The organism is Hoylesella loescheii DSM 19665 = JCM 12249 = ATCC 15930 (genome assembly GCF_000378085.1).
GTDB classification, from domain to species: Bacteria; Bacteroidota; Bacteroidia; order Bacteroidales; family Bacteroidaceae; genus Prevotella; species Prevotella loescheii.
The window spans coordinates 1-212,099 of the sequence record NZ_KB899211.1; the positions used below are offsets into that span (position 1 = coordinate 1).

Annotated in this window: 147 protein-coding genes, 2 tRNA genes and 4 pseudogenes; 85 read left to right on the plus strand and 68 right to left on the minus strand. The window is 46.7% G+C overall.

The window, feature by feature from the left end:
- The 15 genes from F453_RS14000 to coaD form a co-directional block, all read right to left on the minus strand.
- Positions 1-256: hypothetical protein (locus F453_RS14000; protein ID WP_018966558.1), on the minus strand; the 256-nt coding region annotated here is incomplete at its 3' end.
- 401 nt (positions 257-657) lie between these two features.
- A complete protein-coding gene (locus F453_RS0102365; protein WP_018966559.1) occupies positions 658-2,217 on the minus strand; it encodes an MBOAT family O-acyltransferase in 1,560 nt (519 codons plus the stop codon).
- Entirely contained in the window at positions 2,214-3,599 is a 1,386-nt protein-coding gene (locus tag F453_RS0102370) for a GDSL-type esterase/lipase family protein (RefSeq protein WP_018966560.1), read from the minus strand. Before F453_RS0102370 ends, F453_RS0102365 begins: the two co-directional genes overlap by 4 nt.
- Before the next feature lie 228 nt (positions 3,600-3,827).
- Complete coding sequence (gene deoC / locus F453_RS0102375; protein ID WP_018966561.1) at positions 3,828-4,757, minus strand: deoxyribose-phosphate aldolase; 930 nt, start codon at positions 4,755-4,757, stop codon at positions 3,828-3,830.
- Positions 4,758-4,765: 8 nt separating this feature from the next.
- A complete protein-coding gene (locus F453_RS0102380) occupies positions 4,766-5,089 on the minus strand; it encodes a nucleotide pyrophosphohydrolase (RefSeq protein ID WP_025790001.1) in 324 nt (107 codons plus the stop codon).
- 132 nt (positions 5,090-5,221) lie between these two features.
- Entirely contained in the window at positions 5,222-5,671 is a 450-nt protein-coding gene (dtd, locus tag F453_RS0102385) for a D-aminoacyl-tRNA deacylase (protein ID WP_018966563.1), read from the minus strand.
- Between the two features lie 275 nt (positions 5,672-5,946).
- Complete coding sequence (locus tag F453_RS15600; protein WP_148295817.1) at positions 5,947-6,135, minus strand: hypothetical protein; 189 nt, start codon at positions 6,133-6,135, stop codon at positions 5,947-5,949.
- Positions 6,136-6,139: 4 nt separating this feature from the next.
- Positions 6,140-7,372, minus strand: a complete 1,233-nt coding sequence (locus F453_RS0102395; RefSeq protein ID WP_018966565.1) for a hypothetical protein — start codon at positions 7,370-7,372, stop codon at positions 6,140-6,142.
- A gap of 866 nt (positions 7,373-8,238) precedes the next feature.
- Positions 8,239-9,978, minus strand: coding sequence for an erythromycin esterase family protein (locus F453_RS0102400; RefSeq protein WP_018966566.1), 1,740 nt, complete (start codon positions 9,976-9,978; stop codon positions 8,239-8,241).
- Positions 9,979-11,448: 1,470 nt separating this feature from the next.
- On the minus strand, positions 11,449-13,299 hold the full coding sequence (gene uvrC, locus F453_RS0102410; RefSeq protein ID WP_018966568.1) for an excinuclease ABC subunit UvrC: 1,851 nt from the start codon (positions 13,297-13,299) through the stop codon (positions 11,449-11,451).
- 668 nt (positions 13,300-13,967) lie between these two features.
- On the minus strand, positions 13,968-14,498 hold the full coding sequence (locus tag F453_RS0102420) for an adenine phosphoribosyltransferase (protein WP_009236960.1): 531 nt from the start codon (positions 14,496-14,498) through the stop codon (positions 13,968-13,970).
- 361 nt (positions 14,499-14,859) lie between these two features.
- Entirely contained in the window at positions 14,860-16,731 is a 1,872-nt protein-coding gene (gene mnmG, locus F453_RS0102425; protein ID WP_025790000.1) for a tRNA uridine-5-carboxymethylaminomethyl(34) synthesis enzyme MnmG, read from the minus strand.
- A 563-nt stretch (positions 16,732-17,294) separates the two neighbouring features.
- Positions 17,295-19,349, minus strand: a complete 2,055-nt coding sequence (locus tag F453_RS0102430; RefSeq protein ID WP_018966571.1) for a M48 family metallopeptidase — start codon at positions 19,347-19,349, stop codon at positions 17,295-17,297.
- A gap of 248 nt (positions 19,350-19,597) precedes the next feature.
- Positions 19,598-20,020 (minus strand): rRNA maturation RNase YbeY, encoded by a 423-nt coding sequence (gene ybeY / locus F453_RS0102435; RefSeq protein WP_009236964.1) that lies wholly within the window; start codon positions 20,018-20,020, stop codon positions 19,598-19,600.
- Positions 20,021-20,042: 22 nt separating this feature from the next.
- Positions 20,043-20,492 (minus strand): pantetheine-phosphate adenylyltransferase, encoded by a 450-nt coding sequence (gene coaD, locus F453_RS0102440; RefSeq protein ID WP_018966572.1) that lies wholly within the window; start codon positions 20,490-20,492, stop codon positions 20,043-20,045.
- Between the two features lie 1,144 nt (positions 20,493-21,636).
- Here coaD and F453_RS0102450 point away from each other — a divergent pair.
- From F453_RS0102450 to F453_RS0102470, 5 genes are all read left to right on the plus strand, one after another.
- On the plus strand, positions 21,637-24,186 hold the full coding sequence (locus F453_RS0102450) for a zinc-dependent metalloprotease (RefSeq protein ID WP_018966576.1): 2,550 nt from the start codon (positions 21,637-21,639) through the stop codon (positions 24,184-24,186).
- A gap of 166 nt (positions 24,187-24,352) precedes the next feature.
- On the plus strand, positions 24,353-25,582 hold the full coding sequence (locus F453_RS0102455; RefSeq protein WP_018966577.1) for a spore maturation protein: 1,230 nt from the start codon (positions 24,353-24,355) through the stop codon (positions 25,580-25,582).
- A 231-nt stretch (positions 25,583-25,813) separates the two neighbouring features.
- Entirely contained in the window at positions 25,814-26,182 is a 369-nt protein-coding gene (locus F453_RS14020) for a four helix bundle protein (protein ID WP_018966578.1), read from the plus strand.
- A 138-nt stretch (positions 26,183-26,320) separates the two neighbouring features.
- Positions 26,321-27,781, plus strand: a complete 1,461-nt coding sequence (locus tag F453_RS0102465; protein ID WP_018966579.1) for an oligosaccharide flippase family protein — start codon at positions 26,321-26,323, stop codon at positions 27,779-27,781.
- 170 nt (positions 27,782-27,951) lie between these two features.
- The gene (locus F453_RS0102470; protein ID WP_018966580.1) at positions 27,952-30,066 is read left to right on the plus strand and encodes a S46 family peptidase; all 2,115 of its coding nucleotides are present in this window, start codon (positions 27,952-27,954) and stop codon (positions 30,064-30,066) included.
- 716 nt (positions 30,067-30,782) lie between these two features.
- Here F453_RS0102470 and F453_RS0102475 read toward each other — a convergent pair.
- Complete coding sequence (locus F453_RS0102475; protein ID WP_018966581.1) at positions 30,783-32,687, minus strand: heavy metal translocating P-type ATPase; 1,905 nt, start codon at positions 32,685-32,687, stop codon at positions 30,783-30,785.
- Between the two features lie 285 nt (positions 32,688-32,972).
- Here F453_RS0102475 and ruvB point away from each other — a divergent pair, with 285 nt between their 5' ends.
- Positions 32,973-34,007, plus strand: a complete 1,035-nt coding sequence (gene ruvB / locus F453_RS0102480) for a Holliday junction branch migration DNA helicase RuvB (RefSeq protein WP_009236972.1) — start codon at positions 32,973-32,975, stop codon at positions 34,005-34,007.
- A 625-nt stretch (positions 34,008-34,632) separates the two neighbouring features.
- Positions 34,633-35,403: a class I SAM-dependent methyltransferase gene (locus F453_RS0102485; RefSeq protein WP_018966582.1), complete on the plus strand. Its 771-nt coding sequence runs from the start codon at positions 34,633-34,635 to the stop codon at positions 35,401-35,403.
- Positions 35,404-35,554: 151 nt separating this feature from the next.
- Here F453_RS0102485 and F453_RS0102490 read toward each other — a convergent pair whose 3' ends face one another.
- Positions 35,555-37,648 (minus strand): TonB-dependent receptor, encoded by a 2,094-nt coding sequence (locus tag F453_RS0102490; protein WP_018966583.1) that lies wholly within the window; start codon positions 37,646-37,648, stop codon positions 35,555-35,557.
- Positions 37,649-37,928: 280 nt separating this feature from the next.
- A complete protein-coding gene (locus tag F453_RS0102495; RefSeq protein WP_244869404.1) occupies positions 37,929-39,125 on the minus strand; it encodes a PDZ domain-containing protein in 1,197 nt (398 codons plus the stop codon).
- Positions 39,126-39,595: 470 nt separating this feature from the next.
- On the opposite strand from F453_RS0102495, the gene F453_RS16015 reads away from it, so the two are divergent.
- On the plus strand, positions 39,596-39,817 hold the full coding sequence (locus F453_RS16015) for a hypothetical protein (RefSeq protein WP_081619100.1): 222 nt from the start codon (positions 39,596-39,598) through the stop codon (positions 39,815-39,817).
- A 634-nt stretch (positions 39,818-40,451) separates the two neighbouring features.
- On the opposite strand, the gene F453_RS0102500 is transcribed toward F453_RS16015, so the two are convergent.
- From F453_RS0102500 to F453_RS0102540, 8 genes are all read right to left on the minus strand, one after another.
- Entirely contained in the window at positions 40,452-41,822 is a 1,371-nt protein-coding gene (locus tag F453_RS0102500; RefSeq protein WP_033404114.1) for a THUMP-like domain-containing protein, read from the minus strand.
- 356 nt (positions 41,823-42,178) lie between these two features.
- Positions 42,179-43,168: a discoidin domain-containing protein gene (locus F453_RS0102505; RefSeq protein WP_018966586.1), complete on the minus strand. Its 990-nt coding sequence runs from the start codon at positions 43,166-43,168 to the stop codon at positions 42,179-42,181.
- Positions 43,169-43,268: 100 nt separating this feature from the next.
- A complete protein-coding gene (locus F453_RS0102510) occupies positions 43,269-44,432 on the minus strand; it encodes a DUF1735 and LamG domain-containing protein (protein ID WP_018966587.1) in 1,164 nt (387 codons plus the stop codon).
- 25 nt (positions 44,433-44,457) lie between these two features.
- A complete protein-coding gene (locus tag F453_RS0102515) occupies positions 44,458-45,561 on the minus strand; it encodes a glycoside hydrolase family 18 (RefSeq protein ID WP_025789997.1) in 1,104 nt (367 codons plus the stop codon).
- A 245-nt stretch (positions 45,562-45,806) separates the two neighbouring features.
- A complete protein-coding gene (locus tag F453_RS0102520; RefSeq protein ID WP_018966589.1) occupies positions 45,807-47,351 on the minus strand; it encodes a SusD/RagB family nutrient-binding outer membrane lipoprotein in 1,545 nt (514 codons plus the stop codon).
- A 44-nt stretch (positions 47,352-47,395) separates the two neighbouring features.
- A complete protein-coding gene (locus F453_RS0102525) occupies positions 47,396-50,491 on the minus strand; it encodes a SusC/RagA family TonB-linked outer membrane protein (RefSeq protein ID WP_018966590.1) in 3,096 nt (1,031 codons plus the stop codon).
- A 2,833-nt stretch (positions 50,492-53,324) separates the two neighbouring features.
- Entirely contained in the window at positions 53,325-54,581 is a 1,257-nt protein-coding gene (locus F453_RS0102535; protein ID WP_033404109.1) for a RagB/SusD family nutrient uptake outer membrane protein, read from the minus strand.
- A gap of 231 nt (positions 54,582-54,812) precedes the next feature.
- On the minus strand, positions 54,813-57,563 hold the full coding sequence (locus tag F453_RS0102540; protein ID WP_018966594.1) for a TonB-dependent receptor domain-containing protein: 2,751 nt from the start codon (positions 57,561-57,563) through the stop codon (positions 54,813-54,815).
- A gap of 633 nt (positions 57,564-58,196) precedes the next feature.
- On the opposite strand from F453_RS0102540, the gene F453_RS0102545 reads away from it, so the two are divergent.
- The 4 genes from F453_RS0102545 to F453_RS0102560 all read left to right on the plus strand — a co-directional run bounded on the left by F453_RS0102545 (position 58,197) and on the right by F453_RS0102560 (position 60,544).
- Positions 58,197-58,679 carry an HU family DNA-binding protein gene (locus F453_RS0102545; RefSeq protein WP_018966595.1) on the plus strand — a complete coding sequence of 161 codons (483 nt, stop codon included), beginning with the start codon at positions 58,197-58,199 and terminating at the stop codon, positions 58,677-58,679.
- A 303-nt stretch (positions 58,680-58,982) separates the two neighbouring features.
- A complete protein-coding gene (locus F453_RS16020) occupies positions 58,983-59,093 on the plus strand; it encodes a DUF6486 family protein (protein WP_018966596.1) in 111 nt (36 codons plus the stop codon).
- Between the two features lie 518 nt (positions 59,094-59,611).
- A complete protein-coding gene (locus tag F453_RS0102555) occupies positions 59,612-60,016 on the plus strand; it encodes a hypothetical protein (protein ID WP_232214884.1) in 405 nt (134 codons plus the stop codon).
- 51 nt (positions 60,017-60,067) lie between these two features.
- Positions 60,068-60,544, plus strand: a complete 477-nt coding sequence (locus F453_RS0102560; protein WP_018966597.1) for a D-Ala-D-Ala carboxypeptidase family metallohydrolase — start codon at positions 60,068-60,070, stop codon at positions 60,542-60,544.
- A gap of 883 nt (positions 60,545-61,427) precedes the next feature.
- Here the strand turns inward: F453_RS0102560 and bamJ are convergent.
- Both bamJ and pckA read right to left on the minus strand, forming a co-directional pair.
- Positions 61,428-61,847 (minus strand): annotated as a pseudogene (gene bamJ, locus F453_RS0102565) (BamJ family beta-barrel-assembly machinery protein); the annotation flags it as partial.
- A 324-nt stretch (positions 61,848-62,171) separates the two neighbouring features.
- Complete coding sequence (gene pckA, locus F453_RS0102570; protein ID WP_009236998.1) at positions 62,172-63,785, minus strand: phosphoenolpyruvate carboxykinase (ATP); 1,614 nt, start codon at positions 63,783-63,785, stop codon at positions 62,172-62,174.
- A gap of 272 nt (positions 63,786-64,057) precedes the next feature.
- On the opposite strand from pckA, the gene upp reads away from it, so the two are divergent.
- Positions 64,058-64,717 (plus strand): uracil phosphoribosyltransferase, encoded by a 660-nt coding sequence (gene upp / locus F453_RS0102575; RefSeq protein ID WP_018966599.1) that lies wholly within the window; start codon positions 64,058-64,060, stop codon positions 64,715-64,717.
- 633 nt (positions 64,718-65,350) lie between these two features.
- Here upp and xpt read toward each other — a convergent pair.
- From xpt to F453_RS0102595, 4 genes are all read right to left on the minus strand, one after another.
- A complete protein-coding gene (gene xpt, locus F453_RS0102580) occupies positions 65,351-65,920 on the minus strand; it encodes a xanthine phosphoribosyltransferase (RefSeq protein WP_018966600.1) in 570 nt (189 codons plus the stop codon).
- 199 nt (positions 65,921-66,119) lie between these two features.
- A complete protein-coding gene (locus F453_RS0102585; protein ID WP_018966601.1) occupies positions 66,120-67,436 on the minus strand; it encodes a nucleobase:cation symporter-2 family protein in 1,317 nt (438 codons plus the stop codon).
- A 448-nt stretch (positions 67,437-67,884) separates the two neighbouring features.
- On the minus strand, positions 67,885-68,310 hold the full coding sequence (locus tag F453_RS0102590) for a Fur family transcriptional regulator (protein WP_018966602.1): 426 nt from the start codon (positions 68,308-68,310) through the stop codon (positions 67,885-67,887).
- Complete coding sequence (locus F453_RS0102595; RefSeq protein ID WP_018966603.1) at positions 68,311-69,594, minus strand: histidine-type phosphatase; 1,284 nt, start codon at positions 69,592-69,594, stop codon at positions 68,311-68,313.
- Positions 69,595-71,274: 1,680 nt separating this feature from the next.
- Between F453_RS0102595 and F453_RS0102600 the strand changes: the two genes are divergently transcribed.
- Positions 71,275-72,009, plus strand: a complete 735-nt coding sequence (locus F453_RS0102600) for a hypothetical protein (RefSeq protein ID WP_018966604.1) — start codon at positions 71,275-71,277, stop codon at positions 72,007-72,009.
- A 295-nt stretch (positions 72,010-72,304) separates the two neighbouring features.
- Here the strand turns inward: F453_RS0102600 and F453_RS0102605 are convergent, their stop codons facing one another.
- Entirely contained in the window at positions 72,305-72,655 is a 351-nt protein-coding gene (locus F453_RS0102605) for a hypothetical protein (protein ID WP_018966605.1), read from the minus strand.
- Positions 72,656-72,979: 324 nt separating this feature from the next.
- Here F453_RS0102605 and F453_RS0102610 point away from each other — a divergent pair, with 324 nt between their 5' ends.
- The 19 genes from F453_RS0102610 (at position 72,980) to F453_RS0102700 (ending at position 94,700) form a co-directional block, all read left to right on the plus strand.
- The gene (locus F453_RS0102610; protein ID WP_009231546.1) at positions 72,980-73,444 is read left to right on the plus strand and encodes a MaoC family dehydratase; all 465 of its coding nucleotides are present in this window, start codon (positions 72,980-72,982) and stop codon (positions 73,442-73,444) included.
- A 448-nt stretch (positions 73,445-73,892) separates the two neighbouring features.
- Positions 73,893-74,831, plus strand: coding sequence for an acyltransferase family protein (locus F453_RS16485; RefSeq protein WP_374188178.1), 939 nt, complete (start codon positions 73,893-73,895; stop codon positions 74,829-74,831).
- 741 nt (positions 74,832-75,572) lie between these two features.
- A complete protein-coding gene (locus tag F453_RS0102620) occupies positions 75,573-77,114 on the plus strand; it encodes a lipopolysaccharide biosynthesis protein (RefSeq protein WP_018966607.1) in 1,542 nt (513 codons plus the stop codon).
- Positions 77,104-78,144: a glycosyltransferase family 2 protein gene (locus F453_RS14655; protein WP_018966608.1), complete on the plus strand. Its 1,041-nt coding sequence runs from the start codon at positions 77,104-77,106 to the stop codon at positions 78,142-78,144. The genes F453_RS0102620 and F453_RS14655 overlap by 11 nt, the downstream gene beginning before the upstream one ends.
- The gene (locus F453_RS0102630) at positions 78,144-79,418 is read left to right on the plus strand and encodes a nucleotide sugar dehydrogenase (RefSeq protein WP_025789995.1); all 1,275 of its coding nucleotides are present in this window, start codon (positions 78,144-78,146) and stop codon (positions 79,416-79,418) included. The genes F453_RS14655 and F453_RS0102630 overlap by 1 nt, the downstream gene beginning before the upstream one ends.
- Positions 79,419-79,519: 101 nt before the next feature.
- Positions 79,520-80,089 (plus strand): DUF1919 domain-containing protein, encoded by a 570-nt coding sequence (locus tag F453_RS0102635; protein ID WP_234398454.1) that lies wholly within the window; start codon positions 79,520-79,522, stop codon positions 80,087-80,089.
- Positions 80,079-81,065, plus strand: a complete 987-nt coding sequence (locus F453_RS0102640; RefSeq protein ID WP_018966611.1) for a glycosyltransferase — start codon at positions 80,079-80,081, stop codon at positions 81,063-81,065. Before F453_RS0102635 ends, F453_RS0102640 begins: the two co-directional genes overlap by 11 nt.
- A 4-nt stretch (positions 81,066-81,069) precedes the next feature.
- On the plus strand, positions 81,070-82,266 hold the full coding sequence (locus tag F453_RS0102645; RefSeq protein ID WP_018966612.1) for a glycosyltransferase family protein: 1,197 nt from the start codon (positions 81,070-81,072) through the stop codon (positions 82,264-82,266).
- 7 nt (positions 82,267-82,273) lie between these two features.
- Complete coding sequence (locus tag F453_RS0102650) at positions 82,274-83,419, plus strand: EpsG family protein (RefSeq protein WP_018966613.1); 1,146 nt, start codon at positions 82,274-82,276, stop codon at positions 83,417-83,419.
- The gene (locus F453_RS0102655; protein WP_018966614.1) at positions 83,419-84,306 is read left to right on the plus strand and encodes a glycosyltransferase family 2 protein; all 888 of its coding nucleotides are present in this window, start codon (positions 83,419-83,421) and stop codon (positions 84,304-84,306) included. Before F453_RS0102650 ends, F453_RS0102655 begins: the two co-directional genes overlap by 1 nt.
- A complete protein-coding gene (locus F453_RS0102660; RefSeq protein WP_018966615.1) occupies positions 84,284-85,198 on the plus strand; it encodes a glucosamine inositolphosphorylceramide transferase family protein in 915 nt (304 codons plus the stop codon). Before F453_RS0102655 ends, F453_RS0102660 begins: the two co-directional genes overlap by 23 nt.
- Position 85,199: 1 nt before the next feature.
- On the plus strand, positions 85,200-86,276 hold the full coding sequence (locus F453_RS0102665) for a glycosyltransferase (RefSeq protein ID WP_018966616.1): 1,077 nt from the start codon (positions 85,200-85,202) through the stop codon (positions 86,274-86,276).
- Between the two features lie 227 nt (positions 86,277-86,503).
- Complete coding sequence (locus F453_RS0102670; protein ID WP_018966617.1) at positions 86,504-87,685, plus strand: glycosyltransferase family 4 protein; 1,182 nt, start codon at positions 86,504-86,506, stop codon at positions 87,683-87,685.
- A gap of 16 nt (positions 87,686-87,701) precedes the next feature.
- The gene (locus F453_RS0102675) at positions 87,702-88,817 is read left to right on the plus strand and encodes an ATP-grasp domain-containing protein (RefSeq protein ID WP_025789994.1); all 1,116 of its coding nucleotides are present in this window, start codon (positions 87,702-87,704) and stop codon (positions 88,815-88,817) included.
- A gap of 13 nt (positions 88,818-88,830) precedes the next feature.
- A complete protein-coding gene (locus F453_RS0102680; RefSeq protein WP_018966619.1) occupies positions 88,831-89,445 on the plus strand; it encodes a sugar transferase in 615 nt (204 codons plus the stop codon).
- A gap of 38 nt (positions 89,446-89,483) precedes the next feature.
- On the plus strand, positions 89,484-90,608 hold the full coding sequence (locus tag F453_RS0102685) for a DegT/DnrJ/EryC1/StrS family aminotransferase (protein WP_025789993.1): 1,125 nt from the start codon (positions 89,484-89,486) through the stop codon (positions 90,606-90,608).
- Positions 90,609-90,866: 258 nt separating this feature from the next.
- A complete protein-coding gene (locus F453_RS0102690) occupies positions 90,867-92,789 on the plus strand; it encodes a nucleoside-diphosphate sugar epimerase/dehydratase (RefSeq protein WP_018966621.1) in 1,923 nt (640 codons plus the stop codon).
- Between the two features lie 65 nt (positions 92,790-92,854).
- Entirely contained in the window at positions 92,855-93,925 is a 1,071-nt protein-coding gene (locus F453_RS0102695) for a nucleotidyltransferase domain-containing protein (RefSeq protein WP_018966622.1), read from the plus strand.
- Between the two features lie 112 nt (positions 93,926-94,037).
- A complete protein-coding gene (locus tag F453_RS0102700; protein ID WP_018966623.1) occupies positions 94,038-94,700 on the plus strand; it encodes a M15 family metallopeptidase in 663 nt (220 codons plus the stop codon).
- Between the two features lie 854 nt (positions 94,701-95,554).
- On the opposite strand, the gene F453_RS0102705 is transcribed toward F453_RS0102700, so the two are convergent.
- From F453_RS0102705 to F453_RS0102715, 3 genes are all read right to left on the minus strand, one after another.
- Entirely contained in the window at positions 95,555-97,132 is a 1,578-nt protein-coding gene (locus tag F453_RS0102705) for a S41 family peptidase (protein WP_025789992.1), read from the minus strand.
- Positions 97,133-97,546: 414 nt separating this feature from the next.
- Positions 97,547-99,589 carry a DNA topoisomerase IV subunit B gene (locus tag F453_RS0102710; RefSeq protein ID WP_018966625.1) on the minus strand — a complete coding sequence of 681 codons (2,043 nt, stop codon included), beginning with the start codon at positions 99,587-99,589 and terminating at the stop codon, positions 97,547-97,549.
- Between the two features lie 93 nt (positions 99,590-99,682).
- The gene (locus tag F453_RS0102715; RefSeq protein WP_009237035.1) at positions 99,683-100,828 is read right to left on the minus strand and encodes a hypothetical protein; all 1,146 of its coding nucleotides are present in this window, start codon (positions 100,826-100,828) and stop codon (positions 99,683-99,685) included.
- A 401-nt stretch (positions 100,829-101,229) separates the two neighbouring features.
- Here F453_RS0102715 and rnr point away from each other — a divergent pair, with 401 nt between their 5' ends.
- From rnr to F453_RS0102780, 13 genes are all read left to right on the plus strand, one after another.
- Positions 101,230-103,437 (plus strand): ribonuclease R, encoded by a 2,208-nt coding sequence (gene rnr / locus F453_RS0102720; RefSeq protein ID WP_018966626.1) that lies wholly within the window; start codon positions 101,230-101,232, stop codon positions 103,435-103,437.
- 158 nt (positions 103,438-103,595) lie between these two features.
- Positions 103,596-104,249: an HAD family hydrolase gene (locus F453_RS0102725; RefSeq protein ID WP_018966627.1), complete on the plus strand. Its 654-nt coding sequence runs from the start codon at positions 103,596-103,598 to the stop codon at positions 104,247-104,249.
- Between the two features lie 199 nt (positions 104,250-104,448).
- The gene (pncB, locus tag F453_RS0102730) at positions 104,449-105,669 is read left to right on the plus strand and encodes a nicotinate phosphoribosyltransferase (RefSeq protein WP_018966628.1); all 1,221 of its coding nucleotides are present in this window, start codon (positions 104,449-104,451) and stop codon (positions 105,667-105,669) included.
- Positions 105,670-106,042: 373 nt separating this feature from the next.
- Positions 106,043-106,594, plus strand: coding sequence for a hypothetical protein (locus F453_RS0102735; RefSeq protein WP_018966629.1), 552 nt, complete (start codon positions 106,043-106,045; stop codon positions 106,592-106,594).
- 152 nt (positions 106,595-106,746) lie between these two features.
- Positions 106,747-107,403, plus strand: a complete 657-nt coding sequence (locus F453_RS0102740; RefSeq protein WP_018966630.1) for a hypothetical protein — start codon at positions 106,747-106,749, stop codon at positions 107,401-107,403.
- A gap of 2,623 nt (positions 107,404-110,026) precedes the next feature.
- A complete protein-coding gene (gene rimP, locus F453_RS0102745; RefSeq protein WP_018966631.1) occupies positions 110,027-110,491 on the plus strand; it encodes a ribosome assembly cofactor RimP in 465 nt (154 codons plus the stop codon).
- 348 nt (positions 110,492-110,839) lie between these two features.
- Positions 110,840-112,108, plus strand: coding sequence for a transcription termination factor NusA (gene nusA, locus F453_RS0102750; RefSeq protein ID WP_009237045.1), 1,269 nt, complete (start codon positions 110,840-110,842; stop codon positions 112,106-112,108).
- Positions 112,109-112,175: 67 nt separating this feature from the next.
- Complete coding sequence (infB, locus tag F453_RS0102755) at positions 112,176-115,163, plus strand: translation initiation factor IF-2 (RefSeq protein WP_018966632.1); 2,988 nt, start codon at positions 112,176-112,178, stop codon at positions 115,161-115,163.
- A 304-nt stretch (positions 115,164-115,467) separates the two neighbouring features.
- On the plus strand, positions 115,468-116,919 hold the full coding sequence (sufB, locus tag F453_RS0102760; RefSeq protein ID WP_018966633.1) for a Fe-S cluster assembly protein SufB: 1,452 nt from the start codon (positions 115,468-115,470) through the stop codon (positions 116,917-116,919).
- A gap of 36 nt (positions 116,920-116,955) precedes the next feature.
- Complete coding sequence (locus F453_RS0102765; protein ID WP_025789990.1) at positions 116,956-117,720, plus strand: hypothetical protein; 765 nt, start codon at positions 116,956-116,958, stop codon at positions 117,718-117,720.
- An 18-nt stretch (positions 117,721-117,738) separates the two neighbouring features.
- The gene (gene sufC, locus F453_RS0102770) at positions 117,739-118,494 is read left to right on the plus strand and encodes a Fe-S cluster assembly ATPase SufC (protein WP_018966635.1); all 756 of its coding nucleotides are present in this window, start codon (positions 117,739-117,741) and stop codon (positions 118,492-118,494) included.
- Positions 118,495-118,506: 12 nt separating this feature from the next.
- Entirely contained in the window at positions 118,507-119,850 is a 1,344-nt protein-coding gene (gene sufD, locus F453_RS0102775; RefSeq protein WP_018966636.1) for a Fe-S cluster assembly protein SufD, read from the plus strand.
- Between the two features lie 359 nt (positions 119,851-120,209).
- Positions 120,210-121,424 (plus strand): aminotransferase class V-fold PLP-dependent enzyme, encoded by a 1,215-nt coding sequence (locus F453_RS0102780; protein WP_018966637.1) that lies wholly within the window; start codon positions 120,210-120,212, stop codon positions 121,422-121,424.
- A 129-nt stretch (positions 121,425-121,553) separates the two neighbouring features.
- On the opposite strand, the gene F453_RS0102785 is transcribed toward F453_RS0102780, so the two are convergent.
- Positions 121,554-122,993: an ATP-binding protein gene (locus F453_RS0102785; RefSeq protein WP_018966638.1), complete on the minus strand. Its 1,440-nt coding sequence runs from the start codon at positions 122,991-122,993 to the stop codon at positions 121,554-121,556.
- Positions 122,994-124,180: 1,187 nt separating this feature from the next.
- Positions 124,181-124,483, minus strand: coding sequence for a hypothetical protein (locus F453_RS0102795; RefSeq protein ID WP_018966639.1), 303 nt, complete (start codon positions 124,481-124,483; stop codon positions 124,181-124,183).
- Between the two features lie 325 nt (positions 124,484-124,808).
- On the opposite strand from F453_RS0102795, the gene rnhB reads away from it, so the two are divergent.
- Positions 124,809-125,417, plus strand: a complete 609-nt coding sequence (rnhB, locus tag F453_RS0102800) for a ribonuclease HII (protein WP_018966640.1) — start codon at positions 124,809-124,811, stop codon at positions 125,415-125,417.
- Between the two features lie 558 nt (positions 125,418-125,975).
- Here rnhB and F453_RS0102805 read toward each other — a convergent pair.
- From F453_RS0102805 to F453_RS0102815, 3 genes are all read right to left on the minus strand, one after another.
- Positions 125,976-126,800, minus strand: a complete 825-nt coding sequence (locus F453_RS0102805) for a CPBP family intramembrane glutamic endopeptidase (protein ID WP_009237055.1) — start codon at positions 126,798-126,800, stop codon at positions 125,976-125,978.
- A gap of 111 nt (positions 126,801-126,911) precedes the next feature.
- Positions 126,912-127,826 carry a bifunctional riboflavin kinase/FAD synthetase gene (locus tag F453_RS0102810; RefSeq protein ID WP_018966641.1) on the minus strand — a complete coding sequence of 305 codons (915 nt, stop codon included), beginning with the start codon at positions 127,824-127,826 and terminating at the stop codon, positions 126,912-126,914.
- Between the two features lie 4 nt (positions 127,827-127,830).
- Complete coding sequence (locus tag F453_RS0102815) at positions 127,831-130,452, minus strand: calcium-translocating P-type ATPase, PMCA-type (RefSeq protein ID WP_018966642.1); 2,622 nt, start codon at positions 130,450-130,452, stop codon at positions 127,831-127,833.
- 179 nt (positions 130,453-130,631) lie between these two features.
- Between F453_RS0102815 and F453_RS0102820 the strand changes: the two genes are divergently transcribed.
- Positions 130,632-130,705 (plus strand) — tRNA-Ile (locus F453_RS0102820).
- Between the two features lie 209 nt (positions 130,706-130,914).
- Here the strand turns inward: F453_RS0102820 and F453_RS0102825 are convergent.
- The 3 genes from F453_RS0102825 to F453_RS0102835 all read right to left on the minus strand — a co-directional run bounded on the left by F453_RS0102825 (position 130,915) and on the right by F453_RS0102835 (position 132,753).
- Positions 130,915-131,478 carry a DUF3267 domain-containing protein gene (locus F453_RS0102825; RefSeq protein ID WP_018966643.1) on the minus strand — a complete coding sequence of 188 codons (564 nt, stop codon included), beginning with the start codon at positions 131,476-131,478 and terminating at the stop codon, positions 130,915-130,917.
- Positions 131,479-131,768: 290 nt separating this feature from the next.
- Entirely contained in the window at positions 131,769-132,251 is a 483-nt protein-coding gene (locus F453_RS0102830) for a PG0215 family putative anti-sigma factor (RefSeq protein WP_018966644.1), read from the minus strand.
- Complete coding sequence (locus F453_RS0102835; RefSeq protein WP_025789989.1) at positions 132,241-132,753, minus strand: GFO_1088 family ECF-type sigma factor; 513 nt, start codon at positions 132,751-132,753, stop codon at positions 132,241-132,243. The genes F453_RS0102830 and F453_RS0102835 overlap by 11 nt, the downstream gene beginning before the upstream one ends.
- Positions 132,754-133,333: 580 nt before the next feature.
- On the opposite strand from F453_RS0102835, the gene F453_RS0102840 reads away from it, so the two are divergent.
- The 4 genes from F453_RS0102840 to F453_RS0102865 all read left to right on the plus strand — a co-directional run bounded on the left by F453_RS0102840 (position 133,334) and on the right by F453_RS0102865 (position 140,122).
- Entirely contained in the window at positions 133,334-135,244 is a 1,911-nt protein-coding gene (locus F453_RS0102840) for a DEAD/DEAH box helicase (RefSeq protein WP_018966646.1), read from the plus strand.
- Between the two features lie 124 nt (positions 135,245-135,368).
- Complete coding sequence (pnp, locus tag F453_RS0102845) at positions 135,369-137,594, plus strand: polyribonucleotide nucleotidyltransferase (protein WP_018966647.1); 2,226 nt, start codon at positions 135,369-135,371, stop codon at positions 137,592-137,594.
- A gap of 1,506 nt (positions 137,595-139,100) precedes the next feature.
- Positions 139,101-139,256, plus strand: a complete 156-nt coding sequence (gene rpmH / locus F453_RS14905; protein ID WP_009228614.1) for a 50S ribosomal protein L34 — start codon at positions 139,101-139,103, stop codon at positions 139,254-139,256.
- Positions 139,257-139,570: 314 nt separating this feature from the next.
- Entirely contained in the window at positions 139,571-140,122 is a 552-nt protein-coding gene (locus F453_RS0102865; RefSeq protein WP_018966649.1) for a hypothetical protein, read from the plus strand.
- Between the two features lie 466 nt (positions 140,123-140,588).
- On the opposite strand, the gene F453_RS14910 is transcribed toward F453_RS0102865, so the two are convergent.
- Positions 140,589-141,350: a response regulator transcription factor gene (locus F453_RS14910; protein ID WP_018966650.1), complete on the minus strand. Its 762-nt coding sequence runs from the start codon at positions 141,348-141,350 to the stop codon at positions 140,589-140,591.
- 1,121 nt (positions 141,351-142,471) lie between these two features.
- Here F453_RS14910 and F453_RS16035 point away from each other — a divergent pair.
- Positions 142,472-143,818: an outer membrane beta-barrel family protein gene (locus tag F453_RS16035; RefSeq protein WP_234398465.1), complete on the plus strand. Its 1,347-nt coding sequence runs from the start codon at positions 142,472-142,474 to the stop codon at positions 143,816-143,818.
- Positions 143,819-144,175: 357 nt separating this feature from the next.
- Here F453_RS16035 and F453_RS0102880 read toward each other — a convergent pair whose 3' ends face one another.
- Positions 144,176-144,772 (minus strand): hypothetical protein, encoded by a 597-nt coding sequence (locus tag F453_RS0102880; RefSeq protein ID WP_033404121.1) that lies wholly within the window; start codon positions 144,770-144,772, stop codon positions 144,176-144,178.
- 561 nt (positions 144,773-145,333) lie between these two features.
- Between F453_RS0102880 and mraZ the strand changes: the two genes are divergently transcribed.
- The 19 genes from mraZ (at position 145,334) to F453_RS0102980 (ending at position 168,482) form a co-directional block, all read left to right on the plus strand.
- On the plus strand, positions 145,334-145,795 hold the full coding sequence (gene mraZ / locus F453_RS0102890; RefSeq protein WP_018966654.1) for a division/cell wall cluster transcriptional repressor MraZ: 462 nt from the start codon (positions 145,334-145,336) through the stop codon (positions 145,793-145,795).
- Positions 145,792-146,751, plus strand: coding sequence for a 16S rRNA (cytosine(1402)-N(4))-methyltransferase RsmH (gene rsmH / locus F453_RS0102895; RefSeq protein ID WP_018966655.1), 960 nt, complete (start codon positions 145,792-145,794; stop codon positions 146,749-146,751). The genes mraZ and rsmH overlap by 4 nt, the downstream gene beginning before the upstream one ends.
- Positions 146,748-147,365 carry an FtsL-like putative cell division protein gene (locus tag F453_RS0102900; protein ID WP_018966656.1) on the plus strand — a complete coding sequence of 206 codons (618 nt, stop codon included), beginning with the start codon at positions 146,748-146,750 and terminating at the stop codon, positions 147,363-147,365. The genes rsmH and F453_RS0102900 overlap by 4 nt, the downstream gene beginning before the upstream one ends.
- Entirely contained in the window at positions 147,362-149,527 is a 2,166-nt protein-coding gene (locus F453_RS0102905; protein WP_018966657.1) for a PASTA domain-containing penicillin-binding protein, read from the plus strand. Before F453_RS0102900 ends, F453_RS0102905 begins: the two co-directional genes overlap by 4 nt.
- An 83-nt stretch (positions 149,528-149,610) precedes the next feature.
- Positions 149,611-151,056: a UDP-N-acetylmuramoyl-L-alanyl-D-glutamate--2,6-diaminopimelate ligase gene (locus F453_RS0102910; RefSeq protein ID WP_018966658.1), complete on the plus strand. Its 1,446-nt coding sequence runs from the start codon at positions 149,611-149,613 to the stop codon at positions 151,054-151,056.
- Positions 151,057-151,227: 171 nt separating this feature from the next.
- On the plus strand, positions 151,228-152,499 hold the full coding sequence (locus F453_RS0102915; protein ID WP_018966659.1) for a phospho-N-acetylmuramoyl-pentapeptide-transferase: 1,272 nt from the start codon (positions 151,228-151,230) through the stop codon (positions 152,497-152,499).
- Positions 152,500-152,595: 96 nt separating this feature from the next.
- The gene (gene murD, locus F453_RS0102920; RefSeq protein ID WP_018966660.1) at positions 152,596-153,927 is read left to right on the plus strand and encodes a UDP-N-acetylmuramoyl-L-alanine--D-glutamate ligase; all 1,332 of its coding nucleotides are present in this window, start codon (positions 152,596-152,598) and stop codon (positions 153,925-153,927) included.
- Between the two features lie 14 nt (positions 153,928-153,941).
- Entirely contained in the window at positions 153,942-155,204 is a 1,263-nt protein-coding gene (locus tag F453_RS0102925) for an FtsW/RodA/SpoVE family cell cycle protein (RefSeq protein WP_018966661.1), read from the plus strand.
- A gap of 185 nt (positions 155,205-155,389) precedes the next feature.
- Positions 155,390-156,517 (plus strand): undecaprenyldiphospho-muramoylpentapeptide beta-N-acetylglucosaminyltransferase, encoded by a 1,128-nt coding sequence (gene murG, locus F453_RS0102930; protein ID WP_018966662.1) that lies wholly within the window; start codon positions 155,390-155,392, stop codon positions 156,515-156,517.
- A 46-nt stretch (positions 156,518-156,563) separates the two neighbouring features.
- The gene (locus tag F453_RS0102935; protein WP_018966663.1) at positions 156,564-157,955 is read left to right on the plus strand and encodes a UDP-N-acetylmuramate--L-alanine ligase; all 1,392 of its coding nucleotides are present in this window, start codon (positions 156,564-156,566) and stop codon (positions 157,953-157,955) included.
- A gap of 19 nt (positions 157,956-157,974) precedes the next feature.
- Positions 157,975-158,784, plus strand: coding sequence for a cell division protein FtsQ/DivIB (locus F453_RS0102940; protein ID WP_009237087.1), 810 nt, complete (start codon positions 157,975-157,977; stop codon positions 158,782-158,784).
- Positions 158,785-158,795: 11 nt separating this feature from the next.
- Positions 158,796-160,211, plus strand: a complete 1,416-nt coding sequence (gene ftsA / locus F453_RS0102945; protein ID WP_018966664.1) for a cell division protein FtsA — start codon at positions 158,796-158,798, stop codon at positions 160,209-160,211.
- 279 nt (positions 160,212-160,490) lie between these two features.
- A complete protein-coding gene (gene ftsZ / locus F453_RS0102950) occupies positions 160,491-161,825 on the plus strand; it encodes a cell division protein FtsZ (protein WP_009237089.1) in 1,335 nt (444 codons plus the stop codon).
- 188 nt (positions 161,826-162,013) lie between these two features.
- Positions 162,014-162,466 carry a GatB/YqeY domain-containing protein gene (locus F453_RS0102955; protein ID WP_009237090.1) on the plus strand — a complete coding sequence of 151 codons (453 nt, stop codon included), beginning with the start codon at positions 162,014-162,016 and terminating at the stop codon, positions 162,464-162,466.
- A gap of 617 nt (positions 162,467-163,083) precedes the next feature.
- Entirely contained in the window at positions 163,084-163,710 is a 627-nt protein-coding gene (locus F453_RS0102960; protein WP_018966665.1) for a CDP-alcohol phosphatidyltransferase family protein, read from the plus strand.
- A 27-nt stretch (positions 163,711-163,737) separates the two neighbouring features.
- A complete protein-coding gene (locus F453_RS0102965) occupies positions 163,738-164,778 on the plus strand; it encodes a patatin-like phospholipase family protein (protein WP_018966666.1) in 1,041 nt (346 codons plus the stop codon).
- Positions 164,775-165,530, plus strand: a complete 756-nt coding sequence (locus tag F453_RS0102970) for an SDR family NAD(P)-dependent oxidoreductase (RefSeq protein ID WP_018966667.1) — start codon at positions 164,775-164,777, stop codon at positions 165,528-165,530. The genes F453_RS0102965 and F453_RS0102970 overlap by 4 nt, the downstream gene beginning before the upstream one ends.
- Complete coding sequence (locus tag F453_RS0102975; RefSeq protein WP_018966668.1) at positions 165,512-166,804, plus strand: phosphatase PAP2 family protein; 1,293 nt, start codon at positions 165,512-165,514, stop codon at positions 166,802-166,804. Before F453_RS0102970 ends, F453_RS0102975 begins: the two co-directional genes overlap by 19 nt.
- Positions 166,785-168,482, plus strand: a complete 1,698-nt coding sequence (locus F453_RS0102980) for a bifunctional alpha/beta hydrolase/class I SAM-dependent methyltransferase (RefSeq protein WP_018966669.1) — start codon at positions 166,785-166,787, stop codon at positions 168,480-168,482. Before F453_RS0102975 ends, F453_RS0102980 begins: the two co-directional genes overlap by 20 nt.
- Here F453_RS0102980 and F453_RS0102985 read toward each other — a convergent pair.
- Together F453_RS0102985 and F453_RS0102990 are read right to left on the minus strand one after the other, a co-directional pair.
- Positions 168,463-169,524 (minus strand): winged helix DNA-binding domain-containing protein, encoded by a 1,062-nt coding sequence (locus tag F453_RS0102985; RefSeq protein ID WP_018966670.1) that lies wholly within the window; start codon positions 169,522-169,524, stop codon positions 168,463-168,465. The genes F453_RS0102980 and F453_RS0102985 overlap by 20 nt on opposite strands.
- A 226-nt stretch (positions 169,525-169,750) precedes the next feature.
- Complete coding sequence (locus tag F453_RS0102990) at positions 169,751-172,135, minus strand: TonB-dependent receptor (RefSeq protein WP_025789919.1); 2,385 nt, start codon at positions 172,133-172,135, stop codon at positions 169,751-169,753.
- 236 nt (positions 172,136-172,371) lie between these two features.
- On the opposite strand from F453_RS0102990, the pseudogene F453_RS16525 reads away from it, so the two are divergent.
- Both F453_RS16525 and F453_RS16490 read left to right on the plus strand, forming a co-directional pair.
- Positions 172,372-172,509, plus strand: a pseudogene (locus tag F453_RS16525) (IS982 family transposase); the annotation flags it as partial.
- Between the two features lie 78 nt (positions 172,510-172,587).
- Positions 172,588-172,815 (plus strand): annotated as a pseudogene (locus F453_RS16490) (hypothetical protein).
- Between the two features lie 65 nt (positions 172,816-172,880).
- On the opposite strand, the gene F453_RS0103000 reads toward F453_RS16490, so the two are convergent.
- The 6 genes from F453_RS0103000 to F453_RS0103025 all read right to left on the minus strand — a co-directional run bounded on the left by F453_RS0103000 (position 172,881) and on the right by F453_RS0103025 (position 179,490).
- Positions 172,881-173,561: a WbqC family protein gene (locus F453_RS0103000; RefSeq protein ID WP_018966672.1), complete on the minus strand. Its 681-nt coding sequence runs from the start codon at positions 173,559-173,561 to the stop codon at positions 172,881-172,883.
- A 246-nt stretch (positions 173,562-173,807) separates the two neighbouring features.
- Complete coding sequence (gene lepB, locus F453_RS0103005; protein ID WP_018966673.1) at positions 173,808-175,253, minus strand: signal peptidase I; 1,446 nt, start codon at positions 175,251-175,253, stop codon at positions 173,808-173,810.
- A 98-nt stretch (positions 175,254-175,351) separates the two neighbouring features.
- Positions 175,352-176,107 (minus strand): 4-hydroxy-tetrahydrodipicolinate reductase, encoded by a 756-nt coding sequence (gene dapB, locus F453_RS0103010; RefSeq protein ID WP_018966674.1) that lies wholly within the window; start codon positions 176,105-176,107, stop codon positions 175,352-175,354.
- A gap of 172 nt (positions 176,108-176,279) precedes the next feature.
- Entirely contained in the window at positions 176,280-177,407 is a 1,128-nt protein-coding gene (gene dprA / locus F453_RS0103015) for a DNA-processing protein DprA (RefSeq protein ID WP_009237104.1), read from the minus strand.
- Positions 177,408-177,557: 150 nt separating this feature from the next.
- A complete protein-coding gene (locus tag F453_RS0103020) occupies positions 177,558-177,974 on the minus strand; it encodes an acyl-CoA thioesterase (protein WP_009237105.1) in 417 nt (138 codons plus the stop codon).
- Positions 177,975-178,197: 223 nt separating this feature from the next.
- The gene (locus F453_RS0103025; RefSeq protein ID WP_025789920.1) at positions 178,198-179,490 is read right to left on the minus strand and encodes a DUF2851 family protein; all 1,293 of its coding nucleotides are present in this window, start codon (positions 179,488-179,490) and stop codon (positions 178,198-178,200) included.
- A gap of 165 nt (positions 179,491-179,655) precedes the next feature.
- Here F453_RS0103025 and dusB point away from each other — a divergent pair, with 165 nt between their 5' ends.
- Positions 179,656-180,657, plus strand: a complete 1,002-nt coding sequence (gene dusB / locus F453_RS0103030) for a tRNA dihydrouridine synthase DusB (protein WP_018966676.1) — start codon at positions 179,656-179,658, stop codon at positions 180,655-180,657.
- 275 nt (positions 180,658-180,932) lie between these two features.
- Here dusB and F453_RS0103035 read toward each other — a convergent pair whose 3' ends face one another.
- Positions 180,933-181,418, minus strand: coding sequence for a hypothetical protein (locus F453_RS0103035; protein ID WP_234398370.1), 486 nt, complete (start codon positions 181,416-181,418; stop codon positions 180,933-180,935).
- A 214-nt stretch (positions 181,419-181,632) separates the two neighbouring features.
- Between F453_RS0103035 and ung the strand changes: the two genes are divergently transcribed.
- The 3 genes from ung (at position 181,633) to F453_RS0103050 (ending at position 184,171) form a co-directional block, all read left to right on the plus strand.
- On the plus strand, positions 181,633-182,298 hold the full coding sequence (ung, locus tag F453_RS0103040) for a uracil-DNA glycosylase (RefSeq protein ID WP_018966678.1): 666 nt from the start codon (positions 181,633-181,635) through the stop codon (positions 182,296-182,298).
- 3 nt (positions 182,299-182,301) lie between these two features.
- Positions 182,302-182,916 carry a DUF3109 family protein gene (locus F453_RS0103045; RefSeq protein WP_018966679.1) on the plus strand — a complete coding sequence of 205 codons (615 nt, stop codon included), beginning with the start codon at positions 182,302-182,304 and terminating at the stop codon, positions 182,914-182,916.
- A gap of 235 nt (positions 182,917-183,151) precedes the next feature.
- Complete coding sequence (locus tag F453_RS0103050) at positions 183,152-184,171, plus strand: YeiH family protein (protein ID WP_018966680.1); 1,020 nt, start codon at positions 183,152-183,154, stop codon at positions 184,169-184,171.
- Between the two features lie 94 nt (positions 184,172-184,265).
- Here F453_RS0103050 and F453_RS0103055 read toward each other — a convergent pair whose 3' ends face one another.
- Both F453_RS0103055 and F453_RS0103060 read right to left on the minus strand, forming a co-directional pair.
- Positions 184,266-185,132 (minus strand): phosphodiester glycosidase family protein, encoded by an 867-nt coding sequence (locus tag F453_RS0103055; protein ID WP_026292429.1) that lies wholly within the window; start codon positions 185,130-185,132, stop codon positions 184,266-184,268.
- 10 nt (positions 185,133-185,142) lie between these two features.
- Positions 185,143-185,733, minus strand: a complete 591-nt coding sequence (locus F453_RS0103060) for a sugar O-acetyltransferase (RefSeq protein WP_018966682.1) — start codon at positions 185,731-185,733, stop codon at positions 185,143-185,145.
- Between the two features lie 111 nt (positions 185,734-185,844).
- Between F453_RS0103060 and F453_RS14045 the strand changes: the two genes are divergently transcribed.
- Entirely contained in the window at positions 185,845-187,485 is a 1,641-nt protein-coding gene (locus F453_RS14045) for an RluA family pseudouridine synthase (RefSeq protein ID WP_018966683.1), read from the plus strand.
- Between the two features lie 166 nt (positions 187,486-187,651).
- The gene (locus F453_RS0103070; protein WP_018966684.1) at positions 187,652-188,257 is read left to right on the plus strand and encodes an NUDIX hydrolase; all 606 of its coding nucleotides are present in this window, start codon (positions 187,652-187,654) and stop codon (positions 188,255-188,257) included.
- Between the two features lie 1,548 nt (positions 188,258-189,805).
- Here the strand turns inward: F453_RS0103070 and F453_RS0103080 are convergent.
- The 6 genes from F453_RS0103080 to F453_RS15605 all read right to left on the minus strand — a co-directional run bounded on the left by F453_RS0103080 (position 189,806) and on the right by F453_RS15605 (position 197,065).
- Entirely contained in the window at positions 189,806-190,684 is an 879-nt protein-coding gene (locus tag F453_RS0103080) for a helix-turn-helix domain-containing protein (protein WP_018966686.1), read from the minus strand.
- Positions 190,685-190,779: 95 nt separating this feature from the next.
- Positions 190,780-191,766 (minus strand): alpha-L-rhamnosidase N-terminal domain-containing protein, encoded by a 987-nt coding sequence (locus F453_RS0103085; RefSeq protein ID WP_018966687.1) that lies wholly within the window; start codon positions 191,764-191,766, stop codon positions 190,780-190,782.
- Positions 191,763-194,141: a glycoside hydrolase family 95 protein gene (locus tag F453_RS0103090; RefSeq protein ID WP_018966688.1), complete on the minus strand. Its 2,379-nt coding sequence runs from the start codon at positions 194,139-194,141 to the stop codon at positions 191,763-191,765. Before F453_RS0103090 ends, F453_RS0103085 begins: the two co-directional genes overlap by 4 nt.
- 226 nt (positions 194,142-194,367) lie before the next feature.
- Entirely contained in the window at positions 194,368-196,341 is a 1,974-nt protein-coding gene (gene gyrB, locus F453_RS0103095; protein WP_009237121.1) for a DNA topoisomerase (ATP-hydrolyzing) subunit B, read from the minus strand.
- Between the two features lie 372 nt (positions 196,342-196,713).
- The gene (rpsT, locus tag F453_RS0103100; RefSeq protein WP_009231631.1) at positions 196,714-196,968 is read right to left on the minus strand and encodes a 30S ribosomal protein S20; all 255 of its coding nucleotides are present in this window, start codon (positions 196,966-196,968) and stop codon (positions 196,714-196,716) included.
- A 25-nt stretch (positions 196,969-196,993) separates the two neighbouring features.
- Positions 196,994-197,065: transfer RNA gene (locus F453_RS15605), tRNA-Glu, on the minus strand.
- A 162-nt stretch (positions 197,066-197,227) separates the two neighbouring features.
- On the opposite strand from F453_RS15605, the gene recO reads away from it, so the two are divergent.
- Positions 197,228-197,956, plus strand: a complete 729-nt coding sequence (gene recO, locus F453_RS0103105; RefSeq protein ID WP_018966690.1) for a DNA repair protein RecO — start codon at positions 197,228-197,230, stop codon at positions 197,954-197,956.
- Positions 197,957-198,184: 228 nt separating this feature from the next.
- Here recO and F453_RS0103110 read toward each other — a convergent pair whose 3' ends face one another.
- The 5 genes and pseudogenes from F453_RS0103110 to F453_RS0103125 all read right to left on the minus strand — a co-directional run bounded on the left by F453_RS0103110 (position 198,185) and on the right by F453_RS0103125 (position 202,488).
- A complete protein-coding gene (locus tag F453_RS0103110) occupies positions 198,185-199,792 on the minus strand; it encodes a fimbrillin family protein (RefSeq protein WP_244869406.1) in 1,608 nt (535 codons plus the stop codon).
- A 63-nt stretch (positions 199,793-199,855) separates the two neighbouring features.
- Entirely contained in the window at positions 199,856-200,032 is a 177-nt protein-coding gene (locus tag F453_RS15805) for a hypothetical protein (protein ID WP_009237125.1), read from the minus strand.
- Between the two features lie 935 nt (positions 200,033-200,967).
- Positions 200,968-201,093, minus strand: a complete 126-nt coding sequence (locus tag F453_RS16420; RefSeq protein ID WP_262502534.1) for a hypothetical protein — start codon at positions 201,091-201,093, stop codon at positions 200,968-200,970.
- 183 nt (positions 201,094-201,276) lie between these two features.
- Positions 201,277-201,498 (minus strand): annotated as a pseudogene (locus F453_RS16050) (hypothetical protein); the annotation flags it as partial.
- Positions 201,499-201,660: 162 nt separating this feature from the next.
- Positions 201,661-202,488, minus strand: coding sequence for an alpha/beta hydrolase (locus tag F453_RS0103125; protein ID WP_018966692.1), 828 nt, complete (start codon positions 202,486-202,488; stop codon positions 201,661-201,663).
- Between the two features lie 174 nt (positions 202,489-202,662).
- Between F453_RS0103125 and F453_RS0103130 the strand changes: the two genes are divergently transcribed.
- From F453_RS0103130 to F453_RS0103150, 4 genes are all read left to right on the plus strand, one after another.
- On the plus strand, positions 202,663-203,262 hold the full coding sequence (locus F453_RS0103130; RefSeq protein WP_018966693.1) for an NUDIX hydrolase: 600 nt from the start codon (positions 202,663-202,665) through the stop codon (positions 203,260-203,262).
- Positions 203,263-204,088: 826 nt separating this feature from the next.
- On the plus strand, positions 204,089-205,693 hold the full coding sequence (locus F453_RS0103140; RefSeq protein WP_018966695.1) for a hypothetical protein: 1,605 nt from the start codon (positions 204,089-204,091) through the stop codon (positions 205,691-205,693).
- Positions 205,693-208,080 carry a S8 family peptidase gene (locus F453_RS0103145; RefSeq protein WP_018966696.1) on the plus strand — a complete coding sequence of 796 codons (2,388 nt, stop codon included), beginning with the start codon at positions 205,693-205,695 and terminating at the stop codon, positions 208,078-208,080. Before F453_RS0103140 ends, F453_RS0103145 begins: the two co-directional genes overlap by 1 nt.
- A 6-nt stretch (positions 208,081-208,086) precedes the next feature.
- Positions 208,087-211,800, plus strand: a complete 3,714-nt coding sequence (locus tag F453_RS0103150; protein ID WP_018966697.1) for a leucine-rich repeat domain-containing protein — start codon at positions 208,087-208,089, stop codon at positions 211,798-211,800.
- Positions 211,801-212,099: the final 299 nt, after the last annotated feature.

The window sequence follows — 212,099 nt, forward strand, 5'->3', positions numbered from 1 at the left end:
GCCGCTTGAGCTCCTCGACGTGTGCCTTGCGCTCTTTGGCAAGCAAGGCCTGAAGCTCCTCCACTGTGGTGGGAATATTCTCTTTCTTCATCAGCTCCTGTATTGAGGACAAGTCGGGATTGCCATACTCCCGACAAAAATTGAGGAATGTGGTATAGGGCACACCGCAACTTAACGCAAAGCTGCGGGCATCCATACCGCTCGTGATGTACTTACTTAATAACAGAATTTTCTCCGTTTCATTGTACTTTACCATGTTTTTTTACTTTTTTTTGTTTGAGGTAAAGTATCAACTTATTTAGTACACTACAAACGCTTGATATGTGTTCACTATTTTCTCGATAAATACGCGAGATTAACGTGTTATCCGAAGCAGATTTGGCCATAATGAAAAAGGAGGTGAAACAGCCATTGCGGTTGGTTTCACCTCCTTTTGGTATGTAAATGTTATGTTTTAGCCCTTTTTCTTGCGTGTAAGCGATTTATATTGGCTTAGCCTAAAGATGGGCGTGAAGCATCGTTATAGGCGCATAGAACGAATTAAAACGCATTGTTATGCAGTTTGTGATGGTGCATGTTGTATCGGCATGTGGTAGCCAACCTATTTTTATCATGCCACGTTGCAAGGGCAATAGGCCATAAAAGCTATCTATCCGCCTAGAACTGGAAGTAGATAAAGGGTTGTATGGCACTACTTTTTACCTGTATAACGATGTAGATAACGATGACGAGAAATAGTGCGCACACCGCTACATTACAGCGTTTGATACCTGCAATGATGCCTTCTTGCCAACGATTGGGTATGTAATGGGTAATAAAGCCGAAAAGCATTAGGGCCAATACATACTTGTAACCCTGCAAAACAGGAATAAACAGGTCGGGGCGGAAGTCTGTGAAGATGCGGCTAAGCATCATCTTGCTAGTATCGAACGACAAGTTGCGGAAGAATAACCATGTGAAGCACACGAAATGGAACGTGATGAAGATGGCAAATGGACGGCGAATGCCTCGGCTAACATAGTCGCGCTTATGTCGAAGCAGTCCTTGCGAGAACACCTTATGCACAGCCAATGCAACGCCGTGCATGCCTCCCCAGATGATGAAGTTGAGGCTTGCACCATGCCAAAGACCACCAAGCAGCATGGTGATGATAAGGTTGAAGAACTGACGAATCTTGCCTTTGCGGTTGCCACCCAATGAAATATAGATGTAATCGCGTATCCAGGTTGACAGGGAGATGTGCCAACGTCGCCAAAAGTCGCTGATGTTGGTGGCGGCGTAGGGTGCGTTGAAGTTCAAGGGGAAGTGGAAACCCAATAGCAAGGCTATACCAATGGCCATGTCTGAATAGCCAGAGAAGTCGCAGTATATCTGCATGGCGTAGCCGTAGATGCCTAAGAGGTTTTCCAAACCACTGTAAAGGCCTGGGTTATCGAAAATGCGGTCTACGAAGTTGAGGCTTATATAATCGCTAATTACGGCCTTCTTGAACAGTCCGATAAGGATAAAGAAGAGCCCGCGAGCAAACATGTCGCGCGTGATGGTTAGCGGTTGGCGTATCTGCGGTGCAAAGTCGCTGGCCCGAACAATAGGACCGGCCACCAATTGAGGGAAGAACGACACGTAAAAGGCATAGTCGAGCAGTGAGGGTAGGGGTTTTAGATGACCCCGATACACGTCGATGGTGTAGCTAAGGCTTTGGAACGTGAAGAAACTAATGCCCACTGGCAGGAATATATCCCATGGTTGGAAGTTGTGTTCTAACATACGCTGCACCATTCCAACGAAGAAATTGGTGTACTTAAAATAGCCCAGCAAGCCCAAGTCGATGATGATGCTCAATGTAACGAAGAACTTTCCCAGCCCCCGACGCTCGCGATAGCGGTGTATGAGGTTGGCTAAGAGGAAGTCGCTCACGGTTACAAGGGCGAGCAAAAAGAAGTATAGGCCGCTACTTTTGTAGTAGAAGTAATACGAGAAGGCCGTTACGAAGAGCAACCGAACTGTTAGCCGGCGTTGCAGACACATGTAGACGAAGGTGAACCCCAAGAAAAGCATGAGGAAAAGACCCGTCGAAAAGATGAGTGGCTCATTGGGATTGTAAGTCAGGAGGTCGGTAACACGGTGTATCTCTGCGGCGTGTTGCTTGGTGAATTCGCCTATTTGGTCGGCAACGTACGACACTTTTTCAACGAATTCGGACAGTTGTTTAATCATTTCTTTTCAATTGCTTTGCGTCTAACATAGTTTTTGTACCCCTCTTTAAACGAAGGGAACATCTTCCTGGCTAGTTCTTTTCCACCCTTGTAGTTAAGGTGGGTGTAGTCTTTATTGGCATAACTGCGTTCAACCAGTGTCTTAACGCTGCCTTCTCCACCCATAGCTTCGAAGAAATTGAGGAAAGCCACCTTCATATCGGCTGCCATTTGCTGTTGCAGAGCTACGAGTTGCTTCACCTCTTTCATAGTTTGTATACCGTTGGGAGAACGTTGGTCGCGGTCGGGAACACTCACCACCAGTATCGAAGCTTGTGGGAAGGTCTGTCGCATCAGTTCTATCACCTTCTTCATTTTCGTGGTGTAGCCTTTCATTACACTGAGTGGATTGCCAGGAACAGCGACATTGAGGCCGAAATGCAGCACAATGAGGTCGTAGGGACGCAGTCTACTGAAGTCTTGTAGTCGGTGTGTGGGTATCTTGGCCAATGTTAGTCCGGGTGAACCACGCATTGAGAAGTTGTCGAGCGTTACGCCTTTGTCGCCGTCGAGGGTAAGTCCGTAGAGGAATGTACCAGCCCCTACGCCCTTGAAAGCAAAGCCAATGCTGTTGAGCGAGTCTTTCACTTCAAGCTTCTGCACGGCCGTAGAGCCCGTAAACTTATGGTCGGTGATTTTGCCTTTACCGTCGTTGGTCTTGATGCTAACGGTTGTGGGCGTGTGGAAATACAGCGTAGAGACGGTCCAATTTTGTGTATGGGCGTAGGTTTTGGTGCCACTCACCTTTATCCACGAACCTTCGCGCGGTGCAAAATAGCGTTCGTTGATGCCTTGCTTTGAAATATCGAACGGCTTTTTGGCTACTGCGTACTCGGTAATGCCACTATATTGTTGCCTAATGGATATGCGGTTCTGCTGCATTCGCGAACCCGTGTCGACCCATCCTACACCACATCCGCCCCAAGTTCTTTGAAACAGCTCGCGAAGGTCGGCTGTAAGGATGTCGCCTTCTATGTACGAGTCGCCGAAATAAGCGATACGTACGGGGCGATCGAGTTGATTAACCTGGGCTAGTTGACTGTAAAAGTGATCCATTCCGCCAGCTGCGCCACTCGAATAGTCGAAGATTGGTTCAACGCCCTTTGTCCACACCTCCTTAAAATGTAATGCGGCACCCTTCTTGGTTTGTACCATGATGGGGTGGGGTGGGGTCTTTGGCAGCACGTCAACTTCTTTTCCGTCGCCCTCGGGCAACACTTGGCTCAGTATGTTCACGTTGCGCAGTTGTGTTCCGCCTATCGAAAGCGTTGGCAATTGGTGCATAAGCAAGAGCGCGGTCACAGCTGTGGCCACGAGAGTGAATGTTCTTGCGGGTGGGTTCATCTGTTTAAACTGTTGTTGTTAGGTGTCCTTTTAGGGAGGTTCTAAAAATTCCTTCTATGTTTTTTTATCTTATTTGAGTAGGTTTTACTTACTTCTTTAAGGGGTATAGCGTGCACTATACCGCTAAATGGGTAAGCGAAAACTACTCAAATAAAACTAGAAAGACATAGCAAAACTCCTCTCTAATGTCGCATTATAGGGGTAGCTTGGAGCTTTTAGCATGTGCTTTTAGAAGAACTTTGTTTCTTCGCCGTTTATTTCGCTTAGCAGCAGGTTGGCCAATCTACTTGTACCAAGGCGTAGCCACTTGTTGGTGAGCCACTTTTCGCCCAACACCTCTTTCACGATGGTGTAGTAGATGATGGCGTCCATCACGGTGTTGATGCCACCGGCGGGCTTAAATCCAATCTGTATGCCAGTCTTTTCGTAATACTCTTTGATGGCTTGGCACATCACGTAGGCCGCTTCGGGCGTGGCCGATATTTTCTCTTTACCTGTTGAAGTCTTGATGTAGTCGGCCCCAGCATACATGGCTAGCAGAGAGGCTTTCTTGATGTTGGATGCCGTTTTGAGGTCGCCCGTTTCGAGAATAACCTTCATGGCCTTGTCGCCACACACTTGTTTCAGTTCGGCAATGTCGTCGCACAGTTCTTCGTAGTTGCCCGAAAGGAACTTGCCCACAGGCATAACGATGTCTATTTCTGTTGCTCCGTCGCGCAATGCCAGTGCCGTTTCGGCCACTTTCACTTCGATAACGGCTTGCGATGAGGGGAAACTACCCGACACGCAGGTTACTTCTACGCCTTCCACTTCTAGCGTTTCGCTGGCCACTTCGGCAAAGCAGGGATATACGCACACGGCTGCCACGTGGGGCAACTGTGGATAAGCGCTATCGAAACGGTTAACGCGGTCTACGAAAGCCATCACGCTGGTGTCCGAGTCGGTTGTGCTCAGCGTGGTTAGTTCGATGCTTCCGAAGAGGAATTTTTTCACTTCGGGCGTGTCGTTGGCTAGTGTTTTCTCGGCGATAATGGTCTTAACTGCCTGCTGAACCTGTGCATCGTCTAGTTCGGTGTTGTATTGTTGCAGCATTTTTTCGTACTTAGTCACCTCATCATGATGATGATGGTGCTCGTGTTGGTGATGATGTTCATCCATATTGCTTATTATTTCAGTTTTTCGTTGTTTATGTGTCGGGTCTTGTCGCGACTTGTTTTTTTCTCGAAATTTCGTCTTAGCTCTTCTTCGAGATCAATTCCCGTTTGGTTGGCAAGGCAAAGAAGCACCCATAAAACATCAGCCATCTCGTCGCCCAGATTGGGTGTCTCGCCTTGTTTGAAGCTTTGGTCGCCGTAGGTACGTGCCATTTGGCGCGCCAGTTCGCCCACTTCTTCGGTGAGAATAGCCATGTTTGTTAGTTCGGAGAAATAGCGCACGCCGTATGTTTTTACCCATTGGTCCACCAGCTTTTGCGCCCCGCTTAGTGTCAGCGGTTCGCGTTGAGATGCGTTATTGTTGTCTTTTTGCTCTTGCATATGATGTGTGTGAGGTTCGCGCGTGGCTTAGCGCGGTAGTCGTTTCTGTCTGATGGCCGTCTTGTTGCTTATTTTCTTGGGCAAAAATTATTTGTCTTTGCTGTCAATCACGATGGTAACGGGGCCGTCGTTAACAAGTTCCACCTGCATGTCGGCACCGAAAACACCCGTGGCAACAGGTTTTTCGAGGGCCTCGGACAGACGTTTGCAGAACCGTTCGTAAAGCGGAACAGACACGTCGGGGCTTGCCGCGTGTATGTAAGATGGGCGATTGCCTTTCTTGCACGAAGCCATCAGGGTGAACTGACTTACCACAAGGATGCTGCCTGCTACGTCTTTTACGGAGAGATTCATAACTCCCTCGCTGTCATCAAAGATGCGCAGGTTCACGGTTTTTTTCACCAGCCAGTCTATATCGGCATCGGTGTCGTCGTATCCCACGCCCAACAGCAGCATCATTCCTTTTTCAATGGCGCTTTCTACACGTCCTTCGATGCTCACCGAGGCGCGCTTTACGCGTTGGATAACTATCCGCATTGTTCGTTGTTTTATTTGGAGTAGTGCAAAATTAGCCAAAATCGAGCAAACGACAAAATAAATTAGCCTGAGTTAGATATAGGATAAGGCTTTCAAAGTAGATAAAAACAACTTTGCAAAATGGTTATCTTGACTTCCCAAGTTGGGGTTTGCACTTTCCCGAGAGTTTATTTCTCGTATCGGGTAAAAACAAATCCCTCCCTTTTTGTTATCTTCTCTACAACAAGTTTGTAAGGGAGATAACGAAAAGGGAGGGATTAAAATATAGGGTTATCTTAGTTGTTGGGATATATCTCTTCTTCCTCTTCTTCGTAGAAGTATCCGCCTTTTGCATCGCCCGAATTTTCGGGTACGGATTTAGAAGTAATAACAAATTGGGCGATATTATCGTCTGTTATCATGTTGATAACCTTGATGTTGGGCGTAGTGTATCTTTGCTTTGCCTCCATGTTGATAGCTGACATATTTTTACTTCTTAATAAACTTCTTACCATTCATAATGTAAATACCTCGTGTTGGTTGGTCTATGCGGCGGCCCTGCAAGTCGTAGATAATGTTGGCTTTATCTTTGGTGGGCTGAGAGGTGTGAGTTTCTCGAATACCTGTTGTATAGTCTTTCTTTGCTGCTTCAAAGTCGAAGAAGAAAGGTTTGGCTGGAGCGCTGAAAGATGTTGGGAGTCGTAGACCTGCGCGGTGGGCTTTTACCTTCATCGACTCGCCTTTACGTGTGCCTTGATGATAAAAACCTTGTCCCAAACTACCGTTACTGAAGATATAATATTTGTATCCAGCTCCGCTGAACTCTCTCTCTGTGGCACTGCCCACTAGTAAATTGCCTGTGACGTCTACTTCTATACCTGACACATGAGCCCGATAGGTGATAGTCTTTCCCTTTTCATTAGCGTTTTCGAGGATAAAAGCAGTTTGCTTAGGTAAGATTTTCCCAGGGCCAAATACTTCTACAACAGCCTTGGGATAAGTTTCTGTTCCGCGTTGCGAACCTTTAATGATATACGCCGTGCAGCCTGCTGGTACTTCGAAGTTCTCGTTTTCTAGGTAAAGACTTGTATAACCATTTGTGCCTATTGTGATACGTTCTAAGTATGGGATAGTGTTTCCTCTCATATCTGCCACCCATTTTGGATCAGATTTGTATGCAGTAGAACAATCAGTTGGGATGTAAATAGAGAACTTGGATAAATCCTGATTAAAAACTGTCCAATAAGATTCTAAGATGCCGGGTGTGGGTGAAAGAAATTCTAACTCTTCCAAACTGTTTAACCCTTGAAATACAAGGCCATCATAATGGGTTACACTCGCTGGTATGGTAAGCTTCTTTACATTTGCCAATCTCAGGAATGGTTGCCAATCAAAACGCTTTAATGTATTGGGAAAGATTAGCTCTGTCAGTTTAGGAATCTCATTTGTATTAAATGCATGTCCAATGCCTACAACCGTGTATTCTTTATCGTGGTCCTTGGTGTTTTTTACTTTGGCTGGAATAACTAATTTGGTAAGATTGTTATACGCATTATACGAATCATTTTGTCCTAAGGTGACTTCTCTGTTAGCTTCATCTGTTATTTTGTAATACAAAGTTTCCCCATCATCGTTTATCGCGGTGAAATCATAATTGCTTGATTGTGCTTTAGCCAATAGTTGTGCAAAAACACAAAAGATTAATAGTAAAATCTTCTTCATATCATCTTGTTTATATTTGTGGATTTGACTTAATAATAGTTGCTTTTACGTTTCTTTTATTCGTTTACAGGGCAACCGGGCGTGTATGGCGTTCTGTATAGTTATGTTTTAAGGTACTGGCGCTATACCCATATTCAAAACAGAATGTCTATTCTGTGTTTTTATAAAAATTACGCGTTTGTAATAATATTTTGCAAAGTTCGCAAATATTTTCGGATTATGCAAATATTTTTAACGTGATTTCGCTGTTTTTTGTGTAAAGAATGATGTAAGTCTAATGTTTCTTTTTGGTTATAACCCCCATACTATCAGAGAAAGGTCTTTTATTTAGCTTTCTGTTTAATATGCTTCTAATCGACTATTGCTTTTCCATTTAAACGTGAACCAGGGCTAATATCTTTCTTTTTTGATTTGGGTTAGTATGTAGATAGCGCTGAAGTTTCACACTCCAGATGGTAGTTAGTACATCAACCCTTGCCATAATATTGGCTGTTGAGAGTTGCTTTTAATCACGAAATGGCGTAAAATTTACGAACTCTATAAAGTATTTGCTTTCCACAATCCTTCACCTGCTAATATCATTGGGAGTTGTTATGGTGTTAAGTTGTTTGTTATTTTATTGTCACCTAGATGCGACTTCAGGCACAAGTGCTGTTCAATGTTGCGCTTTCTCCATATTTAATAACCTCCTTGAAGACCTTTAGGATGTGTTTATTTTGTTTGTGTTGAGGCTAAGCGGTATGTCGACGTTATTGCGCACCTTATTTATTTAAGCTTTCTCATAGCCCCATTAATGCCATTTGCAACATCTTTCTCAACACACTCGCTTAGTACATGTTGTTTTCACGTGAAACGTTTTTACATTTTCATTCTTCCTTCATTTTCTTCCCCAGCTTTTTAGCCTTTTCTATCTTGTTCTCCATATACCGCCTTACTGTGTCTTCTACATAGTTAAGATATCGGTTAAGCACTTCTTGGCTCTTCTCGACTGGTTGTGAAAGCGATACGAAAAGAATGCCATCTATGCGCGCTTTGGGTGTGAAATAGAAAAATTGGGTTGAGTCGTTGTTGTTGCCTAACACTCGCATCGTAAACACATCTGTGCAGTTTAGGCGCGCCATGGGAAAGTAGGCAATGTTATGCCCCATGCTTTGCAAGGTGTGTTCTATACTGCCTTTGGGTGCGGTTACAAGTTGTGCAGCGCCAATATTCTTGTCGGTTATGGAGTTAAGTGTCTTCCCCGAGTAGGTGCAGAGGGCTATAGCCTGATAGTTGTCTTTATATTTCGACTTCATGCGATGGCCCATACTGTAATTGTTAAGCTCCTTCATGTCGCTTGCTACAAGGTAATTGAGATGTAAGAAGTGGCCATATATGGTTGCTTTTGCGTTCTTACTGGCGAGAAGTTCTATCAGCTTGGTGGCTGTTTTTGCCATCGTTTCATCCCTATTTGTAAGTCGTTCGTAGGTTTCAGTGTTTTCGTGGTTTAGTTTTAGGCAAAATTCCAGTATTTGTCGCTCGTCGGCGGTGAGCCATTTACCCACTGCACCGTCTGCTTTCGTCAGTTGTAGGGTATCTTCTTTCAGCGTCTCCCAGTTCAGTAGACGCTTAACTATCGAGTCTGTTTCGGGTGTTTCTCTATTTAGGCAGAGAGTTTTCACAAACTCGGAGAGATCTACGCTACTAGCAACGTCTAAGCTCTCCATATCCATGCCCCACAAAGATACGCGGTTGTTGTGCGTGGAGTTGTAGGCTCGAAGCCATTTGATGAAGTCTATCGTGTGCTCCGACGACAGACTGCCTTCCATATAACGCTCGATGTCTTTGAGGTTAAAGCGAGGGTCGTTCTTAACATATCGGTTTACATAGAACGAATATTCTAGGGGATACTCGTGCAGAACTAGATCGCAACCTTGCTTGATGATGCGCTCTTTGATGATGTCGAACGCCAAGCGGCCCAACGTTTTGCTGCCATGAACGGTTTCACCGATGGCCATGATGCGACTGTTCATGCTGGGTATCTTGCTAAAATCTACGCCATTAAGTGGTATCACATCGCTTTTTCTCAGAGGTGTATTGTCCTTTTTGGGTGCTGTTTCGTTCTTTAATAGTACTCCATTAGCCTCCAATTTAAAGACGCTAACGCGTATATTGTTAAATGCAAGTTCGCTGCCAATACCCTCTATAAAAACGTTAAGCAAAAGCGCATCTTTTATTTTTACTTTTTTGCTTACTTCTTTCCATGCTTCTGATAGAGGAAGTTCGATGGTGTCGCTCTTTATAATTTGTTCGCAATCGCCGATGCTGTTTAGGGTTATGTATGCCCTTTGGCAGTTCAACGTTTTATATTTGATGCTGGCTGTTATTTCTGTATTACCGTTATTCAATTGATATACAGGTATTAATGTTCCTATTTTCCCTTTTTCTTCATCTCTCACCCATAATGTTGCCGAGGGGGTATTTTCTGTTGAGTCTACTTCTACTCTTTGGAAATAATCCGTTGTGTGCATGTTCCACCGATACCCAAATGTTTTGTTTTGGGCGTTAGCTTCTTCTTCGCCTAAAAATATACAAAGTATAGTGATCAGTGTTGCGTATATTTTCATTCTCATGCCTCTAAAATATGTAATTGTCGTTATGCTTTTGCATTGTCTTTTGTAAACTCTCTATGTTGGGCTTTTTGCTATGTGGTTCCTATGAATTCACCCTCGCTCTCCAATCATCGATTGCTGTTCGGGTTGGCGACGACAAAATATCCCTTAACTTAATTAACGCTCCTCGCCTCTTTGTATTGTAGTTGTTTGCTTTTTTTAGTCCTTTCCTCCCTTCTTGCTGAACTCAGCTGCTTCTTTTTCATCCTGTAGCACTGTATCTTATCATTTTTCAGCCTGTTGCTTCTTGCTCTTTTGTCTTAGCTTAATCAATTCCTTAATTCATTCTACTTATCTGGAATCATGTTACTTCTTATCCGGAACAGTGTTCCATATCATCTGGAACGCGCTTCCAGATGATGTGGAATGGATGTACATCTTAGCAAATACCACTGCCGTTGTTGCTAAACGCATCTGCATTACTTAGCTTCTTGTTTCTCAATGTCTATTTTCTTGTTCAGTAATTTTCTAGTCGTGTTGTTAATGAGAGCAAGGGTGAGGGATACGTTAATCGATAAAAATGCTTGCAGTTTAATTTTTGGTATCATGTGTTGATTGTTTTGGTGTACTCAAACTGAATTTTGTTTGATTTTATTTTCAGAACTCAATATCCGTATTTCAGTGTTGTTGGTTTTTGCTCAACTTTCTTTTTTCAGCTCTCTATCGACTCTTGTCTATCTTCATTTCATAATTATCATCACCAATCCGTTTGTAAACAGAATTTCACAAATAGTTTTCTTGCGATAACATCTGTTAACCTGGAGAATCGCTTATTTGCCATCGCCTGCCCATTTGGTGGGGAAAATCGCCGTATTTTGTTAGTTTATAAGTGCTTGATTATTAATAAGATGCGTTTTAATATACATTTATTATTTTCTCTAATGCGCTCATTTTATCATCTTTTACTATGGTTTTTATGTCAAAAGTTCATCTTTTGGTGTACCGTTTTTGGGCGGATGACATTCAAAAAAACGACTCGAGGTGTTGGGTTGATGTTTTATGAGTTCTGTTTAATCATTATTTTGTGTTTGTTAACATTACGTTAGAGCTGAATAATGTTAGCTCAATGCTACCTTCTTTTTTATCTACCGATCTGCTTTCACCTAAATCGTATGTGCTACAATCTTGCTGTCTTAAGCTCTATCTTTAATATGTTATTGTTTGTAACATATTGATTTACAGCTATATATGCGAACTTTGCTGGTGTGCTTTATGTCTTGTTGGTATGCGATGGAACTTTTCTAGCCACCATTCAGATATAAAATAGACCATCTTAATTAGATGATAGCCAGAGAATTACGAAAATATTGGATGGTGCGCACTCGTTAGATGTACTTTTAGATTCTGTATATGCTGGAATTCGTTGCAGGCTTAGGCGGTTTGTTAGTTAGCAACAGCTGCCATTTATACCTTGATGTGGTTGTGTTATGTTGCTGCTGATGGCTTTTGTTCGTGCCAATGGTTGAACACGATTTGTGCCTTTGCGTTGCCTATATGCGCTGCAAGTACATCGAGTGAGGCCTCTTTTATCTGCTTCACCGACTTCAATTCTTTCAACAAAGTGGCTTTAGTTTTGGGCCCAATACCTTTGATATCGTCCAGTTCGGAATGCAAGGCGTGCTTGCTGCGCTTGTCTCTGTGGAAGCTGATGGCATAGCGATGCACCTCATCTTGTATGCGCGTGAGCACGTGGAATAGCTCGCTTTTTACGTCTAAACCAACTACCTGTGGTGGCCAACCATAGAGCAGTTCGTTGGTTCGGTGTCTGTCGTCTTTGGCTAAGCCTGTAATGGGTATGTCGAGGTGTAGTTCGCCTACCACAACATCACGTACAACGCTCATTTGTCCCTTACCTCCATCGGTGATAATAAGGTCGGGTAGGGTAGTTCCTTCTTCAATCATGCGAGTGTAACGACGCCTTACAACCTCTTGCATAGAGGCATAATCGTCAGGGCCTTCTACCGTTTTGATGTTGTATTTACGATAATCCTTCTTGCTTGGTTTCATCGCTTTGAACACCACACATCCTGCAACGGCGTCTGTTCCTGATATGTTAGAGTTGTCAAAACACTCTATTTGGTAGGGCATACGTGGCATTTGTAGCTTCGTTTGCAGTTCCTTCATCAGTCTGACGGACTTTTGTTCGGGGTTTAGCTTTTCACTTTGCTTCAGTCTGTCGAACTTATATTGCTTGCCATTCATCTCAGAAAGCTCCAGCAAACGGCGTTTATCACCCCTTCGTGGAACGATAAACACAGCCTCGCGCATGGTCCATTCCATCTCGAAAGGCACGATAATTTCCTTCGCTTTGCTGTCAAATCGCTCGCGTATTTCGGGTATGGCCGATGCTAGAATGTCTTGGTTGGTCTCATCTAGTTTCCTTTTGTACTCGAAAGTGAAGCTTTGGTTAACCGTTCCGTTCTTTACATGGAGGTAATTGATGAATGCCGTGCGGTTAAATTCATCGTCTGTGATGGTAAATACATCAACATCGGCGATGCTAAAACTAACAACTTCGCTCTTGGCACAGTAGTTATCGAGCAGAATATATCGCTTTTTTAAGGCCTCTGCCTCTTCAAATTTCAGCTCTTCAGCCTTCTTTAGCATCTCATCGTATAGCATCTTACGCACCTCGCGTGTGTTTCCTTTTAGTATTTCACGTGCTTGACGGATGTTCTCTTGATAGTCTTCCCAAGATTGTTTGCCTACGCATGGCGCATCGCAGTTGTGTATGTGGTATTCTAGACAGGTTTTATACTTGCCCATCTCTATGCCCTCGCGTGTGATTGGGAAGCGACAAGTGCGCGGTTTGTATATTTTGCCAATCAATTCGAGTAGTGCCACCATCGTAGGAACATGACTATAAGGTCCATAATAGGTGCCAAGTCGTTTGTTGATGGTACGTGTTTTGAATATGCGGGGGTACAGTTCGTTGGTCACACAAATGCTAGGGTAGGTCTTACCATCTTTTAATAGCACGTTATAACGTGGATTATACTTCTTGATAAGACTGTTTTCGAGCAGCAGGGCATCCTCTTCCGTGTTGACAACAGTATACGATATGTCGAAGATTTTGCTAACCAAAACCTTCGTTTTAAATCTATCTACCTCCTTATGGAAGTAAGAAGAGACTCTACTTTTTAAGCTCTTGGCCTTGCCCACATATATAATTGTGTGCTGTTCATCGTAGAACTGATAGCTGCCAGGTTTCTCTGGCAGGCTCAGTACGATGCTTTTCAAGTGCGCCAGGCGTTTTTCGTTTTCTTCTTTTGTCATCGTTCGAAATCCCTTTGTTTAAAGGTGTTTACGTGTTTTGCCGTTTCACGTGAAACATAGGCGTTTTGTTTGTGCCCGATCTTGTAACTCCTCCACACCTCCTTCTTCGTTGGGGTGGGGCCATTGTTTTTCTTAGGCTCATTGCAAGACTGATTGTTCCCGTTTGGGTTTATGTGTCGCAGAGATGAAGTGGAATAATGTACGTCCATATTTTGCAAGAAGTCATGAATGCTTAATCGGATATGTTGTCTCGCTGTTGGTCTATTGTTGTCTTTGGTTTTCTTCTTTTCGAGCGCTTCGTTTTTGTGTCTAGGCACTCTTGTTGATGCTAGGCCATATAGCTCTTGCCGATTTTTGTGGCTCCAATTCTTCTTCCCTGCCCTTCTAGTTGCTCTCTTTGTGTGTACCAGTTCCCTGCAATGGCACTCGTTTTGGTCGTTTCCCTATCCCTGTCAAACCCTACATTTTCATTCCGGTTTATATTCTTAGCGTCAATTGTTAGCCGTCGATGTGTCTCTGTCGGAATAAAAAACGAGAGCACCTTATCTTGTTTTCTCCACGCATTGGTTGCGTATGGAGAGGTTAAGGTGTTCTCGTTGTATTTGCGTTAAGGCTATTCGTTTGTCGCGCGTAGCCGTTTAATGCGGTTTGTTTTGCCTGTGTGAGCCTTATACTTGTATAAGCGTTGATATCTCAATGTCCTTATCGAAGGCAGCCCTACCGTTAAGATCTTCGTTCACTAGTTCGATAATGAAGTTGGCGTAAATCTTTTTGGGATTGAATTTCTTCACCAAATCGCAAGCGGCTTTCATTGTTCCGCCTGTTGCAAGCAGGTCGTCGTGAAGCAGAACAACGTCGTCTTCGGTGATAGAATCTTTGTGAATCTCTATCGTATCGGTGCCATACTCCTTATTATAGCTTTCTTGCACGGTCTCGCAAGGTAGCTTTCCGGGCTTCCTGCATAACACAATGCCAGCCCCGAGCCTAATAGCTACAGCCGAGGACATAACGAACCCGCGCGATTCGATGCCTACAATCTTCGTAATTCCTTTGTCCTTGTAGATCTCGCACATCTCGTCCGTGATCACTTTAATGCATTCAGGGTTCTTAAACAACGTGGTTACATCGCGGAAATTCACCCCTTTCTTCGGCCAATCTGGTATACAACGCAGATTGTCCATCAACAGTTTGTTATTCATTTACAGTAAGTTATGTTTCTGTTCTTATAGTTTTTGTTTCACGTGGAACACGCTTGCGTTCGAGTAAAGCTTTATGTCCCCACGCTTTTATTTCTCTTTCAATTCTCTATTTTGGGCCTAGCTGCGCGCTCATTTGTCTGTAAGGCGAGCGTGTAGGCTTGCTTTCCTGCCTTCGTCCCGTTGCCTTTTGCATCCGTCTAGATGTGGGGCGCACGTTTAGCCCTTCTCTATTGTCTTCCCTTCCCTTTGTTTTGCCATACATGGTGCTGGCTTCTTAGGGTGGGGGCTCGTATCTAATCCAATCTCACCGTTCAGCAGCTTTGGCACGTTTGACCATTATGCCTCGCTTGCTTCTAGGTCTTTATCGGTTCATCAACACAAGTAACACGTTGATGTCGCTAGGTGATACGCCTGGGATACGTGATGCTTGAGCCAGCGTTTCGGGATTGATCCGTGCCAATTTTTGCCGTCCTTCGGTGGAAATTTCATGCAGTTCTTCGTAATTGAAGTGTCCTTTGATGCGGATGTTTTCCAATCGGCGCATCTTGTCTGCAACGATTTTCTCGCGTTCGATGTAGCCTTTGTACTTCATCTTAATCTCTGCGGCCTCTACTATTTCTTCCTTCCTGTTGGGCGTTTGCTCAATGACAGCCTTTAATTCAGGTAGCACTTCGGCCAAGCCTTGTATGTTAAGCTGTGGTCGGGCGATAAGATCGGCCAGCTTTACGCTGCCGTTCAATGGAGTCGTTCCCCATCGTTCTAGCGCAGCATTAATATCGTTAGCCTTCACTGTGGAGGTCTCACAGAAGCTAATAATGCGTTCAATGCTCTCTTTTTTCTCTATCCAGTGATCGTATCTTTGCCTTGAAGCCAATCCAATTTGGTATGCTCGCTCAGTCAATCGAGCGTCGGCATCGTCCTGACGAAGCAGTATTCGGTATTCGGCACGAGAAGTAAACATGCGGTAAGGCTCGTCAACACCCTTCGTAGTAAGGTCGTCTATCAGTACGCCAATGTAACTTTCATCCCTTTTCATCACGAAAGGCTCACCTCCATTGCAGGCTATTGCAGCGTTAATTCCTGCCACAAGACCCTGCCCTGCTGCCTCTTCGTAACCCGTAGTGCCATTAACTTGTCCCGCAAAGAACAAACCTTTGAGGATTTTCGACTCAAGCGAGGCGTGTAATAGGGTAGGGTCGAAGTAATCGTATTCTATGGCATAGCCTGGGCGGAAAGCCTTTGCATCGCGTAGTGCAGGTATCTTTCGCAGTGCGTTCAGTTGTACATCTAGGGGCATGCTCGAAGAAAATCCGTTGAGATACATCTCCGCAGTGTTCTCGCCTTCTGGTTCAAGGAATAGCGGATGCTGTTCTTTGTCGGGGAAGGTAACGAGCTTTGTCTCAATGCTAGGGCAATAGCGTGGCCCAGTACTTTGTATTTGTCCGTTGAAAAGGGGCGAATCTGCGATGCCTTCTTGCAGTGCTTGATGCGCCTCTTGCGTAGTATAGAAGGTCCAACAAGGCAATTGCGTCAGCGTTCTGGGTGTTCCCATGTAGCTGAATTGATGAAAATCCACCTCGCCGTCTTGCCTTTCCATCTCTTCGAAATGTACGGTGCGTGCGTCAATTCTTACGGGTGTGCCAGTCTTCATTCGGTCAACAGCGATCCCGTGACGGGTAATGCTCTCGCTAAATCGGTAAACGGCGGGTTCTGCACAACGTCCGCCAGGAATCTGCACTTTGCCAACGTGCATCAATCCGTTAAGGAACGTGCCTGCAGTAATGACAATGCTCTTGGCTCTAAACTCTGCACCCCATAGCGTTCGTACGCCAACGGCTGCCCCGTTTTCAACAAGCAGTTCGTCAGCTTGGTCTTGCCAGATGTCCAATCCTTCGATAGAATCGAGCGTTTCGCGCCATTTGGTGATGTATCTAGCCCTATCGCACTGTGCTCTCGGACTCCAAACGGCTGGTCCTTTGCCTTTATTGAGCATGCGGAACTGAATAGACGTGGAGTCGGTGATAATTCCCATTTCACCGCCCAGTGCGTCAACTTCTCGCACAATTTGTCCTTTGGCGATACCTCCAACGGCTGGGTTGCAGCTCATTTGAGCTATTTTGTTCATGTCCATAGTGATAAGGCAGGTCTTAGCACCAAGTCTTGTTGCTGCACAGGCCGCTTCGCAACCCGCATGACCACCCCCAATAACGAGGACATCGTATTTGAATATCATATTATAATTTGCTGTATGTACTTGATTTATACTTTGATGCGTTGGCGAAACGACAAGTCAAAATCGCTATTTAGAAGCCTATACACCTTCATTTTTACGCTCATGCGCAAATGAGAGGTCATCGCCTGGCCCCTTTGTTGTTATTATATATCGTAGCTCTATATATCTTTTTAGAGCTGTTTATGTTCTGAAAATCAAGTGTTTGCGGAATTTTAGCTTATAATCTTACGCTATTTTCACTGCAAAGGACTTACAAAGTTAGAGTATAGAAACCATATATGCAAATTAAGAACAACAAAAAAGGATGGCCAGAACCATCCTTCTAATCTCAGTAGTGCATTTTATGGTATGGCGTACAGTGATGTATCGCCAAAGATTATGATCTCTTTTCTGTTCTTAAAGTTGACGAGTTGGCAAGTTTACAGGCTAAAAAAGCTCCTTAGCCTTGGCATTTGAACAGCTATCTGTTGTGTCTTAACCCATCAAGCCTTTAATTCGTAAGGATAGACACCTATCTTATAAGCCCTTAACTCCATAAACTCCTGAGTTCCTCAAGAACCATTTCACATCCCCTCTTCTGCTTGGGCAATTCTGCCGATAGTAAGTTTAAGCTCGGCATATTGCTGTTGTAGCAGTTCTAGGAAAGGTGAAAGCAACGACAAACACTTGTTAATCTCGTTCATTTGCACGTCGCTGTCGCTGTATTCGCGCGCTTTCGGGGCAGATTGAGTCAGTTCGTGCAGAGCCAAACAGTTCTCGTTCGTTATGAAATCAGGGCTTAGCATCTCCCTCGTTGAGGGCATTATGCCTTGTAATTCTTCAAAGAGCAGCTCGTATTTCTCGAACAATTGCGCTTCGTTCTGATCCTCTTTTTTGCTGCTGTTCCATGCCTCCACCATCTTTTCCGCAGGCTTGATGATAACCTGCTGGTATGTTTCGATGCGCTTGTTGAGCATGAAAAGCCGTTCGTATAGCCTTTTAACCTCCTCGCCCTGACTGCCATTGCTCAGGTAAGTGTAAATCTCGCGATACACGTTTTTGAGTTTGGGCAGCATCCGTTCCATGTAACGGCTGTGTTCAACGGTGGGCAAATCGTTTGGCGAATAGCTCTTCCCCTTGTAGTAAGCAGCGCTAACTTCGCGGTCGCCATTGATGATTTCAATCATTTGTTCAGCGTCTTCGTATGCTCGGATATAAGCCGTTACGATGTTTCGGTTGCGCTTGGTGAAGGGATAAGTAACCGTTTCGGCCGGTGTTTCCTCTATCGGATTGAACAGATCGATACACCCACATTCCACGAAGAAACGTCGGAAGCGCATGTCAAGCAGTTCGGTGACCAGTTCTTTTTCAAGCCATAGGCGTAGGTCTTCGCCTGTTAGCACTTGTGGGGAAAGACCTTTTACCGTTCGTTCGTACTTTAAGAGTTCGGCCACCTTTTGCCGTAGCGCGGTGGGGAGAATGCTCCAAGCCGGTATCAGTGGAGCATTTGACTGCGCGGGGATGTTGGGTAGGTGATGAATACGTTCCCTATCCGAGGGGTGCGAGTTCCAAACGTCTTCGCAAGAAAACCTAGCCGTAGGCTCGTCGTTGGTTTTTACCTCAGCTTGCAGCAGTTGCGTGGCCTCAATCGTCTTGCCCTCTTCGCGCGATTTAATCTGCGCAAGCATCTCCAAAACCTCGAATGGATCGGCCCTTTTTGATGTCTCTGCCAGTCGCATCATCGCTACGTGCGTGTTAGAGCTGCATTGCATCAATACCGTTGTCTTATAGAAAGATGACGCCATCACAGCCTTTCCAACCACCTTACATGCGATGCTGTCTGCATCATATTCCATCTGTCGTGACAATTCGCGGTAAGCGATGTTCACATATCTATATAATGCTTGAAGTAGAAGACGTACCCTGACGGTGAAAAAGCGAGTGATTAAGCCGAAAACAGAGAACGGTTTCCATTCGAAATGACTCCAACGGTCTACCCATCTGTCCCAAGCGTCTTCGCCATAGACAAGGTTTCCCATCACGATATTGGCTGTATAGACCACCGAACTAATCTTCATGCTTTCTTGCGAGAAGTGTCCAAACTCGTGGGCCAGTATGCCTTTAATCTCCTCGGTGCTAGTTGTGGCAAACAATCCTACACCCAACACGAGGTTCTTCCTTACGGGAAAGAACATCGACCAGAAAGTTGTGTTGAAGTAAACGCAAGCGTTAATTTCGGTAGATAAGTACACTTTGTGAGGCATTGGGCTTTTTGTAGCCTCGGCCACTTCACGTATTAGATCGAAGATTTGCGGGCAATCGCTCTCTTTTACTAAGGTTTTGCCTTCTTCTTCCACGTTAAGTCGGGTAAAGATGAACTTTACCAGGAAGAGTCCGAACATCAGGCAGAGGGTGATGACGCCTAGGTAGACACCCAAGAGTATAAGCATGGCAAATCCGCTGTTGGTGCTGTTGAAGACACGTTGCAGCATATCTATCCCCCAGAATGTTGCCCATTTATAGCCAATGTAGAGCAATAGAAGGCCAAAGGCAATCAGCGAGAGGTAGACAAGCACGAAAAGGGCTATTCGGTATAGAACCGTTTTACCCAATGCTCTTATTGCATTGTTTTCTCTCATGCATTTAGACATTAAATAATTTAGGCGTGTTTTATAACACGTAGTTTAGATAAATTTCCTTGTGGCGCTGTTCAAGGAAATACATTTTGCGCCATAGCCATGGGCGGATCGTTACGAAAAGGATTAGTTACGTTTAGTTGTCGGTCCGCCTTATTTAGCTTTCTTTTGCGCGTTTGTGCGCAGGTTGGTTTGTTGTGGGTATCCTTCCCCTTTGGGTCTCCCCCGTTTTTCTGGCGTTTTTTCAGGTATCAGAAAGCGCCATTTTTCATTTCCAAGGCCTTGTTTTCAGCTTTTTCCATGATTTCCCTTTCCCCCGGACCCTTGTCGTTGAGCCCGCATAGGTGAAGTATTCCGTGTATAATAACACGGTAGAGCTCGTCTTCGTACGCCTTGCCAAACATTTCTGCATTTGTTCGCACTGTGTCGAGAGAGATAACGATGTCGCCGTTAACGACGTCGCCTTCATCGTAGTCGAAGGTGATAACGTCCGTGTAGTAGTCGTGTCCTAGGTATTCGTTGTTTATTTCCAGGATTTTCTCGTCGTTCACGAACATGTATCCCACTTCTCCCACCTTTCTTCCGTAGGTCTGGGCCACAGCTTTTATCCATGCCGTGGTGTCCTTCCTTTTTATTTTTGGCATTTTCACGCCGTCTGTGTTATATGTAATCATAAGTTATTTCCTACTTCAGGGCTCACTTCGCTTTCTTTGGGAGAAACATCTCGGCATTTTTTCCGAAGTGGATAAGCTCCCTTACGAGCGATGAGCTGACGCTTGCATGTTGCGGTTCGGCAAATACTAGGAGAGTTTCTATGCCGCCCATCGCGCGGTTGATGTCGGCTTGTTCGCGCTCGTATTCAAAGTCTTTCACGCTACGTACGCCCTTAACGAAAAACCATGCACCCTCCCGATGGGCAAAGTCGACAGCCAAATCGTTGAACGCTCGCACCTCCACCTTGGGGGTATCTGCATAAAGTTCGGCAATCACTTTCACCCTAACTTCGGCACTGTACATGTATTTCTTGCGTTCGTTCACGCCTACACCGATAACAAGCTTATCGAAAAGCGGCAGTACGCGCGCCACAATCGATTGGTGCCCAATGGTGAATGGGTCGAAGCTTCCTGTGAATAGACCTGTTTTCATGCGCAATTCAAGTGGCAGTTACATTATTGTTTTGTTGTTGTTGATCCCTCGCATGACTGAGCATGGCAGGGTGTAGAGGCCTCGAAAACGTTCCGATTGCGACCTATTTGCTGCAAAAATAGGCTATTTCACACTGACAGCCAAATTTTTAGGGCATTTTTATTGTAATCATTTTAAAACACATACTGTTCTATATTTCTTTATTTGTATCATTTTCTTCGCTATTTATTGACTTCCCCAAACCTATTTTTACCATTTCATCGTTTATTTTTTATTTTGTAAACGCAAAGGTATAGCGCTTAATTTGGCTCTTATTTTTATGTTGAAAAACATGTATTTGGTGGACGAATTTTGTTGGGTGGTGGTTGGAATTTGGTATTTAGATGCCTATAAGAAGCCTTAAAAGATGGGTTTAGTGCATTTTTTCATTGCCCACCCAATAAACTCTTGTAGTGAGCTTTTTCAGCTTTCGCCTTGTTCCAGCTAAGTTGGAACAATGTTCCAATTCAACTGGAACAGGATTCCGGATGAACTGGAACAGCAGTCCAAAACACATATAACACGGCGGTTAACCTAATAATGCATCATCAGGGCTTAGAAAGCGCATCTTCTGGACTATGAAAATGCGAACGATGGGATGGTTAATGGGCGCGTTCGGGATAAGATACCATGCCTTTTGAAGAAGACTGGGCAGGTAAACGAGTTGGCTATCTCGCCAGCTAATGCTACGTGGCAGTTGGCATAACGATTGTTTTTCCCCGAGCTCGCGCATTGCAAGAGGTGGGCCTATTCTAAGGAATGCAGATGCCAGAGCCTTTTTACATACCAGTCTGGGCTGAATAACTGCTTATGCTTTTCAAGCGTTGAGTGTTAATTCAACAACATTAAAAGGTTAAATATTGTTTATATAAATATGGTGCTGAATAATCTTCTCACAGTGTGAAGCTTGAAAATCTATCCAATTCATCGGGATGTTTTGCACTCAACAATCAAAAAAATACGGAGCAAAAGCAATCGTTTAACTGCACGTTCGTTATGCGTAAAGCCTTGATAGGCATGGCATGGTACGTGAATTTGTACAAAAAGCACTACCTTTGTACAACCAAATCGGGCGGGCAACATGGGTTGATCGCCCCCTTATGACATGAACATATACAAAAAAGACAAATCAATTATGGGTATAAGTAACAGGATGGGCTGCCTATTGGCTGCCTTGGCGTTGGGCTATTCGGCACAAGCGGGGATCGCGTTTGCCATAAAGGTGAAGAAAGACACGACCACGCAAACCGCCAAAATCGATACCACCAAGGTGCAAAAGCCAAACGGCAAGGAAGTGAAAGCCCTACCGAAGAAAAAGGAAACCGACTACGACAAGCTGATGAAAGACAGTGGAACGGTGATGAAAGGCCTTTTCACCGTGCGTCATATCAAAGACAAATGGTACTTTGAGATGCACGACAGTCTTGTGGGTCGTTACTTTATGGCCGTTACGCGCTTTGCTGGCGTACCCCAAGGATTTGGCAAATTTAGCGGTGAAATGGTCAATGAAGACGCCATTTACTTCGAAAAGCGCGATTGCAAAACCATGCTTCTGCGCACATTCGTTCGTACGCAAGAGGCTAACGAAGCCGATCGCATATACCTCTCGCTGAAGCAAAGCACTGCCGACCCTATCGTCGCGGCCTTCCCGATCGTAGCCGGAAACACCCAAAAAGGCATGAACCTCTTCGATGTGACCGGTTTCTTCGCTCGCGACAACAACATCGTGGGCATCAACCGCACCTTCTTCGAGAAGTCTAAGATAGGCGGACAGCAGCCCGATCGTACCTTTGTCGACACCATCAAGACCTATCCCATCAACGTGGAAGTGCTTACAACGCGAACGTATGGTGCATCGCCAAGCAACATTCGGGCATCGGGCACAGGCGCAATAACCCTTGCGCTCAACACGTCAATCGTGGCATTGCCCAAGATTCCGATGCGAAAACGTGTCTGGGATAACCGCGTAGGCTTCTTCGCCTATCCTTATACCATCTTCTCCGACAAGCAACGCAAGAGTCAACGCGAACAATTCATCTCGCGTTTTAGGCTCGTTCCCAAAGATGTGAAGCGCTATCAGCGAGGTGAACTGGTTGAACCCGTGAAGCCAATCGTGTTCTATATCGACCCCGCAACGCCCAAGAGGTGGGTGCCTTACCTTATTAAAGGAATCAACGACTGGAATGTTGCCTTCGAGGCAGCAGGCTTTAAGAATGCCATTCAAGGCAAGGAATGGCCCGCCAACGACCCAACGATGAGTCTCGACGATGCCCGTTTCAACGTGATACGTTACCTCCCCTCCGAAGCCGAGAATGCTTACGGGCCCCATGTGAAGGACCCACGAAGCGGTGAAATCATCGAAAGTCACATCTGTTGGTTTCATAATGTGACGAATTTGCTCACTAAATGGTACATGACACAATGCGGACCGCTCGATAAACGTGCTCGTACGATGAACTTCGACGATCGATTGATGGGCGAACTGATACGTTTTGTCTCTTCGCATGAGGTTGGACACACCCTCGGACTTCGCCACAACATGAGTGCGAGTTATGCAACGCCCGTTGAAAAGCTGCGCGACAAGGCCTGGGTAGAGAAACATGGCCATACGGCATCTATCATGGACTATGCCCGTTTTAACTATGTGGCTCAGCCCGAAGATAACATCGGTGAACGCGGACTGTTCCCCCGTGTGAACGATTACGATAAATGGGCCATCAAATGGGGCTACCAATATCGTCCGGAGTTTAAAGACGAACTGGCGGAAAAAGAGAAGCTGATGACCGAAACCACTGCTATTCTAGCCAAAAATCCCCGTCTTTGGTTCGGTGGAGAAGGCACCAACGAAGATCCGAGGGCACAGCGTGAAGACCTTGGCGACGATAATGTGAAGGCTAGTGATTATGGTGTGAAGAACCTTCAACGGGTTATCGCGAACCTGCCACAATGGACACGCCAAGCCAACGACCAATACGACGACCTGCGCGAGATGTACAACAGCGCACGACAGCAGTTCTCCCGCTACTTCGGGCATGTTGCCAAGAACATCGGAGGTCGTTATATCAATAACATGCCAGGTAAAATGCCCTACGAACTGATGTCTGCCGAAAGGCAAAAGGCAGCTCTCGACTACTTCGGTCGTCAGGTATTCGATGCCCCTTTGTGGCTCTATCCCGCCGAAATCACGTCGAAGACAGGCGTAGATGCCGTTACAGAGATTGCGAAGATGCAAGCCGTGGCGCTTAACGCTACGTTCTCGCTGAACCTGCTCAATGCTATCTATAACAATTCGCAGGCTTCGCCCACGGCTTATCGTTTGGAAAACTACCTCGACGACTTATTCGCCAAGGTGTGGACACCTCTCGATGCCTCGCAAGAGTTGAAGAACAGCAGTCGCAGAACCTTGCAACGCAACTATGTTGAGCGACTCAACACCATGCTCAATCCCGATGACAAGGATAAGGTTGGTACCAATGCGCCCGCTTTTAATACCGATGCCCTGCTCTATGTAGCGCAACATCTCGACAAGCTCGACGCCTATCTTAAAGACCAAGCGCAAACGGCTACGGGCATCAACGCCTTGCATTACGCCGACTTGGCACGTCAAGTGAGGCAGATAAAGACGTTGCGCGAACGTGGTAAAAACGTGCGTTAGGTCGCTTTTCACCAGTAACGGCACAATTAGTTTGCCGTCGCGAGTCTGGTATTTGTAGCGTGTGGTATCGTGTATTTTTCCCCATTGCATCGCATCTTGGGGTAAATGCGCTCGCCATTCACCTGCAAACCCACATTCACCAAAAACCGAAAATAGCTAGTAGAAAATGGTTTTAAACTACATTTGGATATCCTTCTTCCTCGTGGCCTTTGTGGTTGCCGCGGCAAAGCTTCTGTTTATGGGCGATGCCACGGTGTTCCCTGCCATGATGGATAGCACCTTCGACATGTCTAAGAAAGCCTTCGAGATATCGATTGGGCTAACGGGCATCCTCTCGTTATGGCTCGGCGTGATGAAGATAGGCGAGCGTGGAGGTGTGGTTAACGCCTTGGCTCGTGCGCTAAGTCCTGTGTTCACGCGTCTGTTTCCCGATATCCCCAAGGGTCATCCCGTAACGGGAAGCATCTTTATGAATATCGCCGCCAACATGTTGGGTCTTGATAACGCCGCCACTCCTTTGGGATTGAAGGCGATGGAGCAGCTGCAAACGCTCAACCCGAAGAAAGATACGGCCTCGAATCCTATGATTATGTTCCTTGTGCTCAACACTTCGGGACTCACGCTGATACCCGTTAGCATCATGGCCTATCGTGCTCAGCTTGGCGCGTCGCAACCCACAGATGTGTTCATACCCATACTTCTGGCCACATTCTTTTCCACCTTGGCCGGCATAATCATCACTAGCATATATCAAAAGATAAACCTGCTTAGTCCCAAAACCCTCTTAGGGCTTTTCATTGCCTGTGCCATCGTCGCCTCGATAATATGGGGCTTCGGCAGGATGGATAAGGAATCGATGAACACTTTCAGCACCACCACGGCCAATATCCTACTTATGGGCATTATCGTGGCCTTTATCGTGGCTGGTGTTTTCAAACGAGTGAATGTCTACGACACCTTTATCGAGGGTGCGAAAGATGGTTTTCAAACAGCCGTGCGCATCATTCCTTACCTCGTAGCCATACTTGTGGGCGTGGCCGTATTCCGTGCATCGGGTGCCATGGACCTTCTTGTAGATGGCATTCGTTGGTTGGTGGGATTGTTTGGAATAAACACCGATTTCATCGAAGCATTGCCCACGGCACTGATGAAGCCCCTTTCGGGAGCTGGCGCACGTGGTATCATGATCGATACGATGTCTACATACGGTGCCGACTCGTTCGTTGGGCGACTCAGTTGCATCTTCCAGGGCAGCACCGACACCACTTTCTACGTCCTCGCCGTTTACTTTGGCAGTGTGGGCATTCGCTATACGCGTCACGCTGTAGCCTGCGGACTGCTCGCCGACTTAGCAGGAGTTATCGCGGCCATATTCATTTGCTACCTATTCTTCTAGTCTAAAGGTGAAAAGGTGAAAAGGTGAAAGGGTGAAAAAATGGCTCACGCCACGAAACGAGAAAAGGTGAGGGAGTCAAAGAGTGAAAAGATGGCTCACGCTATGAAAGGTGAAAAGGCGGAAGAGTAACAATGTGAAAAGACCGCTTACACCATCAGAGCTTACGTCTATTGTATTCGCGACAAATGATCATATAACGAAATAACAAGGATATTAAACGCATAAAAGGAGATGTATAAAACGAATGTTATATCTTCTCTCAGTAAGAACTTTGCCTTGAGAATAATCCTTCTGTATAGGTATCTAACAGAAGAACGGCATGAGTATATCATGTCGAAACAGCTCTGTCGTAGTGGAACCAGTATTGGGGCTAATATCGCTGAGAGCAAGAATGCACAAAGCACAGCGGATTTTATCAGTAAACTGAGCATCTCCTTAAAGGAGGCAGACGAGACGGAATACTGGTTGGAGCTATTAAAAGATTCGGATACCATTACGCAAGAGGAGTTTGACTCCGTTTCTAACGACCTCAAAACGATAATAGGTACATTAGTGAATATCATCAATAAATTAAAGACAAAAGAAAAGTTGAAAAAATAAGAGATGATTAAAAAAGGAAAGTTACAGAGTGACGGAGGCATTAGCCTGCTTTTCACTTTTCGTCCTTCCACCTTTTCTCGTTTTGTGGCATGAGCCATTTTTTCACCTTTTCACCCTTTCACCTTTTTACTTTTAGCAATGGCTAATTTAAAATCATTGGTTAAAGACACGGCCATCTACGGATTAAGTAGTATTGTGGGCCGTTTTCTCAACTATCTGCTTGTTCCGCTTTACACGATTAAGATTACATCGGTAAGTGGTGGTTATGGTGTTATCACCAATCTGTACGCTTATACGGCTCTTTTCTTAGTGCTATTGACATACGGAATGGAGACCACCTTTTTCCGTTTCGCCAATAAGAGCGACGAAAATCCACAGCGGGTATATTCTACCATCCTGCTCTCCGTGGGTTTCACTTCCGCCCTTTTCATCGCAATGGTGGTGCTTTTCTTGCATCCCATCGCGCAAGCAATGGGATATGCCGATCATCCCTCTTATATATGGGTGATGGCTGCGACGGTAGCCATCGACGCATTCCAGTGCATTCCCTTTGCTTACCTTCGTTATCAAAAGCGCCCCATTAAGTTTGCCGTCCTCAAACTGCTGTTCGTTGGCAGCAACATTTCCCTCAATTTGGTTTACTATCTGCTGTTACCAGCCCTCTACGAAGGTGGGCATCAATGGGTGAGCCTTATTTATTCGCCAAACGTTGGTGCAGGTTACGCCTTCTACATCAACCTCGTTTGCACGGCCAGCATCACCTTTTGTTTCTATAAAGAGCTGCGTGGCTTCGCCTATGTATTCGATAAAGCGCTGCTCAAACGTATGCTTTCTTATAGCTGGCCCATACTTGTGCTAGGCGTTGCAGGCATACTTAACCAAACGGCCGACAAGATATTGTTTCCCTATATCTATAAAGGAAACGATGCGCACATGCAGTTGGGCATCTACGGAGCGGCAAGTAAGATAGCTATGATTATGGCCATGATAACCCAAGCCTTTCGTTATGCCTACGAACCTTTCGTGTTTGGCAAATCGAAAGACAAAGACAATCGCGAGACTTACGCCAAGGCTATGAAGTATTTCATTATCTTCACCCTTTTGGCTTTCCTTGTTGTGATGGGTTATATCAATGTTTTCCGCCATTTCATCGGCCGCGATTACTGGGAAGGACTTCGTGTCGTGCCCATCGTTATGGCAGCCGAAATCATGATGGGCATCTACTTTAACCTCTCGTTTTGGTACAAGCTCGTCGACAAAACCATTTGGGGCGCCTACTTCTCAGGCATCGGTTGTGTGGTGCTAATCGCCATCAACGTGTTGTTTGTTCCGCGTTATGGCTACATAGCCTGTGCTTGGGCAGGCTTTGCAGGTTATGCCACGGCCATGATTCTTAGTTACATCGTGGGCCAACGCAAGTATCCCATCGCCTATCAGCTTAGGAGTATCTTTGTATATGTTGGTATTGCAGCCATCTTCTACTTCGGTATCAACTATGCCAACACCCACTTCTCCAAGTCCGTTGCTTTGGGAACGAATACCGTTTTTATCCTCCTTTTCATCGGACATATATGGAAGTGGGATTTGAAGAGAAAATAAAAAGCCTCACCCCCAACCCCTCTCCAAGGGGAGAGGGGAGTGATTAGCTTTGTGGGTTGACGAGTTAAAAGGATACTTAGCCATAGGTCAACAAAGCATACGGCTTAACTCCTTAACTCCTTAACTCCCTACTTCCTTAACTCCTGCCCAATACATCAATTCAAATAAATATGAAGAAATCTACACTCATCTTAGCTGCCCTCATGGCTTTCGGTACGGCAAAGGCCGACGAAGGCATGTGGACGCTGTACAATTTGCCACAGGCAGTGTACCAACAGATGCAGGCCGAGGGCTTTAAACTGCCATACGCCGACATCTATCAAAGCAAAGACGCCGTTAAGAACGCCGTTGTTAACTTCTCGGGATATTGCTCGGGCGTGGTGGTTTCTCCCAACGGACTGGTCTTTACCAATCATCATTGCGGCTTCGAAGCCATTCGAAGCCATTCCACCGTTGAACACGACTACATGCTGAACGGCTTTTATGCCAAGACATTCGAGGAAGAATTGCCCAACAAAGACATGTTCGTGAGCTTCATGAAGTCGCAACAAGACGTTACGTCACGACTCATGGCGAACGGATATGCTAAGGCTAGCAAACGCCAACAAGCTTTCCTTATCGACTCGTTGCAAAGTGTGCTCAACGATTCGGTGCGTAAAGTGGATAAGACGCTTCGTGTTTCTATCGACCCTTTCTACGAGGGCAACAGCTTTTATGCCACCGTTTATCAAGATTTCAACGACCTCCGACTGGTTTTCACCGTACCTAAGTCGATGGGTAAGTTCGGTGGCGAAACCGATAACTGGATGTGGCCACGACAGACATGCGACTTTGCCGTGTTCCGTATTTATGCCGATCCCAAGACAAATGGTCCTGCCGAGTATTCCAAAAACAATGTTCCTTACCGTCCCCAACATTGGGCACCCATCGCGCTCGATGGCTATAAGGAGGGCGATTTCTCGATGACCATGGGCTATCCAGGTAGCACCAGCCGTTATATTTCAAGCTACGGCATCATCGAAAGGCGCGATTGCGAGAACACACCCCGTGCCCAAGTGCGAGGCGTTAAGCAAGAGGTGATGCGCCGACACATGCGTGCCAGCGAGGCCGTACGTATTAAATACGACTCTAAGTTTGCCCAAAGCGCCAACTATTGGAAAAACTCTTTGGGAATGAACAAATGTATCGATTCCATCGGTTTGGTACAGCAAAAACGCGATTATGAGGCTCGTTTGCGCCAATGGCAAGATTCAACGGGCTTCCTTAAAGGAAAACTCGACTTCGATAAGCTGGGCGCTTACTACGAAAAACGTTTCGATCGCGTGCGCACGCGCTATTATTGGACCGAGACTTTCCGTCGTACCAGCGAGCTTGCCACACGTGCCATGCGCCTTGCTATGGGAGGTTTGGAGGTGAAAGGACCTAAGAAACCCGCATCAAAACAATACCACGAGTTTGCCGACAACAGCGATGAATGGGATGCAGCATTGGATAAGGAGGTGCTGGCCGTGTTGCTTAAAAACTATCGCCAACAAGTTGGTAACCGTTATTTACCTAAGTTCTACACCACCATCGACCAGCGTTTTGGAGGCGATTACCAACGTTTCGTAGACGATCTTTATGCTCGTTCCATCATTATGAAGAAAGGTGCAAAGCTGTTCTACAACACCAAGGCATTTAAGCAAGACCCTGGTGTGCGCTTCGGACAAGAAATGATGGACATCTATTACGACCTGACCGAAGGAATGGGCGCAATTAACGATTCCATCGAGGAACAAGAACGCTATCTCTGTGCAGCCAAATTGCGTATGGAAGAGGATATGCCTCATTACTCGGATGCCAACTTCACCATGCGCCTTAGCTATGGACAGGTGAAGGGATTCTCGCTTGGTGGCAAGCCATTGGGTTATTACACCACGCCCGAAAGCATCGTCGAGAAGATGGATCGTGCAAAAAACAACGTTGACTATGAGGCCGAACCCATCATGCGCGAGTTGCTCTCGTCGAAAGATTTTGGCCGTTTCACCGATAAAAACACGAAAAAGATGCACCTCTGTTTCCTCACCAACAACGATATTACCGGTGGAAATAGCGGCTCACCCATGTTCAATGGCAAGGGCGAACTTATCGGTTTGGCCTTCGATGGCAACTGGGATAGTCTGTCGAGCGACATCCTTTTCGATTCGCATCTTGCTCGTTGCATCGGCGTAGACATTCGTTACATGCTCTTCATGATGGATAAATGGGGACATGCCGACCGCTTGATGAAGGAAATGGGTTTGTAAGGTTGTGAGGATTTACCTGAGTTTGGGATAAGATACCATCCCTTTTGAACAAGACTGGGTAGGTAAAGAAATCGTGAACTCACCACCAACCGCTACGCGGTAGTTGGCATAATGAGTTTCTCTTATCTATAACTCGTGTAGGATTTAACTTCATCGCCTCCTACGTTAGGCGTGCAAACAGATGAACTTAAATTCTTTAATAGCCCCCACTTGTTAACTAAGCAGCACTAGGCGAATGGCCTTTCCTACTTGCTTACTCGTTAACATGTATGCTAAAAAGGACGCTTTCTCAATGAGAGCGTCCTTTTTTTGTATCGTGCTTCATGCTTAATTATAAACCCAAAATTAAGCGTTGAAATGGCGTTAAAATAACTTTGGGTCTGTTATCGCTTATCTTGAAGGCTGTTCCACCTTATCTGGAACATTGTTCCATCTCATCTGGAATGCGATTCCATTTCATCTGGAATACGATTCCAGCTTATCTTTAACTCGGTCGATTTTCATATTCACCAATACGCTAGCAGATTAAGTGGCGAGCCAAACCTTATCTCCCGTCTTTTTAACTTTGATAGAAGCATAGGCGTTTTCAATAGAAGTACATACGGGCGTTTCGATAATCAGATGCAGTTTGCATCATGATGGGTGAGCTCAGAGTAAGAAAAAACAATCTCCGCTCCCATTGGAGAGGGGTTAGTGGTGAGGCTTTTTTCACCCATTCACCTACCTCTCATGATCCTCATTGCATTAACCACCGCCAAAAGAGCCACGCCGCTATCGGCGAAAACGGCCTCCCAGAGTGTTGCAATACCCATTAGGCCAAGCACCATAACCACCACTTTAACCCCAATGGCAAAGGCAATGTTCTGCCAAACGATGGTGCGTGTCTTGCGAGCAAGGCGTAAGGCTTGCGCCAATCGCGAGGGTTGGTCGGTTTGCAACACCATGTCGGCCGTCTCGATGGCCATGTCTGCACCTGCACCACCCATGGCAACGCCCACATCACTCAATGCCAACACAGGCGCATCGTTGATGCCGTCGCCCACGAAAGCCACCTTGCGCCCCTGCTTTTGCAACGTCTCAATGCGCTCCGCCTTATGTTGCGGAAGTAAGTCGCCTAAGGCTTGCTCCAGTTGCAGCTCGTCGGCCACCTTGTCAACCAATGCTTGTTTGTCGCCCGAGAGCATCTCCACGTGTGTAATACCCACCTTACGCAGCATCGAAATGGCATCGGTGGCATCGGGTTTCATCGTATCAGAGAGTAAGATACATCCGATGAAACGGCCATTTTTGGCACAAGCCACGATGGTGTCGGGTATCGTTTGCAGTTCTTCGGGAAAGCTTACGCCCTGATTTTCAAGAAGTCTAAGCGTGCCTGCGAGCCATGTTTCGCCCGCTATTTCGGCTCGAAGGCCCAGTCCAGGCAGGTTTTCGGCATTAATTTTTTCACCTTCGCCATACACCTTAACAATGGCTTTGGCAATGGGATGCGTGCTGCTGCGTTCCATCGCCACCACCGTTTGCAGTTCTTCGGGCGATAATTGCAAGGTCTGGCGCACGCCAAATTCTCCCGTGGTGAGCGTTCCCGTCTTGTCGAACACCACCGTATCGATGTCCGTCAGCGCATCTAGGCTGTTACCGCCTTTGAAAAGCACACCCATGCGCGATGCCCTGCCAATGCCTGCAAAATAGCTCAACGGCACGCTGATGACCAGTGCACAAGGGCAAGAGATAACCAAGAACACCAGTGCACGATGTAACCAAGTGGAGAAATGGTAGTTGAACGATGGTGTGACGAACGTGTATGCCCACGGCAAAACCACCGTGAGCACCGCCAAAAGGATAACGATGGGCGTGTAGATGCGGGCAAAACGGCGGATAAACAACTCGGTGGGCGCCTTTCGTTCGGTAGCTTCTTCCACCATTTTGAGTATTCGTGTAAGCGCACTTTCGCTTTGTGGGCGGGTAACGCGCAGGCTAGCGGCACGCTCTAAAGCAATCATTCCGGCCAAAACTTCGCCTTCCATGCCCACCTGTCGTGGCATACTCTCGCCCGTTAGTGCAGCCGTGTCGAAGCTAACAAGTGCATCGTGCTCGCCATCGGGTAGAAGTAGCACGCCGTCTAGTGGCACGCGCTCGCCTGGTAGCACCTCAATCACGTCGCCCACACTTACCATCTCGGGCTTAACAAGTACCTGTTCCATCGCATTTTTCTCGCCATTCCATCGCATAAGGCGTGCCTGCTCGGGACGATAGTTGGTTAGGCTCGATATGCTATGTCGTGCCTTATTCACTGCGCGATCTTGAAGTGCCTCGCCAATGCAGTAAAGCCACATCACGGCTACTGCCTCGGGATATTCGCCAATGGCGAAAGCGCCCACGCAAGCCACACTCATCAGCATGAATTCGCTAAAAACATCCCCTTTCATCGCTTCTTCTATGGCTTCGTGCATCACACCAAACCCAACGGGTAGGTAGGCTGCAACGTACCAAGCCAGTTGTACCCAAGACAGCGAAAACCATTCGCACCCCATCCATGTAAAGGCCATTCCGGCTGCTAGTAGCACACCCGAAAGTGCGGGTTGCCACCATCTTGTTTCTTCTTCGTGATGATATTCACACATAATATGTTGCTTTTTAATGTTGACAAGTTTGCGAGTTGACGAGTTTGCAAGTTGTCTAGCCTGTCCAAGTTGCCTAGTTCTTGCGGGTATTTTAGGCTTTCTTGTTATTCTAGTTTCATTAGGTTTTCTCGGTGTTTTTGATTTCCTAGCCACTGGTTTGCAAGCCGACAAATGCCGTTTCTCGTTCTCTGCACGATTATTTCCTTAACGAGAAAGTCATGTTCGTACTGCAAAGTTAGGCGTTAAAACGTGCAACCAAGTTGCAATTTTTAGTACCTTTGCATTATGACAGAAGACTTTGACATCAGAGACGAACGCACAACGCCCAGCGAACGCGAGTTTGAAAACGCCCTCAGACCACCGAAATTCCAAGATTTCAGTGGTCAAAGTAAGGTGGTAGAAAACTTGGAAGTGTTTGTTGAGGCGGCTAAATATCGCGGCGAACCACTCGACCACACCCTCTTGCACGGTCCTCCGGGATTGGGTAAGACCACCTTGAGCAACATCATTGCCAACGAATTGGGTGTGGGATTTAAGATAACCAGCGGTCCTGTGCTAGATAAGCCTGGCGATTTGGCGGGCATTCTCACCTCGCTAGAAGCCAACGACGTGCTCTTTATCGACGAAATTCATCGTCTTTCGCCCGTTGTAGAAGAGTATCTTTACTCGGCCATGGAAGACTATCGCATAGATATCATGATCGATAAAGGCCCTTCGGCGCGGTCGATACAAATCGACCTCAACCCCTTTACGCTCATCGGGGCCACCACGCGCAGTGGTTTGCTTACCGCTCCATTACGTGCGCGGTTTGGCATTAACCTGCATTTGGAGTATTACGACCCGCAGACGCTGGCGCGTATCATCAAACGTTCGGCACGGATACTGAATGTTCCGATTGACGATGAGGCTGCAATGGAGATTTCAAGACGGTCGCGCGGAACGCCTCGTATCGCCAATGCGCTGCTAAGACGTGTGCGCGACTTCGCCCAAGTGAAGGGTAATGGCAGCATCGACACCGTTATCGCTCGCCTGTCGCTTACGGCATTGAATATCGACCAATATGGTTTGGACGAGATAGACAATAGAATTTTGCTTACAATCATCGATAAGTTTCAGGGTGGTCCAGTAGGCGTCAGCACCATTGCAACGGCCATAGGCGAAGACGCAGGCACCTTAGAAGAGGTGTATGAGCCTTATCTTATCATGGAGGGATTTATCAAACGTACCCAACGAGGACGTATGGTAACCGAATTGGCTTACCAACATTTGGGTAGAAACATCTACACAAGCAACGCAAAAGAGCCGGGATTGTTCGACTAAGGAAAGGCTTTTAAAGGTGAAAAGGTGGAAAAGTGAAAAGGTGAAAGGTTGAAAAGATCACATTTAAAGGTGAAAAAGTGAAAAGGTGAAAGAGTGAAAAGATCACCTTTAAAGGTGGAAAAGTGAAAAGGTGAAAGGTTGAAAAGATGCCTGCGCCCACCAACTTATCAACTCGTTAACTTGTAAACTAGTCAACTAGCTAAGGCGAAAAGAAGGTTTGTTTTGTCAACTTGCCAACTCGTTAGCCTTTCAACTAAACGGACGAAAGCGTGCTGGAGCCATTTGGGTTGGGCTCTTGATGAGTCCGAGGTAGCATCTTTTCTTCACCTTATGCTCCTTATGTCTTTTTGTTAAAAATAATTGTACTTCAGTCGATAAGGTGGAAACGATGATGTTTACGCCTGTAATGGCATCTTGGAAGCAAAGCATGATGCTTTCGTTTTATTTATAAACGCTACCTAGATGTTGTGATTTTAAAGAAAAATAGGTTATTTTCTTTTTGTATTTAACTTATCTGTTGTATTTTTGCAGATAGGCTAGTGTGGTGAAATTTCTTACCCCTATGCCTTGTAAAATCGTAAACGAATTAACTCATCACCTAATTAACCAACCTAAGTAAACATGTATGCAATATCGACAAAAAGATCGGAAACAGTATTTTAACGAGCTTTCTGTAACCAGCAGGAAGTATTTTTTACCCTATGTAGAACGTTATCTGCCTATCGAACGGGGGATGAACGTGTTGGAAATAGGTTGTGGCGATGGCGGCAATCTACTTCCTTTTAGTGAGCGTGGGTGTGAAGTTGTGGGTGTAGACATGGCCGAATGTAGGATAAACGATGCCAAGCGGTTCTTCGAAGAACTAGGTGCAGAAGGCCAGTTTATTGCTTCAGACGTATTTGCCATTAAGGAGTTTGAACACCATTTCGATTTGATTATCTGTCACGATGTAATCGAACATATCATGGACAAGGCCTCTTTCCTGTCCAAGTTGCGTAATTTCTTACGTCCACAGGGCATTGTTTTCATGTCTTTTCCTGCTTGGCAGATGCCTTTTGGTGGTCATCAGCAGATTTGTAGAAGCAAGTTCTTGTCGCATTTACCTTGGTTTCACCTGTTGCCGAAGTGCATATATGGAAGCATATTGAGGGCTTTCGGTGAGAACCCAGGTATCACGGCCGAACTGCTTGAAATAAAACAGACCCGCTGCCCCATAGAGTTGTTCGAGAAGTTGGCCAAGAAATATTTTGCCATCCGTAACCGCATACTTTACTTTATTAATCCCCATTACGAGACGAAATTCAACCTTCGTCCCCGCTTTCTGTGGTCTGCGATGGGGAAAATGCGGTATGTACGCAATTTCTTCACCACGTCTTGCTTTTACATACTTGAGTAAAGGTCCCACTAAGCCTCCTTTTCAAAGTTGAAAAGTTACACCCCAAGTCCCTCTCCAAGTGGAGAAAGGCTTGGGGTGTACTTTGTTGTTAGTAGGCTTTTTCCTGCCAACAACTTATAAACTTACAACTTTACTACCTCATAACCTTACTTTACCACTTCACCATCAATGTTGTTCCGATGGTGAAAGGTTTACCCTTTTGTGCCATAGGCTTAGGTGCTACGAAGTAGTAAGTGAGGTAATTGGTTGCAAGCGTATTGCGCGACCACACCTCTAAGGTGAAGATGCCGCGCGTTAGGGCAGCTTTCAGATTGAGAAGAGTATAGAACGACTGCTTTACGGCATTGTCTTCGCGCCAATATAGTGGGCCAACACCTGTGAGATTGGCATTGAACATCAGCTTGTCGGCAAAGCGACCGAGGTTGTTTACCACATAGTTGGCGTTGAACGAAAGCGTGTGGCGCGGAACCAAGGGCAACATATTGCCCGAGTAGTCTTTGCCAACGCCCATGCGTGCTTCTAACATTTTGGCGTAAGTATAGCCGTAACTGGCTTGTAAAGAGAGCGAGGGTAGGGGCGTGGCGTTTAGTGCAAGCTCGAAGCCTTTACTGTTGCTGTGGCCCACGTTACGTACAACGTTGCCCAATGCAGGCACTGTAACGGAGAGTTGTTGGTGCTGCCAGTCTATGTAAAAGGCGCTAGCCTCGAAAGCCAACAAGCCTTTGAGGAAGCTCCATTTGGCCCCAAGCTCATAGTTCCACGTGTGTTCGGGCTTGTAGGTGTAGTCTGCATCGGTTTCGCGAACAGCGTTAAAGCCACCAGCTTTATAGCCTTTCGCTACTGTGGCGTATATCATACGGAAGGGCGTAAACTGGTATTTCAGCGTAAACTTGGGCGTTATCTGCCTGTCTATCCTGCTTGCATCGAAACCAGTTATTTGCCATCCGTCTTTCGGATCTAGGGGTTTGAGTATTGGTGGTTCGTTTGGATCAGTTAGTTTTATCTTCTTCGAGAAGTTTTTCAGACTGTTTTTCTCCCAGTCGAAACGAATGCCAGCCGATGCCCACAGACCTTTCACGATATTAAACGTGCTGACATGGTAGAGTGCGAAGCCCATTGTTGGCAGCTTGTTTTGGTTCACTTCGTATAACTTGCTTGCTATTCGTGTCGTGTAAACGGTAAAATGGTCTTGCTGATGAAAGCCAAACGCTCCCACAATCCATTGATATCGGCTATCGTTGGTAGAGCGCAAGGTGAATTCTTGGCTCACTTGGTTCTGTCGGTGAGGCATTTTAACGGCGAAAATGTCTTGTGGCGAGTAGTCTTGGTCTACTTCTATTCTGCCGTTGTTGTGCTGAAATGCGGTCTGGCTGTTTAGACTCCAGCCGTCGGCATCGTATCGCCAACTCATGCCCAACGTGCCAACCAGCCTGCGATAACTGCTTTCGCGATTGTAGGCGATGGGTTGAAGGATGCCCGTTTGTGGGTTGTAAGGCGCGTAGGGGTAGCCATTCTGACGGGTAAGGTCAAGTGTGGCCGTGAATCTTGATGTCCATCGCTCAGTGGGTTTCCATGCGGCACCCAGTCGAATGGTGCCATTGTCCATGCGATCGGCCTTATTATTGAGAAAGGTATTGGTGAGAAAGCCGTCAGTATGATGATAGTTGGCAGCCAGCGAAAGGCCAAAATTGCGGCTCACCTTATTGTAGGTAGACGCAGCCACAAGCAAATCGTTGTACGAACCATACGAAACTCTGGCGCTTGTACCTTGATAATCGAGTGGCGAACGCGTGAAAACGTTTATCAATCCGGCCGAAGCGTTGCGCCCGAAGAGCGTTCCTTGCGGTCCGCGCAGCACCTCTACCTTGCTTACGCCAAAGAGATCCATGTCTAATACCGTTCTGTCGAAGTAGGGAATGCCGTCTACATACACGCCCACCGATGGCGAGTTAACCCTCGAACCGATGCCACGAATATAGATAGGCGAGTATTGACGCGAGCCATAATCGGGCATATAGAAATTGGCTATCATGCCACTAAGGTCGCGAATACCCATCAATTGGTTGCTCTCGATAAAGCGTTCGCCCATCGCCTGTTGTGAAACGGGTGATATGGAAGCCCTGTCTTGCTTAAATCCTACTACTGAAACTTCATCGATTGTTCCGCCGATGGTGGCCGAGTCTTCAGGTGCGGCGTTGAGCGTAACCGCAAATGCTGTGGCCGTTAATGTCGTAATAAATCTCATTGTTTAATGTTTTTGTATCTCGGTAAAGGTATGTCACCACTCAATTCGCTACTTGTTGGTGCACGCCTTGCATATATGTGACGTGCAAAAGTATGTAAATTGACGTAAATTCGCAATCCTTATTTGTATGGAAATAAGGATAAAGTGGCTCACCCGCGGCCCTTTCCAAGTTGAAAGAGGAGTAGTTAGCCTTGTGGCTTGACGGGCTAACGACGAGTTAATAGGTCAACATGTTACCCCCGTTAACGTATAAATTCCTCAATATATTCCCTTTAACTTCTCAAAAAACAGGCATGGTTTCGATCGTAACTTTTCGTACGCCCTTTCCCGTTTTAAGCACAAGCGTGATGGGCAATTTGGGTGAAAGGGCTCGTTCTTCATCCCACGAATAGTTCTCCACCTTCTTTCCGTTCACCTTTATGATGGTGTCTCCAAGCCTTATTCCTGCTTTTGCTGCTGCGCCGCATTTATATATTGAGCGCACAATCCATCCCTTACCGATGTCGGTTCGGTTTACCCACGAGAAGCCCCACGTCCTTTTTTCGGGTGTGTATGCCTCGTAGGGGCGATAGTAGAGCTTGTTGTGGGCGGGGTCGAACACCAAATTATAATTGTGAAGAATACTCGCCCCGATATATCCTACATTGCGCATTTGCGGGAAAGCGTGAAGTGTTGGCAGAGAAATGTTTACGACAACGCTACCAATGTTTTGCAATCCAAGGTAGACCGAGTCGGCTAGTGCGAAGGTAGTTGTAGTCGTTGTGGTGTCGCCTATGTTCGTATACTGAGCCAATAGCTGCTGAGTTTTACCCTCGTATGCCATCAGGTTATGCTTTCTTACAGTCTCTTTGGTGAACATAATGTCGTCTCCGCCTTCAAGGCATAACTCATAAAGGCCCCCGATGCGCTTGTTGTTGAGCCATACGTATGCTTCAATCATAAAATTTGAACCCCTAACCGTGAGCGGCAAACAGCGGTAGTTGCGTTTCACGGAGTCGGGTATGGCCGTTAGTGTGCGTAAGAACTTCTGCTGAAAGTTCACCTCAAAAGGAGAGTATTCAAAGAAAGTATCCCACATGATGCCGTCGGCATGCTTGCCCAAAACATTTCTTATGTCGCTAATGAGCATGTAGGGGAAGTTTGCCGTGGTGTTACCAAACTTCACATTGTGCTTTGTGTACGATGTTTTTAGGCGCAGTGTATCTTTTTCTCTCTTGATGTTAGCCTTCTCTATCTTTGGCGGTTGCCAACACTGTTCTTTAAGATACGTGGTGTCTACCACCAATTGGCGGTTTGCATTTGTGGTAAACAAGATGTGGGCAGGGTATTTATTGTCGATAGTTGCAGGCAAGTAGATGCCCCCATCCCATACGAATGGGATGGAGTCGTTGCTCTCCCACATAGAGTCGAATGGCCCTTTCTGCGCGCTTGTCACTAAAACCGTGGCAGCAAAAAGTAAAGTTAATGTCGTTTTCATTTTCATTGCTATCGTGTTTAGTTTAGAATGCTGTGGGGAAGTGGGTGGTTGTGGAATGTCGTCAGCCGATGTTCGAAGTTGGTTATAAAGGCTGTTGGCGTGGCTGTTTGTGCGAAAAGGCATCGTTAACGGCATGTTCGTTCACCACTAGCGTGTGCCATACGGCCTATATTCGCCAGGCGTTGCGTATGCCAAGAACGAAGCATCGTGTTAGGTTAGCCCACAATTGCAAATTTAGTCAATTATTTTATAAGTTGTATGATTTGCCTGTTCGAAGTTGAAATTTTGCGCGAGTTCGGGATAAAACACAGTCGTTATGCCAACTGCTGTGTAGCACAGGTTGGCGAGATAGTCATTCGTTTACTTGCCCTGTCTTGTTCAAAGGGCATGTTGTCTTATCCCGAATGCGCCAATTAACCCCTCCTCCATTCGCATTTTCATAGTTCCGAAAATGCACCTTCTAAGCCCTGATGATGCATGATTACATTAACCGTCGTGTTAAACATGTTTTGGACGGCTGTTCCATGTTATCCGGAATGCTGTTCCAGTTGAACTGGAACCCTGTTCCAACTTATCTGGAACAGGGTTCCATCTTAGCTGTAACAAGGCGGAAGCTGAAAAAGCTCACTACAGGGGCTTATCGGGTGAGGCGTGAAAGGTGGTGTTTGGAGGTAGGGTGGGCGAGTCGTTAGTGGTGATAGGCTGTGGAAAGAACCGCCTAGATAATGCCAAGCAGGTATCGAACGTTACGAGAATTCGGGATAAAAGAAGCTCGTTGTGCTAACTACCACGTAGCACTACGTTGGTGAGATAGCCATTCGTGTTTTATCTAATCTTGCTTAAAAAGCATCTTCTCTTATCCCGAACTCACGTAAATTTTATGTTGAGGCACTGCTTATTGTGTGGGAAAGGAACGGTAAGGAATGGTTGCGTGCGTTGCGAAACCATGTCATGACAGTGCGTATAACAAGTATTCGTTGGTATTTTCTTATTAGTTAGCCAGCCTGTTCTTGTTTATCGAGCCGTACAAAGCCTTTTGTAGTCACACTACAAGTGCCTTTGTAGCCCCACTACAACTGCTTTGTAGTGGCACTACAATTTGTTTGTAGTCACGCTACAACTTGCTTGTAGTGGCACTACAAAAGGCTTGTAGCGAAGTAAGCGAGCAGTAAGCGTGTTGTGTGGCGTTGTTTATCAGGGGTAATTTGTTATCTCGAACAGGCTCAAAATAAAGGTTAGCGAACAACAATAAGATAAAGGGTTATAGGCGTGGAGAAGTGAATTGCCGCCCCAAGCAATCTTTTAGAACCTGCCTTAATTGTTTGTTCACCCCCTCCCCACTAGCATCCAGTGCTTACCTTGGGCATCGGTGGTGGCGAAAAGAAAATGTTCGCCACCGTCTTTCAGTTTTAGTTTCTTGCGCAGTGCTTCGGGTTTAAGGGGGAAGTTGCGTGTGGCGATGTTGGCTTTGCTGATGCCTTGTAGCGCGGTTTTTAAGTCGTGCTTGTTAAACGAGGTGGTGGCAAGGAGCTTAAACCTTCGACCTGGAAAGTTGGGAATATCGTCGCTGGCCACAAATAGATGGGAGTTGGGGGCAATGGCCTGTACCCCCAGCCTGCTACATAGCAAACCAAAACAGCCCGCTTTCATGATAGAGGCGTTGGGCTCGAAAAGAAACATGCCTGCTTGCGGTGGCGTTTGCAAGATGCTTTGAGGGGTGGCCTCGGCTTTGGCAAGAGTGTATTGAAACGTTTCGCCATCGTTAAAGCATGTAATGTGGGTGTTGTTGGTGGAGTTTGCGGCTTGCTTTGGCGTTTGGTCTTCTAGTGGAGTGGGGAGTAATTGCCCGCTTTGCGCGACAGCATGGTTTAGGTTTTGTCCGTGGTTTTGTCTATCCGTGATAAGGAAGAGCAACTCTTTGCACTCGTTTTTAACAGACACGATGTGTAGTTGTCTTACCCATGCGCCTTGTTCTTGCAGTTGCGCAATGGCCTGTTGCCAATGTAGCATGGGCGAGAGTTTAACCATCAACAAGCCACATTTGGCTAAAAGCGTGGGCAATAGTTGGAGAATATCGGGCGAACAGTGTTCAATCAACACTGTTTTACCTCCATTCTTATCCCTTCGTGCGGGGTCTAGGTAGATGCACGATACCCTTTTAATCGTCTCGAGATGACTTTCGGCCTCGGCGCACACCACCTTGGCATGCCCAATATTAAGGGCATTGAGGTTGTGTTGCACCAATTGGCAAAGTTGGGGTTGGCGTTCTACGTATGTGGCGCTTGTAAAACGAGTGGCCATAAAGGCAAAATCTACACCGAATCCCCCTGTAAGGTCTACCAGCGAAGTGTGTTCGCATTCACCGACTTGTTTTTCATCGTTATCCACTTGCCCTTTGTCGCAGCTGTTGATGTTACCTTGTAGCATGCCCTTTACAAACAGCGAGGCTACATTAGCCTTGTATTCGGCAGTGGTTTGCGATGAACATTGCTCCATAGAGAGGTGAGGCGGATACACGATGTTGGGGTTTTCAGCCCACGTTGGCAGTTTCCGACAAGCCGTTTGCCATCCTGCAATTTGGTCGAGGGCAAAGGGCAGGTCTACATTTGGCGCTTTATGGGCGGCGAGGGCCAGCTGTGGCACGCTTTCGTTTCTATGTTCTGCAATGAAGCGAAGGGTATCGTCGTTGGTGTACATGTTGCTGTGGGGCGTTATGGAAGTAGGGGATTGATGCGCCTGTAGAGGCAAAACGTGCTTGGCATAGGTGTTATCTGTGATGCTGGTGGACCAATACGTGCCCATGACTTGCCAAGACTAAGTTTCATTGAAAACGCAAAAAGCCGTTGTTTATTATGTAAGAGGAGGGAACATTGTGTGCAAGCACGCTTTCTCAACGTAAGGCATAGAAAAGCCCCCACAGGCGTATGAAGGCCAATGGGGGCGTTGGGTATGGTGTTAGTAGTGGGGTTGTGTGGCTTTTAAACATTGCAAGCGTACGCACCACAGTAGGCACAGGGGTGCAAAATGCTGCTGACCACGTTCCCCCTATAAACTTATTTGTAGACCTTCATCTCGCCAATAACGAGGTATCTCGATGAGGCAGGCTGTACGTTAGAGAGCCTTACGTAGGTGCATTTAACGGGCTTGGTAAAGCGAACAACGAAGGGTTCTCCACTGCTGATGCTGTTGTCGGATCTCGTTATTTGGCCTTGGTTCGTCCATGTGTTCCAGTCTTCGCTGGTTTCAACGGTCATACTCTTAGCCACCCAGTTGACATATCTTGGGCTAGGCTCAAGTGTTATGGCAGAAACATTGGTGTTTTCGGGCACTGCAATGACGAAGGTGAAAGGCCCTTCGTTAGAAGCCTTAAACCACACGGTTGACAAGTTGCCATCGTATAGTTTCTCAAGCGCATTGTTTTGGTTATCGTACACGAAGTATTCACTAATGTCCATAGCGGTTAGTCCATTGGCATTACCATTTTCTACCACGTTGCTTTCCTTGTAGTTCACGGTGATGTGCATGTTGGCATAGCTGCTGGCCACCTCTACACCTTGTGCAGCGTTCAGCGTAAGCGTAGTGGCACCATTGCCGTGAGTGGTTTTTAGCGTGTCGAGAGCGTTACCCTTCTGCGCTACCACCTTGATGGGATCGGCAGATACGGTGCTTCCCTTGGCGATGGTAACCGTTGGGGTTAGGATGTTTATTGCTCCCTTATCGAGCACGGTAACGCCAGATGTAGCCTTAGTAGCACTTGGGTTTTCGGCCACACTCACTTCTAGGTCGCGGTCGAGTGGTGACGACAGGCGCACATAAAACTTAACGGTGTCTTCGAGCAGGTTTAACTCGCCGTTGGCGTTGACAACACGAAGCGCACCTTGGTTTCCTAGGTTGGCCAAATCGTGTATGTATAGCTTAGACAAGTTGCTAGATGCAGCCTTATCGTATAGGTTCGAGCCCACTTCGGGTTCGCTTTGGCAGGCTGTAAACAGTGTGGCAAGCCCCATGAGGGCTGGCAATGTTATCTTTAAGATTGATTTCATATTGATAATCTTCGTCTGAATGTTTGGTTTGGAAAGTATTTGCCCGCTTGTCCCAAAGGCCTTTTATCGGCCTTGGGGCAAGCAGGGCGTATACGATTTGTTATTTTCCGTCGATGCGCACGTTGGCATTCCATTGAGGAAGTGTGGCAGCCTTACCGTTGTTTCCGTGACCTGTGGCATCCTTGAAGGTGTCGCCACTGCCCTCGTTCATCTTCCAGTAGGCTTCAAGACCTTCGCTTGCGGGGTCGCAAACGTACATGTCGTTGGCCACTTCGTTTTGCGTACGGGCCTTAGTCCAGAAGCGCAGCTCGCTCACTTGCACGTTAGCCTTGAGGTAATCGGTGGCACCAAAGAGCATGGTATTGCCTACATTGACAACCTTTCCAGGTAAATCCATCTGCGAATCGAGCTTACCGTTAACGTAGAGCGATAGCTTCGTGCCTTCGCAAACAAAGGCCAAGTGATACCATTTGCCAGCCTCGAAGAGTTGGTTGCTGTTTAGCTGCGAACCTTGGGTCTTGATTTGCAGGCGGTTGCCTTCGATAGGAGCATCTCCGAAACGAGTGTATATCTCGCCATCCTTACCCGAAGGCGCCCATGCACCAAAAAGCATCTGGTTGTTTAGTTCGCCAATGCCCTTGCCCAGCCTGTCGATGTTGACGTTCATCTCTACCGTCCATGCCGTGAGCGCATACTCTTGGCGCATGTTAAAGGTAATGCGTGCAGCAGAGTTGATAACGGGTACATCTTGACGAATAACCTGATCGATGATGCAAACAAGCTTACTACCCGGTTCGAGCACGTCGTTAGCTCCGTTTTTGCTTCTCAGCTTTAGGGCCACGGCATACTTCTTACCCGAATTCTTCACCTCGTTGGATAGCGGTTTAACCGTAAGCAACACGGGTGTAGAGGTTACACCGCCTGCATTAACAGTGGCTTCGGTGCTGGTAAGTTCGTATTCGCTAGCGGGCAAGGCCACGTATTGTGTGGCGTTGCGTGCATTATACTCTTTAAGGGCTGACTCGTCGGCCGACACTTCGAAAGTACTCGTTTGCTCGGCAGGCGATGAGAGCCTGACATAGAAGTTCTGTTGCACGTTGTCTTCACCCACCGTGATCTTCATTGAGGTGTTGGCATTGGTGCGTGTCTGCTCGAAATAGGCCTGATTGGTAAGCTCGCTATATTCGGCATTGTTGCATGCGACCAGCGAAAGGGCTGCGATGGCCATTGCAGCAGCCTTAATGGTTATGCTGTATCTTTTCATTTTTGCGTAATGATTAAGTGTGGTTTTACTTCAAAGAAGGGTTCATTATCTGTATGGCCTTGCGCAACCAGGGATAGGTTGTTTGTGCCGACGATTGTCCGTATTCGTATTCCATGTGGTACGAACCTACGCCACCCTTCTGGTAAGTTTGGCCGTTGTAGGTGGGTTGCCAATAGGCCATGCCGAGAAGTGAGGGTATAACGGTACCCTGCTTTGTGCGGAAGTCTACGCCACCCTTTGCGGCATAGTTCTCGAAGTTCTCGCAAACGATGATTTTCTTTGCCACCTGTTCGGGGGTGAGCTTATTTTTGAAGTGCTCAATTTGCGTTCTCAGGCGTCCGTCAAGCTGTTCGTCGTAGTGCGTGCTGTAGGCTTGCAGGATGAAGTAGTCGAAGTGATCGCCCAGCGAATCGGGCAGAGCGTCGGGTTCGCCGTCAACAACGAGCATCTTATTGGTACCCGACTTGGGCCCGATACGCTTGCTTAAGGCTTGAACGAAAGCAGTCATCACGCCCTGTTCATTCCACATCTCCTTGTCGGTAGCGAAAGGTTGTGCGAAGTTAGGTTCGGCATCGATGTCAAATCCGTCGTATCCGTACTTGTCAATACTATCGCAAATGGCGTTGGCATACTTTTGTGCAGCGGCGATTCTCGATTCGTTGGAGTCGCCCCAGCCCCAAAAATCCTTTCTCCATTGTTTCCAAGTGGTTCCGCTGGCCACCTTATCGGCGGGGATTGGTGGTGTCATTTGGTCGCCGATGTCCATCACGATGAAGCACATCAGCACCTTAGTGCCTTTTACCTGCTGAACAAATTGCAGGTCTTTCTTTTGTTTGTCGTTCAAATTTCGCCAGTTACCCCACAGCGAAACAAAGTCTACGCTGTCTGGCAGACCTTTGAGCGAGTTGTTGAGCATGGTAGCCTCTCCGGTCCAGTTACCAAACCAACCGAAGGCTTTGGGGTGATCGCTGTTTTTGTACTCGCGCAATTTGGCGTAATATTCATCGCTTTTGTTGGTGACGGTCAGGTCGGTAGGGTTCTTAATTTCCGTTTCTGTCCAGTCGCTGCATGCCGTGAGAGCCATCGTAGCCATCGCAAGGCACAGCAGGGTTTTATTTTTGATATTCATTGAATTCTGTTTTTATTATGTTGGGGAGGAGTTGGGAGTCGACAAGTTAACAGGCTGACGAGTTAACTAGTTTATAAGTTGACTAGCTTATCAGTTTACGAGTTGACCCGTTTACAAGTTTACGAGTTAATAAGAAGAGGTGGAGTTGGTGGCCTTTAAAGCCTTAGCCATAGCCGCATAGCTGCTTGGCTCAACTCCATCACCCCTTTATTCCTTCACTCCTTAGCTTTTATTCCTTCACTTCATTACTTCTTTTGCCACCACATCTTCGTTGCATAGTCGTCGTTTCCACCGATAAGCTGCACAGCTTTGCGATAGTTCGTGGGGTTTTTAGTAAGTTCGTCGATGGCGAAAGGAATGCGGTTGGGCACCTTCAAGCTGTATCCCGATGTGCTTTGAGCCACGGGGAACACCTTGGGATAGCCCGTGCGACGCAGTTCGCTCCATGCTTCTTGTCCGTCGGGGAATAGTGCAATCCACTTTTGCGTTATCAGTCGTTCGAGCTTTTCTTCGGCAGTTGCGCTGTCATCCCATTTGATGGTGATGGTGCTAACGGCAGATTGCGACTGTCCGAAACCACCTTCGGCGTCGGTATAGTCGGCTTGTTTGGCCGTGCTATTTTCAAGATAGCTTGCTGCGCTACCTGCTCCCCATTGTTCGAATGATAGTGTTACGCCTTCTTTGTATAGATCTTCGGCCGTACCGCCCATGCCATTCCAGCCAGCTAAAACACCTTCTGCGCGACAGAAAGCCATTTCAGCAGCAGTGAGCCATACGCCACGAGTGGCCTTATCCACGTTGGCAGCCGAGTAAACTTCATTAGCTTTTTTCTTGTTTTCAATCTTTGCACCGGCTAGGCAACCCACGATGGCGCGACCCGATGTCTTTTGTGCAGGCTTGAAGAACGTTCTGAGACGGGGATCAGAATAGCCCGTGAGGAAACATTCTAAGTCGGCACAAGCGCGGCTGTCTCCCCACTCAATAGAGGTCTTATATTGTCCGTTGGGCGTATAGGTAACGGCGCAGTTGTCGTCGTTGCTTGTAATAACGCCAGCAGCAACGGCAGCTTCACCCGTCTTCTTTGCGAATGCAGGGTCGGCATAACGCATGCGTATGGCCATTCTCAACTTCAACGAGTTGGCCAGCTTATACCATTTAGCCACTTTACCTTCGTAAACTTTGTCGTTCTCTTCGTTTACCGATGAGCTGTTAAAAGGTTTGAGCAACAATGCGGCGGTGTCTAGGTTTGCAACGAGCAACTTATATACGTCTTCTTGCGAAGAGTAAGCAGCGTCGTCTTGCTCTAAGCCCACGGGCAATGCGCCATACATGTCAACGTAGCGTTGGTAAACCTGTGCACGTAGCACCAAAGCCTGAGCGTACAGCACACCTTCACGACCCGTCTTAGCTGCGATGGCTTTGAAAGCCGACGTTGCTTTGGGCAACGAGTTGTTGAAAGGCCAGCTCACCCAGCCGTTGGGAGCATTGAAACGAGCGAAGTTCTTGTCGCTAAAGCCATCGTTGGCATAGGTCATATAGCGACCCAGATAGTTTCCGATAAGGTCTTCGGTCATCTGATACGTGTTCTCTTGTTCGGGGAAAGCCTCGTTTACCAATTGGGTAAGGAACGAACTGGTGGAGTAGTTGTCGCGATCCAGTTCTTCTGCCGATACCTTATGACCAGGTCGGTTGGCCTCTTCGAAACTATCGGTGCAAGCCGTTTGCATGGCCATACCGCCTAATAACAGAGCGCCCAGAGCCATCGACTTGAATATATGTTTGTTATTCATCGTTGAATTCTTTGTGTTGAATATATAAAATGTATGCGTGCGCGTTAGAATTTCAGTTTTACGTTGAAGCCCAACGAGCGCAAGCTAGGCTGCATAAAGTAGTCGAAACCCTGATAGTAGGTACCCGTTGAGGCAACGGCTTCGGGGTCGAATGGAGCCTTGTTGTAAATGAAGAAGAGGTTATTCGCAGTTAATCCCAGCGACAATTCCATGCCTTTGAGCCACTTCTTAGGCAAGGTATAGCCCAAATGTGCCTCTTGTAGGCGTGCGTTGGTTGCGCTGTAGATGTACTCGCTCCAGATGGGATTATCGCCACCAACGATGCGATAGTAGTTTTCTGCGCTAATCTTACCGCCATTAAGGTTGATGCCGCCATTGTTGCGAGCGTCTGCCGAGGCTTTCGATACACCCCAAGCATCAAGAATGGCCTGTGTTTGCGATAGCACGATGCCACCAAAACGAGCTGTGATAAGGAAGCCAAAGTTGAATCCTTTCCATGCAAACTCGTTAGAGAAACCGATGTTGGCTTTAGGTAAAACCGAACCGCGATATTGGGGATTGTCTAGGTTGCGTTGCAATACGCTGCCCGTATTGTCGGTAGCGATGTTGCCTTCGTTATCGCGAAGGAAGTCGGTCGTCATGTAAATGTCGCCCATGGTACCGCCCTTCTTCAAGATAATTTCGGCTCCACTAAGACCACCCTTCTTTGATACTTCGCTGTCGTCGTCGAACAGTTTAACAATCTTGTTTTGGTTAGAGCTGAACGTGAACGATGAGTTCCAATCCAAATCGCCAAAGCGGTGGTTATATCCCAGCGAGAGTTCGATACCTCTGTTGCGCACGTTACCAAGCTGGATATACTCCTTATCGTATCCTCCTGCCGTTACGTCGCGTAGGAAAGTCTGCTTGCGCGTGTTGCTTTGGTAGAGCGTAAGGTCTAGCGTTAACGCGTTATTCAAGAAGCGCGCGGTAAGACCAGCCTCCCAAGAGTCGGTGCGTTCGGGATAGAATGTTTTGGGGAAACGATAGGTAACGGTGCGATAGGTGCCCGTAGCGGGAACGTATTCGTAACGCCAGGGCGAAGTGATGTTAGGCGAAATGGCACTACCTACCGATGCCCACGAAGCGCGAACTTTCAGGTAATTAACAAACTTAGGCAGCTCAACCATTTGCGAAATGACGCCCGACACACCCACTGAGGGATAGAAGAACGACTCGTTGCTGGTGCCGTCGAGTGCCGAATCCCAGTCGTTACGTCCGGTAAGCGTTAGGTAAAGCATGCTCTTCCAACCCAATTCAACGTTGGCGAAGAGTGAGTTTACAGCGTGCTTGTGCAAGTCGTAGATGGGTCGGTTGTCGTTTGTAACCTGTGAATAGTCGATGGCATTGGGGGTGAAGATGTTCGATGGAGCCTTCAAACCACCCTGATGGCCTTCGTTATCGTATTTGGTTCGCGAGAACGAACCACCCACGTTGGCACCGATAGAGAAGTTTTCGAACGACTTGTTCACGTTGGCCATCAAGTCGCCGTATAGCGATTGGTCGTTAATCTTAGCATGTCCGTAGTATCCGTACTTCGAATGTGCGAAGAGGTCGATGGTAGATGCGTAGCGCTTGTCTTCTTGTTTAACGGCAGCATCGTCCCAACGTAATCTTCCCGTAACGTCTAGCCAGTCAGTAATCTTGTATTTAATACTTCCGCTAAGCATGTAACGGTTGCGGTGATTTTCGCGCACCATGCGGTTTGCTACCCAATAGGGGTTTTGCATTTTCAACGCGTCGCCATAGTTCCAGTTCTGTACGTAGATGTTGCGGTTGGGGTCGAATATCTCGTATGTACGAATGGCGTCGAAGCTTTCGCCACGGGGGAAGAGGTAAACCGAAGTAAGGGGATTAAACCATTGTCCTTGTGCCGTAAGGTTACGGTCGTTTTCAAGGATGTAATTCAGGCCGAAGTCCAAAGTCAGCTTGTCGCCAAGCATGTTCGTTGTATTCCTGAACGTAAAGTTATAACGGTTGTACTTGTTGTTTGGCAAGATACCAGCGGCGTTCGTCGTACCTATCGACAAGTAGGTTTGGTTCTTGTCGTTACCAGCTGTTAGGGCCACGTTGTTCTGTATGTTCGTACCCGTATTGAAGAAGTTCTTGGGGTCGTAGTTGCCGTAGGCCGACGGCTTTTTGTCGCCCCAGCTAGCAACGCTTCCTGGCTTGTTTACGTATTCGTTTTGGAATTCGGGCATTTTGAAAGGGTTTGCAAACTGTGTGCTATGGCTAACGGTAACGCTAACTTTGCCTTCCTTGCCTTTTTTGGTGGTAATCATCACCACACCTTGTGCGGCTGCCGAGCCATAAAGGGCTGCTGCGGCAGGCCCACTAAGCACCGAGATGCTCTCGATATCTTCGGGGTTGATGTCGGCAATGCCTTCCGAGCCGGGTTGCGAAGAGTACATGCTGCCCGTTTCGCCATGCGAGGTGTTGGTAATTGGCACACCATCGATAACATACAGTGCCTGATTGCTTTGCGAGATACTCTTAGGACCACGCATCACTACGCGCGTAGCACCACCCATACCTGCAGATGAGGCGTTGATGTTGATACCGGCAACCTTACCATTGAGCGAATTCATGAAGTTGGTGTTCTTTACGGTGGTTAAATCGTCTGTTCCCACCTTCTGTACGTTGTAGCTTAGCGCCTTTTCAGAACGTCGAATACCCAAGGCCGTAACCACAACCTCGTCAATTTGTCGCGATTCCGACTTCAATGTAACGGTTACATTGCCATTCGCAGGCACGGCCACTTCTTGTGTTTGATGGCCCAAGTAGCTGATAACGAGTGTTGCGCCGGCATGAGTTGAAAGCGTAAAGTTGCCGTCGATGTCGGTAACCGTAGCTGTTTGCTCGCCTTTAACGCGCACGGTGGCTCCGATAACGGGTTCGTTCATGCTGTCGAACACAGTTCCCGTAACCTTCACTTCGTTGCGGTTTTGTTGTAGATTGTTGGGCATAGTGGCCCCAGTTCTCCCTGTTAGTTGTTTGGCAAGTGCTGCCCCGTTATTGTTTGGGGTAGCGTTGCTGGCCATTACGCCAGTGCCGAAGCTAACAAGGAAGACTGCCGTTGACAGGATTCTTTCCTTTTTCATAGATGTTATTTTGAATGACATTTAAAATTGATGTTTCATTGTTGAGGCGTTTACACCCCCTTGAATTTTGTGGTGCGAATGTGATGGCTGCTTGTTGGTGGGTGGCGCAAGCGTATGCGCCTACTAGGCACTAGCTAGCCAAGCTTTATGCAAGCATGTTGGGCATGCGCCCAGATGGTTGTTGGTGTAGACACGAAAGGCTTTTCCCGCTCCGTTGATGAAGAGGAAACAGGTTTGCCTGTTATCAATGTCTAGGGTGTGCCAAAGCGGCCGAGCAACATGATGCGGCTCAGTGCGGGTTGGTTTGTTTTACTTTTGGGTTTGTTCCTAATGCTAGTAAGCACAATTTCCAAATTGAATTAATTCCATTGAGACTTGTTGAACAGTCTTTCGCAGACAATGCTAAGGCGAAAGGGCCTGAACGGTTAGCCTGAAACCTTGTTTTTAGTCCCTAATGTAGTGGGGCAAGTTGTTTTAGTTAAGCTGAGGATGGTTTCTTTTGCCTGTTACGAATACTCCGTTAGAGGTGTTGCCGAAATGGCATTCTCAATCTTATTTATTGTAATCTCGGGTGCAAAGGTATAGCTATCCTTGATATAAAACAATTATTAGTAGGAGATTAACATTTATTGTATGTTTGTTTATAGGTATCCTTTAAGCTGCTTCTAAACATTGTCTTCCCTGTGTTTTTTAGCTTCTAGCCTAACATACTTGCCCTGTTTCTTGAGAGGGCGCGGTTGCTTCATTCTCTCGCCTTTCTTTATCCAAATATAGCTGGGGTGCCTGTTGTGTAGGGGAGGTAGGGCTTGGGTATAGCAAACCGCGGCAGACTTATCCATACCTTTAAACGGCTTGGTTAGATTTTAGGCGAAATTGGTTTGTTTCAAGGTGGTTTTTGGGTGATATATCGTTGTGAGAAGGATAAGTTATGGCTGTTGGTAATATGGTGTTCTGAATGACAGAACCTACCAGAAACCTTCTCTTTCTGTTAAATGCGTTGAATTGTTTTTACAAAACATACCTTCTGTTACTTCCCTTTCTAGAAACGTTTATCTCCGTTTTCAAAGCTTTTACGATGAAGAAAGACTTGTTTGTGGACTATAAAGTGCATTTGATTACGTGGTTTTTTGTGTTGTAGTTATGTATTAACCAACGTGTTTAGGTTCATTCGCCTTTCGCCTCTTCGTATATTTCTCTCCGTTTTCTCTCTTTAATTGGTTGTTATTTCCTTACCAATGGGTCGCTTTTCCCTTTTTACTTTCCTCCCATTTACTCATTGCTTTGTCGGTCTTTTATCTTCGTTTGTAAGCAACTTTTACTGCAAACGGGTTGGTTTCGCTATGATGTAACCCTGTTACAGCTTAGTTGGAACAACCTTCCAGTTGATATGTAACAATGTTCCAGCTTATGTGGAACATCTGTACAGCTTGCTGGACCCAACACGAAAGCCCTTAAAATAGAGCGTTATAGCGCTTCCGCGAGCAGACGTTTCATCGCCGTGAGATGGCAGGTTGACGAGTAAACGTGTTGATAACGCAGCTTTATTAGTTTGTAATTGGGTGGAAATGGCCTTGTTACGCTTTTGTGTATGGCATTCCATTTTCTGTTTGCTTAGCGTGTGCGATAATCGATTATTTGGCCGACGACGACCGCATGTTGGGGTAGAGGGGTGCTCATAGTGTTAAAGAACGGTTAGAAAATATTACAAAACGCGTAAAATCGGGGTCCATGTTCTCTATTTTTGCGTTCATTCATCATAAGATACGAAGCTTGTTGAACAACATTAGATAACAAAACGAATGGTTATCTCACTAACTACAGCGTAGCGATAGTTGGCAAGATAGCCATTTCTATACCTAACCCCATCTTGTTCTAAAGGCATGGCATCTTATCACGAACTCAAATACCAATACAAAAGCTTGGGATAAAAGAAACTCCTTATACCAACTACCGCGTAGCGGTTGGTCCGTTGGAAGGGCAGGGTTGGGAGTGATAACGACCTACCCTGCCAAATCTGCACAAAGAGAAAACAATGCCGTAGGTATTGGTCTTTTTATGTTTATCCCATCTGTCGGCTAGCCGATAGACGGATATGAGGCAAACGTTATTGGCGAGCGACATCGTTTTGAACCATTCGTTTCCCACAAGTAGGCAGTTAAAACGGAAACAGACCAAGACCTACGGCCTTGAAGGATGATATGCACCGCTTAGACAGGGTAGGTCGTTTCCACTCCCAACCCTGCCCTTCCAAAAGACCAACCGCTACGCGGTAGTTGGTATAACCAATTTATCTTATCCCTAATTTATGTATTTTTAGTTATGAAGAAAAATCCAAGAGCCCCTATTTCAACAGCAATTGAGTAGCGTTGGGTATAATAAACGTTTGTTGCTTTTAGTTTTGCTTAGATGGTATGGTGGCTTATTTATCCCTCACTAACATGTCATTTTGCATGATTTACCCATTTTATTGTCACTATAAAACGATTGAAGGCCATTTACAAATCACGCTATACAGGCGCGGTTCGTAAATGGCCTTCAATGCGTTTGGCCGCAAATGGGGTGCTTATCGTAGCTATCTAAGCCTTGAATGATAGGGGATGGGTGCGGTGCAAGCGATTGGGCGTGCGGAAAGAACCTACTTTGCTGCTTGGTTGAGGCATGCTCGTGACAAGGAGAAACTTATTACCTCACATAGAGATGCTTGCTGTCTTACATGGAGCAACTTATTACCTCACTTAGAGATGCTTATTACCTCAAACAGAGATGCTTATTGCCTCACTTGGAGAAACTTGCTGCCTCACTATCTCGCAGGCCCAAAACCCCGAGCCCTCGGTTATTTATATTCCAACTCGGGCATGGGAATATACTTCACCTTACGGGCATCCCACGTGGCTTGAGCTGTTCCACCGACTATCCCCCGACGAAGATCGTCGATGCGACAACCATGAAGATAGAGGAAGACGTGGCGCAGATGGGCCAATTCTTCCAGTGTAGGGGCGGAGCTTATCGTTTGGTCTGCGCTGTATAATGCTAGTACATCGTTAACCAGTTGCATGGCGTCGCCCTGCATCAAGCCCCTTACAACCAGTTCGGCCTTGATGAGTTTCATCTCCTTTTCGTCGATGACTACCAGCGGAGCGTATTTTTCTAGCGATGTTAAGTATCGGTGACCGTCCTTGTTCTTAGCAGTCTTGATGGCCTTCTTTTCGGCTATCCCGTTGAGCGAAGCCACCAGCGAAGTGTCTACTTGAGCATTAATCGCAGGTTGCCCAACCGTCGAATATAATTCGTTTACCCCACCATCGATGTTGTAGACGATGTCTACCTGCAAGCCATTGCCGTATGCTTCGTTCCATAGGGTTGCTGCTTCGGCATATTGTTGTCGTTGCATGGCAAGCTTCACCATCAGCATGCGCACCTGTTTGGCCGCTGTTGCGGGGGCGAAAACGCCTTTCTTATCGGCCAAGAGATTGCCCGTGGCCTCGGTTAAAGCCTGCGAATAGTGTTGCTGCGCCTTGTCGAGCAACTCTTCGTTACCTATAATGGCATTATTAATGCGCACGCCATCGGCCTTATCAGTGGTTCGCGAGAACATTTTTCCTAACAACTGGTAAGCTAAACCTGCATATAGATGGCCCGTGAAGCGGGCGTATGCACGCACAGCATCAAAGTTTTCCGTGCCGTCGTTGCTTAGTTTCGCCTCCACTTGCAGCACTTCTTCGGCCCTAGCACGGAAGTTTTGCAGCTTGTTCCATGTGGTAGCCACATCACTATTGGGCTTCACGTCGTCGCTTTTAAGCTGCTTATAGATAAGGAAGTTGGGCTTGGTGGTAGGCTCAATCTCATCGGTCATTGCGCCCGAGGTAAGGAACGCCGCCGAAGCCGCTACGCCAGCCAGTGTTTTTACATTGGCAATCATGGCGCCATCTTTCACCTCCTTGGTGCGAATGGTGGCCAACATGCAGGGTGTTACTATCTGTTCGGAGGTAAGCATGTTGTTAGGCGTCTTGGCATCGTCTATCCAACCGTCGCACGATGTTAGGCAGGCGGCTATGGCCAACACTGCTATTGATATATGTATTGATTTCATTTTCTTCAAAGGAGTTAAAGGAGTTAGGGAGTTAAGAAGTTAAGCCAATGGCCTTGCTGCCGTGAATGATTGTAGAAGCATTTTGTTGACGGACAATCTCGATAATTTTCCTTCTCGCCATTTTGTCAACTTACTAACTGGTCAACTTATTGACCTCTTCGTTCGTCAACGTATCATCTTGTTGCTTCAAAAACTCAGAAACTCAAAAGCTTATGAACTTATAAACCCAAATTAAAATTCTATCGCCAACGTTCCTGTAAATGTTCGGGCCGAAGGTGCATTGGTAATGTCGCGCGAAAGGCTGCCCATACCACGCGTTTGGCGAGTTCCGCCATTGGATTCAACCTGCGGTTCGATGCCGCTGTAATTGGTGATGAGGAATAGGTTTTGAGCCGTGAACAGCAGGCGAGCACCTTTAACGAAGCCCGATGTTAGCCGCTTGGCCCAAGAACTGGCGTCGTAGCCCAACGAAATGGATGAAAGTCTGAGGAAATCGGCCTTCTCTATGTAGTTGGCACGACTGCGTTCGGTGCGCGCCAGCTTCTCGGCCACGGCGCGATAAGCGTCTGTTCCCACTGTTTCGGCAGCGAGTTGGGCGCGCAGGTCCTCGCGTTTCTTGAGGTTGTCGCCCAGTCCGGCCACGTTGTAGAAGCTTTGATTGTATACCGATGCCCCAACGGCCCAGTTGAATTTGGCACTAAGCGTGAGGTTAGACAGCAAGCGGAGGTCGAACCCGAAAGCACCGTTGAAGTCGGGGAAGGGCTTACCTAGATAGTGATATTCGTCGCTTTCTTTTGCTCCAAGATATTTGCCCGAGGCATCGTAGCGTGCTCCCGTCACCTCTTTATAATAGAAGGCGTAGGCCGGTTGCCCCTCTTTAAGCACGTTGGGCAGGTTTTCGATGTCTACGCCACCCGTGTTTATCACGCGGTTACCTTGATAGTTGGCTGTGAGGAAGACGTTAAGGTCGGCCGTGCGAGTAGCGTTTTGCCATGCTTTCCAGTTCCAACTAAGCTCCACGCCCCAACCGTTTACGCGACCCACGTTGTGCGGTTCGTCGCCCACCCAGCCGTTGCTGCTGAGCAAAGGCGTGTAGATGATGGCGTCGGAGGTGAACTGCGCGTAGGCGGTTAGTCCGATTTGATGGCGCGCCGGTGCCCAATCAAGGCCCGCTTCTATCTCGCGCATGCGTTCGGGACGTATGTTGTCGTTACCTTTCTTACCAGGAACGAGCAGCGGACCGTAGGCCGACATGCCTTTCATCTCGTAATAGGTGAAGGCATCGGTGGGGTAAGGCAGTCGCCCCGACTCGCCATAAGCCGTGCGAAACTTCGCGTTACCCACGTTGTAAGCCATGCTTAGCGAGGGGTAATAGATGCTGGCCACGTTTCGGCCGATGAGGTTGGAGGCATCGCGACGCAAGCCCGCGTTGATGAAAAGTCGGTTGTCGTAGTTAAGAAAAGCCTCGCCATAAAGGCCCCACGTGCGTTGTTCGAAGCTCGATTCCAGTACTGAGCGCTGTGCGGCAGCCGCAATGTTATCGATGTCGGCAGGGAAGATAGATGCCGAAACCTTGTTCATCGTCTCGCGGCGTTGCACAATCTGCGAGAGCAGCGTTGCCGTTAGGTGAAGCTTGGGGTTAAGTTCAAACTGGCGGCTCGCCTTCCAATCCCACGTGATGTTTTGGTTGCGGCGGTTGGATATGTCTTTTGCACCCTCGTCGTTCGTGCCCAGCAGATAGCCGTAAGGCAGCGAGTAGAGCCCTTCTATGTGGTTGAGGTCCAGTCCAAGTTGTGTTTCCAACTTAATGTCGTAGGGCAAGATGTAGGCCATGCGCAAGGCTGCGGTAAGGCGGTCGTTATCGTATTTCCACTTCATGGCTCGCCATGTGCGTTCCGATACATATCCCCACGGCTTTTGCGCACGCATAAGGTTCCAGATGGCATCATTTCTTCCTTGTGCCGTTTGGGGAATGCTGATGTTGCCATTGATGTATCCCACCGAGAAATTAAGCGTAAATGGACCTTGCTTCATGTCATAAGCGGCGCGCAGCGAGTGGCGTACGTCTTTGTTTCCAGGTACAATACCGCCCACGTGGTTTTCGTTTAGCGAGAAGAAGAGTTGATTGCCAGGCGAGAAATTCTTCGTAAAGCTGGCGTAGGCACTGGTGTTATGGCCCGTTACGAAGAAGTTGTTGATGTCGGTGTTGTTAACAAACTGGGTGTACTCCCTAGCTTTTGTGCTCCATCCTACCGTGATTTTGGCCGATGCCGATAGCTTTCCGCGCTCCACGTTGTGAGCACTTTGTCGCTTGGTGGTGATAACGATAACACCATTTGCCGCTTCCGCACCATACGAAGCAGCGGCGGCAGGTCCCTTGATGATGTCGATAGAGGCGATATCGTCCATAGGTAGGTCGTTCAGTGCACTGAGGGCGTCTTGCGATGTGTTGATGTCCGATGTGTGCGAATTGTTATATCGCACACCATCTATATATATAATGGGGTCGCGGTCCATGCTAAGCGTAGCCCCACTGCGCATGTTAAAGCGGATGGGCATACCCACCTTGCCGTTGCTTTGAAACATTTGCATACCGCTAACACGGCCGTCGAGCAGGTCGCTAAGGTTCGAAGCCTGTCCCTTATCAAGCAGTTTGGTGGCGTCTAGATGTGCAACATCGGCCCCTACAGCCTTTTTGCTTCGTGCGCTGGCAATACTCGCCACCACATTCACCTCTTTCAGCGTAAGGCCTTTGTCGAGGTTTACCACGGTTCGTTGTTGCGTGTCGTCGATGCGCAGTTGTTTATTTTCATAGCCAACGTAGGATATGCTGACGCGTTCGCCTCGTTTAACGTTTATCTTAAACTCTCCGTTCAGGTCCGAAACAGTCTTTTCCCCGTCCGCCGTAGCAATCACGGCTCCAATAAGCGGTTCTTTTGTCTCTGCGTCTAGCACAATGCCCGACGCCATTTCTTGCGCCATTGCCTCGCAAAACGCTATGGCAAGGGTGCAAAGCATTAAAGCTCTCCTCAATGTTATCATGAATACGAATAGTATGAATTGTATAAATCGGCATCAAAGGTACAACTATTGTTAACGCTCGACAATACCTAAAAATAGGTAAACCGCTTTGTTTTTGGAGGCTTTTGGCCTGTTTTTGAGGTGCGCGGAGAGCATAAGGCGAGGGTTATAGGGTTAGGATCTTTCCCCTATATATAATAAGGAGTAGTTGCCCAAAAGGGTGGTTTTGATTGGCATGCATCTGGCAAGAACAGAAGGCGAAGCAAACGCATAGCCTTAAATATTTAAGGGATTAGGGTGGCTGACAGCAGTGTTTTTATCGCCTTTTTTAATCACTAGCCCAATCACTAGCCTAATCACTATCCCATAAAACCTTGACAAGGGCCTTTCAGTTGTGTAACTTTGCAATCGTAATCAGTCATCAACCACACCGCCGCCCACCAACGGGTACACGTCCAAAAGCGTGATGTCGACTAACGCAAGCGGAACGTATCGCCACTAAAAAAACGGGCGCAACGGTCGAGATGAATGATACGAACGACACAATCGTTCTCAACATTATTAATCAAAAAAACTTTAACACACAAATTAATTATGGCAGTATTGTATAAATTGCGTCAAGAGAAACGTACGAAAAGCAAGTTCAAGGGACAGTGGTATGCACGTTCGATAGCCATCGATACGGTGAACACGGCAGCCCTTGCCGACATCATGCAGCAGAATTGTACGGTGAAGAAGTCGGATATTCTGGCTGTTATCGCCGAACTTGTTGAGGTGATGAAGCAGCAATTGCAAGATTCGAAGAACGTTCGCCTCGATGGATTCGGCACTTTCCGCATTGGTTTGAAGACCAAACCGGCCGTTTCGCCCGAAGAGTTTAACGCTTCGAAGAACGTTGTAGGCACCCACATCCTGTTCCGTCCGATAACTCGAGTGAACAAAGACAAGTCGCGTTCTAGGGTCTTTCTCGATGGTTGTCGTGTGCAAGAGTTGCCCGCTAATGCCGTAGTGAAGAAGCAGAAGAAGGCTGGTGGCACCGCCCCTGGTGGTTCTACGCCTACTCCAGGCGGCCACTAAGCAGGTAGGGGAGTGAACGGGTGAACAAGTTGACGAGTGAGCAAGTAGACTAGTTGACAGGTTAACAAGTAGAAAAGTTGACAGGTTAATAAGTAGAAAAGTTAACCAATAGACGAGTAGACAAGTTAACAAGTTAAATGCCTATCCCATCTTTTCACCTTGTCACCTTTTCACTCTTTCATCTTTCGCTGTTCCTCACAAACTTATAAAGTCATAAACGCACAAACTTGTAAACTCATAAACTTACAAACTCATCAACTCACAAGCTTATAAAGTCATAAACTCACAAACTAAAACCATTCTATGCACACATCTAAGTTATCCACCATCAAGTTAATTATCAAGGTAATCGCTGCTATCGCAACCGCTGTTTTGGGCGTGATTGTAGGCAAAGGGGTAGACGATGAGGCTTAACCGAGAACGTCGTGAGATGATTCTATTTGTTCTCAAGGTCATCGCCCTGATTGTCACAACCGTGGCGGTAATCAGTTGTAGTTGGTTATTTGGCTAGTCCTTTCATCTTTATCTCTTCTCGTTAACGCGGGTTCGGGTCTCTCCGAATCCGCGTTTTCTATTGTGGCGAAACATCCCTCACAAGGCTATTATGGTCCGTTTGTTATTCCGAAAACGGAAAGGTGCATAGGCATGAATGCTTAGAACATGGCTGATTGGCTTGTTTGCGTGGGCAATTTTTTTTGCATCATCTTTTCATCTATTCACCCCTCCACTTTTCATTTCCCTTTCTCTAACGACTTGTTTTCCCGTCATGGCAACGCTTAAGCAAGCTTGTATGACGCATTGGACTTAACGACAATGTTCTTATCGTTTATTAACAAAAATACTTCTGGCTGTGAAATGTCCTTTCTTCATATCACGGTAAGTTTGCATTTGAAAAAAGAAACACACTATCATTAAACCAACTATATAAACAAATGAACATGTATAATCCTTTTAACACGACAGCCTGCACAAGCCAAAGTCAGCGAATGAACGAGGCACAGCAACATCTTATCAAGGCCTTTGTGAGACTGATTGCGAAGAAAGATGGCCGTAAGCAAAGGTGGGTGGGTACGAAGACCGACCTTTTGGAGATGGCGCACTTGGCTTACACCTTCTCCTCAGTGCGCGACGAGCAGGGTAGACCTGCCACTTTCCTATGGATGGCACGACATGTATGCACCAATTTCCATCTCTCGATACCGCGAAACCCTAATGCCTTAGTAAATAGGGCTATGCGACGGAAGAACGCCAAGCAAGCTCCTTTGCTGGAGCGCTATTGTCACTTGCTCTTCGAAAAAGGCATCAAAGAACCTTTGCGCACATGGCTAGCCGTTTAGACACACACGAAACAACCCACACAAACCCCAACCCAAAAACATCATTCAGCTATGAACACACAACACATTGACCTCAACCTGCAGCTAACCACTCACTTTGCGCTATCCGAGTTCATACGTTCGGGCGTTGCCTTGCGTTTGCGAATTGCGAATACTCCCACACCCGAAGTGGTGAATAATCTTCGCTTGCTTTGCGAACACGTACTCGAACCCTTGCGCCGTCGCTTCGGTGTGATACGCATAACTAGTGGTTATCGCTGCGAACAGCTTAATAACGCCGTGTATGGTAAACCCAATTCGCAGCATCTCCTTGGTCAAGCGGCCGACATCCACCTATCTAATAAGGAGGTGGCGATGAAAATGTTTCACTTTGTTGCCGAAAACCTGGACTACGACCAACTAATATTCGAACGTAGGGCGGGCGATGGAGCGAGATGGTTACACGTGTCGTATCGGGCAGAGGGTAACAGGCACATGGCCTTAAGGATGCAAGCCAAGGCACAAACAGCTAATGGCGCACTGGGTTAATGCCCAAAAATACACCGTAAGATCCTCATCGCGCCATTCTTAAAGCTATGCTTTTGATGGCGTACTAACAACGTGTAGCGGGGTTACAATCTGTTTGTAGCCTCGCTACACTTTTTTTGTAGCCCCAGTACAAGTGCTCTTGTAGTCCCCGTACAAGTGCCTTTGTACTCCCACTACATCAGTTCGTGATAAGACGCCATGCCTTTAGAACAAGATGGGGTTGGGTAAAGAAATGGTGATCTGGCCAATTACTGCGTAGCGGTTGGTCCGTTGGTAGGGCAAGGAAACAAAAGTGAAAGAGTGAAAAGGTGAAAAGATAATGTGAAGAAAGAGAAAATAAAGACATGAATACAGCCGACATCTTTTCACTTCTTCACCTTTTTCATCTTTTCACCTTTTTATGGCATCGACCTACCCTGTCTAAGCGGTGCATATCATCCTTCAAGGCCGTAGGTCTTGGTTTTTTTACGTTTGAATTATCCGTTTGGGGTAAACAAATGGCTAAAACAATATCATTCGTCAATTGCATTCGCCTTCATATCCGTCTATCGATTAGACAACAGATGCGGTACATGTAAAAAGACCAAGACCTACGGCCTTGTTTGGTTATTCCGTCTGCAAGGCAGGGTAGCTCACTTCGTTCGCAACCCTGCCCTTCCAACGGACCAACCGCTACGCGGTAGTTGGCATAACGGTTTTCTCTTAATCCAAGCTTTTGTATTGGTGTGTGAGTTCGTGATAAGACGCCATACTTTTTGAACAAGACAGGGTTAGGTAAAGAAATGGTGATTTCGCCAATTATCGCTACGCGGTAGTTGGCATAACAAGTTTCTCTTATCCCAAACTTGCGTATTGGTCTGCGGCTTATGTTTAACGCTATGTTTTAGCCCACACCCAGCAGCTCAACTTCAAAAACGAGGGTCGAACCGCCTGGTATTCCTTCTTGCCATTGCTTTCCATAGCCCACCTCGGCAGGCAAATACAGTTCCCATTTATCACCCACATACATCTGTTGAAGGGCGATTATCCAGCCCTCAATCAGTTGGCATAGTCGGCAAGCTAGGGGTACGCCGCCCAGGCTCGTGTCGAATTCGCGCCCGTCGATGGTTCGCCCCGTGTAGTGAACCGTTACGATGCTCTGCGGCGAAGGGCTTGCGCCGCCTGTTTCGCCTTGCTTTATCACCTTATACATTACGCCCTTAGCAAGGCTTTTTACCCCCGTTTCTTTTGCTTTTTCTTCAAGCCAGCGTTTGTTGGCTTCTATATATACACGTTTTGCCATGTTGTTTTGGGTTTGTTTTTGGGTTTATGGTGAGGCGTAAAAAATATGTGTGCGGGGCTAAAACAAGCTGTTGCGCACCACTTTTCTCAAATTTAATTATTACTTTTGCCTTGGCAGGTTTTGTTTCCCTGCCCTTCCAACTGATTAACCGCTACACAGGAGTTGGTATAATAGATATCTGTTTCTGGACAAGTAGAGTATATGGCGCTTATCCCGAACTCTCAACAACTATATGACCAACTCGATTTTGCATCTGTCATGATGCATAAGAAAACAAAAAGGGCCTGCCCATTGGGCAGGCCCTTAATTATTTTACAACAAAGTTGTTATTGTGCTAGTTGCAAATTACAACTGAGGACCAGCAGCTACAAGAGCCTTACCAGCCTCGTTGCCTTCGTACTTCTTGAAGTTCTTGATGAAGCGAGCAGCCAAATCCTTAGCCTTCTCGTCCCACTGAGCAGCGTTTGCGTAGGTGTCGCGAGGATCGAGGATGTTGGTGTCAACGCCTTCGAGAACCGTAGGAATTTCGAAGTCGAAGATAGGCAACTTCTTGGTGGGAACTTTGTTGATGGCACCGCTCAGGATTCCGTCGATGATACCACGGGTATCCTTAATAGAGATACGCTTGCCTGTTCCGTTCCAGCCAGTGTTAACCAGATAAGCCTTAGCGCCGTTCTTCTCCATCTTCTTCACCAACTCTTCAGCATACTTCGTGGGGTGCAGTTCGAGGAACGCCTGACCGAAGCAAGCAGAGAATGTAGGCGTAGGCTCGGTGATACCACGTTCGGTACCGGCAAGCTTAGCGGTGAAGCCTGAAAGGAAGTAGTACTTCGTTTGTTCGGGGCTTAGGATAGATACGGGAGGCAATACACCGAATGCATCGGCGCTAAGGAAGATAACTTGCTTAGCAGCAGGACCAGCAGAGATGGGGCGTACGATGTTCTTGATGTGATCGATGGGGTAAGACACACGCGTGTTTTCGGTTGTGCTTCCATCGGTGAAATCGATCTTGCCATTAGCGTCTACCGTTACGTTCTCGAGCAGAGCGTCGCGACGGATAGCATTGTAGATATCGGGTTCGCTTTCCTTATCCAGGTTGATAACCTTAGCGTAGCATCCACCTTCAAAGTTGAATACGCCGTTGTCGTCCCATCCGTGTTCGTCGTCGCCGATGAGCAAACGCTTCGGATCGGTAGAAAGGGTAGTTTTACCAGTACCAGACAGACCGAAGAAGATAGCGGTGTTTTCGCCATTCATGTCGGTGTTAGCCGAGCAGTGCATAGAAGCAATGCCTTTGAGGGGCAAGTAGTAGTTCATCATCGAGAACATACCCTTCTTCATTTCGCCACCATACCAGGTGTTAAGGATAACTTGCTCTCTGGTTGTAACGTTGAACACAACGGCCGTTTCTGAGTGCAGACCCAGTTCCTCGTAGTTTTCAACCTTAGCTTTCGAAGCGTTGTAAACGATGAAGTCGGGCTCTTGGTCCAATTCTTCTTGGTTTACGGGCTTGATAAACATGTTGGTAACGAAGTGAGCTTGCCATGCAACTTCCACGATGAAACGAATCTTCATACGGGTGTCTTTGTTGGCACCGCAGAAACCGTCAACAACGAAGAGGCGCTTGTTAGAAAGCTCTTCCTTAGCCAGCTTGTTAACAGCAGCCCAAGCTTCTTTGCTAGCACGGTGGTTGTCGTTCTTATATTCGTCGGAGGTCCACCATACGGTATCGTGCGATGTTTCGTCGTCAACGATAAACTTGTCCTTAGGTGAACGACCGGTGTAAACACCCGTCATTACGTTAACGGCACCAAGTTCGGTAACTTGGCCTTTCTCAAATCCTTCGAGACTAGCTTTGGTCTCTTCTTCGAACAACACTTCATACGAAGGGTTGTAAACAACTTCCGTTGTACCTTTAATTCCGTACTTTTCAAGTACTGACTTGTCAAACTTTGCCATTTTCTTAAATATGTTAAGTGTGAAATTTTATCCTAAGCACATGTCTTTTCGGTATGCTGCGCAAAGTTAGCAAAATCGTAAAGAACCACCAAGCGTGGAAAGAGAAAAATACATTTGGGCTCTCCTTTTTAGGTTAAAGAATATAAAAATAGGGGTGCACTGTCACTTTTGCTATTTGTACCTTACAAAAATAAGCGGGAATTTAATACTTTTGCACGAGCAAAAAGATTAGCCACTACATTTAACAAACCCATATACTCATTCTTACGATAATGAAGATAGTAAATTTTAGTGAACAGAACTCTATTGTAAACCAGTACTTAGCCGAAATTCGCGATGTGGATTACCAAAAGAACAGGCTGCTTTTTCGTAACAACATCCAACGCATAGGCGAATTAGAAGCCTATGAAATCAGCAAGACTTTAGACTATGAGGCACGCGACATCACCACGCCCTTGGGTGTTTCGCGCATGCAGGTGCCCACGGATAAGATTGTGTTGGCCACCATCTTTCGCGCTGGGTTGCCTTTCCACAATGGGTTCTTAAATATCTTCGACCATGCGGGTAACGCTTTCGTGTCGGCTTATCGCGAGTATGTTGACGAGCAACACACCAAGGTGGGCATACATGTAGAGTATTTGGCTACGCCTAGCATCGAGGGTAAGAACCTCATTATTGCCGACCCGATGCTGGCAACGGGTGGTTCGATGGAGCTGGGATATAAGGCGTTTCTCACTAAGGGCACGCCCAAACGCATCCACGTGGCCTGCGTCATCGCATCGCCCGAGGGTATTGAGCATATCCGCAAGACATTCCCCGAAGACAAAACCACCATTTGGTGCGCCGCTATCGACCCCGGATTGAACGAGCATAAGTACATCGTTCCTGGTTTCGGAGATGCTGGCGACCTGTGCTATGGCGAAAAGGTGTAGGCACTATAAAACTTAAATAGCGATAAAACCCATAATCGGGCCAAGACAACTTACTTCAAACAAGTTGGCTTGGCCCGATTATTTATTGTTTAATAAGGCTTTATCTGACGGTTTCTAAGAGGTTTTTGGGGTTCTTACGTGACTTCGGGATAAGATACGATGCATTTTGAGAAAGATTAGATAAAAAACGAATGCCTATCTCGTCTACTACCGCGTAGCGGTTGGTCTGTTGGTAGGGCAGGGTTGTGAACGAAGTGAGCTACCCTGTCTAAGCGGTGCATATAATCCTTCAAGGCCGTAGGTCTTGGTCTTTTTACATTTACCCATCTGTTGTCTAGTCGATAGACGGATATGTGGGCAAATGTTATTGACGAATGACATGGTGTTTAGCTATTCGTCTCCCCCAAACAGATAGTTGAAACGTAAAAAGACCAAGACCTTCGGCCTTGTTTTGCTCACATACTACTTTGGCAGGGTAGGTCGCCGTTGCTCCCAACCCTGCCCTACCAAAAGACCAACCGCTACGCGGTAGTTGGCAAAACGAAGTTCTCTTATCCTAAACTCGCGTAGCTGGTTATGCTAGCTGAAGAACTAATATCCCTGGCCCGTCTGCCCTGATAAGAATGCCTCACCTTAATCTCTCAACTTAATTTCGCAGTTATCCAAACTCTCTACCGTGGCCAATGCCTCATAGCGGATGCCTAGTTCGCGCAGGGCATCGCCGCCCTTTTGGAATGCCTTTTCGATGATAAAGCCCATGCCTTCAAGACGTGCGCCTGCCTGTTTGCAAAGCTCAATCACGCCCATCGAGGCGTTTCCGTTGGCCAAGAAGTCGTCGATAAACAGCACATGGTCTTGTGGGGTGAGATAGTCGGCCGAGATACACACCGTGTAACTGCGGTCTTTGGTGAACGAATGCACCACCGATGTGAGCATGTTCTCCATCGTTTTCGGCTCCTTCTTCTTGATAAACACCACGGGCAACTGCATGATATAGCCCACAAGGATGGCAGGCGCAATGCCACTAGCCTCGATGGTGACAATCTTGTTGATGTGCAAGTCGGCGAAAAGGCGACTAAACTCTTTTGCTACTTCCATCATCAGGTTTGGGTCCATCTGATGATTGATAAAACTGTCTACTTTCAAAATACCGCCTTCGTAGCACTTGCCATCTTGAAGGATGCGCGTTTTTAACTTATCCATTTGTGAGTTTGTGAGTTGATGAGTTGGTGAGTTTTTGAGTTGATGAGGGGATGAGCTTGTAAGTTTTTGAGTTTATGAGTTGGTAAGTTAGGGAATGAACAGGTTTCTGAGCTTTCGAGTTGTTAAGCAGATTGTATGCTCACCTTAAACTCATCAACTCACAAATTCACCAACTTACCAACTCATAGACTCATAAACCTCACTTTCTGTTAAACAGGGCGTTAGCCAAGATGGCTGTCAATCCGCCCGTGGTGATACCCGACGAGAAGATGGTACGCACTCCTTCAGGCAATTGTTTTAGTATGTCGGGCATCAGTTCAACGCCCATTCCCAATGCTAAACTGGCTGCAATAACCAACACAGCCTTGCGATCGAGTTTCTCGCTGCACACGATGCGAACGCCCGCAGCGGCTACCGTACCGAACATTAGTAGCGTGGCACCACCCAATACGGGTGAGGGCATGAGCGAGAATACAATGCCCACAATGGGGAAGAGCCCCAAAAACACCAACATGGCAGCGATGAAGTAGCCCACATAACGGCTCGCCACGCCCGTAAGCTGTATGATACCGTTGTTTTGCGCGAATATAGAGTTGGGGAACGACGAGAACACGCCTGCTAGAAGCGAGTTAAGTCCATCGGCGAACACGCCTCCCGAAACACGTTTTACATACACTTCGCCATCTACGGGTTCGCCCGAAACCATCGAATTGGCAGTTACGTCGCCTGTGGCTTCGATGGCCGTAACGAGGTAAACCAAAGCCACGGCAATAATAGAAGACACGTTGAAGTCGATGCCTAGTTTGAAAGGTACGGGCACATAGAACGATTTTACATCGCCAACGTTGAGGCTATCAAAGTCTACCATGCCCATGCAGAGAGCCAACACATAGCCAACAACCACGCCTAAGATGATAGAACTCATGCGCACATACTTGTTGTTGCTGCAATTCAGGGCGATAACACTGGCCAACACCGTTGCGGCAACAATGAGATTGCGGGGCGAACCAAAGTCGGCTGCTGAGGGGTCGCCACCTCCACAAGCCATCACGCCTGCCTTAACGAGACTCAATCCGATGAGCATCACCACGATGCCACTTACCAAGGGAGTGATAATTCGGCGTAGATACTTGAACGAATAGCTAACGGCCATCTCTACGGGGGCGGCTGCGATACACGCACCGAATATCAATGGCAGTCCGCCTGCCTGACCAATGGCGATAATTGGACCAATAAACGAGAAACTTGTGCCCTGCACACAGAGCAGTCCGCAACCCACAGGGCCAAACTTACGGCATTGTATGAATGTGGATACGCCCGACACGAAGAGGGCCATCGATACGAGAAAGCCCGTTGTGGCAAGGTCCATGTTTAAGGCTTTGGCGATGATTAGTGGTGGCGTTATGATGGCCACGAAGATGGCGAGCAGGTGTTGAACGGCTGCAAAGAGGGTTTCTTGCAAGGGTGGGCGGTCGTTAACGCCGTAAATAATGGCTTTGGTCGTTTTTTGTTCCATTTGTTATCTTGAATAAAAAGTATCACCTCCAACCCCTCTCCAAGGGCAAAGAGGAGTGATGTGCTTTGTGAAGCCTCACCCCCCAACCCCTCTCCAAAGGGGAGAGGGGAGTGATATGCTTTGTGAATTTGTTGTTTCTGTTTTGTGAAGCCTCACCCCCCAACCCCTCTCCAAAGGGGAGAGGGGAGTGATATGCTTTGTGAATTTGTTGTTTCTGTTTTGTGAAGCCTCACCCCAACACCTCTCTAAGGGGGAGAGGGGAGTGGTGTGCTTTGTGAGTTTTTGAGCTTATGAGTTTGTGAGTTGGTAAGTCTATGAGTTTGTGAGTTGATAAGTTTATGAGTGTGTAAGTTTATAAGTTGATAAGTTTTTGAGTTTGTTTTCTACTCAGCAACAATGCATTTGGCTTAACTCCTTAACTTCCTAACTCCTTAACTCCTCCACTTCTTCATTTCTTCCTCTCGCATTCGGGACATAGCCCTTTAAGTACATAGTTCACGCTATTTAGCCGAAAACCGTCGGGTAACGGCACCACGGGCACCGACAGCTGTTTAAGGCAGAATGTGCGGTGGCATTGCTCGCAGTAAAAATGTGTATGCTCGTCTTGCACGGTGCAGTCGCAATCATCGGCACACACAGCGTATTTCAGTGCGCCCGACCCATCGTCGATGGCGTGAATAAGCCTGTGGAGCAAGAAAAGCGATAGTGTTCGCGAGATGGTGCTCTTGTCTATGGTAGGCAATAGGCGTTCCAGTTCGGGCAACGAAACAGTTTCGTCGCCTCGCATCATCTCGCGAACGATAAGCAGTCGCGTAGCCGTTGGTTTGATGTGGCGCAACATTAGTTTGGCCACAAAGTAGGCTTCGTCGTGCATTTATTCTTTATAAGCGTCAAGTTTCTTGATATAGAAGTCGCGGAAATCTTTCCAGCGGTAATACGGTCCACTAACGGCCTTTAACGGAAGCGTGGCTTCGTTCTCGTTAAGCATCACCTTGAAAAGTACGTCTTTATCGGTAGCGTTCTTGCGATAGAACACAAATTGCAGGTTGGCTGCCATGGGGAAGATTTTGTAATCCACCCAGTTTTCGGGGGCTAGTTTCTCCAAATCAACTATTTGTCGGCCGTTTTGGTTCAGGTCTAGCAGGCAAACCAGTGGCATAACCATCGTGTCGTGGCCAAAGCGTAGCGTTGCGCCAGGGTTGGAAAGGCCGATGCAGCTGTCGGCTTGGGCGATAATGTTGCGCAAAAGGTTGCGTTGGCTGTAAGGCTGTGTACCGCCGTTCAGTGGCGAAGGACCGTACATGATGTACCAACGAGCGTTACCCACCAGCCAGTTTTCGTACAGTTCGTCGTCGGTAAAGAGGTCTAGCAGCTGCAATTTATGGCGTAGCTCGGTGCTCTGCACGTTGTTGGCCACCTTGATAAGCATACGATTAAACTCGCTGCCGTCTAGGTTTTGCTTCCAATATTCGGGGTCGCTGAAAAGCGAATTCATAAGTCTTTCGTGCTTGTCATGCTTCTTCGCAAACGCCATCCACTCGTCTTTAACCTGCCCGCGCATCTTTCGTGCACGCAAACTGTCGTCCGTTTGGTTCATATAATACATGTCGTGCATGCTGGCGTCGTGCTTAATCGTGAGCTGTGGGTTGAGCAACAAAAGTTGTTGCAAGGCGTTTTCCATGGATAAAATACAGCGAATGATGGTTGTGCTTTTAGCGTCGACGGTTGTTCGACCCGCAAAAACCTCGGGGAAATTCTTGAACATACGGCGCGCAATGCCCTTGTGTTGTTCGGCTCCGCGCTGTGTCAGTTCGCCGTCGCGTAACATCGCTTCTTCGCGTATCAGTTTCAGTTTGGCCATCGTGGCCTTACCCAGTGGGGTGAGCTTACCCAAACTGTCGGCCTTGGCCAGAGAGAAATAAGTGGTGTCGTAATCTTTCGTGCCGATGAGATAGCGCGACCCGTGCCTGCCATAATGGCTGATATAAAACGGCTTGTAGCCTTTTGGTGCAGGCGTTTGGGCCTTTTGCGGACCGGGATAGGCCCAATAATTACCGGCAGACATGAGTCTGTCTTTCTTGAAATCTTCTTTGGCCTGTTGGGCAAAAGCACCAACACTAAGGGTCAAAGCGCAAAATAGAATTGTAGATTTTCTCATAAGGCAATACTTCTTGAATGTGCAAAGATAAATAATTTTCTGAAAATGCACAAGATAAAGAGGAGTTAAAGGCGTGGAGGGACTTTTCGGTTTGATAAGCTTTAAAGCTTATGGGGGATAGAAGGGTGAAAAGGTGAAAGGGTGAAAAGGTGAAAAAGGGGGAGGGTGAAAAGGGGAAAAGTGAAAGGGTGAAAAGGTGAAAAAGGGAAAGGGTGAGGAGATGAAAGGGTGTTGGTTGTTTTTATGTCTCTATTTTTCTTCACATTCACTTCTCGCCTTTTCACCTTTTATATAGTTCGGGATAACAACTAATTCGTCATAGCGTGCGTACAAAAGAGGGGGAAGTGGCGCAAACAACCACGTGACGATTTGCATAATCTTATCCTCTTACATCTTTTCTTGGCTCTAACACGTATGGTATCTTATATACAATTCGCATACAATAGAGGTGAAAATGGATTTTGAATGTGGGCTATTAGAGCTGCAAAAGCGATGAGGGGTGCACCAATACGCGGTGCATGCGATACTCTCCATGCGGAAATTCAACGACGTGAGCCGAACCGTATAAGCAAATCCAATTAGCCCTTAGTTTTCTTATAGCGTTAAATTTGGTGATAAATATTTACAAAGTTACGTCATGTTCCCGTCCCATTCTAGAAGAGTTTTTCTGCGAAAAGCACTAAAAACATATCTTCACGACTTCCTTTTTCTATCTCGCCATACCACATTCCACCCACCTCGTGTATGTTTTACCAACTCCCGATTTCACCAAACGCCAAGGCAACGTTATTTACACGCCTCTAAATTTGCCAACTAACGAACGGTACAACATTGTCATTTGCAATGCATTATTAGTTTAATTACTGGATTTTTTATAAGTGGGACACCTGTTCCATGTCATCTGGAATGTTGTTCCATATCATCTGGAACATCGTTCCATCTTATTTGGAACAACATTACATCTTAGCGATAACACGCCGTTTTACCTTAAAACACAATGAAAGAAGTGGAGAATCGTCAAGTCGAACATAAAGAAAAAGAAAGCATGAGGTGAGAAATTGCCAACTTAAAGTTTATGCATAGAATGCTCAAATCTAGTAATTAAACATGCCTAAACACCCTTAAAAGCCTCTTTCCTCGTTGTAAACATCAACATAAACCACGCTATATCAAACCATTACAAACTTTCGCGAGAATCGGTTAAATACAAGTCGATGGTGTGTTTGTGACTTAGGCGGGCACTCACAATGTTAAAAATCGGTGTAAAATATTTACAAACGGCAAGGACGCAATCAACAAATATTCCCCCTTTGCTACAGCTGTTGACCTTCAACAACGTAAGTTCGGGATAACGTATGATGTGTCTTGAATAAAGCAGGGCGGTAAAAGTAATGACAATGATGCCAACTAACATATAACAGTAGTTGATAAAACAGATGTTTTTTATATCTAATCTTACTTATATTGTATGGTGTCTTATTTTGGATCTGTATAGTTTCTGGAGTTATATTTGTATCTTAGCCACGTTGTTCCGTGCTCTATCAACCTCTTAACACCATCGTGATGCAGGTTAGGAGGGCACTTCTTACAAGGTGATGGCACAGACACCCCTTTGTTGAAAAACAAATAGTAGGCGTTAAACGCTGGCAACGTAAAAGTGGAAATTAAAAAATACGACCTATGAATAAAAGTATCATCTTAGTTGCGATATTGCTTCTGGTTGTGGCAATCAATCTTATTCTTATAATTAGAATAAGGAAACGGCCTAATAAGATTGTAGGATTAGGACTTGGCCAGACCGTTGACGAGATTGAGGAAGGAAAGGTGTGGCGTGCGTTGTTGTGCCGATGTATAACCATTGGCAACGTGATAACCTTAGCAGGTGGTGGCGTGTCGATTTATTTCGACAACCTATTGCTCTACACCCTTTTCGTTTCTTTGTCCGTTCCGCTGGGATTGCTCTATGCATACGGCAAGCGAAGCAAATTGGATAAAAGCGGCTCCGAGCAGAAAAGTACAACCGTTGTAGTGGTTGTTGCAGTGGTTTTTCTTTGCGAATTGGTGGCAATCCTAGCCGTATCCTTTCAAACTAGCGGCGACCTAGACCTCACATTTAACCCCAATGAATTTGAAATCCATGGCTTATACGGCACAAACATTGCGTATGGCGACATCAAGCAGATTAACATACAGCACAGTTTGCCTGCGTTAAAGCGTCGTTCGAATGGGTTTGAGGCACGTAGAACGAAGCTCGGGAATTTTGTAACAAGCGACGATTTGCGCATCCTTCTGTTCGCACACTCGGATAGCTGCTTCATCCGAATTGTAACGAAGAACAACGAAATGTATTATCTAAGCAGTAGGCAGCCCGATAAAACCAAAGCGATTTTTGGGGAAATACAGAAACGCATCTAGGGGTAGGGCGATGAAATGGGCGTTTTTTCATGCTTTTATATGAAACATGGTGCCGATATACAAAACGAAAGATACATTTATAAAGGGCAAGAAGATGGTGCGTAATACCATCTAATGTCAAGGTTTATACGTGAACTCGTGATAAGAAACGATGGCTTTTGAGCACGGTTAGATAAAAAGCGAATGGCTATACCACCAGCTACCGCTTAGCGGTAGTTGGCATAGCAAATTTTTCTTATTCCGAACTTGTGTTCCGTTTATATAAATGAGGTGCTTTTAGAGTGGCTCTGCCACATTATCTTTCCACGTCAAACCCAATCCATGTTATGCCCACAAGTTTGATATTGTCAGAAGTGCCCGACAGCTCTAAACATTGTTCGCTTATGTCTGTTGGCACATTGATATTCCATTCTGCGGATAACCGGCCGAGTATTTTAAATAAGTCGATTAACAGTCGTTGTGTACTCGGGACGTTCATCTCTTGCGCAATCTCCACTTCAATTAGGTTTTTGTCTTTCCAATACTTTTCGCACTTACGAAGTTGGCATCTTCCTGCAATGCACAAAGTAAAGGCATTGCATATTCGCTTTGCCTTATCCATGTCTTTCGAATTGACGAAAACCCTCCAATAAATTGTCTTGTTCATAAGTTGATGGTGATAATGGTTTCTTTAAACAACGGCACAAAGGTCGTTAAAAACGTTCATAACGGCAAGCAATATTTGGTTTGAACTTGTAAGATAACCTGTAGCTTAGCCTTAGAAACTAACATGATAGCAAATGAAGAAACGCGAATGTCGTTGGTTAAACTTCTAACAAGCGAAGGCGGTGCTAGCCCCAAAGCTCTGCTGCAAAGGTTCAACTTATCCCCTTCACATTTGTTTTCTTCAATACTTTTGCGTAATTTCGCCGTTGTTTACGGCGCAAGGGCGTCAATGTTTCGCATTAGATTATCATTAACATATAAACAAATGAGTAAGTTAGTTGTTAACTCTTACGAAGAGTTTGCCGCCCATTTGGGCGAAGAGCTGGGCGTTTCGCCTTGGCTGGAGATAGATCAAGAGCGCATAAACCTCTTTGCCGATGCCACGCTAGACCACCAATGGATACACGTAGACGTGGAACGCGCCAAGCAAGAAAGTCAGTTTAAGAGTACTATCGCACATGGATATCTCACCCTCTCGTTGTTACCTCACCTTTGGGAGCAGATCATTGAGGTGAATAACATCAAGATGTTGGTGAACTATGGCATGGATAAGATGCGATTCGGACAGGCCGTGGTGACGGGAAGTCGCGTGCGACTGGTTACCAAATTACACGCCATCAGTAACATTCGCGGCATCTGCAAAACCGAAATCGAGTTTAAAATCGAAATAGAAGGACAGCGCAAGCCCGCCCTCGAAGGTATCGCCACCTTCTTGTATTATTTCGAATAATACTTGCAGGTATTGTTCTTTCGGGCTTTTATAGTCTAAGTTAATTAAGTGGGTTCTGTAAAATTATCTTCAACACTTTGGAAAATTTTATAGAACCCATTTTGAGGTATTGCCCTTATCGTTATGGTCTTTTCGTCAGCATATAATGTTTTTATTTTGTTGGGGGCATTTTAATATTCATATTTTTTATTACTTTTGCATTTCAATAAGATGCCATTATCAATTGTTTGAAAAAGTGATTAACAGCTAAGCATAGATGGAATTATAGGTGTCAACCGTATAGATAAGTTAGAGCATGTTTACAACTAAGGTAGACTTCCTTGTTGAGCTAAGTTGGAGTCATTGAATAAACGATGATATGTGTGGCAAAATTCATGTTAAAAGTACTATGCAGAATAACGTTTCTAGGTTCGAGACCAATATGTTGAAGGGAGTTGCTATAATCATGATGTTATGGTTGCACCTCTTTTTGAAAGAAAGCGATATGGGGAACTATACAGATCTCAACCTTGCAAATGGGAAACCCTTAGCCTATTTCCTTACCCGATTGTGTACGCCTGTATCTTTTTTCTTGATACTTAGCGGATATGGGCTTACTTACTTGTATTACAACAATCGTCTGTCGCCACGAACGCAACTTTCCCGTTTGCTTAAGCTCTACATTCATTATTGGTGGGTATTGCTTGTTTTTGTCCCTATTGGCATGTTTGTGAAGCCAGGTCGATATCCAGGCACAATAACAGATGTGGTGCTTAACCTGTTATCGTGGAGGCATAACTACAATTTTGAAACGTGGTTCCTATTGCCTTATGCCTTGATAAGCCTTTCGGCATTATACATACTAAAGGTTGTTGATAAGATTGGGTTAAAGTGGGCTGTCGCAACCGCCTTCATTTTATACCTCGCTTCGTCTTATCTTTTCAGTCGTTATGGATCGTTTGTGTACTCACAGCAGGCAATCGTATTATTAGTCGAATACACTCAGTTCCTCTTTTCTATTGTTTTAGGTGTCGTGTTATTTAGAAGTAAGTCTTTAAAACTGGGAGTTAGGGGGCTGTTTGTGTATATTGTTTTGCTTTTCTTGCTCATCCTAAGGTGTCTTCTGCCTACTGCGGCTTTAGCTCCCATATACTCTTTCTTAGTGATTCTTATAGTACTTAGGCTACCTATGCCTTCAGTCGCAAAACGTATCCTTTCCTATCTTGGTGATTACAGCATGATAGTGTGGCTTTCACATACTTTTTTCTGTTATTATTTATTTCACGATTTTATCTATGATTTCAAGTATCCATTAGCAATTTTTATTGTCCTGATGGTAATAAGTCTTTTTGTAGGTATTGTAATACGCTATTTAGCCAAGAAAACAATTGAATGGTTGAGGATATAGATTGGTGTGGTTGTTTCTTTGATGGCTCGCACACTTTTCTATCTACATGGGCCTGTTTGTCAGGCTGTATGGGGGTGTGGGCGTGAAAATTATCATAACTAATCTATGGACGGTAGAAAAGGTATTATAAAATATTTTATAGCTTTCTTTTCCCTTCTTCTATGACTCGTTTCCATTTTTATTTGCGCCATTAAAAAAAAATATTTAGTTTTGCATATCGTAAATAGCATGCACAATGGAGAACTTGCGAACAGGTGTTGTTCTAAGGCGAGTTATCGTAGTGACTGATGCGCAAGTTAGACTTATAAGAACTTGTCCTTTTTTATATAAGGGATAGGGAGGTTAAGAAGTGCATTGTGCTCATCTAAAAACTACTCTACAAAAACAGCTAGATGTTCTCCAAATTTAAACAAAAGAAATACAAATTATACCATGAATATTATGTTGGGTAAGATGCGCATGTTTAGTCCTTCGCGGTTTGGCATATTTATCGTATGTATCTTATTTTGTACATTCAGGTCTAGCGCACAGGCAAATGACGAGAAGCAGTGGTACGTTTCTTGCGAACTATCATGATGATAAGTATTTGAATCAATTGGCTGTTAAGGGTGCATAATTTTAAAGTTAATGTATTTCTGTCGGCATCATCAAATGGAATTTACTTATTATTTTTGTTGATGAAGCCGTAATGTTAGTGTATTGTCCCACTGAAGTCAAGACCAGTTGACAGTTTTTCTAGATATGAAGAGTTATGAGAGTGGCAATAAGAGAATTGCCAAAAACACTTTATTTTTATATATTCGGATGCTATTGTCTTTGATAGTTTCCTTATATACTTCTCGAGTCGTACTACAGACATTGGGCTTTTCTGATTATGGTATATACTCCCTTGTGGGAGGTGTGGTTGTAATATTTTCTTTTCTAAATTCAAGCCTAAGTGGAGCAACTTCTCGTTTCTTAACGTATGAATTGGGGCGCGGTAATCTACAACGATTAAAAGAAACGTTTTCGTCAGCAATTCAGGTACATTTATTTATTGCACTTATTGTCTTTATTTTGGCAGAAACTTTAGGATTGTGGTTCTTTACTACAAAACTAGTTATTCCAGAAGAAAGAATGTTTGCAGCTCATGTAGTTTATCAATGTTCAATAATATCTACTATAGTACAGATAGTTCAGGTGCCTTATGATGCCTCTATTATTGCACACGAGAAAATGAACATTTATGCCTACATAGAACTATTATCAGTGCTTCTGCGCCTGGTGATTGTTTACCTCCTCTTAATCGGTGATTTTGATAAACTCGAACTGTATGCCGTTTTAGTGTTAAGTGTACAGTTGATAGTTGCTCTAATATATAGGTCGTATAGCGTAAGAAAATTTGAGGAATGCCGTTTCTTATTTGTTAGACATCCAGAGACTTTCAAGTCTATTTTAAACTTCTCATCATGGAATCTCTATGTTCAGTTGAGTTCTTCAGTAAGACAGCTAGGATTAAATTCTCTTGTTAATATATTCTTTGGTGTAATATATAATGCATCTAGTGGAATAGCAACGACTGTTGATGGTGCCATTGCAGGTTTTTGTACTAATGTAATCACAGCATTTCGGCCTCAGATAACAAAGAGCTATGCCCAGGGGAAACTTGAAGAGATGATGCGACTAATGGTAAATGCCTCTAAGTACAGTCAGCTTTTGTATTTAGTAATCGCGCTACCGCTACTGTTTGAATTACCTTATGTATTTGAGATTTGGTTGGGAGATGTCCCTCCCTTGTCTGTAGAAATATGTAGGCTTTTAATTATTACAAATATATTCTTCCAGCTTACACAAATTATTCATATTGCTATACATGCAACAGGCAATATCAAGTTACTCAGTTTATCTAATGGTACATTGTTGCTATTCGTTCTTCTCCCAGTTTTAGTTCTATTTCGATTGGGGTATGGGATAGAATCAGCTTATATTTGTATGATTGCTCTGCGTATAGTAGTGCTTGGAGTATCATGTGTTCTTTTAAAGCGAGACATTCCGGAATTTCCCATTAAAAGATATTTGTTTGTAGTGTTTCTTAAAATAGTTTTTATAACAATTTTCGCATGCGTTTGTTTCTACGGAGTTCAACTTGTCATGCAGCCTGGTTTTTTGCGTTTGAGCATTATAGCAACATTATCCCTATTATTATTTAGTTGCTATACATATTGCGTAGTGGTAGATTCAGACACACGAGAAAAAGTAAAATTAAAGTTGCTGATGCTTTTCTCTGAAAAAGATGTACAATAATAATATAGTAATGAAGTTCTCAATCATTATACCTCATTTTAATGTGCCAGACTTGCTTGAACGAGCGCTTAGTTCAATACCTAATAGGCAAGATACCGAGATAATCGTTGTAGACGACTCAAGTAGTGAAGAAAATAAGTTAAAACTTCGAGCAGTATGTAAGGAGAGCTCTAAGCCTGTGAGACTTTTAGAGCAGCCAAATAATATGGGCGGAGGTGCAGCTCGTAATGCAGGGATGGATGTAGCCATAGGAGATTTCCTACTGTTTCTTGATGCTGACGATTTCTTTAATGAATGTATCAATGATATAATGAATGAATATGCCAATGATGAAAAACATGATGTAATTTTCTTTAAGGCAAGTTCAGTAGACAACGTGACTCTAGAGCCTAGGGACCGACTTAATTATCTGAATGATCAAATTGATAAATGGCTAGCCAATCCACAAAAGGGTGAGATAGAGTTGCGTTATTCTTTTGGAGTGCCTGTCTGCAAACTCATAAGGCGAAGTGTTGTTGTAGAGAATAACCTCAGATTTGATGAAACCCGCATCCACAATGATACTACTTTTGCATATCAGTTAGGCTATGTAGCCAACCAGATCTGCGCAGATGTAAGGTTCGGATATTGTGCAACAATACGTGAGGGATCTGTAAGTAGACAAGAGAGTGATGAATTACGATTGGTGACTATTAACATCTTGGGAAGGGCGGTGTTGTTTTTTCGTGAAAAATTGCATATAAGTCACATGGAAGACCAGTTATCTTTCAATTTATATATTCTCCTTAGGAAAAGGAGTTATAAATATTTTATAAAAGGAATAGATGAACTGGTTAAAATCGGTTTTTCGAGAGATGATATTTTTTCTTTTTTCTCAAGGCAAATGGCACTCGATTCATTAAAATCAACCATTTGGGTTATCTTGTTCTCACCAATATTTAAAATCAAGATACTTAGTTTAAAGGGTATTTTTCGATATACCATAATTTCGTGTTTTAAGAATAAAAAAGCATTGTATACATTATTATGATGAAAACAAATGATATTAAGATTGCCGTTATCGGCTTGGGTTATGTGGGTTTGCCGCTCGCTCGCCTTTTTTCTACAAAGTATAAAACGATAGGTTTCGATATGAACCAAAAGCGTGTGGATGCATTGATGGCAGGCCATGACGCGACACTGGAGGTGTCGGACGAATTGTTGCAAGAAGCCTTGCGTAATGGCTTTGTATGTACCACAAACATGGAGAAACTACGCAACTGTAATTTCTATGTGGTTGCGGTACCCACACCCGTAGACGTGAACAACCGCCCTGACCTGACACCACTTATCGGCGCAAGTACCACGGTGGGTAAGGTTATTTCACAAGGTGACATCGTAGTTTACGAATCTACAGTTTACCCTGGCGTCACCGAAGAAGAATGCCTACCCGTGGTGGAAAAGGTTTCGGGTTTGAAGTTCAATACTGATTTCTATGCAGGTTACTCACCTGAACGTATCAATCCGGGTGACAAAGAACACACAGTTGAGAAAATTAAGAAAGTTACATCTGGTTCTACACCCGAGATTGCCGATATCGTTGATGCGGTTTACAATTCTGTGTTGATAAATGGTACGCATAAGGCTCCGTCGATACGTGTGGCCGAGGCTTCGAAGATAATCGAGAACTCACAACGAGATGTGAACATCGCCTTTATGAACGAGTTGGCCAAGATTTTCAACGCTATGGGTATCGATACACACGACGCCATAGAAGCAGCCTCTTCAAAGTGGAACTTTATCAAACTTAACCCAGGGTTAGTGGGCGGACATTGCATAAGCGTAGACCCCTATTACCTAATTCAGAAAGCGCAGGTGTATGGTGTTTTGCCGCGTATAATGTCTGAGGCTCGCCGTCTAAATGATGGTATGGGCGCATATGTGGGTAATCAAGTCGTTAAGCTGATGAATAAGAAAGGTGTGTTGGTGAAAGATGCAAAGATATTGATACTTGGTGTGACATTTAAGGAGAACTGTCCTGACGTGAGGAACACTAAAGTGGTGGACATTTATACGACGCTTCAAGAGTACACGCACAATATCACCGTATGCGATCCTTGGGCTGATAGTGTCAAGGTGGAGAAAGAATACGGAATTAACATAGTCCCTTCAGTATCAGATAACGAGAGGTTTGATGCCGTTATACTAGCAGTATCTCACAAGGAGTTTGCCCACACTGATTGGCGGAAACATCTGACAGATCACGGTGTGATTTACGACGTGAAGGGAGCATTGGAAAGAGAACAAGTGGATGGAAGATTATGATTCTCGCTAGTTTTAAGGAGCGTATTGTTGCACATAAACTAGGGCTTTCAAATAGGATCATGAGATTGCCTCGTAAAATGTACCATATCCGCAAATCTCGTATGAATAAGAATAATAGTCCAACGATTATCTGCAATAATTGTGTTGGGGGTGTTATTCTTCACGATTTGGGGTTGAAATTCAATACTCCTACGATAAATACTCTCTTTCTCAGCTTTGATGATTTCCTTTATTTTGTTGAACATCTAAAAGAGTTCACCAATTTAGACGTATATGAGTTTAAACAAACAGAGTATCCTTTCCCAGTAGGTATACAAGAACATAAAGGTCATACAGTTAGAGTTGGTTTTGTTCATTACACCACTTTTGATGAAGGGAAGGCCGCATGGATAAAGAGAATGAAGAGGGTAAATTTGGATAATACGTTTGTTATATATGAGAGCCGAACGATAAGCGATGAGGAGCTGGACGCTTTTTCATCTATAAAGTATCCCAAGTTGATACTCTCTCTTACGGACAAAAGTAAGGAACAGAAGTATGCTTTTTATGAGGGGCATCAGTTATATGAAAATTGGTTTCCAGGAAAGGTTCTTGAGTACAAGGGATTTTTTAGTCTTAAGCGTTATCTTGATGACTTTGATTATATTAGTTTCTTAAATAATGGATTATAGGCATATCGTTAGTATAATCATCCCCATGTATAATGCTGAGGCATACATTACCGAATGTTTAGATTCAATATTACATTCTAAATTGGTAAAAGGAAGTTGGGAGATTGTAATTGTTAATGATGGGTCATCAGATTCCTGCCCGCAAATTGCTCAGTTATATGCGCAGCAACACGAAGGCATTACATACCTTACGCAAGAAAATCAAGGCCAAAGTGTAGCAAGAAACTTGGGAATAAAGAGCTGTAAAGGCGATTATGTATGGTGCATTGACGCAGACGATAAGTTGGATAGCAAAGAATTACCAAAGATCTTTCGCATATTGGAAGAGCATGAAGACTTGGATATTCTTGCTGTACAATTGCAGCGAATATCCGAGAAGGGTGTGCCAATGTGTATTGAATGTGATCAACCCAGTTTGCCACATGGCGAAGTGCTTACTGGTGTACAGGCTGTTATAGGAGGTTACAATCCTTCTTCTATCTGTGCACTGATTGCGAAAAAAGCCTTATTTGTTGATAATGATGTGTTTTTTGTTCCTGGTATTACACACCAAGATGTAGAACTGACATATCGTTTGATGCCACATGCTAGCAAGGTGTTATTTTCTAGCCTTATACCATACCTTTACATCAATCATCCCAGTTCTACGAGTAAGTCGCTTGTGCCAGAGAAGAAGATAAAGTATGTGAAAGATGACATCTTTATCATACAATCTTTTCGCACCCTAGCAAAAGGCTTCGAATCTTCCGATGAACAACTGGCTTATACTATTTATAATAGGAGTCAAAACGTGTTGTTCAGCTTAGTCTATTCCTTGTATAAAAATAAACATCTATGGGGTAGGCTTGGTGTGAATAAAGCGGTGGTAGATGAATTAAAGAAGCAGAGGCTTTATCCAATGAAAGGCCCATGGGATTCTTGGAAGAAGAGCATATTGGTTACTTTTTTTCTGAATGTAGAACGCGTTATCCGATAGTGTTATGCGAATTGTATTAATTACCCAGATAACTCCTGCATCCGAGAATGTGCGGGGTACTTCCGCCTTGCCCTACCATCTGATGGTGCATAGGCCAGCAGACGTTGATATTGTCATATACAGCTTTAACGGCAATCAACTATCTGACACAAAGATAAAAGAAGTGGAGGAGGAACTGAATGTGACGATTAAGCTGTTGTCCCGTCCAAAATGGCAATCGTGGGTGCTTCGCATGCATTTGTTATTTATACGCGTGTTGCTCAAGTATCCACTGTTTAACTATATGCGACTTTCGCGAAGAGCTGTTGAAGAGATAAAGAGGTTACAGCCTGATGGTATCTGGGTTTATGGGCAAGATATCTCGCGAGTAACAAAACAATTTGCAGGATTTAAGCGTGTACATACCCTTCCCGACTGCGAATCTTTATATTATTACCGCATGTTGGGCAGACGGTTTGTGTTTAAGAATAGGATGATGTTTTGGCGCAACGTGATAATGTACCCCAAATATTTGCGTATGGAGAGAGCATACGAGAATTCGCCAATGGTAAGATATCACTTGGTGGGTGAGACCGATTCGGTTTCATTACGTAACGTGAATCCTGGTATTCAAGCCAAATTTTTACGACACCCCCATTACCATGTGGCCGAGCCTCAAAAGCAAATTGCTTTTTCTAAACCTAAGATACAACTTCTTGTTGCTGGACAGAACAACTTATACATGAAAGAGGCTGCCGAAGAGGCATTTGATATGATGTTACAAGAGGCGGACAAACTGAAAGAACATTACGAGATAACATTTTTAGGAAGAGGATGGGAAAGTATAGTTACGCAGTTAAAAGATATGGGTTATGTTGTGGCTCAAATAACGTTTGCTCACGATTATATTGAAGAAATTCGTAAACACGATGTGCAACTAACGCCGATAGCCATAGGTACAGGCACAAAGGGAAAGGTTCTTGATGCGTTAGCTAATGGTTTGCTGGTCGTAGGAACGCCATATGCATTGGAGAATATCGCGGTTGAGAACGGTGTGTCGTGTTTGGAGTATCATTCTACCAAAGAGCTGTTGTCTATTCTAGTTGATATTCCCCATAATGTGCAGAAATATGAACAGATGGCAGAAAGAGGCCGTGAAGCGATTTTTGTGGAACATGGCAGAAGGCGTATATCTCAGCAATTGATAGATTTGTTTAAATAGTAATAAGATGTACATATATGTTTTCATTTTGGCTCTCGCCATGGCCGGTGCGTTATTCCTTCCCCAAAAGTATGCGAAGTCAACAGTATACCTAACTTGTTGGATGATGGGTCTTGCCTTGTTTGTAGGCTTCTCAGACATGCTCGGTGGTTATGACCGATATATATATGGTGAATTGTTTGATGAGGTGGCAGACATTAGACGAGAAGGACGAAGTGTTCTCACCGCATTTATCTTTGAACTATATCCAACAGAATTGGGATATGGATATTTAAATGTACTGTTATCTTATTTCACAGCTAACCGTTACATCTTTATTTTTATATTAACGTTAATAATATATGCTTTATATTATATCAACATTAAGCGTTATGCCTCGGATTATCGTATAGCATTATTGTTGTTCTTTGGGCTTTTGTTCTTTTTTACTTTTACCTATTTGCGACAGATGATAGGAGTAGGTATTGCTGGACTCTCCCTGAAGTATGTTTATGAACGCAAGTTATGGAAGTTTATCGCCTGTGTATTGCTAGCTACATTGTTTCATAATTCGGCAATTATTCTCATCCCTATATATATAATTCCAATCCAGAAACTTAGTGTAGGCTCAGTAGTTGTAGTAATGATAATATGCTTATTGATAGGTGTTTCAGGGGTATCTTCATCCTTGTTTGAAGCTTACTCTTCAACTTCAGGATTAGAGGAGCGAACTACAAAGTATATTGAAGATACAAGTGGATTTCGTATAGCCTATCTTTTAGAATCTATTTTCTTTTTATGGCTCATTCTTAGCAATTATGGAAAGGTTGGTACTGACAGACGGCAAATTGTTTTGCTAAATGTTGCCTTGACCTTTTGTGCCATACTGCTATTATTTATTCGTTCAGAGAATGGAGGACGCTTGGGCTGGTTTTTTATCATGGGTTTAATAGCCACACTGACGACAGTACTTATTCAACAACAAAAAGACATATTCAATAAGATACTCGTTTATACAATCATTTTCTTCTTGTATTTTCGCATTGTAACGTTATGGGGAGTTTTTCTTTATCCTTATAAAACGTTCTTTACTAATGGTGTACGTGAAGGTGATAGAATTTATGAGAAGTATGAGTATGATGCGAATTATGCAAAAGATAAGTTCTATAGATAATGCTAATAACAGTTTTCACACCAACATATAATAGGGGGAACCTACTTCCCAACCTGTATGATAGTCTATGTCAACAGAAGTATAAAAATTTTGAATGGTTGATTATAGATGATGGCTCTGTGGATAATACTGAGAACGTAGTGAATGAATTCATCTGTCATCAGGAGAAAGGTTTCAAGATACGATATATAAAGAAGAATAATGGTGGAAAACATACAGCAATAAACTTGGGTGTCCAATTGGCTGAAGGTGAGCTTTTTTTTATAGTTGATAGTGATGACAGCTTGCCCGATAATTCGTTAGAACTAATTAGCTCGGTTTATTTACAATCTTCTGCAGATGAGAACTTAGGTGGTGTTTGTGGGTATATGGCGCACCATAATGGTGATTTAATAGGGCATTTTGTGAAAACGGATCTATTTAAAGCCAATACTCGCGAATTACAATATAAATATAATGTTTCATGGGATATGGCTGAAATATTTAAAACGGCTGTATTAAAAGAATTCCCTTTCCCTGAGTTTGATGACGAGAGGTTTTGTCCAGAAGATTTAGTTTTGTTTCAAGTATCACGAAAATATAGTCTGTTGGTTTTTCCAAGTGTTGTTTATTTTAGGGATTATCTAGATGGTGGATTGACAGACAATATAATTCGAATTCGGATGAAAAGTCCATTCGCATCAACATTGTTCTATTCTGAGTTGAACAAAGAACATATCCCTTTTCTTGCAAAGGTAAAAGCTGCAATTAATTATTATAGATTTAAGTTTTGTATCTCAAATAAGAAACAAGAAACGTTGATTAGTAAATTTTGGATCTGGACTTTGCCATTTGGATATATTATGCACTTGATGGATAAAAGAAATGTCGTTAAAGCAAAAAATTAAGAGGTTTTCAGCCGAGCGCTGGAACATTGGATTTATTGAGAATGACTTAAACAGCATTTTGTGTGGTGATGAAATTAAGGTCAGTTGGTTAATACACGATTATAAGAATAGTTGGTTTGCCGACCCATTTATCTTAGACATAAACGAAAGTGAAATAACTGTATTGGTGGAGGAATTCCCAAGGCAAATAAATAGGGGGCGGATAACTAAACTGACAATAGATAAACAAACATGCGAACTAAAAAGGCTAGATGTTGTTGTTGAGCTACCCACACATTTGAGTTTCCCCGTTATCATTCGCTCCTCTTCAAAGGATATGGTGTATCTTATGCCAGAGAATGGGGAATCTGGAAGATTAACCTTATATAAGTACTGGATAAGTGAGAATAGACTTGAAGAAGTGGGTTGTGTTCTTGATGAGGATGTGGCAGACGCTGTGCCTCTCAAGATAGGATCTTACGAATTCTTGTTTTGTACCAAAGTTCCAAAGGCTAATGGAAACACGCTATATGTCTATACTTGGGATGAAAAAGTTAGGAAGTATAAGTATTGTCAAGAGTATTCTTTTAAAGAAAACGTTGCTAGGATGTCTGGTAGTTTCTTTAAGTATAATGGTGATTGGTATCGTCCAACTCAAGAGTGCAATATCCAATACGGCCATGCTGTTACCATTCAGAAGTTGGTAAGTGATGACAAACAGATGCCATTAGAGATGGCAATTTTAGAAGGACGACTGAAGTTTGAAGAAGTTAGAAGATTATATTCGGTAAATCCTAAATTAAATGTGGGTATGCATACTTTTAATATCTACCAAGATTGCATTGTTACAGACTCCCTCGGTTTTGACAACATGTGGATTAGGAAGACGTTACGTGCATTAAGAATAATTTAAAATGCGCATTCTTCAAGTAATCACTTCCCTGCAAACGGGTGGGGCAGAAAAGATTGTGGTGGATTTGTCCTTAAAGCTTAAGGCGAGAGGGCACGAGGTGGATGTGGTGGCTTTCGTTGGCGGACCTTCTATCTTTAAGCAGACATTGCTTGACGTTGGCTGTGGCGTGATAGAGTTTACTGAAAGCGAAGGGGTATATAGCCTGAAGCATATTAAGAGGCTTAAACGCTTGATGCCGCAATACGATATAGTGCATACGCATAATACCTCGCCACAGTTGTTTGCAGCCATGGCTAAAGGTAAATGTAAGGCTAAGCTGGTGACAACGGAACATTCCACCAATAACCGACGTCGCTCCTTGAAGGGATATGGTTGGATAGACCGCTGGATGTACCGCCGTTACGATAAGATCGTTTGCATATCCGACATTGCCAAAGAAAAGCTGTTAGAGCATATTGGCAACAAGTATGCTCCCGGTGTGCTTACCATCAACAATGGGGTAGACGTGGAACGGTTTTACGTTGCACAAGAGGCAGAAGGACTTCGCATGCCAGATACGTTCACCACGGTGATGGTGGCAGGATTTCGTGAGGCAAAAGACCAAGACACGCTGATACGGGCCATGGCTATGCTTCCCTCTCAATACCAGCTGTGGTTGGTAGGCGATGGAGTAAGGCGAGGAGAACTTGAAAGTGTTATTGTATCAGCTGGCGTTGAAGACCGAGTTGGCTTGTTGGGCATTCGTTCAGACGTGCCACAGGTATTGAAATCAGCAGATGTGGTAGTGATGTCTTCACATTGGGAAGGCCTTTCCCTCTCAAACATTGAAGGAATGTCCTCTGGGCGACCGTTTGTAGCTAGCGATGTAGATGGATTACGCGAGGTAACGAAGGGTTATGGCGTTTTGTTCCCACATGGCGATGCCGAGGCCTTGGCAGGCATTATCCGAAAGCTACACGATGACAAGGCATATTATGATGAGGTGGCCGAGAAATGTCACCAACACGCTTTGATGTTCGACATTAATAAGATGGTGGATGGGTACGAAGCTGTGTACAAGGAACTGGTACACAAGTAGAGACGCATCTATAAAAAATCTCCCACACGTTATATACAAAATTGTGGCAGGAAAATGCGGCTTTAGAATTTGATTTTCATTAAGCGACTAAGCATTGACAATCTGCCTGTTCGGCTACGAGTGGTTAGTAGTCCCACTACAGATCGTTTGTAGCCACACTACCTGCAACTTGTAGTCGCAGTACTAATGGTTTTGTACTGATGCCTTGGTGGCAAAGATAGCTGGATATGAAAAAGAAATTAATCAGGGTAACTACCTCAGACATCAGTCTAGACACGCTTATCAAAGGGCAGCTGCACTTCATGAACCAACATTATGAAGTGGTAGGCTTGTCTAACAATACGGGTCGCCTAATGAATGTGTCCGAAAGAGAGGGGGTGCGAGTGATTGAGGTGCCGATGCACCGAGAGATTTCATTGGGCGCAGACTTGAAATGCTTGTGGAAACTATGCAAGATATTTAAGCGCGAACGCCCGTTCATCGTACATGCCAACACGCCCAAAGGCAGTTTGTTGGCCATGATGGCAGGTAAACTAACGTGCGTACCCCATCGCATTTACACTGTTACGGGCTTGCGCTATCAGGGCGCACAAGGCATGCTCCGTTGGATATTGATGACCATGGAGCGTATCACTTGCTTTTGTGCAACAAAGGTAATCCCCGAAGGCAATGGCGTGAAAATGGCATTAGAGCACGACCACATTACGAAGAAACCATTGAAAGTGGTACTTAACGGCAACATCAATGGCATTGACACAGAATATTTCTCGGCCGAAAGTGTGGCGCGTGTAGATGAAACACAGCCTACCCCAACAGATGTTGCCAACAAGCGTGCGGCTATACGTGCATCGTTGGGCTTATCGGCCGATGATTTCGCTTTCGTTTTCGTAGGGCGTATCGTGGGAGACAAAGGGATGAACGAATTGGCTGCCTGTATGCGCCAGCTTCAAGGCTCCCATCCTAAATGTAAGCTGATACTTGTGGGGCGATTTGAAACAGAGTTCGACCCCCTAGATAATGGTATTGAGGATTTTTTCAAATCAGCATCTAATGTTGTCTATGTGGGTTATCAGAAGGATGTTCGTCCTTATTTCTTAGTAGCTGATGCACTTGTGTTTCCTAGTTACCGAGAAGGCTTTCCCAATGTTGTGATGCAGGCTGGCTCAATGAAGCTACCTTCCATTGTTACAGACATTAATGGTTGTAATGAAATTGTTACTGATGGGATAAATGGTAAAATAATTCCACCTAGGGATAGTGAGGCCTTGCTGAAAATGATGGAGAATTTCTTGGATGACCTCACTGCTACTAATTCTATGGCTAGGAATGCTCGTACCATAATACAAAGTAGGTATGAACAAAGGCAAGTTTGGGAAGCTCTACGCGAAGAGTATGGAAAACTAAATTAAAAAAACAAGATTAGAAATGAAATGTGACGTGATTGTATCCTATTGTTGGAATAGGGTAGGATATAATATTATAAGGAGTTTATTTGAGAAGGGATTAAGAGTAGTTGTGGGTGACACATCGAAGCACAATATCTGCAGTATGTCTAGGTATAGCGTGGGAAGTTTCACCTATTCAGACCCCACGACTGACGAGAAAGCCTTTATCAGTGACATTAAGGCCGCCATAGAAAAGTTCAAGCCAAAGGTTTTAATGCCCACTCACGATGAGGCGGTTGTACTGGCTAAACACGTTGACGAGCTGCCACAAGATGTGATTTACATCATGGAGAGCTATGATATGCAAGTTAAGCTATCCGACAAATATTCTGCCACGGTTATCGCAGAGAAGGCAGGTGTCCCCGTTCCCGCATTTATTCAAGACTTGAAAGGACACGACTACCCCATCGTTGTTAAAACCAAGTTTGGAAACTCTGCAAAAGGGGTCTACTTCCCAAAATCGTATGATGAAGGCATGAAGATAATCTCTAACTATAAAAGGGAAGATTTACTAATTGAAGAGTTCTTTCCCGGAGTAGATTATAGTGTTGACTGCGTTAGGTATGATGGCTTTTTCTTTGCAAGCACCTACCGCTCATTGGTAACAAAAACGGATGGTGGTGGAACAACAACCCAACGTGTAATCGTTTCGATGCCAGCCATTGAACGCTACGCGGAGCAGCTTTTAAATGAAGTTGATTATAAAGGCGTATGCGGAATTGACTTTAAAGTGAACGAGGAAACGGGAGAAGCGGTATTCATTGAGGTTAATGCTCGTTTTACAGGAGGTTTGGCTACGCCTATGGCAGCAGGTTTTGATATTCCCTACATTGTATATTCTTTATTTACTAGTGGTAAGTACGAACAGCCGATAAATTTAAAGGTAGGGACGAAAACCAAATGGATATTGGGTGATGTTATTGCTTTGGTTAGTAAGATAGTTCAAAGAACGTTGACGAAGAAAGAATTCAAGCAAATTAGGAGTTGGGACTTTGATGCTTTTGATGATTTCAGGAATGATGATAAAAGAGCCATCCTTGGAGAATGTAGGTATTATTTAAATAAACTGATTAAGAATAAGAAACTTAATCCTTAATAGGACGAGTAGAATGTTTTTTAAGTGGATATTTGATAGGGTTGTTGCATTCATTGGGATGGTGTGTCTCCTTCCTGTGTATCTAATTGTTGCTTGCCTAATAAAGATTAAAATGCCAGAAGGAAAAATTCTTTTTAGGCAAAAGCGCGTGGGGAAAGATGGTAAAATGTTTACTATGTGTAAATTTAGGACAATGTCGTCTGAACCCCAAAAAGACGTTTCTGTTTCTGCAGTAGAGAAGAATAGAATAACCCCACTAGGCCATAAACTTAGGAAATATAAACTAGATGAACTGCCCGAACTGTGGAATGTCTTCATTGGACAAATGAGCTTTGTTGGGCCACGTCCTGATGTACCAGGGTATGCTGATTTGTTAGAGGGTGCCGATAGAGACATCCTAAAACTTCGTCCTGGTATTACAGGTCCTGCTAGTCTCAAATATCGTTCTGAAGAAGAACTCTTGGAGACTGTTGATGACCCTATTGAGTATAATAATAAGGTAATTTATCCCGATAAGATACGCATAAATCTTTATTACTATCGAAACTATTCGTTTCTAAAAGATATTCAGATGATATTGTGTACAGTATTGGGAACAAAGATGAAGTATAATGGTGAGATGATCTAACGTAGCTCATCTCACGGCATTTAACAAAAACATACGTTATGAACAATCAAATTTACTTATGCCTCGCTCACATGAGTGGCAACGAAATGAAGTATATTCAAGAGGCGTTCGACACCAATTGGGTGGTACCCTTGGGCCCGAATGTCAATGCCTTTGAAAAAGACTTGGAAGCGTTTGTGGGTCAAGGTAAGCATGTTGTGGCGTTGTCGGCAGGCACGGCAGCCATACACCTGTCGCTAGTGGCTCTGGGTGTAAAGGCAGGCGACGAGGTAATTTGCCAGTCGTTCACCTTCTCGGCTTCGGCAAACCCCATAACCTATCAAGGCGCAACACCCGTGTTCGTTGACAGCGAAGACCGCACATGGAACATGGACCCCAACTTGTTGGAGCAAGCCATCAAAGACCGCATAGCCAAGACAGGCAAGAAACCCAAGGCCATCGTGCTGGTATATCTATATGGTATGCCTGCCTACATCGACGAGATAATGGAGATAGCCAACCGCTACGGTATACCCGTGGTGGAGGATTCGGCTGAAGCATTCGGTTCAGAGTATAAGGGACGTATGACTGGTACTTTCGGTCAGTTTGGCATCATGAGCTTCAACGGCAATAAGATGATAACCACCAGCGGTGGCGGAGCATTGATTTGTCCCGACGAAGAAACGAAGAAGCGTATCATGTTCTTCGCCACTCAGGCTCGTGAGCCTATGCCTTACTATTTGCACAAGGAGATTGGCTACAACTATCGCATGAGTAATATCTGTGCAGGCATTGGTCGCGGACAGATGACTATTGCGCGCGAACATATCGCCCACCATCGTCACACCACCGAACTTTACGCTCAGTTGCTTGCCGATGTTGACGGAATAGACCTACACGTAGCACCCGAAAGCTACATGGAATCCAACTATTGGCTCAACACCGTACTTGTCGACCCCAAGAAAACGGGGCGCGATTACGAGCAGATGCGCCAACATCTAGAGCGTGTGGGCATTGAGAGCCGTCCGTTATGGAAGCCTATGCATACCCAACCTGTATTCAAGGATGCGCCCGCATACGTCAATGGCGTATCGGAAAGGCTCTTCGACCAAGGTCTCTGCTTGCCGTCAGGACCTTACGTAAGTGATCAAGACATAGAAAGAATTGTTAGAGAGATGAAATAGAGTTTATTGAGTTCATGAGTTTTTAAGTTTCTAAGTTTTTGAGTTGGGAAGTTTAGAGTCTTCAGCTTTCACTCCGTTAGCAGGTGATTTATTTGAAAGCTTCAGTGATTAGGAAGCACATCATGAAACAACGAAGAACCCCAGAGATATAAGAACGCGTAAGTAATAGAGATTAAGAATTAAGTTCTTCCCAATTCAAAACCATATAAACTCAGAAACTTACAAACTCAGAAACTCAATCCGTTAACTTATATTGCTATGAATCCATTCTATAAATTTATAAACTGGTACTTCCGAAAAGAGTCGTTGCCCTATTGGTGCATCTTCCTTATCGACTGCATCATTTGTTTGCTTGGTGGTATTTTCGTGTGTGCCTTGTTTTTTCGCATCTCGCGCACGGTCATCAACATCGGACCCATCTTTAACACGCTACTGCTTTATCAGGTATTCAACGTGATAGGTTTCCGGGTGTTCCACACCTATGCAGGGGTGATACGCTATTCATCGTTTGTCGATCTTAAGCGCGTGGCATACGCCATGGGGCTGGGTTTCGTCATCGTTACCGTGCTACATTACCCCATTATCTTTTGGCCCGCAATACATCAGCATATCGTTCCATTACATTTGCGCCACATCGTTTCTATCTACCTTGTGACCACCATTCTGCTGTGGACCTTCCGCATCATGATAAAGGGTATTTACGATACGGTGTTCGACACCGAACAAGCTAAGCGAGCGCTTATTTATGGTGTGCGTGAAGGTGGCGTGGGATTGGCTAAGAACATCACGGCACAGAAGCCACAGCAGTATCGGCTCTTTGGTTTCATAGCCCACGAAGAAGGTTTTGCCAACCGCTACCTTATGGGTAAGAAGGTGTACGCCGTAAACGACGACCTGATTAGCGTGATAAAAGAAAACCGAATCAACGCGGTGCTGGTGTCGCCCTTGCGTAATGAGGAGTTTCGTGATAACACCCAATTGCAAGATTTGCTCATCGAGGCAGGCGTGAACATTTATATGACCGAGGATGTGCAGGAATGGGACAGCAACGAGTCGCACCAAATGGTGAACGCCCTCAAAGAGATTAGCATCGAAGACCTACTGCCCCGCGACCAGATACAGATCGACATGCAGAGCGTGGGCAACCTTTTGCAGGGCAAGAAGATACTTATTACAGGCTCGGCAGGTAGCATCGGCAGCGAGATGGTTAGGCAGATATGCCTTTTCCATCCAGCACAGCTCATGTTGGTAGACCAAGCCGAAACGCCACAACACGACATCCGACTGATGATGGCCAACGATTACCCCGAGGTAAAGACCTCTACCGTCATCGCCTCTATCGCCAATCGCGATCGTATGGAAGGCATTTTCTCCGCCTTCCAGCCCGATTATGTGTTCCATGCTGCTGCTTATAAGCATGTGCCCATGATGGAAAACAACCCCAGCGAGAGCATACAAAACAACATTTGGGGTACAAAGGTTGTGGCCGATCTCAGCCTTAAATACGGCGTAAAGAAGTTTGTGATGGTGTCTACCGATAAGGCCGTGAACCCCACCAACGTGATGGGCTGCTCTAAACGCATCTGCGAGATATACGTGCAGAGTCTCGACAAGGCCGAGAAAGAGGGTAAAATCAAGGGCAACACACAGTTCGTCACCACTCGTTTTGGCAATGTGCTGGGCTCTAACGGTTCGGTTATCCCGCTTTTCGAACGGCAGATAAAGGCTGGTGGTCCTGTAACCGTCACCGATCCGAATATCATTCGTTTCTTCATGCTCATCCCCGAGGCCTGCAAGTTGGTGCTAGAAGCTGGTACCAAAGGTAACGGTGGCGAGATATTCGTCTTCGATATGGGCAAGCCCGTGCGAATAGCCGACTTGGCTAAGCGTATGATACGCCTGTCGGGTGCTAAGAATATCGAGATACAATACACAGGATTGCGTGCGGGTGAGAAACTTTATGAGGAGGTTCTCAACGATGAAGAGGGAACATTACCCTCGTTCAATCCCAAAATACGCATAGCCAAGGTGCGCGAGTACGATTACGAACAGGTGAACACCGACGTGATGGAGCTTGTCTCTATCTCGCATACCTACGACGAAATGAACATCGTGCGTAAGATGAAGCAGATTGTACCCGAGTTTAAAAGTAAGAACTCTGTGTATTCGGAGTTGGATTAAGCAAGCTATTCAACTGAAGGCAACGGGAGGGATGAACCCCTCTTACCCATTATCCCCCAAATTTCATGCTCTTCTCTCTTCTCCACAACGAGTTTTGGCAAACACCATTGCCATTTACTTCTCTCAATCATCAGCAGTTTGTTGAACTTCAACGCATGGCTGCCAAGCAAACGATAGAGGGCTTGGTGATGGGTGCATTGATACGAAATAACGTGAAGTTAGAGCGTGCCGATGCGTTGATGGCCTATTCGCGCACCATGATGATAGAGCAACTGAACCATAGAGTGAGCGGTGTGGCTAAAGAATTGGCAGTCATCCTTGCCAACGATAAGGTTGATTATCGCATCTTTAAGGGCCAAACTCTTGCGCAACTCTATCCTCATCCCTTGGCGCGAACTCCCGGCGATATCGACTTCTATTGTGTACCTTCCGACTTCGCACGTGCCGAAGGCCTTTTGCAACAGGCATGGGGCATCGCCTTGGGGGGCGAAGAGAGCGAACAACACCGCGAATTTTCCTATCACGAAGTGCCCTTGGAGATGCACTTCTGTATGATTAAGTTCAACAGCAAGGGTATTCAATCTTATTGGGAACGCCTTTTGGCCGAAGCTCCCAACGAGCAAATATCCATCGATGGCACGCCCATCGTTACGCTTCCGCCCACGCTCAATGTGCTATACACCTTCCTTCACCTCTACCATCATTTGGTGGAACTAGGTGTGGGACTGCGCCAATTCTGCGACCTGCTTATGCTACTGCATTGCCATTGTGAAGCGATAGACCGCAGTTCGCTCGAACGTCATCTACGCACCATGGGCTTCTATCGCGCCTTTTGCGCCATAGGTAGTGTGTTAATAGATAAGTTAGGATTGCCCGCTCATGAGTTTCCTTTCTCTATTAGCCCGCGCGATGCACGTTATCAGTCGGCCATCCTCGACATCGTGTTTATCGGTGGCAACTTTGGCAAACATCATTCTACCACTGCCGTGCGTTCGGGTATGCGCTATAACGTTGAGGCCACCATGCGTAAGCTACGCCATTATCGTTTGTTTTGGCGACTATCGCCTCGCGAAATACGAGCCACTATCCTTAAAGAACTGCCCCGTAAGATGTTTAGGCTGGGGCTTGGCGGATAGACGCTGGGGTTTCTGCCCTTTTCTTTTGTCCTAGACTTTTCTAGGTTTTCGATGGAGATAAATCTGCCCCACGGGCGTTATCTCCTTTTATTTTTTATTCCAATAATCAACAATGTTCAAGCTTCTCTTTCTTTTTACGCTCTTTGCACAGCCAGCCAAGTCGCAAACAGGCAAAACCGAGGCGGCGTTAAGCCAAGCAGGCTATGTCAATGTGCGCGAGTTAGACCCCACGTTACAAGTGTCGTTGATGTATGCACGAGCCGATAACTTCGTGGGTTCGGTGCTTTACGACGACCTACGCCAAGCCTATTTGCACCCCGAAGCGGCAGCTGCGCTCGTGAAGGCACAGAAGCAATTGAAGCAGTTACGCCCCGAACTGAGCCTGAAAATATACGATGCGGCACGCCCCATGCACATCCAACAGAAGATGTGGAACAAGGTGAAGAACACGTCGATGAAGATTTATGTGAGCAATCCAGCCCATGGCGGTGGACTGCATAATTATGGTTTGGCGGTAGACATCACCCTTTGCGACGCCAAAGGCGACAGTCTGCCAATGGGTACAAAGATAGATCACCTCGGCATTGCCGCGCATATCGACCAAGAAAGCCAGCTTGTTGCCAAAGGCACCATTAGCAAACGCGCACAGCAAAACCGCCAACTGCTACGGCAGGTTATGCGCTACGCAGGCTTTAAGCCGCTGCGCACCGAGTGGTGGCACTTTAACTTTAAGTCGCGAGCCGAAGCAAAGCGGCTTTATAAGGTGATAAAGTAGCGCGTGGAGTTCAGTCAAGGTAAGGATGAAAATAAGGTGTTAAGAGTCTTGCATCGTTATTTTGATGTCCGATGGGTAATTGATTGAAGATCATCTTTTAAAATAATGAATTTTTCCAGCTAACATGGAACCTTGTTACATATCAGCTGGAACGAGGTTCCATCTTAGTTGGAACAACATTCCATCTCATCTGGAACGAGATTCCATGTTAGCTTTAACGCGATGATTTATCGTAAAGCTTGTTGTGATAGATAATCCATGAGGATACAGTAACATACGTATTGGCTTGAAATAGCGTAGAAGCAGGGCCTAAAAAGCTGAGAAACGATGCTTGTTCGAGAAATGAAATGTAGTGAAATAAATAAGGGGTTGCCACTTGGCAGCCCCTTATTTGTATCGCTGGTTTTTATGTTATACGCCAGTTGGAGATATCAAACGATCCATAGTAACCTTTATACAGGTGAGGGACATCGTGCCAACTACCGCGTAGCGACTGGTGTTTTAGGTGTGAGTTTCATGCCACCACTTTATTTAAATGTGTCTATTGGTGGCTAGTATTGTGCCCAATTACCGCTTAACGATTGGTGTTTTAGATGTGAGTTCCATGCCCCCACTTAATTTAAATGTGCCTATTGGTGGTTAGTATTGCACCCAACCGCCATGCGGTAGTTGTCATAAGTTTGAACCATTCTGTTAATGAATGGTGTGAAATAAATAAGGGGTTGCCAAGTGGCAGCCCCTTATTTGTATGCTAAGTTTAATGTTTTAAGTGGGATAAACCACTTTGAAATTTGCCTAATCTATTGGTGTGTTGGTCTGTAAACCTACCTACTTTTTGGCTCATCGGTTTGTTATCAGGTCCCCTTTCCCAACAACACCAATGCCTTTTGCACTACGCGGTTGTGCTCGTTCATTACGTGGAAGTATTCAGACATGTTCCAAATGTCGCGAGCCACAAGGGCTTTAAATTGCGTTTTGATGCTAGCGAGGCTAGACTTTAGCTCCTGTTGGTTCTTGGCTTTAATCTTTTGCTTCCCACCTTCGGCAACAATCTCGTCGAGAATAGCTTGTGGCACCTGATACTTCTTATTGAATTCGGCAAACGAGGGATACTTTTTTTTCAGTTCCTTACGATGCTTATCCACGTATTGTATATTGGCATTGATGATGATACCCTTAGCAGCCAGTTGGCGATGATAGTGCGAAAACTGTGTGGTATCTAACGGAACGAAATAGTCGGGCATGATACCGCCACCGCCATACACCGTGCGTTTACGACGAAGCGTTTGGTATTTTAGCGAGTCGTTCAGGTGAATGCTGTCGGCACTGTAAAACTCCCCTTTCTTAAAACGGTTGTCCAGGTCCTTCTCGTAATTGGCATTGTCGCCCTTGGTGTAAGGTTTCTGAATGCATCTGCCTGATGGCGTGTAATAATGAGCTACCGTTAAGCGCATCATACTGCCGTCGGCGAACTCGATAGGCCGTTGCACCAGACCCTTGCCAAACGAACGGCGACCCACCACGATGCCACGATCTTGGTCTTGTAATGCCCCCGTTACGATTTCGGCAGCCGATGCCGAGAACTCGTTAATCAGCACGAACACTTTGCCCGTAAGCATGCTGCCATCGCCATGGGCGCGAAACTCCTGCCTGTTAGAGCTTCGTCCTTGTGTGTAGACAATGAGATCGTTGCGGCGAAGAAACTCGTTGGCAATGCGAACGGCTGCTTGCAGGTATCCGCCACCATTGTCTTGAAGGTCGAGTATAAGGTCGGTTGCGCCCTTCACTTGCAGTTTCATCAGTGCCTGCATAAACTCTTCGTAGGTGGTTGCACCAAAGCTGCCGATGCGGATGTAACCCACACCAGGCTTGATAAGGTAATAGGCGTCGAGCGTTTCGATAGGTATCTTATCGCGTTTGATATGAAAGGTGAGCAAATCTTTGATGCCTGGGCGCACAATGCCTACTTTAACAACGGTGCCTTTTGGACCTCGCAGTCGGCGTACGATGTCTTCTTGCGACATCTTCACACCCGAAATGGCCGTGTCGTTAACGCTCACGATGCGGTCGCCAGCCATGATGCCCACCTTCTCAGAGGGTCCATTGACAATGGGTTGTATAATGAGCAGTGTGTCTTTGGCAATGTTAAATTGCACGCCAATGCCTTCGAACGAGCCCTGTAACGACTCGTTCATGGCCTTTGTTTCCTTGGCCGAGGAGTAAGACGAGTGTGGATCTAGCTTTTCTAGCATGCCCTTGATGGCATCTTCGGCAAGTTTGTTCTCGTTTACGGTATCGACATACAGGTTTTTAATTGCCATTTCGGCAATCTGCAGTTTTTGCAGCGGACTCTCTTTTCCAAAGTTCATCTGCAGTTGTGCTTGTGCGGCTAGCGTGGCGAAACAAACCGCAAGAATTAATAATTTCTTCATGTGTCGTTTGAATTTACTTTGGTGGGGTGGGGAGGTTGTACTTATCGCACAAGACAGACAGGTGGGGCAGACCGAACAAGTTGGGCACTTACTGCCCATGAAGCCCTTTTCAGCATCTCTTCTTCAATCTCCCTTATCCCCGCTTTCAATCTATTTGGTTCTCTTTTTCACTTTTGTTCTCTCCAATCTCTTCGTTCTCTTTCGGTTTTTAGTACTCCTTTCTTTATGGGTTGATTAATTAGTTGGGCAGTTAGTAAGTTGGTCGGTTGACCAGTTCACGAGTAAACAGGTTGACCAGTTCACAAATTTGCAAGTTTAAGAGGTGATAGGTTGGCAAGTTAGCGAGTTGAGGGGCTGGCAGTGCCGTTTACCTTTCTTGCCATAAAATAGTGTCTACGCGAAAGCGTTTGCCGATTATTCCTCGTCGGTTTCCACTTCGGTAGGGCCATCCGTTTCCACCACCAAGTTGTCGATAATGAAGTTTTGGCGTTCCATGGTGTTCTTGCCCATGTAATATTCCAATAGCTTGTGCACTTGGTCGTTTTTGTGTAACGTAACCTGTTCCAATCGCATTTCAGGCCCGATGAAGTGCGTAAACTCTTCGGGTGAAATCTCGCCCAATCCTTTAAAGCGAGTAATCTCGGGGTCGGGACCTAGATCAGCGATGGCTTTCTGCCGTTCGTCTTCGTTGTAGCAATAGCGTGTGATAAAGTCGTTTTTGCGTTCACCCTTCATCAGTCGTTCGTCGGCCTCGGCAATTACCTTCTTATCCTTAATCTTCGTACGTCGGTTTCGCACACGGAACAATGGCGTTTGCAGCACATATACATGGCCTTTCTTCACCAGTTCGGGGAAAAATTGCAAGAAGAAAGTGATGATAAGCAGGCGAATGTGCATGCCGTCGACATCGGCATCGGTGGCTACGATAACCTTATTATATCGCAATGTGTCGAGCCCCTCTTCGATATCTAGCGCCGCTTGCAGCAGGTTGAACTCCTCGTTTTCGTACACCACCTTCTTGGTAAGCCCGTACGAGTTGAGCGGTTTACCACGAAGCGAGAACACGGCCTGTGTGTTTACGTCGCGGCTTTTGGTGATACTGCCGCTCGCCGAGTCGCCTTCGGTGATAAAGATAGAGCTTTCTTCCTTGCGATCGTTCTTCACATCGCTGAAGTGAATTCGACAATCGCGCAGCTTCCTGTTATGTAAGTTCGCCTTCTTTGCCCTTTCACGCGCCATCTTGGTTACGCCCGCCATGGCCTTTCGCTCTCTTTCGCTCTCGTCAATCTTGCGCTTCAGCTCTTCGGCCACATCGGCATGGATGTGCAAGTAGTTGTCTACTTCGCGCTTAATGAAGTCGCCCACGTATTTGTTAACGCTTTCTCCGCCCGGGCTCATTGTGAGCGAGCCCAGCTTAATCTTAGTTTGGCTTTCGAACATAGGCTCTTGCACGTTGATGGCAATTGCTGCCACCATGCCGTTGCGAATGTCTACGTACTCGTAGTTTTTGGAGAAAAAGTCTTTAATGGTTTTGGCGATATGCTCCTTAAAGGCACTTTGGTGCGTACCACCTTGTGTGGTGTGCTGTCCGTTAACGAACGAATAATACTCTTCGCCATATTGGTTGGCGTGGGTAAAGGCAATCTCGATGTCTTCGCCCTGAATGTGGATGATGGGGTAGAGCCCATCGTTGGTCATGCGGTCGTTCAGCAAGTCGGCCAAGCCATTTCGGCTAATGATGCGTCGACCGTTGTGCATGATGGCCAAACCAGCGTTAAGGTAGGTGTAGTTGCGGAGCATTGTCTCCACAAACTCTGCCTTGAAGCGATAATTAAGAAACAAGGTATTGTCGGGTTCGAAGAATACGAACGTGCCGTTTTCTTCATTGGTGCTCTCGGTGTTGTCGCTAATTAGCTCACCTCTTTCGAACACCACGGTGCGCACCTTTCCCTCACGATATGACCTAGCCTCAAAACGCACGCTCAATGCGTTCACTGCCTTGAGACCAACACCATTCAAACCCACGCTCTTTTGAAACGCTTTAGAGTCGTATTTTCCACCCGTGTTGAGCATGCTCACAGCCTCTACCAGCTTCCCTTGCGGAATACCGCGGCCATAGTCGCGAACAGATACGCGCAGATCGTCTTCCAAATCCACCTCAATACGCTTGCCTGCTTGCATCTTAAACTCGTCGATAGAATTGTCTATCACCTCTTTCAGCAGCACGTATATACCGTCTTCGGCCTGTGTTCCATCGCCAAGGCGGCCGATGTACATACCAGGACGCGTGCGAACGTGCTCCATATCCGACAGATGCCTAATGTTATCGTCGGTGTATGCAGGCTGATTGTTGGTCTGTTGGGTGGATGTGGGCGTGTTGTTTGTATTCGAATCGGCCGAGTTGGCAGAGTCGAACGTCATCTCTTGTTGATTATCAGGTGTTTCTTTCTTATTCATCTTCTTTGTGGTGTCTATTTATTGGCCTTTCAATGGTTCTAAAAAATCCACGCTATATTTTCAGAACCAGTCTTTGTGTGGTATGCCCTTACGCTAAATGGTCTTGATATAGCACTTCCGTCTTTTATGAATGCTGGCGTCTAACCATTCCCATTGGCTTTGCACTTTCGAGTTGGTTTCCATCTCCACCTGCGTTTCTCCCCATTCAAACCCATACTTTTGGTAACGCGGGATAAGGTCGGCGAAGAGCAACGAGTTAACCCCCTTCATGCGATATTCGGGTAAAACGCCGATGAGCAAGAGGTCTACCACCTTTGTCTTGTGGTATTTGATGGCCCTCAACACGTGCCACCAGCCAAAGGGCGTTAGTCTTCCGCGACGACACTTTTGTAAGGCGCGCGTCAACGAGGGAATGGAGATGCCCAATCCAACGAGCTTGTTGTCGGCCGCTTCGTCTTCAACGAGGGTGATGAGGTCAAGGTCGGCCATAGGGAAGTACAGCTTCACATACTGGTCCATTTGCTTCTCGGTAAGGTCCGAGTATCCGTAGAGATGCCCGTAGGTCTTATTCACAAGGTCGAAGATACGTTTACCGTATCCACCCTTGAAAACATCGTCGCGCGTAAGCTTCTTTATCTTGAGGCTATAACGCTTTTGTATCATGTCGGCAATCTTGGCAAACTTCTCAGGAACTTCGTTAGGCACCATCAGTTTGTACTCCACATAGTGGTTATCTACCTCAAACCCCTCAAGACTTTCCATCAGTTGGGGATAGTACTCATAATTATATATGGTGGGCATGGTACCCAATTGGTCGAAGCCTGTTGTGAGCATACCCTCTGGATCCATATCGGTAAAGCCCAGCGGACCCACAATCGAGCGCATTCCTTTTGAGCGTCCGTATTCTTCTACGGCATGAAGCAGCGCCTCTAACACCTCACGGTCGTTGATGAAGTCTATCCACCCGAAGCGCACGCTCTTACGATCCCACTTCTTGTTTGCGCGGTGGTTGATGATGGCAGCTACGCGCCCCACCAGCTTTCCCTCTTTGTAGGCGAGGAAATATTCGGCTTCGCAGAAGTCGAAAGCCGCGTTCTTGTCTTTGCTCAACGTGTTCATCTCGTCGCTGAACAGGTTTGGCGCATCATACTCGTTTCCTTCGTATAGGTCGTAATGTAGGTCGATGAACGCCTTTAAGTCGCTTTTGGTGCAGACTTTCTTTATTATCACTGCAGACATTTGCTATGTTTATATATTTGCTGTTTTTGTTCTTTTTGCCTTTTCTCAAAGCTCTAACCACACGGTTTGGGGCTTACTTGCCTATGTGCAAGGCTATAAAAAGGGCGGTTTAAGCCGAACATATTCGTGCTTTAACTTGCAAATGTACAATAAAATGCGCAGACTTCAAAGAAGTTTTTTATAAAATGCTCCTTTTATCTCGTATCTTTTTTGTTACTTTGCGGAAAGTATGGAATGTAAAGTGACAAAACAAGCATTGCGTCGCGAGAATTAGATAAACGTCAACTGCGCATTGGTTAGGGAGTGCCTTTGTGGAATGCTGCCCCAAAATCACCTGTACAAGATGCTCCAATGCGGTGCTATTGCACATTATTATAACACGCCATAAACAACAGCCGAATATGGGAAAAGGAAAGAAAGGGGGCAAACGCCTCACCAAAAAGCAAGTGGCCGAAAGGCTGCAACAGTTTTTCGAGCAACATCCAGGGAAAACTTTCAGCTTCAAAGAAATCTTCAAGAACCTGAAACTCGACACGCATCCGCTCAAGATGTTGGCTATCGACGTGATGGAAGAGATGGCTTGGGACGACTTCTTGACTAAGGTGACCGACAGTTCGTATCGTCTTAATCAGGCAGGACAGGTTCTAGAGGGGCGTTTCGTTCGTAAAACCAACGGCAAAAACTCGTTCGTTCCCGACGATGGCTCAACGCCCATCTTCGTAAGTGAGCGAAATTCCAAGTCGGCACTTAATGGCGACCACGTTCGTGTGCAGCTCATGGCACGCCGAAAACGCCATATTAAGGAGGCTATGGTTATCGAAATATTGAAGCGCGCCAAAGATCAGGTGGTGGGTAAGCTACGTGTTGAACGCGACATGGCTTTCCTTGTAACACCCGAAAACCTATATGTTCACGACATCTTCGTGCCTAAACGTAAGCTTAAAGGTGGTAAAACGGGTGATAAGGCTGTGGTGAAAATCACCCAATGGCCCGATGCCGACCATAAGAATATTATGGGAGAAGTGATTGATGTGCTTGGTCCTACGGGCGAAAACGATGCTGAGATGCACGCCATCTTGGCCCAATACGGGTTGCCCTACACCTATCCCAAGGCGGCTGAAGAGGCTGCCGAACGCATTTCGGCTGAGATAACGCAGCAGGATTACGATGAACGCGAAGACTTCCGCAATGTGTTTACGTGTACAATCGACCCACGCGATGCCAAGGATTTTGACGATGCGCTGTCTATTCGCATGCTCGATAAGGGCCTTTGGCAGGTAGGTGTGCACATCGCCGACGTGAGTCACTACGTCACCGAGGGAAGTATTATCGACAAAGAGGCCATGAAACGCGCCACAAGTGTGTATCTTGTAGACCGCACCATACCCATGTTGCCCGAACGGTTATGTAACTTTATCTGCTCGTTACGCCCTGATGAAGAGAAGTTGGCTTACAGTGTGATCTTCAATATGGACGAAAACGCCGACATAAAAACCTATCGTATCGTGCACACCGTTATAAAGAGCGATAGGCGATATGCATACGAAGAGGTGCAGCAACTGCTAGAAGACAACGGCGTTGTTGATGGAACGGGCGAGCCAGCACCACCTGCGCCGAAAGGCGGATATAAAGGTGAGAACGCCGATAACCTGATTATGCTCGACAAACTGGCCAAGAAGCTGCGCGAAAAGCGGTTTAAGAATGGGGCGGTGAAGTTCGATCGCGAGGAACTTCATTTCGATGTAGACGAGCAAGGCAAGCCTGTTCGCGCCTATTTCAAGCGTTCGAAAGATGCCAATAAGTTGATCGAAGAGTTCATGCTCTTGGCAAATAAAACCGTGGCCGAGAGTGTGGGCAGGCCCAAAGACGGACGTGCGCCCAAGACTTTACCTTATCGTGTGCACGATAATCCCGACCCGCAGAAGCTCGAAACATTGCGCGAGTTTATCATGAAGTTTGGTTATAAGCTGAAAACGACGAGTACCAAGGGCGAAACATCGCGCTCGCTGAACAAGCTCATGGACGAAGTGGCGGGCAAACGCGAACAAAACCTTATCGAAACCATCGCCCTGCGCGCCATGATGAAGGCCAAATACAGCATTCATAACATTGGTCACTTCGGCTTGGCCTTCGATTATTACACGCATTTCACCAGTCCCATACGTCGCTATCCCGACACCATGGTGCACCGTTTGCTTACGCGTTATGCCGCAGGAGGCCGAAGCGCGAGCAAGGAGCGCTATGAAGAGCTGTGCGAACATTCGTCGGAAATGGAACAGATTGCGCAGAATGCGGAGCGCGATTCCATCAAATATAAGATGGTGGAGTTTATGGCCGACAAGTTGGGTGAAGAGTTCGATGCCCACATCAGCGGCATTGCCAGCTACGGCATCTATTGCGAGATAGACGAAAACCACTGTGAAGGTATGGTGCCCATGCGCGACCTAGACGACGATTACTACGACTTTGACGAGCGAAACTATTGTCTTGTTGGTCGCCGATGTCATCGCAAGTACCAGCTTGGCGATCCAATTCGCATACAAGTGGCACGTGTAGACCAAGAGAAACGTCAGCTAGACTTCACCGTGGTTGAAAAAGTGAAAAGGTGAAAGAATGAAAAGGTGAAAAGATTATGGGACGAACTGGCGTTAGCCATTTTTTAATCTCTTCACCCTTAGTGGTCGTTAGCCATTTTTTTTACCTATCGACCTTTTCACCCTTTCCCTCTTAATAACTCCCAAAGTTTTCATACCTTTGCACGAAAAAGATGAGAATTACCACTGTGATACTCGACTTTGACGGAACACTAGGCGACTCGCGCCGTATCATTGTCGACACATTGAGAGAAACCCTACGCCAACATGGCTTGCCACAAAATAGCGAAGACGAATGCGCAGCCACCATCGGACTGCCCCTTAAAGAGGCTTTCGTGCGCTTGGCAAAAGTAGACGACGCAACGGCTATGGACTGTGTGGCAACCTATCGCAGCATTTTCGACATCCATAACGTTACGGGTGCGGTGAAGCCCTTTGCCAACGTGGTACAAACCGTTGAGCGGATGCATGCCGCAGACTTAACGCTCACCATCGCCAGCAGTCGTGGTCGCGACTCGTTACCCAGCCTCGTGCGAAGCATCGGCATTGGTCAGTACATCAGCTATATCGTCAGTGCCGACGACGTCACCCACGCCAAACCCCATCCCGAGCCTGTACTCCTTACACTCGAACACCTTGATGCCAAGCCCGAAGAAACGCTCGTGGTAGGCGATATGGCATTCGACATCGAGATGGGACGTCGCGCCGACACCCTTACTTGTGGCGTAACCTATGGCAACGGTACGCTTGCGGAACTGGAAGAGGCGGGTGCAAACTGGGTGATAGACGATTTCGCCCAATTGCTCAACATACTTTCTGTGGAGTAAACGGTTGATGGATTGGCAAGATAGTAAGTTAACTGGTTAACCAGTTTGCAAGTCAGCAACGTTGACTAGCCTTGCAGGTTCTTCAAGTCTTACTAGTCCTGTCGGTTGACTAGTTTAGAAACTAGCCCATACCTAACGCCATTCCACGGAATCAACACCGCCCGCCACTGATCAATAAAACCCACTATAAACGATACTTATGCAGCCCATTATTAACCATTTTACCGACAACGACGCCTATACTTTCAGTTGCCAGTATTATGTTTTGCAAACCTATCCGCGTGCCGAAGTGGAATATACCTTCTTCGACCGTAACCATACGTCCTACCCCGAAGGTTTTGCCGACAAGGTGAAAGAACAAATCAACCTGATGAAGAACGTGAGAATAACCGAAGAGGAGATAGCCTTTATGCAGCAGCGCATGTACTATCTGCCCCAATGGTATTTCACTTTCTTGCGCGGCTACAAGTTCAATCCCGATGAAGTGCATATCCAGCAAGCCCCCGATGGTCAACTCGCCATCTCCATTCGTGGCAAATGGTATTCCACCATCATGTGGGAGATGCCCGTGCTTTCGATCATTTCCGAGCTAATGCACCAACATCGTGGCGACTTAGAACGCTATGATGCCGCCCTAGAATGCGAACGTGCCACCGATAAAGCTAAGCAAATATTGCGCGGAGGACTGGTTCTGGGCGACATGGGCACACGTCGTAGACTGTCGTTTCACCATCACGACAACGTGATACGTGCCCTGAAAGCCACCGCTGAAGCAGGTGGTGAAAACGTAGACGGTGTTTTTGTTCCGTGGAAGGGTCGCATCGTGGGTACAAGTAACGTTTATCTGGCCATGAAATACGAACTGGTGCCCATGGGAACGATGAGTCATCAGATCATAGAATTTGAAGAAAACGTGAGCGGAATCTTTGAATGCAACTTCAATGTGATGCGTAAGTTCAGCAATGTTTACGATGGCGACAACGGCATTTACCTCTACGACTGCTTCGGCGATAAGGTTTTCTTCAACAATCTCTCTAAACGCATGGCCCTGATGTTCGTCGGGTTGCGCGTAGATAGCGGTGTGGAAGAAGAGCAAACCGAAAAGATTATCGAGAAATACAAGCAGTTGGGCATCAATCCTGCCACCAAGCAGGTGATATACAGCAACGGCTTGAACATCGAACGCGCCTTAGAGATACACCGTTTTGTAGACGGGCGCGTGCAAGATAGCTATGGCATGGGCACGTTCCTCACGTGCGATGTTGTGGGTTGCCAACCTATGAACATCGTGGTGAAACTCACCAAATGCCGAATTACAGAGAAACGCGAGTGGCACGACTGCGTAAAGCTTTCGTGCGACAAGGGTAAAACGCTCGGCAATCCCGAGAAATGCGCCTATCTGTTGAAACAAATCGGGTAGGCGAAACACCCTGAAAAAACGAAGAGAAGCGAACGAAGACCATCTGTGACGTAAAAGCATTGCCTTCGTTCGCTTATTTATTTCTAGCTGTGAGTGGATGAAATGGGGTTTCGTAAGAGATATGCGGGTGTATAATGGCAAACAAGTAGAAATGCTTTAAGATTACTCGCATTACTTGTTTTGTATGGTCTTAGTCAAAATTTACCTTCCTTTTTCTTTGCAAATTAAAGCATAAAGCGTATATTTGCAGCATCTAATCATAATAACCCAATGGCAGTGGCATGCGCTCCGACTTCAATTAATTAACTCAAACGGTGCGTATAGACCTTGGGGTCGCATGTATATCCCACTTCCATTAGTAAAACCGAAGACAATGAAACAATTGAAAAGCAGTTTGCTAGTTGTGGCAACTCTTGCGCTATTGTCCGCTTGTAGTGCCGATGAGGAGAAGAAAAAGTACACTCCTGCAGTAGCCTCTAGTGTCGAAAGTACCGTGTATGTTGAAGTGCGAGATGGCGGCGAAGTGTCTTCTCCTAGCACTTTGCTGTACGATGGCAGGTTCTCCGTGTTTGGAAAAGCAAGTGGGCGCACCTTGAGCGTATCTGCCGATAAGCTGGATGACGTGAAAGTGTATCGCTTTTCGGCCGACTTGCCTGACCAATCTGTAATGAAATATTGGGATACTGATGAGGGAAAGCGGGGCGAAGGCTATGCAGATGTCGTGATAACGATAGACCGCGTTAAAGTGCCGTTGCGTTTTCATTATAGGTATAGTGCCATGCCCAATGCCGAAAAGATGCTGGGAGGAACAAGCATTGTTATAAAAACGGTGGAATGGCAAGGCAAAACGATAGACCCCTACCAGCATAATAAGCATTTTAAAATTGTTTTGCGCAAGCAAGAACAAGGCTATTCGGTAGAGTAAAGTGGTGCGTATAACCCGCTTGGGCTAAGCCGATGGCATTAACTCTCAATCCAAAGCTCTTGAATTCAGCAACAGGGAGGAATATTGAAGGCTGATAAATTCAGGCTCTCGTCAACTTACAAACTTACAAACTTGAATAATAATAACACACGATGAAACATTTGCGAATACCCTTGCTCGCAGCATTGACAGCCCTATTCGTCGTAGCTTGTGGCTCGAACAGCGATGCAGACGATTCCGCCTTTGTGGTGGAAAACACGGTGTATGTGCAGGTACAAGACGAAGATGGACAGCCCATAGACCCCGACGAGCTATTGAAAGATAATAAGTTTTCTGTCATTGGGCAGAAAGGCGGTAAGGCCTTAGACGTGCGAACGGAAGTGATGTATGGCGATAAGCTACTCGTTTTCTCGCCCGAATTTCCATTGAAGCATTCCTTCGATATGTTTCCCCCATCCCATGATGCCAAAGGCGCAACACGCTCTGATGGCAGACGAAACGGCATTACCGAAGAATACATTGCCAAAATGAGAAAAAGATTCGCAACGGCTGGTGGACATTCGGAAGCTGAAATCTCGATAGATGGAGTGAAGATACCGATAATCTTTAATTATAGCTTTTTCATCGATGCCTCCAAATTCTTGTCTTCGGGCTCGCGGTCGGATACAGGTGTCGAACTCAGAATAGTTTCTTGTGAGGGCAAAAGTGTTGACCCCAATATGTCGTTTTCCTATTTTAGGATTCAGTTCAGGAAAAAAGGGCAGGGCTATACCATAGTCGATCCCTTTTATGCAAATCATGATTTCTAGTTAAACGCTAAAAAAACAAGGGAATAAAAGGCGCACCACAGGGTGTGCCTTTTATGTTATGTGCCCAGTTCGGGGTAACATATAGCTCGTAAAAGTCTATGTGTTAGCGTGAGTTAGGAACAAGAAACGAATCATAATAACCCATGTGCATGTGAGGAATGTTGCACTACCTACCGCGTAGCCTTTGCCCTTTTTGGGGATGAAGCCCATGTCAAAGCATTTATAGTCACGAGGATATTGCGGCTTGCATTGCACTAACTACCTCGTAGTCTTTGGTCTTTTTGGGATGAAGCCCATGTCAAAGCATTTATAGTTACGGGACTATTGCGGCTTGCGTTGCGCTAACTACCGCGTAGCCTTTTGTCTTTGGAGGGCGAGCTCTATGTCAAAACATTCATAGTCACGGGGACTATTGCGGCTTGCGTTGCACTAACTACCGCGTAGCGGTTGGTCTGTTGGTAGGGCAGGGTTGGGAGCGAGAGCGACCTACCCTGTCTAAATGGTGCACTTAATCTCACAAGGCCGTAGGTCTTGGTCTTTTTCTATTGGTTAGTTTGCATAAAAGAAACGGGGTATTAGTAAATGAAACTTACCGCATTAGAGGGGTCGATGGTAACAAATGGCAGGCATATAATGATATGAAAGGGAGGAAAATATTGCACGTAATCTTCACCTAGAAACGCATTAAACGGAAAAAGACCAAGACCTACGGCCTTGTTTCTTTCCACCACAGCTTAGGCAGGGTAGGTCGCTTTGGCTCCCAACCCTGCCCTACCAAAGGACCAACCGCTACGCGGTAGATGGCGTAATGCCAGTGCTTGTTTCATTCCGCCTCTGCATTGGTTATATCAACCGTTACGCGGTAGATGGTGCTAAGCCAGTACTTGTTTCATTTCGCCTCTGCATTGGTTATATCAACCGTTACGCGATAGTTGGCGTAATACCTACATTTGTTTCACTCCGCCTCTGCATCAGTTATACCAACCGCTACGAAGTTGTTAGTGCAATACCAGCGTTTGTTTCATTTCGCCACTGCATTGGTTATACCAACCGTTACGTGGTAACTAGCGTAATGCCTGTGTTTGTTTCACTCCGTCTCCGCATCAGCCACACCAACCGCTACGCGGTAGTTGGCACAACACCTCTAATATGTGCATATACTGTAATGGGTTGTTTGTTACTCTGAACCTCATATATCATAAAAGGTGTGTATCTATTTGGTGGGAAATGGTATTTGTGGTAGAAAATCAAACACCTAAACTTACAGACTTACGCTAGGCTAGAATAACAAATAGCCCATAATAGTCCTTATACATATAGTTTGTTTTGCACTAACTACCTCGTAGCCTTTGGCCTTTTGGGGGATGAAGCCCATGTCAAAGCATTTATAGTCACGAGGATATTGCGGCTTGCATTGCACTAGCTACCGCATAGCCTTTGATCTTTTGGGGATGAAGTCCATGTCAAAGCATTTATAGGCATGGGACTATTGCGGCTTGTGTTGCACTAACTACCGCGTAGCGGTTGGTCCTTTGGTAGGGCAGGGTTGGGAGCGAGAGCGACCTACCCTGCCTAAGTAGCGCACCTAACCCCACAAGGCCGTAGGTCTTGGTCTTTTTCCCGTTGATTAGTTTGTATGGTTTGGTTTGGATTATACGACGCCTTATCCCGAACTCGCGCATGTATTTGTAAGTAGCGTTGTGCTAACTACCGCCATGCAGGATATGGTATAAATGGTGTTGTCTGCATATTTTTCCGCTCGTCAAACTGTCGCCTTATTCCCTGTTAGCATTAGATGCAACTACTGGATGTGCATGCCTCATGGGTAGGGAGGCAACGGAAGCGGCTTGATGTTTTAGCATCTGTAAACCGTTTGATAAGCCTTTGTACACAGCTTTATCAATAGCCGTTGGGTTATCTATAAGCTGGAACCCTATTCCATCTTATCTGGAACATTGTTCCAGTTCAACTGGAACAGCGTTCCAACTTAGCTGTAACGCGAGTCCAACATAGGGATAACACGCCGCTTTGTTAAAAAGCTGTGTGCGAGACCTCATTTCGTGTCTTGCGTTGGCTTATCGGGCGTGTTGGGTTCTCAATTTGTGGGCAGATTGTGTGCAATGCTTGTGGAGACTTCTTGGTCATGTAAGCGTAGTTGCAAAGCAAGATAATGTGCTGGATGCGCAATAAATCCGCATGCGTGGAACAAGCCTGCCGAGAAAGGTAAACAGACTGACCGAATGTTGTTTGGGATATGGCGCGCTCGTGTGTACATGCATGCGTATATATAATAAGGTGTATATTGAGGGGCAGTGGCCCATGAATAGCCATGGTAAGGGGCAAACTTCAAAACCCTCTGATTTGCAAACTTATACCTGCAAATGTGGTCGTTCGTTTCGCTAAAATCTCTTCCCCTCGTTACCCCTTCTAAACGGCTTAATCGCCCTTCCTACGTATCCAAAACGCCCCGAAATGGCTTTCATATACAAAAATCGTGGATAAAAACACTGAAAACGTAAAAATATTTTGTGCGTTTCGTTATTTATTCGTAACTTTGCAGCATTCAGTGGAATGAGGGGCTCCGATGAGAGTTCCTCATTTTCATTATCAGCAACAACAAGATATGATTGACAAAAACGTCGTAAAACAACTGGTTGAACAATGGTTAGCCGACAAAGAGTACTTTCTTGTCGATGTGGAAACTAGTCCGGATAGCCGTATCGTGGTGGAAATAGACCATGCAGACGGTGTTTGGATTGAAGACTGCGTGGAGCTAAGCCGATTTATCGAGGAGCACTTGAACCGAGATGAAGAGGATTACGAATTGGAAGTGGGCTCGGCCGGACTAGGACAGCCCTTTAAAGTGCCACAACAATACGTGAATTTCATCGGTAAAGAGGTGGAAGTATTGGATAAAGACGGCAAGAAATACAAAGGAACGCTCAAAAGTGTAGATGGAAACGACTTCGTTGTTACGGTAAACGAGAAGGTGAAAGTTGAAGGTAAGAAACGTCCTGTGATGCAAGACGTGGACCATAACTTTAAGATGGATGGTGTGAAATATACCAAATATCTGATTCAGTTCTAACGCTTGTTTGAGTAGAAAGTAGTAAGAAGTAAAGGAGTAAGGAGTAAAGTAGTAAGTGGTAAGTAGGAGTTAAGGAGTTATGGAATAAAGGAGTTAAGCCAAATGTTATGTGGCAGCGTGGCAAGTGTTGCCGTTAATGCTTTAACAAATTAGCTCTAAACCGGTCCGCTCATAAGCTTATCAACTTAACCCTTGGTTAACTCGTTAACTGATTAACTTGTCAACTGTAATTATATAAGGAGAAATTAATTGGCTAGCCCTTATGCTGGCGAGGCGCGAAAACAACATCTGTATGCGCCATCGGCCTGCAACGCGAGGGCAACACCACATCAAACGATAATAAACCCTATGGTAGCAAGAAAAAAAGATGAGAATATCTTGAGCATGGTCGACACGTTCAAGGAGTTTAAAGACACCAAGAACATCGACCGAATGACCTTGGTGAGCGTGTTGGAAGAAAGCTTTCGCAACGTGCTGGCTCGCATCTTCGGTAGCGATGAGAACTTCGATGTCATCGTAAACCCCGATAAAGGCGACTTCGAAATTTACCGCAACCGCATGGTGGTGGCAGATGGAGAAGTGGAAGACGAGAACAAGCAGATTGCGTTGACCGAAGCACAAAAGATTGAACACGACTACGAAGTGGGCGAAGAAGTTACCGAACGGGTAGACTTCGCCAAATTCGGACGTCGCGCCATATTGACGCTACGCCAAACGCTGGCATCTAAAATCCTGGAACTTGAACACGACTCATTATATAATAAGTATAAAGACCGTGTGGGTCAGGTTATCGCTGGCGAGGTGTATCAGGTGTGGAAGCGAGAAGTTCTCATTGTAGACGACGAGAACAACGAGCTTATTCTCCCCAAGTCGGAGCAAATTCCGGCCGACCAATACCGCAAGGGCGAAACCATTAGGGCCGTTATCTTGCGCGTAGACAACGAAAACAACAACCCCAAAATTATACTCAGCCGCACCAGTCCCATGTTCCTCGAACGACTGTTGGAGGCCGAAGTGCCCGAGATTAACGATGGATTGATATCCATTAAGCGCATTGCCCGCATGCCGGGAGAACGTGCTAAGATCGCCGTTGAGAGCTACGACGAACGCATCGACCCTGTTGGCGCCTGCGTGGGCGTGAGGGGTAGCCGTGTACACGGCATCGTTCGCGAACTTTGCAACGAGAATATCGACGTGATAAACTATACTGCCAACACCAAGCTTTTCATCCAACGTGCCCTTAGTCCTGCGCAAGTGAGCAGCATCAATATCGATGAAGAGAACCGTAAGGCAGAGGTGTTCTTGCACCCCGAAGAAGTTTCGCTGGCCATTGGACGTGGCGGACTGAACATCAAGTTGGCTTCCATGCTCACCGAATACACCATCGACGTGTTCCGTGAAGTGGCAGAAGGCGAGGCCGACGAAGACATCTACTTGGACGAGTTCTCAGACGAGGTAGACCAATGGGTTATCGATGCCATCAAGAGCATTGGGCTCGACACGGCCAAGGCTGTGCTTAACGCACCGCGAGAAATGCTCGTGGAGAAGGCCGACTTGGAGGAAGAAACCGTCGACAGCCTGCTGCGCGTGCTGAGGGCAGAGTTCGAACAAGGATAACAGACTACCCTTATAACGGGTAGACAAGGCCGAGGCCACAACCAAAAAACAAAAACAAAACAACAGAATGAACATCAGATTAGGCAAAGCAATAAGTGAATTGAACATCGGACTCCAAACGGCAGTGGAGTTCTTAGAAAAGAAAAGCGAGCTGGGAGAGGTGAAAGCCGAACCCACGTTCAAACTGAACGATGCGCAATACGAAGCCCTTATGAAAGCGTTTCATAAGGATAAGGAGGTGCGCAATCAGGCCGAGAAGCTCTTTCCGAAGAAAACGAAGGAGAAGAAACGTGTGGCCGAAGATAACGATCATCGTGCAGAAACGGTGCTTAACGCGGGCAAACAGCAATACAAGCCTTTGGGTAAGATAGACCTTTCGAACCTAGGTGGTAAGCCTGCCGCGAAGAATTCTGATGTGAAAACCGTTCAAGACGATAATAAAGAAGAAGCTAAGCCTGCTGCCGTGAGCGAAGTTTCTAACACGGCAAGCGATGTTTCTGCCGACAAACAGGAAAAGGTGGTGAACGCCGAAGCGACGAAGCAAAACGTAGTTGCCGACGAACAAAAAGCTGAAAAGCAAGTGGACGCACCGCAAGAACCGAAAAAGGATAAGGCGGAAGCGAAAGCCGAGCATAAGGAACGCTCTGCACATGCACCGAAAGCCGATGCTGCGAAGTCTGCTGCAACTGTAAAAGCGGTCGACGAAGCGCAATCGGTTCAATCCGAAAAAGCCTCTAAGGCCGAGGTTGCTAACGTGGAAACATCTGCTGAAGGAGCTGCTACGGAAGGCGAAGGGACTGATGCTAAACCAGCCATCTTTACGCTGAAAAGCGAGCAAAACAACGCGCCTGGTATCAAGGTGATGGGAAAGATTGACCTTTCTACCATCAACCAGAACACTCGACCTAAGAAAAAATCGAAGGAAGAGAAACGTAAGGAGCGCGAAAACAAGGGTCAGCAGGGTGGCGAACGTCGCAAGCGCAGTCGTATAAACTCTGAAAGGGTAGATATCAACGCAGCTGCCAACCAGCCCAGCAACAATAAGAACAAGGGCGGTAACACTGGCGGTGGCGGAAATAACAACGCTGCTGGCGGACGCAACGCTAACAAGAAGAACAAGAAACCCAATAGAAATCAGAAACCCTTAGAGGTGAACGAGGAAGACGTAGCACGCCAGGTAAAAGAGACTTTGGCACGTCTTACCAACCGTAACCAAAACAAGAAGGGTGCGAAATATCGTAAGGAGAAGCGCGATGCGGCACTAGAACGCCTCAATGAGGAACGTGCAGAGGAACGCAAGGAGAGCAAGACGCTGAAGCTAACCGAGTTTGTTACCGTAAGCGAATTGGCTTCGATGATGGATATTTCGGTAAATCAGGTTATCGGAACGTTGATGAGCGTGGGCATTATGGTGTCTATCAACCAACGTTTGGATGCCGAAACCATTAACCTTGTTGCCGAAGAGTTCGGCTTCAAGACTGAATACGTGAGTGCGGAAGTGTCTGAAGCCGTTACCGAAGAGGCCGACGACGAGGCCGATCTTGTGCCACGCTCGCCCATCGTTACCGTAATGGGACACGTAGACCATGGTAAGACGTCGCTGCTCGACTACATCCGCAATACCAATGTCATTGCTGGCGAGGCGGGAGGTATTACTCAGCACATCGGTGCTTACAACGTGAAGTTGGGCAATGGCCGCAACATCACCTTCCTAGATACCCCTGGTCACGAAGCCTTTACGGCCATGCGTGCCCGTGGTGCACAAGTAACCGACATCGCCATCATCATCATTGCTGCCGACGATAGCGTGATGCCAACCACCAAAGAAGCCATCGCGCATGCCCAAGCAGCCAATGTGCCCATGGTGTTTGCCATCAACAAGATTGACAAACCGGGTGCAAACCCCGACAAGATACGCGAAGACCTATCGCAAATGAACCTGCTTGTGGAAGAGTGGGGCGGTAAATACCAATGCCAGGAGATAAGTGCCAAGAAGGGTGTTGGTGTAAACGAGCTGCTTGAGAAGGTGCTTTTGGAGGCCGAAATGCTTGATCTCAAGGCCAACCCGAACCGTAAAGGTACGGGTAGCATCATCGAAAGCTCGCTCGATAAAGGTCGTGGCTATGTCTCTACACTGCTTGTTAGCAACGGAACGCTACATGTTGGCGACAACGTTATTGCAGGAACGAGCTGGGGACGCATCAAAGCCATGTTCAACGAACGTAACCAACGCATTGAGAGTGCTGGTCCTGCCGAACCCGCTATCATACTGGGTCTGAACGGTGCACCTACTGCTGGCGATGCGTTCCACGTTTTAGAGACCGAGCAAGAGGCACGCGACATCGCCAACAAGCGTCTACAACTGCAACGCGAACAGGGCTTACGTACACAAAAACGTCTCACGCTTAGCGACATCTCACACCGTATCGCACTGGGTTCGTTCAAGGAACTCAACATCATCGTTAAGGGTGATACCGACGGTTCGATTGAAGCGCTTAGCGATTCGTTCATCAAGCTCTCTACCGAGAAGGTGAAGGTGAACGTTATCCACAAGGCTGTGGGACAGATTTCAGAGAACGACGTAACGCTGGCCGACGCTTCTGACGCCCTCATTGTGGGCTTCCAGGTTCGTCCATCTGCCGCTGCACGTAAGTTAGCCGACCAAGAAGGAGTGGAGATAAACACCTATTCGGTTATCTACGACGCCATCGACGATGTGCACTCGGCTATGGAGGGCATGCTCGATAAGGTGAAGAAAGAAGTGGTAACGGGCCAAGTAGAGGTTCGCGAAGTTTATAAGATATCGAAGGTGGGTACTGTTGCTGGTGCAATTGTTACCGAAGGTAAGGTGCACAGGGTTGACAAAACCCGACTTGTTCGCGATGGTATTGTGGTGCATACGGGCGAAATCAACGCCTTGAAACGCTACAAAGACGACGTGAAAGATGTACCCACAGGCTTCGAATGTGGTATTAGCATCGTCAACTTCAACGATATTCAGGTGGGCGACATCATCGAAACGTTCACCGTTATCGAAGTGGAACAGAAGTTGTAAGGTGAGATTTTGAGCTCATTAGTTTTTAAGTTCATATAAGTTGATGAGTTTATGAGTTGTTGAGTTTATGAGTTGCAGATAAGTTAGGGCTATGTTATGCTTAGCGCCGACTAATCAACTGATGTACGCAAAGCTCATAAACTCAATAACTCACCACCTCAAAAACGAATGAACTTATGAACTCAAGAAACTAACAGTAACATTTGTTACCGCCTTGTTTTGCGGTATGGTGTTTGCTGAACAGAATGATAGGGGCGCCCCATTGGGGCTGTCCCTATTCATCGCTTAATACAAATTTGTATATATGGAAGAAGTAAAGAACGAGAAAAACGCGTATGTGCGAAGTGTGGCCGAACAGAAATACGAGTTCGGCTTCACAACAGACGTGGAAACAGATATTATTGAGAAAGGCCTTAACGAAGACGTTGTGCGACTTATTTCGAGCAAAAAGAACGAGCCCGAATGGTTGCTGGCGTTTCGGTTGAAGGCCTTTAATCATTGGAAAACGTTGAAACAGCCCAACTGGGCACACGTTAACCTACCCGAGATAGACTATCAAGGCATCTCGTATTATGCCGACCCGATGGCTAAGAAGCCTGCCAACAAGGAGCTAGATCCCGAGTTGGAGAAGACGTTCGATAAGTTGGGCATTCCGCTTGAAGAGCGATTGGTGCTCGGTGGGGTAGCGGTAGACGCCATTATGGACTCTGTTTCGGTGAAAACAACCTTTAAAGAGAAGCTTGCCGAAAAGGGCGTGATATTCTCTTCCATAGGTGAGGCCGTGCAAGAACATCCCGAACTGGTGCGGCAATACCTTGGTTCGGTGGTGCCTTACAGCGATAACTACTTCGCTGCGCTCAACAGTGCCGTGTTCTCCGATGGCTCTTTCGTCTACATTCCCAAAGGCGTGCGCTGCCCGATGGAGCTAAGTTCGTACTTCCGAATTAACGCCCGCAACACGGGACAGTTCGAAAGAACCCTCATTGTGGCAGAAGACGATACGTATGTAAGCTATCTTGAAGGCTGCACCGCTCCTATGCGAGACGAAAATCAGCTGCATGCTGCCATCGTAGAGATTATCGTTAAGGATAACGCCGAGGTGAAATACTCCACCGTTCAGAACTGGTATCCGGGCGACGAACATGGAAAAGGCGGTGTGTTTAACCTCGTTACCAAACGTGGCGACCTACGTGGGGTGAACTCGAAGCTATCTTGGACGCAGGTAGAAACGGGTTCGGCCATCACCTGGAAATATCCTTCGTGCATCTTGCGCGGTGATAATTCGCAGGCAGAGTTCTATTCTGTGGCCGTAACCAACAACTACCAGCAGGCCGACACAGGTACGAAGATGATACACATGGGCAAAAACACCAAGAGCACGATTATCTCTAAGGGTATCAGCGCTGGTCGTAGCCAAAACTCGTACCGTGGATTGGTACGTGCAACGGCCAATGCCGACAACGCCCGCAATTACAGTTCGTGCGACAGTTTGTTGCTCGGCGACAAGTGCGGGGCACATACCTTCCCGTATATGGACATACATAACGACACGGCCATTATCGAACACGAGGCCACGACCAGCAAAATCAGCGAGGCTCAACTGTTCTATTGCAACCAGCGAGGCATCCCAACCGAACAGGCTGTGGGACTAATCGTCAACGGATACGCAAAGGAAGTGCTCAATAAATTGCCCATGGAGTTTGCCGTTGAGGCGCAAAAGCTACTCAGTGTTTCGCTCGAAGGTACTGTGGGATAGGCTAGAAACAGGATATTAGGTAAATCATTGTCAGACGTGAAAGTCCTCCTAGCCATCGCATTACTCCTTGTGGGCTTAGCCGTTAAGGCGCAAGACGAACCCGTTCGCACTTTCGCCATCGACGGGCAAATAGGCGGAGCCAGCTCCCCACACGTTAAAACCATTTCCAAAGGGCAATATCTCATTCCCGAGAAGGTTGGTTCGGGCTATGGTATGATATCCAAACTGCGTGTGGAATACTATCTGCCTTACACGCCGCTCTCGTTAAAAGCGGGCTACGAACATGAGGAATGGAACTTCCTGAACACCAATTTGGGCGATGATATGGAGATTTTTTCGCTCGGAGGGCGCTGTTATCCTGGTCGTAAGTCTTGGTTTGTACAACCATATATAGGCCTTGATGCGCTGTATAACTTTAATGGTGGTAGCAGGGTATTCAGTTGGGAGCTGAACAATGACCGCTACGGTAGGGTGCGTTACGATGGAATGGCGCATATTCCGCGTTTCAGTCTTGCGCCCATAGCAGGTGTCGATCTCTATCTTTTCAGTTGTATAGCCATTCAATTGGAATATAGTTGCAGGATGGGATTTAGTAAAGCATCCGTCATTCAGGCCAAGTACAACCACCTGTCTGAACCCTTTGAGATACGTTTGCGCCCAATTAGGCACGGCTTTAATATAGGACTGAAAGTAACATTTCCGTTCCATTTCACCGAGAAAGATGGGCAGAAGGTGGTAGACGGCTTGTTAGACGATTTGCTGTATAACATTCTGTTTGGCCCCAATACTAATAGTAAATAATAAAACAATAGATATTATATGTTAGAAGTAAGAAACTTGCACGCCAAGATTGGCGATAAAGAGATATTAAAAGGCATAAACCTTACCGTTAAAGATGGCGAAACCCACGCTATCATGGGCCCCAACGGGTCGGGCAAAAGCACGCTTTCGGCAGTGCTAGTAGGTAACCCCATGTTCGAAGTTACCGATGGAACGGCCGTTTTTAACGGAAAAGACTTACTCGAGATGAAGCCCGAAGACAGGGCTAACGAAGGCATCTTCCTCTCGTTTCAGTATCCCGTTGAAATCCCAGGTGTGTCTATGACCAACTTTATGCGTACCGCTATCAACGAGAAACGCAAATATCAAGGCCTTGAACCGATGTCGGCTGCCGACTTCATTAAGCTGATGAAGGAGAAGCGACAGATAGTGGAGCTTGATGCGAAGTTGTCTCAACGTTCGGTAAACGAAGGTTTTAGCGGTGGCGAAAAAAAACGTAACGAAATTTTTCAGATGGCTATGCTCGAGCCGAAACTGTCTATTCTCGACGAAACGGACTCGGGTTTGGACGTTGATGCCTTGCGCATCGTGGCCGAAGGCGTTAATAAATTGAAGTCGCCTAGCACCAGTACCATCGTCATTACCCACTACGACCGACTGCTCGACATCATCCGCCCCGACGTGATACACGTACTTTATAAAGGTAGAATCGTGAAAACGTCAGGACCAGAGTTGGCCAAAGAGATTGAGGCGCGTGGTTACGATTGGATTAAAGAAGAAGTAGGAGAGAAGTAAAGGCTAGTAAACATGAACAGTGAGAAACAGTATATAGACCTCTTCGAAGCCAATCGCGACGTTATTTCCGCCCATTCCACCGCGGTGATGAACGGTCTACGCGAGGGCGCTTTCGAAGATTTCAAGCGTTTGGGCTTCCCTACACGCAAGACCGAGAAGTACAAATACACCGACATAAGCAAGCTTTTCGAACCCGATTTCGGGTTAAACCTACAGCGTTTGCCTATGCCCATCAACCCTTACGAGGTGTTCAGTTGCGACGTGCCACGTCTTAGCACGGCCAATCACTTTGTGGTGAACGATGCCTTTTTGCATCCCACCATGCCCCATAAGCAACTACCCGATGGTGTTGTCATAACTTCGCTGTGCGAATACGCAGAGAAAAACCCCGATCTCATCGCTAAATATTACGGCAAATTGGCTTCAACGGCCGAAGATGGCGTTACGGCGTTGAACACGATGCTGGCTCAAGACGGGCTCTTGGTATATGTTCCGCGTGGCGTAAAGCTCGAACAAACCATACAGGTAATTAATATTCTGCATGCTGAGGTAGATCTCATGGTCAATCGTCGTGTGCTTATCATCGTTGAGCCACAGGCAGAAGCCAAGTTCCTATTTTGCGATCACACCTTCGACGACCGTCATTTCTTGGCCACGCAAGTTATCGAAGCCTTTGTTGGCGATAACGCCCGGTTGGACCTTTATTGTATGGAAGAAACCCACGAGAAGAATGTTCGCGTGAGCAGCGTTTATATCGAGCAGCAGGCTAGCAGCAGAGTGAACCACAATGTCATAACGTTGCATAATGGCGTAACACGTAACAACGTTACGTTAACGTTCCGAGGCGAGGGCGCCGAGTGTAACTTGTCGGGCTGTGTCATTGCCGATAAGAAACAGCATGTGGATAACAACACCGTGATAGACCATGCCGTACCCAACTGCAACAGTCACGAACTATATAAATATGTGCTGGACGATGAATCAGTAGGTGCCTTCGCAGGTCTGGTATTGGTGCGACAGGATGCCCAACACACCGATTCGGAGATGCGCAACCAAAACATTTGCGCGACGAAAAAGGCGCACATGTACACCCAACCCATGCTCGAAATCTACGCCGACGACGTGAAATGTTCGCACGGATCTACCGTTGGACAGCTTAACGATGCGGCCTTATTCTACATGCGCCAACGTGGCGTGAGCGAGAAAGAGGCTAAATTGTTACTCGAATTTGCCTTTATCAACGAAGTTATCGACCAAATGGACCTCGAACCGCTACGCGAACGCCTGCATCATCTTGTGGAAAAGCGCTTCCGTGGAGAGTTCGATCGATGCGAAGGTTGTAGAAAAGCGCAATAAAGAAAAGCCTCACCCCCTTCCCCTCTCCAAGGGGAGAGGGGCGTGATATGTGTTGTTGGTTAACAAGTAGACAAGTTAATGAGTTGACAAAGGTGTCGTCCTCTCTGCTCAAAAGCATTTGGCTTAACTCCCTTACCTTGTACACATTTGATAATTAGACAAGTTGATGAGTTTACAAGACTGTTTGCCACTCTGTTCAAAAGTATTTGGCTTAACTCCTTAGCTTCGTAAACATTGGATAATCACACAAGTCGATGAGCTTACAATACAGTTTTCCACTCTGCTCAAAAGCATTTGGCTTAACTCCTTAACTTCATAACTCCTTAACTCCTCCATATTCCCCTATCCCCTCAAAAGATATGTACGACGTCACCTCCATTCGTTCAGATTTCCCCATTTTATCGCGCGAAGTATATGGTAAGCCCTTGGTTTACCTCGATAATGGGGCGACAACGCAAAAGCCCCTTTGCGTTGTCGATGCCATGCAGCACGAGTATCTTAACGCCAATGCTAACGTGCATCGTGGCGTTCACTATCTTTCGCAGCAGGCAACCGATCTTCACGAGGCAGCCAGAACCACCGTTCATAAATTCATTAATGCCCGAAGCGACAACGAAATCATATTTACGCGCGGAACCACCGAGGGTATTAACCTCATTGCCTCTTCGTTTTGCGAGGGATTTATGCAACCTGGCGACGAGGTGATTATCACCGCAATGGAACACCATAGCAACATTGTGCCATGGCAATTGCAGGCTGCACGTAGCGGAATTGCCATCAGGGTGATACCCATTGACGATCGAGGTGAGCTTATTCTCGATGAAATGGATAAATTGTTTACGTCGCGTACCCGCTTGGTAAGCGTGATGCAGGTAAGCAATGTTTTGGGAACGGTGAACCCCGTGAAAGAGATTGTGCGCCGTGCACACCTTCATGGCGTGCCTGTATTGGTAGATGGCGCGCAGAGCGTACCGCATTTTAAGGTAGATGTGCAAGACATGGATTGCGACTTCTTCACCTTTTCGGGACATAAGGCATACGGACCAACGGGTGTTGGCGTTGTGTATGGTAAGGAAGAGTGGCTCGAAAAGCTACCGCCATATCAAGGGGGAGGCGAGATGATTGCAACGGTGAGTTTCGAAAAGACCACCTTTGCCGAACTGCCCTTTAAGTTCGAGGCGGGCACACCCGACTATGTAGCCACGCATGGATTGGCTACCGCCCTCGATTATCTTTCGGCTTTGGGCATGGATAACATACAACGGCACGAGCAAGATCTCACCCGTTATGCCACGCAACAATTGGAAACCATCGATGGAATGCGAATTTTTGGCCATTCCACCGATAAAGATGCCGTCATCAGCTTTCTTGTTGGTGATATCCACCACTTAGACCTCGGCACGCTTTTAGATCGTCTTGGCATCGCCGTTCGCACTGGTCACCACTGCGCTCAACCTCTTATGGCACGCTTAGGTATATCTGGCACTGTTCGCGCCTCGTTCGGTTTGTACAATACACGCGAAGAAATAGATGCCCTTGTTGCAGGCGTGCGTAGGGTGGCAGCTATGTTTTAAGGTCTTTCTTATATAAACATTACCACTGCTACGCAAAGTTCATTTGGTTTTATCGCTTATTGTTAGAAAACAAAATGATAATCGTATAACTGTTCGCACGAGATTCTGCGTGATACGTTCTTATCCTATTTATAAATAGTATGGAACGTAGGTGACATACTTTTTAGAAGTAATGCCTGTGTTAGACACTTTTATTAAACCTGCTTCTTGTGTGTCAGCGATAATGCGGGATGCAACTGACGATTGCGTTTTGTTTAGGTTAAACCTTTCGCGCACAGATTGGTTATTCATACTTATTCCATCTTCGTTTAGCAAACAGGCATGTTGATAGCAGGCTTGTATCTTTTCATCCTTGGTCATATCGCCAATTTCCTTATGAGGGAATAACGTAACTCTTGTGCAAGTTTCCTCTTTTGCTATTCTAGGGGCAGGCAAGTGCATTTCTTCTATGGCTGCGATAGCACGGTCAACACCGCTTCCTCGACGTTCGCAGAACCTAAATAGGTACATTAATTCAGCAAGTTTTTCATTTCTTGAGTTGGGTGGAAGGTCAATGAGCCTGTTGATATCGTTCAATGGCGCACCAGGATTAGTAATGACTAATCTGTTAGAGAATATTTCAATCGTAATATTAATGCCTGATATTCCAAAGTCTTGGTGAACCAATGCATTTGCAACAAACTCTCTTATTGCTATGCGTGGGTACTGAACGATGGCTTCGCGTTTAACCGAAATGGCCTCTGTTGAAACATAATTCATAATGAAATCTATAAGCCCTTCAAAACCTACTGCATACCCATATTGGCCAATTTGCTCTGTAAGTTGTTCTCGGTTGTTTGTTCCAATATACTTTCTAACAATGACTTTCCTCTTCGTTAGTTCAGAGAAATCGTTCATGTTGTTGGCGAATAATATTGCGCCAGCATTAGTGATGTTCCAAAGGTTATCGCTATTTGTACATAAGCCGTATTCCTTTAACCTTACCAGTATGCTGTCAAGGGAACTTGGTAGGTCTTTATCGATTAGTTCAAAAAACTTCCGATAGTTAAGTAATGATAGAACTTCGTTCTTACCAATTCCGCCCTTAGCAATCCTTTCTTCGAAATTCAAGCCTTGCGACGTCGCAATAATGTTTCTAATTTGCAGAGGAGACATTCGAATTGTTTGTCCTGAACATCTGCAGAAAGCGTCTTTATATTCGCGACCTCTCATATAGATAGGTTTTTCTCTCTGCTCAGGGACATAAACAAATAGGATAGGAGAACCTTGATATTCTAAGACGGCATGGTCTATATCAACAGAACTTGAAAGATTGTTATGGGCTATGTTGCCTAGTCGTTTAACGATGTCATCTATTTGTTCCTTAGTTAGTGGGGCAAATGTGGCATTGTCGTTAATGCCAAAGGCAAACATGCCTCCTCCCTGATGGTTGCAAAATGCACATACGTGCTGAGCCAATCTCTCTGTTTTGGGAGAAAGGCCGCTTTTCCAATCCAGTTCACTTAGTTCGTGAGGTATCGGGGTGAGGCTTTCTTTTAATATCTCTATAGCCTTTTCTTTCCAGTTCATATCTATTGTAGAATTTACTTTGCAAATAAGATGTCGTTGATATTCAGTTGGTTATGGCTTGTTGGAATTTACTTTGCAAATAAGAACTTGTTGCTTTTTTAGCGCTCTTCTTTGTATTGAAATTCACCTTCAATGCTTTTCATTATTCCTGTGTTGAGCAGTATGGTAGCTTTGATAATCAATGCCATGACAGGTTGAATTTTCTTTTCTACCAGTATGATGTAGGCAAAATGATTACTTCTAACAGTTCAACAACTCATAAATAGGTACCTTGTCTGTTGGCTAATATACCCTAAACCATCTGTGGCGATTTTTCTTCGCCATTTGTGATGCTACTTAACTGTTGCTATGTGCAAAGATAAACAAAATTCGTTAGATAGCCCATCGTTTTGTAATGATGTATTAATTTGTAGGATTTATTAGTTACCTTAGATTCCGATTTGTCTACAAATAATTGTGTTTTTTCGATGTATATTAGAATTATGGATTTGAAACTAAGTGTATGTATATTCAAGTAGAATGTGTTATAGGGTGGCGTTTATACCTTTGTTTTAAAATGGATATACTATCTATTGCAGTGAATTACGATCCGTTTTCATTCCTTTATTCGCACGTTAATTGCTCATTTGCAACATGCTTTATGTCCCATCGCTTTGGTTCATCTATGATGGAACCGTGTTCCTTATAAGCTGGAACCCTGTTCCAGATGATATGTAACAACGTTCCAGATGACATGTAACACCCTTCCAGCATAGCTTTAACGAGCAGTGAAACGAAAAAATGCATCGCAAGAGCCCGTTGATGGCTTTGGATGCATTGATGTTTTAACGGGGAAGAATAGGGATAAAGAAAACCGGGAGGTTAGGAGTTGATGGATGTTGGGATGTTTATTAGCAGGAAGTTGGTATGTTGATGAATGGGTGAGGTGCTGAATAGTGAGTTGACTTGCTAATAAACAAGTGAGTTAACAAGTTGTGGGTGGTTTTAGAATTGTTGTTGATAGCGCTTATGAACTAACTTATTCAACTAGAAAAGAACAACTCTATAACCAATAAACTTGCTAACTCACCAATGTTTAAGCTAACGCGCAAAACGCATCGATAGATTATTTGCATTGCATTTTGTTACCGATGAAACCGCTGTTTATTGTTGATAATCGTCCTGTCGCAATGCTTTTGACCTGTGTTTTACTTGTGCTTGCAGTTTTTGAGGCATCGTTTACATCCGCCAATGGCAAGTGCGAACCATGCCGTACATATTACACGGAACAGGAAAGGCGCTTCTGCTGGCAGCACGGCAAGGGCAAAAGCAGCTTGCACGTTGAGCAATTGAAGCTTGGCTTTGGTGTCTATCTCCTTGTTCAACACGGCCGAATAATATTGGCATAACCAAGTTATGGGGAGCATAAGGCCTTTCTTTGCACTTGCGAAAAACGTGTTTAAACGAATCTCGTTTGCAGAATTTACCGATAATGTCATTTCCTTTTTCATTGTTCTCTATGTTGAATGTTATTATTTGCTTATCTTTGTGGTTGCAAAATTGCGGCTAAAATTGGAAGTGACATTTCACAAACAAATGAATTTAGTTAATAGTTGGTAAATGTATGAAGTAAGGGAGGTGTGGAGTAAGCGAGTTAAGCCGTATGCTAACTTGCAGAGTGGCCCATATTCTAGTTAACTCGTTAAATGTTAAACTTGTCAACATGTGGCGTCCATCGTCAGCTTTGCAGCAGGTTATGCTTGTCAACTCTGCGTTCCTTGCTTTCTTCCCAACTCGTTAACTCGTCAACATGTCAACCAATAAGTTCATATATAGATGCTCAAATCTCATTATTTCACCGATTTAATCGAGGCCGGTTGCGATGAAGCTGGTCGTGGATGCTTGGCTGGTAGCGTGTTTGCTGCTGCTGTGATACTGCCCACCGATTACGAAAACGCTTTGCTCAACGATTCGAAGAAGTTAACCGAGAAGCAGCGTTACGCCTTGCGCACGCAGATAGAAGCTGACGCGTTGGCGTGGGCTGTGGGTGAGGTTACGGCCGATGAAATCGACGAAATAAACATACTTAACGCTAGCATACTGGCTATGCACCGCGCCCTTGATGGCTTGAAACTTCGTCCGCAGGCCGTTATTGTGGACGGAAACCGCTTTAAACCCTACGGAACGCTTCCCCACGAGACCATCGTTAAAGGCGATGCCAAGTACTTGTCGATTGCTGCGGCTAGCATTTTGGCCAAGACTTATCGTGATGATTACATGGACAACCTTGCCCTTCAATATCCCGCATATCAGTGGAAGGTGAACAAGGGCTATCCAACAAAGGCACATCGAGCAGCTATTGAAGAACACGGAATATCCCCTTTTCATCGCAAAACATTCAAAGGGGTTAAGGAGATGTTAGTGAATGAAGAAGAGTGCGTATAAGTGTAAGCACCTCTGAGTTTATTGGTGGGTTGGCGTGTTCATGGCACATAACCTTTGTGTGTTTGGCAAGGTAACACGATTTTCTACTTATACACCAGTTTGTGACAATATAAGTCGTTTTTAATTATGTGAATAAGCAAGGGTATGGTGATAACTGTCGCTATACCCTTGTTGAGGGAATAGGTATCCTTCTACCTTTAAAAATCGCCTTGAAATTTTCGATATTTTACAGATTCGGCTATAAATGTAAAGTTAATTTCAATTTATTTAAAAAAGACCAACTAAAATTTGGTACTTTCAGTTATATTTTGTATTTTTGTGAATAGAATTATAAACTTCATATTTGGCATTACACCGTGCGCCATTTTCTCACTTCTTCTATCCTAAGGCAAGCTGAGTGATGGTTGCGAATATGGTTAATTGCCCATTCATAAAAATCTTTTTCACTACAAGAAACGTCCCGTATATTGCGTGAGCAACATACGGGACAATGTTTTATGGGCGTCTTGAAGTGGCGAGTTAGTAGGGATTCGGAAGCTTGCAAGGGAATAAGCCCCCTTAGAATTTAAGCATATTCGATGAAGGTTTGCTGCCAGTTGTCATTCGCTTGTTTAGTTGGAACAGCGAGGGAAGCAGTACAAGGAGCGAGCAGAACAAACCCATGTACATCAGTTTGTTGTCGCCATGGAACAAGTCGATAAGCTGTCCGTCGTTCATCTCTGGCATCAGCTTGTACATCGTGTAGGCCACGGTGTTGTTAACCCAGTGCAGTACAACTCCTGGAACAATACTGTGGGTGCGATAGTAGAGCCATCCCAAGAGCAAGCCCATTGTAAAGGCGTTGGCAAACTGAGCCATATTGCCGTGCACGGCGCCGAAAAGCAGGGCCGAAGCAACGATGGGAATCCACGGCAAACGATGGTTGAAATAGTTCATTAGACTGCGCAAGATGGCTCCGCGGAACACTAACTCTTCGGCCACAGGAGCTAAAATGCCGAGTGCGAGATAGCCCCAACGACTGCCCATGATGCTTTCGAAAAGATGTTTAACGTCGTCGGTCATGGTGATATTCATCTGTTCGTAAAGCCATTGCAGCGGAAGTATGGCTCCTAAACCTGCAAGAATGGCCCAAATTAATACGCCCCACGGCTTTTGTTGAATGTAGTAGCGCGATATGGGTGCCCACTTGCGCCACACGAAAAGGGCAATAAGGATGACACTGCTGACTACGCTGCTTAGGGTAAGGGCTTTGGCGCTGGCAGATGGTGGGTGTTTTATTGAGTCGTCGAGGTAGAGAGCCACGAGTGAAACCACAAACTGCACGGCGATGAATACCACGATATAGCCCAGTACATCGAGAATAAGCCTATTGTTCTTTTTCATTTATTGTTTTTGTTTTTAATTTTATCTGTTTCGTTTTCTAGCCGTTTAAATCGGATAAAAGCTTCTTTCCTGCCTAGTCACTTCTTGAAGAAGGATTTTGGGTAAGACCTTTTATGTGTTTTGAATGAGCTGCCTTGCCGCCTCTTCATCTTCTTTCATCTTCGCTTTTAGCTCGTCTATCGTGCTAAATTTCACCTCGGCACGAATGCGTTCGACGAATGCAACGCGCATGTTTTGTCCGTAGATGTCGGCCGAGAAGTCGAGGATGTTGGTCTCGATGGTTACGCCCTTGCCGTTGAAAGTGGGGCGATTGCCGATGTTGGTCATGCCCATCAGAGGGTGTTCGTAGCCTTCAACCTCCACCAATGTGGCGTAAACGCCGTTTTGTGGAAGCAGTTTTTGAGGATTTTCTACTAGTAGGTTAGCCGTGGGAAAGCCCATTTTGCGCCCCTCTTGAAAGCCCGGCACCACCTTTCCGCCCAGCGAATAGTTATAGCCCAACAGTGCATTGGCCTGCTTGACACGTCCTTCGAGTAGATGGTTGCGTATGGCTGATGAACTGATATGTGCCCCGTCGGGTGCAAACTGGGGTGCTTCTACCACATGGATACCCATCGCTTGACCGTGTCGGCGATAGTCTTCGAAGCTCTCTTCTCGGTTATGGCCAAACTTATTGTCGTAACCGATAACCAGTTGGGCCACGTTTAACCGTTCTTTCAGTATCCGTTGCATGAACTCGCGGGCTGTAAGTGCGGCCATATTCAGGTCGAAATTCAGCACCATGGTATGGTCTATGCCAGTTTCGTGCAGTAGTTTCAGCTTCTCTTCGGGTGTTGAAAGCAGTTTAGGCACAAAGGAGGTTTGCACCACTTGGCGTGGATGTGTGCCGAAGGTGACAACCTTTGAGGACATGCCTTGTGCCTGAGCTAGCTGCCGAACATGGTCAATTAGGTAGCGATGCCCTAGATGCACACCATCGAAAAAGCCGATGGTGGCCACGCAGGGAGGAATGTTGGCTGTGTGCATGGCGTTAAGCGGGGTTGGTTGTTTGGGCTTTGGGTTTCAGTCTGCGCCACACTTCGCCCACCCACAGCACGATAGATGTTGCGCCAATGATAACCAACCACTCTGTGAACGACAGCGGAACGGTGCGGAACATACGTCCGCCAAAGGTTACAATGAGCCATTGTCCTGTCAAGATAAGTAACAAAACGAGCAGCAATCCGCGGTCGGCATAAAGACGACGGAAAGTGCTATGGTGCGAATTAAGGGTCTTGGCGTTAAACAGGTTCCAAAATTGCAGCATCACAAAAGCCGTGAAGAAGATGGTGAGCTGGTGCGTATCAACCTGTCCGCCACTTTCATTGCGGAAGTAAATGAGTAGTGCAAAGAGCATGGCGAAGAACACCAAGCCGCAGAAAATGATGCCGCGAGCCATCGATGGAGAAATAATCGGATCGGTTTGTTTACGTGGGCGCTCGCTCATCACTTCGCGCGTGGGTGGCAACGAGGCTAAAGCCATGGCGGCGAAGGTATCCATAATGAGGTTTACCCAAAGCATCTGCGTTACGGTTAACGGCATTTGGGTACCGATAATGGCTCCACCTAGCACCAAAAGCAGGGCAGTGAGGTTGACCACAAGCTGGAAGAAGAGGAAGCGACGTATGTTGTTGTAGAGCGATCGGCCCCACATCACGGCCCGTTCGATGGAGCGGAAAGAGTCGTCGAGCAAGGTCATGTCCGACGCTTCTTTAGCTACGTTGGTGCCACTGCCCAGCGAAAGTCCCACGTGGGCATGGTTCAGAGCCGGGGCATCGTTGGTTCCGTCGCCCGTAACGGCCACTACCTCGCCACGTTGTTGCAGTAGGTTAACCAGTCGTTGCTTATCGGTGGGACGTGCACGCGACATCACTCGCAGCACCTTCACCCGTTCGTAGGCCACCTCGTCGCTAAGTGCGGCGAAGTCGGGACCAGTTATTTGCGCCTCGATGGGCGTATCTTTGTGCCATATCCCTATCTGTCGAGCAATCTCGATGGCTGTTGCAGCGGTGTCTCCGGTAACAATTTTCACCTCGATACCTGCGTCGATACACTCCTTAACAGCTGCGGGCACATCTTGACGAATAGGGTCGCTGATGGCAGCAACAGCTTGGAGGGTAAGGTCTTGCAGCAGGTTGGGGGCGGCAAAATTGGTTTCAACCTCATTGGGCAGAGGCTTATAGGCGAAGGCCAATGTGCGCATGGCCTTGTTTTGGTAGCTTCGCAGTAGGTCGGCAGTGGTGGTTCGCTCCTCGTCTGTTAGCTGGCAGAGAGCCATAACCGTTTCGGGCGCACCTTTTAAGAATAGGTATCGCTGACCGTTTAGGCTGGCAACGGTGGCCATATACTTGCGTTCGGTGGAGAAAGGCAATTGATTTTCAACCTTGCCAGCGGTGCGCAGCTCGCGATAGTTTTGCTTGTTGGCGTCCAGCCACAGCAATAGGGCCACCTCGGTTGGGTTTCCTATGCCCGTAGTTGCGTTGTCTTTGGTTTCGAGATGAGCAGTGGTGTTTAGCGCAATGGCATCTGCTAGTGGGGTTTCGGGTGCGAAAACGCGCATCTCTGACACCTGCATCTTGTTCTCGGTAAGTGTTCCTGTCTTGTCGGTGCATACCACGGTGACGGCTCCCATCGTTTCGCAAGCGTGCAGTTTACGCACAAGGTTGTTGCTTTTGAGCATTCGGCGCATGTTCAAGGCAAGACTCAGCGTAACCGCCATGGGTAAACCTTCGGGCACGGTCATTACCAATAGCGTTACGGCCATCATGAAATAGCGCAGCACCACCTCGGCCATGCGCATGTAGTCTTGGCCTTGCCAAAGGGGATTGGTAAGCATGTCGTGGGCAAGAAACACCACGAAAGCCGTAATGGCCACGGCAGAACCCACCTTGCTGATGAGTTTTGCCAAGCGGTCGAGTTGCTGATTGAGGGGCGTTTTTACGGCCGTCAGTTCGGTGGCCTTATGCGCCACCTTGCCAATCTCGGTATTGTCACCAATGGCGGTAACCCTTGCTAGGCCGCTACCGTTCATCACCATGGTAGAGCGCAACACCATATTGGTGGGGTAGGTGGCTTCTTCTTCGGCCACTTCGGGTGTTGCGTGTTTGTTGATGATAGGTTCGCCCGTGAGCGAAGACTCGTCAATCTGTAAGTCGGACGATTGTAGCAGCAGGCCGTCGGCAGGTATTTCGTCGCCCACTTCAATCACCATCAGGTCGCCTGGCACCACGTCTTTGCGCGCCACAGTGGTTGTTTGTCTGTTTCTATGCACCTTTACGGGCTGTTCTTCGCCCAAAGTCGTGAGCACGTCGAACTTCTTTGCGGCGTCTCTTTCAAAGTAAAAGCCGATTGTTGTGGCGAGGATGATGGCCAAGAAGATGCCTAACGTTTCGAGAAACTCACCGTCGATGAACGAGAAGATGAGTGAAACGGCAGCAGCTACAAGTAAGATTTGGATGATGGGGTCGCGGTATTTGTCTATGTAAAGCGCCCAAAGCGATGCCCGCTTTGGTGGTGTAAGCACATTGGATCCATGTTTTTTGCGGCTCTCCGCAACCTGTGCGTCGGTCAATCCCGCTGTGTCGAACTTCTCTAAAGTTGTTTCTATACTCATCGATACGTATATATAATAGTGTTTAGAGGTATGTTTCCCCTAATATGCAAAGATACACAAAAGCCCTTGAACTTCATGTTGCCCACTTCATTTTTACGTCTTTTTGGCTTAATTGTTTGGATATTTGGTGCAAAACAACTACCTTTGCACCCACAAACAACCCCTTATGTGGGTGGTTCGGGCTTTTAGCTCAGTTGGTTAGAGCAACAGACTCATAATCTGGAGGTCCTTGGTTCAAGCCCAAGATGGCCCACGAACAGATCACAATAAGTGATATTTGATGTTTAAGGAATAAGAAGAGGAACTGCTGAAAAGTAGTTCCTCTTTTTTGTTTGGTATTCTATTTCAGGGCGAATGGTAGTTAACATGTAGATGGGTATGGCAACTTGTAAACCCGTTAACTTGTCAACTTGTGAGCTGAAAAGGAAAGATTGATAGCCCTACACCTTATATAAAGGTCTCCTAATCCTCTTCCAAAATCATGCAGCCAGCTTCTTTTGGGTGATCCAGCACCATATTCGGGGCGGGCTCTTTGCGTATTTTCCACGCAATCAGGATATCGCCCGCAGCAGCGGAAACGAATAAGATGCCCCACCCAAGCAACAAGATACTTTTGAGAGGATAAGCTAATGCCAAAGGGATGACGCCTAGAACCACGAGAGGCATTAAGGCTCCGATACAATATTGGCGAACCGTTAAGGGTTCGGAGCAATGACAATAAGGGGTGAGCATTTCCCATAATACGCCGAATCGAATGCTCTTAAAGCCTTTTTTGGCAAAGTATGCCCATGTTAGGCCATGTATCAGCTCGTGCAAAACTATGCCAGCCATAAGTGCAACGAACACAATCAAGAATGTTAAAAGGATGTTGTGGTTGGGAATAAACTGTATGGGGAAGTCTTCAAATGTAGGAAAACCCCACACGAAATACCATGCAGCAGAGCTTAACAGCAATACAACAATGAATAGTATTGCTGCAAAGACGTTGGCCCAAACGAGGTTTATGGTTATTTTCCGTTGTTTCATGCTGTTTTATTAATGAAGAATTAAAAGTGGTATGGCGTTGATTGTCTGCCTATAAGCTAAATGCAAAAGTAGCGAATATTTTTGTGAAAAGCTTGGTTATACATGCCTAAGTGGCTCACTTTTTCTCAATATGCCTTTCACCATCCACCAAAGGAAAGGCCGCAGTACCTTTTGGGGAGCTGCGGCCGTTGACCTTACGTTAGTATAATGAAAAATTTGAGAGAAAGAAGCTTCACAGCTTCGATGTTGTTTTACTAAACATTGTTATTGAGAAAGCATAGAAAAATTTCTTATTTAATGATGTTGAGCGAGGCGGCTGGCGTGTCGGCCTTCTTCAAGGTGTCGATAACGGCCGAGTCGCCTAAGGCAACCGATTCGCCCTTCTCCACCTTATTATATCCTGCCATGCCTGCGGGCGAGGTCTGATTCGTTTGGAACGACTCCTGTGCGGCATTGCCCAACGTTAGGAAGATGGCCACAACGGCGGCTGCCTTGAACAATGGCATGAGGCGTTGGGTAAGCGTGATGGTGCGTGCCTTCACCTTAACGGGCTCTTCCTCGTCGATTATGGCCAATAACTTGCTGTCGAAATCGGCGCCCAGATGTTTCGCTTTGCTCTCCATTTGCTGGTAGGCGAAGAGCGATTGATATTGGCGCAGCTCAGCCGGAACGTCTTTCTGACTGAAAAACGCACGCAGGATACCTTCCTCTTCCAATGAAGTTTCGCAGTTCCAATAGCGCTCCAATAGCTGGTTGATATATTTATAGTCCATAATCATCTGCATTTTTAAACTTCTGTTTTATCGTTTGCCTTGCCCTGAAGATGTTTATTTTCACCTGTTCTTCGGTCACTTCCATTATCTGGGCAATCTCGCGATAGCTTTTCCCTTCGAATTCTCGGAGCTGCATGCTCGTCTTTTGTTTCTCGGGTAGAGCGTTGATGATGTCTCTAACAAGCTTTACGCGGTCGTTGTGTAGCATTTCCTCATAGGGATTTGCCGTTAGGTCGGGCTTGTCGGCATGTGTATCTTCAATCGAGGGGGTGTTATGCCCTTTTCTTTTGATACTGTCTAGAGCGAGATTTCTACATATCGTAAGACTAAAAGCCTCGATAGAGTCTAGCTCGTCCCAGCGTTCCCGCCTGTTCCAAACCTTGATGAGCGTGTCTTGCACAATGTCTTCGGCGTCGCGTGCATTAAGCGTAATGCGCAACGCCAACCTGTACAATTTGTCCTTTAAGGGCAGAATGTCATTGCGAAAGCTTATTTTGTTCATCTCTGTCTCTGTAATAAATGACGACTGTGGAATAAAGATGTTACGCGTGTTAACGTTTTTTAGATATTTCATGGCAATATAACCCCAATCCCATATTGGCTAATTTAAAGCCGTAATATAGTTCGTCAACGGCTATGCGATGAATTAATTTCCAGCGTTTATTTATAATGTGTGTCGTTACAATGTATATATCCCAACCCTTGCAGTCGAATATTTATCGTTAAAAGTTTTCATAACTCATTTGTTTTCATTACCTTTGCACCGTTCAAACACGAATGTTGTCTATTATGGCTGGGAGGCAACGGTTGGTTGGACAAGTAATAATAGACAAGGTTTCTAGGTTCGTGGGTTGATGAATTCATGATATTTGGATAACGATTAGCAACGGTGAAGTCATCAACAATCAAGGTTTCATTTTGTGGATAACCTCTTGTGGTGCGCTCTTAGGTTTGCCATGGCCTGCATCTGCTTTCGCGGCATACCCCTCGTGGGTTGTGTTGACGAGTAGATATGCCGTTTGCCGCGTTTCCTTTTTACGATGCGTTACCCCGCCGAGAAACCAAATTAACAACAATAAGAATTGAAGACATTTGAAGAATTGGGCGTGAGCGAGCCAATATGCCGCGCCATCCAAGAGCTGGGTTTTGAGCAACCCATGCCTGTACAAGAAGAAGTGATACCCTACCTGCTGGGTAACGGCAACGACGTTATTGCCTTGGCGCAGACAGGAACGGGAAAAACGGCAGCCTACGGCATTCCCGTACTGCAAAAGGTAAACCCTGAAGAGAAGCATACGCAAGCACTCATACTTAGTCCTACACGCGAGCTTTGCTTGCAAATAGCCGACGATTTGGCCGACTTTTCCAAGTACGTGCAAGGTCTGCACGTGGTGCCCGTATATGGCGGAGCCTCTATCGAGATGCAAATTCGCCAGCTACGCAAGGGCGCACAGATCATCGTGGCCACGCCAGGTCGACTCATCGACCTGATGAAACGCGGTGTGGCGCAGCTCGACAACGTGAACAACGTGGTACTCGACGAGGCCGACGAGATGCTGAACATGGGTTTTACCGAGAGCATCAACGCCATTTTCGAAGGCGTACCTACCGATCGCAACACCCTGCTCTTTTCGGCAACGATGAGCCGCGAGATTGAAAAGATAGCTAAAAACTACTTGAACGACTACAAGGAAATTGTGGTAGGAAGTCGCAACGAGGGTGCCGAGAAGGTGAACCACATATATTATATGGTGAACGCCAAAGATAAATATCTGGCCCTGAAACGCCTGGTAGATTTCTATCCGCGTATCTTCGCCATCATCTTTTGCCGTACCAAGATCGAGACGCAAGAAATTGCCGACAAGCTTATTCGCGATGGATACAATGCCGAGGCACTGCACGGCGACCTGAGTCAGCAACAACGCGACCTCACCATGCAGAAGTTCCGCAACCACAACGTGCAGTTCTTGGTTGCCACTGATGTTGCCGCACGTGGTTTGGACGTTGACGACCTGACACACGTAATTAACTATGGTCTGCCCGACGACATCGAAAGCTACACCCACCGCAGTGGACGTACAGGACGTGCAGGCAAAAAAGGTACGTCTATCAGCATCATCCACACGCGCGAACGTTCGAAAGTTCGTTCCATTGAGAAGATTATCCAAAAGGAATTTGTTGACGGCACGCTGCCCACGGCTAAGGAAATATGCAGCAAACAGTTGTACAAGGCCATGGACGCCATATCTAAGGTTGACGTGAACGAGGAAGAAATCGCCCCGTTCCTCGAAGAGATTAACCGCCACTTCGAGTATATCGACAAAGAAGACCTTATCAAGAAGATTGTAAGCATGACCTTCGGCCGCTTCTTAGACTATTATGCCAATGCGCCCGAGATAGAGAAACCCTCGCAAAAACGTAACGAGCGCGAGGGCAAAAGAGCCGAACGCGGAGGCGGTCGCGATGCCCAACGCGGTGCACGCGGCAAGCGAACCGAGCGCGGTACGCGTGGTGCACGCAAGGCCGAGGCCGGTTATCGCCGCCTGTTCGTTAACCTAGGCAAAGACGATGGCTTCTATCCTGGCGAGGTAATGCAGTTTATCAACCGCAATGTTCAGGGTCGTGTGGCCGTGGGACATATCGACTTGCTGGGCAAATTCTCGTATATCGAGGTGCCCGAAGCTGATGCCTCGCGCGTTATGCAAGGCCTTTCGGGGGCTACTTATAAAGGTCGTGATGTGCGATGCAACGATGCCGACGAGGGCGGACACGGTCGTTCGGCCTCGCCCAAGGGTGGCAGAAAGGGCCAACGCTTTTCCGATGCAGCCCCAGCGGCAGGCGGAAAGCGTGGAAAAAAGGCTCAACGCAGCTTCAACGACGATAACGAAACAGGCGATTGGAGACAATTTTTCCAGCAGCCTGCACCCAAACTAAAAGGCACCGAACCCGATTTCTCGGAAGAAGGATGGGCCAGACGCAGACCGAAAGGGTAAGGGCACATAGCCAAAAAATAGGTAGAAAGTAAAAATAACGCATTGATTATTCGTCATTTCCTTTTTTATTACCTACCTTTGTGCCAATTTATTTTTAGATGTTTTTAAAACAATAAGTTTTTAGATGAACGTAATAACGAAAACAATTTCATTGCCTGATGGGAGAACTATCAGCATTGAGACCGGGAAAGTGGCAAAGCAGGCCGATGGTTCGGCTGTCGTTCGTATGGGCAACACCGTGCTCCTTGCTACTGTTTGTGCCGCAAAAGATGCAGTTCCTGGAACCGATTTTATGCCTTTGCAAGTTGATTACAGAGAGCAGTATTCTGCCGCAGGGCGTTTCCCTGGTGGCTTTACCAAACGCGAAGGCAAGCCTGGCGACAACGAGATTCTTACCTCGCGCCTTGTAGACCGCGTTTTGCGGCCCTTATTCCCCTCAAACTACCATGCAGAAGTTTATGTAAACGTGATGCTGTTGTCGGCTGATGGTGTTGACCAACCCGACGCTTTGGCCGGTTTGGCCGCGTCTTCGGCAATGGCATGTTCAGATATTCCCTTCGATTTCTACATCAGCGAGGTTCGCGTTGCAAGGGTTAACGGCGAATATGTAGTTAACCCCACCTTCGAGCAAATGAAGGAAGCCGACATGGATATCATGGTGGGTGCAACCAAAGACAACATCATGATGGTGGAAGGAGAAATGGACGAGGTTACCGAACAAGACCTTATTCAAGCTCTTAAGGTGGCTCACGAGGCCATCAAGCCCATGTGCACCATGCAAGAAGAACTGGCTAAGGAACTGGGTAAAGACGTTAAGCGCGAATATGAACACGAGGTGAACGACGAAGATTTGCGTAAGCAGATGAACGACGAACTGTATCAGCCCGTGTACGACGTTACTAAGCAGGCTCTGGCTAAGCAAGAACGTCACGACGCTTTCGATAAAATCGTTACCGACTTCTTGGAGAAGTACGACGCCGAAAATACCGAAAAGCTTACCGCCGAAGAACTAGAAGAGAAGCATGCATTGGCTGCTCGCTACTACGACGACGTGTTGCGCGACGCCATGCGCCGTTGCATCCTCGACGAAGGCAAGCGTCTCGATGGTCGTAAGACCGACGAAATTCGTCCCATCTGGTGCGAGGTAAATTCGCTTCCCATGCCTCACGGCAGCGCCATCTTCACCCGTGGCGAAACGCAAAGCCTCTCTACGTGTACCTTGGGCACAAAGCTCGATGAGAAAATGGTAGACGATGTGCTCGACAAGAGCTACATGCGTTTCCTCTTGCACTATAACTTCCCTCCCTTCTCAACAGGCGAAGCCAAGGCACAACGTGGTGTTGGCCGTCGTGAAATTGGTCACGGACACTTGGCTTGGCGTGGTTTGAAGGGTCAGATTCCCGCAGATTATCCCTACACGGTTCGTGTGGTGAGTCAGATTTTGGAGAGCAACGGTTCTTCGTCAATGGCTACCGTATGTGCCGGAACACTCGCCTTGATGGACGCTGGTGTACCTATTAAGAAACCCGTTAGCGGTATTGCCATGGGTTTGATTAAGAATCCGGGCGAAGAGAAGTATGCTATCCTTAGCGATATTCTTGGTGACGAGGATCACTTGGGCGATATGGACTTTAAGACAACGGGAACGAAAGACGGACTTACTGCCACGCAAATGGACATCAAGTGCGACGGCTTGAGCTTCGAAATACTTGAAAAGGCCCTGATGCAAGCTAAGGCTGGTCGCGAGCATATCCTTGGTAAGCTTACCGAAACGATTGCCGAACCACGTCCCGAACTTAAACCCCAAGTTCCACGCATCGTGCAAATCGAAATTCCCAAAGAGTTTATCGGTGCCGTTATTGGCCCAGGTGGAAAGATAATTCAGCAGATGCAAGAAGACACGGGCACAACCATTACCATCGACGAAGTGGATGGCAAGGGCAAGGTTCAGGTCAGCGCACCCGACAAAGCCAGCATCGATGCAGCCCTTTCGAAGATACGTGCCATCGTGGCCGTTCCCGAAGTGGGAGAAATTTACGAAGGTACCGTGCGTTCGGTTATGCCTTACGGCTGCTTCGTAGAGATTATGCCAGGCAAAGACGGATTGCTACACATCTCTGAAATAGATTGGAAACGCCTTGAAACGGTTGAAGAAGCTGGCATCAAGGAAGGCGACAAGATGCAGGTGAAACTGCTCGACATCGACCCCAAGACGGGCAAGTATAAGCTGTCTCGTCGTGTATTGATGGAGAAACCCGAAGGTTATGTAGAGCGCGAACGCCGTCCGCGTGGCGACAGACCTGAAAGGGGAGAGCGCCGTGGACGTGGCGAACGTCGCGATCGCGAATAAAAACGAACTTAGTGAATGAAAGTTTGGGCACACGATAGTATAGCCCCAACCGACATTTGACTTTTAGTATAATTACTAAATTCATGTTTCGATGAGCCGTCTTTTACATAAAGGCGGCTCATCTTTTTGTATGGGGTTGGCGATTAAAAGGGCTTTCCTCTCCCTTTTGGAGAAAGGGTGGGGATGAGTCTTTGCTTTTTCTCGCCGCAAAACCTCATCGTTGGCACCCCCAACTAACAAGCCCGTGTAACGAGCTTTTTCATCTCCCATCTTGTTCCATCTATCTTGTACGGGTGTTCCAGCTTAACTGGAATCCTGTTCCAACTTAACTGGAACCTTCTTCCAACTTATCTGGAATACTGTTCCAACTAAGTGGGAACAAGGCGTTTTGTAAAAAAGCTTAGTACAAGGGCTTGCTGGCGGCCTTTCGAACGTTATGCTTTAGCGATTTGAAATGTTGCAGGAAGCGGTGCAGACCGCTTCACAAACGCCTCCATTTGTATATTTTTTTGTTAGTTCGGGGTAAGAAATTGTTTTTTTGAGCAAGAGCATATAGGTATTTGTTTTTTATCTAATCTTTCTCAAAATGCACTGTATCTTATCCCGAATTCACGTATAATCTGCATTTCTCAACGCATAAACATTCTGCCAATTTTCGAGCATTTTAGTACAAACTGAACACATTTAGTGGCTATGCACTTGACATAGAAAGTATTGCTGAAATGTTAAAAAATAGGGGCTAGGTAAAAAATATGTTCAAAAAGTTGGTGATATGTAAAATAATATGCGTAACTTAGCTGGCGATAAACGAAGGGGTCTTTGCCACTGAAAAGCTCAACATACCGTGAACGACATTTAGTTGTGCAAACAAGACTTTTCTTCAACTAAACAAAATCTTAAATTCTACCCAAAATGACGGTTACACAGATTCTCTCATGCATCATTGCACCTGTGCTAATGCCTCTATTTACACGCCGTGAAGATTGGAAAGTGAAAGTGTATTTTTGTGTGCTCTGCGCGCTTTGCACGCCGTTGGCTGGCATTCCGCTCTTTCTTTTCTTGCGTAAGTTCTAACCTTCTGGCTTGCTTTTAGTGAAGCCTAATCTTGCTGGGCATAGCCTACGGCAGCGCAGCAAGCGGGGAACGTCGCGCGTTTTCACCGCAATTGCAACATGGCTCTTTTGACGAACACAAGCCATGTGGCGATTAAATCTACACCTTACACGTGGATGCGAGGTGGGGAGAAACTTGCGACCGCATTCTATTAGTGCGTTAACAAGTAGGCCCATAGCTAGGTCGTGTTCTTTAAAATTGCAACTACTTACAAGCTTAAAAGCTGAAACCGCAAAACCTCGCAATGCCATTTTTTAGAAGCCAACTTAACTCAAAACCTCACAAACTCACCTCTTTAAACACTTAAATCCTTGTTATCTTTTGGTTGTTTGAGAAGAAATCAGTAATTTTGCACCTCAAAGCGAGAATATAACAATAAATTAAGATAAAGCAATGAAAAGAACATTTCAGCCCCACAATCGTAGAAGGGTGAATAAGCACGGCTTCCGTGAGAGGATGTCAACTAAGAATGGTCGTCGCGTTTTGGCAGCTCGCCGCGCGCGCGGTCGCAAGAAACTCACTGTTTCTGACGAACATCACGGCAAATAAGCTACGGATTCACACCGTATGACGACATTGCAAGGCAGCGATGAAACGAACCTGTTTCATCGCTGCCTTGTTTTTTGTTGCGGGTAAACGTCAACAACTGGGCGGAGAAGGCAGAACGGCCAGTTCGGCAATACGCCCAATGCGGGAGAGTTGAGTTGAGAATCGTCGTTCTGATTGGCCTTGTCCGTACCGCCTGCCACATAAAATTTATCTGCCATTTCCCCGCACAAAAACACAACCGCGACTACCTGTTTCCAAAGAATTATTGCTACCTTTGCGGTCGCAAAAGCCATGAAATAAAACAATAAATTATCATGAGAAAACTAGTTTTACTTCTTATCACAATCCTCGCAACGCTCACCGTGCAAGCACAAGGCGAGCATCTTAAGTTTATGGGCATAGAAATAAAGGGCTCTATCACCGAGTTTCAGCAACACCTTCTTACAAAGGGACTTCGCGTTTCGTATGTGTCGAAGGGCCTGCCCGAGGGACAGCGTGTTTACGATGGCCATTTTTCAGGATATCCGGCACAAGTGGTGGTCTTCTTCAATGCTCGTACTCGTCAGGTGTTTCGTGCCAAAGTGATGATAGACCGACAAGGGCGCGATCAAGCTACGAACCTACTTAACGAGCTGATGGCTAAGCTAGACTTGAAGTATGGGGCTGAAAATCGCCGCTCGCACGACTTTACCGATGAGTATATGCATAAGTTCAAGCAAAGCGCTTATACCATTTCCAACGGAGAAATAGATCTGTTTGTTACTTCAACGGGCTATGTCGACCTAGACACGTTCTACGTAAACATCGACTATAAAGACGCCACAAACACAACCAACAACACCATTGACGAACTGGAAGACCTGTAAGTGCTAGGCTGACAATGACTTCTGGCCCATTGAAATGTCTAAGGCCTGCATGCTTTAAGGCTTTTAGGTGATCTAACCGGTTGATGAGTTGACAAGTGAAAGGTTCACTTTTTTGTGTTTTGACATAAGAGACATAAAACGAAAGAATGGAATTAACCCACCCCATAAGTATGCAAGCGCGGAATACAAACCGTCTTTTCGTCTTTGTTCAGTGGGTAGGCTAATAAGTTCGTGAGTTTTTTAGTTGTTAAGTTTGTGAGTTTATAAACTTGTGCGTGCATGGTTTCGTGAGTTGTCAAGTTAATAAGTTTGTGAGTTTACCTGTTGGCGGACTTAATTTAGGGCGTACTAAATTAAGTCCGCCAATAAGTTCATTATTCTAAGTCTTTACTCTTCGATAATTTTACCGCCGTCCCTTTATATTGAAAATCAAGACAACTTCTAACTTCTTTTTTTGAGATAGTTCTCAAATTAGATTGTAATTCTCTACATATTGTATGGCCTCAATAGTATTGTTAACTCCAAGTTTTTTTAATACGCTTGTTCTGTGAGTCTTGATTGTAGATGCTGAAACAGAGAGATATTCTGCTATGTCCGCTATGCTTTTACCATTTGCACAATGCCCAATAATAACTATTTCCATATTAGTTAAATGTGGATTATTGGTTTGCACCCATTCGTCGTTTCTCAATTCAAGATGATAGTTAACTTCGGGTAGTTTGATAAGCGCATTCCCAATTTGTTTCCTTGTCGAATACGTTAACATGCACAATCCGAGTATAACATCCTTGTTAGTATCAAATAAACAAGGAGTTAACGATATGTGTATCATCTCCCTACGTATAGAGGCATTTATTGACAAATCAAAATGCAGGGTAGAAGACTCTATATGAGCATGAGACTTTTTCAGTAATGCAAAATACGATTTAAGCACATTACTTATATAGCGTACCTGCCTTTCGTCAAGCACGTCTTCAATACTTCTCGTTTTCTTATTTCCAAATTGTTGTAATTTAGATATAATGGATGGTGAGACGTATAGGAAAGTACAACGTTTGAAATCAATTAAAACAATTTTTCCATATCCAAGCCTATCGCAAGCTTGTGCACTTTTCACATAAGGAGAAGTATCATCTATGACTTGAAACCCGATATCCGTTGTGTCGTCTATCTCCTTTAGTCCTTTGATTATATCTATAATCGTCATGTTTGTTTTCTTATTTCTCATACAAAAGTATGATTTTTATATTATTCTTGCAAGTTTGCTTTAAAATTATTTTGAGGCGCCTATATATTTTATAATTTTGTTATCATGGGTTTAGTGCCCGTAGCCGTAAGAAGACACATAGACAAAAAATTATGATGCACATTTATTAGTTTGATCAGATGGCAAAAATTCTAACTATCATTTTGGCTGTTTCATGGTCGATGGCCATCGTGGCGCAAGAGAAGGTGACAGGGCATGTGTATGACCCGTCACACAAGGCTATAGTAGGAGCGACTGTTGTAATGCTCAGCAGTCCCGATTCCACCTACATTTGTGGCGAGGTGAGCGATGACCAAGGCCGTTTCATCATGCCACGACCGCAGGGCGAATGGATGATTGCAGTGTCGTGTCTAGGATATGAGACCGCCATCGTCAGGCCGGGCAGTGGCGACTCAGTGTCCATCGTTCTCCGCGAGGTACAGCATCAGTTAGACGAGGTGAAGGTGAAGGCTTCGCGCCCTATGTCGCAGCTGACCCGTGACGGCTTTCGCTATGCCATCCGCGGTACGACTCTCGCACACGCAGGAACCCTAGAGGATGTGTTGGTGGTGATGCCACTCATGAGAAAGACGGAAAGTGGGTACGATGTGATGGGCAGAGGACAGGCCGTGTTCTTTGTTGACGGCCACCGCATATACAATTTTTCGGAACTTGGCCATCTCTCGTCTGATGCCATCAAGAGCTTGGAGGTGGTCACAAATCCAGGCTCTGAATACGATGCCTCTATCAAGGCCGTGGTCCGGGTGACAACCTATACCAATGTTGCTCAGGGGCTAAGCGTTGATGCCCGCTCGACATGGTACCAAAACCGCAACACTAGCGCGATAGAGCAGATTAATTTGCGCTACAGCGCGCGGCGGTGGACGGTGTACGACAACTTTGAATACAGGTCGGACAACTACCTGAAATGGAAAGACCTCACCCAAACAGTCCATGTTGACACACTGTGGAATGAAGTCAGCAATGAACAGGAGCACCGTAAGCACAACCGTGTGGAGAACACGGTTGGCCTAGACTACCATATTGCTGGACAGTCGTATGTCGGTGGACGCTACATGTTGACCCTCGACACTCGCAACCGCATGGATTTGAGTTCTGTCAATCGTATCTCTGCAGACGGCCAACCATACGACCTACTGCACACCGATGGACAGGAACGCGGGCACAGTAACCCGAGCCACCTAATCAACGTTTATTATTCTGGAACCGTCAACAAATTCAAGATCAATACCGACCTCGACTACCTCCGCAGTACGACAGAGACAGATAATGCTTATGACGAGACAAGTCAGACCGGCCGTAGTCGGACGTTCTCGGCTGTCAGTCATGTCAACAATAGACTGCTGTCGCTGCGTGTCTCAGTCGGACACAAGCTGTGGCGTGGTGATGCAACAGTGGGAGTGGAGTATGTCCACACTCGGCGCAACGACGACTACGCCAGCACCCTTGGCGAGATGCCCACATCGCAGAGTCTGCTGAGGGAGACGCAGCGCGCGGCTTTTGCCGACTACTCTGTGCTTACTGGAGTGGGTCTCTTCGGGCTCGGCATTCGTGCGGAGAATTCAGAGTTCACCTTCCATCCTGGCAATGGCGAGGCAGATGTGAACCAGTCTGTCTTCAGGGTCTATCCCAATCTCTCGTGGGGCATCCGCGTCGGACAATTACAGGCCCAGTTGCTTTACTCCACTGAAGTTAGCCGGCCCACATATCGTCAATTAAGCAAGAACGTGCTCTATGGTAGTCGTTATACTTGGCAGATGGGCAACCCGCTGCTGCGACCAGAGTACGTACATGAATTAACGCTGCAAGGCGTGTGGTGGATAGTTCAGTTCCAGTTAGGTTACTCTGACACCCGCAACGCCATCATCAACTGGGGCACGCAGTCGGCTACACATAGTGCAGTGTCGATAATGTCTTATCGCAACCTGTCGTCGGTCAAGCAGATGCGTCTGGCAGTGGTCGTCTCAAAGGGATTCGGAGCGTGGACGCCCCAACTTACGGCAGTGATGAACAAGCAGTTCCTTCACTTGACAACAGGTACGGGTCAGTACAACTTGAGCAGTCCCATCTGGGTTGTCAAACTATCCAACAACTTCCAGATAGGCCGTGCGCTATCACTCTTCCTCACTGCCGACTATCAGAGCCAGGGCGACTACCGAAACGTGCATCTCAGCCGCGACATGTGGTCGGTTAACTTCAACGCAGTCAAGACACTGTTCCATGACCGTCTGAGTGTGCAACTCAAGGTCAATGACATCTTCGACAGCAAAAAGGACCGCAATGACATCTACAACGACCAGATGGTGATGCGTCTGCTAAACCGATACGACTTCAGGGCCGTCTCAATAACCCTGCGATACAAGCTGAATAGCAAGGACCATAAATCCCACAGTCACAGCGATGCTGACCAAGAAATCAAGCGATTGTAATTAATTGAACGTTTTCGTTAAGCCAAATGAACAATGTCGAGCTTGCTCGAACATTGTCATGGCGAGAAAACGCACTTTTCGAGGAACGAGAAAAGAACTTTCGGAAGTAGCTTATAATCCTTTGTCTTTCTCGAATGGGGTGGTTAATACGATGTGCCTTGTAAAAGATTAGGTGAACTTGTGGGCTTATGAACTTGTGGGTTGACAAGTAAATGAGTTGGCTAGTTAGCAGTAAGTTAATAGGCGAGGTTGTTCGTTTCACCTTTGCTAGTGGGAAGGTAATAAGTTTGTGAGTTTGTCTGTTGGCGGAGTTAATTTAGCGCGTGCTTAATTAACTCCACCAACGAGTTTATTATGCTAATTTTTCTTTTCGATAATTTTACCGTCATACCTAATTATATAATTCCTAACTTTCTGCGGAGAACCTAATGATATAGTCTTAACTTTAACAGAAAAGTTCTTATCAATTTTGAAGGATGTGATCTCCTCCAACTCAGGGCCACCTGGTTCATACCAAATGCCTTCAACATACAGGTCTGATATAACGGTATTATTCTTTATTGTCAACAAATAAAAACGATAGTCAAAATCCCCGCAATCCATTGGGACTAAGATCAAAGACACGTCTCCTTTATTGGGTAAAGGTAGATATCTGAGCTTGTTTCCTCCATCACAAAGAAACGCTGAAGCACCTTTCAACAACTTACTTTCTATCAGATTGTATTTCACTGTCTTTATATCAATACGTTTATCGTATGGCAATGTTTCTTTGCTCTTCACCAAGGGGCACTTATTGGTTAATGATATGGCTTGCCAGTTAATACGCTCTCCTACACAAGAAGACTTTGCCTCTTGTTTTGAATAAGTTAGCCTTTGCTCTGGGCCAAATGCTTTCTTTGAAGTAGCTTTACATGCGCATAGAGCCAAGAAAGATAAAATAATAACACATCTCATATCTAAATTCGTTTGTGTAATTAAATAGATAAACATGATTAAGAGACCTTACATGTCAGTGATTCCTAGCGACTTGGTTGCGTTTAAGTCATTAAGTTTAAACCAAGATATGCACAGCCTTTACACAAAAATCGTCAAAATCAATGAGATATACAAGCAATTCTCTGAAAACTTGTCAACGAATATGCCAACATTCCTCGCAGTGGTTCGGTTATATTCTCACCTTTTGGGGTCGTTTGGCAGGTTTGATGTGCTTGGTTTATCAGTCGTGCTTGGCTCTTGAAGCACTTCAAGTCTTTAATGTAGCTAAGAGTTCCAATGCTATTGGATAATCTTGCCCACTTATAAATCCTAAAAATGCGATGCGTTCTAGCTGCTTTAACCTTGTATTTCCCTATAAAAGCTAGCCTTTCAATCCCAACCAACTAATGCCAATAACGCCTTAAAAATTCTCTTTTAACATAAATCTTCTTTGACAATTAGCACATTTTGTGGAGAAAAGTGGGGGAAGATGGGGAAAAATGATTAACTTTGGCGGTAGTTTCCATCTAATAGAAGAGAATGCGATTTTTGGGTAACACAGAAGCGAAGACAGATGCGAAGGGAAGGGTTTTCTTGCCCGCCGCTTTCCGCAAGGTGCTGCAAGCATCGGGCGAAGAAAGTCTTGTGCTCTGCAAAGACCTGCACCAACCTTGTTTGGTGCTCTATCCCGAGAGCGTTTGGAACGAACAGATGGATGCCTTGCGCAACCGCTTGTCGCGCTGGAATGCCACGCACCAACAACTTTTCAGACAATTCGTGTCTGATGTAGAGTTGGTTACGCTCGATGGAAACGGGCGTTTCCTCATCCCGAAGCGCTATATGGCGATGGCACAGATAAGCCAAAGCATTCGCTTCTTGGGTATGGGCGACACCATCGAGATATGGAGTGAGGCCAATACACAACAGCCTTTTGTGGCTGCTAACGAGTTCGGAACGGCCATAGAGGCCATTATGGCACAACCGGAAGGAGAAAACCAATGATCAACGACAACATCACAACAGCCCAAGGCTATCATGTGCCGGTGCTTCTTACCGAGAGCGTAGACGCCTTGAACATCGTTGAAGGCGGTGTTTATGTAGACGTTACTTTTGGCGGAGGCGGACATACGCGCCATATCCTTTCGAAGATGGACGCCACGGCACGACTTTTCAGCTTTGATCAAGATGCCGATGCCGAAGAAAACACCCGTAGAGAAGGGCCCGAAGGGCAATCGCCGCTGGCTGACGACAATCGGTTTACCTTCGTGCGGAGCAATTTCAGATACCTAGACAACTGGATGCGTTACTATGGCGTAGACCATGTAGACGGCATTTTGGCCGACCTTGGCGTGTCATCGCACCACTTCGACGACCAAGAACGTGGTTTTTCCTTCCGCTTCGATGCGCCACTAGACATGCGTATGAACAAGAGTGCCACCTTAACGGCAGCGCAGGTGCTGAACACCTACGACGAGGAAAGGCTGGCAGACGTGTTTTTTCTTTATGGCGAAATAAGGCAGTCGCGCCGCATCGCTTCGGCCATTGTGAAGGCTCGGGCCAAAGCAGCCGTGCATACCACGCAAGAATTTGCGGCCATTGTTGAACCTTTCTTCAAGCGCGAACGCGAAAAGAAGGAGATGGCTAAGCTTTTTCAGGCGCTGCGCATCGAGGTAAACAACGAGATGGATGCGCTTAAAGAGATGCTGCAAGCTGCATCCGAATGGCTCGGCAAGGGAGGCCGACTGAGCGTAATAACCTACCACAGCCTGGAAGATCGTATGGTGAAGAACTTCATGAAAACAGGAAACGTGGAAGGGAAACTATCGCAAGACTTCTTCGGACGGGCACAAACGCCCTTCACCTTGGTGAACAATAAGGTGATTGTGCCAACCGCCGACGAACAACTACGTAACCCACGGAGCAGAAGCGCAAAACTTAGAATTGCAGAAAAGAGATGAACGATAAAGATAAAAATACGGGCGAACCCGACATTCGGTTTACAGTGGAGCAGCCGAACGAAGGTCCCGACGCGGTAGAGGTGCTAAGGAACATCGCCAAGAAAGAGAGCGAGGCTGCCAAAAAGGCGGTCGCGAATGGCGGAAAACACCCGAACGGAACCGAAGCAGATAACCAAGAAAACACGAATGAAGACAAGGCGCAAGCCGATAAGGAAACAATGGCCGATGATCTGCCCACGCTGAAAGAGGCCATCATGGAACAAGCCACCGAGAGCGACGCCCCATTGACGTCGAACCTCACCTTTATGAAAATCATCGGTGGTGATATTCTCAATACCTCCACCATACGCAAGCAAATTTGGTTGCTATTACTTATCACGGGATTTATCTTTGTATACATCGCCAATAGATACAGTTGCCAACAATATCTCATCGAGATAGACCAACTTACGAAGGAGTTGCAAGACGCCAAGTATAAGTCGCTGTCGAGCAACAGTCAGATAACAGAGAAGAGTAGGGAAAGTCAGGTGTTGCGATTGCTTCGCGTAAGCAACGACACGACACTGCGCATGCCCGACCAACCACCATATATAATAAACGTTCCCGAAGAATGAGCAAGTTCCAATCAAAGAAAATCATGCCTCGCTACACCTTCATCACCATATTGATGACGATGGTGGCCATAGCGGTGATTGGCAAGACGCTCTATGTGATGACTGCCAAACGTGACTATTGGATGGCTGTGGCCGACCGACAGAAGAAAGATAGCGTGAGCGTTAAGCCCATGCGCGGGAACATTTTGAGCAGTGATGAGCAGCTGATGGCCTCTTCCCTGCCCGAATATAAGCTTTATATGGACTTCAACGCTCTACGTGAGGCCAAGAATGACTCGTTGTGGGAGGTGAAACTCGATTCTATTTGCGACGGTCTTCATAACATCTTCCCCGAAAAATCGGCCGTAAGCTTCAGGCGCCATCTAGAAGAAGGACGCAATAAGCAAAGTCGACATTGGCTGTTGTGGGACAAACGCGTGGACTATAACACCTATACCGAAGTGCGTACGTTGCCCGTTTTTAACATGTCGAAATATAAGAGCGGCTTCCACACCGAAGAGTACAACGCCCGCCAACGTCCATACGGTTCGCTGGCAGGACGTACCGTGGGCGACATGTATGGTGCGAAAGACACGGCGCGCTTTGGATTGGAATTGTCTTACGATTCCATTTTGCGCGGTTCTAACGGTATCATCCACCGTCGAAAGGTGCTCAACAAGTTCCTCGATATCATGGATACGCCTCCCATCGATGGTGCCGACATCGTTACGACCATTGACGTGAACATGCAAGACTTGGCCGAACGCTCGCTGCTCGAAGAGATGAAGGAGATTAGCGCAAGGGTAGGTGTGGTGATTGTGATGGAAGTTGCCACGGGCGACGTTAAGGCTATCGTGAATATGGAACGCTGTTCGGATGGCGAATACCGAGAATTGAAGAACCATGCCGTGAGCGACTTGCTCGAACCGGGTTCGGTATTCAAGGTGGCGAGCATAATGACCGCAATGGACGATGGACTAATTGATACCTCGTATCAGGTGAACACGGGTGGTGGAACATGGCCCATGTATGGTAGGGAGATGCGCGACCACAACTGGCGACGTGGCGGATACGGCGTAGTGTCGGTGTCGCGTGCGTTGGAAGTGAGTTCGAACATTGGCATTAGTCGGGTAATCGACCAATATTATCACAACAACCCCGAGAGATTCGTTCGTGGCATATACCGCCTGGGATTAGCTCTCGACTATCAGATACCACTCGTGGGCTCGTCGCCTGCAAAGATACGTATGCCCAAGAAAGCTCCTAATGGGCAATGGCTCAATTGGAGCAACACGGCCCTGCCGTGGATGAGCATTGGATATGAAACGCAAGTGCCGCCCATTTCGATGTTGGCCTTCTACAATGCCATAGCCAATAATGGTAAGCTAATGCGTCCCCGATTTGTTAAGAAAGTGTCGAAGGGAGGCTTAACCATTATGGAGTTCCCGCCTGAGCCAATGAAGGGCTACGAGCAGATATGCAAACCCCGAACGGTAAAGCTGATGCAAGAGGTGCTGCGCAAGGTGGTGAGTCAGGGTTTGGCAAAGAAAGCTGGCTCGGAGCTTTTCCAAGTGGCTGGAAAAACAGGTACAGCGCAGATGTCTAAAGGTGCGGCGGGATATAAGAGCGGAAGTGTAGACTATCTGTTGAGCTTCGCGGGTTATTTTCCTGCTGATGCACCGCGATACAGTTGCATAGTCTGCATACAGAAAACGGGCATCCCCGCTTCGGGTGGACAGATGTGTGGTCCTGTGTTTAAGAATATCGCCGAGGGTATAATGGCAAAAGACATCAAGCTAGATGCCCGCGATGCCCGCGACACTGCATCGGTATTGTGTCCCGAAGTGAAGTCGGGCAACGTGCTTGCAGCCGACAACGTGCTGTCGCATCTTGGTGTAAAGACCTTTGCCGATTGGACGGCGAACAGCCTTAAAGGTAAAGCTGTATGGGGACATGCCACCATTCAGGGCGGCAAAGCCGTGTCGTTGAAAAGGGTTAAGCAGTATGGCCGTTCGCAAATGCCCGACGTGCATGGCATGGGAGCACGCGATGCCGTGTATCTTGTGGAAAGTAGAGGCATAAAAGTAAGGCTCGTGGGACGCGGTAGGGTGGTAAAACAAAGCATAGAACCAGGAACACCGCTGAAAATGGGCATGAGGTGCGAGCTGGTTTTAGAAGGATAAATGAAACATTAGGTCATGGCGAGGGGTGCGAGACACCTTAGGCGCACGCCCCTTTCGTTAGCCGAAATAAAAAGATAACTATAATGACACTTAGCAGTATTTTAAAGAACGTGAAGCCCCTAAGCGTGGTGGGTAACGCCGAAGTGGAGATAACGGGCGTAGATATCGACTCGCGAAAGGTGGGTGAAGGCCATCTCTTCGTGGCCATAAAGGGCACGCAGGTAGACGGACACACGTTTATCGACAAGGCTGTGGCACAAGGTGCAACAGCCGTGTTGTGCGAAACGATGCCCGACCAGCTGCCCCAAGGCGTTACATTCGTGCAGGTGGAGAGTACCGAAGACGCCGTTGGACCCGTCGCAACCATGTTCTATGGCGAGCCTTCGAAGAAGTTGAAGCTTGTGGGCGTTACTGGGACGAACGGTAAAACCACCATCGCCACCTTATTATATGATATGTTCAGGAAGTTCGGACATCGCTGTGGGTTGCTCTCTACCGTGTGCAACTACATCGAAGACGAAGCCATACCTGCCGATCACACCACACCCGACCCCATTGCGCTTAACGCCTTGTTGCATCGCATGGTGGAAGCGGGGTGCGAATATGTTTTTATGGAGTGCAGTTCGCATGCCATTGCCCAGAAGCGCATTGGCGGATTGACCTTCGCAGGCGGCGTGTTCTCGAACCTAACACGCGACCATCTGGACTATCATAAGACCTTCGAGAACTATCGCAATGCCAAAAAGGCCTTCTTCGACATGCTGCCCAAGCAGGCATTTGCCATTACCAATGTCGACGATAAAAATGGAATGGTGATGGTTCAGAATACGCGCGCCGCGGTGAAGACCTATTCAACGCGTAGCATGGCCGACTTTAAGGCAAAGATTTTGGAGTGTCACTTCGAAGGAATGTACCTCGAAATAAATGGTGCAGAGGTTGGTGTGCAGTTCATTGGCAAGTTCAACGTGAGCAACCTGTTGGCCGTTTATGCCACGGCAGTGATGTTGGGCAAGCGTCCCGAAGATATTTTGTTGGTAATGAGTACCCTGCATAGCGTCAATGGCAGGCTTCAACCCCTGCGTTCGCCCGAAGGTTACACCGCCATTGTTGACTATGCCCACACGCCCGACGCCTTGGAGAATGTGCTAAATGCCATTCACGAAGTGCTGAACGGTAAAGGAAAGGTTATTACCGTTTGTGGTGCGGGTGGCAATCGCGACAAAGGTAAGCGTCCATTGATGGCTGTTGAGGCTGTGAAACAAAGCGATCGCGTGATAATAACCAGCGATAACCCACGCTTTGAAGACCCGCAAGCCATTATCAACGATATGCTAGCAGGACTTAATGCGCAGCAAATGAAGAAGGTGGTTTCTATCGTAGACCGTCGCGAAGCTATTCGTACGGCATGCATGATGGCCCAAAAAGGCGATGTTGTGCTTGTAGCAGGCAAGGGTCACGAGGACTATCAGGAAATAGAAGGCGTTAAACACCACTTCGATGACAAAGAGGTGGTGAAGGAAAACTTTTAACAAAGCCTCACCCCCAAACCCCTCTCCAAGGGGAGAGGGGAGTAAAATGCCTTGCAAATTAAAAGCAAAAAGATGATCAGTTACACAAGGCATACGGCTTAACTCCCTACTCCTTAACTCCCCAACTCCTCTCTATGAACTCATAAACTTACAACCTCATAAACTCAAAACATGTTATATTATCTCTTCCGCTTCTTAGAACAGTTCGGCATTTCGGGAGCCCACATTTGGGGATACATCTCGTTTAGGTCGTTATTGGCCTTAATATTGTCGTTGGTTATATCAGCATGGTTCGGCGAGAAGTTTATCAAATACCTCAAAAGAAAGCAAATAACCGAGGTGCAACGCGACGCTAGTATCGACCCCTTTGGTGTTCAGAAGATTGGCGTACCCAGTATGGGCGGTATCATCATCATCGTTGCCATACTCGTTCCTGTGCTTTTGCTGGGTCGATTGCGTAACATCTACCTCATCCTCATGGTTATTACCACCGTGTGGTTGGGCTTCTTGGGTGGCATGGACGACTTTATCAAAATATTCCGCCACAACAAGGAGGGACTGAAAGGCAAGTATAAGATTGTGGGACAGGTGGGTATCGGACTTATCGTGGGCCTTGTTCTATGGGCATCGCCCGACGTGAAGATGAACGAGAACCTTGCTTTACAGCGCAAAGACAATACCGAGGTGGTGGTGAAACACCGCAGCGAGGCGCGCAAGTCGCTCAAAACAACGATCCCTTTCGTTAAAGGACACAACCTGGATTATTCGCGCGTGATGTCGTTTATGGGTAAATACAAGACCGCGGCGGGATGGGTTCTCTTCGTGATAATGACCATTATCGTGGTGACGGCAGTGAGCAATGGGGCCAATCTCAATGACGGTATGGACGGAATGTGTGCCGGTAACAGCGCCATTATAGGTGTGGTGTTGGGCATTTTGGCCTATGTCAGTTCGCACTTAGAGTTCGCCGCCTACCTCAACATCATGTACATACCCGGTTCGCAAGAACTGGTGGTATTCTTTTGTGCCTTTATTGGCGCGCTCATCGGTTTCCTTTGGTACAACGCTTACCCTGCGCAGGTGTTCATGGGTGATACAGGATCGCTCACCATTGGCGGAATTATCGCCGTGGGGGCAATCATTATCCACAAGGAATTGTTGCTACCCATACTCTGCGGCATCTTCTTTGTGGAAAGCTTGAGCGTGATGTTACAGGTGTATTATTTCAAGATGGGCAAGCGGCGAGGTGTAAAGCAACGCATATTTAAGCGTACGCCTATACATGATAACTTCCGTACACAAGACGATCAGCTAGACCCCGAATGTCATTATGTGATTCAAAAGCCGAGGTCTGTGGTGCACGAATCGAAGATTACCATTCGATTTTGGATTATAACCATCATCTTGGCCGCCCTAACCATCATCACACTTAAAATAAGGTAGGTTAAAAATAGGTCCTATATATAATAAGGTGTCGCCCCATTCGATAACTGACGACGAGCCGACACCACAACGACAAACAACAAAGAAAAAGCAGAAATGGACAGAATAGTGATATTAGGCGCAGCCGAAAGTGGCGTGGGAGCTGCCATATTGGCCAAGCAAAAGGGCTTCGACGTATTTGTTTCGGACATGGGACCCATCAAGGACAAGTACAAGCAGATGCTCGACAGTCACGGCATAGACTGGGAAGAAGGACGACACACGGAAGTGAAAATACTCAATGCCAAAGAGATTGTGAAGAGTCCGGGTATCCCCAGCCAAGCCCCCATGGTGCAGCAGGCCATAGCTAAGGGTATCGGTATTGTCAGCGAGATTGAGTTCGCGGGCCGATATACCGATGCCAAGATGGTGTGCATCACGGGAAGCAACGGCAAAACCACGACAACGTCGCTCATTTATCACATCTTTAAGACCGCAGGCTATAACGTAGGATTGGGTGGAAACATAGGCCGAAGCCTCGCCTTACAGGTGGCAGAGGGTGCACACGATTGGTATGTTATCGAGTTGAGCAGCTTCCAGCTTGAAGATATGTATCGCTTTAAGGCACATATTGCCGTGTTGCTCAACATCACACCCGACCATCTGGATCGCTATAACTACCGCATGCAAGGTTATGTAGACGCTAAGATGCGCATATTGCAGAACCTAACGCCGCAAGATTATTTTATCTATTGGGCCGACGACCCCGTGGTGAAACCCGAATTGCAGAAGTATGACGTGTCGGCACATGTATGTCCCTTTGCCGAAAACAGCGAAACGGGCATGGCTGCATACGTTGCGGATGGACAGGTAACGCTACCCGCTCCCCTCGATTTCACTATGCCGCAAGACCGCCTGAGCCTACCAGGCAAGCACAACCTCTATAATTCACTGGCTGCTGCATTGGCTGCACGCGCTGCCGGCATTCCTCAGAGTGTTGTTGAACAAGGTCTTAGCGATTTCCCCGGCGTGGAACACCGCATGGAACGCGTAGCAACGATGCATGGTGTAAACTACATCAACGACTCGAAAGCCACCAACGTAGACGCTTGTCGCTATGCGTTGGAGGCTATGAACACCCCAACGATACTCATCATTGGAGGCAAAGACAAGGGTAACGACTACGAACCCATCAAGGAGTTGGTGAAAGAAAAGTGCGCCGGATTGGTGTATCTTGGTGCCGACAACACCAAACTGCATCAGAATTTCGACCAACTGGGCTTGCCCGTGGCCGACACTCACAGCATGAAAGACTGCGTAACGGTCTGCGCCAACATGGCTAAGAAGGGCTACACCGTGCTGTTGAGTCCCTGTTGCGCTAGCTTCGACCTCTTCAAGAATATGGAAGACCGAGGTGAGCAATTCAAGACATTGGTACGAAACCTCTAATTCCCCAAACGTCAATGGCAGTTAACAAATCCTTAGGCAATCTCTTCAAGGGCGACAAGGTGATATGGATGATATTCTTCTTCCTCTGTCTCATCAGTGCCATAGAGGTGTTTTCGGCATCCTCTTCCCTTACTTATAAGGGCGGAAGCTACCTCGCACCCATCATCAAACACCTCGGAATATTGTTCTTGGGTATTGTCTTCATGGTGTTTACGGTGAACATTCCCTGCCGATATTTTAAGGTGCTAACGCCCTTTCTGCTGCTCTTTTCATTTGTAACACTTATTTGGGTGCTCTTTGGAGGACAGAGCACCAATGGTGCACAACGATGGGTAAGCCTCTTGGGCATACAGTTTCAGCCCTCCGAAATAGGTAAAGGAACGCTCGTTTTGATGGTGGCTCAGGTGCTTAGTGCCACTCAAACCGAGCATGGAGCCGACCGCAAGGCCGTCTACTGGATAGCTTTTGGCTTCGTCATCATCATTCCCATACTTTTAGAGAACCTCTCCACGGGCCTACTCATTTGTATGGTTATCTATATGATGATGATTTTGGGGCGTGTGCCTGTGTCTCAGTTGGGAAAAATATTGGGTGTTGTGGTGCTTATTGCTGGTGCAGCGCTATCGTTCGTGTTGATTTTTGGTCATGCTAAGCAAACTGAAGCTCCCGAACAGACCCTCACCGAGAACGTAGCGCCACAGAAAGAAGAGAAAGGCATTTTTGGTAGTCTGTTCCATCGAGCCGACACTTGGAAGTCGCGTATCTACAAATTCGTGAAGCACGAGGAAGTTCCACCCGAGAAATTCGACCTCGATAAGGACGCGCAAGTGGGTCACGCCAACATCGCCATTGCCTCTTCCAATGTCATTGGGCAAGGTCCAGGCAACTCGGTGCAGCGCGATTTCCTATCGCAAGCCTTCTCCGACTTCATCTACGCAGTGATAATCGAAGAGACGGGCATTATAGGTGCAGTCTTCGTAGCCATGCTTTACGTGGTGTTGCTTTTCCGAACGGGTAGGATAGCCAACCGTTGTGAAAACAATTTTCCCGCCTTCTTGGCCATGGGGTTAGCCCTTTTGCTGGTGACGCAGGCTTTGTTCAACATGTGTGTGGCCGTAGGCTTAGTGCCCGTAACGGGTCAGCCGCTGCCTCTTATCAGTAAGGGCGGAACCTCAACCATCATCAATTGTGTCTACATGGGCGCAATAATTAGTGTAAGTAGAACTGCAAAGAAAGCGGAAAAACTAACAAAAAGTGGTGTGACAGAAAAAAAATGAGTACTTTTGCAGTAAGAAGCGAGTGTCAGGCACAAGCCCCCGATAAGGGGTTTGCAGAATAGGCTCGCTCTGTATGCAGAATAAGGGAGGGTAGAAAACCAAGTGAAGACTCGGCGCGAGTGGGTGAACAAACAGCGAAACCATTACTTTCTCGTATCCCCCACACCAATCCAAACAAGCAAAGAATGGAAAATAACTTGAGAATAATTATCAGCGGTGGCGGCACAGGAGGACATATCTTCCCTGCCGTGGCCATTGCCAACGCCCTAAAAGCCAAACGTCCCGATGCGCAGATACTCTTCGTTGGCGCGTTGGGCAGAATGGAGATGCAGCGCGTTCCCGCAGCAGGATACGACATCAAGGGATTACCCATCAGCGGTTTCAATCGAAAGAACCTCTTTAAGAACTTCGCCGTGTTGTTCAAAATATGGAAAAGCCAACGCATGGCCAAGCGAATTATCAAGGATTTCAAGCCTATGGCAGCTGTGGGAGTAGGCGGATATGCCAGCGGACCCACGCTTAACCAATGCGCGGCGATGGATATTCCATGCCTCATACAAGAACAAAACTCGTATGCGGGTGTAACAAACAAGCTGTTAGCCAAGAAAGCCAGTAAGATATGCGTGGCCTACGAAGGTATGGAACGCTTCTTTCCCAAAGACAAAATCGTGCTTACGGGCAATCCCGTACGTCAGCAGTTGCTCGACACCCAACTGACAAAGGCCGAGGCGCTGCGCGCTTTTGGACTCGAACCCACCAAGAAAACCATCCTCATTGTTGGTGGAAGCCTTGGCGCACGTACACTTAACGAAAGCGTGATGGCACATCTCGACGAGTTGCGAAATAGTGGCGTGCAGGTTATTTGGCAAACGGGCAAGAATTATTTCGAAGAAATCAAAAGCCAGTTGGCCGAGAAATCGCCAATGCCGGCACTTAAACCCACCGACTTCATTGCAGATATGGGCGCCGCCTATCGTGCTGTCGACCTCGTGATAAGTCGTGCTGGAGCCAGTAGCATTTCCGAATTCTGTCTCATTGGCAAGCCCGTGATACTGGTGCCGAGCCCCAATGTGGCCGAAGATCACCAAACAAAGAATGCCATGGCCTTGGTAAATAGGCAGGCTGCACGCTTCGTTAAGGATGCTGAAGCCACCGAAAAGCTTATCCCCATGGCCTTACAAACAGTTAATAACGACCAAACCCTAGCGCAATTGAGCCATAACATCAAACAGATGGCACTCAGAAACTCGGCCGAAACCATTGCCGACGAGGTGATAGCCCTAGCTCAGGCGCATGCGGCCAAAAAACGTTGAAAGAACGAACCAGCAGCGGCACGTTCGATAAACTTACAACATCATTATGGAGACAAAGAACATTAAAGCAGTATATTTCGTAGGAGCGGGCGGCATTGGTATGAGTGCCATTGCCCGTTACTTCATCAAGAAAGGCTACGTGGTGGCTGGGTACGACAAGACACCTACCCAACTGACACAGCAATTGGAGAAGGAGGGTATGCTCTTGCACTACGAAGAAAACGTTAACGAAATACCGCAGGCTTGCAAAAATGCCAAGTCGTGCCTCGTGGTATACACTCCGGCCATCCCCGAAGACCACAAAGAGTTGGTGTACTTCCGCGAAAATGGCTTCGAGATACAGAAGCGCGCGCAGGTGTTGGGAACGCTCACCCGAGCTCTCAAGGGACTTTGCTTCGCTGGTACGCACGCCAAAACCACCACGTCGTGTATGTGTGCACACATCATGCACCAAAGTCATCCAGACTGCAACGCCTTCCTTGGAGGCATATCCAAGAATTATGGCACCAACTACATACTAAGTCCCCAAAGCGAGTATGTGGTTATCGAGGCCGACGAGTTCGACCGTTCTTTCCATTGGCTGCGTCCATGGATGAGCGTTATCACCTCTACCGACCCCGATCACCTCGACATCTATGGCACCAAAGAGGCCTATATGGAGAGCTTTCGCCATTACACCACGCTCATTCAAGAGGGTGGCGCGCTGATTATTAAGAAGGGATTGGCATTGAAACCCGATGTGAAACCTGGCGTGAAGGTATACCAATACTCCCTCAACGAAGGCGACTTCCATGCCGAGAACGTGAAGATAGACAACGGTAATATCACGTTCGACTTCGTTTCGCCCATCGAGAGCGTAAAGAACGTAACCTTGGGCCATCCCGTGCCCATTAATATCGAGAATGCCGTTGCCGCTATGGCTATGGCACAACTCAACGGATGCAACGCCGAAGAACTGCGTTATGGTATCAAAACCTACCACGGCGTAGACCGTCGGTTCGACTTTAAGATTAAAACGCCCAATCTGGTGTTCCTTAGCGACTATGCACATCATCCCAACGAGATCTTGCAAAGCGCGCGAAGCATACGCCAGCTATATAAAGACAGAAAGATAACGGCCGTGTTTCAGCCGCATCTCTACACGCGCACGCGCGACTTTTATAAGGAGTTTGCCAAGGCCCTGAGCCTGCTCAACGAGGTTATACTCTGCGATATCTATCCTGCACGCGAACTGCCCATCAAAGGTGTAAGCAGCAAACTGATATACGATAATCTCGAAAAAGGTGTAGAGAAGAGCATGATTTCGAAAGAAGATGTGCTGAAGCTGGCTCGCGAACGCGATTTCGACGTGTTGGTATTCCTGGGTGCAGGCGATTTGGATAGCTATGCGCCACAGGTGGCCAAGATATTAGAAGAAAAGGCCAAGCAAAAGGCTTAACCCTCCAAAGGGAAGGTGTATGAATGTGAATTGGAAGAAAACTGTAACCATTGTGGTCGATGCGCTCTTAGCCGTCTACCTCGTTTTGGCGTTCACGGCTTTCGGAGAGCCCGACGCCAAGGCGGCCTTGTGCCAAAAGGTACAGATAGATATCCAAGACGAGAACACCAATGGCTTCATTACTGCCTCCGACATACGCAGCCGATTGGACGCCAACCAGCTTTATCCCCTCAATAAGCCTATGCAGGCCGTGCAGGGAAGGCAGATTGAAGAGGCACTTAAGCGCAGCCCGTTCGTCAAGACGGTTGATTGTTACAAAACCCAAGATGGCTGTGTGAGCATCAGCGTTACCCAACGCATGCCCATCGTGCGCATCAAGGCAGTCAATGGAGACGACTATTACCTCGACGACAACAATCAGGTGATGCCCAATTCGCATTATTCCGCCGATCTTATTATCGCCACGGGCCATATCTCCAAGGCTTTCGCCCAGAACTACATCGCACCATTGGCCAAGCTCTTTATGGCTAACGAACTGTGGGAAAAACAGGTGGAGCAAATCAATGTGTTGCCCGATAGGGGCGTGGAGTTAGTTCCCCGCGTGGGGCAGCATGTGGTGTTTATCGGCTATTTACCCCAAGCCGCCAACACCAAAGAGCGTAATGAGAAAATCGCCGACTACGTAAACAAGAAGCTTACAAGGCTAGAAAAGTTCTATAAGTATGGTCTCTCGCAGGTGGGATGGAATAAGTACAGCTACATCGACCTCGAGTTCGACAACCAGATTATCTGCAAAAAGAAGAAAGAAAACAAGAACAACCCCGAATAAACATCAGTGTTATGGCAAAGGATTTTATCGTGGCTATTGAAATCGGTTCGTCTAAGATTACCGGTATCGCAGGAAGAAAAAACATCGATGGCAGTATCTCTATCTTGGCTGTTGCCAAAGAGACGCCCTCATCGTGTGTGAAGAAGGGCGTGGTATATAACCTCGACCGCACTGTGCAGTGCCTCACCACCATTATTACCAAGCTGAAGACCGCCCTCAAAACCGAGATTGCCTACGCTTACGTGGGCGTTGGGGGGCAGTCTACGCGCAGCGTAAAGAACGTTATCGTAAAGGAATTACCCGAAGATACCATCGTGTCGCAAGACATGGTTGACTCGCTCATGGACGCTAACCGAAGCATGCAATATCCCGATTCCGACATCATCGAGGCCATAACCCACGAATATAAGCTCGATCAGCAGTTCCAAATCGACCCCGTTGGCGTGCAATGTACCCACTTAGAAGGTCATTTCCTCAATATCCTTTGGCGTAGCAACAACTATCGCAACCTCAAGAAGTGTTTCTCCACTGCGGGTATTGCCATTGCCGACGTATTTATCTCGCCCCTTGCATTGGCCGACAGTGTGCTCACCGACTCGGAGAAGCGAAGCGGATGTGCGTTGGTCGACCTCGGTGCGCAAACAACCACCGTTGCCGTTTACAGCAAAAACCTGCTCCGTCATTTGGTGGTTATTCCCTTGGGAAGTGCCAATATCACGAAAGACCTCACCTCGTTGCAGATCGAGGAAGACGATGCCGAACGCCTTAAGCTGAAATATGGCTCGGCATATACCAATCCCGAGGAAGACAGTTCGGGTCTAAGCTACACCATCGACGAAGGTCGAACCATACAAAGCGATACCTTTATCAATGCCGTTGAGGCTAGAATAGAAGAGATTATTGGCAACGTGAAGTTTCAGATACCAGAAGCCTACGATGGTAAGCTGCTCGGTGGACTGATACTTACGGGTGGCGGAGCACAGCTGAAGAACATCGAAGAGGCTTTCCGTCGTAAAACCAACTTTACCAAGATACGTACGGCCAAGTTCGTAAACCAAGAGATACATTCAAAGCATCCTGAGCTTACCGCCCACGATGGAACGATGAACACCCTATTGGGACTTCTTTCAAAGGGTAATCTCAACTGCGCGGGTCGCGAAATATCCGATAATCTCTTTGGTGAAGACGTTGAACGTCCCGCTACACTGCCCTCTGAAGGTGCGGTTACACCCGAAATAAAGGATAAGGGCGCTCAACAGCAACCCACGAATAATGCTCCTAAGCCCGAACCAAAGGAGAAAAAAGAGGAGAAGGTTGAAAAGCAACACGTGGATAACGAACCTGAAGAAGATAATGGACCTACGAAATTCAGACAATGGAAAGATAGGATTAGTGGTTTCATTAGGCAAATGACTGAGGAAGAGTAAGGGAATAAGGAGGAAGTAGTAAAGGAGGAAGTAGTAAGTAGTAAAGGAGTAAAGTTGTAAGGAGTTAAGGAGTTAAGCCAAATGCTTTGTTGCAGAGTGGACGACATCCTTGTCAACTCGTTAGCTTGTAGACTTATAAACTTGCAAACTCGTTAACTTGTCAACTCGTCTACTCGTTAATTTGCCTACTCATCAACTCATAAACTAATAACACATACCACTCCTCTCTCCCCTTGGAGAGGGATTGTGGGTGAGGCTTTTTAAAATACATACAACGTTATGTCGGATAAGAATATAAACAAAGGAATCGTAGACTTCGGCGAAGTAGACAACGATAAGAGCATCATCAAAGTTGTTGGTGTAGGTGGCGGTGGTGGTAATGCCGTCAACCACATGTTCAAAGAAGGCATCCACAAAGTGTCCTTCGTGTTGTGCAACACTGATAAACAGGCGTTAGACGATTCTCCCGTGCCCGTGCATTTGCAATTGGGCAAGGAGGGATTAGGAGCGGGAAACCGTCCCCTTAAAGCTAAGGCTGCCGCCGAAGAAAGCATCGACGACATCAAGGCGATGTTCAACGACGGCACCAAGATGGCGTTTATCACCGCTGGAATGGGTGGTGGAACAGGTACGGGAGCTGCACCCGTTATTGCCCGCATATCAAAAGAAATGGGAATCCTCACCGTTGGTATCGTCACCATTCCTTTCCGTTTCGAAGGCCTGCGTAAGATAGACCAGGCGTTGGATGGTGTCGAAGAGATGGCCAAACACGTTGATGCTTTGCTCGTTATCAACAACGAACGCCTGCGACAGGTTTACCCCGAGCTGTCCTTAATCGAAGCTTTTAGGCGTGCCGACGATACATTGAGCGTTGCAGCCAAGAGCATTGCCGAGATAATAACCTATCATGGCTTTATGAATCTCGACTTCAACGACGTGAAGATGGTGCTCGAAGATGGTGGCGTGGCTATCATGAGCTCGGGCTATGGCGAAGGCGAAAGCCGATTGCAACAGGCCATTCACGATGCGCTTAACTCGCCGTTGCTCAACGATAACGATGTATTCCACTCTAAAAAGCTATTGCTCAACATCTCGTTTAGCAACAAAAACAACCAGGGTTCTAACCTCATGATGGAGGAAATTAACTATGTAGATGAGTTTATGGCTAAGTTTGGCCCCGACTTCGTCTTCAAATGGGGAGTAACCTTCGACGAGAATCTTGGCGATAAGGTAAAGGTTACGGTACTTGCAACAGGCTTTGGCGTGGAGAACATCACCACAACGCCCGAACGCACCGTGCGTAAGTCTATCGAAGACATTGAGAAGGCTGCCAAAGATGCACAGAACGAGATCGAACGCGGTAGGCGTATCGGTTCGTATTATGGGGCTAATTCGCCAGGAGGACGTATTAAGAAGCATACCAACATCTACTTCTTCCGTCCCGAAGATCTCGATAACGAAGACGTTATTATTGCCGTAGACGAATCGCCCACTTATGCTCGTTCGCAGCAAAAGCTTGAAGAGATACGACGATTTGGCACTATCGTGCAGAAAAAGGAACAAGACGAGGTAGAACCGCCTACCACTACGCAAGGTACTATCAGCTTCGCATAGGCAGGTGGTTAGGATAAACAGGCAAGTTGGCCTGTTAACGGTTAGCTAGAAAGAGGGGTCAAGTAAGACAACTTGGACAGGTCCCATCGGTTACGTTTTTCCCGTCCGTCTTATCCGTCTTCTAGGTTGTGCTAGTCCCACAAGTCACATTATCCCATCCGTCTCACCAATAAAACCCAATAAATATTATGGCTCAATTATTCGAACAAATAAGCAACGACATCACGGAAGCAATGAAAGCGCGCGATAAAGTGCGCCTCGACACGCTCCGCAACATCAAGAAAGTGTTTTTAGAGGCCAAGACTGCTCCTGGCGCCAACGACATCCTTGAAGATGCCGATGCACTGAAAATACTGCAAAAGTTGGCCAAGCAAGGCAAAGAAGCTGCTGCCACGTTCACCCAACAGGCTCGTCAAGACCTTGCCGATGCTGAATTGGCACAAGTGAAGGTTATCGAGGAGTATCTCCCCAAAGCCCTTTCCGAGGCCGAAGTAGAAGTGAAGGTGAAGGAAATCATTGCCCAAACGGGTGCCACAACAATGAAAGATATGGGCCGTGTGATGGGTATGGCCAGCAAACAAATGGCTGGCTTGGCCGATGGTGGCACCATCTCGGCCATCGTTAAACGACTGTTGGCCTAGCAGCGTTTTGCGTTTAGGCTCACATAAAGGTGAAAAATTGAAAAGGTAGAAAAGATAGAAAGGTGCTGATTCGCCATCTATCTTCTAGCGAACCTTTTATTTTTTCAACCGTACCCATTAACAGGCTTACTCGCCAGTGCGCCTATGGGGGCATAAATTCACACGTCAGTTCGGTATAAGCAATCCTCTCTTTCTCCCCTTTTTAAGGGGAGAAGTGTGCTGCATAACCACTCGAAAGCTTATATTAAGAGAGCACTCAATAATTGTAAAGGAGAAACTCAACACATTCCTGCCCTTAGTAAAGGGGAGGTTAGGAGGGGATGTAGCTGTCAGCAGATAGCCTGAAAAAGGTTAAAAGCGCATTAGGAAACAAATCAATATGGGCTATGGGTATTATTTCTTATCCCGAATTTGCGCAGTATTTAGCAACGGCGTGACAAGTTTTTACCGCATTTATTGCTCATCTAAAAAAGTATTTTTACCTTTACCGCTATAATACAGCTTCTGGTTGAGATGCAGTGACGCTCCGAACTAAAACTAATCGCACCCTGAGGAAAACGCTTTCGCATTAAAAACTCTAACTGTATAAACTTATATTCATGTAAAACAAAGTATTTATGATATCTGTCTATTCCATCAAACCGCAGTTTCAACGGGTCTTAACACCTATTTTAGAGTTGTTGCATCGTGCAAACGTTACCGCCAACCAAATCACCTTGTGGGCTTGTATCCTCTCACTTGTCATCGGCATTTTGTTTTGGTTTGCGGGCGATGTGGGGCCATGGCTCTACCTCTGCCTGCCTGTGGGACTGCTGATACGTATGGCCCTGAATGCATTAGACGGAATGATGGCTCGTCGTTACAATCAAATCACCCGGAAAGGAGAGCTGTTAAACGAACTGGGTGATGTCGTTTCAGACACCATTATTTATTTTCCACTGCTGAAGTATCATCCCGAAAGTCTTTATTTTATTGTGGCTTTCATTGCTCTCAGCATTATTAATGAATACGCAGGAGTGATGGGAAAGGTGCTGTCGGCAGAGCGACGGTATGATGGTCCGATGGGAAAGAGCGACCGTGCTTTCGTTCTCGGCCTCTACGGAGTGGTCTGTTTGTTTGGTATAAACCTTTCAGGATGTTCCGTTTACATCTTTGGGGCTATCGATTTGTTGCTTTTAGTCAGCACGTGGATTAGGATAAAGAAGACGTTAGATGTAACCGGAAGATCGCAAACACCTGTGTAAACCGATGGTTTTGATAAGCAGTGGAGTATGAAGATGAAACCTTATCCCACGGTTGCAGTTTTTTCAGGCGGTGGTACACGTTATGCTTTGTATCTCGGAATGTATGCGGCGATGCAACATTATGGTGTAGAACCCGACCTGCTGATTGCCTCTTGCGGTGGCAGTATCGCTGCCAATATCATCAACTCGTTTGCTACCGACGAGCAGCGAAAGGCCTTTATACAGTCGGAAGAACTGTATCGCTTTGTGCAAAACACCCGAATGACACGTTTCAAAATGCTGTATAAGATAGGTCTCTATTGTCAGCGCAAAGTGCGAAACACATTCTATGCACCTTATATCGAAAATATTTTCGATAAATTTATCGTAGATATGCCCACCGACATACGCCCGCTTTTGCCCTCGTTGGCTGTTCGGCCAATCCTTCCCACTATCGTTGTCGGTGCCCGATTGTTGTTTGATAGGGCCGACATCGGTAAAGAAAGAAACGGAAGAAAGCTTTATCGGAAGGTGCTTTTTACCGATGCCGAGACAGCTAGAAACATCGATTTGTCGGCTGTTAACTGCAATTTTAAAAGCTATGAGGGTAGTGCCATCGACTCGCAAGTTGAGCTGCTTCAAGATGTTCCCTTACCCATTGCCACCCGAATATCTGTCTCGGATATGTTCTACGTTCAGCCCGTACATTACAACGGTGCCTATTTTGCGGGCGGAATTATTGATTTGATGCCCATAGAACTGGCCGAACAACTTGGCGAAACTATTTTCTTTGAGAAGAAAAAGGGCTTTGGCACCATCGACGAGGCACTTGTTAGAGCCGTATTTGGATTTAGTGGAAACCGCCGATTGCAAGAAGTGATGACGCATTCGGTGAGCTATTGGGTAGACACGGCTGACATGAACCAAGCACTTTCGGGCCATTACATCGAGAAAAACATCAATCTTCTGAAGCTCCAGGTAGAACTGAAACTGCCCAAAACCTATGCCCAGTTTGTAGAAGATATGGACTTTCAATGGCAATACGGATACGATCGGGTTGCCCAACATTTTAAAAACAAACAGGTATGAACATCTTTATTACCGGCGGAACATCGGGTATCGGCTTGGCCTTGGCGCGGTTTTATGCTGCCGAAGGTCATCGGGTAGGGGTGTGCGGACGAAATACGGCACGAATAGACAGGAGTGATGAGGTTAACAAACTGTTGCTTGCCTACCAGCTCGATGTGTGTGATAAGGACGCATTAACCGCTGCCGTAGATGCATTTTGTGCCGATAAGGGGTTGGACATGATGATTGTTGCTGCCGGACATTACCGTAACGGCGTTACTGAAGAAGTGGATTTTGAGCAGACTTCACAAATGTTGAAGGTTAATATCGTGGGTGCATTGAATGCGATGGAAGTGGCACGAGAAGCAATGAAAGCATCCGGCGGACATTTGGTCGTGATTGCTTCGGTGGCAGGATTGCTGCATTATCCGTGCGCAAGCGTCTATGCCAAGTGCAAAAGAGCGTTGATACAGATAGCCGATGCTTATCGCCGAAGTTTGGCCGACTATCAAATAACGGTTACAACACTTGTTCCGGGCTACATAGACACACCGCGATTGAGGGAGATATATCGTAACGACCTTTCCAAATGTCCGTTCTGCATGCCCTTAAATCGGGCTGTTGAAACAATGACAAAGGCCATAGCGCAGCGCAAAGAACAGGTGGTGTTTCCGCCAAAAATGCGCCTTTCCATCGCTTTTCTTTCGCTTTTACCCACTTGTTTGTTATCGGCTTTTATGCACCGAAAGACATTATGGAGCATTCCCAAATAAACGACAAAACGGTATGGGCGAGTAAACAGCCCTTGCCAAACGGTTTGATGCAGCGTTGCAGTATAGATAACAAATGTTTGCAAGCAAGCAAATACATCGCCCTTGTTATTTGTTGGGGTGTGTTCTATGCTGTTTATACTTTTGCTGCAAGCTATGCGGCATCGCTTAAAGAGGTGTCTTCGCTTTGCTTTTCGTTTGAAAAAGCCATACCGTTTGTACCTTTCACCATCTATTTTTATAGCAGTAGTATGGTGTTTTTTATATGGGTTTTCTTCCTTTGCAATACCTTTCGTCAACTGTCGACATTAAGTAAACGCATCGTTTTTATAACCATTTTATCGGGAATTTGTTTTATTCTCCTTCCGTTAAAACAAAGTTTTGTACGTCCGGAAACAGCCCATATTTTATTTTCTTTCATCAATACGTACGATACTCCTTTTAATCAGGCTCCGTCTTTACATATAGGTTATGCCTGTATTTTTTGGAGTGGGGTGCGAAATAGCAGGTTCAGAAACTTTCTGAGAATGTGGTTGGTGTTGTTAATGCTGTCTACCCTTTTGGTATATCAGCACCATTTCATCGACATTACTACCGGTTTGATGGCAGGTTTTCTGACGTTATGGATGTTTCCTTACCGTAAAAAGCGCAACCAACAAATAGCAAAGATTTATTTTTTTGTTGCCGCTGTGGGGCTGACGGCGTTGTTGTTTGCCATCGAACATACGGTTTTTGGAAGTATTTTTTTATTGTGGTGCATACTCGTCTTACTCTTATTGGGCCGTGCTTATTATCGCTCTAATCGGCATTTTCTTAAAGACGACCACGGTTGCATCGGTTTTTTGCGTTATATTTTCTATTTTCCCTATATCGCAGTGTATCGCCTATTGTGGCTGTTTTCTCGTCAGGCACCTGTAGAAATTGCACCCAACATCTTCGTTGGAGGCTTGCTTTCATGCCGTTCTGCGCGGAAATTCGCCCTGTTGGGAGAGGTTTCGGTGTTCGACCTTTCAGCCGAATTACCCGAAAACGCCTACTTTCGCACATCGGCAGATTATCATTGCTTTCCATTTTTGGATATTGCCACTATCCCCAAAGCCTGTCAGGAACGTATTGTAAATTCAGTTTTAGAGAAGATAAAGGCCGATGAAATGCCTCGAAAACTATATATTCATTGTGCAATGGGCCGTTTTCGGAGCCACCGAATAGGTGAAGCGGTGCTGTTAACGATAAGTAAAAATTTAACCGAAGATAAAAATGGAAACAGGAACATTTAAGAGTTTTGACGACGCAGATATTTTTTACAGGGTGTGGAATTACAACCCTTCACAGAAAACCATTGTGATATTGCATCGTGGGCACGAACATTCGGGACGTTTGCAAGCCTTTGCCGAGAACGAGCAATTTGCTCATTTTAACATCTTTGGCTTTGATATGCGTGGACTGGGGCATACTTCGCAACCCGTTTCGCCCCATTTTATGGACTATGTACGCGACTTGGATGCTTTCGTAAAATACCTCCATGAACAGTATGGAATTGTTGAGAGAGACATCTTTGTGGTGGCTAACAGCATTGCAGGCGTAATTGTTTCGGCGTGGTGTCACGACTTTGCGCCCCGTATTGCCGGTATGGCGCTTCTTGCTCCTGCGTTTACCATTAAGTTATATGTGCCTTTTGCAAAGACGGGAATTGCCTTGGCAGCCTGGCTTTTCAAACATCTTACGGTGCCCAGTTATGTCAAGTCGAAGGTGTTGACACATGATGTAGAACAACAAAAGGCGTACGACACCGACCCGCTAATTACTCGAGAAATTGATGCGCACTATCTTTTGGATTTGCTGAAAGCAGGAAAGCGTATCGTAGAAGATGCTGCTGCCATTACCATACCGACGCTATTACTCTCTGCCGGTAAAGATTATGTGGTGAAAGACGATATGCAAAAGCGGTTTTTTGTTGATATCAGCTCCACCCAAAAGCGGTTTATCAAGCTCAAAGGGTTTTATCACGGGCTATTGTTTGAAACGCAACGTGAACAGGTTTACAATCCTATTGCTGAGTTTATTAACCGCTGTTTCTCACTCGAACAGCCGCCAACGACCTGTATGCCAGATAAATTTACAGTTGATGAGTATAACAAAATGGCCCTGAATATGCTTCCCCGAATTGAACGTTGGGGCTTTCGGATACAGAAATGGATGCTCCATCACTTGGGATTTCTTAGTAAAGGAATGCGTGTAGGACTAAAATATGGTTTTGATTCGGGTATGTCTCTCGATTATGTTTATCGCAACCAAGCACAGGGATGCGGACCAATTGGGCGATGGATAGACAGAGGTTATCTTACCGCCATTGGTTGGAGAGGAGTAAGAATACGCCGAGAGAATCTCATCGCAACCGTAGAAGAACGTATTAAAACGCTCAAACAGCGCAATGAACCCGTGAAAATACTCGACATAGCCGGTGGAACGGGTAATTATCTGTTCGACATCAAGCGCAAGTTTCCTGAAATAGAAGTGGTTATAAACGACTTTTCGGAAGCAAACATTGCTTTCGGCGAGGCACAGATACAACAGCTAGGACTTCAAAATATACGGTTTACCCGTCTTGATTGTTTCAATAAAGACTCATATCGACAGCTGAATTTTGAGCCTAATATCGTTATTATTTCCGGTATATTCGAGCTTTTTGGTGATAACGAACTTGTTTGTAACGCCATCTCCGGCACTTTATCCGCACTGCAACCGGGTGGCTTTTTGGTCTATACCGGTCAGCCTTGGCACCCTCAGTTGAAAATGATAGCTTACGTATTAAACAGTCATCAAGAGCGTGATTGGATTATGCGACGTCGTTCGCAACGCGAACTGGACAGTCTTTTCGCCTTTTATGGCTTAACCAAATGTGGCATGAAACTCGATAACTTCGGCATCTTTACCGTTAGTTATGGAACGAAATAAGTTGCAAACGGGCTTTTTCTTCAGCCGCAGACAAATTTGTTGGGGCGTCATTATCAAAGTAAGACGTGTTGATGGTGATGTTTCGGCGTGTCAAAGTCATTTTCCAATTACCCGTCGCCCTGCCATTTTGTAGGATAAGGGGATAGAAAACACCGTTAATAAATGCTTTGCTGTTGTGAGAAGCTTCCAAAATATCGCCGCGATACTTGTAAGCAATAATGTATTCGTCGTAAGCAGGCAGAAAGATAAAGCTTTCTTTCTCTTTGATATCGATTGAACAAGATTCGTGTAACAGGTAAGTTTTATCGTTAGAAACGACCTTTTGAAGCTCTTTCTCAATAATATCAACGCCCAATCGTGCCTCTTTCACTGACAATCCCGACCACCAACAGAAGTCGTCTAACGTTGCGGGTGCATGACTTCTAAAGTAATTGCGTGCCAATATGCTCAATGCCTCGTCTTTTGTGGGTAAGGGCATAGGGGCTACTCGCTCGTCTAAGAGCATGTAGGTATGTGTGTTTTCCACTTCAGGACCGCTGCAAATCAGTGCCTCGCATTCGGCATTCTCCAAAAAACGGTTCATAAAAACAGTGTCCGAAGGTAAGCCTTTCTCAGCCATTCGTTCTGTAATTTGCTGTTTGGTAAGACTCTTTCCACCACTCAACATATCATAGATATGCTGGTTAACGGTATCGTACATCTGCTCGGTGATGTGCAGTCCGTGTCCTTTCATCGACGATGCGTAGGCAGATTTCAGTCTTTTACACGACAATTTGAGCATCCAACGTATATCCTTTGGACTTACATAATGCCATGTAGGGCGTAGTACGTGGGTGCGAAGAATCTCTCCACGATCGAGGGCTTGCCTGATTTGCTGCATCGTTGCGCCACGTGTACGTATTCCTAGTGCCAGCTTTGCCATTCGGGGTTGTTGTGCTTGGATGGCACCCATCCAGGCTACAACATCTTTTACTTCGGTAAAATCGGGGCTAATTAACTGTTGGGCGCGAAGCCGAACCATTGGGATATTTATTTTTTTCATGTCTTTTGTGGGGACGTTTACTTCTTGCAAAGATAATCAGAAAAGCGTAAACTCGGTATCAAAATGGTGTTAGCCCCTTTGGTTTCTTGGTTAGGTAGTCTTTAGTAAAGTTCATTGGGGTTGTTTTTACAAGAGAACTTCATGGTGAAACCTTAGGGTTAGACAAAAATGGCTGTATCAGATGCTCTCTTGATACAGCCATTTCTGCTATCTGTAAGTGGTTCGTTTAGAACTTAATCATAATTCCTACCGTGGGGAGAATTGTTCCACTATAGTACACCAGTGTACGAAGCAACTGTTTGGTTTGCGGTGAAGCGGGGTCGTCCATTACATTCCCCTCAGTATCACGATTGGTATATATCGGTTTGGATGGCATGTTGCTGATGTAGGCATTCTGCACATCGAGATATAGATTGAGCATCCAATGCTTGAAATAGAACTCCTTATCCAAGCGCACATCCAGCTGATGAGCATCAGCAAGACGTAGTGTATTGAATCGCTCGTAGTCGGTATAGGCCTGATTGGTAATAGACCAAGCGGCCTTGTTTGTAGAACGCTCTACATCAATAGGCGAATAAGGAGCACCTCCTATGTAACGCCAGCGAGCCGAGATGTACCAGCCTTTGGGTAACTTGTAACTTGTTGTGAGATTGAGGATATGCCTCGTATCCCAAGAAGAGGGCCGATAGATGCCATTTTTGTCTGTAAACTCACTCCTAAAAAGCGTGTACGAAGCAGTCAGATCTATATCACGCCACCCCATAAGCTTAGCCACTACTTCCACGCCATAGGCCCTACCGTCGCCCGTAGACATAACGGCCTCATCGCCAACTTGCCCATAGTCTACCCCCTTACTGGCCAAACTAATTCCGTCGGTAAGGGAAATAGGATAGTTGCTATACTGCTTATAGAAGCTCTCAAGAGAGAAACGTAGGAAGTTACCCGGATGATATTCCATGCCCAGAATAGCTTGATTGGAGGTGATATACTTAAGCCCATTGTTGCGATTGACATAGTTACCCTCGGTATTGCGATAACCCATCGTTGTGTAGGAGGGAGGCATCGCATAGCGACCAATGTTGGCATTGAGGTCGAAGTCTTCCGAAAATGAATACGATAGCGATAGTCTAGGCGACAACTGCTTGAGTGGATTACTCATGCTAGCTGTGAAAGTGTTGCCCACTAAATTTACTCCAAGTGAAACCTTGAACCGATTGTTGAGATACTGATCCGAAGCTTGCACGAATGCTTGATAAGAAAGCAGGTCGATGCTACTGTGGTATTGGAAGGGGACAACATTTCCCGAGGTGAACTGTAAGCGATAGACATCATTGACATAGTTGCTGTACTTGATGCCAGCTCCAAAGTTCAGTTTGATAGGCAGCGTAGTATAGTTGCGTTCGTAGCGTAGTTTGATCTCGGCTTCATCCGATTGGTAGTCGGATATTTTGGATGCAGACTTATCGTTATCTTTATACTTTACACCTCCGTTACGCATCATGTTTCGGCTTAGAATCCAACTATCGACGAAGCGTTTGCCGTAGTGCTTGTAGGCCAGACCGAAGGTATAGTTCCACTGAGAGTACTCGGGCAGGTAACCTAGTATGTATTTCTGCGCCTCGGTACCAGTCTGCTCGAGGGCTCTATTGAGTCGCATGTTGTCAATGGCACCAATACCAATCACCGTAATCTCATGATGCGGGTTGATGCGCCATTTGTATTTCATTTGAAAGTCGTTGTAGGTAGGCAAAAAAGGCAAGCCAATTGCCTTAAATAACCACTGCAAATAAGATTGACGAAAAGATACGATGAACGATGCATCCTTGCCCAAAGGGCCGTCTAAGGTAATCCCTGCATCCGATGCTCCTACCGCAACCTTTGTATGCAGTCTGTCTCTGCTACCATCTTTTTGCTTGATCTCCATCACAGAGCTAAGGGTATTGGGTCTGTTAGCAGGGAAAGCTCCTGTGTAGAAATTGATCTCGCGCACAAAGTCGGGGTTAATGATGCCGACAACACCTCCCGAAGCCCCTTGTGTGGCAAAGTGATTGATCACCGGGATCTCTATGCCGTCTAGGTAAAAGACATTCTCTGTGGGACCTCCACCGCGTATGATGAGGTCGTTTCGATTAGGAGCTGTGGCACCAACTCCCGGCAGAATCTGCACCAGTTTGGAAACATCGCGATTGGCCCCGGCACTCTTCTCAATCTGCTGAGCTGCTAAAGTGAGTAACGAGACAGGACTCTCGGTAGGGCGAAGCAATAGATTGGGGCTAACTAAAACTTCTTTGAGCGTTGTAGAGGCTTCGCTAACCATAATATCTATAAAAGTCGTTTGGTTACCCAGTACTTGTAGTTCCTCGGAGATTTTAGTCTCGAAGCCTACCATACTGACGATGATTTTGTGGAAGCCAGGCTGTACGCCCGTGATGGTAAACGTTCCTTCTATAGAGGTTTTTGCCCCAAGAGAAGTCCCTTGTACTTGTACTGTGGCGAACTCTAGTGGTTCGTTGTTCTTGTCATTGATGATGCGCCCTTGGATGATTCCTGTTTGGGCAAAACCTTTATAGACGAGCAGGAAGGTCAAACATAATAGACTGTATATCCGCATTATTGCTTAATTAAAAAAATGGATGTAGTCATAGATACCCTACCAGCTGTCCGTAAGGATTACCTAATCTTGTTTCACAAAGATAATACAATTACTAACAAACGCAACAATAAAAAGAACAAGATTATACTATTTACGCCAGTTCGGTATAAGAAAGTTCGCTAAAAGGTTAATAGTCTCGCTATTGTTTTGTGTTTTATAGTTGAAAACCAATAGCTTACAAAACACAAGCAGCCATGATTACCACTGACAAAGTTACTGAAGTATTATGTATATTGGATGAGTTATGTAAGAATTTAGATGCCGAATGAACTAAAAACCTCCATACCGTACCCGTAGACGAGGGATATAAGCGCATGAGAAACCGCAAAACCTAAATGTCCAACAGTGAAATCATAACCCTTCCGCCGTTCGCATTTTCATAGTTCCGCAAATGCGCTTTCTAAGTCCTGATAATGCATTATAAGATTAACCGCCGTGTTATATCTATTTTGGACGGCTGTTCCATGTTATCTGGAATGCTGTTCCAGTTGAATTGGAACACTGTTCCAACTTAGCTGGAGCAGGCGTCCAACTTAGCTGTACCAAAGCGAGAGCTGAAAAAGCTCGCTACAAACGCTTATCGAGAGGGGAATGAAAGATGGCGTTTGGAGGTTAGAAAGGTGAGTTGTTGGCGGTGATGGGCTGTGGAATGAACGGCCTAGATAGTGCCAAGCAGGTATCTAACGTTACGAAGGGCCAGCCATTAAAGGTACAACGGGGCCTCGTTTCCCATGTTAAATAGCAAGTCGATGACGCTTAGGTTGGGTAAGAAGCCATGGCGTTGGGCGAACACTTGGTAATAGGGACGAGGAGTAAAGGCGGGGTCGTGGGGTGGATTTTTAGGCACGATGGTGTCGCGGAAGTCTTCAAAGGTGGGGTTAGAGCCAGTGTCGGCATCGACAAAAGCAGCTGGAAGGCTTGCGCCCGATGCCAGTTGCGCCTGCGTTGGCACAAAAGCGGGGGTGAGAATGATGTTGGGTGTAAAGTCGAGTAGGGTGCAAATGGTGTGCGTTAGTTGGAGGTTGAAGTCGAAAAGAAAGTCGAAACGACGCTCGAAAAAGGGGCGAAAGTCGTCGGCGTAGTACTCAAAAAAGGGGCTTTCGTTATAGGCCGACACGATGGCTTGCCAATGTATGTGCCGCCAATTGCCGTGGTCGCTTATGCGAATGTCTTTCATAGCCATGCGCGAGGCCTGCTCGCCCGATGGCCGTTCGATGGGGATGGTTAGGGCTTGTGGCCCGTTGGCCGTGGCTATGATGCAGCGGTTGCGGTAGGTTTGCTTGATGAAATGGTCGTGTTGCTCCATCCAGCAGCCGTCGCTACGGAAGAGTTTGGAATACCATTGCACGGGGGCGAGATAGGCGGAAGAGAGGAGGGGAAGCATGATTTTGAGTGAAATTGAATGGGACAAAGAAGACTGGCAAGGCCTATAATAACGATGATGCCGAAAGATGGCCCAACACGGGCGGGCTTAATATATGGGATAAGACTGATGAACGCTAAAAAAGCAGGTGGGACAAATGCAACATGGCTGGCTTAATCGAAGCCAAGAACGCAGCGTTGCATTTGTCCCATCGGTCTTAATCTGTGGTCTTTGGGCCTATAAGGGCCTAAGTTGCCAAGCGTGGCATTACTTTATCTTATCCACACAAGTGAACAAGCGGCTCCACCTGATGCCCTTAAATCCGGGATGGTCTACATCATGTGACCACCAAATGAATATGGGTTTGCCCACCACATGGTCTTCGGGTACAAAGCCCCAATAGCGCGAGTCGGCCGAATTGTGTCGGTTGTCGCCCATCATCCAATAGTAGTCCATCTTAAAGGTGTAGCTGTTGGCGGGCTTGTTGTTGATGTATATTTGTCCGTTGCGCACGTCAACCTCGTTGTTTTCGTACACGCGAATGGCACGTTCGTACATCGGCAGGTTGGCTAAGTTAAGCTTAATGGTAGCCCCTTTCTTGGGAATCCATATCGGTCCGTAGTTATCGCGCGTCCATTTCGTGTTGGCATTGAGGGGATAGAGGTCGCCTGTGGGTGCGTCGGTGTTCAGTTTCACGCTCTCAACGATGTCTTTTCGTGCGGCAAGTGCCTTTGCAGCCTTTGCTGTAAGTGGCATAACGCCGCTTGTGTTAAGGCTTTGCAGGTCTTCTTGCGTTATGCCTAGGCTTGTAAGTAAGTCGTCGGGCTGCATTCCTTTCAGCTTAACATAATAGGTGTATTGTACGTTTTCGGGCTCTTTGTTGGGCTTGCCGTCAAGGTAAACGATGCGGTTTTTGATTTGAAGCGTTTGCCCAGGCATGCCCACACAACGCTTAACGTAGTTCTCGCGACGGTCGGTTGGACGCGAAATAAGGTCGCCATACTCGTTGGGGTTTTGCAAGATGTAAGCGCGCCCTAGCGCATAGATGTGCTGGAAGTAGGCGCGTTGTTGCAAAAGCGACATGCTGTCGAGGTTAACGGGCTGGTTGGCTTGGTCGTATAGTTGCTTGCCATACGAGTAAACCATTTGGTAATAGTCGGCTGCTGCCCAGCGTGCCTCGTTCACAAGACTGTCGCCCGAGGGGTAGTTAAACACTACGATGTCGTTAAGCTTAACGTGTCCCAAGCCTTTTACACGTCGATAGTCCCAATGAGGCACCTCAATGTACGACTTAACGTTAAATAACGGCATGGTGTGTTGGGTTAATGGCATGGTAAGTGGCGTTTGTGGGATGCGCGGACCATAGCTCAGCTTGCTTACAAAGAGGTAATCGCCCGTGAGCAAGCTCTTTTCGAGCGAGCTTGAAGGGATGACGAAGTTTTGGAAGAAGAAAAGGTTGATGAAGTAAACGGCCACAAGGGCGAAGACGATGGCATCTACCCAGCCCATGATAAAGCGGGTAGGCCCTTCTGAATCTTTCCACCATTGCCACTTTATTTTCTTCGAAATATAAACGTCGTAGATGAAAGGTAGCACCAGCAAACCCCACCAACTTTCCACCCAGAAGAGGAATGCGAGGTAGAGAAGTGCTACGATAATGAATTTAGTCCACTGCTTACGTGGGTTGAATTCTTTCTTTTTCCTGTTTATCATTGCAAGTGTTAGTTATATGTTTTGTGCCTTTTGCCCTTGTTGGCGTGGTGAAACGCGAGTGGTTTCGGTGCCGTGTGGGGTACAGGCGCATGTCGTTTTCAGAACTTAAAAAGGTCGCTCATCGTTAGCAAACCATTGTGTGTGGCGGCATATTCGGCTGCCAGCACTGCACCTTCTGCAAAACCGCGGCGCGAATGGGCATCGTGGGTGATGCTGATGCTGTCGGCCTCGCTGTCGTAAACGATGGTATGGATACCGGGAACCTCGCCTCGGCGGAAGCTGTCGATGGGCAATTGGTTGTCGGCCGTTTGTTCGCTGGGTATGATTGAGCCGTCAGCCAAGTGCTGCTCGCCCTTTACCCACGTTTCTTTGCGGTCTAGTTGTGCCACAATATCTTCGGCCAGGGTGATGGCTGTGCCCGATGGCGCGTCTTGTTTGTGCACGTGATGGGTCTCTTCCATGTGTACGCCGTATTGTGGGAAGCGGTTCATCAGTTCGGCCAAGCGACGGTTGAGGGCTTGAAAGATGGCTACGCCAATAGAGAAGTTACTGGCCCAAAACAGCGTTTGACCCCCTTCTTGGCACATTTGGCGCACCTCTTCGCCGTGTTGGGCAAGCCATCCTGTGGAGCCCGACACCACTTTTACGTTGTGGGCAAAGGCCTTGCGGTAGTTGTCGAAGGCCGATTGGGGCGTGGTAAATTCGATAGCCACGTCTGCCGAGGCAAAGGCGGGGCTATCGAAGTCGACTTGGTTGTCTTTGTCGATGATGCAAATGATGTTGTGGCCGCGCTGTTTGGCAATCTCTTCAATCATGCGGCCCATCTTTCCGTAGCCTATAATGGCGATGTTCATGGGTTGTATTTTTTCTGCAATAATGATGTTATGTGTTCTCGGCGGTGAGCTTCGAACCTGCGTTGGGGTAGTGCCTATGGCGCGTAAACCCCTAATTTACTGCACAAAGGTAGCGAAAAAAGGGGTAATAGCCATCTTTTCACCTTTTCATTTTTTCACCCTTTCACCTTTTTTACCCATAAAGATGATAGCATCCGCCTGCCAAAAGCTTTAAGATACCTTTCATTTCGAGTTGGAAAAGCAACACGGTGAGTCGCGAAATGGGGATGTTGGCCGTGAGCGACAGTTGGTTTATGGCTTGGTCGTTCTGTTTTTCTAGGGCCTGAACCACGGCTTGTTCTTCGTTGGAGAGTTGTGGAAAGAGTTGTCGCTCTATGCCTTGGCGTGTGGCTTGCATGCGTTTGAGGTCGGTTTCCCAACCTAGCGCGTGCACAAAGTCGGCTGCCGAGGAAACGAGTTGGGCCTTGTGGTCGCGTATCAGGTTGTTGCAGCCCTCGCTGTATGGTGCGCCCACAGGACCAGGGAAGGCGAAAACATCGCGGTTGTAGTCGCGAGCGATGGACGTGGTGATAAGTCCTCCGCCATGCGCAGCACTCTCAACCAGCACACAAGCATCTGAAATGCCCGCCACGATGCGGTTTCTTCGCACGAAGTTTAGCTTGTCGGCGTTGGTGTTCGTGAGAAATTCGGTGAGCAGTCCGCCCTGTGTAAGCATCTCGTCGGCCGTTTGTTTGTGACGAGTGGGGTATAGATAGTCCAGCCCATGAGCCAGCACGCCCACCGTGTCTAGCCTGTTTGCCAAGGCTTGTCGGTGTGCGTTGATGTCTACGCCGTATGCCAGTCCGCTAACGATAAGCACTTCGGGACAGAGACTTTTCAGTTCCGAAACGAAACGACGGATAAGGTCTTGCCCGTAGGCCGTACAGTGGCGCGTGCCAACAATGTTGATAACGCGTGCCCGATTGAGGTTGGCCGTACCCTTATAAAACAACACTAGCGGTGCATCGTCGCAGTTTTTGAGGCGTTGCGGGTAGTCGTCGTCGGCCAAAGAAAGTGCGCGTATGCCGTTGCGCAGGTTGTATTCCATCTCGGCATCGGCCACTTTGAGGTGCGTTTCAATGTTACGCATGGCCTCTTGCAGGCGTGGCGAGGCATCAGGCAGCACCTCGCGCAGGTCGTTTCGGTGCTCAATGACGGCCGTAGCCGAACCCAATTGTCGGTATAGCTGTGCCAAACCGGCAAGGTTGAAATAGTTAACGCGCGTCAGGGCGATGGCGTTTCGGGTCTCGTTGTTATTCATGGACAGGGCTAAGTTTCTTTTTTAGTTTACAAGTTAACGAGTAGACGAGTTAACAAGGCCATAGCCAAGTAAACAGGTTGACGAGTAAACAGGTTGGCAAGACGCTATTTCCTGCCGTTTATACAACCGTTATCTTAACGGGAATATGGATTATTTGTCGCCCGATTGCTGTTCTATGAAAGGCGCGAAAGCCTTGTCGATGTCTTCGCTCCGACTGAGACGACCGTTCACGAGGCATACAAGTTCGGCCGTGGCACGGAACGAAAGCTTATCGTCGCGTTTGCGGAAGATGTCGTGATGAAATACGTATCGGATGCCTTCTTGCGTAATTCGGAGTTTCGAAACAAGGATATCGTCGCATTGCAGCGGTGTTTTGTATTGTAGGTTCATACGTGCCACCACCGCGTCTACACCCTTCTCGTGCAGTCCTGCGAAGCTTAGTCCTGCGTGTTTCAAGAAAAGGTGGCGCGTATGTTCTGTGTAATGCAAGTAGTTGGCGTTGTTAACAATGCCTTGGATGTCGCATTCGTAATCGCGAACTTCCATCTCGGTTGTGAATGTGTACATATATATAAATCTTTAAAAGCCTCACTCAAGCCCCTCTTCAAGGGGAGAGGGGAGTGATGTGCGTTATTAGTTGACGAGTTATTGAGTTGATATGTTCATGAGTTATTGAGTTGATAAGTTGATGAGTTATTGAGCTGATAAGTTGACAAGGATTGTCGTCCACTCTGCAACAAAGCATTTGGCTTAACTCCTTAACTTCATAACTCCTTAACTCCTTAACAAGTTATCTCCTCAAATATTCATACCCAATCCTGCATCTTAGGCAGTTTTTGCGGTCGCAATACTCGTTTTTTAGTTGTATAAGGGCCTGCGTATCGCCGGCGTTATTTACTTCTAGTCCGCATGCTTTCCACATTCTGATGATGTGGTTATCCTCCGCTTTCAGCTCGTCGAGCAGTTGGAAGGCGCGGTCGCACAAAGTTTCGTTGTGGCGATGACGACCATAGGCGAAGAGCACGGGCACAACGGTGTTGAGGATAAGCACGTCGCGCGAGACCGTTGAGAGTGCTTTGTCGCTGCCTTTACTTTCTCCGCCGAACACGTAATGCGTTTGCCAGTAGGCTGAAACCTGCGTGGCTAAGGCCTTACGTAGTAGTGCCAAGTTTTCGCAAGCCACGATGTTGGCCAGCGATGCACGGCGCGAATGGTGAAGCATGGCCAGTTGTGACAGGCGGATATGTGGGAAATTCTGCGGCCTGAGTCGAAGAAACAACCACAAACTAGGGTCTAGCGGCTGCAAGTTAAACTTGTGTGCAAGGTAGGTGTACTCCTTTTTCAGCTGTCCAAAGTAGTTTTCGGCCATGGCCGCTTCTCTATGTCGGGTGGGTATGGCCGCATCGTTTAGCAGTCCTGCTTGCCCCATAAAGAGCGCTTCTATCTGAAAGGTGTTGTCGCGATGATGGTCAACGCATCGCAACGGAATGTTGGCGGCCCATCGTTCGAAGGCATCGCCGTTTACACCGAACCCAAAATTGCGCGCCAAAGTCATGAAGAAAGCGTCTTCCCACGAACCTCCCGCTTGCTCAACGCGCCGTATCACTGCCTCGGTTTTGCTTTCCAACCGCTCCGTTTGTAAGGCCGCGAGCCAACTGTGCAGTGTAAGTCGTTGCAAATGGGGGATGATATGGTGGCAAGGCGGGAACTTATCGGCCACCAGTAGTTCACTGTAGTGGGCCAAAACACCGCTAGGTACGGCCAATTCCATTTGTGGCAGTTGCTTACCGTCTTGCGTTTGGCATTCCATGTCTGCCTTCCCCACCACGTGCAGCACCACATTGTTATACCGCGGATCGTTTTGGTGTCCATGTTCGAACCACTGCGAGGCCGTGTTATGTATCTCGACGTTACCCACCCAGAGCGTATCTCCAAGCTTAACCTTGGCGTTAAAGAAGTCGGGACCTGCGTTATCGTTGTGCAATCCCGTATCAATCACCTCCACATCTACGCCTTCGGTTGTTCTCAGAGGTGCAGTTGCGAAGAGCTTATGCTTCCAAACATAGTGCAGCAGTTGTTCCATGGGCATTGCGATATAAGGGTTATGTAGTGCAAAACTATAAAGAAAAAACGAAAAAATGGCCTTAAAAGTCAAGGAAAATGCGATTTTTCGCACTTAGCTATGCTTGCAAGTAGCTTGCGTGAGCATGTTTTTGTTTATTGGTTAAGTCTTCGTACCTTTGCAATTATGAAAATAGGTAACATATCGTTTGATGCTCATCCGCTCTTCCTTGCTCCGATGGAAGACGTCACCGACATTGGTTTCAGACTTCTTTGCAAACGTTTTGGCGCGGCTATGGTATATACCGAGTTCGTTAGTGCCGAAGCATTGGTGCGCTCGGTGAAGTCTACTGTAAGCAAACTAACCATCAGCGACGAGGAACGTCCTGTGGGAATACAGATCTATGGGCGCGATGTGGAGTCGATGGTAGAGGCTGCACGCATCGTGGAACAAAGCCATCCCGACGTGATAGACATCAACTTTGGCTGTCCTGTGAAAAAGGTGGCAGGCAAAGGAGCAGGTGCGGGCATGCTGAGAAATGTGCCGCTGATGTTGGAAATAACGCGCGAGGTGGTGCGTGCAGTGCGTACGCCCGTGACGGTGAAGACGCGATTGGGATGGAATTGCGAAGAAATTATCATCCCCACGCTCGCCGAACAATTGCAAGATTGTGGCATAGCTGCCCTTACCATACATGGTCGAACGCGTTCGCAGATGTACACGGGCGAGGCCGATTGGCGTTATATCGGTGAGGTGAAGGCCAATCCGCGTATCCATATCCCCATTATTGGCAACGGCGACATTTGCACACCGCAGCAAGCTAAAGAGGCTTTCGACCGCTATGGCGTTGATGCGGTGATGGTGGGACGTGCTACTTTCGGACGCCCATGGGTGTTTAAGGAGATGAAAGACCATCTTGAAGGCTTGCCCCGAGACCCATCGCTTACCTTAGACCGAAAGATTGACTTGCTGGAAGAGCAACTGCGCATTAACATCGAGCGTATAGACGAGTATCGTGGCATACTGCACACGCGCCGTCATCTTGCGGCAAGTCCTATATTTAAGGGCATTCCCGATTTCAAACAAACGCGTATCGCCATGCTTCGTGCTGATAAGCAAGAAGAATTGATTGCTATCTTGGAAGGCTGTCGCGAACGATTAAGAGGGTTGGAGCAGACTGTTGGGTGAGACGCTGTTAACCCCCTTATCGGCTACAAGCGAGTTGTAGTGCCACTACTAACGGCTGGTAGTGCCACTACCGATGTTTTGTAGCCACACTACCGATAATTTGTAGCCACACTACCGATAGCTTGTAGCCACACTACCGATAGCTTGTAGCCGCAGTACTAGTTGTTTTGTACTGGCAGGTTGATGGTAAAGTCTTTGTTGATTGACGAAATTCTAAAACCAGTTTGTTTTGAGGATTACTCGTCAGCTTGTAACCTTCCAAGCGTGTTTGCGTTCTATTTGCGGGTGAATTCAATACGTCCACTCTCGATCACAAGGGGCGACTCGATGATTAGTTTCGATTGGTTGGCGTCGAAAAACTCTATAACGCGCACCCCGATGAAATGAGATTTGCTATTTAGGTGTAGTAGATTTCGGCTTTGGCTTTTGCTATACATCAGCCCCCATTGGCCTTCCAGATCTTCATCAATTCGCTTTGTCCAGTCGGTTAGTACGGGTTTACCGCCAACCATCACTTGTTGGCGTGACCTATATAATATGTGTCCGGTATAAGTACCGTCGGTTTTAAAGACGAATTCTTGAGTAACTTCCGTTAATTCTGTCTGACTGAAATGATGCCAATGTCCCACAATCAGGTCGTGATATTTCTCATTCAACTGCTTGGTGGCTGCTATTTCATCCGCATTAACCACAATGGGCTCGCGGTGACACGAGGCCAACAGGGTGGAGAAAGCGAAAAGCACGTAGGCTAATATTTTCATAAACATGAGTAATATAAGTTTGAAATAATTTGCGATGATGTTGCAAATATAGCATAGTTTACCTAAACGAGCAAACGAATATGCCCATTTTTTCATACCTTTGTATGTCAAAAAACAACGTTATTCGCAAGCACAGGTCAACAATGAGGTAAGCATACCGCCTTATCTGCTTGTTAACAGGTCAACTTGTAAACTGATAATACAAACTGTAAACATGAACGTAGAGATAGAATCTTCGTGGAAAAGGCAGTTGGCCGACGAGTTCGAGAAGCCTTATTTCGAGGCTTTGTCTGCCTTTGTGCATGCCGAATACAAGCAATATCGATGCTTCCCGCCTGCACAATTGGTGTTCAACGCCTTTAACTTATGCCCTTTCGATAAGGTGAAAGTCGTGATAATCGGACAAGATCCCTATCACGACGATGGGCAAGCACATGGTCTAAGCTTCTCGGTTAACGATGGCGTACCTTTCCCGCCGTCGTTACAAAACATCTTTAAGGAGATAAACAACGACCTCGGTAAACCCATTCCCACAAGCGGAAACCTAACGCGTTGGGCCGAACAAGGCGTGCTTTTGCTCAATGCTACTCTCACCGTGCGTGCCCATCAGGCAGCAAGTCACCAACGACAGGGCTGGGAAACGTTCACCGATGCAGCTATTGCCAAGCTCAATGCAGGGCGCGAGGGACTTGTTTTCATTCTATGGGGTGGTTATGCACGCTCGAAGTCTGCGCTAATCGATGCTCGTAAGCATTGCGTATTGCAGTCGGTTCACCCCTCACCGCTATCGGCCAACCGTGGCGGATGGTTTGGCAACCATCACTTTTCGCAGGCTAACGCCTACCTTTCTTCGCGCGGACAAACGCCCATCAACTGGTAAACAATGAACAACAACATACCGCCCATTATGCAAGTGGGCAACATACTTATCTCTTCCGACCTCATCACCGAATGCTTTTGTTGCGACCTCGACGCCTGCAAGGGTGCTTGTTGCATCGAGGGTGATGCTGGAGCACCCGTTACGCTCGATGAAATTGCAGCCATGGAAGATAATCTCGACATCGTTTGGAACGATCTCTCGACACAGGCACAGGCTGTTATCGACAAACAGGGCGTGGCCTGTAACGACCGCGAGGGCGACCTCGTGACGAGTATTGTTAATGGGAAAGACTGTGTTTTTACTTGTTACGACAAGGGACTTTGCCTCTGTACGTTCGACCGAGCACATCGTGCAGGGCTCTGTTCGTTTCGCAAACCCATATCCTGTGCACTTTATCCCATTCGTGAAAAGCGTTTCGATGACGACCTTGTAGGCTTGAACTATCACCGTTGGGAAGTGTGTAAGCCTGCCGTAAAGAAAGGGCGCGAACTGAATCTACCCCTCTATCGCTTTTTGGAAGGTCCGCTAACCGAGCGGTTTGGACGTGAATGGTACGCCGAACTATGCGAGGTGGCCGAGAGTTTAAAGGTAGAAGGAGAAGAAGGTAGTAAGGAGTAAGATTGAGGAATTAAGGAGATATGGAGTTAAGGAGTTAAGCCAAATGCTTGGTTGCAGAGTGAATGACAATCCTTGTCAACTTGTTAAGGAGTTAAGGAGTTATGGAGTTAAGGAGTTAAGCCAAATGCTTGGCCGCAGAGAGAACGACAATCCTTGTCAACTAACAAGGCATATCACTCCCCTCTTCCCTCGGAGAGGGGTTGGGGGTGAGGCTTTTTAAATATAATATCACACAATGCTAAACGAACAACGCAGCAGTATGCTGCATGGCATCTTACTTATCGTGCTCTTTTCGCTTGCCGCTTTCTATATCGGCGACATGGCTTGGGCCAAGAGTCTTTCAATTAGTCCGATGATTATCGGTATCGTTTTGGGCATGTTCTATGCCAACAGCCTACGCAACAACCTGCCTCCGACATGGGTTCCAGGTATCACTTTCTGTGCCAAAAGGGTGCTTAGGGTGGGTATTGTGCTGTATGGCTTCCGGCTAACGCTACAAGACGTAACCGCAGTAGGACTTCCTGCCATCGTGGTAGATGCCATCGTGGTGTGCGTAACCATTGGTGGAGGATTGCTTATTGGCCGAATCTTGAAGCTCGACCGTAGCATAACGCTCCTCACTTCGGTAGGCGCGGGCATCTGTGGAGCGGCTGCCGTGCTCGGAACAGAGGGTGCAATTAATGCCAAACCCTACAAAACGGCGGTGGCCGTGTCTACCGTCGTTATCTTCGGAACCCTCTCCATGTTTCTTTATCCTGTGCTTTATCGCAATGGCGTGTTAGACCTTTCGCCCCAATCGATGGGTATTATGACGGGTAGCACGGTGCACGAGGTGGCTCATGTTGTAGGTGCGGGCAACGCTATGGGTAAAGATGTGTCTAACGTAGCCATCATTGTGAAGATGATTAGGGTGATGATGCTGGTTCCCGTGTTGCTTGTGGTGAGTTGGTTTGTGGCACATAACAAGCAGGGCGATGCCGAAACGCAAACCAAGCGCAAAGGAATAACCATCCCTTGGTTTGCCGTGTTGTTCTTGGTTGTTATCGGTTTCAATTCGCTCAACCTTCTTCCCGCTCCTGTAAACGGTGCTATCAACACCTTCGATACCTTTCTTCTTACCATGGCGATGACCGCCTTAGGCGCCGAAACCAGCATCGATAAGTTCAAGAAGGCAGGTCCCAAACCCTTCCTCCTTGCTGCCCTGCTTTATTGTTGGTTGCTTGGCGGTGGCTATCTTATCGCTAAGGCATTGTAAAAGGGTAGGGGATTTCGGAAAGCTTTTCCTTGTTTCTCATTTAAGACAAGGGTCAATAGGGTTAGTTTTACCCATTTGCGTGATTAAATTCTCATCACTTCCCCCTCTTCATCACCACCACTGCATTGGCCACTTTGCGTTCCCCATCGTGGTCGAACTTACGATTGTCGCAAGGATAGTTGGCAACGCCGTTGGTGCTAAACCCTTTTGCCCAAAGCGTTGTAGAACCTCCGCCGTCTAGGTTGATGGCATCGGTGCAACCCAATTGTTGCAAAAAGTGGCGTAGCTCGATAAGGTTCATGCCACCAGCATAACCCGGATGCCGTCCGTCTACGGTGACAAAAAGCACTGTTCCGCGTGAAGTGAGGGCGATAGCAGACCGTGGATGCTTTTTAACAACAAAGCCCATGCTACTGCTACGTAGCAAGATGCTTTGCCCACGATAGAGAAGTAGATGCCCAGAGGCCAGCGTTGATCCGTGGCGACAATGATAACGACGTTCGATTTCTTTGTTCCATGGCATGATGCGCAGCTTTCGGCCGTGCGTGCGGATAGCTCCCGTTACGCGAAGAGCCAGTTCGGCGGTGGTGGTTGTGTCGAGAACGGTGCGCCCTTGACGTAGATAGGTGATGGCCGAACGCTTGTGCATGCCGAAGTACGACCCATTGATGCCCACCAATGCCTTTGTGCGTTGTGCCATTTCGCCCACCGTGGCACCGCCATCGGCAATGGCAATGTCGAATTCTAAACTGCGTTTGGGCGTTATTTCGGCCACAGTAACGGTTTGGGCACAGCCATATAACAGGGGCCAACGCATCTGCCGCACTTCTATATTCTCGCTAATCTTTTTCGTTTCCCACATCGCCGTGGAAATGGCAACAACGTCTTCGCGTGTCTGGGCAATAAGGGAAAGGGGCAGAAATAGCCCGAGAAGCAGACCAAGAAAAAACTTTTTTCGCATAACGAGGATGTTAATCATTGGCAGATGAGGTTGTGGAAGTTGGCGAATTGGTGAGCTTTCTTTTCAACACAGCAGGGTTTCCTGCTGCCAAACAATCGTCGGGTATATCGCGAATAACCACCGACCCTGCTGCAATTATACACCGTCGGCCGATGGTTACGCCAGGACACACCGTTACATTGCCACCCAACCACGTGTCGTCGCCAATGGTTATGGGGCTCGCCGTTTCTTGCGGCTCGCGCCTTTCGATGTAATCTAGCGGATGTTGAGGCGTAAACAGCTTGCAGCATGGCCCCAGTTTGACGTGTCGTCCCAATGTAACCGTGGCCGCATCTAGCACTACGCAGCCATAGTTCATGAACGAATGTTCGCCCATGCGTATGCCGTGTCCGTGGTCGCAGTTAAAAGGCGGACATATATCGGCCGTTGCGGGTAGACCAGGAATAAGCTCTTCAATCAGTTCGCGATAGCCTTCATCGGCGCTACTCATGTTGTTGAGCTTTGCACACAGTCGTTTGGCGCGAGCAAAGCTAGCCTGCATCTCTTTGTCGTCAAAGCGATAACGCTCGCCATCGCGCATCTTTTGCATCTCTGTTTTCATGCCATTTTCATTCTTGTGACATGGGCAAAAGTACGTTTTTTTGATTAACTTTGCAACACCAAGCCCAACCCCTGCGATGGCTTTTCACACTATTTACCATTCCGCAACATCATGTTCCATCCCCTACATACCACCCTGCCAAGGCCCGAAAAGATGAACAACCCCTTCTTTTACGAACCCGATGCGCTGTGCCTAATGGCTGTCGAGCGGGTGAAAGAACTTATCGCCGAGCACGAAGCATGGCGCGAGGAGGTTGCGCAGGGTAAGATGTTCGGCGTGTTGGTGGTTGAACGCCCCATGCCCCACGGTCAACAGTTGGGTTATTTGGCTGCTTTCTCGGGACAATTAGGCGGTAAGGCTACGTGGGAAAGGTTTGTTCCGCCCGTGTTCGACTACCTGCAACCCGATGGCTACTTCAAAACGCACGAACGCGAGATTAGCGAAATCAACGCACGATTAAGCGAAATGGAGCGTAACCCGCTGCTTAAAGACCTGAAAACGCGCATTGCCCACGAACAAGAAACGGCCGAAACAGAACTGAACGCTTACCGAACGATGATGGTCGAGGCCAAAAACGAACGCGAAGAAAGGCGTAAACAGGGCGCAACTGACGAGGAATTGGCGGCAATGGTAGCCGAAAGTCAGTTTCAAAAGGCCGAGTTGAGGCGTATGAAACAGCGAATAAAGACCCAAGTTGAGCATTTGCAAGAGCAGCTTAATGGGTTAGAAAACGCAATGGCAGACTTGAAAGCCGAGCGTAAACGCCTATCAGATGCACTGCAACGTTGGCTTTTCCAGCAGTTTGAGATGCTGAACGCGCGTGGCGAACGTCGCAATTTGCTCGACATTTTCGCCCCAACTCCCCAGCGAACGCCACCTGCTGGCACGGGGGAATGTTGTGCGCCAAAGCTGTTGCAGCATGCTTTTGCCATGGGTTATCATCCCCTTTGCATGGCAGAATTTTGGTTGGGACAGTCGCCCAAAACCGAAATAAGGCGCGAGGGGGCGTTTTATCCCGCCTGCCAAGGCAAGTGCGGACCAACGCTTGGTTTTATGTTGCAGGGCTTGGATGTGGCGTGTGTGCCGCAAAAGACTGTCGACCGCGATGCCTTACGCGTGGTTTACGAAGACAATGCTTTGGTGGTGGTGAGTAAACCGCATGGCATGTTGAGTGTTCCAGGGAAAGATGGTGGCACATCTGTTGCCCAACTGATGCGCGAACGCTATCCCGATGCCGACTCGCCACTTATTGTTCATCGGCTAGACCAAGATACGTCGGGGGTGATGCTCATTGCAAAGACCAAGGAAATGCACCGAACGTTGCAGTTGGCTTTTGAAAACCACGAGGTGAAGAAACGCTATGTGGCGGTGCTAGACGGCTTGTTGCCACCCGAAAGGCAGCAGGGCGAAATATCGCTACCCTTAAATAGCAACTACTTGGACCGTCCACGGCAGATGGTAGACTGGCTGCAAGGTAAGCCTGCCGTTACGCGATATGAGGTGATAGGGCAGGAAGAGGGGCGCACCATCGTGGCTCTTTATCCGCTAACAGGGCGCACACATCAGCTTCGGGTGCACTGCGCGCATCCCGACGGACTAAACTTACCCATCCTTGGTGATCCTCTTTACGGTAGAAAGGCCGATCGCATGTATCTGCATGCCGAAGCCATTGAGGTGGAAAAGCAGGGATTACGAGTGGAAGATGATAAATGGCCACATCCACAGGCTATCTCCAAAGGGGGTGGAGAGTAAAGCCTCACCCCCAACCCCTCTCCAAGGGGAGAGGGGAGTGGTATGCTTTGTTGGTTGACAAGTTAACGAGTTAACGAGTTGACCAGTTGACAAGGATTGCCATCCACTCTGCAACCAAGCATTTGGCTTAACTCCTTAACTCCATAACTCCTTAACTCCAAAAAATATGAAAGAAGAAAAGAGATGCGTTGCGCCCAACGAAAAGGCGCGCGAAGAAGGAAACGATATGGCCTGGCAGGTGCTAGACCGAGAGTATCTGATACGCAAGCAATGGTTAACGGCACGCTGCGATAAGGTTCGTTTGCCCACGGGTGTGGTGGTAGACGAGTATTATGTGCTTGAATATCCCGAATGGGTGAACACCGTGGCCATAACGCGTGAGGGCGATTTTGTGCTTGTTCGCCAATACCGACACGCTCTGGGCGTAACAGCTATGGAGATTTGTGCAGGCGTGATGGAGCAAGGTGAAGAACCGATGCAGGCTGCACAGCGTGAACTGCTTGAAGAAACGGGGTATGGCAACGGTACATGGCGACCGCTGATGACCATCGCCCCAAACCCGGGAACAATGACCAACCGCTGCCATTGCTTTTTGGCCACGGATGTGGAAAAGGTTTCGGGCCAGCATCTAGATGCCACCGAAGACATTCAGGTGCACCTTGTGAGTCGTGATGAGATGCTGCGCATGCTTAAGAATAACGAACTATACCAAGCCATGATGTACGCCCCTTTGTGGAAATACTTTGCCTTGGAAGACGAACTGAAAGGATAAGATCGCACGAAAGTTTGTTACGTAGGTGTGCGTTAACTCTAATCGACATGTAGCAGTTGGCTCAATTTACAACAAATATTCTCTGTCTATCACCACCACCAGTTCATCCTTCCCACCTCCAAACGCCATCTTTCATTCTCCACCCGATAAACTCTTGTAGTGAGCTTTTTAATCTTTCGCCCTGTTAAAGCTAAGATGGAACCCTGTTCCGGATTAGCTGGAACAGTATTCCAGTTTAACTGGAACAGCATTCCAGATAACATGGAACAGTCGTCCAAAACATCTCTAGCACGGCGATTAATGTAATAATTCATCATCAGGGCTTAAAAAACGCATTTTCGGAACGATGAAAATGCGAACCATGGAAAGGTTAATTGGTGCGTTCGGGATAAAAGGCCATGCCTTTTGAACAAGCCCCGACAGGTAAAGAAATGGTTTTCTAGCCAACTAGCGTTATGAGGCAGTTGGCATAACGAATCGTTTTTATCCCGGATTCGCGTAATCAATATAAAATGATAGATAAGCGGTATAAAGACCTATTTGGGCCTGACGTGAGGAGGGAGAGTCGCGATGGCGGCCCTCCCGGTTAAAACCAACAAAATCATTTCCAACCATGGGTGATGTGCATGATATGGAAATATAACCGTTGAAAGGTGGTTTTTCGCGCCCTTCGTTAGCGTGTTGCATCGCTGTTCAGGTGCGGGTGATGCACAGCCAGCGAGTGGCGACGTTCTCCTTGGGCATTTGAACGTTTTTTATTTTGGTTTATATGAACTACTGAGATTATGCCCAGGAGGAGTCGACGACGCGAAAAACCAATGGGTTTAGACAGTCGACATATCGGCAGCACGCGTCATACACGTTCTGCACAAAGCCGTGTAAGCCGTAGCATGGTGTTTCTTCTTCGTTCTTCGGCGTATACGTTTTCTTGTTAAGCCGTTGTTCAAGCACGTTTGGTACTGCTTGTTTGGCTTATCGAAAACGTTTAATTAGCAATAACAGTTGTTTGTTGTGGGGCATTTTTATTGGCTCTCCACCTTTATTCCTTTCTTCTTTCGCACATTGATTGTAACCTTCCCCCATAGGAGAATGCTAATCACAGGTATGCGCGGAACACAGCCATTGCGGCTTTTCCTTACCTTCATCCATGGCAGATGTTGGTCGTTCCCCTGATGAGGACATGCATGGTATGGTGATTGAGAAATAAGAAAGCAACTGTTGGAAGAATGAAGAAGCTGTCGCTACTGCAGACATTGCTTTGAAATAAGAATGAGGAGACACGTACATTGCATCGAAAAGGCTGCAATATAACCAGCGTTCACCCTCTCATTCCCATTTATCTCTTTTTCTTTCTAACTCTTTCTACGTTGTTTTGATAATCGTTATTAGTTAAGTCTAACTCTAAATTCTCTGCTCCCAATTCATTATCTAAAAAACTCTAACTCTATTCCTTGCCAGCTCTTGGTGCATGTGCCGAGCCCAATCTGCCATGAGGTACTCATTATTGGGGCGACATCGCAGAAGGAAAAAACATGCACCTGAGGGCAGTTACCGCTTGCGGTATTGTGAGGGGGATACTCCTACTTGTTCTTTGAAGAACTTCCCTAAGAAGCTTTGGTTGGGGAAATTGAGCTCTTGGGCTATTTCTTTCACGCTTTTAGTTGTGTTTTTAAGTTGCACCCTTAATTCCAAGGTGATGTATTTGTCAATCCATTGGTTGGGTGTTCGCTTGCTAACGTTCCTCACCGTTTCGGAGAGATATTTGGGCGTGATACCCAATTGCTCGCCATACCAGCTTACGCGTCGTTCCTTTTTAAAGTTTTGTTCTACCATTTTAATGAACTTGGCAAAGATGGCTTCGGCTCGTGTCTTCTTCAAGTCCGTTGTTTGTTGCACACGATAGATAGCGTCCGAGGCGTTGTAAATCATCGTCGTAATCATCGAACGTACCGTATCTTTGCGATACCTATGCCCAGCCTGCTGCATTTTTTTCTCAATTAGCGAGAGGTGGAGTAGCATTTCGCTTCCTTCTTCTGCGTTGAGCGTAAAAACAGGGTTGGTTCGTGAGAAGAGAATCAAGGACGAAAGTTCATGAATACCCATGATAATTTCGTTCATGAAGTCTTTAGACAACAGTATGGCTATGCCTTTGCAGTTGGTGCTCAGTTCCCCACTGTTGAGTATTGGACCAGCAGGGACAACCATAATGTGGTTGGGTTGAAGCTCATACGTAATGGTGTCTACTGTGTACTGGGCGCTGCCTTGAGCACAAATGGCGAGCACCAGACATTGCATTTTGTGCGGGCCCATAAGGTCCGACAGCTTGTTGAGGTCGTCGATGAGTACTAAATCATCGTCCATACTCACAACATCGCAGCTTTCTTTGACAATGGGTATTGTCAAATCGTTCAATTGTAGTTTCCGCATTTCCTTACCTTTTACTTCGCAAATATAGGAAAATAAAACTATAAATGCAAGCTTTCGACAAGAAAAAAGAACGCAAATGCGAAAATAGTTATATATTAAAAAGGAAATATCGCATATAGACCAACCTTCACTTCCAGTGCTTCTACATTTTGGATATGTGTGAAACGAAAGTGCTTGTCTCCGTGGATAATAACTTTAAAAGTATTAGAAATGTTGAACTTGCAAAAGGCTTGCTCGTCGGTTGTTCCGTTGCAAATATAGTGAAAGCCGTTGATGTAAACATTTTCACCACTTCGAGTTCCCCTAAAAGTAATACGCACAATACCCTGGAAATGATGGGGGAAGACGTATGTGAGGGTGTCGCCACGCACATCTACATGGCTTGGACTAAACACTTTGGCTATGCGTGGGGTGGGGATGAACCGCGAGGGTGTGGCGGGAGGTGTGGGCTGGGAATGGACGAATGGTGTGGCCGAGCGCCAAGGGATGGTGTCGGCGTGGTTAACTTGCCATGGTGTGGCCTTGTCGCTACCATCTTGCCACTCGTTTTCGAGGGCCAGCAGACCGCGGTTTGCGCGTCGGCAAGCCCAACTTTCATCGCTGCGGAAGGCGAAAGTGGTGCCGTCGGCGTTCTCGCCCCAATAGTTAACGGCCACTTGACGGCGGCCCACATGGGGCATGGAGGGACAATACCACAGCGAGATGGTGTTACGATTGCGGCCGAGAAAGGGCGTAACGTCGTAGACGATGTTTACTACAGAGGTGTCACGATAGTTGCGATTGGGCTCGAAGAGGCTTCGGCTGACGTTCATTCCGTTAACCAGCAGTTGCGTTTTGCCAGTGGAGGCAACGCTTACGTAGGCTTTACGCGGACGATCAACTTGCTTGTATGTGCGTAAGAACCAAAGCATGGATGTGGAGTCGGTTTGTGGCGCGCTTATCCATGGAGCCTGATAGTGGGTGGCAGAGGTGGATAAGAGGGGTTTGCGATGGGCTTTTGTCCCTCGCGCAGGCATCCACGCCCAGCAAAACACTAGGGCGAAGGTGAATGCGAACCCCGAAATCCATGCTCTGCGTTTCATTGTAAGACGGCCTCCTCACCGGCTTTTAGGTTCACCTTTTGGACTTTACCATTATAATATAAGGTGGTTTGTCCGCCTACCGTGCTCTTGATGCGCACCTGTGTTATACGGCCGTCGTGCCAAGAAAAGTCTAATACGAAACCGCCACGTGCACAAAGGCCCTTAACATTACCTGAAGTCCATGCCGAAGGCAGTGCGGGCAAGAGCTTGATGCCACGCGAACTCTGAATGAGCATTTCGCAAACACCAGCCGTTCCGCCAAAGTTACCATCTATCTGGAAGGGTGGATGGGCGTCGAAAAAGTTGGGATAGGTACCTCCGCTCACACGTTTGTCAGGTCCTTTGTACTTATCGGGCGACACGTACGTGAGTAACCTGCGGAAGATTTGGTAAGCCTTCTCGCCATTATAGAGCCTTGCCCAGAGGTTGATGCGCCATCCCGTACTCCATCCCGTTGAGATATCACCCTTCTGGATGAGCGTCTTTCGGGCCGCTTCGGCCAATTCGGGTGTGGTTTCGAGCGACAGATGATGGCCTGGATATAGGCCGATGAGGTGGGTTTGATGGCGGTGTTGCGGGTCGAAGTCGCGCCAGTCGTAGTACCATTCGTTCAAGTCGCCCTCCTTACCGATGGTATAGGGATGCAGGCGGGCGATGGTTTGGCGCAGCTTTTTGCTGTAAGCCGTGGGTCGGCCATTCAGTGTCTCGTCGGCTGTGGCAGTGTTGGCGAACAGCTCACGCAGAATGGCGAGATCGGCCGTGCCACCATACATCGTAGTGCCGTGATAGCCTTCGGGGGTGACATACTCGTTTTCGGGCGACGTGCTGGGTGCAGTAATCAGTTCGCCAGGCTTCTTGGGGTTTTCAATAAGCCATTGCAGCATAAAGTCGCATGCACCTTTCATGAGTGGGAAGAGCGTTTCTCGCAGGTAATTGCGGTCGCGTGTGAAGTCGTATTGTTCCCAAAGGTTGCTTAATAGCCATGCTCCTCCGAGGTTCCAGTTGGCCCATTCGGGGCTCTCTCGCTTCTCTCCCACGGGATTTGTCATGGCCCAGAGGTCGGTGTTGTGACTCGAACACCAGCCCTCGTTTATGCCATAATAGTTGCGTGCAGCGTATCTGCCGTTCACGGATAATGCCTTTACCATGCCGGTAAGCGGCATCGTCATCTCGGCAAGATTAGCCACTTGGGCGGGCCAATAGTTCTCTTCGAGGTTGATATTGACGGTATAGTTGCTACGCCATTGTGCTTTCAGATGCGGATTCCAAAGCCCTTGCAGGTTGGCAGGTACGCCAGGGGTTCGCGAAGAGCTGATGAGTAGGTAGCGACCGAATTGGAAGTAAAGCGCTTCGAGATAGGGATTGGCCTCGCATTTGTCGGTATAGTCCAGCAGTTGTTGCTCTGTTGTTCGGTTGGTGTCGAATTGTGCACCGCCAAGTTGTAGCGAAACACGACCGAATAGAGCTTGGTAATCGTCCAAATGGTTTTGTTTTAGCTGTTCGAAAGAGCAGTCTTGCAGACTCTTTAGGTCGGCTTCGGCCAGCTGCACGTAGGGTGCGCCTTGGGTTACGGGATGCTTGTCGAACCCGTTATAGCTTGTTTCGTTTACGAGGTATAGCACCACTTGTGTGGCGTTATTTATAAGGAGCGTGGTGTCTTGCGCGGTGATTGTGCCGTCGGTGGCCTTCGCTTGTAGCAGGTTACAAAAGTGCACGGTGCTGTCGGGATGACCCATGGCGTGCCCCGTAAGTCTAATTAAGTCGCCTTCGGCACGCAGTTGATGGCTCAGAATGGATGTTAACGACAGGCGCAGGTTAAGTGCTCGTGGCTTGCTAGCCGTGAGTCGCACGAGGATGGCACGGTCGGGATGCGTCGCTAGATATTCTCGGCGATAGGTTACGCCATCGATTTCGTAGCTCACTTTGGCCAAAGCACTGTCCAAATCCAGTTCGCGACGATAGTTTTTGATGGATGCTTGGTTGATGCCTTGTGAGTTTATGGGTTGTATGCTCACAATAGAAAGAGGCTGATACCAAGCCGAGTTGTGCCCTTGAACACGTAGTTGCAGCGAGTCGGCTAGTTTATAGTTCTCTTCGAACAGGGCTTTTCGTATTTCAGGAATCCACTTGTGTGCGCCTGCATCTTCGTTTGGATCGATGGGTTGACCGCTCCACAGGGTGAGATCGTTAAGAAATAGGTTGTCGTTCCACACGTCGCCATAAACCATTGCACCGAGTTTGCCGTTGCCAATGGGCAAAGCTTCTTCGAAAAAGGTGGCTGGTTTGTCGTACCAGAGCTTTTGTGGCAGGTTCTGTGCAAAGGATATGAGGAGCGAGAATAGGAGTGTTGCTGTTGTTAAGATAGTTTTTCTCATTTGTCGATTGTGATTGAATGGGGTAGGAGTATGGGTAAATGTTATCACTGAGGTTGCGTTTCTGTCTGCCAACGTTACATGGCCCGATGCTTAGGGCACAGCCACGACGAAGGTTTGGATTGTGAACGCGTAGGCATTGTTATATGCGAAGGAGTCCGTTTCGCTAATAATAAAGGAGAGGCTGCACTCGAAAGGCAGTCTCTCCTTATTATATATAGGGTTGCCCTTATGCGTCGATGTTGGCGTAAGTGGCGTTTTGCTCGATAAATTCGCGGCGTGGTTCCACGTCGTCACCCATAAGCATGGAGAAAATCTCATCAGCATCGGCAGCGTTTTGGATGGTCACTTGCTTCAGCAAACGTTTGGAGGGATCCATGGTTGTTTCCCAAAGCTGCTCGGGATTCATCTCTCCCAAACCTTTATAGCGCTGTACGTGGATGCTCTTATTGTCTTCTTGTCCCTCGGCATACTTGTCGATGAAGGCTTGGCGTTGTTGTTCGTTGTAGCAATACTCGCGTACCTTGTTCTTATATGTGCAGAGGTAGAGGGGCGGTGTGGCGATGTAGAGGTGCCCTTCTTGTATGATACGAGGCATGAAACGATAGAAGAGGGTCATGATGAGCGTGTCGATGTGCGAACCATCGACGTCGGCGTCGGTCATGATAATAATCTTATCGTAGCGCAACTTGTCGATGTTGGCTTCCTTATCGTCTTCTCCTTCAACACCGAAACGCACGCCAATGCTCTGAATGATGTTCATAACCGACTCGGCTTCGAACACCTTATGCCATTGCACTTTCTCTACATTAAGAATCTTTCCCTTTAGTGGTAGGATGGCTTGTGTATAGCGGTCGCGCCCCTGTTTAGCCGAACCACCGGCCGAATCACCCTCGACAAGGAATATTTCAGATGTCTTTGGATCTTTGTTAGAGCAGTCGGCCAGCTTTCCGGGTAGTCCTCCGCCCGACATGGGGTTCTTTCTTTGAACGCTTTCGCGTGCCTTTCGGGCGGCGATACGTGCTGTAGCAGCCAGTATCACCTTGTCGCAGATAAGCTTGGCTTCCTTTGGATGCTCTTCCAGATAATAGCCTAGGGCCTCGCCTACGGCTTGCTGAACGGCTCCCGAAACCTCGCTGTTACCCAGTTTGGTTTTCGTTTGGCCTTCGAACTGTGGCTCGGCCACCTTGATGGAGATAACAGCGGTGAGGCCTTCGCGGAAGTCTTCACCCGCAATCTCAATCTTCGACTTCTCAATTTGTTTGGATATAACGGGGTCGTTATCAGCGTATGTCTTGAGCGTACGTGTCAATGCCATGCGGAAACCCGTGAGGTGGGTACCGCCTTCGATGGTGTTGATGTTGTTAACGTACGAGTGAATGTTCTCGCTATAATCGGTATTGTACATCACGGCCACCTCAATGGGGATGTTTTGCTTCTCTGTTTTGAGGTAGATCACATCGTCAAAGAGGTGCGAGCGGTGACGATCCACGTAGCGTACAAACTCTTTCAGTCCATCTTTGGCATGGAACGTCTCGGTGCGAGTTTTGCCATTCTCGTCGGGACGAAGGTCGGTGAGGGTTATCTTAACGCCTGCATTGAGGTACGCCAATTCGCGCATACGCGATGCGATGATGTCCCAACGGTATACGGTAGTGGTGAAAATATTGGGATCGGGCCAAAACTGCTGACGCGTTCCACGCTTATCAGTCTCGCCAACTACCTTTACGGGGTAGAGTGGCTTACCCGTTTCGTATTCTTGTTGATAAATTTTGCCGTCGCGGAACACCTGCGACAACATTCTAGTAGACAATGCGTTTACGCAGCTAACACCAACGCCGTGGAGTCCGCCACTCACTTTATACGAGCCTTTATCGAACTTACCGCCAGCGTGTAGCACAGTCATTACCACTTCGAGGGCCGACTTATGCAGTTTCTCGTGTTCGTCTACGGGGATTCCTCGCCCATCGTCTTGCACGGTTATGGAGTTATCTTCGTTAATCGTTACTTCGATGCTGCTACAATAACCGGCCATAGCTTCGTCGATGGAGTTGTCCACGGTTTCGTTTACGAGGTGATGCAGACCCTTTTCGCTGATGTCTCCAATGTACATCGCAGGGCGTTTGCGCACCGCTTCCAAGCCTTCAAGCACTTGGATGTTACTGGCCGAGTAGTTGTTCTCGTTGTTTTGATTTTCTACCATTGTCTTGATTAAGAAATTTGATATGCAAAGTTACTAAAAACCAACGAGAAACAGAAATGTTTTACAACGAATTAACGGGGAGAGGTTAAGGAGTGAAGGAGTTAGGAAGTTAAGGAGTTATGGAGTTAGGAAATAAAGGAGTTAAGCCGTATGTTTTTGAGTGCAGGGGGTGTATTCTTGTTAATTCGTCTGTTGGCGAAACCCTACAGCCTGACAAAGGGAAACCAGTAAGCCTATTACTTCAAAAGCATACGACTTAACCCCTTAATTCCATAACTCCTTCATTTCTGAGTGAAGCGCTACAAAAAACAACAATCCGCAGTTTCCTTTCGGGAACTGCGGATTGGTAAACGTTGTATTAAGACCGAGCAATTAGCCCAGCTTATTGATATGGAGTGCCAAGCTCGACTTCAAGTTGGCAGCCTTGTTCTTGTGTATGATGTTGGTTTTTGCAAGCTTGTCCAGCATCTTCTGAACGGTAGGATAAAGCTTAACAGCCTCGTCCTTATTGGTAAGAGCGCGCAGCTTACGAACGGCATTACGCATAGTCTTCGCATAATACTTGTTATGCAGAGTCCGCACCTTTGTCTGGCGTATTCTCTTGAGTGATGATTTGTGATTTGCCATCTCTTATTTCCTTTTTATTTTTTAGTAGTCCCTAGGAGAGTCGAACTCCTCTTTAGAGAATGAAAATCTCTCGTCCTAACCGATAGACGAAGGGACCAGTGCTTAATTGCGGTTGCAAAGGTACACACTTTTATCCTTTCTACCAAACTTTTGCACGATATTTTTCGGTAAAACCTTGATTTTTCGTATTTTTGCAACGATGCAGGTACTCAGACTATGGTTTTTCTGGGTTTGCTCCTTACATTTTATTACTACGCCCATGCTCGTTAAAACTCACGCCATTGTGTTGCGCTCACTTAAATACGGCGACAGCCAGCTGATAACTGACCTGCTTACGGAGGCCTTCGGAAGGGTGTCGTTCGTAAGCAGCATACCGCGCACGCAGAAGGCTAAGATAAAGAAACAGCTATTCCAACCCCTCACGCTTTTAGAAATTGAGTTCGACCATCGCCCCAATGCGCGACTGCAAAGGTTGCGCGATGCGCGTATGACCTATCCCTTTACGTCCATTCCTTACAGCGAAGCAAAGTTGGCTATTGCCCTCTTTGTGGCCGAGTTCCTTAGTCATGCCACACGCGACGAGCAACAAAACGTGTCCCTATATAAATATGTAGAAACCAGCGTGCGATGGCTCGACGGTGCGCAACATGCTTTCGCCAACTTCCATCTCGCGTTTATGATTAGGCTATCGCGCTTCCTGGGCTTCTATCCCAACCTCGACGACTACACCCGCGGTTGTCTTTTCGACTTACGTAGTGGTTGCTTCGTTGCTTCGATACCCATGCACAACGACTATCTGCAACCCGATGATGCGGCACAGATGGCCAACCTTATGCGCATCACCCCCCAAACGATGCACCTCTTTGCCTTTTCGCATCACGAGCGAAACCGATGTACCCAGCTTGCCATCAACTTTTATCGCTTGCACATTCCCAGTTTTCCCGAACTGAAATCGTTTGATGTGTTGCGAGCGGTGTATGGCGAATAGGGGAGAGATTCCATGCAAATTACACCGCGTCTTTATGTCTCCATCAAGTTCAAACAGTTACATAGGGCGAAACAAAAAAGTTGCACATAACACGATTTCTTAACCAGTGAACTTGATGCCACCGCTTTTAAAACCCATGTTATGTGCAACCGATATAGTGAAAGGTTGTCTAAAGGATGCCTTATAAAATTGCCATTAGCGAAATCTCACGTTGAGAACTCACGCCAATTACTTATCTGCCACTGTAAAGATGGGGTAAGCCCAGCGCCTTAGGTCAGCGTCTAAGCCTACTTGTTCTTTAGAGAAATGCAGACAGATGGCTTGCAGCGACCAGCCGTCCAACACAACAGACGTTGATGTCCAGTAAGCTCCTTGGTAGCCTGCGGTATTTAATTTGAGGACGCCTTGCTTGCCACCATCGTTATCTAGATAACCCATGGCAGGGAGATAAAAGTATTTGCTGGTGTCAGCAGGCCTACCTTGGCTAGGTGTTTTTACCCAGCTAGTACCATTTGCCGTTTTAGCCGATTCGTTCCAAGTTGACCAATACGAATTGGCACGATAGTCTACGCCATCAGGGTAGGTGGTTACGGGAGAAGTATAAGGGCCTCTATCACAATATTTCAGCTTCAAAAACCACATGCCACCTTTGTATAGGTGCTTATTTTTCACCCAAAGTGTTGTTTCGTCCCAGTGTGGGCTGCCCCTAAACACATACAAAGCGGCCTCGTTGGCATTAGGGCAAACCTTGCACGCGTTAACTGCGTGGAATTGTGCCTTGTTGCCATTGAAGTAGCGGTCGGTGCCAGAAGCTTCTTGAGAAGCCTGCTCCCCGTCTTTAACGGGCAACTTACCCGCGTATCCATCCCAATAAGGTTTACCTGCATCCCACATATAATAGTCCATGCCATAATTCTCCATGGCAAGGTCGAACTTCACAGGCTTGTTCTTTCCAGCGTTTAATGTTACGCTAGAATATGTCTTCGAAACCGTCCCTGTTACGCCCGTTTGCGAGTCGGCAAGGGTAATTTCCACGGTGAAGTTGGTGTATGTGCCAGGCGCAACCACCATGATAGCCGCATTTTTGGTATGGTCGATTGCCTTGGGAATGTTAAAAGCCCCCGTCAATGCCAGTGTAACGCTCTTGGATGGAGCGGTGACGGAAGCCGTTTGTAGGCCGTTGTCGTTGAAGTCGAACGTACCTGCGAGGTTCTCGTTTGCCGTCACCTTGATACTCTTCACCGTTACAGAATTATCCAATTCGTCCTTACTATAATAAGGAGTGAAGGTAAGATAGGCCGCCTTATGGTCGAGCGTGAACGTGTATCGTCCGCCATTTCTAGTGGCTTTTGCCGTTCCGCAGTCGCCATCCGTTCCGATATGCGAAGCGTCGTTGGGTGTCTGTTGCGTTTGAGAAGCCTTGATGGTCACCTTGTCGCTTTGTGTATTGCCGTTTCCCGTGTATCGCAGCATGTACGTTTGCGCGGTATATGTGCCGGGGAAATAAAACTTTGCCGTCTCGGTTCGTCCGTTGCCGTTGGCTGCGATACGGGCGTTGATGTTGTCTTTAACGCTTTGTTTGAGTGCAGGCGTTGCAGCAGGGTCGTTAATCCATAGCTTGTCGCCGGCCGTCCAATAGAATTTGATGGCCGTTCCACTGTAAATTCCCGTTGTGCGAGTGGCTGTTAGGGGTCTGCTTGTGCTGTCTGCTGGTGCAAACTCCGTTACGTTTTCGAGCGTCTGCTCTTCTTGTTCCTGTACCGAAACCTCGTTCGAACAGCCCGTGGCCGTGAGCAAAGCCGTGACCATAAGAGCCCATAAATGATGGTGTTTCATTATCATTTTGTTGTTTAACCTTTTGTCTTATCCTGTATTTTCAAAAAGCTCTTTGCTGAGCGGTTAAAGAGCGTCTTCGTCGAAGATTAACCCTTCTTTGGCATTTAATCCTTCGTCGTCCTCAGCACCGCCTGCATTGCCCTCGGCGGATATTTCTAACAGAGCCTTCTCCATATTCATAAAAATCACCTCCATTTGAGGCTTGCAATACATTGTCTTGATTTCACTACTCTTAATCATATCTATTCAATTCTAGTTATGTATCCTGATTTATCTCTTAAAAATGTCTTCTTATCCAGTTTCACAGCATGATGGGTATATGAATACCCTTTCATTCTCCATGATTTATGCACACACAACAGCCTAGGCGCACGTGTCCGCGCGTTTAAGTTGTGTTTATATGCAATGGTATGGATATAAAAGAACGGCAGGTTGTTAAAGCATCAGACCATGCCGATGTTCTTTTATCTGTGAAGATTACGTTTTGTTATCCTTGACGTGGTATCTTTATAACGTGATAAATACCTTTCATAGATATGCGGAATATAACCGCAATTCTTTACAAATCTCAAATGCATTCAAACTATAAAAGTTAGAACGTGGGTGCAAAGGTAATGATTATTATGCAGATAGCCAAATCCAGAAAGGATTTTCTCTGTTAAACGGTGTTTTGATAAGTTGATAAATATGCAAATTGATACTTATATTTATTACTAATTTGGAGTGAGAAAGGCCTGTATTGCGGTTGTTAGCGCGTAGCGGTTGGTGGTGTAATAAGTGTACTCCGCATCTTATATCTGCTTAAAACGTATAGTGTTTTATCCCGTACTCGCAAATGCATGTGGCGGTATAAGATGCTTAACGTCTTTGTTTAAGTTGTTGTTGATTTATAGTAGCCTTATTCATGCGACACTTAGAAAAAGAAAATACATCATTGTACTAATCTTTTTCGGGTGGGCCCCATACTAATCGCTTTATTGTAAGCGGTCTATTCGTGGCTTGTATTGTGCCAACTCCCGCGCAAAGGCCAAGATTTAAGGGGTGAGCCCCATGCAAATACGTTTATTGTAAGCGGTCTATTCGTGGCAGGCATTGTGTCAACTCCCGCACAAAGGTCTAGATTTAAGGGGTGCGCCCCACGTAAATACATTTATTGTAAAGGGTCTATTCGTGGGTTACATTGTTCCTACTACCGCGTAGCGGTTGGTCTTTTGGTAGGGCAGGGTTGGAAGCGAAAGCGACCTACCCTGCCTAGGCTGCGGTTGAGAGAAACAAGGCCGTAGGTCTTGGTCTGTTTCCATTGATCGCGTTTCTAGATGAAGCTTGGGCGCAATGCTATCCTCGTCGCCCTATTATTATGACTGCCATTTGATGCCATTGTCCCCTTTAGTATGGTAAGTTTTGTTCACGAGCAATCTGTTTTCTTCACGCAAACAAACCTGCAGAAAAAGATCAAGACCTACGGCCTTGAAAGATGATATACGCCACCAACTCACCCATCCTACCTCCAAACGCCGTCTTTCACTCCTCGCCCGATAAGCGCTTGCAGTGAGCTTTTTCAGCTCATGCCTTGTTACAGCTAAGTTGGACTCCTGTTCCAGCTAAGTTGGAACAGTGTTCCAATTCAACTGGAACAGCATTCCAGCTAACATGGAACAGCCGTCCAAAACATGTTTAACACGGCGGTTAATGTAATAATGCATAATCGGGGCTTTGCAAACGCATCGCGAAAAACGAAAGGATGCGTTGCAGAAGGTTTGAAGAGGCATTGCGCTTGTTTGTTGATTTCCCTCGCGCGCGTATGCGTATATTATACGACAGCGCCTCGCTTGCCTTTTAAGCCGTAATGAAATGAAGCGCAAACAATGCTAGAACGATTCCAGCCAAGACTTGAGATTAAGTTCCATCTCTAAGTTATACTTGAACGTTTGCTTGCGTCCCCAACCGTGTCGTCCACCTGGGTAGACATGCAACGATGCGGGAACGTCGCGCCGATAAAGCTCAGCGTAATAGTTAACGCCATTGATGGGCATCACCGTACGGTCGTCGTCGCTCAGCGCGATCCATGCTCGTGGCGTAGAGCGCGTAACCTGTTGGTCGGTGCTATATAGGCGCTCGTCGGCCTTGGTTGGGTTTTTGCCAAGGAAACGCTCACGCGAACCGCGATGGGTAAGCCCTGGTTGCATCGTGATTACGGGGTAAAGCAATATTTGGAAGTCGGGTCGGGCGTCGCCAGTGGCCCTCGTAGCCACTACCGAAGCGAGGTGTCCGCCTGCCGATGCGCCCATAATACCCACCTCGTTGGGTTTGATACGCCATTCGGCAGCCTTGCGTCGCACCAGCTTCATAGCCTCTTCGGCATCAGAGATAGGTACGTCTTTGTTGCCGTTGGGCATGCGATATTTCAGCACGATGGCTGCGATGCCCATATTGTTGAAGAACGGAGCCCAGTCGCGACCTTCGCTGTCCATGGCCAAGGTTTGGTATCCGCCACCAGGACAGATAACCACCGCCCTGCCCGTGGCAATCTTCTCACGGGGCAAAAACACCTCTACCCGTGCCGTGTCGTTTTCGTCGATACTGGCAACGGCAGGTTTCGAAGGCCATAAGTTGAGGGTTATAGGACGCTGGGCAATGGCCGATGTCGCCGTGGCCAACAACATAGTGGCTACGAACAAAAATCTCTTGGTTCTCATATCTTTTGTTAATGCTGTGTTTGCTTTTACTGCAAAGGTAGCAATAAAAGTTGAAACGGCCTTTTTAGCCACCTCGATTTTAGGAATTGATGGAAATCAATAAACGTGCGAACGCTTGTCGATTTCACGTTTTTTTTGTAATATTGCAGACGAATAACAAAACGTTTGAAGGATATGCACCCATTAGAGAAGTTCAGGTTTTGCCCCAGTTGTGGCAGTTCACGCTTTGAAGAGAACAGCGAAAAGAGTAAGATTTGCAAGAGTTGTGGTTTCGAATATTTCCTCAATCCTAGTAGTGCGAACGTGGCTTTCATTGTTAACGCCAAGGGCGAACTGCTTGTAGAGCGTCGTAAGGAAAACCCAGGCAAGGGCACGCTCGACCTTCCCGGTGGCTTTTCGGACATCAGCGAAACGGCCGAAGAAGGTGTGCGCCGCGAGGTGAAAGAAGAGACGGGTCTCACCGTAACCAATTGCCAATACCTGTTTAGTCAGCCCAACGTTTACCGCTACTCGGGTTTTGACGTGCATACGCTCGACCTTTTCTTCCGTTGCGAGGTGGAAGACGAGAGTAAATTGCAAGCCATGGACGACGCCGCAGAATGTTTCTGGCTTGCTCCCGAAGACATCCACACCGAGCAATTCGGGCTTCGCTCCGTTCGCCAAGGCCTTTACGAGTTTCTTAAATGTGTGGAGGCAAAGAAGGCCGAGAGTAAAGGCGAGTCTGTGAAAAGGAAAAGCTGCCTACCTTTTAGAAAGGGCGAGAAGGCCGAATAAGGCAAGCGAGAGGGCAACAGCTGGCACCACGCCCCATTTTAGGCTTTGCAAGCACTTGCTTTTAAAGCACAAACAGCAACATGGCTACGAACGTTGTACAAGCAGTTTGTAGCCAAACTACAAGATACTTATACACACACAGCAAGGGGTTTATAACAGCACGACAAACAGCTTGTAGCCCTGTCAAAACCAAACAACGCCCACGCATTGCCAGCAACTTGTTGGCAATAGACTTCCCAATTTATGAAGAAACGGACATGTTTCTTTGTCCCATCCCCTCTACAAGCGCATATCGTCCCATCAGAAGTTAATCTATCCACCCGAAGATAGAGGAAAATCATAACTCAACCATACAAATTAAAGTCGCAAACGAGCATTAACAATACGTCTTATTACTGTGTTATGTAGCTGTCAATTTGGTAGATTATGGCGTGTTTATAGATTAAAAATTATCAGTTTTTGCTAGAAACGCTTTCAAAAACAAATAGATTGCTTTCCAAACGACAACAATATATCCTCTATTCCCCTTAAAACGAACAAAAAACACTAAAATATAACATTACGTAGGTCTCACAAGCAAATATCATACAGAAAAAGTCATATCAGCAACAAAAATGCAAAAAAAGTTTAGCTTTAAAGGCTTTTTCTACACATTATTCACTAACTTTACGGCGTGTTAGGAGTTATTGTGGTAGATTGAAGCAGCTCAACCCACCACGAATGTATCTATAACACAGACAGAGTTGGGCGTAGTAACCGCCCGACGATCGGAAATTTCGTATCAACCAAACAATAACAATCGCTGCATTTTTTATGTTTTGAGCCTATGAAGAAGTTCTACTCGTTTCTTTTAGGAACAATTTTAGTTATGGTTTCATCGGCTGCTTATGCCGACAGCAACATCAAGATAAATGTTGATGATGCTAACCGAGTGAGTATTAAGGTTAACGGCGTTGCGCTAAACAACATTGTTAACGGAGAAAACAACATCCCGCTTACCGCAAGTGGCTCGTTTGAAGTGAAGGCAACAGACGGGAATTGCCTGGTAGACGTGGTAAAGAAAACCGCCAAGGGAGACACCAAACAGAACATTTATAGCATGACCAGCTGCTATGTGTACGTCAACCTGCCCGACGACAATGGTTCTACCATTAACATCACCACCAACACTTTCGCCAAATTACGCACAGCTTCGTGTATCGTTAAGGTAGACAATGCGGCAAAAGTGAAGGTGCAACGCTCTGGAACATTTACGGACGTGACGCTAAAAGATGGCGACAACACCATTCATTGGATTCCCGACGTGGAGAAAGAAATTGTCATCAGTACAGTATCATATACGGCCGCACCGCTTTATAGCATCGTAGTAGACGGATTGCAACTGCCCAAAGGCAACACATCCTACACCGTTAAGCCCAAAGACGGCGGGTTGATCGACATCACTGCAAACTATCCCGACAAAGACTGCCATGTTAAGTTCGCGTTCAACACCGAAGAAGCCAAGGGCGTTGTAAGCAGTGTTACCGTAGACGGTAAGCCCGTAACCAACTACACCGACCCTCATTTCTCGGTAAAGGCAGGTTCAAGGCTCTCCATCACGTTTAACACCACCACCCACGCCATCGATGCGGTGAAGGTAAACGGAACGCCAAACACCATTTATGGCAGCCTTAACCTCATTATTACCGATGATATGAACATCGACATAGCCGCACATAAGCTTGGAAAGGTGAAGGCTATGTTCTTTGTAGACCATGCCGAAAACATCATCTTATACCAAGGATGGGACTATAACCAGAACCATATTGCCTTACAAGACGGCATGAACACCATCGAACTACCCGAAACAAACTGCGTGGTAAAGGTGAGAGCAAAGAACGGATGCAAGATTAAAGTGCTAAGACTGAACGGCAAACAATATACAAACAACATTGACGGTGTGTATGAAATAACCCTGAAAAATGGAATGAACATTGGCATTGAGACTTCGGCACCCAAGCGCGACAAAACGGCTACGGTGTTTGTAGACAGCAAACAACTGGCTGACCGTTTCTTCTACTTCAACCGACAAGACCGAACGGAAGTGCCACTGAACAATGGAGAGAACACCATCAACTTTGGCGAAGACGACAATCCCTTCACGCTAGCCTTCGACGGAACCGACATGAGCAAGCTTAAAGTGCTGCTCAACGGAAAAGAATATGAAGCTACTGGCGGAGGAGGGCATACCTATGAACTTGAATTTGCCAATGGCGACCGCCTTGAAATCTGGTTAAACGGGCTTTCCACCAACGGCATTGCTAACCCTGCCACTGCCAGCAAGACCAATAAGCGCGTGGTTTACCGCCTTGACGGAACGCGCGTTGAAGAAAAGAACCTTCCAAAAGGACTGTATATCATTAACGGAAAGAAAATTTTTATCAACAAGTAATGAAGCGAACATTTCTCACAGCCATTTGTGCCGGCCTCCTATTGGGAGGCTATGCACAGTCGAAAATCGACTTGCAAAGCCAAGTTACGTTGAAAGAAGAGCTAAATCCAAAAATTCCACGTTACAACCCACAAACCAGAAGCATCGTAAAGGGTAATGCAAAGCCCCAACGAACGATTGGCATGATTGAGTTTGACGGGAAAGAAGCTCTTGGAACACTTGCCAAAAACGATGTGAGCGTACTTCGGGTAAAAGGCAACATCGCCATCGTTAGCATGCCGCTAAATGGCGTTGAACGCATCGCCGAACTGAAATGCGTACGCAGAATACAACTCTCGCGTCCTGTTGCACAGAAAATGAACCTCGTTAGAGAAGCCGTTGGCGTAAACAAAATACACCAAGGCGTTGGCCTGCCACAAGCCTACACGGGTAAAGGAGTGGTAACAGGCATCGTAGACGGAGGCATCGACCCTAACAACATCAACTTTCTTAAACCCGACGGAAGCACACGATATGGTTATGTCAGCAAGATTTACACCAGCAGTGCAGGTAAAGACGGATACATTTGGGAGAGTTATTTCCCTAAGGAGCAGTTGCCCGAAATTGCCAAACACAGGAAATCTATGGACAACGTGTTTGCCATTGAAAACTTTGAAACCGACAACAGAGGGCAGTTTCATGGTACCCACACCACAGGAATAATGGCCGGAGGGTATAAGGGGAAAGCCACCGTTGCCCATACCGAGGACAACAAGACTTCGAAAAACATAGAGATGGACAATCCCTATTATGGAATAGCAACGGAATCGGAGTTGGTGGCTTCGTGCGGAGACCTGCGCGACATGTTCATTGCACTGGGCATCGACGACGTTTATCAATACGCACGCCTATCCGGACCACAGGCCAAACCATGTGTCATCAATCTCTCGTTAGGCAGTAACCTGGGTTCGCACGACAGCACAAGCGTGATGAACCGCTTCTTAAGCAGCTGCACCGACAGTGCCATCATCTGTGTGGCAGCAGGTAACGAGGCCGACTATCCCGTGGCACTTAACAAAACTTTCACCCAAACCGACAACCTGTTGCAAACCTTTATACGCCCGATGGCAGCAGGAAAACAAACCGTAGGAAACAAAGATTACTACAATCTGCGCAATGGGCAGGTGTATGCTTACAGTTCGGACGCCACCCAGTTTGAGATGCAAGTGGTTGTCTTTAACGAGAAACGAGGTCGTATAGCCACACGTATTACCGTAGAACCCAGTCCCAACGGTAAGCTAACCATGTATTCCTCGGGTGGTGAATATGCCGAAGAAGGAGCGATAACTAACAACTCGGTTTTCAACCAAGCTTTCGAAGGATACGTAATGGTGGGTGGAACAAAGGATCCAGAAACGGGTCGCTACTACGCCATTGCCCGTTTCCTAACTAGCGACAACCAAAAGACCAACGCCAACGGGAACTACAAACTGGGTATCCTTGTAAAAGGAAAGGCCGGCAAACGTGTAGACCTATATGGCGATGCGCAGTTTGTTTACTTCGACGACTACGATGGCGCATACAACGATGCCGATGGAAGTGGAATTTGGTCGAAGGGCTCACGCAACGGCACCATCAACGACATGGCCTGTGCCGCGGGAATGATTACCGTAGGAAGCTATAACGTTCGCGACCACTGGGCAGCTATGGACGGATATGTGTATGGTTACAACAATAACGAATTTCCCAAAGGTAAGAGTTCGCGCTTCTCGTCGTTCGGTACATTGCTCGATGGTCGCAACCTGCCACTAGTTTGTGCACCTGGTGCAGTGGTTATATCATCGGTTAACACCTACACGGTTGAAGACCCCAAGAACGGCTACTCCGATGTCGGCTTGCAAGCTAAGCACACAGTTAACGGCAAGAGCTATTACTGGCATCAAACCCTTGGCACATCGATGGCAACGCCAGTTGTGGCAGGTTCTATCGCCCTTTGGCTCGAAGCCGATCCAACACTTAAACCTGCAGACATCGCCGACATCATCCGCAAGACGGCCGTCGTAGACAGTGATGTGAAAGAAGGAGACCCCGTACAATGGGGCGCAGGAAAGTTCGATGCCTATGCTGGACTGAAAGAAGTGCTACGCCGTAAGTCAGGCTTAACGGGCATCAACACAGCCGAAGTCGACAACAAAACCATTATCACCCCAGCTGGACCAAGGCGCTTTAACGTGTTTAGGGCTGGCGAAAAGCAATTGGAAGTGCGCGTTTTCACTATGGCAGGGCAACTTGCACACGCCATGTCGGCAGTAGGAGACGAAACAACCATCGACGCCAACGCGTGGAGCAAAGGCGTTTACCTTATCCAAGTGAACGGAAAATCAGCGAAAAAAATTATTATTTACTAACAGCGTATGAATTACAAACAAACCCTACTTGCATCTTTGCTGTTGGCATTGATGGCTGTGATGGGTCTGCCGGCGTTCGCACAGAACAAAAATCAGCAACTCATCATCTCATTCCATACCACCGTGTATGACGACAATAAAGGCGAAACGCCTATCGTAACCTTCTCGCTTGGTAGCACACAAGGGAACGAATATGTAGACATAGACTGCGGTAACGGACCCGAAGAATTGGCCGTTGGCGTTGCCAAACTGCAACAAGGCGCAGAAGTGCCCACTGGAACAGATTACTCGGGAACGGTTACGAAGGACGGTATCGTAAAGATTTACGGCGATCCAAGCAAAATCGACTTCTTCAACGCTACGGGTTGTAAGATAGACCAAATTACCTTTCATAAGGATTTGAAACTGTCTTACCTGCGATTGGCCTACAACTCCATTAAGCAGATAGACCTTTCCAACCTCAAATCGTTGCAGTTCCTCTACCTGCGAGACAATCCCTTCTCGGCACAAACGCCGCTTGCGCTGGGCAACATGCCCGAACTTTTGGAACTGGAAATTGCACAATGCGCATACGTACAGTCTAAGTTCGAGTTAAAGAACTTTCCCAAACTGGTTTCTTTTGACGCCTACCACTGTCGCACCATCACAGAGGTAGATACCAAAGGTTGCACCACGCTGCGCCGATTGAGCCTTGACATGACTGACATCAGCACCATTGACGTTTCGCATAACGCCAATCTCAATGTACTGAACGTTAGTGACACGCGAGTAAATAAGCTAGATATAAGCAAAAACTCCAAACTGAACGAACTCTACATAGAGCATGCTTCGGGTTCGATTAATACCGATGTGAAGTTCGATGACATCGACCTGACCCACTGTCCAGACCTGCGCCACTTATATTGTGCAGGCAATAACCTGCGCTCGATTAACCTGAGCAATGTGCCTAAGCTGGTTACTTTGGGAGCAAACCACAATAAACTCACTTCTATAGATGTGAGCAAATGTCCCGACTTGTACATCTTCAACATACGCAAAAACTTGATGACTTTCGCCTCGTTGCCCAAACCGCAGAACACTTGGCGCGAGTATTACTATGACCAACGCGACCTAGTGCTGGATGATACCTATAAGGTGGGCACCGTACTCGACTTCTCTAAACAAGTGTTGCGTGAAGGAACTGCCACATTGGGCAAACTCTACAAGCTAGATAAAGATACGTTGGCCAAACGTACTGAGCTAGACGCCAGCTACTATTACTACGAAAACGGAAAGGTTACACTGCTTAGGCCCGTAGATGGCAAGGTGGTGCTTATCTTCACCAACAACGTTTTCAACGAATATCCGCTATTCACCGAGCCATTCACCGTTAAAGACGATAACGAATTTGGTAAGGACGTAAGGGCCATTGACTTTGCCACCACCGCAACGGCAGGGCAAACCATCAGCCTAACCGTGGGAATGAAGGGTGCAACGCCACAAAAACCTGTAAAAGTTAAGGTTGACTTTGGCAACGGCCAACAAAAAGAAGTAGACATCACGGCCGAAAAGCCCACTGCTACCAACATCACTGGCCAGCGAGTAGGGAACGGAAACATCGTGGTGACCGTTCCGCAAGACAACTATGTGACGGCACTTGAAGTGAAAGACTTGAACATTACGAGCATAGATGTTACCGAACTAACAGACCTGCGTGTGCTGTCGCTCGTAAACACGGGGCTTACCACCATCGACTTGGGACGCAACAACCAGCTCGAGAGGCTCGACCTATCGCACAACCAGTTCAAAACCATCTCGCTAAAAGGCAAGTCTAAGTCGCAATACAAGAGTCTGCTCACACACGTGAACCTCAGTCATAACAAGCTTGAAACGATCACGGTAGACGATTACTTCACTATTACCGACTTCGATTTAAGCCACAACAACTTGGCCAACATCGACCTGCGACGCGCTGACGCACTGGTAAGAGGAAACTTATCGCACAACAAGCTTACAAGCCTGATTCTCGACCACAGCGAGCAACTCAAAGAACTAAACGTTTCTAACAACGAGCTTACCTTGCTGGGCATTATCCCCCTCGCACCAGTTGCCAAACTCGACATTAGCAACAACCACTTCACACTGGCCAACATGCCCAACAGGTTCGGTCTAGACGAGGCTCACTTCATATATGCACCGCAACGCGAAGTGGTGATTGCCACCACATCACCTGGTATCGACCTCACTGAGCAATACGTAACCATCAACAACCAAACCACTAACTTCGTTTGGAAAACTGAAGGCGGACAAGCCTACGTTCTAGGAACCGACTACTTAAACGACAAGGGCTCTACTAGGTTTAAGAACCTAACCAAAGGCAAAGTGTATTGCGAAATATCACACCCTGCCTATCCCGCATTCACTGGCAAGAATATTTTAAAGACCACCTTGGTGCAACCCATCCCCACACCAACAAACGAACTGGCATCTTTTACCACCACAAACAACAGAGATAGTGTTCAGCTATCACTACGTGGCAACATCGATGGCATGTCTGTTTACTTCGATTGGCGTGGCGACGGAGCCATGAGCCAATACGTTTTGAAGGCCAATACCTACACACGCTTCACCGCCCTTACCAACAAAGGCGTGAAGGTGCGCGTCTTGGTGTCGAAACCCGAAGAGAAACTTACCGTATTTAGTATTACCAATGCTAAGATGTCTTCGGTAGATATCAGCAAGTTGGCAGACACACGAGCCATTACATTAGACAACGTTGGCCTTTCCAAGTTCGACTTTGCGCCTAGCACCGCTCTTAAACAGCTAGACCTTAGCCGCAACAACATCTCTGAAATAGACCTTTCGAAGTATCCCAACCTCGAATACTTGTCAATGTCCGACAATAAGCTTACCAAGCTCGACCTTTCTAAGAACAAAGAGCTGATTGTGGTAAGCCTTAGCCGAAACAATCTGACAGAGGTTAACTTCCGTGGACTTACTGCATTGGAGAGTCTTGACTTAACAGCCAACTCGATGACATCGCTCGATTGTAGTCGACTACCCAACTTGGGCCAACTCTTCGTTAGCAATAACAAACTCACGTCTATCAACGTGAAGAACAATGCCCACTTGCGTGCGCTGAACCTTGTTGCCAACAACCTCCGTTTCTCTGCGCTGCCTCCCACAACTGGTTCCTACCGTACATCGTATGCTTATCAAAGGCAAAACCCCGTTGACGCTAGCGTAAACGGCAACAAGGTAGACCTCAGTTCAGAGGCTGTTATCGACGGAACACCCACCGTCTACCGCTGGTTTACTGGCAATGTGAACGTGGATAAGAACGGAAACCTACAAGGCGAAGAATTTGATGTAGACGCCGAATACACCGTCACCAACGGTGTTACCACGCTGAAACTGACTAAACGTTACGAGGACTTGGTTTGCGTAATGACCAATGCCAAGTTCCCCAAACTGCTCCTACACACCAAACACATCCGTTTCATACCCGATGCAACAGGTATCGAGGGCGTAAATGCCGACAACACGGACACCTTTATCAAGGTTGTTGAAGGCGGTATCGTGGTAGAAGCCGCAGCAGGAAGCGTGGTTAACGTGTATGGCATAAATGGCGGTCTGGTACAGAAGGCCAAGATGAACGGCACAAGCCAAAGCTTCTCTCTGCCCAAAGGCGTATATGTTGTTACAATAAACAATAAGGTTGCCAAGGTAATGGTGAAATAAGTCTCACACATTTGCCAAGTGGCAAAACCCAAAAGGGGATGGCAGATTAGCTTCTGCCATCCCCTTTTCGTTATTGTCCATCCCCAATCACTTTTCCCTACGCGCCTATCCTTACAACAAACAGAAGGCGTAAAAGGACACACCATAATTAATGTGAGCTCGATGAATTCAGAACAACGTAAGTTGTTTGTCCCAAGTACTATTGAGATAGAAAGTGCAGTAGTTGTATCATATGGCGTAATGGACATTTTGTAGGCTGAAAACCTCTCGGGTTTTAGTAATGGACATTTGCTAGGTTG

Excerpts from the sequence above, each read along its gene's own strand:
- F453_RS0102365 (WP_018966559.1), bottom strand. The coding sequence starts at position 2,217 with ATGATTAAACAACTGTCCGAATTCGTTGAAAAAGTGTCGTACGTTGCC.
- F453_RS0102370 (WP_018966560.1), bottom strand. The coding sequence starts at position 3,599 with ATGAACCCACCCGCAAGAACATTCACTCTCGTGGCCACAGCTGTGACC.
- deoC (WP_018966561.1), bottom strand. The coding sequence starts at position 4,757 with ATGGATGAACATCATCACCAACACGAGCACCATCATCATCATGATGAG.
- dtd (WP_018966563.1), bottom strand. The coding sequence starts at position 5,671 with ATGCGGATAGTTATCCAACGCGTAAAGCGCGCCTCGGTGAGCATCGAA.
- F453_RS15600 (WP_148295817.1), bottom strand. The coding sequence starts at position 6,135 with ATGTCAGCTATCAACATGGAGGCAAAGCAAAGATACACTACGCCCAAC.
- F453_RS0102395 (WP_018966565.1), bottom strand. The coding sequence starts at position 7,372 with ATGAAGAAGATTTTACTATTAATCTTTTGTGTTTTTGCACAACTATTG.
- F453_RS0102400 (WP_018966566.1), bottom strand. The coding sequence starts at position 9,978 with ATGAAAATATACGCAACACTGATCACTATACTTTGTATATTTTTAGGC.
- uvrC (WP_018966568.1), bottom strand. The coding sequence starts at position 13,299 with ATGACAAAAGAAGAAAACGAAAAACGCCTGGCGCACTTGAAAAGCATC.
- F453_RS0102420 (WP_009236960.1), bottom strand. The coding sequence starts at position 14,498 with ATGAATAACAAACTGTTGATGGACAATCTGCGTTGTATACCAGATTGG.
- mnmG (WP_025790000.1), bottom strand. The coding sequence starts at position 16,731 with ATGATATTCAAATACGATGTCCTCGTTATTGGGGGTGGTCATGCGGGT.
- F453_RS0102430 (WP_018966571.1), bottom strand. The coding sequence starts at position 19,349 with ATGAGAGAAAACAATGCAATAAGAGCATTGGGTAAAACGGTTCTATAC.
- ybeY (WP_009236964.1), bottom strand. The coding sequence starts at position 20,020 with ATGATTACATATAACACAGACGGCGTGAAAATGCCAAAAATAAAAAGG.
- coaD (WP_018966572.1), bottom strand. The coding sequence starts at position 20,492 with ATGAAAACAGGTCTATTCACAGGAAGCTTCGACCCATTCACCATTGGG.
- F453_RS0102450 (WP_018966576.1), top strand. The coding sequence starts at position 21,637 with ATGAACATATACAAAAAAGACAAATCAATTATGGGTATAAGTAACAGG.
- F453_RS0102455 (WP_018966577.1), top strand. The coding sequence starts at position 24,353 with ATGGTTTTAAACTACATTTGGATATCCTTCTTCCTCGTGGCCTTTGTG.
- F453_RS14020 (WP_018966578.1), top strand. The coding sequence starts at position 25,814 with ATGTATAAAACGAATGTTATATCTTCTCTCAGTAAGAACTTTGCCTTG.
- F453_RS0102465 (WP_018966579.1), top strand. The coding sequence starts at position 26,321 with ATGGCTAATTTAAAATCATTGGTTAAAGACACGGCCATCTACGGATTA.
- F453_RS0102470 (WP_018966580.1), top strand. The coding sequence starts at position 27,952 with ATGAAGAAATCTACACTCATCTTAGCTGCCCTCATGGCTTTCGGTACG.
- F453_RS0102475 (WP_018966581.1), bottom strand. The coding sequence starts at position 32,687 with ATGTGTGAATATCATCACGAAGAAGAAACAAGATGGTGGCAACCCGCA.
- ruvB (WP_009236972.1), top strand. The coding sequence starts at position 32,973 with ATGACAGAAGACTTTGACATCAGAGACGAACGCACAACGCCCAGCGAA.
- F453_RS0102485 (WP_018966582.1), top strand. The coding sequence starts at position 34,633 with ATGCAATATCGACAAAAAGATCGGAAACAGTATTTTAACGAGCTTTCT.
- F453_RS0102490 (WP_018966583.1), bottom strand. The coding sequence starts at position 37,648 with ATGAGATTTATTACGACATTAACGGCCACAGCATTTGCGGTTACGCTC.
- F453_RS0102495 (WP_244869404.1), bottom strand. The coding sequence starts at position 39,125 with ATGAAAACGACATTAACTTTACTTTTTGCTGCCACGGTTTTAGTGACA.
- F453_RS16015 (WP_081619100.1), top strand. The coding sequence starts at position 39,596 with ATGATGCATGATTACATTAACCGTCGTGTTAAACATGTTTTGGACGGC.
- F453_RS0102500 (WP_033404114.1), bottom strand. The coding sequence starts at position 41,822 with ATGTACACCAACGACGATACCCTTCGCTTCATTGCAGAACATAGAAAC.
- F453_RS0102505 (WP_018966586.1), bottom strand. The coding sequence starts at position 43,168 with ATGAAATCAATCTTAAAGATAACATTGCCAGCCCTCATGGGGCTTGCC.
- F453_RS0102510 (WP_018966587.1), bottom strand. The coding sequence starts at position 44,432 with ATGAAAAGATACAGCATAACCATTAAGGCTGCTGCAATGGCCATCGCA.
- F453_RS0102515 (WP_025789997.1), bottom strand. The coding sequence starts at position 45,561 with ATGAATATCAAAAATAAAACCCTGCTGTGCCTTGCGATGGCTACGATG.
- F453_RS0102520 (WP_018966589.1), bottom strand. The coding sequence starts at position 47,351 with ATGAATAACAAACATATATTCAAGTCGATGGCTCTGGGCGCTCTGTTA.
- F453_RS0102525 (WP_018966590.1), bottom strand. The coding sequence starts at position 50,491 with ATGAAAAAGGAAAGAATCCTGTCAACGGCAGTCTTCCTTGTTAGCTTC.
- F453_RS0102535 (WP_033404109.1), bottom strand. The coding sequence starts at position 54,581 with ATGAAATCAATACATATATCAATAGCAGTGTTGGCCATAGCCGCCTGC.
- F453_RS0102540 (WP_018966594.1), bottom strand. The coding sequence starts at position 57,563 with ATGGCGCAAGAAATGGCGTCGGGCATTGTGCTAGACGCAGAGACAAAA.
- F453_RS0102545 (WP_018966595.1), top strand. The coding sequence starts at position 58,197 with ATGGCAGTATTGTATAAATTGCGTCAAGAGAAACGTACGAAAAGCAAG.
- F453_RS16020 (WP_018966596.1), top strand. The coding sequence starts at position 58,983 with ATGCACACATCTAAGTTATCCACCATCAAGTTAATTATCAAGGTAATC.
- F453_RS0102555 (WP_232214884.1), top strand. The coding sequence starts at position 59,612 with ATGAACATGTATAATCCTTTTAACACGACAGCCTGCACAAGCCAAAGT.
- F453_RS0102560 (WP_018966597.1), top strand. The coding sequence starts at position 60,068 with ATGAACACACAACACATTGACCTCAACCTGCAGCTAACCACTCACTTT.
- pckA (WP_009236998.1), bottom strand. The coding sequence starts at position 63,785 with ATGGCAAAGTTTGACAAGTCAGTACTTGAAAAGTACGGAATTAAAGGT.
- upp (WP_018966599.1), top strand. The coding sequence starts at position 64,058 with ATGAAGATAGTAAATTTTAGTGAACAGAACTCTATTGTAAACCAGTAC.
- xpt (WP_018966600.1), bottom strand. The coding sequence starts at position 65,920 with ATGGATAAGTTAAAAACGCGCATCCTTCAAGATGGCAAGTGCTACGAA.
- F453_RS0102585 (WP_018966601.1), bottom strand. The coding sequence starts at position 67,436 with ATGGAACAAAAAACGACCAAAGCCATTATTTACGGCGTTAACGACCGC.
- F453_RS0102590 (WP_018966602.1), bottom strand. The coding sequence starts at position 68,310 with ATGCACGACGAAGCCTACTTTGTGGCCAAACTAATGTTGCGCCACATC.
- F453_RS0102595 (WP_018966603.1), bottom strand. The coding sequence starts at position 69,594 with ATGAGAAAATCTACAATTCTATTTTGCGCTTTGACCCTTAGTGTTGGT.
- F453_RS0102600 (WP_018966604.1), top strand. The coding sequence starts at position 71,275 with ATGAATAAAAGTATCATCTTAGTTGCGATATTGCTTCTGGTTGTGGCA.
- F453_RS0102605 (WP_018966605.1), bottom strand. The coding sequence starts at position 72,655 with ATGAACAAGACAATTTATTGGAGGGTTTTCGTCAATTCGAAAGACATG.
- F453_RS0102610 (WP_009231546.1), top strand. The coding sequence starts at position 72,980 with ATGAGTAAGTTAGTTGTTAACTCTTACGAAGAGTTTGCCGCCCATTTG.
- F453_RS16485 (WP_374188178.1), top strand. The coding sequence starts at position 73,893 with ATGTTATGGTTGCACCTCTTTTTGAAAGAAAGCGATATGGGGAACTAT.
- F453_RS0102620 (WP_018966607.1), top strand. The coding sequence starts at position 75,573 with ATGAAGAGTTATGAGAGTGGCAATAAGAGAATTGCCAAAAACACTTTA.
- F453_RS14655 (WP_018966608.1), top strand. The coding sequence starts at position 77,104 with ATGTACAATAATAATATAGTAATGAAGTTCTCAATCATTATACCTCAT.
- F453_RS0102630 (WP_025789995.1), top strand. The coding sequence starts at position 78,144 with ATGAAAACAAATGATATTAAGATTGCCGTTATCGGCTTGGGTTATGTG.
- F453_RS0102635 (WP_234398454.1), top strand. The coding sequence starts at position 79,520 with ATGAATAAGAATAATAGTCCAACGATTATCTGCAATAATTGTGTTGGG.
- F453_RS0102640 (WP_018966611.1), top strand. The coding sequence starts at position 80,079 with ATGGATTATAGGCATATCGTTAGTATAATCATCCCCATGTATAATGCT.
- F453_RS0102645 (WP_018966612.1), top strand. The coding sequence starts at position 81,070 with ATGCGAATTGTATTAATTACCCAGATAACTCCTGCATCCGAGAATGTG.
- F453_RS0102650 (WP_018966613.1), top strand. The coding sequence starts at position 82,274 with ATGTACATATATGTTTTCATTTTGGCTCTCGCCATGGCCGGTGCGTTA.
- F453_RS0102655 (WP_018966614.1), top strand. The coding sequence starts at position 83,419 with ATGCTAATAACAGTTTTCACACCAACATATAATAGGGGGAACCTACTT.
- F453_RS0102660 (WP_018966615.1), top strand. The coding sequence starts at position 84,284 with ATGTCGTTAAAGCAAAAAATTAAGAGGTTTTCAGCCGAGCGCTGGAAC.
- F453_RS0102665 (WP_018966616.1), top strand. The coding sequence starts at position 85,200 with ATGCGCATTCTTCAAGTAATCACTTCCCTGCAAACGGGTGGGGCAGAA.
- F453_RS0102670 (WP_018966617.1), top strand. The coding sequence starts at position 86,504 with ATGAAAAAGAAATTAATCAGGGTAACTACCTCAGACATCAGTCTAGAC.
- F453_RS0102675 (WP_025789994.1), top strand. The coding sequence starts at position 87,702 with ATGAAATGTGACGTGATTGTATCCTATTGTTGGAATAGGGTAGGATAT.
- F453_RS0102680 (WP_018966619.1), top strand. The coding sequence starts at position 88,831 with ATGTTTTTTAAGTGGATATTTGATAGGGTTGTTGCATTCATTGGGATG.
- F453_RS0102685 (WP_025789993.1), top strand. The coding sequence starts at position 89,484 with ATGAACAATCAAATTTACTTATGCCTCGCTCACATGAGTGGCAACGAA.
- F453_RS0102690 (WP_018966621.1), top strand. The coding sequence starts at position 90,867 with ATGAATCCATTCTATAAATTTATAAACTGGTACTTCCGAAAAGAGTCG.
- F453_RS0102695 (WP_018966622.1), top strand. The coding sequence starts at position 92,855 with ATGCTCTTCTCTCTTCTCCACAACGAGTTTTGGCAAACACCATTGCCA.
- F453_RS0102700 (WP_018966623.1), top strand. The coding sequence starts at position 94,038 with ATGTTCAAGCTTCTCTTTCTTTTTACGCTCTTTGCACAGCCAGCCAAG.
- F453_RS0102705 (WP_025789992.1), bottom strand. The coding sequence starts at position 97,132 with ATGAAGAAATTATTAATTCTTGCGGTTTGTTTCGCCACGCTAGCCGCA.
- F453_RS0102710 (WP_018966625.1), bottom strand. The coding sequence starts at position 99,589 with ATGAATAAGAAAGAAACACCTGATAATCAACAAGAGATGACGTTCGAC.
- F453_RS0102715 (WP_009237035.1), bottom strand. The coding sequence starts at position 100,828 with ATGTCTGCAGTGATAATAAAGAAAGTCTGCACCAAAAGCGACTTAAAG.
- rnr (WP_018966626.1), top strand. The coding sequence starts at position 101,230 with ATGGGAAAAGGAAAGAAAGGGGGCAAACGCCTCACCAAAAAGCAAGTG.
- F453_RS0102725 (WP_018966627.1), top strand. The coding sequence starts at position 103,596 with ATGAGAATTACCACTGTGATACTCGACTTTGACGGAACACTAGGCGAC.
- pncB (WP_018966628.1), top strand. The coding sequence starts at position 104,449 with ATGCAGCCCATTATTAACCATTTTACCGACAACGACGCCTATACTTTC.
- F453_RS0102735 (WP_018966629.1), top strand. The coding sequence starts at position 106,043 with ATGAAACAATTGAAAAGCAGTTTGCTAGTTGTGGCAACTCTTGCGCTA.
- F453_RS0102740 (WP_018966630.1), top strand. The coding sequence starts at position 106,747 with ATGAAACATTTGCGAATACCCTTGCTCGCAGCATTGACAGCCCTATTC.
- rimP (WP_018966631.1), top strand. The coding sequence starts at position 110,027 with ATGATTGACAAAAACGTCGTAAAACAACTGGTTGAACAATGGTTAGCC.
- nusA (WP_009237045.1), top strand. The coding sequence starts at position 110,840 with ATGGTAGCAAGAAAAAAAGATGAGAATATCTTGAGCATGGTCGACACG.
- infB (WP_018966632.1), top strand. The coding sequence starts at position 112,176 with ATGAACATCAGATTAGGCAAAGCAATAAGTGAATTGAACATCGGACTC.
- sufB (WP_018966633.1), top strand. The coding sequence starts at position 115,468 with ATGGAAGAAGTAAAGAACGAGAAAAACGCGTATGTGCGAAGTGTGGCC.
- sufC (WP_018966635.1), top strand. The coding sequence starts at position 117,739 with ATGTTAGAAGTAAGAAACTTGCACGCCAAGATTGGCGATAAAGAGATA.
- sufD (WP_018966636.1), top strand. The coding sequence starts at position 118,507 with ATGAACAGTGAGAAACAGTATATAGACCTCTTCGAAGCCAATCGCGAC.
- F453_RS0102780 (WP_018966637.1), top strand. The coding sequence starts at position 120,210 with ATGTACGACGTCACCTCCATTCGTTCAGATTTCCCCATTTTATCGCGC.
- F453_RS0102785 (WP_018966638.1), bottom strand. The coding sequence starts at position 122,993 with ATGAACTGGAAAGAAAAGGCTATAGAGATATTAAAAGAAAGCCTCACC.
- F453_RS0102795 (WP_018966639.1), bottom strand. The coding sequence starts at position 124,483 with ATGAAAAAGGAAATGACATTATCGGTAAATTCTGCAAACGAGATTCGT.
- rnhB (WP_018966640.1), top strand. The coding sequence starts at position 124,809 with ATGCTCAAATCTCATTATTTCACCGATTTAATCGAGGCCGGTTGCGAT.
- F453_RS0102805 (WP_009237055.1), bottom strand. The coding sequence starts at position 126,800 with ATGAAAAAGAACAATAGGCTTATTCTCGATGTACTGGGCTATATCGTG.
- F453_RS0102810 (WP_018966641.1), bottom strand. The coding sequence starts at position 127,826 with ATGCACACAGCCAACATTCCTCCCTGCGTGGCCACCATCGGCTTTTTC.
- F453_RS0102815 (WP_018966642.1), bottom strand. The coding sequence starts at position 130,452 with ATGAGTATAGAAACAACTTTAGAGAAGTTCGACACAGCGGGATTGACC.
- F453_RS0102825 (WP_018966643.1), bottom strand. The coding sequence starts at position 131,478 with ATGAAACAACGGAAAATAACCATAAACCTCGTTTGGGCCAACGTCTTT.
- F453_RS0102830 (WP_018966644.1), bottom strand. The coding sequence starts at position 132,251 with ATGGACTATAAATATATCAACCAGCTATTGGAGCGCTATTGGAACTGC.
- F453_RS0102835 (WP_025789989.1), bottom strand. The coding sequence starts at position 132,753 with ATGAACAAAATAAGCTTTCGCAATGACATTCTGCCCTTAAAGGACAAA.
- pnp (WP_018966647.1), top strand. The coding sequence starts at position 135,369 with ATGAACGTAATAACGAAAACAATTTCATTGCCTGATGGGAGAACTATC.
- rpmH (WP_009228614.1), top strand. The coding sequence starts at position 139,101 with ATGAAAAGAACATTTCAGCCCCACAATCGTAGAAGGGTGAATAAGCAC.
- F453_RS0102865 (WP_018966649.1), top strand. The coding sequence starts at position 139,571 with ATGAGAAAACTAGTTTTACTTCTTATCACAATCCTCGCAACGCTCACC.
- F453_RS14910 (WP_018966650.1), bottom strand. The coding sequence starts at position 141,350 with ATGAGAAATAAGAAAACAAACATGACGATTATAGATATAATCAAAGGA.
- F453_RS16035 (WP_234398465.1), top strand. The coding sequence starts at position 142,472 with ATGGATTTGAGTTCTGTCAATCGTATCTCTGCAGACGGCCAACCATAC.
- F453_RS0102880 (WP_033404121.1), bottom strand. The coding sequence starts at position 144,772 with ATGAGATGTGTTATTATTTTATCTTTCTTGGCTCTATGCGCATGTAAA.
- mraZ (WP_018966654.1), top strand. The coding sequence starts at position 145,334 with ATGCGATTTTTGGGTAACACAGAAGCGAAGACAGATGCGAAGGGAAGG.
- rsmH (WP_018966655.1), top strand. The coding sequence starts at position 145,792 with ATGATCAACGACAACATCACAACAGCCCAAGGCTATCATGTGCCGGTG.
- F453_RS0102900 (WP_018966656.1), top strand. The coding sequence starts at position 146,748 with ATGAACGATAAAGATAAAAATACGGGCGAACCCGACATTCGGTTTACA.
- F453_RS0102905 (WP_018966657.1), top strand. The coding sequence starts at position 147,362 with ATGAGCAAGTTCCAATCAAAGAAAATCATGCCTCGCTACACCTTCATC.
- F453_RS0102910 (WP_018966658.1), top strand. The coding sequence starts at position 149,611 with ATGACACTTAGCAGTATTTTAAAGAACGTGAAGCCCCTAAGCGTGGTG.
- F453_RS0102915 (WP_018966659.1), top strand. The coding sequence starts at position 151,228 with ATGTTATATTATCTCTTCCGCTTCTTAGAACAGTTCGGCATTTCGGGA.
- murD (WP_018966660.1), top strand. The coding sequence starts at position 152,596 with ATGGACAGAATAGTGATATTAGGCGCAGCCGAAAGTGGCGTGGGAGCT.
- F453_RS0102925 (WP_018966661.1), top strand. The coding sequence starts at position 153,942 with ATGGCAGTTAACAAATCCTTAGGCAATCTCTTCAAGGGCGACAAGGTG.
- murG (WP_018966662.1), top strand. The coding sequence starts at position 155,390 with ATGGAAAATAACTTGAGAATAATTATCAGCGGTGGCGGCACAGGAGGA.
- F453_RS0102935 (WP_018966663.1), top strand. The coding sequence starts at position 156,564 with ATGGAGACAAAGAACATTAAAGCAGTATATTTCGTAGGAGCGGGCGGC.
- F453_RS0102940 (WP_009237087.1), top strand. The coding sequence starts at position 157,975 with ATGAATGTGAATTGGAAGAAAACTGTAACCATTGTGGTCGATGCGCTC.
- ftsA (WP_018966664.1), top strand. The coding sequence starts at position 158,796 with ATGGCAAAGGATTTTATCGTGGCTATTGAAATCGGTTCGTCTAAGATT.
- ftsZ (WP_009237089.1), top strand. The coding sequence starts at position 160,491 with ATGTCGGATAAGAATATAAACAAAGGAATCGTAGACTTCGGCGAAGTA.
- F453_RS0102955 (WP_009237090.1), top strand. The coding sequence starts at position 162,014 with ATGGCTCAATTATTCGAACAAATAAGCAACGACATCACGGAAGCAATG.
- F453_RS0102960 (WP_018966665.1), top strand. The coding sequence starts at position 163,084 with ATGATATCTGTCTATTCCATCAAACCGCAGTTTCAACGGGTCTTAACA.
- F453_RS0102965 (WP_018966666.1), top strand. The coding sequence starts at position 163,738 with ATGAAGATGAAACCTTATCCCACGGTTGCAGTTTTTTCAGGCGGTGGT.
- F453_RS0102970 (WP_018966667.1), top strand. The coding sequence starts at position 164,775 with ATGAACATCTTTATTACCGGCGGAACATCGGGTATCGGCTTGGCCTTG.
- F453_RS0102975 (WP_018966668.1), top strand. The coding sequence starts at position 165,512 with ATGGAGCATTCCCAAATAAACGACAAAACGGTATGGGCGAGTAAACAG.
- F453_RS0102980 (WP_018966669.1), top strand. The coding sequence starts at position 166,785 with ATGGAAACAGGAACATTTAAGAGTTTTGACGACGCAGATATTTTTTAC.
- F453_RS0102985 (WP_018966670.1), bottom strand. The coding sequence starts at position 169,524 with ATGAAAAAAATAAATATCCCAATGGTTCGGCTTCGCGCCCAACAGTTA.
- F453_RS0102990 (WP_025789919.1), bottom strand. The coding sequence starts at position 172,135 with ATGCGGATATACAGTCTATTATGTTTGACCTTCCTGCTCGTCTATAAA.
- F453_RS0103000 (WP_018966672.1), bottom strand. The coding sequence starts at position 173,561 with ATGCTTCCCCTCCTCTCTTCCGCCTATCTCGCCCCCGTGCAATGGTAT.
- lepB (WP_018966673.1), bottom strand. The coding sequence starts at position 175,253 with ATGATAAACAGGAAAAAGAAAGAATTCAACCCACGTAAGCAGTGGACT.
- dapB (WP_018966674.1), bottom strand. The coding sequence starts at position 176,107 with ATGAACATCGCCATTATAGGCTACGGAAAGATGGGCCGCATGATTGAA.
- dprA (WP_009237104.1), bottom strand. The coding sequence starts at position 177,407 with ATGAATAACAACGAGACCCGAAACGCCATCGCCCTGACGCGCGTTAAC.
- F453_RS0103020 (WP_009237105.1), bottom strand. The coding sequence starts at position 177,974 with ATGTACACATTCACAACCGAGATGGAAGTTCGCGATTACGAATGCGAC.
- F453_RS0103025 (WP_025789920.1), bottom strand. The coding sequence starts at position 179,490 with ATGGAACAACTGCTGCACTATGTTTGGAAGCATAAGCTCTTCGCAACT.
- dusB (WP_018966676.1), top strand. The coding sequence starts at position 179,656 with ATGAAAATAGGTAACATATCGTTTGATGCTCATCCGCTCTTCCTTGCT.
- F453_RS0103035 (WP_234398370.1), bottom strand. The coding sequence starts at position 181,418 with ATGAAAATATTAGCCTACGTGCTTTTCGCTTTCTCCACCCTGTTGGCC.
- ung (WP_018966678.1), top strand. The coding sequence starts at position 181,633 with ATGAACGTAGAGATAGAATCTTCGTGGAAAAGGCAGTTGGCCGACGAG.
- F453_RS0103045 (WP_018966679.1), top strand. The coding sequence starts at position 182,302 with ATGAACAACAACATACCGCCCATTATGCAAGTGGGCAACATACTTATC.
- F453_RS0103050 (WP_018966680.1), top strand. The coding sequence starts at position 183,152 with ATGCTAAACGAACAACGCAGCAGTATGCTGCATGGCATCTTACTTATC.
- F453_RS0103055 (WP_026292429.1), bottom strand. The coding sequence starts at position 185,132 with ATGCGAAAAAAGTTTTTTCTTGGTCTGCTTCTCGGGCTATTTCTGCCC.
- F453_RS0103060 (WP_018966682.1), bottom strand. The coding sequence starts at position 185,733 with ATGAAAACAGAGATGCAAAAGATGCGCGATGGCGAGCGTTATCGCTTT.
- F453_RS14045 (WP_018966683.1), top strand. The coding sequence starts at position 185,845 with ATGTTCCATCCCCTACATACCACCCTGCCAAGGCCCGAAAAGATGAAC.
- F453_RS0103070 (WP_018966684.1), top strand. The coding sequence starts at position 187,652 with ATGAAAGAAGAAAAGAGATGCGTTGCGCCCAACGAAAAGGCGCGCGAA.
- F453_RS0103080 (WP_018966686.1), bottom strand. The coding sequence starts at position 190,684 with ATGCGGAAACTACAATTGAACGATTTGACAATACCCATTGTCAAAGAA.
- F453_RS0103085 (WP_018966687.1), bottom strand. The coding sequence starts at position 191,766 with ATGAAACGCAGAGCATGGATTTCGGGGTTCGCATTCACCTTCGCCCTA.
- F453_RS0103090 (WP_018966688.1), bottom strand. The coding sequence starts at position 194,141 with ATGAGAAAAACTATCTTAACAACAGCAACACTCCTATTCTCGCTCCTC.
- gyrB (WP_009237121.1), bottom strand. The coding sequence starts at position 196,341 with ATGGTAGAAAATCAAAACAACGAGAACAACTACTCGGCCAGTAACATC.
- rpsT (WP_009231631.1), bottom strand. The coding sequence starts at position 196,968 with ATGGCAAATCACAAATCATCACTCAAGAGAATACGCCAGACAAAGGTG.
- recO (WP_018966690.1), top strand. The coding sequence starts at position 197,228 with ATGCTCGTTAAAACTCACGCCATTGTGTTGCGCTCACTTAAATACGGC.
- F453_RS0103110 (WP_244869406.1), bottom strand. The coding sequence starts at position 199,792 with ATGAAACACCATCATTTATGGGCTCTTATGGTCACGGCTTTGCTCACG.
- F453_RS15805 (WP_009237125.1), bottom strand. The coding sequence starts at position 200,032 with ATGATTAAGAGTAGTGAAATCAAGACAATGTATTGCAAGCCTCAAATG.
- F453_RS16420 (WP_262502534.1), bottom strand. The coding sequence starts at position 201,093 with ATGGAAACAGACCAAGACCTACGGCCTTGTTTCTCTCAACCGCAGCCT.
- F453_RS0103125 (WP_018966692.1), bottom strand. The coding sequence starts at position 202,488 with ATGAGAACCAAGAGATTTTTGTTCGTAGCCACTATGTTGTTGGCCACG.
- F453_RS0103130 (WP_018966693.1), top strand. The coding sequence starts at position 202,663 with ATGCACCCATTAGAGAAGTTCAGGTTTTGCCCCAGTTGTGGCAGTTCA.
- F453_RS0103140 (WP_018966695.1), top strand. The coding sequence starts at position 204,089 with ATGAAGAAGTTCTACTCGTTTCTTTTAGGAACAATTTTAGTTATGGTT.
- F453_RS0103145 (WP_018966696.1), top strand. The coding sequence starts at position 205,693 with ATGAAGCGAACATTTCTCACAGCCATTTGTGCCGGCCTCCTATTGGGA.
- F453_RS0103150 (WP_018966697.1), top strand. The coding sequence starts at position 208,087 with ATGAATTACAAACAAACCCTACTTGCATCTTTGCTGTTGGCATTGATG.